The organism is Guptibacillus hwajinpoensis (genome assembly GCF_001039475.1).
GTDB classification, from domain to species: Bacteria; Bacillota; Bacilli; order Bacillales; family Guptibacillaceae; genus Guptibacillus; species Guptibacillus hwajinpoensis.
This window is the reverse complement of sequence record NZ_LELK01000004.1, coordinates 115,343-346,028: the sequence shown is the minus strand read 5'-3', so window position 1 is coordinate 346,028 and position 230,686 is coordinate 115,343. Positions and strand designations below refer to the sequence as shown.

General features: G+C 42.5%; 234 protein-coding genes and 1 riboswitch (2 of these 235 cut by a window edge). Of the genes, 55 read left to right on the top strand and 179 right to left on the bottom strand.

Translation table 11 applies throughout. The features are described 5' to 3' along the window. The 3 genes from AB986_RS12125 to AB986_RS12115 form a co-directional block, all read right to left on the bottom strand. Positions 1–353, bottom strand: the start of a protein-coding gene (locus tag AB986_RS12125; RefSeq protein WP_084006541.1) for a DUF2254 domain-containing protein. It extends 925 nt beyond the left edge of the window; the window shows 353 of its 1,278 coding nt (coding positions 1–353); the start codon lies at positions 351–353; the stop codon falls past the left edge of the window. A gap of 146 nt (positions 354–499) precedes the next feature. Then, positions 500–799, bottom strand: coding sequence for a hypothetical protein (locus AB986_RS12120; RefSeq protein WP_048311403.1), 300 nt, complete (start codon positions 797–799; stop codon positions 500–502). A 199-nt stretch (positions 800–998) separates the two neighbouring features. Beyond that, complete coding sequence (locus tag AB986_RS12115) at positions 999–2,834, bottom strand: CocE/NonD family hydrolase (protein ID WP_053216158.1); 1,836 nt, start codon at positions 2,832–2,834, stop codon at positions 999–1,001. Between the two features lie 301 nt (positions 2,835–3,135). Between AB986_RS12115 and AB986_RS12110 the strand changes: the two genes are divergently transcribed. Further along, complete coding sequence (locus AB986_RS12110; RefSeq protein WP_084006540.1) at positions 3,136–4,146, top strand: peptidoglycan recognition protein family protein; 1,011 nt, start codon at positions 3,136–3,138, stop codon at positions 4,144–4,146. 105 nt (positions 4,147–4,251) lie between these two features. On the opposite strand, the gene dsdA is transcribed toward AB986_RS12110, so the two are convergent. The 14 genes from dsdA to AB986_RS12040 form a co-directional block, all read right to left on the bottom strand. Beyond that, positions 4,252–5,535: a D-serine ammonia-lyase gene (dsdA, locus tag AB986_RS12105; RefSeq protein ID WP_048311402.1), complete on the bottom strand. Its 1,284-nt coding sequence runs from the start codon at positions 5,533–5,535 to the stop codon at positions 4,252–4,254. Positions 5,536–5,597: 62 nt separating this feature from the next. After that, positions 5,598–7,418: a cell wall-binding repeat-containing protein gene (locus AB986_RS21185; protein WP_053216157.1), complete on the bottom strand. Its 1,821-nt coding sequence runs from the start codon at positions 7,416–7,418 to the stop codon at positions 5,598–5,600. 97 nt (positions 7,419–7,515) lie between these two features. Further along, positions 7,516–8,184 carry a hypothetical protein gene (locus AB986_RS12095; protein ID WP_048311401.1) on the bottom strand — a complete coding sequence of 223 codons (669 nt, stop codon included), beginning with the start codon at positions 8,182–8,184 and terminating at the stop codon, positions 7,516–7,518. Positions 8,185–8,351: 167 nt separating this feature from the next. Then, the gene (locus AB986_RS12090) at positions 8,352–10,238 is read right to left on the bottom strand and encodes a C40 family peptidase (protein ID WP_053216156.1); all 1,887 of its coding nucleotides are present in this window, start codon (positions 10,236–10,238) and stop codon (positions 8,352–8,354) included. Between the two features lie 155 nt (positions 10,239–10,393). Beyond that, on the bottom strand, positions 10,394–13,162 hold the full coding sequence (locus tag AB986_RS12085; protein WP_084006537.1) for a cell wall-binding repeat-containing protein: 2,769 nt from the start codon (positions 13,160–13,162) through the stop codon (positions 10,394–10,396). A gap of 133 nt (positions 13,163–13,295) precedes the next feature. After that, positions 13,296–14,915: a cell wall-binding repeat-containing protein gene (locus tag AB986_RS21180; protein WP_053216155.1), complete on the bottom strand. Its 1,620-nt coding sequence runs from the start codon at positions 14,913–14,915 to the stop codon at positions 13,296–13,298. A 148-nt stretch (positions 14,916–15,063) separates the two neighbouring features. Further along, positions 15,064–17,529 (bottom strand): cell wall-binding repeat-containing protein, encoded by a 2,466-nt coding sequence (locus AB986_RS12075; RefSeq protein ID WP_053216154.1) that lies wholly within the window; start codon positions 17,527–17,529, stop codon positions 15,064–15,066. A 179-nt stretch (positions 17,530–17,708) separates the two neighbouring features. Next, positions 17,709–21,518: a cell wall-binding repeat-containing protein gene (locus AB986_RS12070; RefSeq protein WP_048311399.1), complete on the bottom strand. Its 3,810-nt coding sequence runs from the start codon at positions 21,516–21,518 to the stop codon at positions 17,709–17,711. A gap of 556 nt (positions 21,519–22,074) precedes the next feature. Beyond that, the gene (locus AB986_RS12065; RefSeq protein WP_053216153.1) at positions 22,075–22,995 is read right to left on the bottom strand and encodes a DNA-processing protein DprA; all 921 of its coding nucleotides are present in this window, start codon (positions 22,993–22,995) and stop codon (positions 22,075–22,077) included. Between the two features lie 45 nt (positions 22,996–23,040). Next, positions 23,041–23,661 carry a transposase gene (locus AB986_RS12060; protein WP_236690373.1) on the bottom strand — a complete coding sequence of 207 codons (621 nt, stop codon included), beginning with the start codon at positions 23,659–23,661 and terminating at the stop codon, positions 23,041–23,043. Positions 23,662–24,032: 371 nt separating this feature from the next. Beyond that, a complete protein-coding gene (locus tag AB986_RS12055) occupies positions 24,033–29,561 on the bottom strand; it encodes an alpha amylase N-terminal ig-like domain-containing protein (protein WP_053216152.1) in 5,529 nt (1,842 codons plus the stop codon). Positions 29,562–29,746: 185 nt separating this feature from the next. Beyond that, complete coding sequence (gene gloA2, locus AB986_RS12050; RefSeq protein WP_048311398.1) at positions 29,747–30,133, bottom strand: SMU1112c/YaeR family gloxylase I-like metalloprotein; 387 nt, start codon at positions 30,131–30,133, stop codon at positions 29,747–29,749. Between the two features lie 89 nt (positions 30,134–30,222). Continuing rightward, positions 30,223–30,990 (bottom strand): SDR family oxidoreductase, encoded by a 768-nt coding sequence (locus AB986_RS12045; RefSeq protein ID WP_048311397.1) that lies wholly within the window; start codon positions 30,988–30,990, stop codon positions 30,223–30,225. Between the two features lie 91 nt (positions 30,991–31,081). Next, on the bottom strand, positions 31,082–31,375 hold the full coding sequence (locus AB986_RS12040; RefSeq protein WP_053216151.1) for a hypothetical protein: 294 nt from the start codon (positions 31,373–31,375) through the stop codon (positions 31,082–31,084). 214 nt (positions 31,376–31,589) lie between these two features. After that, positions 31,590–31,689, top strand: a riboswitch (cyclic di-GMP riboswitch). A 21-nt stretch (positions 31,690–31,710) separates the two neighbouring features. Here AB986_RS12040 and AB986_RS21780 point away from each other — a divergent pair. Then, the gene (locus AB986_RS21780; RefSeq protein WP_084006536.1) at positions 31,711–31,830 is read left to right on the top strand and encodes an anti-repressor SinI family protein; all 120 of its coding nucleotides are present in this window, start codon (positions 31,711–31,713) and stop codon (positions 31,828–31,830) included. Positions 31,831–31,946: 116 nt separating this feature from the next. Continuing rightward, on the top strand, positions 31,947–32,282 hold the full coding sequence (locus AB986_RS12035) for a helix-turn-helix domain-containing protein (RefSeq protein WP_048311396.1): 336 nt from the start codon (positions 31,947–31,949) through the stop codon (positions 32,280–32,282). A gap of 33 nt (positions 32,283–32,315) precedes the next feature. On the opposite strand, the gene AB986_RS22980 is transcribed toward AB986_RS12035, so the two are convergent. Genes AB986_RS22980 through AB986_RS21775 form a run of 3 tightly spaced genes read right to left on the bottom strand, consistent with a single transcriptional unit; the run spans position 32,316 to position 33,037 of the window. Further along, positions 32,316–32,642: a DUF5658 family protein gene (locus tag AB986_RS22980; protein WP_161797367.1), complete on the bottom strand. Its 327-nt coding sequence runs from the start codon at positions 32,640–32,642 to the stop codon at positions 32,316–32,318. After that, complete coding sequence (locus tag AB986_RS12030) at positions 32,639–32,902, bottom strand: hypothetical protein (RefSeq protein ID WP_048311395.1); 264 nt, start codon at positions 32,900–32,902, stop codon at positions 32,639–32,641. Before AB986_RS12030 ends, AB986_RS22980 begins: the two co-directional genes overlap by 4 nt. Before the next feature lie 12 nt (positions 32,903–32,914). Next, positions 32,915–33,037 carry an anti-repressor SinI family protein gene (locus AB986_RS21775; RefSeq protein WP_152670985.1) on the bottom strand — a complete coding sequence of 41 codons (123 nt, stop codon included), beginning with the start codon at positions 33,035–33,037 and terminating at the stop codon, positions 32,915–32,917. 300 nt (positions 33,038–33,337) lie between these two features. On the opposite strand from AB986_RS21775, the gene AB986_RS12025 reads away from it, so the two are divergent. Continuing rightward, on the top strand, positions 33,338–33,670 hold the full coding sequence (locus AB986_RS12025; protein ID WP_048311394.1) for a helix-turn-helix domain-containing protein: 333 nt from the start codon (positions 33,338–33,340) through the stop codon (positions 33,668–33,670). A gap of 80 nt (positions 33,671–33,750) precedes the next feature. Here AB986_RS12025 and AB986_RS22375 read toward each other — a convergent pair whose 3' ends face one another. The 9 genes from AB986_RS22375 to spoIIQ all read right to left on the bottom strand — a co-directional run bounded on the left by AB986_RS22375 (position 33,751) and on the right by spoIIQ (position 40,664). Next, positions 33,751–33,927, bottom strand: coding sequence for a hypothetical protein (locus tag AB986_RS22375; protein WP_161797366.1), 177 nt, complete (start codon positions 33,925–33,927; stop codon positions 33,751–33,753). A 451-nt stretch (positions 33,928–34,378) separates the two neighbouring features. After that, positions 34,379–34,801 carry a 3-hydroxyacyl-ACP dehydratase FabZ gene (fabZ, locus tag AB986_RS12020; protein ID WP_048311393.1) on the bottom strand — a complete coding sequence of 141 codons (423 nt, stop codon included), beginning with the start codon at positions 34,799–34,801 and terminating at the stop codon, positions 34,379–34,381. 18 nt (positions 34,802–34,819) lie between these two features. Next, entirely contained in the window at positions 34,820–35,107 is a 288-nt protein-coding gene (locus tag AB986_RS12015; protein WP_048311392.1) for a DNA-directed RNA polymerase subunit beta, read from the bottom strand. A 37-nt stretch (positions 35,108–35,144) separates the two neighbouring features. Continuing rightward, positions 35,145–36,146 (bottom strand): rod shape-determining protein, encoded by a 1,002-nt coding sequence (gene mreB, locus AB986_RS12010; protein ID WP_048311391.1) that lies wholly within the window; start codon positions 36,144–36,146, stop codon positions 35,145–35,147. 139 nt (positions 36,147–36,285) lie between these two features. Further along, on the bottom strand, positions 36,286–36,558 hold the full coding sequence (gene spoIIID / locus AB986_RS12005; protein ID WP_048311390.1) for a sporulation transcriptional regulator SpoIIID: 273 nt from the start codon (positions 36,556–36,558) through the stop codon (positions 36,286–36,288). A gap of 559 nt (positions 36,559–37,117) precedes the next feature. Then, positions 37,118–38,779 (bottom strand): sodium:solute symporter family protein, encoded by a 1,662-nt coding sequence (locus AB986_RS12000; RefSeq protein ID WP_048311389.1) that lies wholly within the window; start codon positions 38,777–38,779, stop codon positions 37,118–37,120. A gap of 12 nt (positions 38,780–38,791) precedes the next feature. Continuing rightward, positions 38,792–39,091, bottom strand: a complete 300-nt coding sequence (locus AB986_RS11995) for a DUF4212 domain-containing protein (RefSeq protein WP_048311388.1) — start codon at positions 39,089–39,091, stop codon at positions 38,792–38,794. 161 nt (positions 39,092–39,252) lie between these two features. Then, complete coding sequence (locus tag AB986_RS22370; protein WP_161797365.1) at positions 39,253–39,429, bottom strand: hypothetical protein; 177 nt, start codon at positions 39,427–39,429, stop codon at positions 39,253–39,255. Positions 39,430–39,758: 329 nt separating this feature from the next. Then, the gene (spoIIQ, locus tag AB986_RS11985) at positions 39,759–40,664 is read right to left on the bottom strand and encodes a stage II sporulation protein SpoIIQ (RefSeq protein WP_048311386.1); all 906 of its coding nucleotides are present in this window, start codon (positions 40,662–40,664) and stop codon (positions 39,759–39,761) included. 944 nt (positions 40,665–41,608) lie between these two features. Between spoIIQ and AB986_RS11980 the strand changes: the two genes are divergently transcribed. Further along, the gene (locus AB986_RS11980) at positions 41,609–43,096 is read left to right on the top strand and encodes a glycosyltransferase (protein WP_053216150.1); all 1,488 of its coding nucleotides are present in this window, start codon (positions 41,609–41,611) and stop codon (positions 43,094–43,096) included. Between the two features lie 411 nt (positions 43,097–43,507). On the opposite strand, the gene spoIID is transcribed toward AB986_RS11980, so the two are convergent. From spoIID to AB986_RS11905, 15 genes are all read right to left on the bottom strand, one after another. Beyond that, positions 43,508–44,518 carry a stage II sporulation protein D gene (gene spoIID / locus AB986_RS11975; RefSeq protein WP_048311385.1) on the bottom strand — a complete coding sequence of 337 codons (1,011 nt, stop codon included), beginning with the start codon at positions 44,516–44,518 and terminating at the stop codon, positions 43,508–43,510. A gap of 176 nt (positions 44,519–44,694) precedes the next feature. Continuing rightward, positions 44,695–46,020 carry a UDP-N-acetylglucosamine 1-carboxyvinyltransferase gene (murA, locus tag AB986_RS11970; RefSeq protein WP_048311384.1) on the bottom strand — a complete coding sequence of 442 codons (1,326 nt, stop codon included), beginning with the start codon at positions 46,018–46,020 and terminating at the stop codon, positions 44,695–44,697. A gap of 29 nt (positions 46,021–46,049) precedes the next feature. Next, positions 46,050–46,796, bottom strand: a complete 747-nt coding sequence (locus AB986_RS21175) for a YwmB family TATA-box binding protein (RefSeq protein ID WP_053216149.1) — start codon at positions 46,794–46,796, stop codon at positions 46,050–46,052. 154 nt (positions 46,797–46,950) lie between these two features. After that, complete coding sequence (locus tag AB986_RS11960; protein ID WP_394172595.1) at positions 46,951–47,187, bottom strand: DUF1146 family protein; 237 nt, start codon at positions 47,185–47,187, stop codon at positions 46,951–46,953. Positions 47,188–47,538: 351 nt separating this feature from the next. Further along, positions 47,539–49,059 carry an NADH-quinone oxidoreductase subunit NuoN gene (gene nuoN, locus AB986_RS11955; RefSeq protein ID WP_048311382.1) on the bottom strand — a complete coding sequence of 507 codons (1,521 nt, stop codon included), beginning with the start codon at positions 49,057–49,059 and terminating at the stop codon, positions 47,539–47,541. 4 nt (positions 49,060–49,063) lie between these two features. Further along, positions 49,064–50,563, bottom strand: a complete 1,500-nt coding sequence (locus AB986_RS11950) for a complex I subunit 4 family protein (RefSeq protein ID WP_048311381.1) — start codon at positions 50,561–50,563, stop codon at positions 49,064–49,066. Beyond that, on the bottom strand, positions 50,563–52,407 hold the full coding sequence (gene nuoL / locus AB986_RS11945) for an NADH-quinone oxidoreductase subunit L (RefSeq protein WP_048311380.1): 1,845 nt from the start codon (positions 52,405–52,407) through the stop codon (positions 50,563–50,565). The genes AB986_RS11950 and nuoL overlap by 1 nt, the downstream gene beginning before the upstream one ends. Positions 52,408–52,423: 16 nt before the next feature. Further along, the gene (gene nuoK, locus AB986_RS11940; RefSeq protein ID WP_048311379.1) at positions 52,424–52,738 is read right to left on the bottom strand and encodes an NADH-quinone oxidoreductase subunit NuoK; all 315 of its coding nucleotides are present in this window, start codon (positions 52,736–52,738) and stop codon (positions 52,424–52,426) included. Then, complete coding sequence (locus AB986_RS11935) at positions 52,735–53,253, bottom strand: NADH-quinone oxidoreductase subunit J (RefSeq protein ID WP_048311378.1); 519 nt, start codon at positions 53,251–53,253, stop codon at positions 52,735–52,737. The genes nuoK and AB986_RS11935 overlap by 4 nt, the downstream gene beginning before the upstream one ends. Continuing rightward, positions 53,250–53,669, bottom strand: coding sequence for an NADH-quinone oxidoreductase subunit NuoI (gene nuoI / locus AB986_RS11930; RefSeq protein WP_048311377.1), 420 nt, complete (start codon positions 53,667–53,669; stop codon positions 53,250–53,252). The genes AB986_RS11935 and nuoI overlap by 4 nt, the downstream gene beginning before the upstream one ends. A 19-nt stretch (positions 53,670–53,688) precedes the next feature. Further along, entirely contained in the window at positions 53,689–54,696 is a 1,008-nt protein-coding gene (gene nuoH / locus AB986_RS11925) for an NADH-quinone oxidoreductase subunit NuoH (RefSeq protein ID WP_048311376.1), read from the bottom strand. Further along, positions 54,696–55,796 (bottom strand): NADH-quinone oxidoreductase subunit D, encoded by a 1,101-nt coding sequence (locus AB986_RS11920; protein ID WP_048311375.1) that lies wholly within the window; start codon positions 55,794–55,796, stop codon positions 54,696–54,698. The genes nuoH and AB986_RS11920 overlap by 1 nt, the downstream gene beginning before the upstream one ends. Before the next feature lie 2 nt (positions 55,797–55,798). Beyond that, a complete protein-coding gene (locus tag AB986_RS11915) occupies positions 55,799–56,977 on the bottom strand; it encodes an NADH-quinone oxidoreductase subunit C (protein WP_053216148.1) in 1,179 nt (392 codons plus the stop codon). After that, positions 56,974–57,492 carry a NuoB/complex I 20 kDa subunit family protein gene (locus AB986_RS11910; protein WP_048311373.1) on the bottom strand — a complete coding sequence of 173 codons (519 nt, stop codon included), beginning with the start codon at positions 57,490–57,492 and terminating at the stop codon, positions 56,974–56,976. Before AB986_RS11910 ends, AB986_RS11915 begins: the two co-directional genes overlap by 4 nt. Then, positions 57,483–57,860, bottom strand: a complete 378-nt coding sequence (locus tag AB986_RS11905; RefSeq protein ID WP_048311372.1) for an NADH-quinone oxidoreductase subunit A — start codon at positions 57,858–57,860, stop codon at positions 57,483–57,485. The genes AB986_RS11910 and AB986_RS11905 overlap by 10 nt, the downstream gene beginning before the upstream one ends. Positions 57,861–57,981: 121 nt before the next feature. On the opposite strand from AB986_RS11905, the gene AB986_RS21170 reads away from it, so the two are divergent. Both AB986_RS21170 and AB986_RS11895 read left to right on the top strand, forming a co-directional pair. Beyond that, on the top strand, positions 57,982–58,449 hold the full coding sequence (locus AB986_RS21170; protein ID WP_053216147.1) for a DUF1722 domain-containing protein: 468 nt from the start codon (positions 57,982–57,984) through the stop codon (positions 58,447–58,449). Positions 58,450–58,527: 78 nt separating this feature from the next. Further along, a complete protein-coding gene (locus tag AB986_RS11895) occupies positions 58,528–59,076 on the top strand; it encodes a DUF1697 domain-containing protein (RefSeq protein ID WP_048311371.1) in 549 nt (182 codons plus the stop codon). Positions 59,077–59,467: 391 nt separating this feature from the next. Here the strand turns inward: AB986_RS11895 and AB986_RS11885 are convergent, their stop codons facing one another. The 15 genes from AB986_RS11885 to AB986_RS11815 form a co-directional block, all read right to left on the bottom strand. After that, on the bottom strand, positions 59,468–59,869 hold the full coding sequence (locus AB986_RS11885; protein WP_048311369.1) for a F0F1 ATP synthase subunit epsilon: 402 nt from the start codon (positions 59,867–59,869) through the stop codon (positions 59,468–59,470). Positions 59,870–59,971: 102 nt separating this feature from the next. Then, positions 59,972–61,381: a F0F1 ATP synthase subunit beta gene (gene atpD, locus AB986_RS11880; RefSeq protein WP_048311368.1), complete on the bottom strand. Its 1,410-nt coding sequence runs from the start codon at positions 61,379–61,381 to the stop codon at positions 59,972–59,974. A gap of 75 nt (positions 61,382–61,456) precedes the next feature. Further along, positions 61,457–62,320, bottom strand: a complete 864-nt coding sequence (locus AB986_RS11875) for a F0F1 ATP synthase subunit gamma (protein ID WP_048311367.1) — start codon at positions 62,318–62,320, stop codon at positions 61,457–61,459. A 49-nt stretch (positions 62,321–62,369) separates the two neighbouring features. After that, positions 62,370–63,878 carry a F0F1 ATP synthase subunit alpha gene (gene atpA, locus AB986_RS11870; protein WP_048311366.1) on the bottom strand — a complete coding sequence of 503 codons (1,509 nt, stop codon included), beginning with the start codon at positions 63,876–63,878 and terminating at the stop codon, positions 62,370–62,372. Between the two features lie 19 nt (positions 63,879–63,897). Continuing rightward, complete coding sequence (locus AB986_RS11865) at positions 63,898–64,452, bottom strand: F0F1 ATP synthase subunit delta (RefSeq protein ID WP_048311365.1); 555 nt, start codon at positions 64,450–64,452, stop codon at positions 63,898–63,900. Next, positions 64,449–64,958, bottom strand: coding sequence for a F0F1 ATP synthase subunit B (gene atpF, locus AB986_RS11860; RefSeq protein WP_048311364.1), 510 nt, complete (start codon positions 64,956–64,958; stop codon positions 64,449–64,451). The genes AB986_RS11865 and atpF overlap by 4 nt, the downstream gene beginning before the upstream one ends. A gap of 103 nt (positions 64,959–65,061) precedes the next feature. Continuing rightward, positions 65,062–65,274: a F0F1 ATP synthase subunit C gene (atpE, locus tag AB986_RS11855; protein WP_048311363.1), complete on the bottom strand. Its 213-nt coding sequence runs from the start codon at positions 65,272–65,274 to the stop codon at positions 65,062–65,064. 63 nt (positions 65,275–65,337) lie between these two features. Beyond that, positions 65,338–66,048 carry a F0F1 ATP synthase subunit A gene (atpB, locus tag AB986_RS11850; protein ID WP_048311362.1) on the bottom strand — a complete coding sequence of 237 codons (711 nt, stop codon included), beginning with the start codon at positions 66,046–66,048 and terminating at the stop codon, positions 65,338–65,340. A 19-nt stretch (positions 66,049–66,067) separates the two neighbouring features. Continuing rightward, positions 66,068–66,436, bottom strand: a complete 369-nt coding sequence (locus tag AB986_RS11845) for an ATP synthase subunit I (protein ID WP_048311361.1) — start codon at positions 66,434–66,436, stop codon at positions 66,068–66,070. Continuing rightward, positions 66,437–66,625, bottom strand: coding sequence for an AtpZ/AtpI family protein (locus AB986_RS11840; RefSeq protein ID WP_048312822.1), 189 nt, complete (start codon positions 66,623–66,625; stop codon positions 66,437–66,439). It abuts the gene before it with no gap. A gap of 623 nt (positions 66,626–67,248) precedes the next feature. Further along, positions 67,249–67,878, bottom strand: a complete 630-nt coding sequence (gene upp, locus AB986_RS11835) for a uracil phosphoribosyltransferase (protein ID WP_048311360.1) — start codon at positions 67,876–67,878, stop codon at positions 67,249–67,251. A gap of 387 nt (positions 67,879–68,265) precedes the next feature. Continuing rightward, positions 68,266–69,513 (bottom strand): serine hydroxymethyltransferase, encoded by a 1,248-nt coding sequence (gene glyA, locus AB986_RS11830; protein WP_048311359.1) that lies wholly within the window; start codon positions 69,511–69,513, stop codon positions 68,266–68,268. A gap of 137 nt (positions 69,514–69,650) precedes the next feature. Further along, positions 69,651–70,223 (bottom strand): TIGR01440 family protein, encoded by a 573-nt coding sequence (locus AB986_RS11825; RefSeq protein WP_048311358.1) that lies wholly within the window; start codon positions 70,221–70,223, stop codon positions 69,651–69,653. Between the two features lie 13 nt (positions 70,224–70,236). Beyond that, positions 70,237–70,680, bottom strand: a complete 444-nt coding sequence (gene rpiB, locus AB986_RS11820; RefSeq protein ID WP_048311357.1) for a ribose 5-phosphate isomerase B — start codon at positions 70,678–70,680, stop codon at positions 70,237–70,239. Positions 70,681–70,682: 2 nt separating this feature from the next. Next, the gene (locus AB986_RS11815; protein ID WP_053216146.1) at positions 70,683–71,315 is read right to left on the bottom strand and encodes a low molecular weight protein arginine phosphatase; all 633 of its coding nucleotides are present in this window, start codon (positions 71,313–71,315) and stop codon (positions 70,683–70,685) included. A gap of 154 nt (positions 71,316–71,469) precedes the next feature. Between AB986_RS11815 and hflK the strand changes: the two genes are divergently transcribed. Beyond that, positions 71,470–72,435 (top strand): FtsH protease activity modulator HflK, encoded by a 966-nt coding sequence (gene hflK / locus AB986_RS11810; protein WP_048311356.1) that lies wholly within the window; start codon positions 71,470–71,472, stop codon positions 72,433–72,435. Then, on the top strand, positions 72,428–73,360 hold the full coding sequence (gene hflC / locus AB986_RS11805) for a protease modulator HflC (RefSeq protein WP_048311355.1): 933 nt from the start codon (positions 72,428–72,430) through the stop codon (positions 73,358–73,360). Before hflK ends, hflC begins: the two co-directional genes overlap by 8 nt. A gap of 274 nt (positions 73,361–73,634) precedes the next feature. Here the strand turns inward: hflC and AB986_RS11800 are convergent, their stop codons facing one another. Beyond that, positions 73,635–74,192: a manganese efflux pump MntP gene (locus AB986_RS11800; RefSeq protein ID WP_048311354.1), complete on the bottom strand. Its 558-nt coding sequence runs from the start codon at positions 74,190–74,192 to the stop codon at positions 73,635–73,637. A 138-nt stretch (positions 74,193–74,330) separates the two neighbouring features. Here AB986_RS11800 and AB986_RS11795 point away from each other — a divergent pair, with 138 nt between their 5' ends. Next, positions 74,331–74,588: a DUF2533 family protein gene (locus tag AB986_RS11795; RefSeq protein ID WP_048311353.1), complete on the top strand. Its 258-nt coding sequence runs from the start codon at positions 74,331–74,333 to the stop codon at positions 74,586–74,588. Between the two features lie 212 nt (positions 74,589–74,800). On the opposite strand, the gene AB986_RS11790 is transcribed toward AB986_RS11795, so the two are convergent. The 5 genes from AB986_RS11790 to prfA all read right to left on the bottom strand — a co-directional run bounded on the left by AB986_RS11790 (position 74,801) and on the right by prfA (position 79,175). Further along, positions 74,801–75,841 carry an L-threonylcarbamoyladenylate synthase gene (locus AB986_RS11790; protein ID WP_048312820.1) on the bottom strand — a complete coding sequence of 347 codons (1,041 nt, stop codon included), beginning with the start codon at positions 75,839–75,841 and terminating at the stop codon, positions 74,801–74,803. Positions 75,842–76,030: 189 nt separating this feature from the next. Next, entirely contained in the window at positions 76,031–76,462 is a 432-nt protein-coding gene (locus AB986_RS11785) for a GNAT family N-acetyltransferase (protein ID WP_048311352.1), read from the bottom strand. Positions 76,463–76,547: 85 nt separating this feature from the next. Beyond that, complete coding sequence (gene spoIIR, locus AB986_RS11780; RefSeq protein ID WP_048312819.1) at positions 76,548–77,156, bottom strand: stage II sporulation protein R; 609 nt, start codon at positions 77,154–77,156, stop codon at positions 76,548–76,550. Between the two features lie 95 nt (positions 77,157–77,251). After that, a complete protein-coding gene (gene prmC, locus AB986_RS11775; RefSeq protein WP_048311351.1) occupies positions 77,252–78,100 on the bottom strand; it encodes a peptide chain release factor N(5)-glutamine methyltransferase in 849 nt (282 codons plus the stop codon). A 4-nt stretch (positions 78,101–78,104) separates the two neighbouring features. Beyond that, positions 78,105–79,175 carry a peptide chain release factor 1 gene (gene prfA, locus AB986_RS11770; protein ID WP_048311350.1) on the bottom strand — a complete coding sequence of 357 codons (1,071 nt, stop codon included), beginning with the start codon at positions 79,173–79,175 and terminating at the stop codon, positions 78,105–78,107. A gap of 138 nt (positions 79,176–79,313) precedes the next feature. On the opposite strand from prfA, the gene AB986_RS11765 reads away from it, so the two are divergent. Then, positions 79,314–80,648 carry a CoA-disulfide reductase gene (locus tag AB986_RS11765; protein WP_048311349.1) on the top strand — a complete coding sequence of 445 codons (1,335 nt, stop codon included), beginning with the start codon at positions 79,314–79,316 and terminating at the stop codon, positions 80,646–80,648. 27 nt (positions 80,649–80,675) lie between these two features. On the opposite strand, the gene AB986_RS11760 is transcribed toward AB986_RS11765, so the two are convergent. The 9 genes from AB986_RS11760 to AB986_RS11720 form a co-directional block, all read right to left on the bottom strand. After that, positions 80,676–81,053: a hypothetical protein gene (locus AB986_RS11760; RefSeq protein WP_048311348.1), complete on the bottom strand. Its 378-nt coding sequence runs from the start codon at positions 81,051–81,053 to the stop codon at positions 80,676–80,678. A 402-nt stretch (positions 81,054–81,455) separates the two neighbouring features. Then, complete coding sequence (locus AB986_RS11755; RefSeq protein WP_048311347.1) at positions 81,456–82,073, bottom strand: thymidine kinase; 618 nt, start codon at positions 82,071–82,073, stop codon at positions 81,456–81,458. Positions 82,074–82,452: 379 nt separating this feature from the next. Next, positions 82,453–82,653, bottom strand: a complete 201-nt coding sequence (gene rpmE, locus AB986_RS11750; RefSeq protein ID WP_048311346.1) for a 50S ribosomal protein L31 — start codon at positions 82,651–82,653, stop codon at positions 82,453–82,455. A 152-nt stretch (positions 82,654–82,805) separates the two neighbouring features. After that, complete coding sequence (gene rho, locus AB986_RS11745) at positions 82,806–84,071, bottom strand: transcription termination factor Rho (RefSeq protein WP_048311345.1); 1,266 nt, start codon at positions 84,069–84,071, stop codon at positions 82,806–82,808. A gap of 443 nt (positions 84,072–84,514) precedes the next feature. Then, positions 84,515–85,483 (bottom strand): class II fructose-bisphosphatase, encoded by a 969-nt coding sequence (glpX, locus tag AB986_RS11740; protein ID WP_048311344.1) that lies wholly within the window; start codon positions 85,481–85,483, stop codon positions 84,515–84,517. A gap of 102 nt (positions 85,484–85,585) precedes the next feature. Continuing rightward, the gene (murA, locus tag AB986_RS11735; protein WP_048311343.1) at positions 85,586–86,875 is read right to left on the bottom strand and encodes a UDP-N-acetylglucosamine 1-carboxyvinyltransferase; all 1,290 of its coding nucleotides are present in this window, start codon (positions 86,873–86,875) and stop codon (positions 85,586–85,588) included. Between the two features lie 109 nt (positions 86,876–86,984). Continuing rightward, positions 86,985–87,638, bottom strand: a complete 654-nt coding sequence (gene fsa / locus AB986_RS11730) for a fructose-6-phosphate aldolase (protein ID WP_048311342.1) — start codon at positions 87,636–87,638, stop codon at positions 86,985–86,987. A 183-nt stretch (positions 87,639–87,821) separates the two neighbouring features. Continuing rightward, positions 87,822–88,685 carry a class II fructose-1,6-bisphosphate aldolase gene (gene fba / locus AB986_RS11725; RefSeq protein WP_048311341.1) on the bottom strand — a complete coding sequence of 288 codons (864 nt, stop codon included), beginning with the start codon at positions 88,683–88,685 and terminating at the stop codon, positions 87,822–87,824. Positions 88,686–88,976: 291 nt separating this feature from the next. Continuing rightward, positions 88,977–89,345 carry a response regulator gene (locus AB986_RS11720; protein ID WP_048311340.1) on the bottom strand — a complete coding sequence of 123 codons (369 nt, stop codon included), beginning with the start codon at positions 89,343–89,345 and terminating at the stop codon, positions 88,977–88,979. A gap of 437 nt (positions 89,346–89,782) precedes the next feature. Between AB986_RS11720 and AB986_RS11715 the strand changes: the two genes are divergently transcribed. Continuing rightward, positions 89,783–90,313: a DUF2529 family protein gene (locus tag AB986_RS11715; RefSeq protein WP_048311339.1), complete on the top strand. Its 531-nt coding sequence runs from the start codon at positions 89,783–89,785 to the stop codon at positions 90,311–90,313. Between the two features lie 254 nt (positions 90,314–90,567). On the opposite strand, the gene pyrG is transcribed toward AB986_RS11715, so the two are convergent. The 10 genes from pyrG to AB986_RS11665 all read right to left on the bottom strand — a co-directional run bounded on the left by pyrG (position 90,568) and on the right by AB986_RS11665 (position 105,479). Then, positions 90,568–92,184, bottom strand: coding sequence for a CTP synthase (pyrG, locus tag AB986_RS11710; RefSeq protein ID WP_048311338.1), 1,617 nt, complete (start codon positions 92,182–92,184; stop codon positions 90,568–90,570). A 645-nt stretch (positions 92,185–92,829) separates the two neighbouring features. Next, the gene (gene rpoE / locus AB986_RS11705; RefSeq protein WP_053216145.1) at positions 92,830–93,327 is read right to left on the bottom strand and encodes a DNA-directed RNA polymerase subunit delta; all 498 of its coding nucleotides are present in this window, start codon (positions 93,325–93,327) and stop codon (positions 92,830–92,832) included. Between the two features lie 506 nt (positions 93,328–93,833). Then, positions 93,834–97,088 carry a fused isobutyryl-CoA mutase/GTPase IcmF gene (icmF, locus tag AB986_RS11700; RefSeq protein ID WP_048312817.1) on the bottom strand — a complete coding sequence of 1,085 codons (3,255 nt, stop codon included), beginning with the start codon at positions 97,086–97,088 and terminating at the stop codon, positions 93,834–93,836. A gap of 22 nt (positions 97,089–97,110) precedes the next feature. Beyond that, entirely contained in the window at positions 97,111–97,725 is a 615-nt protein-coding gene (locus tag AB986_RS11695) for a TetR/AcrR family transcriptional regulator (protein WP_048312816.1), read from the bottom strand. Beyond that, the gene (gene meaB / locus AB986_RS11690; RefSeq protein WP_048311337.1) at positions 97,712–98,710 is read right to left on the bottom strand and encodes a methylmalonyl Co-A mutase-associated GTPase MeaB; all 999 of its coding nucleotides are present in this window, start codon (positions 98,708–98,710) and stop codon (positions 97,712–97,714) included. Before meaB ends, AB986_RS11695 begins: the two co-directional genes overlap by 14 nt. A 14-nt stretch (positions 98,711–98,724) precedes the next feature. Further along, complete coding sequence (locus AB986_RS11685; protein WP_048311336.1) at positions 98,725–99,867, bottom strand: acyl-CoA dehydrogenase; 1,143 nt, start codon at positions 99,865–99,867, stop codon at positions 98,725–98,727. A gap of 136 nt (positions 99,868–100,003) precedes the next feature. Next, a complete protein-coding gene (locus tag AB986_RS11680; RefSeq protein ID WP_048311335.1) occupies positions 100,004–101,146 on the bottom strand; it encodes an acyl-CoA dehydrogenase in 1,143 nt (380 codons plus the stop codon). A gap of 20 nt (positions 101,147–101,166) precedes the next feature. After that, on the bottom strand, positions 101,167–102,021 hold the full coding sequence (locus AB986_RS11675; RefSeq protein WP_048312815.1) for a 3-hydroxybutyryl-CoA dehydrogenase: 855 nt from the start codon (positions 102,019–102,021) through the stop codon (positions 101,167–101,169). A 14-nt stretch (positions 102,022–102,035) separates the two neighbouring features. After that, positions 102,036–103,214: an acetyl-CoA C-acetyltransferase gene (locus AB986_RS11670; RefSeq protein ID WP_048311334.1), complete on the bottom strand. Its 1,179-nt coding sequence runs from the start codon at positions 103,212–103,214 to the stop codon at positions 102,036–102,038. Positions 103,215–103,370: 156 nt separating this feature from the next. Further along, the gene (locus AB986_RS11665) at positions 103,371–105,479 is read right to left on the bottom strand and encodes a (Fe-S)-binding protein (RefSeq protein WP_048311333.1); all 2,109 of its coding nucleotides are present in this window, start codon (positions 105,477–105,479) and stop codon (positions 103,371–103,373) included. Between the two features lie 235 nt (positions 105,480–105,714). Between AB986_RS11665 and cls the strand changes: the two genes are divergently transcribed. Both cls and uvsE read left to right on the top strand, forming a co-directional pair. Continuing rightward, positions 105,715–106,902, top strand: a complete 1,188-nt coding sequence (gene cls, locus AB986_RS11660; RefSeq protein ID WP_048311332.1) for a cardiolipin synthase — start codon at positions 105,715–105,717, stop codon at positions 106,900–106,902. Positions 106,903–106,983: 81 nt separating this feature from the next. After that, positions 106,984–107,940: a UV DNA damage repair endonuclease UvsE gene (gene uvsE / locus AB986_RS11655; RefSeq protein WP_048311331.1), complete on the top strand. Its 957-nt coding sequence runs from the start codon at positions 106,984–106,986 to the stop codon at positions 107,938–107,940. Here the strand turns inward: uvsE and AB986_RS11650 are convergent. The 7 genes from AB986_RS11650 to bacA all read right to left on the bottom strand — a co-directional run bounded on the left by AB986_RS11650 (position 107,912) and on the right by bacA (position 114,334). After that, complete coding sequence (locus tag AB986_RS11650; RefSeq protein WP_048311330.1) at positions 107,912–108,685, bottom strand: alpha/beta fold hydrolase; 774 nt, start codon at positions 108,683–108,685, stop codon at positions 107,912–107,914. The two genes, uvsE and AB986_RS11650, sit on opposite strands and share 29 nt — an antisense overlap. A gap of 18 nt (positions 108,686–108,703) precedes the next feature. Further along, positions 108,704–108,874 (bottom strand): XapX domain-containing protein, encoded by a 171-nt coding sequence (locus AB986_RS21745; protein WP_084006528.1) that lies wholly within the window; start codon positions 108,872–108,874, stop codon positions 108,704–108,706. A 133-nt stretch (positions 108,875–109,007) separates the two neighbouring features. Beyond that, the gene (gene argS, locus AB986_RS11645; protein WP_048311329.1) at positions 109,008–110,669 is read right to left on the bottom strand and encodes an arginine--tRNA ligase; all 1,662 of its coding nucleotides are present in this window, start codon (positions 110,667–110,669) and stop codon (positions 109,008–109,010) included. Then, positions 110,666–111,091 (bottom strand): YwiB family protein, encoded by a 426-nt coding sequence (locus AB986_RS11640; RefSeq protein WP_048311328.1) that lies wholly within the window; start codon positions 111,089–111,091, stop codon positions 110,666–110,668. Before AB986_RS11640 ends, argS begins: the two co-directional genes overlap by 4 nt. 319 nt (positions 111,092–111,410) lie before the next feature. Further along, positions 111,411–112,289: an agmatinase gene (gene speB / locus AB986_RS11635; RefSeq protein WP_048312814.1), complete on the bottom strand. Its 879-nt coding sequence runs from the start codon at positions 112,287–112,289 to the stop codon at positions 111,411–111,413. Between the two features lie 7 nt (positions 112,290–112,296). Beyond that, positions 112,297–113,124: a polyamine aminopropyltransferase gene (gene speE / locus AB986_RS11630; protein WP_048311327.1), complete on the bottom strand. Its 828-nt coding sequence runs from the start codon at positions 113,122–113,124 to the stop codon at positions 112,297–112,299. Positions 113,125–113,548: 424 nt separating this feature from the next. After that, entirely contained in the window at positions 113,549–114,334 is a 786-nt protein-coding gene (bacA, locus tag AB986_RS11625; RefSeq protein WP_048311326.1) for an undecaprenyl-diphosphate phosphatase, read from the bottom strand. A gap of 224 nt (positions 114,335–114,558) precedes the next feature. On the opposite strand from bacA, the gene AB986_RS11620 reads away from it, so the two are divergent. Further along, positions 114,559–116,613 carry a transglycosylase domain-containing protein gene (locus AB986_RS11620; protein WP_048311325.1) on the top strand — a complete coding sequence of 685 codons (2,055 nt, stop codon included), beginning with the start codon at positions 114,559–114,561 and terminating at the stop codon, positions 116,611–116,613. 26 nt (positions 116,614–116,639) lie between these two features. On the opposite strand, the gene AB986_RS11615 is transcribed toward AB986_RS11620, so the two are convergent. Then, the gene (locus tag AB986_RS11615; RefSeq protein WP_048311324.1) at positions 116,640–116,888 is read right to left on the bottom strand and encodes a DUF2164 domain-containing protein; all 249 of its coding nucleotides are present in this window, start codon (positions 116,886–116,888) and stop codon (positions 116,640–116,642) included. Between the two features lie 403 nt (positions 116,889–117,291). Further along, positions 117,292–117,819, bottom strand: a complete 528-nt coding sequence (locus AB986_RS11610) for a YwhD family protein (protein WP_048311323.1) — start codon at positions 117,817–117,819, stop codon at positions 117,292–117,294. 187 nt (positions 117,820–118,006) lie between these two features. On the opposite strand from AB986_RS11610, the gene AB986_RS11605 reads away from it, so the two are divergent. Then, on the top strand, positions 118,007–119,320 hold the full coding sequence (locus tag AB986_RS11605) for an NCS2 family permease (protein WP_048311322.1): 1,314 nt from the start codon (positions 118,007–118,009) through the stop codon (positions 119,318–119,320). 153 nt (positions 119,321–119,473) lie between these two features. Next, the gene (locus tag AB986_RS11600) at positions 119,474–120,685 is read left to right on the top strand and encodes an EAL and HDOD domain-containing protein (RefSeq protein WP_048311321.1); all 1,212 of its coding nucleotides are present in this window, start codon (positions 119,474–119,476) and stop codon (positions 120,683–120,685) included. 697 nt (positions 120,686–121,382) lie between these two features. Here the strand turns inward: AB986_RS11600 and AB986_RS11595 are convergent. Together AB986_RS11595 and AB986_RS11590 are read right to left on the bottom strand one after the other, a co-directional pair. Continuing rightward, complete coding sequence (locus tag AB986_RS11595; protein ID WP_048311320.1) at positions 121,383–121,829, bottom strand: SRPBCC family protein; 447 nt, start codon at positions 121,827–121,829, stop codon at positions 121,383–121,385. Between the two features lie 69 nt (positions 121,830–121,898). Then, a complete protein-coding gene (locus AB986_RS11590) occupies positions 121,899–122,930 on the bottom strand; it encodes an oxidoreductase (RefSeq protein ID WP_048311319.1) in 1,032 nt (343 codons plus the stop codon). A 169-nt stretch (positions 122,931–123,099) separates the two neighbouring features. On the opposite strand from AB986_RS11590, the gene AB986_RS11585 reads away from it, so the two are divergent. Then, positions 123,100–123,528 carry a hypothetical protein gene (locus tag AB986_RS11585; RefSeq protein ID WP_048311318.1) on the top strand — a complete coding sequence of 143 codons (429 nt, stop codon included), beginning with the start codon at positions 123,100–123,102 and terminating at the stop codon, positions 123,526–123,528. A gap of 271 nt (positions 123,529–123,799) precedes the next feature. On the opposite strand, the gene AB986_RS11575 is transcribed toward AB986_RS11585, so the two are convergent. From AB986_RS11575 to AB986_RS11565, 3 genes are all read right to left on the bottom strand, one after another. Next, positions 123,800–124,294, bottom strand: coding sequence for a YwgA family protein (locus AB986_RS11575; protein ID WP_048311316.1), 495 nt, complete (start codon positions 124,292–124,294; stop codon positions 123,800–123,802). A gap of 120 nt (positions 124,295–124,414) precedes the next feature. After that, entirely contained in the window at positions 124,415–125,692 is a 1,278-nt protein-coding gene (locus AB986_RS11570) for an HD domain-containing protein (protein WP_048311315.1), read from the bottom strand. A gap of 193 nt (positions 125,693–125,885) precedes the next feature. After that, positions 125,886–127,118: a dicarboxylate/amino acid:cation symporter gene (locus AB986_RS11565; protein WP_048311314.1), complete on the bottom strand. Its 1,233-nt coding sequence runs from the start codon at positions 127,116–127,118 to the stop codon at positions 125,886–125,888. A gap of 495 nt (positions 127,119–127,613) precedes the next feature. Here AB986_RS11565 and lipL point away from each other — a divergent pair, with 495 nt between their 5' ends. Continuing rightward, entirely contained in the window at positions 127,614–128,450 is an 837-nt protein-coding gene (gene lipL, locus AB986_RS11560) for an octanoyl-[GcvH]:protein N-octanoyltransferase (protein WP_048311313.1), read from the top strand. Positions 128,451–128,497: 47 nt separating this feature from the next. Here the strand turns inward: lipL and pta are convergent, their stop codons facing one another. Next, on the bottom strand, positions 128,498–129,472 hold the full coding sequence (pta, locus tag AB986_RS11555) for a phosphate acetyltransferase (RefSeq protein WP_048311312.1): 975 nt from the start codon (positions 129,470–129,472) through the stop codon (positions 128,498–128,500). A gap of 664 nt (positions 129,473–130,136) precedes the next feature. On the opposite strand from pta, the gene hemQ reads away from it, so the two are divergent. The 3 genes from hemQ (at position 130,137) to gerQ (ending at position 131,986) form a co-directional block, all read left to right on the top strand. Further along, the gene (gene hemQ, locus AB986_RS11550) at positions 130,137–130,883 is read left to right on the top strand and encodes a hydrogen peroxide-dependent heme synthase (protein ID WP_048311311.1); all 747 of its coding nucleotides are present in this window, start codon (positions 130,137–130,139) and stop codon (positions 130,881–130,883) included. A 186-nt stretch (positions 130,884–131,069) separates the two neighbouring features. Beyond that, a complete protein-coding gene (locus AB986_RS11545; RefSeq protein ID WP_048311310.1) occupies positions 131,070–131,501 on the top strand; it encodes a cell wall hydrolase in 432 nt (143 codons plus the stop codon). A 20-nt stretch (positions 131,502–131,521) separates the two neighbouring features. Continuing rightward, on the top strand, positions 131,522–131,986 hold the full coding sequence (gene gerQ, locus AB986_RS21730; protein ID WP_084006525.1) for a spore coat protein GerQ: 465 nt from the start codon (positions 131,522–131,524) through the stop codon (positions 131,984–131,986). 173 nt (positions 131,987–132,159) lie between these two features. On the opposite strand, the gene AB986_RS11535 is transcribed toward gerQ, so the two are convergent. The 33 genes from AB986_RS11535 to flgB all read right to left on the bottom strand — a co-directional run bounded on the left by AB986_RS11535 (position 132,160) and on the right by flgB (position 157,634). Next, positions 132,160–132,528: a DUF423 domain-containing protein gene (locus AB986_RS11535; RefSeq protein ID WP_048311309.1), complete on the bottom strand. Its 369-nt coding sequence runs from the start codon at positions 132,526–132,528 to the stop codon at positions 132,160–132,162. A gap of 92 nt (positions 132,529–132,620) precedes the next feature. Continuing rightward, complete coding sequence (locus AB986_RS11530) at positions 132,621–133,865, bottom strand: ABC transporter permease (RefSeq protein WP_048311308.1); 1,245 nt, start codon at positions 133,863–133,865, stop codon at positions 132,621–132,623. Next, positions 133,862–134,563, bottom strand: coding sequence for an ABC transporter ATP-binding protein (locus tag AB986_RS11525; RefSeq protein ID WP_048311307.1), 702 nt, complete (start codon positions 134,561–134,563; stop codon positions 133,862–133,864). The genes AB986_RS11530 and AB986_RS11525 overlap by 4 nt, the downstream gene beginning before the upstream one ends. Positions 134,564–134,611: 48 nt before the next feature. After that, a complete protein-coding gene (locus AB986_RS11520) occupies positions 134,612–134,857 on the bottom strand; it encodes a helix-turn-helix domain-containing protein (protein WP_048311306.1) in 246 nt (81 codons plus the stop codon). Continuing rightward, positions 134,854–135,000 carry a YvrJ family protein gene (locus AB986_RS21725; protein ID WP_084006523.1) on the bottom strand — a complete coding sequence of 49 codons (147 nt, stop codon included), beginning with the start codon at positions 134,998–135,000 and terminating at the stop codon, positions 134,854–134,856. The genes AB986_RS11520 and AB986_RS21725 overlap by 4 nt, the downstream gene beginning before the upstream one ends. After that, the gene (locus AB986_RS11515) at positions 134,978–135,559 is read right to left on the bottom strand and encodes a sigma-70 family RNA polymerase sigma factor (protein WP_048311305.1); all 582 of its coding nucleotides are present in this window, start codon (positions 135,557–135,559) and stop codon (positions 134,978–134,980) included. The genes AB986_RS21725 and AB986_RS11515 overlap by 23 nt, the downstream gene beginning before the upstream one ends. Before the next feature lie 156 nt (positions 135,560–135,715). Beyond that, on the bottom strand, positions 135,716–136,150 hold the full coding sequence (locus AB986_RS11510; protein ID WP_048311304.1) for a YaaR family protein: 435 nt from the start codon (positions 136,148–136,150) through the stop codon (positions 135,716–135,718). Then, positions 136,147–136,656 (bottom strand): DUF6115 domain-containing protein, encoded by a 510-nt coding sequence (locus AB986_RS11505; RefSeq protein ID WP_048311303.1) that lies wholly within the window; start codon positions 136,654–136,656, stop codon positions 136,147–136,149. The genes AB986_RS11510 and AB986_RS11505 overlap by 4 nt, the downstream gene beginning before the upstream one ends. 15 nt (positions 136,657–136,671) lie before the next feature. Beyond that, the gene (locus tag AB986_RS11500) at positions 136,672–137,457 is read right to left on the bottom strand and encodes a FliA/WhiG family RNA polymerase sigma factor (protein ID WP_048311302.1); all 786 of its coding nucleotides are present in this window, start codon (positions 137,455–137,457) and stop codon (positions 136,672–136,674) included. 28 nt (positions 137,458–137,485) lie between these two features. After that, positions 137,486–138,349, bottom strand: a complete 864-nt coding sequence (locus tag AB986_RS11495) for a MinD/ParA family protein (RefSeq protein WP_048311301.1) — start codon at positions 138,347–138,349, stop codon at positions 137,486–137,488. Then, a complete protein-coding gene (gene flhF, locus AB986_RS11490; protein ID WP_048311300.1) occupies positions 138,342–139,526 on the bottom strand; it encodes a flagellar biosynthesis GTPase FlhF in 1,185 nt (394 codons plus the stop codon). The genes AB986_RS11495 and flhF overlap by 8 nt, the downstream gene beginning before the upstream one ends. Next, the gene (gene flhA / locus AB986_RS11485; RefSeq protein WP_048311299.1) at positions 139,523–141,556 is read right to left on the bottom strand and encodes a flagellar biosynthesis protein FlhA; all 2,034 of its coding nucleotides are present in this window, start codon (positions 141,554–141,556) and stop codon (positions 139,523–139,525) included. The genes flhF and flhA overlap by 4 nt, the downstream gene beginning before the upstream one ends. A gap of 2 nt (positions 141,557–141,558) precedes the next feature. Beyond that, entirely contained in the window at positions 141,559–142,659 is a 1,101-nt protein-coding gene (gene flhB, locus AB986_RS11480; RefSeq protein WP_048311298.1) for a flagellar biosynthesis protein FlhB, read from the bottom strand. 4 nt (positions 142,660–142,663) lie between these two features. After that, entirely contained in the window at positions 142,664–143,440 is a 777-nt protein-coding gene (gene fliR / locus AB986_RS11475) for a flagellar biosynthetic protein FliR (protein ID WP_048311297.1), read from the bottom strand. Between the two features lie 2 nt (positions 143,441–143,442). After that, positions 143,443–143,712, bottom strand: coding sequence for a flagellar biosynthesis protein FliQ (fliQ, locus tag AB986_RS11470; RefSeq protein ID WP_048311296.1), 270 nt, complete (start codon positions 143,710–143,712; stop codon positions 143,443–143,445). Positions 143,713–143,723: 11 nt separating this feature from the next. Next, the gene (gene fliP / locus AB986_RS11465; protein WP_048311295.1) at positions 143,724–144,407 is read right to left on the bottom strand and encodes a flagellar type III secretion system pore protein FliP; all 684 of its coding nucleotides are present in this window, start codon (positions 144,405–144,407) and stop codon (positions 143,724–143,726) included. Then, positions 144,408–144,995: a flagellar biosynthetic protein FliO gene (locus tag AB986_RS11460; RefSeq protein ID WP_053216144.1), complete on the bottom strand. Its 588-nt coding sequence runs from the start codon at positions 144,993–144,995 to the stop codon at positions 144,408–144,410. An 18-nt stretch (positions 144,996–145,013) separates the two neighbouring features. Then, positions 145,014–146,120, bottom strand: a complete 1,107-nt coding sequence (gene fliY / locus AB986_RS11455; protein WP_053216143.1) for a flagellar motor switch phosphatase FliY — start codon at positions 146,118–146,120, stop codon at positions 145,014–145,016. Next, positions 146,110–147,093, bottom strand: a complete 984-nt coding sequence (gene fliM, locus AB986_RS11450; protein ID WP_048311294.1) for a flagellar motor switch protein FliM — start codon at positions 147,091–147,093, stop codon at positions 146,110–146,112. The genes fliY and fliM overlap by 11 nt, the downstream gene beginning before the upstream one ends. Positions 147,094–147,113: 20 nt before the next feature. Beyond that, positions 147,114–147,311 carry a flagellar FlbD family protein gene (locus AB986_RS11445; protein WP_048311293.1) on the bottom strand — a complete coding sequence of 66 codons (198 nt, stop codon included), beginning with the start codon at positions 147,309–147,311 and terminating at the stop codon, positions 147,114–147,116. A gap of 38 nt (positions 147,312–147,349) precedes the next feature. Continuing rightward, positions 147,350–148,096: a flagellar hook-basal body complex protein gene (locus AB986_RS11440; RefSeq protein WP_048311292.1), complete on the bottom strand. Its 747-nt coding sequence runs from the start codon at positions 148,094–148,096 to the stop codon at positions 147,350–147,352. 72 nt (positions 148,097–148,168) lie between these two features. Further along, complete coding sequence (locus tag AB986_RS11435; RefSeq protein ID WP_053216142.1) at positions 148,169–148,537, bottom strand: TIGR02530 family flagellar biosynthesis protein; 369 nt, start codon at positions 148,535–148,537, stop codon at positions 148,169–148,171. Position 148,538: 1 nt separating this feature from the next. Beyond that, positions 148,539–148,964 carry a flagellar hook assembly protein FlgD gene (gene flgD, locus AB986_RS11430; protein ID WP_048311291.1) on the bottom strand — a complete coding sequence of 142 codons (426 nt, stop codon included), beginning with the start codon at positions 148,962–148,964 and terminating at the stop codon, positions 148,539–148,541. A gap of 12 nt (positions 148,965–148,976) precedes the next feature. Next, positions 148,977–150,299, bottom strand: a complete 1,323-nt coding sequence (locus AB986_RS11425) for a flagellar hook-length control protein FliK (protein WP_236690404.1) — start codon at positions 150,297–150,299, stop codon at positions 148,977–148,979. Positions 150,300–150,322: 23 nt separating this feature from the next. Further along, entirely contained in the window at positions 150,323–151,171 is an 849-nt protein-coding gene (locus tag AB986_RS11420; RefSeq protein WP_048311289.1) for a MotE family protein, read from the bottom strand. Between the two features lie 51 nt (positions 151,172–151,222). Further along, the gene (locus tag AB986_RS11415; protein WP_269082706.1) at positions 151,223–151,645 is read right to left on the bottom strand and encodes a flagellar export protein FliJ; all 423 of its coding nucleotides are present in this window, start codon (positions 151,643–151,645) and stop codon (positions 151,223–151,225) included. A 32-nt stretch (positions 151,646–151,677) separates the two neighbouring features. Beyond that, a complete protein-coding gene (fliI, locus tag AB986_RS11410) occupies positions 151,678–152,997 on the bottom strand; it encodes a flagellar protein export ATPase FliI (protein ID WP_048311287.1) in 1,320 nt (439 codons plus the stop codon). Continuing rightward, positions 152,987–153,784: a FliH/SctL family protein gene (locus tag AB986_RS11405; protein WP_048311286.1), complete on the bottom strand. Its 798-nt coding sequence runs from the start codon at positions 153,782–153,784 to the stop codon at positions 152,987–152,989. The genes fliI and AB986_RS11405 overlap by 11 nt, the downstream gene beginning before the upstream one ends. Next, complete coding sequence (gene fliG, locus AB986_RS11400) at positions 153,777–154,790, bottom strand: flagellar motor switch protein FliG (RefSeq protein ID WP_048311285.1); 1,014 nt, start codon at positions 154,788–154,790, stop codon at positions 153,777–153,779. The genes AB986_RS11405 and fliG overlap by 8 nt, the downstream gene beginning before the upstream one ends. Before the next feature lie 10 nt (positions 154,791–154,800). Further along, entirely contained in the window at positions 154,801–156,453 is a 1,653-nt protein-coding gene (fliF, locus tag AB986_RS11395; RefSeq protein WP_048311284.1) for a flagellar basal-body MS-ring/collar protein FliF, read from the bottom strand. A gap of 21 nt (positions 156,454–156,474) precedes the next feature. After that, the gene (gene fliE, locus AB986_RS11390; protein ID WP_048311283.1) at positions 156,475–156,771 is read right to left on the bottom strand and encodes a flagellar hook-basal body complex protein FliE; all 297 of its coding nucleotides are present in this window, start codon (positions 156,769–156,771) and stop codon (positions 156,475–156,477) included. An 18-nt stretch (positions 156,772–156,789) separates the two neighbouring features. Beyond that, the gene (flgC, locus tag AB986_RS11385; protein WP_048311282.1) at positions 156,790–157,236 is read right to left on the bottom strand and encodes a flagellar basal body rod protein FlgC; all 447 of its coding nucleotides are present in this window, start codon (positions 157,234–157,236) and stop codon (positions 156,790–156,792) included. A 5-nt stretch (positions 157,237–157,241) separates the two neighbouring features. Next, positions 157,242–157,634 (bottom strand): flagellar basal body rod protein FlgB, encoded by a 393-nt coding sequence (flgB, locus tag AB986_RS11380; RefSeq protein ID WP_048311281.1) that lies wholly within the window; start codon positions 157,632–157,634, stop codon positions 157,242–157,244. A gap of 239 nt (positions 157,635–157,873) precedes the next feature. On the opposite strand from flgB, the gene AB986_RS11375 reads away from it, so the two are divergent. Both AB986_RS11375 and AB986_RS11370 read left to right on the top strand, forming a co-directional pair. Continuing rightward, a complete protein-coding gene (locus tag AB986_RS11375) occupies positions 157,874–158,692 on the top strand; it encodes a flagellar hook-basal body protein (RefSeq protein ID WP_048311280.1) in 819 nt (272 codons plus the stop codon). Positions 158,693–158,703: 11 nt separating this feature from the next. Further along, on the top strand, positions 158,704–159,483 hold the full coding sequence (locus tag AB986_RS11370; RefSeq protein WP_048311279.1) for a flagellar hook-basal body protein: 780 nt from the start codon (positions 158,704–158,706) through the stop codon (positions 159,481–159,483). Between the two features lie 39 nt (positions 159,484–159,522). Here the strand turns inward: AB986_RS11370 and flgL are convergent, their stop codons facing one another. The 15 genes from flgL to fliW all read right to left on the bottom strand — a co-directional run bounded on the left by flgL (position 159,523) and on the right by fliW (position 170,309). Beyond that, a complete protein-coding gene (gene flgL, locus AB986_RS11365; protein ID WP_048311278.1) occupies positions 159,523–160,401 on the bottom strand; it encodes a flagellar hook-associated protein FlgL in 879 nt (292 codons plus the stop codon). Between the two features lie 14 nt (positions 160,402–160,415). Next, positions 160,416–161,735, bottom strand: a complete 1,320-nt coding sequence (gene flgK, locus AB986_RS11360) for a flagellar hook-associated protein FlgK (protein ID WP_048311277.1) — start codon at positions 161,733–161,735, stop codon at positions 160,416–160,418. A gap of 31 nt (positions 161,736–161,766) precedes the next feature. Beyond that, positions 161,767–162,243: a flagellar protein FlgN gene (locus tag AB986_RS11355; RefSeq protein ID WP_048311276.1), complete on the bottom strand. Its 477-nt coding sequence runs from the start codon at positions 162,241–162,243 to the stop codon at positions 161,767–161,769. A 14-nt stretch (positions 162,244–162,257) separates the two neighbouring features. Continuing rightward, a complete protein-coding gene (flgM, locus tag AB986_RS11350; RefSeq protein WP_048311275.1) occupies positions 162,258–162,518 on the bottom strand; it encodes a flagellar biosynthesis anti-sigma factor FlgM in 261 nt (86 codons plus the stop codon). 111 nt (positions 162,519–162,629) lie between these two features. Continuing rightward, positions 162,630–163,061 carry a flagellar basal body-associated FliL family protein gene (locus AB986_RS11345; RefSeq protein ID WP_053216141.1) on the bottom strand — a complete coding sequence of 144 codons (432 nt, stop codon included), beginning with the start codon at positions 163,059–163,061 and terminating at the stop codon, positions 162,630–162,632. Between the two features lie 18 nt (positions 163,062–163,079). Continuing rightward, positions 163,080–163,877, bottom strand: coding sequence for a flagellar motor protein MotB (motB, locus tag AB986_RS11340; protein ID WP_048311273.1), 798 nt, complete (start codon positions 163,875–163,877; stop codon positions 163,080–163,082). Beyond that, positions 163,870–164,682, bottom strand: a complete 813-nt coding sequence (gene motA, locus AB986_RS11335) for a flagellar motor stator protein MotA (RefSeq protein WP_048311272.1) — start codon at positions 164,680–164,682, stop codon at positions 163,870–163,872. Before motA ends, motB begins: the two co-directional genes overlap by 8 nt. A gap of 24 nt (positions 164,683–164,706) precedes the next feature. After that, on the bottom strand, positions 164,707–165,078 hold the full coding sequence (fliS, locus tag AB986_RS11330; RefSeq protein WP_048311271.1) for a flagellar export chaperone FliS: 372 nt from the start codon (positions 165,076–165,078) through the stop codon (positions 164,707–164,709). 12 nt (positions 165,079–165,090) lie between these two features. Continuing rightward, on the bottom strand, positions 165,091–165,471 hold the full coding sequence (fliT, locus tag AB986_RS11325; protein ID WP_048311270.1) for a flagellar protein FliT: 381 nt from the start codon (positions 165,469–165,471) through the stop codon (positions 165,091–165,093). Continuing rightward, positions 165,471–166,949, bottom strand: a complete 1,479-nt coding sequence (fliD, locus tag AB986_RS11320) for a flagellar filament capping protein FliD (protein WP_048311269.1) — start codon at positions 166,947–166,949, stop codon at positions 165,471–165,473. The genes fliT and fliD overlap by 1 nt, the downstream gene beginning before the upstream one ends. A gap of 111 nt (positions 166,950–167,060) precedes the next feature. Continuing rightward, on the bottom strand, positions 167,061–167,402 hold the full coding sequence (gene flaG / locus AB986_RS11315; RefSeq protein WP_048311268.1) for a flagellar protein FlaG: 342 nt from the start codon (positions 167,400–167,402) through the stop codon (positions 167,061–167,063). A gap of 35 nt (positions 167,403–167,437) precedes the next feature. Then, positions 167,438–167,614, bottom strand: a complete 177-nt coding sequence (locus AB986_RS21720; protein ID WP_084006520.1) for a YjfB family protein — start codon at positions 167,612–167,614, stop codon at positions 167,438–167,440. A 326-nt stretch (positions 167,615–167,940) separates the two neighbouring features. Next, a complete protein-coding gene (locus AB986_RS11305; protein WP_048311266.1) occupies positions 167,941–169,209 on the bottom strand; it encodes a flagellin N-terminal helical domain-containing protein in 1,269 nt (422 codons plus the stop codon). Between the two features lie 416 nt (positions 169,210–169,625). Continuing rightward, positions 169,626–169,859, bottom strand: a complete 234-nt coding sequence (gene csrA, locus AB986_RS11300; protein WP_048311265.1) for a carbon storage regulator CsrA — start codon at positions 169,857–169,859, stop codon at positions 169,626–169,628. Beyond that, on the bottom strand, positions 169,860–170,309 hold the full coding sequence (gene fliW / locus AB986_RS11295) for a flagellar assembly protein FliW (protein WP_048311264.1): 450 nt from the start codon (positions 170,307–170,309) through the stop codon (positions 169,860–169,862). 317 nt (positions 170,310–170,626) lie between these two features. Between fliW and pxpB the strand changes: the two genes are divergently transcribed. Genes pxpB through AB986_RS11280 form a run of 3 tightly spaced genes read left to right on the top strand, consistent with a single transcriptional unit; the run spans position 170,627 to position 173,030 of the window. Beyond that, positions 170,627–171,349 carry a 5-oxoprolinase subunit PxpB gene (gene pxpB / locus AB986_RS11290; protein ID WP_048311263.1) on the top strand — a complete coding sequence of 241 codons (723 nt, stop codon included), beginning with the start codon at positions 170,627–170,629 and terminating at the stop codon, positions 171,347–171,349. Further along, on the top strand, positions 171,346–172,113 hold the full coding sequence (locus tag AB986_RS11285) for a LamB/YcsF family protein (RefSeq protein WP_048311262.1): 768 nt from the start codon (positions 171,346–171,348) through the stop codon (positions 172,111–172,113). Before pxpB ends, AB986_RS11285 begins: the two co-directional genes overlap by 4 nt. Continuing rightward, complete coding sequence (locus AB986_RS11280; RefSeq protein ID WP_048311261.1) at positions 172,110–173,030, top strand: 5-oxoprolinase subunit C family protein; 921 nt, start codon at positions 172,110–172,112, stop codon at positions 173,028–173,030. Before AB986_RS11285 ends, AB986_RS11280 begins: the two co-directional genes overlap by 4 nt. On the opposite strand, the gene AB986_RS11275 is transcribed toward AB986_RS11280, so the two are convergent. Continuing rightward, positions 173,027–173,305, bottom strand: a complete 279-nt coding sequence (locus AB986_RS11275; protein WP_048311260.1) for a hypothetical protein — start codon at positions 173,303–173,305, stop codon at positions 173,027–173,029. The two genes, AB986_RS11280 and AB986_RS11275, sit on opposite strands and share 4 nt — an antisense overlap. Before the next feature lie 146 nt (positions 173,306–173,451). Between AB986_RS11275 and AB986_RS11270 the strand changes: the two genes are divergently transcribed. Continuing rightward, on the top strand, positions 173,452–174,909 hold the full coding sequence (locus AB986_RS11270) for an aldehyde dehydrogenase family protein (RefSeq protein WP_048311259.1): 1,458 nt from the start codon (positions 173,452–173,454) through the stop codon (positions 174,907–174,909). A 325-nt stretch (positions 174,910–175,234) separates the two neighbouring features. Continuing rightward, on the top strand, positions 175,235–175,747 hold the full coding sequence (locus AB986_RS11265) for a GNAT family N-acetyltransferase (protein ID WP_048311258.1): 513 nt from the start codon (positions 175,235–175,237) through the stop codon (positions 175,745–175,747). Between the two features lie 27 nt (positions 175,748–175,774). Here AB986_RS11265 and AB986_RS11260 read toward each other — a convergent pair whose 3' ends face one another. After that, positions 175,775–176,068, bottom strand: coding sequence for a DUF5327 family protein (locus AB986_RS11260; RefSeq protein WP_048311257.1), 294 nt, complete (start codon positions 176,066–176,068; stop codon positions 175,775–175,777). Between the two features lie 92 nt (positions 176,069–176,160). Between AB986_RS11260 and AB986_RS11255 the strand changes: the two genes are divergently transcribed. After that, on the top strand, positions 176,161–176,709 hold the full coding sequence (locus AB986_RS11255; protein WP_048311256.1) for a beta-class carbonic anhydrase: 549 nt from the start codon (positions 176,161–176,163) through the stop codon (positions 176,707–176,709). A gap of 36 nt (positions 176,710–176,745) precedes the next feature. Here the strand turns inward: AB986_RS11255 and AB986_RS11250 are convergent, their stop codons facing one another. Next, a complete protein-coding gene (locus AB986_RS11250; RefSeq protein ID WP_048311255.1) occupies positions 176,746–177,270 on the bottom strand; it encodes a type 1 glutamine amidotransferase domain-containing protein in 525 nt (174 codons plus the stop codon). A 211-nt stretch (positions 177,271–177,481) separates the two neighbouring features. Between AB986_RS11250 and AB986_RS11245 the strand changes: the two genes are divergently transcribed. Then, positions 177,482–178,303: a TerC family protein gene (locus AB986_RS11245; RefSeq protein WP_048311254.1), complete on the top strand. Its 822-nt coding sequence runs from the start codon at positions 177,482–177,484 to the stop codon at positions 178,301–178,303. A 35-nt stretch (positions 178,304–178,338) separates the two neighbouring features. Here AB986_RS11245 and AB986_RS11240 read toward each other — a convergent pair whose 3' ends face one another. Then, a complete protein-coding gene (locus tag AB986_RS11240) occupies positions 178,339–178,716 on the bottom strand; it encodes a DUF1499 domain-containing protein (protein WP_048311253.1) in 378 nt (125 codons plus the stop codon). A gap of 190 nt (positions 178,717–178,906) precedes the next feature. Between AB986_RS11240 and AB986_RS11235 the strand changes: the two genes are divergently transcribed. After that, positions 178,907–179,254 carry a YflT domain-containing protein gene (locus tag AB986_RS11235; RefSeq protein ID WP_048311252.1) on the top strand — a complete coding sequence of 116 codons (348 nt, stop codon included), beginning with the start codon at positions 178,907–178,909 and terminating at the stop codon, positions 179,252–179,254. Positions 179,255–179,601: 347 nt separating this feature from the next. Continuing rightward, positions 179,602–179,793, top strand: a complete 192-nt coding sequence (locus AB986_RS11230) for a hypothetical protein (protein WP_053216140.1) — start codon at positions 179,602–179,604, stop codon at positions 179,791–179,793. Positions 179,794–180,085: 292 nt separating this feature from the next. Here the strand turns inward: AB986_RS11230 and fumC are convergent, their stop codons facing one another. The 6 genes from fumC to AB986_RS11200 form a co-directional block, all read right to left on the bottom strand. Next, entirely contained in the window at positions 180,086–181,474 is a 1,389-nt protein-coding gene (fumC, locus tag AB986_RS11225; RefSeq protein WP_048311251.1) for a class II fumarate hydratase, read from the bottom strand. A gap of 314 nt (positions 181,475–181,788) precedes the next feature. Beyond that, on the bottom strand, positions 181,789–183,705 hold the full coding sequence (locus AB986_RS11220; RefSeq protein WP_236690403.1) for a TRAP transporter permease: 1,917 nt from the start codon (positions 183,703–183,705) through the stop codon (positions 181,789–181,791). 64 nt (positions 183,706–183,769) lie between these two features. Next, positions 183,770–184,273: a DUF1850 domain-containing protein gene (locus AB986_RS11215; protein ID WP_236690372.1), complete on the bottom strand. Its 504-nt coding sequence runs from the start codon at positions 184,271–184,273 to the stop codon at positions 183,770–183,772. Positions 184,274–184,366: 93 nt separating this feature from the next. Next, entirely contained in the window at positions 184,367–185,335 is a 969-nt protein-coding gene (locus tag AB986_RS11210) for a TAXI family TRAP transporter solute-binding subunit (protein WP_048311249.1), read from the bottom strand. Positions 185,336–185,567: 232 nt separating this feature from the next. Next, positions 185,568–185,930 (bottom strand): SLAP domain-containing protein, encoded by a 363-nt coding sequence (locus tag AB986_RS11205; protein ID WP_048311248.1) that lies wholly within the window; start codon positions 185,928–185,930, stop codon positions 185,568–185,570. Continuing rightward, entirely contained in the window at positions 185,927–186,976 is a 1,050-nt protein-coding gene (locus AB986_RS11200; protein ID WP_048311247.1) for an FUSC family protein, read from the bottom strand. The genes AB986_RS11205 and AB986_RS11200 overlap by 4 nt, the downstream gene beginning before the upstream one ends. Before the next feature lie 107 nt (positions 186,977–187,083). Between AB986_RS11200 and AB986_RS11195 the strand changes: the two genes are divergently transcribed. Further along, the gene (locus AB986_RS11195) at positions 187,084–187,719 is read left to right on the top strand and encodes a DUF429 domain-containing protein (RefSeq protein ID WP_048311246.1); all 636 of its coding nucleotides are present in this window, start codon (positions 187,084–187,086) and stop codon (positions 187,717–187,719) included. A 275-nt stretch (positions 187,720–187,994) separates the two neighbouring features. On the opposite strand, the gene AB986_RS11190 is transcribed toward AB986_RS11195, so the two are convergent. The 3 genes from AB986_RS11190 to AB986_RS11180 are packed head-to-tail and all read right to left on the bottom strand — an operon-like array spanning position 187,995 to position 189,822. After that, positions 187,995–188,189 (bottom strand): hypothetical protein, encoded by a 195-nt coding sequence (locus AB986_RS11190; protein WP_048311245.1) that lies wholly within the window; start codon positions 188,187–188,189, stop codon positions 187,995–187,997. Between the two features lie 54 nt (positions 188,190–188,243). Next, on the bottom strand, positions 188,244–188,717 hold the full coding sequence (locus AB986_RS11185) for a glutathione peroxidase (RefSeq protein ID WP_048311244.1): 474 nt from the start codon (positions 188,715–188,717) through the stop codon (positions 188,244–188,246). A gap of 58 nt (positions 188,718–188,775) precedes the next feature. Beyond that, positions 188,776–189,822 (bottom strand): class I SAM-dependent methyltransferase, encoded by a 1,047-nt coding sequence (locus AB986_RS11180; protein ID WP_048311243.1) that lies wholly within the window; start codon positions 189,820–189,822, stop codon positions 188,776–188,778. Between the two features lie 161 nt (positions 189,823–189,983). Between AB986_RS11180 and AB986_RS11175 the strand changes: the two genes are divergently transcribed. From AB986_RS11175 to AB986_RS11165, 3 genes are all read left to right on the top strand, one after another. After that, entirely contained in the window at positions 189,984–191,726 is a 1,743-nt protein-coding gene (locus tag AB986_RS11175; protein ID WP_048311242.1) for a B12-binding domain-containing radical SAM protein, read from the top strand. Between the two features lie 132 nt (positions 191,727–191,858). Continuing rightward, a complete protein-coding gene (locus AB986_RS11170) occupies positions 191,859–193,310 on the top strand; it encodes an amidase (RefSeq protein WP_048311241.1) in 1,452 nt (483 codons plus the stop codon). A 31-nt stretch (positions 193,311–193,341) separates the two neighbouring features. Then, positions 193,342–194,250 carry a DMT family transporter gene (locus tag AB986_RS11165; RefSeq protein WP_048311240.1) on the top strand — a complete coding sequence of 303 codons (909 nt, stop codon included), beginning with the start codon at positions 193,342–193,344 and terminating at the stop codon, positions 194,248–194,250. Positions 194,251–194,299: 49 nt separating this feature from the next. Here AB986_RS11165 and fhuF read toward each other — a convergent pair whose 3' ends face one another. From fhuF to AB986_RS11145, 4 genes are read right to left on the bottom strand one after another with little or no spacing between them, the layout of a single operon-like run. After that, entirely contained in the window at positions 194,300–195,049 is a 750-nt protein-coding gene (gene fhuF, locus AB986_RS11160; RefSeq protein WP_084006519.1) for a siderophore-iron reductase FhuF, read from the bottom strand. Further along, the gene (locus AB986_RS11155; protein WP_048311238.1) at positions 195,024–195,839 is read right to left on the bottom strand and encodes an ABC transporter ATP-binding protein; all 816 of its coding nucleotides are present in this window, start codon (positions 195,837–195,839) and stop codon (positions 195,024–195,026) included. The genes fhuF and AB986_RS11155 overlap by 26 nt, the downstream gene beginning before the upstream one ends. Before the next feature lie 16 nt (positions 195,840–195,855). Beyond that, positions 195,856–196,905, bottom strand: a complete 1,050-nt coding sequence (locus tag AB986_RS11150; protein WP_048311237.1) for a FecCD family ABC transporter permease — start codon at positions 196,903–196,905, stop codon at positions 195,856–195,858. Continuing rightward, complete coding sequence (locus AB986_RS11145) at positions 196,902–197,912, bottom strand: FecCD family ABC transporter permease (protein ID WP_048311236.1); 1,011 nt, start codon at positions 197,910–197,912, stop codon at positions 196,902–196,904. Before AB986_RS11145 ends, AB986_RS11150 begins: the two co-directional genes overlap by 4 nt. 169 nt (positions 197,913–198,081) lie before the next feature. Here AB986_RS11145 and AB986_RS11140 point away from each other — a divergent pair, with 169 nt between their 5' ends. Beyond that, entirely contained in the window at positions 198,082–199,041 is a 960-nt protein-coding gene (locus AB986_RS11140) for an ABC transporter substrate-binding protein (RefSeq protein ID WP_048311235.1), read from the top strand. Positions 199,042–199,184: 143 nt separating this feature from the next. Next, on the top strand, positions 199,185–200,102 hold the full coding sequence (locus AB986_RS11135) for a zinc dependent phospholipase C family protein (RefSeq protein ID WP_048311234.1): 918 nt from the start codon (positions 199,185–199,187) through the stop codon (positions 200,100–200,102). 164 nt (positions 200,103–200,266) lie between these two features. Here AB986_RS11135 and AB986_RS11130 read toward each other — a convergent pair whose 3' ends face one another. Then, positions 200,267–201,553: an MFS transporter gene (locus AB986_RS11130; RefSeq protein WP_048311233.1), complete on the bottom strand. Its 1,287-nt coding sequence runs from the start codon at positions 201,551–201,553 to the stop codon at positions 200,267–200,269. A 162-nt stretch (positions 201,554–201,715) separates the two neighbouring features. On the opposite strand from AB986_RS11130, the gene AB986_RS11125 reads away from it, so the two are divergent. Beyond that, positions 201,716–202,024, top strand: coding sequence for a hypothetical protein (locus tag AB986_RS11125; protein ID WP_048311232.1), 309 nt, complete (start codon positions 201,716–201,718; stop codon positions 202,022–202,024). Positions 202,025–202,303: 279 nt separating this feature from the next. Here AB986_RS11125 and AB986_RS11120 read toward each other — a convergent pair whose 3' ends face one another. Then, positions 202,304–203,224, bottom strand: coding sequence for an NAD(P)-dependent oxidoreductase (locus AB986_RS11120; RefSeq protein WP_330218548.1), 921 nt, complete (start codon positions 203,222–203,224; stop codon positions 202,304–202,306). A gap of 35 nt (positions 203,225–203,259) precedes the next feature. Here AB986_RS11120 and AB986_RS11115 point away from each other — a divergent pair, with 35 nt between their 5' ends. Further along, positions 203,260–204,219 carry a YndJ family protein gene (locus AB986_RS11115; RefSeq protein WP_048311231.1) on the top strand — a complete coding sequence of 320 codons (960 nt, stop codon included), beginning with the start codon at positions 203,260–203,262 and terminating at the stop codon, positions 204,217–204,219. Between the two features lie 19 nt (positions 204,220–204,238). Here the strand turns inward: AB986_RS11115 and wrbA are convergent, their stop codons facing one another. The 3 genes from wrbA to AB986_RS11100 form a co-directional block, all read right to left on the bottom strand. Then, a complete protein-coding gene (gene wrbA / locus AB986_RS11110; protein WP_048311230.1) occupies positions 204,239–204,865 on the bottom strand; it encodes an NAD(P)H:quinone oxidoreductase in 627 nt (208 codons plus the stop codon). A gap of 173 nt (positions 204,866–205,038) precedes the next feature. Beyond that, complete coding sequence (locus AB986_RS11105) at positions 205,039–205,479, bottom strand: MarR family winged helix-turn-helix transcriptional regulator (RefSeq protein WP_048311229.1); 441 nt, start codon at positions 205,477–205,479, stop codon at positions 205,039–205,041. A 74-nt stretch (positions 205,480–205,553) separates the two neighbouring features. Continuing rightward, positions 205,554–206,003 carry a MarR family winged helix-turn-helix transcriptional regulator gene (locus AB986_RS11100; protein WP_048311228.1) on the bottom strand — a complete coding sequence of 150 codons (450 nt, stop codon included), beginning with the start codon at positions 206,001–206,003 and terminating at the stop codon, positions 205,554–205,556. 162 nt (positions 206,004–206,165) lie between these two features. On the opposite strand from AB986_RS11100, the gene AB986_RS11095 reads away from it, so the two are divergent. Further along, complete coding sequence (locus AB986_RS11095; protein WP_048311227.1) at positions 206,166–206,588, top strand: organic hydroperoxide resistance protein; 423 nt, start codon at positions 206,166–206,168, stop codon at positions 206,586–206,588. A 223-nt stretch (positions 206,589–206,811) separates the two neighbouring features. After that, a complete protein-coding gene (locus tag AB986_RS11090; RefSeq protein WP_048311226.1) occupies positions 206,812–207,609 on the top strand; it encodes an MBL fold metallo-hydrolase in 798 nt (265 codons plus the stop codon). Here AB986_RS11090 and AB986_RS11085 read toward each other — a convergent pair. The 3 genes from AB986_RS11085 to msrB all read right to left on the bottom strand — a co-directional run bounded on the left by AB986_RS11085 (position 207,606) and on the right by msrB (position 210,751). Continuing rightward, a complete protein-coding gene (locus tag AB986_RS11085; RefSeq protein ID WP_053216138.1) occupies positions 207,606–208,655 on the bottom strand; it encodes a GGDEF domain-containing protein in 1,050 nt (349 codons plus the stop codon). The genes AB986_RS11090 and AB986_RS11085 overlap by 4 nt on opposite strands. A gap of 165 nt (positions 208,656–208,820) precedes the next feature. Further along, on the bottom strand, positions 208,821–209,798 hold the full coding sequence (locus AB986_RS11080) for an NAD(P)/FAD-dependent oxidoreductase (protein ID WP_048311224.1): 978 nt from the start codon (positions 209,796–209,798) through the stop codon (positions 208,821–208,823). After that, on the bottom strand, positions 209,795–210,751 hold the full coding sequence (gene msrB, locus AB986_RS11075) for a peptide-methionine (R)-S-oxide reductase MsrB (RefSeq protein WP_048311223.1): 957 nt from the start codon (positions 210,749–210,751) through the stop codon (positions 209,795–209,797). The genes AB986_RS11080 and msrB overlap by 4 nt, the downstream gene beginning before the upstream one ends. A 166-nt stretch (positions 210,752–210,917) precedes the next feature. On the opposite strand from msrB, the gene AB986_RS11070 reads away from it, so the two are divergent. Further along, entirely contained in the window at positions 210,918–212,150 is a 1,233-nt protein-coding gene (locus AB986_RS11070; RefSeq protein ID WP_048311222.1) for an aminopeptidase, read from the top strand. Positions 212,151–212,281: 131 nt separating this feature from the next. Continuing rightward, a complete protein-coding gene (locus tag AB986_RS11065) occupies positions 212,282–213,223 on the top strand; it encodes an ATP-grasp domain-containing protein (RefSeq protein ID WP_048311221.1) in 942 nt (313 codons plus the stop codon). A 199-nt stretch (positions 213,224–213,422) separates the two neighbouring features. On the opposite strand, the gene AB986_RS11060 is transcribed toward AB986_RS11065, so the two are convergent. Continuing rightward, complete coding sequence (locus AB986_RS11060) at positions 213,423–214,547, bottom strand: HD domain-containing phosphohydrolase (protein WP_048311220.1); 1,125 nt, start codon at positions 214,545–214,547, stop codon at positions 213,423–213,425. 148 nt (positions 214,548–214,695) lie between these two features. Here AB986_RS11060 and AB986_RS11055 point away from each other — a divergent pair, with 148 nt between their 5' ends. The 3 genes from AB986_RS11055 to AB986_RS11045 all read left to right on the top strand — a co-directional run bounded on the left by AB986_RS11055 (position 214,696) and on the right by AB986_RS11045 (position 218,042). After that, on the top strand, positions 214,696–215,061 hold the full coding sequence (locus AB986_RS11055; RefSeq protein ID WP_048311219.1) for a DUF3307 domain-containing protein: 366 nt from the start codon (positions 214,696–214,698) through the stop codon (positions 215,059–215,061). 3 nt (positions 215,062–215,064) lie between these two features. Beyond that, positions 215,065–216,858, top strand: coding sequence for an adenylate/guanylate cyclase domain-containing protein (locus AB986_RS11050; RefSeq protein WP_048311218.1), 1,794 nt, complete (start codon positions 215,065–215,067; stop codon positions 216,856–216,858). Positions 216,859–216,932: 74 nt separating this feature from the next. Further along, complete coding sequence (locus AB986_RS11045) at positions 216,933–218,042, top strand: DUF2515 family protein (RefSeq protein ID WP_048311217.1); 1,110 nt, start codon at positions 216,933–216,935, stop codon at positions 218,040–218,042. A gap of 23 nt (positions 218,043–218,065) precedes the next feature. On the opposite strand, the gene AB986_RS11040 is transcribed toward AB986_RS11045, so the two are convergent. From AB986_RS11040 to AB986_RS11030, 3 genes are all read right to left on the bottom strand, one after another. Further along, entirely contained in the window at positions 218,066–218,521 is a 456-nt protein-coding gene (locus tag AB986_RS11040) for a hypothetical protein (protein ID WP_048311216.1), read from the bottom strand. Positions 218,522–218,523: 2 nt separating this feature from the next. Next, positions 218,524–219,336 carry a DUF3100 domain-containing protein gene (locus AB986_RS11035; RefSeq protein ID WP_048311215.1) on the bottom strand — a complete coding sequence of 271 codons (813 nt, stop codon included), beginning with the start codon at positions 219,334–219,336 and terminating at the stop codon, positions 218,524–218,526. A gap of 400 nt (positions 219,337–219,736) precedes the next feature. Continuing rightward, entirely contained in the window at positions 219,737–220,954 is a 1,218-nt protein-coding gene (locus AB986_RS11030) for a dicarboxylate/amino acid:cation symporter (protein WP_048311214.1), read from the bottom strand. 397 nt (positions 220,955–221,351) lie between these two features. On the opposite strand from AB986_RS11030, the gene AB986_RS11025 reads away from it, so the two are divergent. The 4 genes from AB986_RS11025 (at position 221,352) to ulaA (ending at position 225,886) form a co-directional block, all read left to right on the top strand. After that, complete coding sequence (locus AB986_RS11025) at positions 221,352–221,639, top strand: hypothetical protein (protein WP_048311213.1); 288 nt, start codon at positions 221,352–221,354, stop codon at positions 221,637–221,639. Between the two features lie 467 nt (positions 221,640–222,106). Further along, positions 222,107–224,212 (top strand): BglG family transcription antiterminator, encoded by a 2,106-nt coding sequence (locus tag AB986_RS11020; RefSeq protein WP_048311212.1) that lies wholly within the window; start codon positions 222,107–222,109, stop codon positions 224,210–224,212. Between the two features lie 15 nt (positions 224,213–224,227). Next, positions 224,228–224,503 carry a PTS sugar transporter subunit IIB gene (locus AB986_RS11015; protein ID WP_048311211.1) on the top strand — a complete coding sequence of 92 codons (276 nt, stop codon included), beginning with the start codon at positions 224,228–224,230 and terminating at the stop codon, positions 224,501–224,503. Positions 224,504–224,506: 3 nt separating this feature from the next. Beyond that, on the top strand, positions 224,507–225,886 hold the full coding sequence (gene ulaA, locus AB986_RS11010) for a PTS ascorbate transporter subunit IIC (protein WP_084006518.1): 1,380 nt from the start codon (positions 224,507–224,509) through the stop codon (positions 225,884–225,886). Between the two features lie 37 nt (positions 225,887–225,923). On the opposite strand, the gene AB986_RS11005 is transcribed toward ulaA, so the two are convergent. From AB986_RS11005 to AB986_RS11000, 3 genes are all read right to left on the bottom strand, one after another. Next, positions 225,924–226,481, bottom strand: coding sequence for a GNAT family N-acetyltransferase (locus AB986_RS11005; protein ID WP_048311210.1), 558 nt, complete (start codon positions 226,479–226,481; stop codon positions 225,924–225,926). Positions 226,482–226,552: 71 nt separating this feature from the next. Further along, on the bottom strand, positions 226,553–226,723 hold the full coding sequence (locus AB986_RS22365) for a hypothetical protein (RefSeq protein ID WP_161797364.1): 171 nt from the start codon (positions 226,721–226,723) through the stop codon (positions 226,553–226,555). Positions 226,724–227,105: 382 nt separating this feature from the next. Further along, positions 227,106–228,530 (bottom strand): aldehyde dehydrogenase family protein, encoded by a 1,425-nt coding sequence (locus AB986_RS11000; protein ID WP_048311209.1) that lies wholly within the window; start codon positions 228,528–228,530, stop codon positions 227,106–227,108. Positions 228,531–228,738: 208 nt separating this feature from the next. On the opposite strand from AB986_RS11000, the gene AB986_RS10995 reads away from it, so the two are divergent. From AB986_RS10995 to AB986_RS22730, 3 genes are all read left to right on the top strand, one after another. Then, the gene (locus AB986_RS10995; RefSeq protein ID WP_048311208.1) at positions 228,739–229,461 is read left to right on the top strand and encodes a 3-ketoacyl-ACP reductase; all 723 of its coding nucleotides are present in this window, start codon (positions 228,739–228,741) and stop codon (positions 229,459–229,461) included. Between the two features lie 467 nt (positions 229,462–229,928). Next, positions 229,929–230,495: an RDD family protein gene (locus AB986_RS21165; protein WP_053216137.1), complete on the top strand. Its 567-nt coding sequence runs from the start codon at positions 229,929–229,931 to the stop codon at positions 230,493–230,495. Between the two features lie 98 nt (positions 230,496–230,593). Next, positions 230,594–230,686, top strand: partial view of an NmrA family NAD(P)-binding protein gene (locus AB986_RS22730; RefSeq protein ID WP_236690371.1) — the 5' portion only. It continues 87 nt past the right edge of the window; only the first 93 of its 180 coding nucleotides appear in the window; it begins with the start codon at positions 230,594–230,596; the stop codon falls past the right edge of the window.

Sequence of the window (230,686 nt, the reverse complement as noted above, 5' to 3'; positions counted from 1 at the left end):
GAATATACAAATCCGCCCATGAAGATTCCTAGCACCCTCATCGTCGTTGGATTTGTTGTAAAGTTCTTGAGTGTTCTTGGTGAAAATTGTGAGGAATAAGTTGTTAAGACAACCATGATTGTAGAAAACGTAATCGTTGTCATCGTTAATAGCGCAGCAGATAGAGACGCAAGCGTCGTCTGGGCGAGATCAACAGTCGTTGTTAAAAAAGAAGGGATGTATCTCTGTACCTCATCGTAATACACTGTATCAATTAAAATAACTACTACAGCTAGTAGAAATGATAGAACAGAATAAGTTCCAGGAATAAACCAGATACTCTCTTTAATGTGTAATAGAATCTTCTTTATCAACTAACATCTCCCCTTACTAGTTTGGCATCCTTTATACAACATGCCTATGATTCTAGTATAGAGTAGTTCATAGAGATTTGCGTATCTTCGTTTGGTGAAGTGTCCTTATTTTGTGGACTTATTAGCGTTTTTGTCTTTTAAGGGGGTCAGGCTCGCACCTGACCCCCTAGCTGCTTTTCTAATTCTTTCATCAACCTTCGCTCTTTCCTCTCTTCATACATCGTTGAGTTCTTCATCCTCTTCATCCTCATCTTACCTATGACATAACGGACAGAGTCATTCTTCCTGATTAACTCTTCATACTCAGGATTTTTCCTTAGTTCTGCAAACCAGCTAAATGCCATCAGTGCCGCTATGTTTTTTTCGATCCGCTGTTCATCTGGACCATCGCCAAACATGAAAAACACCTCACCTATAAAGCCGAGGAATTCTACAATCAATTCCATTATAAACCCACCCTTCTACGCTATTCATTTTCCGATACTCTTACATCAAATACGAACAGCGGCTGCCTTTTGTTTCAAACATTTGGTAATAAAATAAAAAAACAGACGAAGTGTCCTCAGTTTGTGGACTTTTCGCCTATTTTTGGATGTTTTGTCTTTTAGGGGGGTCAGGCTCGCGCCTGACCCCCCCCTTCTCCTTTTACCGCACAGCCGGTATAACAATAGATGATGGATATTCTTTCGTATTCATTATCGTTGCGATACCACCTAACTGGTTCAGTTGTTGTGGTGCTGGAGACACAGCATGCGGGAAGTCACTTGGACCGATTGCGACACGCAGTTTGTGTCCTTCTTTAATGACAACATTTGTGGGGAAGATTTCTACGTTTAACTCCATCACTTCATTTGGTGTCACTTTTTGAACAGCTTCTTTTGTAAAAGGGTGCCATGGCTGGATGTTTTCTTCATTTAGAAAACGACTTTTCGTTTCATCGACGGCTCGATGCGATGCAGCGAGCCAGCCGGCAGTTATTTCACTAGAGCTTCCGTCAGGGGCAACGTCTGTTAAACGTACGGAAAGAGCTAACTCTTTCGCTGTTGTACTTGCATAGACTTTCGCTGCAATTGGACCTGAGATATGCAAGTCGCTGTTTACTGGTGCAGTTGTATAGGTGAGTTCTGTTGTTTCTGTTATGCGATTGTCTTTTGTACATGGTAGCGCACTTGGGATTCCAGCAGTCCATTGATTTGTACTACCAGAACATATGCCGTTAAATGGCTGTTGTGCCATTGATGAAGAAGATTCAAGTGTTGAAGGTGTTTCTTTTGTTAGCATCTTGCCAGAGCGAAGATAAAATCTTTCAGCCGTCGCTTGTGCATGTGGCCAACTTGGTTGTACTTGAAATTTATCTTCACCAAGAACATATTGTGTCACATCAGGAATTTGATTATTTTTCGTACCATCAATCCCCATCAAATATTCGTCAAACCACCTTAAAGCGATTTGATCTAGTGGAGGAACGTTATCAGCAGGCAAACCACTGCCATAATCTCCGTGCGTCCAGTTTCCCATTAAGAGTTTCGTCGTTACACCCTTGTCTTTCAATTTCTCGTAAAGAAGTGGAGTGCCTCGCTGAAAAAGATCATGCAAGCCGCCTGTAAAAAAAGTTGGTACTTGAATTTGATCAGCAACGTAAATTGGCGAGCGTAGATGTGCAGCAGGACCATCATAAGCAAAATCCCCACCCGTAATGGCTGAGCTAAGCGTACTAGTTGGATACCCGGTTGTTTGCCCTGCGTGGTTAATGAGAACACTACTTGCCAGAATTGGCTCTGACATCGTATACGTTGGTGGAAGAAGGCCGCTACTTGTTACTAGTCCTAACCAGAGTGGGATAAAACCTGTATTCACCATACCACCTGACATCGTTATGTCTCGATAGACGTCAGCCATTGGCACGATTGGGAAAATAGCTTCTAAACCTTCAGGCTGCTTTGCTGCAGTGAGAAGTTGATTGATTGCACGATAAGATGAACCGTACAGCCCAACTTTTCCACTACTCCAGGATTGCTTAGCTGCCCATTCGACAAGCTCTTTTCCATCACTCTGTTCTGCGATACCAAAAGAATCCCACGCTCCTTGAGAAGAACCTGTCCCACGCACGTCTACAACCACATGAGCATAGCCTCGCTTAATAAAATAGTCATTGTGGTTTTCTTTGTTATCCTGATTTTTGTTGTATGGCGTCTGCGTTAGAATGACTGGAAACGGCCCTGGTCCATCTGGACGATGAACATCAGCTGCTAAAATGACACCATCTTGCATCGTAATAAAAACATCTTTCTCTGTGATGTAGGTCGAGTAATCCTCTGGCCGATCATAGCTCTCCTCATCCCAAGATTGAGTTGTTTCGCTAGCTGCTTTCGAAGAACTCTTTGATTTTCCACTGGAGGATGCCTGTACTAGCGCTGGGGCAATAACCATACTCAATATGATGAAAAAGAATATACTGAGCCGAACCTTTTTCCACGACATAATATGACCTCCCTATTTTTGTAAACTCTTACATTAATGGTACTAACCGTTGAGCCATTAATAAATAGAGTGATGTTACTATTGTCTATACGCCAAAGGATGTAATGTGTGGTGCGCAGTAAGGTTGGTTGGAAAGTATTGAAGAAAGAAGTGTCCGTCTGTGACGGACACTTCTTTGGTTTTGTCTTTTAGTGGGGTCAGGCTCGCGCCTGACCCCATTACTTAAAGAATAATCCTTAATCGTTAAACAAACGATAAAAAACAGGGTTTTTAGTTCTATCAAAACGGAAGGGTTTGAGAAATGAAAAAATATGTGGTGTTTCTACTATTATTTATCTTCTTTATCCAAATGAATTTATCAACTGTTCATGCAACTAATAATCCAAGAAACATATATGAAGTAAAATCCGGAGATTATTTATGGAAGATTTCAAAGATCTATGGGACTACAGTGAAAGACCTGAAGCTTATTAACGGTTTGCAGTCGGATTTAATTTTCGTTGGTCAGAAATTAAGAGTTCCGGTCATGTATGAAGTTGTTTCTGGTGATACACTTTGGAAGCTTTCGCAAGCATTCAACTCGTCAGTTCAGTCGATAAAAGGAATAAATGGACTTACCTCAAACATGATTTATATCGGGCAAAAAATAAAAATCCCTCCGAAGAAGCTTGCCATGCAAGGACAATATGTCCTGATGACTAGGGAAGAATTTAAAGATTGGCTATTTAATCATCAATTCTCTAGGAGGATTGGAAAAATCCAACAACATCACACATATTCACCTTCGTACACGCAATTCAACGGTAACAATCATTTTTCATTGATGAAGGGAATGGAGAATTATCATATTAACGGGATGGGATGGAGTAACATCAGTCAGCATTTAACCACGTTCCCAGATGGGAAAGTAGCAGTAGGTAGACCGATTAATACGCCTCCTGAAGGTTCATTTGGTCTACATAACAAAACTGCAATGGAGAAAATTGAGTCAGATTCTTTAGCTATTGAAAATCTCGGTGACTTTGATGCAGGTCATAATCAAATGACGGATGAACAAAGGGAAACCATCGTAACAATCACCGCATTGCTGAGTTTAAAATTTGGCTTAACTCCTTCAATAGAAAGCATCACTTACCATCATTGGTGGGATATAAACTCTGGGGAAAGAGTGTTGGATAACGGTGAAGGACATGCTGTTAAAACTTGTCCTGGAACAGGGTTTTTTGGAGGGAATTCCACACAAAGTGCCGAAAAAAACTTTTATCCATTAGTGTCGCAAAAAATGAAGGAGATTCTAGCGTCAATGCAATAATGGAGGTCATTGAAGATAGGGTGTCCTCCGATTGTGGACTTTTTGGCTATTTTGTCTTTTAGGGGGGTCAGGCGCGCGCCTGACCCCCCTTCTACTATTTTTTACTCACTGACTCCCTTTTAAATAATCCTCTATCCACACTTCCTGCGGGACAAGCTTACCTCCCGTTGCCCAAACAAGATGCGTGCCGCTCTTACTCTCCAAATGATCTTTAGTCACTACAGGTCCGATCATCCCGGCTAATGCAGACGGTTCGAGCTTAATTCGTTCGGTGTTATAAATCCATCGGAGCATGTCGTAGAGTCGTTGGTCATCGATTGTGTAGATGCCGTCGATAATAGACTCAACCTCACGACCCACAAAGCCAGAAGGTCTTCCCACTGCAAGCCCATCTGCAGCGGTGAGGTTATCGATGCCGAAGTCTTGAACAGAAATCTTGTCATGTTGACCCGTCATTAACCCAAGTAACATCGAAGGAGAATGCGTTGGCTCTGCGAAATAGCAGTGAACATGTTCGCCAAATACATGATGAAGTCCAAAGGCGATTCCGCCTGGCCCTCCACCTACGCCACAAGGGAGGTAAACGCTCAATGGATTCTCCACATCGACCTTGATTTTCATCTCATCTAATTGCTTTTTTAAACGAAGTGCCGCAACGGCATAGCCAATAAAAAGATCGTTCGAATTCTCGTCATCAATAAAATGACACGTCAGTTTTTTCTCACACTGCTTTCGGCCCTGTTCCACCGCAACACTATAGTCAGCTTTATGTTCAACGACGTTCACGCCCTTTTGGCGAAGAAGATCTTTTTTCCACTGCTTAGCGTCGCTCGACATGTGTACCGTCACGTTAAAACCTAGCTTAGCTGACATGATGCCAATGCTTAAGCCAAGATTCCCAGTTGAACCAACTGTAATGTGGAAAGCTGAAAAGAACTCGGTAAATTTTTTATCAGCTAGGATGGCGTAATCGTCATCTTTTTTAAGTATGGCATGCCCTAAAGCAAGCTTCTCGGCATGCTTGATTACTTCGTAAATTCCACCACGTGCCTTAATACTGCCTGCAATCGGCAAGCGATCGTCGCGTTTTAAGAGCAGCCGTCCAGGAATTTGTGTGTCGTATTCTTCCTCAAGTTTTGCTTTCATCGTATTGATTTCTGAAATTGGCGATTCAATGATTCCGTTCGTTTCCGGGAATACTTTTTTGAAGTAGGGACCGAAGCGTTTAAAGCGTTCTTCGGCTTCAAGGATGTCGTTGTATGAAAGTTCGCTTTGCGATTGACTTCCTTTAACAGGATTTTCCCAGACGACTTCTTTTAGGTGTACCAAATCCCTTATAAGAGGGTAGTCTTGAATCCACTTTTCAATCGATTTTCCTAATACTATCATTCACCTCACTCCTTTCATGCTAAAGCAAAACCCTCTGAATCAAGTCAGAGGGTTCGTTTTCTTTATTTTATCGTAAGCTTTGCAAGTCTGTCTTCTACACTCACCACATCAGGTCCACCGAGAAGTACAAATTGTTCTGTTTGCAAATCTGTAATGGTAGCTTCCATGAAAGGAGAGAGTTGATCTTTTTTCGCTAATAACAGTGGTGAATCATTCTTCGCAGCTAGAACCGCACCTGTTAGTGCATCAGCAAAATTCACGCCAGTAGCAACATAACCTGTTTGTGCTTTGTCATCGAAATATCCGATAATTTCAGCGGCTGTCTCATATCGGTCGTCTCCAGCAAGACGTTTATGACCAGGAAGTTGATCGTACACATTTTTTTGCACCACGTCATCGCCACCAACAACGATCGTTTCTTTGGTGTCAGCTAATGCTTCTTTTGTGTAATCAGGTAGCTTATTGTCACGTGTAAGAAGGATCGGCATCCCTTCCTTAGCTGCATACGGTGCGACGGCTAAAGCATCAGGAAAGTTATAACCATAAGCGACAACTGCTTTATCACTAGACGAATCAAGTTTTTTTGCGATAAGCTGAGCGGTTTCAAAGCGATCTTCTCCACCAATTCGCTCGGTTTTAAGACCTTTATTGATTAGCTCTTTTTCCACTGCAGGTCTGACAGCATTGTTGCTACCAAGAATAATAACCTTTTTGGCGCCGAGTCTTTTAATTTCATCCGCTGTTTCTTTCGTAAGAATCTTATCATCAGTTAGAAGAATTGGAGCGTCCAGCTGATAAGCAAGAGGTGCACCAGCTAACGCATCTGGGAATTCATAGCCTCTGCTAAGGACAACTGTGTCAGCACCATCCTGCCAGCCGTCTTTGGAAATTTCGATTGCTGTTTTATACCTGTTATCACCTGAAAGGCGTTGGGTTATTGGGATTAGACTGCTTGAAGCCATATATCCTCTTGTTCCATCTTCAAGCTCTACGTGATAGCGAACCCAATGGTCGTATGGAATTTTACCCTGGTTCTTCGTTTCATCAATATGAAATTCACTACTCAACACAGTAGCAACCTGAGACTGTTTCACATTAACTCCGTTTTCTGAGCTTGGTTCTTTCTTCAAAAGCTTACCAGCAACAGTTGCAACTTTGTCGCCTTCTTCTAATAAAGTTCTCGAACGTGTTAATTCAGAGTTAACAGTGTAATGCATTTTATTAAACGTGATCGGTTCGTCTTTTTTCTTATCGTAAGTAAAGTCACTTCTTTGAAATTCAATAGCATCAAGGTTCACGGAAAAATAATTACGCTGCTCAACTTTATTGAATACTTCATCTTGATAAGTGTCTAGATTACGTGTTCCATCTTTTGCATCTCGGAAATAAGGACTGTTTACCGGCACAGTTCCGTTATATGCCATCACTGCAAAGTACCAGTGTTCGAGAATGTCTCGATCATTTGTATTGATTGTCGGAATAATTCCTTGATCTCCATAACTCCATTTTTCATTTAAAATTTCCAAACCAGCATCGATGTTATATTGAATGTCATCCCCAAGTCTGTCAGGGTCATAACAGTTCTTTGTATTGCCTTCATCACACACATTGCTTGTCACTTGCATTAATCCAATACCACCATCAGTAATATTGATAATCGGTTCGGTTTGCGCATCATCCGACCATTGCTTCCATCCGTTCTCTTGAAATGCGACAGCCTTAGCAATCTCGGGTGGAATGTTATGTTCCAACGCACTTTCAGTTAACATTCTGTTGATATCATTGTAAGTGACAGTATCCTTTGCTTCCGCATGTGCAAACGAAGGCACCAAAAGCGATAGAAATAAAGCTCCTACCAATAATCTACTAATTCTTTTTTTCATATTTTCCCCCTTAATAATTACTACCATTTTCCATTTTGGTATCCTCTATCATTCTAGCATTTGCTTATCGAAATTCCAATTTCTATCAGAAAAATGATTACTTTGTGATACGATATTTCCTACTAAAATAAAAAATAAATGGTACAAGTACAATCGTAGGCAATATCCACAGATAAAAACTACGAAACCCTCCACCTAGTAAACGAGGTGCTCCGAAAACCGTAAAGGCTGTAACAGTAGAGATCGAACACGCAATCATCCCCTGGATATGCTCGAGCAGCCAGCTATTTCTAACAGGCATGGGGCGGAGCCAGTAGGCTAGCTGACCAAGTCCTAGAAAGATTCCTAAAAAGGGAAAGAACGAAATGAGCGTGTTTCCAGAGCTGAAACCATAGATTGAACAGGAGAGTCCTGCTAGAAACAACAGGCTTGAGAAAGCAAGATCACCAAGGTGTCGATGACGATCGGATTTACGCTTAAATCGCAAGACGCGTAGCCCATAGTACGCTGTAGAGGCGCTTAGTACAGAAATAAATAAGAGGAAGATAGAGAATGAGAATCGCTCAGGTGAAGTATCTGGTTGAATGAAGATGCGAATGAATGCCATTCCTGTTGCCGTGATGCTGACAATGCCCATCATGACAACAAAGAACCAACTGATTCGAATGTGCCAATTGCCGCCTTTTTTTAGGACAAGCGGTAACCAGAACGTGAGAAGGGCGCTAAACCCTGCTGTGATGTGAAGAATGAGAAACAAATTGAACATTATGTACTCCCCCTTTAGTTAGCGGGGGTCAGAGAGGTACCTGACCCCCACTGCATTAATGCACTAAACAAACACAAAAAAATGTCCGTCGGAGACGGACATTTAAGTGGTTTTGTCTTTATAGGGGGTCAGGCACGTGCCTGACCCCCATTATAAAATAAATAAAATCAATGCGCCCGCTTCGCTCCAAGATACCTTGGTTTCCAGTAGCTTGAGTTCATGTCACTAATGGTCACTCCGGTTGAAGATCCAGCATGTATGAACTTATTGTTTCCGATGTAGATGCCGCCGTGTGAGGCACCTGGTTTGTATGTTGTGAAGTACACGATGTCACCAACGGATGGTGAGCTGACGGCAGTTGTGACGTTCCACATTTGCGCCATTGTTCTAGGCAGAGAAATGCCTTGTTTTTTAAATACATGAACGAGGAAGCCACTACAGTCGAAGCCCTGCGTTGGGGTATTTCCGCCCCAAACGTACGGTACACCTATGTATACAGATGCATCAGCGATGAGATCCATTACGCTGAAGCTTGCGTTCGAAGATCCGTTATTGCTACCCGTATTCGAATTTCCTGTACCTTCATAACCAGTTGATTGCTTGAGCTTTTCCCATGTAGAAGGGCCAACCACACCATCGACCGTGAGCTTGTTACGCGACTGGAATGATCGTACAGCCGCATCAGTTCCGTTCCCAAAGTCGCCATCAAGTGGTCCCGAATAGAGTCCAATTGCTTTTAATTTCGATTGAAGCTCTTTCACGAGTGAGCCAGTTGAGCCCTTCTTTAGAAGATCGCCCTGGTCTTCACCTGTTGACGGTGGTGTGACAACCTTATCTGTCGAGCCGTCAAGCGCATCCATTGTTTCCTTCGTTGCAGTTCCTGTTACCTGCAGTTTTTTTGCTTTCTGGAAGTCCTTGACCGCTTTCTCAGTTACAGGTCCAAAATAGCCTGTCGCCTCAACATGGAACGTGCCTGCTTTTTTCAACTTGTTTTGTAAATCTGTAACGGCATTGCCTTTCGATCCTACTTTTAAAACCGTTACGGTTTGTTGGTTGCTTCTCGATTTCAGCGAGTCGATCGTTTTGTCGTCAGCAACCCCAGTTACAGACAAGCCTACGATACTTTGAAACTCTTTAACGGCCTTCTGCGTATTATTACCAAAGATCCCATCGATCGAATCGTTATAATAACCGCGATCTTTTAGCAATTGCTGAAGGGAAGAAACTGAGCTTCCGCGTGATCCGATCGTTAGTCCAGAAACCGCTGCCTCCTGCTTACCTGTTTCGTTTTTAGAAAGAGCAGCTAGCGTTTTGCTGTCTGCAACGCCTGTTTGTGATAACCCGGCTGATTTCTGGAAGTTCTGCACAGCTTTCTGTGTGATTTTCCCAAAAATCCCGTCTACCTTGTAGTTGTAATGCCCTTTTGATTTCAGCTTTGACTGAAGATCAGTCACTGCACTACCACGCATTCCAATTGTAATGTCTGAAGAAGAACTAGATGGTTTTGAGTTAGAGTGAGCTGTGCTTGACGCTAACGCATTCAACGTTGCTGCATCTGCTTTACCTGTTATGGAGAGACCTTTCTCTCGTTGAAAATCTTGAACTGCTTTTTTGGTAATCTGACCGTAGATTCCGTCTACGTTGTAAGCGTAGTAGCCTTTGTCTTTGAGCGCTGACTGCAGATTCGTAACCTGCTGACCTCTTGAGCCAACCTGTAAGGACGAAGACTGTGCTGATGATTTGCTTACTGTTTTTGCACCAAGCGCCTTCAGCGTATCTGTTGTTGCGACGCCTGTTACGTTTAAGCCAACTGCCTGCTGAAACTTACCTACCGCATCTTCGGTAATGGGACCGTAGTACCCTGTTGAGGTGTGATATGTAAAATACCCCTTCGCCTTCAATACATCTTGTAGCACTTTAACATCTTGATTGTTCATGCCTTTCTTAAGCTCTTGATTCCCAAACGCTGCTTCTGCACCATCAGGTTGAACAAACATCACTCCAGCTACAAACGCAGAACCAGTTATTGCTTTCTTGACCAATGAAGGTTGCATCCAGATCCTCCTCATTCCAATTAAGTTGTTGCCCCAAATATCGACACTTTGCTTATACTATCGGCTATTATTCAACAAAGTTTAACGGATATCCTGTTATTTTTTCCAAAAAAAAGAGATACAGGTGAAATTACCTGTATCTCCCTCATTTTCTACTATTTGAAAAGCATATTTTCCACGCTTTTATTAATGGCCGCTTCTCCACCTAATATTCTAAAATCAGTTATGTTCTTGATTGCATCACTGGTTTCTAATGGAATGCTAGTCGTTTTGACAAGTAGCAGAGGCGCATTCTGCTTACCTGCAAGAACCGATCCTGTTAGGGCGTCAGCAAAACCATATCCATTTGCGAGATACGTCGTTTTAGAGTCGGTGTAATACTTGGCTTTCACCGCTGCAGCCGTTCCAAAACGGTTCTCACCGCTAATCCGCTCTGGTGAAGGAAGGTTATTGTATACCTTGCTCGTGATTACCTGATCTCCACCAACGACGATTGTGTCGTTAATCGTTGCGAGCGCCTTACTCGTTGCTGTTGGTACCTTGTCGCTTTCTACTAATAGAATTGGATAGCCCATTTTTGCGGCATAAGGAGCGATTGCTAGCGCATCAGGGAAATTCCGGCCGTACGCAACAACCGCATAAGCAGGGTCCCCGCCCATTCGCTTCGCAATCTTGGCTGACGTATCATAGCGGTTCTCACCACTAATGCGTTCGATCGTTACTCCAAGTGACTTAATCGCACTCTCTGTTGAAGGTGAGATCGCATTCTCTCCTCCAAGGATGATCGCTTTCGTCGCTTTCAAGCGCTTGATTTCGTCAGCAGTTTCCTTTGGTAAACGATCTGTTCTCGTTAATAGAATTGGTGCATTCAATTGATAAGCAAGCGGTGCACCTGAAAGGGCATCTGGAAAATCATATCCTCTTGCAATAACGACTGTTTCCGCTACGTTGAACGTATCTTTACTAATTTTAGCTGCTGTTTCAAATCGATTTAACCCTTCGATTCTAAGCGTTGTCGTTGCGGATGTTTTCGTCTTAAGAGATGGACCATTACCGGTCACATATCCTTTTTTATCAACCGCTTCTACTTTAAACGAGTACTCTTTATTTGTTGCTAGACCTTGTACTTTTAAACTTTTCGTCGTTGCGCTTACTTCTTTTAAGAAACTACCATTCTTATAAATGATATAGGAAGCTATTCCTGATGGATCCGTTGCTGATGGCCAATTCAATGTAATCGTACTATTCGTAATAGAGGATGAAGTTAATTTCGCGCTTGTTGGCCATTCTGGCGGACTTTTATCTTCTCCATTTGGTACTTTCACAGACACGGCCATTGAATCGCGATTTGAATCAATAACGGTTACGGAGACGCTCGAATTGGATCCACCGTATCGTTTACTATTCGGTTTCGATGAGTTCGTAAACTGAGCATATCCATTCCCACTAAAGTAATGATCATAGTACACGTAAGGATATTGCTCTGGATCTTGATCAAGTTCAGGATAACCGAGTCTACTTTCATTTGCCTCTTCTAAATCAACCGCTTTATACGTTTCGTCCAGGTTATTCATTCCGTTAGAAAATTGATCTTCATCAATATGCCAGATGGCGATACCCGGTGAGGCAACGTATTCCGCTAGCCCGATATCGAATCCTTTGAACTGGCGATTTTCAACTAAGAAGTATTCCGACTCGTCTGTTGTTTTCAGCTTAAGAACGGAATAATTGTTAGCGATAAAATTCGCCACTTGATACGTTCCATTGTCTTGAACCTCAACAGGTTTGACGAATCCTAACACCATCTTAGACCAGGCATCCAGATGCGCTGGGTACTCTCCAATGTCTTTCCCATTCGCAGTTGTCCATGTACCGCCACCCATAAGGCTATGAACGCCAACTGCAAAGGAGGAATTATCGTAATCATATAGATCTGGTAAGCCAAGATCATGGCCCATCTCGTGAGCAATAATTCCAACCGTCGCCATGTGATCTCCATGATTCTCACCAAACATGGTATAACCACCATTTGCTAAGTAGGCACCAATTTTCACACCATCAAGACGAGGTGCTTGACCATCGTACAAATTGGTCATATGACCCCATACCACTCTTCCTTCATCACCATAGCTTGCTTCGCCACCGGCAACGATGGTCACAATATGTAATTCTTCTGATGATAGGTAACCATCTTTGTTCTGATCAAACTGTGCGTAGTTCACTTTTGCATTGGAAGCTGCAACGGCATCTTTAAATAGTTGAGTGTAAAGCTCGTTTTGATTATAAGCTCCTTCAGGACGAGGGTGGTTTTTGTTAATCGACACTTTCACAACACCATCATTTACTACCCCACTTGTTTCGCCTGCTGCTTTGAACTGAAGTTTCCCATCAGAAACTTCATCAAAATAATTATTCAATGTACTACCTGAAGAACCGAAAAAGCGTTTGTTCCAATCAGCTTCTTTATTTTTTATTTTCACATCATTAAATTCAACTAATAACACAAGCGTTGGATGTTCGCTTGCGCTAAGTAATTCTACTTGATCGTTAGTTGGAATGTCTTTCGGCTTTGCCATCAGTTTATGACCGGGCTCTAGCTTCAACACTTCCTTAAGATCTGCTGCATCAGAGGGTTTTTCATCAATCGCATACTTGGCATTTGTTAGTTGTAGGTCTTGATCCACAATTTTTGCATAATACCAGTAGTTATCGTTCCCTATTTTGATCACTGAAGCATCTTCTGTCGTCCACCAGTTCAGGTTCTCATTTCCATTCAATGTTGCTTCAAAAGTCTCACCTGATGGTTGAACTAGCTGTTTCGTTTCTTCTCTTGCTGGCGTGGCGTTCACATTACCCGAAAACACAAGCACTAACAAAAGGCTACATAATAGTACTCCAAAACCGTATGCGCTTTTTCTCATCATCTTCCCCCTAAGGTCATTCGTCCCCGAATCTGATACTTTACTAGTCTACCATTAGCGAGTAAAAGTTTTCCATAATTCAGCAGCTTTTAGGAGAAAAAAGAGGCCAGCCCTATGCTGTCCTCTCATAATCGGTTTACTTTACGCCTTGAAGCTCTGTTTCGATTGAAGGGCTAACAGCTTTCGGTCCTCCAAGGATCGTGAAATGATAGATTCCTAGATCTTCCTTCGCTTGAAGCACGGCATCCTGCATCTTTTCAGGATGAACGAGAAGGAAGCTACTTTCCGTTTTTGCTGCAAGCACGCTTCCTGTTAGGGCATCAGCAAACTCGAGACCCGTTGAAACAAACGCTTTATAAGAAGGGTTCAGTTCCCTTGCAATAATAGAAGCCGTCTCATAGCGATCCGCTCCGCCATACCGTGTTGCATCCGGTAATGTGTTAAAAAGATCTTCAGAAATAACAGCAGTTCCTCCGATTGCTAGGCTCTTAGGATAGTTCTTTAATAGCTTAGCAGAAGCTTTCGGCATTTCATTCTGCTTCGTTAAAATGATAGGATACGCATTCTCAGCTGCGTATGAAGCAACGGCTAGGGCATCAGGAAATTTCGTTCCATTAGCAACAACCGCTGTGTCTGATGATGGAAGATAGGCTCCAATTAAAGCTGATGTTTCATAGCGGTCCGCTCCACCAAATCGGTGGGTTTTAATATCCATGTCTATAATTTCCTGTTCAACTTCAGGTGAGATAGCCACGTCACCTCCAAGGATATATACCACTTGAGGGTTTAGTCGGAAGATTTCTTCTTTTACATTTGGATCTAACTTATGAGAGTGAGTGAGTAAGATTGGTGAGTCTGCGTCATACGCAAGCGGAGCACCAGAAAGTGCATCTGGGAAGTCATCTCCACGAGCTAAGATGACAGACTGGGCAGATTCCTTCCATCCAGCTTGTGAAATTTTAATAGCCGTTTCGTAGCGGTTCTCACCAGCTATACGCGTTGTGCTCACTGGTAGATTGGTACGAATTTGCTTCCAAAATTCATCTGCTATCGCCATGTAACCTGCTGGTGATGGGTGAACGTTACTTGGATTAGGTAAGTACGTTGGGTAGTCTTCGGCTATTTTATCAAAAGTAGGAACATAGTAGCTGTTCGTTGCGAGAGCAATTTGTTTAATAATTTCGTTAACGGTATTTGTGAGTTGGATAAGTGGTTGTTGTTGTTCTTCAGGATAGGCGTAGAAACCATTATAGTAACCCATTAAATAAACTTGGGCAGTCGGATTTACTTTGCGGATAATGTGCATGCTTGTTGCGTAGTTTTCAGTCAATTGTTTCATGATTTCGGCAACTTCAAGTGGATCTTTCAATCGTTCTGGCTCTGTCTTAAGCACCTGAAGAAAATCGTTCGCACCAATCGAGATTGTAATCATATTAGTCGATTGAAGCTTAAACTGCATCTCAGGTTGTGAAAGGGCAGTCAATAAATCCATTGTTGTGGCACCTGGCACAGCGTAAGGTTTCTCAAAACTCCCCAACAGTTCCACACGTTGCAGGTCCTGCGCTATGTAGTCTGCAAAGCTTAAGCCAATCTTGTTATTGAAATCGACTCCAGCCGTAATGGAATCTCCTAAGGCTGCATAGTGAACATTCTTTTCCTCTTCCGATCCAATTGTAGCAAAAGCTTGCGTTGGTACGAGCATGGCGATGACAAGTAGTAACGACAGTAGTAGACGACTGTTTATACTTACCTTCAATCTTATCCCTCCCCATATTCCATTCGTTATTACGAATGTCAGTATATAGTATTGGCTATTCTTTCCTGTATCCCTGCTTGCTATTTTTTAATTTAAGTTCATTTCACATAAAAAAGCACAGAGACAAGGCTCTGTGCTTCAGAAAAATTTATTTTTGATTTTGAAGCTTCGTTACGACATCTGGTCCTACAGCATCTTCTCCACCAAGGACGCGGAAGTCGTATGCTTCTAGTTCGCTAACTGCTTCTGCTGTTTCTTTTGGAAGCATATCCGGTTTAACTAGAAGCATCGCTGCATTTTTCTTCGCCGCAAGTACGGATCCAGAAAGCGCATCAGCAAAGTTCATTCCAGTAGAAACGTAGACACGAGCAGATGAATTGAGCTCTGTTGCAATTTCAGCTGCTGTTCCGAAGCGGTTCTCGCCTGCATAGCGTGCAGAAGTTCCAAGAAGATCATCCAAGTCCTTATTAACAGCTTGCTCTCCACCAACGACAATTGCATCTCGGATGCTTATAAGAGCGTTGTTCGTCTCACGTGGGATGTCATCTGCTTCTGTTAGAAGAATAGGGTAGCCCATTCTTGCTGCGTACGGAGCGATTGCAAGCGCATCTGGGAAGTTTCTTCCGTTTGCAACAATCGCTTTATCTGGTGAGCCACCGAGTAATGCTGCAATGTTCGCTGCTGTATCGTAGCGGTTCTCACCTTCTACACGGTCAACATCAAGCTTCATTCCTTCAAGCTGAAATTCAACATAGTTACTAACAGCACTGTTTCCACCTAGGATAATCACTTTCTCTGCACCAAGGCGTTTGATTTCTTCTTTAACTAGAGAGTTCAGTGAACCCGTTTCAGTTAGTAGAATTGGAGCGTCATACTTGTATGCAAGTGGTGCGCCTGCAAGTGCATCAGGGAATGAATCGCCTCGTGCGATCACAACTGTATCAGCCGACTCCCATCCTTCTTGCGAGATTTTGACAGATGTTTCGTAGCGGTTCTCACCTTCTACTCGTTCAACATCTGCTTCAACGATACGTGCTTCATCTGTTTGCTTCACCGTTCCAATTTCTTCAAGATACTCAGTGAACACTTCATAGTCAACGAAGTTAAGTTGTTCGATACGTCCTTCTGAAGCCGCTTGGCCCATTACATCATAACCGTCTCCGCCTTCAGCGATATAGGCGTTTGTTGCAACAGTGTACGTCGCGTCTGGATCGATATCTACATAGCCTTCATCAGTTTTCACATTCACATCTAGAATGCGTCCGTCTACAGGAAGATCTTTATCAAACGCATATTTAATTCCAGATACGTGAGCGAATCGCCCTTGACCTGTTTCTAGTCCACTTACTCCGTGCTCAAGAGTAGCAATAATTTCTTCACCAGTAAGATCAATCGTAACAAGGTTGTTACCAAATGGCATTGTAGTCAACACTTCACCTAACGTAATAGGTCCTTTATCAATCGATTCACGGATGCCTCCACCGTTCGTAATTGCGATCGTTGCATCTGTGAACTGCTGTGCTTTAAACAGCATGCCGTCTGTAATCAAGTTACCAAGGTTTGTTTCACCAGATCGAACCGAACCACGTTTTCCATCTAAGTAAACCGTTGACTCTCCGACTACTTTCTTCTCTATTTCTTCAAGCGGTTTTTTTAGTTCTTCGAAAAGCTTCTGTGCTTCTGGGTCAGCTTCGTAAATTTTCTCATTATCTTTACTAGTGCTTAGGTCTAGAAGCTTCTCATCCCATTCCGTTAGAACGCCGTCTGCATTAAACGTTACTTGTAGATCACCAAGGTACTTGCTATATTCATTAGCTTGTACAACAAGTGTTGGCTCTTTGTCTTCATTTACAACAACTGCATCTTCAAGCTTCGTATGGCTATGTCCACCTACAACAACGTCGATGCCTTTAACCGTTTCAGCAAGCTTTACTTCAACAGTCTTACCAAGGTGTGTAAGAGCTACAATTTTGTTAATTCCTTTATCTTGGAACATCTTAACCATCTTCTCAGCCTGCTCTTGATGGTTTAGGAATGAAATGGTGTCTCCAGGGCTTGATAGCTCGTCAGTTGATTCGATCGTTAGACCAAACACACCAACTTCTTCCCCGTTTACATCAAGGATCACTGCTGGATAAATCGTGCCATCATCGCCTGTCATCGCCATTTCATTTTTATAAAGAGGAGCGAGATAAGGATCTTTACTATAATCAATATTCGAGCTTACGATTGGGAATTTGGTTTGCTGTACGAATTCAGAGAATGTTTTTGGACCTTCATCGAATTCATGGTTTCCTGGTACCATCGCATCGTATTTCATCATGTTCATGAATTGTACGTCAGCAAGGCCTTTGTATTTATTGAAAAATAGCGTTCCAGAGAATACGTCACCAGCATCTAATAGAATCGTGTTCGCACGTGCAGCGCGAATTTCCTCTACTGCAGTTAGTCGTCTAGGTGCATTATCAAGATGCGCATGCGTGTCGTTTGTATGCATAATTGTAAGATCAAAATCTCCAGGTGCTGCTTCTACAGGAGCTGATGGTGCTGCAGCAATTGCCATTGCTAGTGCAGCTGTTGATAAGACGCCAAAAAGAGGTTTTTTCATGTTCATGTACGTAATCCCTTCCCTTTCGAAAACTCTATTTTTGTCGGAATTTACCCTTTTTTCATTATATAACAGATTACTAGGTTAATGGTCCCTTTATTGGAACATTTAACAAATTCTAACTCATTCTTTAAGACTAGTTTCATAGGGTAAGGAAAGGCGGATTCCCCCGCCTATTTCCTCACTTATTTTCCTTTTAGTTCAGTCATAACATCGTCACTAACCGCATTTGTTCCCCCAAGAATATGGAAGTTATTGATATCACTTTCTTGAATCGCATCTGAGATTGGATCTGGAATGTCGTTTTGTTTCACAAGTAGAATCGCTGCATCTTCTTTTGCAGCAAGTACAGATCCAGCAAGTGCATCGGCAAACTTAAGTCCTGTTGCAACGATTGCTGTATCAGCGTTCGGTGTAAGAACCGTAGCGATAGCGGCTGATGTTGCATAGCGGTCTTTTCCGCTATAGCGGACAGCGTTTGTTAACTGATCGTACACTTTTGGGCTAATAACGTCTTCTCCGCCAACGACAATTTGCTCGTCGGTTCCATTAAGAATCTTTTTCGTAACGGTTGGTAATTGTTCTTTCTCTGTAAGAACAATTGGATAACCATTTTTAGCTGCATAGGAAGCAACAGAAAGGGCATCCGGGAAGTTACGGGCACTTGCAAGAATTGCTTTGTCCGGATTTCCACCAAGCTTAGCTGCGATGTTCACTGCTGTTTCATAACGATCTTCTCCGCCAACGCGTTCCACTTTAAGCCCAAGACTTTTCAGCGAGTATTCAGTGTACGTAGAAATAGCGGCAGGGCCACCAAGAATAATCGCTTTTTCAGCACCTAGACGATCAATTTCCTTCTTTAGAGCAGAACTTAGCTCGTATTTCTCTGTTAAAAGAATCGGTGCGTCGTGCTTGTAAGCTAGCGGTGCGCCAGCAAGTGCGTCAGGGAACATGTCGCCTCTTGCAAGAACAATCGTATCCGCCTTGTCCCATCCTTTTTTGGAGATCTCAATCGCCGTTTCGTAGCGGTCTTCACCAGCTGTACGGTCAACCTTATTCTCCATTTGAATCTTCGCTAGAACTGGATCATGGTCACTCGCACGTCCATCTTCTTCGCTAAAATCAGCATTGATGTTAATGCTATCGATTGTAGTACGTTTTGCTAGATTGTTTGATACGAGAATATGATCAAGAACTTGAGAGTTTCCTTGGTATACGTAAGTGTAGCGCTCTTCAGATGGTAATTTCTCCATCATGTTTGTTAGCACGTCACCTTCAAGCGTATTGATTGGTGTTGAGAATTCGAAGTCATTCAAGTCACCTAGAACAACAACATTTGCATCGTCCATGTTTGAAACAACGTCTTTCACAAATCCATTAACGATTGACGCTTGTTCCATACGCTGAACTTCACTACCAAGAACAACTGGATGCTCTGCACCAAATAGTGCGCCATCGCCGCCTTTTGAGTTGAAATGGTTCGCTACAACAACGACTTTTTCACCATTAAATTCAAACTCTGCAGCAAGTGGCTTACGAGAACTTTCGAATGCTTCGTTTGTAGGATCGATGCGCCCTGGGTTAAGTGTTAGGCCATTCGCATCAACACCTACTGAAGATGCTGCATCGCCAGCTGTTTTCTCTGGAAAATCAACGCGCTCTGGATTGTAGATAAAACCAACGCGAATGTTTCCGCCAGGCTGCCCGCCGTCTACTTTGTTTGCTGGTGCGATATCAGTAAACTTATAAGTAGGCCCGCCCGCTTCTTCAATAGCTTTAATGATTGTTTTGTAAGATTCACTTGCATCTGTTGTGCCGTCGTCAGTCGGACCATTGTTGTCCTGTACTTCAATGAGGCCGATAATATCAGGTGTTTTCATATTGTTTACGATTGAATCAGCAATCTTCGCTGTTTTGCTTTCCCCAACACCGTTGTAATAGTTCTCGATGTTGTATGTTGCTACAGTTAAATCGCCTTCTGAAGATTCAATTGTCGTTACTTCACGCTCTGTATCACCGTCGATAACAGTAGGGAACGTACCTGTTGGACGAATTTTGAAATTGCCGTAATCGTAGCTTACGTTACCTGTAACAGAGCCATCTAATCGATCACCTGTCGTTACATCAATATCAATACCGTCTACATCAATGAGCATACGCTCAGGGTTGTAATCTTCTGGTGAAATTAATAGGCCATCTGCACGTGTGAAAAGTTGATCAGAACTTGCATTCACGTACACTGGAAGTTCATCGTATTTCACTGGACCTGAAATGGTTGCATCAGGAATTTCGATGAGCATGCCTTCAAGACTTTCATAGAAATCAAGTCCGTCCGTTGCAGCATCGAATGTTGTCATCTTGTCGTCTTCAATCACTTCAGTTGGAGGCGTACGATCGTCTCCTATAACAATTGCTTCTGGAAGTGTGTTACCAGAAGAAGCAACTGTCACGCTTGATGCTGTAATTTGAGTTGTTAGAAGATCTTTTGCGTCGCTGTAACCATCTTCTCTCCACTCTTTTACTTGACCATCTACTTCAACTCGATCGCCAACTTGAACGCCAGCGCCACCGCTTTTATAAACATAAATACCTTCTGATGTTGCTTCATTATCATCTGGTTGCTCTTCTTGCATGTAGAAACCGTTTGAACCCTTTTTCGCTGTTACGATTCCTTCTACTTTCGTAACGGCCATACCTTCGTATGGAGATGTGTGGTCTGCAGCTTGGATATCATGAATGCTGATTCCATCTGCTGATTTGAGGACTTTGTATTCAAAAGTAGCGACTTCACTAGTGTTACCGTCTTTTGCTGCAACGGCTTTGATTGTCATGTTATTCGTTAGTTCGATTGGAGCTGTGTATTCCGTGCTACTAGCCGTTGGTGCACTACCATCGGTTGTGTAATGAATTGTTGCACCATCTTCAGCTGTCGCAAGTGTTACTTTCGTGCCTTCTACTACAGATCCCGCTTTCGGATTTGCTGTAACAGAGAATGCTTTTTCAATAACGTCTGCTGCGTTACGAGGTACGAGTTTGTATTCATTATAGTTATAATCGATTACGCCTTTTATGATCTCGTAGGTTGTTCCAACTTCAAGTAACGTTTTGTCGTTAGGCTTAAGGACAAATTCACCAGTATCGTCTGTTGCAGTGAAGTTTCCATTGCTGTCGACAGATTCAACTTTAACGTTAGTAAACTCTGTGAATTCGGCTTCGTGCTGCTCACCATTATCTTTTGATAGATCCGTTGACTTAAGAGACTGCGGAGATGGAATTCCTTTATCAGGAGTTGTATTCTCTACAGATGATGCTTGGATTTGCTCCATGCCGTAGAAATCAGTGATTGAACCTTGAGCTGTTACTTCATCACCAGGCTTAGCTGTGATCCCAGCTGCGCGAATGATAATTCCAGCTGTTTCATCTTGAATAAAGAGGTTCGTTTGACCACCAGCTTCAAATGCTGCTGTTGCGATCCCTTTTACTTTAACTTGTGTGTTTTTTGCTTCTTGTCGTGCTTCATTTATTGTTGAGAGTTTAATAGGGTCAGGGTCTGGGGTTGTGCTATCAGGGAATGTGTACGTTGATGGATTTTTAAGACCCGGTGCACCGAAGTATGCTTCGAGGCTTCCGGTGATCTGGATTTTCTTTCCTTTATTTTCGGGATGATCGACTAGGTTGAGTTCTGTTCGTAGATTGTTATTAGGTAACTGAACAGGTAGAATGTTCTCTGCTTTTGTTTCATCTGCAGAATCTGCAATAGCGATGTTTGTTTTCACATTATTCGGATCATCTAAGTTATAAGATGGTCCACTTGACGTGGTTCCTACAATATAACCTTCTACTGTTGCAGAACCAGTATTGTTTGCGATCGCTTCACTTACGGAAATGGTTCCCTCAGCAGAAGCATATTGTGAAACTGGTAATGCGAAAAAGCTAAGAACCATTGAGAAAATGAGCGCAACGCTCATTAAACGACGTGTTGACCTTCGTTCCAAATTTTATTCCCCCCGGATATGTAGTCGAATTTTGGTGTTACTACCACCAATTGTCAGTATACAATATCTTTCGACCTAGATGTGTAAAAATAGCGTAAATAGTCTAATAGTTGAATACGCTTTCTTCGTGTTTTGAGAGGGGGGGTCAAGAGGGGGGGGTCAGGTACGTGCCTGACCCCCCTTAAAGACAAATCGCCCCATTTAGCGCGTTTTGTCCACGCTGGGAGGACACTATTAAAATACTTCTTTTCCTTACTTATGAACCTCTGCACAATGTATAGATTTTATTAAATCATTATACAACTATAGAATTATAGGGAATTGATTCAATTATTCTGTCGTTCAAAACCCAGATCAAAAGACCTAAATCGTATCGTATTCCGGACATTAAAAAAACCACCTTATCGATGGCTCGATTTGGTGGTTGAGAGGCAGGTTTATCTTCTTCTATCTTTCATCTTTCCCTGATGGGTTGGAAGCCATCATGCTCTTGGTAGGGAAGATGGATCTTGAAGATCCTTGAGGGATCAATACGGGGTTTTATTAAGTAGATTTGTTAATTATGATCGTTTGGTATTTCAGAGACTATGGGAATCTCGATTTCTTTCCTTATTATTGACGCTTGGAACTCCAATCGACTAATAAAGGAGGTAGCGCTTACATAAGGGTGAACACCTTTTGATAATAAATGATTTAGTCCATGAGACGATTGACTGTCATTGTTTTGGAAGGCAAAGACTTTTCTTGCTTGCTTCTCTGCAAAGTGTGCTGTCGTCATGGCACCACTTTTCACTTCAGCTTCCATAATGACAACATGACTTGACCATGCGCTAATGAGCGCGTTTCGCTGGATGAATTGCTTCGGCTTGGGCGCTGTGCCAGGTGGATACGGGGAGATAACAGCACCCTGATCAATGATGGCTTCGAAGAGCGAGCGGTGCTCTTTCGGGTAACAGTCATCGACACCATGTGCAACAAAGGCTATCGGACGCCCACGATTCGCGAGGCAGGCTACGTGAGCGTATTGATCGACTCCTTTTGCGAGACCGCTTATAACGGGTATACCAAGGCTTGAGAGCTTGTAGGCTAATTCTTCAGTAGCAAACCTTGTTTGATTGGAACACGTGCGTGAACCAACAATGGCTACGGAAGGGAATTGTGGCTGGATAAGGCCTTTGTAATACAAAAGAACGGGTGATTCAGGTACATCTTTTGCGTAATAAGGATACAGCGGGTCATCTCGGGGTAACAGCCAGATCTCCTTTTGATAAACAAGTTCAAGAATGCGTTTCGGTTTCTCTAATGACCGTGCTGCTAGTATCGCTTCACGAGCACGCTGTGAGATTCCTTTTACTTCTTGAAGTTCAGCAGGAGAGGCATGATAGACTCGTTCGGGACTTCCAAATACAGCCAGCAGCTTCTTTTGCGTTACTGGTCCAATATGCGGAATTGAACTAAGCCAGATCCAGCGCTCCATTCATTCACATCTCTTTCACAAGTAGTTTTCAAAAAGAGGTTCTTCCTACCATTCAGGAAGATTTGTAAGTAAGTAGATTCGTTTGCCACTAAAAGTAGGCAGTTGCTTTTTTAGTTCTGGTGGAGCTAATGGATCCGAACTGTGCATATAACGGCGGTAAGCTTCTCGGGCTGGTTTTTCAAACAGTGATAGTATGTAGTCGGGATATGCGTGTGAATCCTTTTTATATGAAAAATAGGCGCGATAACTGCTCCAGGCATAGTCCTCTGGTTTAACAACCATCTGGGCTTTAACTGGATTAAGGTGAATGTATTTGCTTACGTCAATTTCATATAACATTGAATCAAGCAGTTCAGCGGAATAGCGGCCTTGAAATACGTGTCCTGAATACTCATATTTGTCGTTGAAATATCTTGCATAATTGGAGTTAAGAACTTTCATGATTTCACCAGGGGGATGATCGAAGGTTTCAATTGAGAGGTGCACATGGTTAGTCATGAGACAGTATGCGTGTAGGCGGAACGGAAATACCTGACGAGCTTGTTCTAGAAATGCAAAGTACTTCAGTCGATCAATTCGTTCTTCAAATAACGGCGCCTTACGGTTCCCTCGGCAAGTAATATGATACTTCGCACCTGGAAACCAATTGCGTTTTTTACGAGCCATTCGAATTGCTCCTTTAGCAAGGAAAGTGGGGAATTTCTACTATATCGGGGGGTTGATAATTGTAGTATACCACCTTTCAAGAATTTGGGAATAGCTAATTTATAAATTATTCAGAAATATTTTTTATTTCATTTGGAGGAATTTTGAGGTGATGGTAATAGGGAGAGGGGGTAGGGGGTCAGGCACGTGCCTGACCCCCTACCCCCTCTCCTCTCCAAACCCCTTACCACATATAATCTCATCGCTATTTGAAGTCTATAAAACAGCAAAAAAGTGTCCGTCTGGGGCGGACACTTTTCGCTGTTTTGTCTTTTGATGGGGTCAGACAGGGGCCAGACCCCATTTTGCGCTCAATGCTGCTATTACTCTCTCTACTTCAACTTCTCCACAACACCATCACTAACTGCACTCGTTCCACCGAGAATTGTGAATGTATCTGCTTCAAGCTTCTTAAGAGCTTCTGCCGTTTCAGTTGGCATCTTGTCAGGCTTAACAAGGAGCATTGCTGCATCCTGTTTTGCTGCAAGGACCGATCCTGTTAGGGCATCGGCGAAGTCCATGCCTGTTGCGATAAATACGTTCTTCGATGAATTTAGTTCAGTCGCAATGGATGCTGCTGTTCCAAATCGGTTTTCACCTGCGTAGCGCAACGCATCTGGTAAGCTATTAAATACTTTCTTACTGATTACCGCATCTCCACCAGCAACGATTGTTCCTTCTACGCTACGTAGCGCTAGCTTCGTAGCTTTTGGAACTTCATCCTTTTTAGCAAAGAGAATCGGGTAGCCGTTCTCTGCTGCATATGATGCTGCAGCTAGTGCATCCGGGAAGTTCATTCCGTTTGCGACGACCGCTTTATCAGGACTGCCACCAAGGCTTGCCTGGATGTTAGCAGCTGTTTCAAATCGATCTTGCCCGTAAATACGCTGTACGTTCAAGTCCATTCCTTCAAGTTGATATGCAATGAACTTTGGTACAGCTGATGTACCGCCGAGAATAATCGCCTTTTTAGCACCAAGACGCTTGATTTCATCTTTCACAGACTTCTCAAGTCCTTTTTCACGTGTAAGAAGAATTGGCGCGTCTAGTTTGTATGCAAGAGGTGCTCCTGCTAACGCATCAGCAAAGTTATCTCCTCTCGCAATCACAACGGTATCCGCTTTGTCCCAGCCAGCTTTAGAGATTTCAACCGCTGTTGCATAGCGATCGTCTCCGAATAAGCGCTCAGGGTCTTTTGGCTCTGGATCACCTGCATTTGACGTTACCTTCCATGTGTACTCTTTCGTGTTCTTAGCAATCGCTCCGCCATCGTTGTTAAAGATTTCGGATTTGTTCTCTTCAGAAGGTACGATTGAGACAGGAATATCGTTCTCACCATTCTTAAGCGTTACTTCGTGTGTGAACGTCATATCGTCGTTCACTTTTACTTTTTCACCATCGATTGTAAGGTCGCCTTCTTTAATGGCATTACCTTTAAACGTTACTTTATCGCCTTCAACGACTGCTCCGTTTTCTGGAGAATTTACAACAAGAGGCATATCGATCCAACGGTAAATTTCGTCCTGGACGACCATTTTGTTACCGCCTTGATTTGTTACAGTTACTTTCAAGTCAGTTCCCTGTGCACCATATCCGTAATAGCTCACATCATCATCTGACTTATCATTACGAGTGTGGTCAGCAAGACCTTCTTGATCCCATGACTCGCCTTTCGTATACTTGTACGTCAAATTTGTACCTTCAGGGAATGATTTCGTCAGTTCCCAGTCTGGAGATACTGCACCATTACGAGACATTTCCCAAGCGCTTGTGCTCCAACCGTTTTGATCTCCAGGCATTGTCACTTTTGCGCTTAGTGGCGTGTAATCTGGTGCGTGCACTTTGAACGTCACATCAACCATAACGATATCAGGTGTAACCGACACTTCGTTCGAAACTGTTTGATTTCCAGCCTGATCGTAAGCCACTACTCTGTACTTGTATGTTTTACCGTTCTCAACTGCAAAGTCTGTATAGCTTACAGCATCTGCTTCTTCTAAAAGCTCAATTGTTTCGCCGTTTCGCTCAATTGCAAGAAGATATGGGTTATCCGCTCCTTCAAGCGTCCAGTCTAATGTAACCTGACCCGACTCTTGGATTGGTGTTTCAAGCTTTACTGCGTCTGCAGGAGCTTTCACATCATCTGCATTCTGAGTCAATTCAACATCTTCTGTATTCGTTGTTTTCCATGTTGCTCCGCGATCGGTCGAAAAAGCTAGACGGTACGTGTATACGCCTTTTTCAATTGGACGGAAATCTGCTTTGAAACTGTTATAAGCATCCTTCTCTCCACCTTGGCCAGTATACGTAGCTTGCTTTTCAGTCCAATCATCGTCTCCTTGTTTAACTTGAAGCTTCGCAATCAATCCTTCTGCAAGGCCTGATTCTGTTGCTCCTTCAATTCTAACGCTACTTTCAATCGCAAATGTTTTTGATAGATCAAGCACTTGATCATCTACTGCTGTTACAGGAGTGATTTCGTACTTGCCATCTTTCCATTCAATGTGAGGGATCGCCGCTTCTGTTGTTTCCACTTTCAGCGATTCGTTTCCTTCATCATCGACTGCAGTTACTGCAAAGAAGTAAGATTGACCATTCGTTAACTTATCGATCGTCATTGACAACTGATCCGTAACGGTTACTTCTTCGTACATTGCACCCTGAAGTGTTGATTTATAAACTTTATATTGCTTTGCATCGCCAGTCCATGAAAGGGTTGCACTTCCTTCTCCTGCCGTTGCTTTAAGCTCACTCACTGCGTTTGGACGTTCAAAGTTTTGACCGCTATCTGCGATCAGCATGCGTCCTGTCATAGCTGGAATTGTAACATTCAACTTGCCATCTTTCACGCTAGCCTGATAATCCTTATCTAGTCCATCTGTGAACGCAATATTATTTAACAGAACATCATCCACTTTCAGTTCAAGCGTTTGTGCCTTGTTGCCACGGTTAACCGCAATAACTGCAGCACCGTCTTTAGATGTACGAGCGAATGCATACACATCGCCTTCAGCATGCAGTGTTGTTAGCTCTCCATACGCTAGAAGATCAGCGTTCGCTGTTCGAACTGCACCTGCATTTTGATAATGCTTTACTAAGTCAGCATTTTCATCTCCCCATGGATATGTGCGACGATCATCTGGATCTTTAGAACCAGTGACACCCGCTTCATCGCCATAATAAATCGTTGGCGCACCAGGGTAACCCATTTGAAGAACTGCTGCTAATTTAAGACGCTTAACACCTAGTTCATGATCGTATTTCGGATCGAACTCAGCTCGTTCATAACTATCTGTTCCACCACCAAGCACATAGATCGCACGTGGCGTATCGTGTGAGCCCATCAAGTTCATAAGAGCATAGAACGCTTCTTCAGGATAATCTTCCTGAACTGCCATCAACTGCTCGTCCGCGCTAGCTGCATTCCCATTTTTCAAGAAGTTGAGAATCGCTCCTTCAAAACGGTAGTTCATAACAGAATCATATTGATCCCCAAGGAAGTATTTCGATGCATCGTCCCAGATCTCTCCAAGGATAAGCGGCTCTTCTCCTTCTTTCAATGTAGCCCCTTCACCAGCCATCTCTTCTGACTTAAGTTCTTTACGGAACTCGCGCCAGAATTCCATGTCTACTTCATTTGCTACATCTAAACGCCAGCCAGATGCACCATTCGTTAGCCACGATTTTGAAGCTGAATCTTTGTCATACATAATGTAATCAGAGAATTTCTTATTGTTCAATTCACTTTCGTAGTCAACCGCATCTCCGTCGATGCTCTTCACTTCAGGAAGCGAGTCGTAGCCCCACCATGCTTGATAATCATAGCGTTCGTTGCCATTTTCATCGACGACTTTCTCATTCTTAATGTTGAACCAGTTGTGGAAGCCATACTCGTCGTTAAACGTCTGACCTTCCTTTTCAAGCTGCTTTCGTGCTTCCGTTTTTGCTTCTTCTTCATTTAATTCTTCATCATTCATCAAGTCATAAATACGCGACCAATATTCATACGCACCAACAACATCGTATTTGCCATATCGGTCAAAATAAACGGAATCATCCCCAACATGGTTGAATACTCCGTCCATAATCAAATGCATATCACGCTTCTCAAGTTCATCTGTAAATGCTTTGAATTCTTCTGGTGTTCCAAACATTGGATCGATTGCTTTCCAATCAGCTGCATCATACTTATGGTTCGATGCCGCTGCAGCAATTGGATTTAAGTAAATTGTATTTACACCAAGCGACTGAATATAATCAAGCTTGTCCTGAATTCCTTTCACGTCACCGCCAAAGAAATCGTTACTCCAGAATCCATCACCCTCATAACCCGGCTGATCTTTGAGTCTTGGGTTATCAGGAAGCTCGCCCCATTCTTTATCTTCAATTGGTTCAGGTCCTCTAGCGTTTTCCTTTGCATCATCGTTACCTTTGTTTCCGTTATTAAAACGATCTGGGAAAATTTGATACACAACAGCTTCTTTCATCCAATCAGGCGTTTCGAAACCTGGATCAAACACTGTTAGCTGATACAATTCAGCATTCGCATCGACTGCTTTCCCTGCTGCTCCTTGCTTTGTATCTTCGCCGTACTCGGCTTTCGCTGATCCATCACGCACGATAAATTTGTACCCGTAAAGACCTTTCTCATCAGGTGTTACGTTAGCTTCCCAGAAATCTTTTCCGTCTGTCGTTGCTGTTTTCTCCATTGATACAAGCATGCTCGTTCCTGAATTCTGATTCTTCAAGTACAAGTCCGCTTTTGTTAAATCATCCTTCTTTGAAGCAAGGCGGATTGTTACTTCCTTACCTACTTGCACTGCACCGAATGGAGCACGGTACGCTTCTTCCCATGAATTATGTAGAAGACTCGCTTTAGTCACTGCACCATCAGAACCTTTTGCACTGTAATCTGTGCTTACTTCTTTTGAATCTGAATTGAAAAAGAATGTCACTTCCGTTTTCTCTAACACGTTTAGCTTCTCATTATTGGCAGGGTAATCTTCTCCCCACGCATTTCCAAGGACAACCTTGTATTCATAATTCCCTTTAGGCACACTTGTTGTAAATGAGTAGACGTTATCAAAATTGTCATCAGTAAATAGCGCTGTAGACGTTTCTGGACTCCATTCAGATCCTGCATCAATCGCAGGTTGAATCGAACCTACTAATCTAGGCGACTTCTCTTCTGTTATTGGTGTGTACGTTGTTGAGTTAGCCACTGCATGTGTTCCATCATGATAGTAGAACGTTACTTTAGTAGCTTCAGAGAGTGACAGTTTGTAATTGTTAGCTCCGTCTCCATAGCTCTCTCCCCATGATTGGTTAATGGCGATTTTGTATTCGTAATTTCCCTTTGGGAGTTCTGCCGTGAGTTCATAGAATCCATTACCTTTCGCTTCCATAATGGTTTCTTCTGCTGCAGGATCCCATTCCTTCGCTGCACCCATTTCGTCCTGCAAATCTCCTGCAAGTGTAACGATTCTTTCAGAAGATGGCTCACCGATTGTAAATGTACTATTATCGTTTCCGTTTGGATTTAGCGGATCTTTCATCCATTCGTCCCCCACGATAAATTTATATTGATGCTGTCCATCCGATAAATCATTAACCGTTATACGCCAGACATTGTTCTCATCTTTTTCAAGTGGAAGAGCTCCGTCCTGCCAGTTCGTAAAATCACCTGCAACAAGAACCTTGCTTTCGCTCCCATCTCCTTCATAAACAAACGTTGCGCTCGATCCATCAATAACCGGGCTTTGTTCCGCCGCTTTTGCACCTGGAATAGCACCAGCTAAAAGCTGCAATACAAGGACCATAACAAGTGACAGTGAAAGCTTTCTTCGATTACGCCGTTTCATTCTTTTCCCCCTCTTAAATACCTACATAGTCGTGGAACCGTTTGCACACTTTCGCAAAAGGAAGGAAACCGTTTGCATTAACAAAATAAAAAATAAGCGAGTCTTTTCCGAGAGTAAGCAAACGCTTTCACGATCTATTTTGCCACAGGATTTGGAAAGAATCAACTTATTTTCATTAAATTGTGCTACTTTTCGTATAATTCAATGGGTAAACCATCTGGATCAGCGAAAAAGGTAAACCTCTTATTCGTTAACTCATCAAGTCGTATTTTTTCAAGAGAATTTATCCCTTTACTCACAAGCACACTCACAGCTTCATCAAGGTTCTCCACTTCAAAAGCAAGATGTCTCAATCCTTGTGCCTCTGGATAGCTCGGTCTTTCAGGTGCATTCGGAAACGAAAACAATTCGATTCGTGTATGTTCCCCTACACCTAAATCAAGCTTATAGGAATTTCGCTCTTCACGATACGTTTCTTCAATTTGATGTAGGCCAAGCGTATTCACATAAAAGGACTTTGAACGTTCATAGTCTGAGCATATTATTGCTACATGGTGTAACTTAGTAAACATTTCCATCACCTCTCGCTTAACGATAATAGGGATGATTCTATTCGTCAATACGAAAACCCGACAACCGTCGGGTCGGGTTCATGAGGTTCTTATAATAAGGACTCTGCTCCATCAACGTACATTGCCGTACCTGTCACATGGCTCGAGGCATCTGAAGCAAGGAAGTACACGACATCCGCCACTTGCTCTGGACTTCCAGATTTATGCTCTAGGGGATGGCTTCCTTCTGGATACGTTATCGGGATCTCAATTTCTTTCACGCTTTCCTTTTTATCTGTGCTCTGGTCGATGTTTGTTTCAATGGCACCTGGACAGATCGCGTTAACACGAATACGATATTGCGCGAGCTCGAGCGCTGCCATTTTCATAAACGCTACTTGTCCCGCTTTTGAAGTACTGTAAGCCGACATCCCAAAATTAGAAAATGTGCGATTGCCATTGATGGAACTAGTAATAATGATGCTTCCACCGCTTTCCTTCATATAAGGAATACTGTGCTTCACCATTAGAAAGGTGCTCCTTAAATTCGTATGAATCGTTTTGTCCCATTCTTCTACTTTCATCTCTTCAATCGAATTCAGTGTGCCGTTAATTCCAGCATTATTGAATAGAATATCGATGTGTCCCCATTCCTGTTTAACAGTTTCCAATGCTTCAACCACTCGTTCTTCGTCTGATACATCAACGTCTAATACAAAAGCTTCCCCACCGTCCCGAACAATCTCTTCCTTAACATTCTCTGCACGCTCTTCTTTTAGATCAAGCAAACAAACACGAATGCCTTCTTTCGCAAATCGCTTTGCTGTAGCTGCTCCTATGCCTGAGCCACCACCCGTAATAATCGCAACCTTCTTCATATGTAATCCCTCCTTTTTCACCTCTATACCCACTTCTCTCTTTTTTTAAGACAACTTAAAAAAAGACCTCCGAAAAGGTCTTTACTCTTTACTACTGATCTTCGGTCTCATCACTCTTTTGTTCATCGTTCTTATCCATGTTACCTTCATCCATATTCCCATCTTCGTCTGGATCGCCTTCTTCTGATCCATCTTCATTCATACTATCATCATCTTCCTCATCAATCGTTCCTTTGTCCTCGTTAATGTTCTCTTCGTCTTTTTGTGAATCCTCCTGCATCTCTGGGTCTTCAACAGGGCCTTCATTCTCATTAGCATTCGAGCAACCTGCTAGAATTCCAACCGAAAGCATGACAGTAAACAGAGACAATAACCACTTCTTCATACCATTACCTCCTAGTACGTTGTAGTGGTATTTTTTGCCGAAAAACAAGTAACTATTCGATATAAGATAATAATTTGATCTAGTTCTTAACACCTATGACAAAAGTAGTCATAAAAAAAAGGTTATTTATTACAAATTCCAACACATTTTTCACTATACTTGAACTATTATAATGATATTGATTCATATGACACACTAACTAGCAGGGCATCCTCCAGTACAAAGGCAACCTATTTTGAAAAGAATTGGACGCAAAGTAATCAGATCTAAGGAAGTAATCAGGTGGAAACTTCTAGGATGGCTGTACTACCTGGAATTTTGCAAGGAGGATTAATATGGGGGTACATACGCAGGAGAAGCTTGATCGTGAATGGGTTGAGTTGATCAAAGAGGCAAAGGATCTTGGTTTAACACTCGAGGAAGTATATGCCTTTCTACAGCAAAAAAGGAAGTAAGAAGACACAAAAGCGACAATAAACTTGTCGCTTTTGTTCTATTTACGGAACAATCACATACTGGTATACTTATGAATAACAGAGAATTTTGTCAAGGGCATCGGAGGGATCGATAAATGATTGGTGAAGAAGTTAAAAAGTACCGGTTACGAAAAGGGTTATCACTTTCAGAATTAGCGGAACGAGCGAATGTTGCGAAATCGTATTTAAGTTCTATCGAACGTAATATTCAATCAAACCCTTCCATTCAATTCCTTGATAAAATATCAAACGTACTGGATGTATCCGTTGAAGTCTTGCTTCAAGGCAATGATTCCATTCATCAGACTGATTTAGACTCAGATTGGAAAAAGCTTGTAAAAGAAGCGATGGAGTCTGGCGTTAGTAAAGATCAGTTCAGGGAGTTTTTGGAGTTTAACAAATGGCGTGCCAAAAAAGGGTCCGATCAATAGCATTAATATAAGAGCCAATGTGATGGCTCTTTTTTAGGTTGCTATAAAAGAGAGTAATAGTAGCCAGTAGGCATGTAGACATAATAAAAACGTATAAATAATGGACGCAACGCTTAAAAGAATTCGCACAATCACCGATTTAATCTGCTTATTAAAAAGTAAAAAACTAAGTAAAAGTAGGGAGATACCTGTTTTATAAGATAGAAAGGCAATTGGATGCCACTCGTACAGTGATCTCATTAAGGGATTTACTTCTTCAATCCAACCGTTCTCAAGTCCCAAGAACGTCACAAACCCATCAAGAAGGTTGCAGCACCCAAGATAAATAATGAGAAATCGAAACGTGGACTTCCCCTTCATTCTGGTTGTGGAGATATCTTCTGGGTTTTGATGATTTCACTTAACTCAGAATAAAGTTTATGTTCATCACGTACCATTCCCTTTATATCCTGTTCTTTCATCTCAAACGAATTAATCTTATTCAATATTAACGATAATTCACATTTCCCTTTGTACTCATCATTAATATAAAGGCTAGCCATGAGTTGATCTGTGGCGATAACTTTAATTCTTTTTCCTAAAATATAAGAGACGAACGTATCGTTTCCTAACCGGATCATTTCCATTCCTCCTTAATTTTTCGAGGAACTGGCTATAAATTGCTTCACTTCCTCCTTAGAAAGTCCAAGTTTCTTTGCGATTGAAATAAGCGTTACCCATTCTTCATCCAATTTTTCGTCAGTATACGTCCTCATTCCCATCCCCCTCATACGATTCTCCAATAACCGACATTAATAAAGAACGTTTTGTTCTTTATTTAGAATGTACATCTAATATAGTATTATTTTGGAAGATTAAAAAGACTGAAAATTCATTGTTTTGGTTCGTTTTATCCTAGTTATCAAGTATATCCTTTTAGATTCTCAGCTTTCCTTACACTTTCATTTATTACTGTATAAGATAAACTTTTAAAACCATGACAATCGTTCTGTTTACAGAACGATATGTTCTTGATAAAATAAAACCACCAAATACAATTTAAAAGAGGTAAAGGGATGATCGGTGAAAAAATTAAACTATATCGAAATCGGATGGGATTATCGTTGACGGAATTAGCGAAGCGAGCTGGAGTCGCAAAATCATACCTTAGCTCAATTGAGCGTAATCAACAAGCGAATCCCTCCATCCATTTCCTTGAGAAGATAGCTGCTGAGCTTAAAGTACCTATGGAGGTTTTTATTCTTGAAGAAGAGATGGGAGAGCCTGTTCTCGATACAGAATGGAAGGAATTAATTGAAGAAGCCATGCGCTCCGGCATAACGAAAGAGGATTTCGCTGATTATTTAGAGTTTAAAAAATGGCAGTTGAAAAGTAACAAAGATGAGTGAAGCAGACGGATATTGATGCCCTGCTTCATTTTTAGTTAGTAAGTAGAAACTCCTGCCCAGGCGGGCAGGAGTGAAGGTTCTTATTCAGCTGAGTTCGTGGAATTTTCGTTTGTAGCAGGTTCTTCGGTGTTACTACCATTGTTCATTGAGTTGTTTCCGTTTTCTGTGTTGTTCCCTTCATTGCTGCTACAAGCAGTGATTAACATGACAGCTACGAACGAAGTTGCAATTTTGAGCATGAATTTCTTCTGATTCATTTCCAAAATTCCTCCTTGAACTCAAGTAAGTTTTTTCCGCTAAGTTGCGGTTAAGATCATCATAACAAGGAGAAAAGGGAATTTGTTAAAATTTACATAGTCTCTATAAGCGTTTTACATTACTAATAAACGATTAACAAATCGCTTGAAGAACATAATCCAATGGCTTAAGTGTGGTGGTTGATTTGCGCTCCAGGTGCTCGCTTTCCGCGGGGCGGGCGGTGAGCCTCCTCGGCGCATAAGAACATTGCGCCTGCGGGGTCTCACCTGTCCCGCTAGTCCCGCAGGAGTCGAGCACCTTCCGCTCCAATCTGCGAAGTGTTGTTCTTTTATCCAAACCCCTTTTCAAAAACTAACACTTTTAGAAAAGAGCTTTTAAATAAAATAATATAAAAAAACCCCAAACATGATCAGCATTTTTCAACGCAAATCGTTAGGGATTTAATATATATTATTTTAGTGCAAACATGATTTCTGCTTCAGCGGCTACTTCGCCGTCTACTGTTGCGGTTGCTTTGCCTTTGCCGATTGGTCCTTTGATTCGGATGATTTCGACTTCAAGACGAAGCTGATCACCAGGTTTGACTTGTCTTTTAAAACGGCATTTGTCGATGCCCGTAAAGAAAGCGAGCTTACCTTGATTTTCTTCTTTTTTCAACATGGCTACTGCGCCTACTTGAGCTAGCGCTTCTACAATTAGGACGCCTGGCATTACCGGGTAGTCCGGGAAATGGCCGTTGAAAAATTCTTCATTTGCTGTAACGTTCTTTATACCGACAGCTCTTACTTCTTCCTCAACTTCAAGAATACGATCTACAAGTAAGAAAGGGTATCGATGCGGGATAATGGATTTAATTTCCTGACTATCTAACATAGCTCATTCTCCTTTCAATCATTCCTTTTCTTTCTCAACGATATCAGTGATTTTCACCCATGTGTCTTTCTTGAAGACATCACCTGGACTTCCATCTCCAATAACGCCATAACCTAGCATGGCTCCTGCTACAAGCGAGACTAGGAGTAATAGGACCACGAGAAGAAGGCGCAGCCAGATCGGGATTAACCGAATTCTTGGCATACGCTGTTTCTCTTCTGTATTCTTATTCGTTTGTTTGGCCTCTTCTGTCGCAATGTCCTTACGCTCTGAGGTCTGGTTCACCTTTTCATGGTTGTTCGCCATTATGATTACACCCTTACGAATAGTTTCCGTTACGAAATTAGATTAGTTTCTTTTTAGCGATCTTGTCGATATGTTCAAGCATAAGGCCTGTCCCTTTTGCAACGCAGCTCATTGGTTCTTCAGCTACTAGAACAGGAACCATTAGTTCTTCAGCAAAGAGCTGATCGATTCCGTGAAGCAATGCGCCTCCGCCTGTCATAATAACACCGCGGTCAATGATATCTGCTGAAAGTTCAGGAGGAGTTCGTTCAAGTACGCTCTTCGCCGCCATTACCATGTGGGAGATTGGCTCTTGAAGCGCCTGCTGAATTTCATCAGATTTTACTGTAATTGTGCGCGGAAGTCCTGAAACCATGTCACGTCCGCGAATATCAAGCTCTTCGTTCCGGCCGCCTGGAAATACCGTTGCAACATTGATTTTAATTTGCTCTGCTGTACGTTCTCCGATTAAAAGCTTATATGTTTTCTTGATGTAGTCCAGGATTTCGTAATCGAACTTGTCCCCTGCCATTTTAATGGAAGAGGCGGTGACAATATCGCCCATTGAAAGAACTGCGATATCCGTCGTTCCACCGCCAATGTCCACTACCATATTACCGCTTGGCTGAAAAATATCCATACCTGCGCCAATGGCTGCTACTTTTGGTTCTTCCTCAAGAAAGATCTGCTTTCCACCGCTTTTTTCCGCCGCTTCTTTAATTGCCTTTTTCTCAACCGATGTAATATTGGTTGGCGTGCAAATGAGAATACGCGGCTTCGATAGAAAACTTTTCACATTAATTTTGTTCAAGAAATGTCTCAGCATTACTTCTGTAATATCAAAATCTGCAATGACGCCATCTTTCAATGGACGTGTTGCAACGATGTTTCCAGGAGTCCGGCCGACCATCTGTCTTGCTTCTTCACCAACAGCAAGCGCTCTTCCAGTACCAGTGTCAATCGCAACTACTGAAGGTTCATCAAGAACTATGCCTCTGCCCTTCACATAAATCAGTACATTCGCTGTACCTAAATCGATCCCTATATCACGTGAAAACATGACGTATCCTCCCTGTGTACTATAACTCATCTATTGTTCCAGTCCTAGTATGTATAAACTACGTATCCATTAGTATATTGTACCACAAAAGTATCACAAGAAAGAAATGATTTAGAAAAAATTGTCGTTTTAAGGCATGCTATTTGACTGCTTCTTCTTTCTCGGTATCCTTTCTATATTTTATTCTCGTCGCTTCGCCGCCGCGGAGATGGCGTATCGATTTATGATACTCTAGAATCCCCTTCACCTCATTGGCGAGGTCCGGATTAATTTCGGGAAGCCGTTCCGTTAAATCCTTGTGAACGGTACTTTTGGACACTCCAAATTCTTTGGCGATCACCCTCACCGTTTTCTTAGTCTCCACGATGTAATTTCCAATCTTGATGGTTCGCTCTTTGATGTAATCGTGCACACCACTCGCCTCCCTAAATTGGATGTGAGAGATGCGAAATGAGACTGATAAAGTGATCATGCTACGAAGCTCTAGTCATCAGGTGACCTACATGATGTCAGGAGTATTGCATGCAAGAATACTTCGAAGCGTTACCACAACTTCTCACCTCTGCCCCTCATTTACTAAGTTTTGTAACATTTTATTAAGGCAAAGGTGGTTATATACCAAAAAGTCAAGAGGGACAAGGGTTTTTATTTAAATTTTCTTTCAAATCGCTAATATTGCTTATGTTGTATGTTTCTAAACACAAAAAAGAACCTCTGTTATTATTAAAAATCAGAGGTTCTTGCCTGTTTTTAGATGTGCTATATTATAGACATTTTCGCGATAGAGTAACGGATTTCCGCTCCAGGATGCTCGCTCGGGGCGGGCGGNGGTGAGCCTCCTCGTCGCTAACGCTCCTGTGGGGTCTCACCTGTCCCGCTAGTCCCGCAGGAGTCGAGCATCCTTCCGCTCCAATCCGCTTAGTCTGGCTGTTTAATACAAACCCTTTTCAAATTCGTTTAGAAAAGAGCCTTTAGATCACTTTATCATCTTTCCAAACCTCTCCATCTTTATAGGAGAGCTGCTCTGGGTAGCGGAGGTCCATGACTTCATCTTGTAGCTTCTGAGACGGTGGCTTTGTACTGAGTGAGACGATGACATTTGTTAAGAATGCAGAGCCTGCACCAAATACACCTGCACCTGTATCGATGATGCCAAGAATTGTGAAGCCTCCGAATTTCGCGAGGAAAATATACGTTAAGGTAACGAGCAATCCTACGATCATTCCTGCTATAACCCCTGGGGCGTTTGCTCGTTTCCACCAGACTCCTAGAATAAGAGCTGGGAAGAACGTCCCTGAGGCGAGCGCAAATGCCCAGGCGACGATTTGGGTAATAACTCCTGGTGGGTTCAGCGCAACAATTCCAGCTACAACTGTTGCAATTAAGATGGACCAACGTGCAACTGACATTCTTTTTCTCTCTGTAGCACTTGGATTAATGATCCGGTAATAAATATCGTGTGAGAAAGAAGAAGATATGGCAATTAATAGACCACCTGCAGTTGATAAAGCGGCAGCCATTGCTCCTGCGGCAACAAGACCGATTACGAAAATACCAAGGTTTGCAATCTCTGGAGTTGCCATTACAACGATATCGTTACTAATCGCAATTTCTTTCCACTGAAGAATGCCATCACCGCTCGTATCAGCCATTTTTAGAAGACCTGTATTAACCCACTTTTCGGTCCAAGCAGGTAAAGAATCAATCGGGCTCCCTGCCACCTGCTTCATCAAAATGAATCGTGAAAAAGCAGCGTAAGCAGGAGCTGATAAGTAAAGAAGGCCAATAAATAGCAAAGCCCACGCTCCGCTCCACCTTGCCGCTTTCATAGTAGAAACTGTATAAAAGCGCACAATTACGTGTGGGAGACCTGCTGTTCCTGCCATTAAACTAAACATAAGTGCCATGAACTGCCATTTCGAAGCCGTATCGAACGGTGCAAAGTATTCAGAGATACCTAGTTCCCGATCTAACGCTCCAAGCTCAGAAACAACATTTCCGTAGCTTAGCCATGGTATAGGATTATTCGTAATTTGCAGAGACATGAAGATGACAGGTATTAAGTATGCGAGAATGAGGATGACGTACTGAGCAACCTGTGTCCAGGTAATCCCTTTCATTCCACCAAACGTCGCATAGATCGCAATAATCACGACTCCGATCATAACACCAATTTTGGCATCGACTTCAAATAAGCGACCAATAACAACACCCGATCCTGCTAACTGACCGATTGAATAGGTGAAACTAATCAATATCGTTGCAATTGCAGCAATGACGAGTGCTGTTTTACTTTGAAAACGATCTCCGATGAATTCTGGAACCGTATAGCGGCCATATTTACGAAGCTGCGGTGCAAGTAAGAAGGTTAATAACAAATAACCTCCTGTCCACCCCATGATATAGGCAAGTCCATCATAACCGAGAACCATAACCGTTCCTGCAAGACCAATGAATGAAGCTGCACTCATCCAGTCGGCGCCAATCGCCATTCCGTTATAAATCGCTGGTACACCACGACCCGCAACAAAAAACTCCGAAGTTTGACGTGCCCGATTGTATACGGCTATGCCAATATAAAGACCAAATGATGCAACGATAAGTGTAAGCGATACTAGAAATTGGCTATCCATTCTTTATCCCCCTTATGATTGGAAAGACTGTCCCTTCGCCGGTTTACTTTTTCTCTCTACTAAATTGTATTTCTCATCGATTCGATCCGATATGTAAGCGTTAACAAATAGTAGTAGGATAAACACAATAATTGAACCCTGTGCGCCCATGAAATAATGAAGTGGAAATCCGTTAAATGTGTATTGAGCTAGCGTTTCCGCAAACAGAACCATCCCAAATGAAACAATGAACCAGATGACTAAAAGAACGGCTATTAAACGAACTCTTGCATGGAAGTAAGCATCTGCTATTTTCTTATCAATCTTTTTCATTTCTTAACCTCTCTTCTTATTAACTAGTTATTTCCGAAGTCACTTTCGCTATAGGAAGTAGTAGTTGATTTGCGCTCCAGGTGCTCGCTTTCCGCTCCAATCAGCCAAATGTGGTTGTTTAAAAATATCTTTTTCAAAGAAAACTCTAACTAAGAACCCATTTATTTTAAGTTAAAAATAAGCTCCACAGTTTCGACAAATCCAAGTGGCACCCTGGCGATTTCTACTATAAAGTAGGCGCCCATCATTCCAATTGGTAGTAACAAATACTTCTTCTTCTTTTTCTTGAGTGTGATCACTAGACTTACAACTGCCGCTATCACTAATGCTAGTAACAAATAACCTCCCCCTTTAATTATTCTGAATTTTCCGAAATACATTTCTAATTATGTTTCTATCAGAACTCGAAGTCAATGCGACTATTATCCCAGTATTTGTATATTTAACCTCGACAATTGACCTAGTAAAAGCATCCCATTTCGATTTACTCTCGTAGATTCCTTTGAATAAGATTCTATAATATTGTCGATTCCGACGGGAACTATCATGCTATTTCCCGGGAAAGCTCGAATGTTGTCATTAAATACGTTCTTATTTCCCCTTGCATTTATACGTTAATTAAACTCGAAAACCACAAAAAAACCTCCGATTTCTCGGAGGTTCTTTCTTATTGTGAATCCTTTGTATCTGATTTTTGTTGGTCCGATTTTTGCTCATTGTTGTTTTGCTCGTTGGATTTACCCTCGTCTGCACCTTTTGCATCATCTTCGGCTTTCTTCTCAGCATCCATTTCGGATTCAGTACCTTTTTGCTCGGTACCTTCTGAGGCTGATGGGTTAGAAACAGCATCCCCAGCTTCTGTGTTTTGCTTTCCTTCAATGGCTGAAGCAGGCTGATTGAACACATCAAGTGGATTTACTGCAGTTCCATCTTTACGAACTTCAAAGTGTACGTGAACGCCAGCGTCAGTATTAAACGTACTAGTTCCCGCTTTACCAAGCTTGTCTCCCTGTTCTACTTTATCGCCTTCTGCCACTTCAAGGGCATCAAGAGATTCATAGACAGTCACAACACCATCTGCATGTTCTAGATGAACGACATTACCAAGTAACTGATCTTCTGTCGCTTTAACGACTTTACCAGTCATTGCAGCTTTGACATCAAAACTTGATCCATCTTCTTTCGCATAATCGATTCCTGCATTCTGGTAGTAGGTATTATTATAGAAAACAAGAGCTGCTTGTTGTTCTTCAGTGCTTGCTGCTGTATCGTAGAATTGTTTCTGCACAAATACTCCACTATCTTCGGCTGCAGGTACTTTAAAGACTTCTGAATCACCAAGGACTGGAACAGACTCGTCATTCGTGTCAAAGGCACTTCTTTCTTCATTAACACCACTTAAATCACGTGGCCCTGCATTTTCTTGTCCGCCTTGCATCCAGAGAACTGCTGCAAGAACTAATGCTGCAAAACCAAGATAGACTGCCGGATAGATCCAGCGTTTTCTTGCTAGCTTCTGCCATTTAGAAGCGCTTTTTTCAATAGGATGAGATCGTTGTTTTTCATCTCCCATTTGTTCATCACCTCAGCAACATTGTGGTCAGATTGCGAGATTTATATACATTTAACCAAAAAAATATCTATTTATTTTTCGACAAAGGGATTTATTTTATACATTGAATGATTTTCTCATCAAAAAGGCTATGGCTGTTTTCTAAAAGTTTGTTGCTATTGAAAGGATTTTTGTATATAGAACCATACTTCGCTAATTCGTGTGGAAAGATGCTCGACTCCTACGGGACGAGCGGTACAGGTGAGATCCCACAAGGGCGTCAGCCACAAGAAGGCTCAAGTGTCCCGCCCGCGGAAAGCGAGCATCCTGGAGCGGAAATTCACTCCACTCTTATTGCAATAGTGTTAAAGAAAGGTTCTTTTCTAATTAATCTTTGCTTTTGAAAGAATTTGGTTTGAAAACCACACTCCGCTAATTGAAGCGGAAGGATGCTCGACTCCTGCGGGATTAGCGGGACAGGTGAGACCCCGCAGGAGCGTTAGCGACGAGGAGGCTCACCGCCCGCCCCGCGGAAAGCGAGCATCCTGGAGCGGAAATTCACCCACTCTTATTGCAGTAGTGTTAAAGAAAGGTTCTTTTCTAATTGAAGCGGAAGGATGCTCGACTCCTGCGGGACTAGCGGGACAGGTGAGACCCCACAGGAGCGTTAGCGACGAGGAGGCTACTGCCCGCCCCGCGGAAAGCGAGCATCCTGGAGCGGAAATTCACTCACTGATAAATAGAAACTGGGTCTACCAATAAAAAAGCATCAATATCCCATTTACCACAATGGTTTCCTCAATTTCCAATTTACTTATTATGTAAGTGTCTTTTGTTTACTTATTGTAATATATTTGAAAGAATGATTACTTAAGCATTAGGGTATATAATCCTCAAGTGCAAAAACAACACAGAATTCTATCGTTAAGAATTCGAATTGACTAACTAAAGGGGATTAACTAAAAATGAATTACGTTATTACGTCGACACTGCCTGAACAATATGGTGGAAGAACTAAGTCCCTTCTCGATCGCACAAAGAAATTAGTAGAACAAGCTAACATGGACTATACGATCATTACAACGAACTATAACCCTTATTACGGGGATATTTATGAACAATACTATACGCAAGATAAAATCCCACGCTCTGTACAACTGATTAACATCTATGATTATCTATCAGGACGCTCGTATTCTGGTAAAACAGTGGATCAGCCTGTTGAGGAAGAGGGGCTTGCTTATCGGGAAATTAAGAAGAACACTGCTTATCGTTTCTTTGAAAATGGCGAATACGTCCTATATAAAAAGTACGATAAAGAAGACGGTTCATTACAATTTGTAGATTTTATGGATCCTTACAATCGAAAACGAGCTTGTCGTAAAGAATTTAATAGCCTTGGGGTTTGCCATCGCAAAATCAATTACAAACAGGGTACAACAAACAAGCTTGAAGAGATTCTATATGATGATTACGGCAATGCCTATGTAAATCGTACGTTCGACGGAACAAGTGAAAACAATTTAATTCGCATGCACCTTTTCACTGACAATGGCATCGTAGAATTCAAGACGGAAAAAGATTTCTTCCGCTATTGTTTTGAATTGATGATTGAAGACAATTCTACGATTATTAATGATGCTCGCCTTCTTGATAAACCGATGTGTGAAATGGAAGGTAACAACCTGACCAAAATCGCCATTCTTCATAACTCTCATCTAGCGAGTGATGACCGTAATGATATCAAATCATCGTATCAGTACATCATTGATCATGTTGAAGACGTTGACCATATCGTAGCGTTAACTCATGAACAAAAGAAGGATCTTAGTCACCTGATCTTTAACAATGAGAAAATCTCTATTATTCCGCACTCCATTGCTCCACCGAACTCGGACACAAATGTGAAGAAAGAAAATAAATTTGTCTTTATCGGTCGCCTAACTGATGTTAAGCAAGCGGATCACATTATTGAAGCGTATCAACTAGCAAAAGAAGAGCTAGGTGACTACACGGTGGAAATCTACGGTGATGGACCCGATAAGAACAAGTTAACTGAACTAATTACTGAATATAACCTGGAGGATAACGTCTTTATGAAAGGATTAACAGACGATCCAGAAGGCGTCTTCGCCTCTGCTAAAGCTTCTTTCTTAACAAGTCAGTATGAAGGATTTGGCCTTGTTATTATGGAAAGCTTAAACAACGGTTGTCCAGTCGTTGCTTATGACACGAAGTACGGTCCAAACGATTTAATCACCCACGGCAAGAATGGTTTACTCGTAGAAAGAAATAATCTTGAGGCGCTTTCCGAAGCAATGATCCAAATGAAAAATGCTGATTTCAAGAACGTCGATGTTGATCAGGAATTCCGAGAAGATGCCTTTATCTCGAACTGGTCTACTCTCTTAAAAGACGAGAAAAAACGCTTTAAAATCCCTTTCTTTAATTAAGGCTCTACAATAATAACAATCTTTGTGTAAAAACCACACTTCGCTAATTGAAGCGGCGGGTAGGAGCGGAAATTCACCCACTCTTATAGCTACAATGTCTGCGAAAAGAGACTTCCTAAAAGATTGTTGGTTTTGAACTAGTTTTTTTTATAAATTACCACACTTCGCTAATTGGAGCGGAAGGATGCTCGACTCCTGCGGGACTAGCGGGACAGGTGAGACCCCGCAGGAGCGTTAGCGACGAGGAGGCTCAAGTGTCCCGCCCCGCGGAAAGCGAGCATCCTGGAGCGGAAATTCACCACACTAATAGAATCAAGGTCTACGAAAAGATCCTTTAGAAAAGATCCTTTAGTAAAACAACCTTAATTAAAAAAACACAAGCAAAAGGCCGCGAATCCGCGGCCTTTTGCTTTATTTTTGTGCAGTTAAATTGCTAACATATCGTCCCATTTCGCTAATTGCGACGTCTTTATAGTAATATTTCACAATGTCTGAGTACGGTTTGCCTTCTTCCGCCATTCCATTTGCACCATACTGACTCATCCCCACTCCGTGTCCGTATCCTTTGGTTGTTACAGTTATGCTATCGCCACTTCGTTGCCACGTAAAGTCAGATGAGCGTAGTTCTAATAAGTCTCTTATTTCTCTACCGGAGAACGTTTTGCCGTTAACCGAGGCTTCTGCGACTCGTTTCCCTTCAGTTAAGTTTTTAATGGTTCCAATAGTACCGTCGCTTGGAAGGGTTACGCCTAACTTCTTTTCAAATTCTTGAACTGTAAAGGACGCTTTGTCTTCGTATTTCGGAGAGTCTACATCCCATGGACTTTCAACACTCCGTAAATAAGGTGCTGCGTTTTCCCAGTAGTCCTCTGAGTTTTCCGTATATCCGTTACTTGTTGAGAAGAAAGACGCGTAGATTGGATTCCCATCATACGTAAGAATTTGTCCTGCCGTTGCATTTACAGCTTCTTCAATCTTGGCGTATTTCTTCTCGTAATCTTTGCCCCATGCCTTCTCCAGCTGATCTTTATCTTTATACACCTGGTCCATAATCGTATCTGTTACAACGGCTTCAGAAGGGAGATCTCCAGGTGGATTTGTCATTTTTGCAACAACAAACGTCCGGGCTGTTAGCGCTTGGGCTTTCAATGCCTCAATGTTGAACTCTGAAGGCATTTCAGCTGCCACGACGCCTGTTACATACTCTTCGATCGGAATATCCATCGTTTTCGATTTCTCTGAACGATAAACGGCCACCGACACGGCTTCTTCTTTCGTTTCTTTCTTCTTCACCTTATTCGCTACGCTAGCAGGTGCCGGCTCTGTGTAGGTTGTACCGTAGGGTAAAACGAGAAGTGATGGAAGAAGGATTAGGATTGCGGCAAATAGAACAAGTGTTGCAAGAATCGGTTTCATTCGCATGCCTCCTTCTAGATTGTTTACCCCTACCATCGTATGGAGTTGGACAACCAATTAGAACTGAAACAGAGCATGCAAAGGGAGTGATTACCAGAACTAGCTAATTGAATCGAAATCGGCCAATGCTTTCAAATGCATACAAAAAAACCGTAGCAATCGCTACGGTTTCTTCTCATATACTATGCAAATTTAGGTTTCATGTTCACTTCTTGCTCAGAAGTTTCTGTTGCAGGCTTTTGGTTCTCGTCAACTGTAACGCGTTCTACGTCTGCACCAAGGCTAGCAAGCTTCTCTGAGAAGTTCACATAACCACGATCAAGGTGCTTCAGTTCATCGACACGAGTATAGCCGTCTGCGACAAGTCCAGCAAGAATCAGGGCAGCACCTGCGCGTAAATCTGTTGCGGAAACTTCTGCACCTTGTAGTGTAGAAGGTCCTTCAATGATTGCTGCGCGGCCTTCAATCTTAATGTTACCGTTCATGCGGCGGAATTCTTCCACGTGCATGAAGCGATTTTCAAATACAGTTTCTGTAATTACACTTGTACCTTTCGCTTGAAGCAACAGTGCCATCATCTGAGATTGCATATCCGTCGGGAACCCAGGGTGTGGCATAGTTTTCAAATCAACTGGCTTAAGCGTCTCTGGTCCTACAATACGAAGGCCTTCACCTTCTTCTGTAATCTCCACGCCCATTTCTTCCATCTTCGCAATAAGTGGACGAAGGTGTTCAGAAACTGCGTTTTCGATAAAGACATTTCCGCCTGTAATTGCTGCAGCTACCATAAATGTACCTGCTTCAATTCGGTCTGGAATGACAGCATGCTCAGCTCCAACAAGCTTCTCAACGCCTTCGATACGGATTGTACCCGTTCCAGCGCCACGCACTTTTGCTCCCATTGCATTTAAGTAGTTAGCAAGGCAAACGATCTCAGGTTCTTGAGCGACGTTTTCCATTACTGTTGTACCTTCTGCAAGGACAGCAGCCATCATAATATTCTCTGTTGCTCCTACACTTGGGAAATCAAGATAGATCTTTGCACCTTGAAGTCTTCCTTTAATAGAAGCTTCAATAAATCCGTTCCCAATTGTTACGTCTGCACCCATTGCTTCAAATCCTTTAAGGTGCTGATCGATTGGTCTTGAACCAATCGCACAACCACCAGGAAGTGCAATACGAGCATGACCCACGCGGGCCAAAAGTGGTCCCATCACTAGGAACGAAGCCCTCATTTTACGTACAGCTTCAAATGGTGCTTCTGTTTCCAATGGCTTTGTTGCATCTACTTTAATTGTATTACCATCTATTTTCGTGTCTACGTTCAAGTAACTCAGTACTTCGCTAATCGTGTGTACATCTGATAGAGCAGGCACATCTTTTAACGTGCTCGTGCCTTCACCTGCTAAAATCGATGCTGTGATGACGGGCAAGACTGCATTCTTTGCTCCTTCAACTTTAACAGAGCCAGCCAATTTCCTGCCACCTCGGACGATGATTTTTTCCAACGTATTCCCCTCCGCGTCCTATTTGTATATTAATATTCAGTCGTAATTATTGGTGTGCCAATTGTAGCGGTTATTCCGCCGCCTATTCCTGTATTGCGTAGTGCTATTTGTAAGTTCATTCTCTTGTTGTTTGTTACAAGATCTTCTTTCCACTCTTTATGGTATGCGGAAAGAGATACAAACGTCTCTTCATTGACTTCTTCTACTTTTGAAGCGGAAAAAGCTTCTAACAGCTTGTCTGCTTCTTTGTACAAAACAATGTTCATTGTATCATTCTTTGCCCCTTCAAAACAAGTGAATACAGGGGCTTCTTCAGTGACTAGTTGTGACTTTTGTGACTTAAATCGTTCGTACGTTGTTCGCCATTCCTCCTGAGAAAAACCAAACTTTTCCATGTGATAAATAAGATAATAGCTATTGCGATTGTTTTCTGGATACGAAACGAGTGTTAGTGTTTCAGTTGATCCCGCTTCTGAATCCATTCTTGTCCCAGTTACTTTGACATTTTCATCATGCTTTTCAAGCGAACCCCAAGTGAATCCTGGTGCTCTTTTGTTGAGCTCTGACATAATACCTGTGTTCCCTAAAGGTTGCGGTGTAAAACTTACTTTTTCTCTTGTGTAAAGTGACCACCTGTCAATTGAGTAATCTTGGGTCAATAATACATTCGCCATTTCGGCAACTTTTACTTCCGTTTCGTCTTCAAATGAGACGGATGTACCATTTGAAAAACTTCCCAAAAGCAAAATAGATAGTACTCCGATTAGAAGCTTCATCTTAACCCTCTCCCCGTTCAGGTCTTCTTATCTTTAAGTGTGACCATGGGGAGGGAGTACATACATGGAAGTTGTAGTCAGATAACGACAATTTCCGTACGAAGCTTCTGTAGTGTATATATGAGTGTGTGTACTTTCAGTAACGAAACAGCGTTTAGAAGAAATACTGCAAACGGATGGACCAGTTGTAGTAATCAAGGAAGAAGTTGCTTGCGAGGGAACCAATGCTAAGGGTCAGTAGGATCATAAGGACTTTGGCCTGTGGACTATTCGGTTTTTTAACAAAAAGATCGAACCGAAATGTTTGCAACGCCCACCAAGTTATCATTAAGAAAACCAGGTTTATGACAATCGAAAAGATCGATTGTTGCGCCAATGCTTCTGTCATCATATCTACCTCCCATCTGCAAGAGCACCATTCGACAAACATACTTTTTTTCCATCTAATAGCCTATTATAAAAGATTTTCCTCACGATAGATACCCGACTTTACCCCTATATCTCACTTTTTTGTGTGTAAAATAAGTTATTTCAGACATAATATGGCTAAAAAACCTTTTAACGATAAAAGTAGTGGTTGATTTGCGCTTCAGGTGCTCACCTGTCCCGCTCGTCCCGCAGGAGTCGAGCACCTTCCGCTCCAATCAACTTTGATATATGGGTTCTATAAAATAACTTCTTTCAATACAACAACAATCTTTAAGGAAGAAACCAAAAGAAAAACAGCAGGAATCCTGCTGTTCTAAGGATTAAAGATTTCTAGAAATTGAAAATGATCATGGATAAAGGTTAACGCAATTGAAGGGAAAACCCCAAGTAAAACGGTTCCGGCTGCTGTAATGGCAAGTACTGCCGTTACACCGTTCGAGATCGTAACAGGTGTCTGACGTTTGGAAGGTCTGAAATACATTTGCACAAAGAGTCCAAAATAATAAACGTACGAGAGCACGGTTCCTGCAAGCATTGCCGTGACTAAGAGATAGCGCTTCGGTTCCGTGCCAAGCGCGCTCATAAAGATTTCAAATTTTCCTATGAAACCTGCTGTGAGCGGTATTCCTGCAAGGGATAGAAGGTAAATGCTCATTGCAATTGTAAGATAAGGCGCGCGTTTGAAAAGCCCAGCAAATGAAGCGACTGTCACTTCTTCTTCAGCTGACATAACGTGAATAACAGCGAAGGCTCCGATGTTCATTAATAAATAGGCAGTAAGATAAAACCAAACAGCTTCGAAGACAAGTTCAGATAATGCCGCTAACGGCACAAGAAGGTAACCTGCATGTGCGATGCTAGAGTAAGCGAAAAGTCTTTTCGCATTAAGCTGCCTAAGTGCAATGACGTTTCCAACAAGAATCGTTACAATCGCAAGAAGAACGAGATACGGTCGAACGGAGACAAGCAGTGTTTCGTAACTAATACCATCAGGAGTGATGATCTCCCCCGTTCCAGGTGCAAAAACAAATGGAACCATTAACAGGCGAAGCATGATCGCAAACCCTGCAATTTTGGAAACTACGCTTAGAAATGCGGTAACAGGCGTTTCAGCTCCTTGATAGACATCTGGTGCCCACATATGAAAAGGTGCTGCCGTTATTTTGAAAGCAAGACCAACGACAATCATGAGAAAGGCAAAAACGGCTAGAAAGCGGTTGTCTGTTACAACGTCACTGCCCATTAGTCCTTGAATTTCATAAATGTTCGTTTCCCCTGTTAGCCCGTAAAGATAACTCATGCCGAACAAAGTTATTGCGGTAGCAATTCCGCCATTAACAACATATTTGAATGCTGCTTCGTTCGCAAGCGGGTTCGTTTTCCTAATGCCAACGAGAACATATGATGAAAGGCTTAATAACTCTAACCCTACAAATAGGGTAATTAAATCGGCGCTTGAGGCCATCATCATTCCACCTAGTAGAGCGGTTAGAATGAGATAAATGTATTCGCCCCGAACGCTTGTAGACTCGTCAGGCACACCTAGAAGAAGCACAAATCCGGTTCCAATTAGCATCAGAAATTTAAATGCTTTTGCAAAGGAATCTAGACGATAGGTCTCATTTAAGATTGAAACTACGCCATCATCAAATTGAAGGACAAGACATACGATCGCTACTGCAATTCCTGCAAGAGCAAGCCATATGAGTAGCGATCGGTCTTTCTTTTTATTCATGAAAAGATCAATAAGAGAAAGCGCGACAGCTGTTAGGAGTATTGTAAACTCTGGCCACATGCTGTTCCATTCATATTGTAGCAACGTTTCCATATCCATACCGCTAACCCCCTATCCCAATTGTGCGCGCTAGTTGAAGTGTGTTGGATAGCACGGCAGGATATACTCCTATCCAGATGATGATACTGAGTAGAATGGCCGATGGAACGATTTCTACAGCCGTTAAGTCTCTTATACCATCAAAGAGCGGGCGTCTCTCACCAAATGTGACCGCAAGAACCGCTCGAAGCATATAAACTGCCGTTAATATAAGTCCAAGAATCCCGACACTGCCGATAACAGGCATGGATTCAAACAGACCGAGAAAGGCTAGGAATTCACTAATAAAACCACTCATGCCAGGGAGTCCAAGAGAAGCTAACCCAGCAGCGAGAAGGAATCCTGCAAATAACGGAGCCTGACTCGCCACTCCACCAAGCTCTTCAAGCTTTGTAGTATGAAAGCGATCCACGATCACGCCGACAAGCAAGAAGAGAAGCGCCGCAATCAAGCCGTGTGAAATGGTCTGGAATACTGCTCCCTGTAGCCCAGCCGTGTTAAAGGAAGCAACGCCTAACAGCACAATGCCCATATGTGAAATCGATGAGTAGGCAAGCACGGATCTTAGCTCGGTTTGAACAAGCGCAATGAAAGCACCATACAGGAGATTGATAACTCCAAGGATCGCTAGAACAACGGCCATATCCTTCAACTGCTGGGGGAAGAACCCTACTCCAAATCGAAGTAACCCATAAGCCCCTATTTTTAATAAAACGCCTGCATGGATCATAACCACTGCAATGGGTGCTTCCACATGAACCCGCACCATCCATGTGTGAAAAGGAACGATTGGAAGCTTAATACCGAATGCGATGAGTAATAGAACGAATAGCCATGTCCTTGTGTCACCTGAAAGAAACTCAAGCGAATCGGTTTCTTTTAGAAGCATTGTTAATTCTGTGATGTTGGTTGTTTTCATTTCAACAAAGAGAACAATGATCACAATGAGAAGGAGAATGGATCCGATACCATTGTAGATCATGAAAGAAAAGGCAGCTTTTTCTCGATTAAACCCGCCCCACTTTCCAACGAGTAGAAACATCGATACAAGCGTTATTTCGAAAAACAAGAAGAAGAGAAATAAATTTTCGCTAACAAAAACACCGAGCAATCCAAGCTCAAGAAGTAAGAACAGAATGTAGAAGCCTTTTGCGCTTTCTTTTAACCGAAGCGCTGTCAGGGATGCTAGAAAGGTGATTAGTGAAGCTAGCATAAGAAACAAGACAGAAAGTCCTGTCACCCCAAGATCATACGCAACGGTGTATGGCTCATTTGGACTAATGGATGTCATGAGTTCGAACCATTGGCGGTACTCGACGAACTGCACACCTGAGACCGTCCGATCAAACAAGGAAAAGACAATCAATGTGAGAACAAGCGGTAGAACCGTTCCAAGCACGCCCATGTAATTAATAAAACGGTGATTACCGGGCATCACACTTAGTAGTACAATCCCTAATAATGGGGAGAGAATGAGGATCGTTAATAGAAAAGATTCATTCATTAGAAGTACCCCCCTAATACGGCAATTAAAAGAAGCACAACGACTAGACCCGAGAAGGCAACCGTACTATATGTCTGCACTTGACCGGACTGAAGCTTAACTCCAGCTTGCCCAAATCGTTTAACTGCGTAAGTTACGGCAGCCGCTCCTCCTTCAATAATGAACCGATCCACATACATCCAAAAGTAAGCAACCACTCGGCTACCTCTTACAAAAAGACCTTGATACAGTTCATCCACGTAATACTTACGGTAAAGAAGAGTGTGAAGCCCATTTCGCTCATTGGATTCCTCAATAGAAGTTTTCCTACCATACACCAACCATGCGACGGCTATGCCTCCAATTGCAAGAAGACTCGCTACTAATGGGATCCAGAATGGTGCTTCAGGATGAACGAATGCAATTGTATATGGCGTCGTTTCAAGCCAGTCACCAAGGAAGGTTCCAAACCAATTCGTTTGAATGTAGCCTCCAACAACAGCAAGTACTCCTAGAACCATCATAGGAATGAGCATCACGCTCGGTGCTTCACGCGCTTCAGTCGAACGGTTTCCTAAAAAAACAAGGAAATAGAGACGGAACATATAGAGCGCCGTTAGAAAAGCGGTAAGAAGACCGATTACAAACAAAACGTATCGACCATCTCCGTAAGTTGTGGCAAGAATTTCGTCTTTGCTAAAAAAACCAGCTAGTAGTGGAAAACCAGATATGGATAGACTGCCAATTAAAAATAAGGCAGCAGTTTTTGGTAATTTCTTACTCAGTCCGCCCATTTTAAAGATGTTCTGCTCATGAACAGCGTGAATGACACTACCCGCTGCAAGGAAAAGCAGTGCTTTGAAGAACGCGTGCGTTGTGAGATGAAAGACTCCCGCCGTGTATCCTGCAGCGCCAAGTGCTAGCATCATGTACCCAAGCTGGCTGATCGTTGAGTATGCGAGAATCCGTTTCATATCGGTCTCTGCAAGGGCAATTGTCGCTGCAAAGATCGCTGTAAAACCTCCTGTTACAGCGACTGTTGTCATCGCAACTTCAGAAGCTGAGAAAAGCGGATAAGTGACGGCGACGAGGTATACGCCTGCCGCAACCATCGTCGCTGCATGGATGAGAGCAGATACAGGTGTAGGACCTTCCATCGCATCAGGAAGCCAGGTATGAAGTGGAAACTGCCCTGATTTCCCAACAGCACCAACAAAAATCAGAATAGCGATAAGTGTTAAGAGTGATGGAGCGATATCCCCTGCTTGTGCCGCTTGAAAAATCACGTCTAATTCAAAGCTACCGGTTTGCCAGAACAAGAGAAAAATCGCAACAAGCAGTCCAACATCTCCAATTCGGGTCATAATAAATGCCTTTTTGGCAGCTGCTCTCGCTTCAGGTTTATAGAAATAAAAACCAACTAGAAGGAAAGAACAAACGCCTACTAATTCCCAAAACATATACAGCTGTAGAAGATTTGGCGAAAGAACAAGTCCAGTCATCGAGAAAGTAAAAAGTCCTAGATAGCTGAAAAATGTTGCATACCGCTCATCATTCGCCATATAGCCCATCGAATACATATGTACGAGAAAACTGACAAGCGTGACGATCACGAGCATAAGAGCATTAAGCGGATTTACTTCAAGACCAACCGAAATCATGACCGTATCAATTGAGAACCAATTCGCCTCAACTAAATAATTGCCTTGAGCAAAATGACTAAACAAGACAACAAGCGAACAAAGGAATGCAGCTCCAGTGAGGGTGGTGCCGACAAGTCCCGCTTTTTTGTAAATGGGCTTGGTGAACAGAATGATGAGAAACGATAGAAGTGGCAATATCGGTATAAGAAAAACGTAGTCCACTTTTATGCCCCCTTCGCTACTTTTTAAGTGTGTTCATTTCATCAACGTTAACGGTTGCCCTGTTTCGATAGAGAGCAATTAGAATAGCAAGACCAACGGCTGCTTCAGCTGCAGCAACTGTAATCGTAAAAAGCGAGAACACCTGTCCACGAATGGAAGCCCCAACACCGTATTTAGCAAACGCAACAAGGTTCAGGTTCACAGCATTTAGCATTAATTCAATGGAGATTAGAACAATGACTGCATTACGCTTTGTTAAAGCGCCATAAAGTCCCATACAAAACAGCAGCAGTGCTGTTACAAGATAAGCAGAAAGCGGGACGGAACTCATGATTGCTCACCTTCCTTCTCATCCTTCTCGTCTTTCTTAGCAAGAACAACTGCTCCAACGAGGGCGACAAGGAGCACCACAGAAACTAACTCAAACGGAATCACATAATCTGTATAAAGCATGATGCCGATTTGTTCAGTGTTATTCACATGAAGATCATCTGCCTGTGGGCCAAGCGAGATCGTTCGGATGCCTTTAAACATAATAAGAAAGAAAAGGACGATACCAGTGAACACAACCCCCTTCTTTGCCCACCCTGTCTTTGGCTCTGCTTCTGTATGTTTTGTGAGCATGATCCCAAACAACATGATGATGGTGATTGCACCGGAATAAATTAAGATTTGAACAACCGCTACAAATTCTGCAGACAACATAATGTAAAAACCTGCGATACCTAGAAATGTTAGAACAAGCGCCATCATCATATGAATCACTTTAGTGAGGTTAAGCATCAGCAGTCCACCGGTTATTGTTATAAGAAAAAGCACAATGAAGACTAGCAGCTCACCAGTCATACTTTATTTTCCTTTCTGAGGTTTGTATCATTTTCGTCTAGCCATTCTAGATTCTTAAACAGTTCATCACGGCTAAATTCAGCGAGCTCAAAATTGTTTGTCATGATAATCGCTTCAGTCGGACACACCTCTGTACAAAGGTCGCACAAAATACAAATCTCGAAATTGATATCGTACGTTTCAATGATTTTTCCTTTTTTATTCGGATCAGGGTGAGCCTTACCAGTGAGACTGATGCAGTCGGTCGGGCAAATGGCTACACACTGATTACAAACAATGCATTTCTCAGGATAGAATTTCTGAATGCCTCTAAATCGATCAGGCATTTCGAGTGGTTGATCTGGATAGTTATATGTCACTTTTTCTTTGGTCATGTTTTTGAGGGTGTAAGCTAAGCCTTTCGCAAGTCCACGCATGTTGTGCTTCCTCCCTTATCTAGAATGAACGAAATAATTCGATGACAATGGTCGTGAGAAAAATATTCAATAGCGCAAGTGGTAGCAGAACTTTCCATCCAAACGACATAAGCTGATCCGCTCGCAGACGTGGAAACGTTGCTCGAATCCAAATCATGACAAACACGACGGAAATGAACTTAAGCCCAAACCAAACCGCACCTGGAATAAACGTTAAATAAGGAATCGCCTGCCATCCACCAAGAAAGAGAATTGTTGTAAGCGATGCCATTGCAAAGAGGTATACGTACTCAGCAAGCATAAAGAATGCCCATCGAAATCCTGAGTACTCCACATGATAGCCAGCTACAAGCTCCGATTCAGCTTCAGGTAAATCGAATGGCGTTCGGTTCAATTCTGCTACCGACGCAATGAGGAAAATAAAGAAAGCAAGCGGCTGTTTAAATAGAAACGCAACAGATTGTTGCTCTGCTATAATGTCGTTTAAATTAAGGGAACCTGTAAGGAGGACGATGCCAATCACGCTCATGACGAGCGGTATTTCATAAGAAATCATTTGTGCTGCTGATCGCATACTTCCAAGAAGTGCGTACTTATTGTTTGATGCCCATCCACCTGCAAGAATTCCGATCGTAGTAATACCAGATATCGCAATATAGTAAAGCAAGCCAACTCCAATGTTCGCAAACGAAATTCGCTCTGTTAGTGGTAGCACCGCAATGACGAGAAATGCTGGTGCAAAAGCAATAACTGGCGCGATAATAAATAACGGTCGATCCGCATCGCGCGGAATCGTATCTTCCTTTAAAAGTAGTTTAAGAATGTCTGCAACGGTTTGCAGTAACCCAAATCTGCCTCCAACTCGGTTCGGTCCATGCCGCAGTTGCATAAATCCGAGTACTTTCCGCTCCGCAAGAATGGCGTAGGTTACAAATCCAAGCACAACCATCAACATCGCTACACCAACAAGGAAAAATCCGCCGGTTTGTAAGTAACTAGGTGTGGATTCAAGCATGTTTTGGATCATCAGCCATCCACCTCTCCGAGCACGATATCAATGCCTCCTAGAATGGCAATTAAGTTCGAGATGTTTTCCCCTTCAAGAAGCTTTGGAAGGATTTGCAGATTATAAAAAGACGGTCGGCGGAACTTTAAGCGGTAAGGCTCTTTCTTTCCTTTCGATGCAATGTAGCAGCCAATTTCTCCACGCGGCGATTCAATTCTCACATACGTTTCACCAGCTGGTGGCTTAATGATTCTCGGCACTTTCGCCATGAATGGCCCTTCTTCAGGAAACTGCTCAACGGCTTGCTCAACAATCTTTAATGCTTCTTCAATTTCTGCCATACGACAGTTATAGCGTGCCAATGCATCACCTTCGTGGAATACAGGGACGTCGAAGTTAAATCGATCGTAAATGGAATACGGTTCGTTCTTCCTAAGGTCCCACTTCACACCTGTACATCGAAGATTCGCACCGCTTAAGGAATAAGACAGCGCATCTTCTTTCGAGTACGCTCCTACCCCTTTGATCCTCGCCATGAAAATTTCATTACCTGTCACAAGGTCGTGGTACCCAGCAAGCTGCTCTCTCATATAAGGTACAAACTCTCGCACTTTATCAATCCATCCGTCAGGAGCATCCCACTTCACCCCACCAACGCGCATATAGTTAAACGTCAATCTACCACCCGAAATTTCCGTTAATAGATTGATAATCGCCTCGCGCTCACGAAACGCGTAAAGAAACGGACTCATCGCACCAATATCAAGCAAGTACGTTCCAAACCAGACAAGGTGACTCGCAATTCTCCCAAGCTCCATAACAATCACACGTAGATAATCAGCTCGCTCCGGAATTTCCATCGCCATCATTGTCTCCACCGCATGACAGAGGATGTAGTTGTTCGTCATAGCTGCAAGGTAATCCATCCGGTCTGTATAAGGAATGATTTGCGTGTATTGAAGATTCTCCGCAATCTTCTCCGTCCCTCTGTGAAGGTAACCTATGACAGGCGTTGCTTCCTTAATAATCTCACCGTCTATTTTCAGGACAATGCGAAACACGCCGTGTGTACTGGGGTGCTGCGGTCCAACATTCAATAGCATTTCCTCAGTACGAATCATCGCTACACCTCCACATCATACGGTTCATAGTCTTTTCTGAGCGGATGACCAACCCAATCATCTGGCATCATGATTCTCGTTAAGTTTGGATGTCCCTTAAACCTAATACCCAGCAAATCATAGCCTTCTCGTTCAGGCCAGTTTGCCCCCTCCCAAAGCGAAGTTAGCGAATCAATGACAGGTTCATTCCGGTCTAGCTTCACTTTCAAAGCAACACTTTGATTGTTCTGATACGAATAAAAATGATTGTAAATCTCCATATGCGTTTCAAAATCCGTTCCATGCGTTTCAGACAAATAATCAAAAGCAAGAAGCTCGTTGTATTTGAGAAACTGAGCGAGCTTAAAATACGTCTCTTTCCTAGCAACAAGAGTTGGGACATGTTTTGCGAGTCTATTGATGTACGCATCTTCTAATAGGTCTTCACCGAGGTTCTCTCGAATGATCTGTACATAACCATCTAATACTGGCTGATTATGTGACGGCTTCTCTTCCTCAACAACAGGTTCTTTAGGCTTTGCTCCCTTCGCCTTAGCCGCCGCGGCAGCTTTTGCTTTAGCTTTTGCCTTGGCAATTGCGATTGCTTTCGCCTTGTCATCGTCGCCACTCTCTTTTTCTGCTTTCTTCGTTAATGCAGCGGCCTTTGCCTTAGCGGCTGCAGCCGCTTTCGCTTTATCATCATAGACCCCAGTCTCCCCTGATTCTTTCTTTTTCTTGAGAGCAGCTGCTTTGGCTTTTGCTGCGGCAACAGCTTTCTTTTTGGCGAGGTCGACATCCTTTTCTCCAAAAGGGGCTTCGCTTTCCTCCGGTGATTCGGTTGCTGTGCTAGACTCAAGCTCTTTTTTCTTTCGAAGCGCTGCCGCTTTCGCCTTCGCTGCTGCTACGGCTTTCTTTTTGGCGAGGTCTAGATCTTCTTCTTCTCCAGATGATTCTTCGCTTTCTTCCGGTGATTCGGTTGCCGTACTAGATTCAAGCTCTTTTTTCTTTCGAAGTGCTGCCGCTTTCGCCTTCGCTGCTGCTACGGCTTTCTTTTTGGCGAGGTCTAGATCTTCTTCTGGGTTTGCCTCTGTAGCATTCCGTTTTTCTCGCTCTTTTCTAAGCTCTGCTGCTTTTCTCTTTGCATCCTCAACGGCTTTTCGTTTTTCTTCAGCTAGCTCTTCAGGTGTCTTCCCATCGGTCATCGATTGGTCACCCGCTTTCCAGTTCGTGCTTCGTATCGAATTTTCTCCTGTAGCTTATTTATTCCGTAGATAAGGGCAGCGGGATTCGGTGGACAACCTGGAATATAGACATCGACCGGCACAATTTGATCGACCCCTTTTACAACGGCATATGAATTGATATAAGGGCCTCCAGCTGTTGCGCAGGATCCCATTGCAATGACCCACTTCGGTTCAGGCATTTGATCGTAGAGACGCTTTAGGACTGGAGCCATCTTCTTCGTAACGGTTCCCGATACAATCATGACGTCAGACTGCCTTGGAGATGTTCGGAAGAATGTTCCGAAGCGGTCCAAATCATAATGCGATGCACCAGATCCCATCATTTCTATGGCACAACAAGCAAGCCCAAAAGTAAGTGGCCAGAGTGAGTTACTTCTCGCCCAGGCTTTTACATTCTCGAGCGTTGCTAGAAAGACATTTTGCTTCATTTCTTCGTATTCTTCTGGTGTAATGTTTTCTAAATTCAGATCCATTTCAACACCTTCTTCTTCCATGCGTATAGTAAGCCAATAAAGAGCATGATGATGAAGAGCATCATTTCAATAAATGCAAAGAAACCGAGTTTCTGATAGGCAACTGCCCACGGGTATAAGAAAACGGTTTCGACATCGAAAATGACAAATAACAATCCGAATAAATAATATCGGACATTATACTGAATCCAGCTTTGGTGGAACGGCTCAATGCCGCTTTCATAGGTTGTTTGTTTTTCTGCGGATGGCTTTGATGGGCGTAGGAATCTCCCAGCAGTTAGAGCGATAGCTGGAAGTAGAAGGGCAAGGATAAGAAACATAATAACAAAGAGGTAACTATTCTGGTACACGTTAAGCGATTCACCCATGCAGGTCTCTCCTCTCATCGTGCTGCTAAATATGCTAGTCTTGTATACTAATTCAACATCTCTTACCTTATTCTTGCTTTTCTTGGGAAGTTTTTTTAAAATTTCGAGCAGAGGTGGTCTTATGTCTACTAAACGAATCCGAACATTAACCGAAAAACTTTGGGCGCGAAACAAATATACCGTTATGGCAAAAGGGTACGAGCATTACAAAAACGTTAGTACTGCATTAAAGAATGCCGAATCGAACGAACAGCTTCTAGGCGTTTACACCTTATTGAAGGACACGCTAAAACTTCCTTACACTAGAAAAGGTATGCGGACAACACTAGAGCATATGTGGGGTTATTTTAAAAAGTTCGCTACAAGTGAAGAAAAAGAATTGTTTATTATGAAACGAAACGCACTAGATGATACTGAAATTCTTACAGATCAAGATATCGAGAACATTCGCTCATATTTATCGGAGCTACTCGCTACCTATTACTCTGATTATTTAAAGAAGAGTCATTTTCTTCATCCTAAGGAGAAATGGAATGAAGTCTATGATCGAAAACAATTAAAGGTTATTACAGAAGTCGATTATCTCTAAACCACTACATTCAAAAAGGAACTTCAGGAACCTCAGCGAATTAGATTTGGTAAGATCGAAAAAGTGAGGGGTGGCTCGTTGACGAATTACATTGGGTTTTTACGAGGAATCAACGTTGGTGGCAGAAATAAAATCAAAATGGCTGATTTGAGAACTATGCTTGAAGAAATGAATCTAAACAATGTAAAGACGTATATTCAGAGTGGAAATCTCTTGTTCGATTCAGATCAACCAAAAGATAGCTTATGCGATAGAATTGAAAAACAAATAAAAGCAACATTTGATTTAACCGTTCCAGTTGTCTTGAGAACAGCTAAGGAGGTAGAGAATATAAGAGAAAGCTGTCCTTTCAGTAAAGAACAGCTTTCTAAAGCAGAAGCATCTTCTACGGGGGAAAGTTTATATGTGGCGCTTTTATCTGAATATCCTTCCCAAGAAGCCAATACAACTTTATCGTCTTGTACCTTTGAGAAAGAGGAATTTCATGTCCATGGCAGGGACGTATATCTTCTTTTCTATGACAGCATTCGGAATGCCAAGGTAATCCCTAAACTTAATAAGCTCGATCCCAAAGCAACGATTCGCAATTGGAAAACAATTAATAAGTTACTTGATATGGTGACATGATGCACATTAACAAATCAAAATAAGCTTTATACACATTGTTGCGATAAGAGTAGCAGTTGATTTCCACTCTGAGATGCTCTCTTTCCACAGTGTGAACAGTGAGCTTCTTTATATATGCTCTTTTATAATAGGTTTTTCGTATGAGAGGTTACACATAGCTGATTGGAGCGGAAGGATGCTCGACTCCTGCGGGATTAGCGGGACAGGTGAGACCCCGCAGGCGCGCCCAAGCGCGCCGAGGAGGCTCACCGCCCGCCCCGCGGAAAGCGAGCATCCTGGAGCGGAAATCAACCAATTAATAACGACAATCTCTCCGAAAAAGCCTTATCAAAATCCTTCTTTAGAAATGAGACATAAAAAAAGCATCAGAGGTTTGCACCTCTGATGCTTTTTATTTACCTGTCAAATCCAGGCGGTTGATTGCACGCTTAAGCGCTAGCTCAGCGCGTCTGAAATCAACATTGTCCTGCTTCGCTTGATTCAAGCGTTGTTCCGCTCTTTCCTTCGCTGCACGTGCGCGTTCCACGTCAATATCAGAAGGTAATTCAGCAGACTCAGCAAGGATTGTCACCTGCTTTGGTCTTACTTCAACAAACCCACCGCTAACGGCCAGTAATAGTGTATCCGCTCCATTTTTGAAACGAACCGCATTGATTGTAAGAGGGGCAACAAGCGGAATGTGTCCTGGTAAAATACCGAGCTCACCGCTCTTTGCTTTTACGCTGACTAATTCAGCTTCCCCTTCGTATACCGGGCCGTCAGGGGTGACTACACTGACTTTCAATGTATTCATCGTACCCCTCCCTGGGTGTGATCGTAATTAGAAAAGCTGGCTTATCGCCCAAATAGCCAAAAGTGAGAGCGAAGGCCTATGGGTCTCCGCCCTACTTTTTATTTACGCTATCTGTTTTGCCTTTTCTACTACTTCTTCAATTGTTCCAACAAGACGGAATGCGTCCTCTGGAATATCATCGTGTTTACCATCAAGGATTTCTTTAAATCCTTTGATTGTTTCTTTAACTGGTACGTAAGAGCCTTTTTGTCCAGTGAACTGTTCAGCTACGTGGAAGTTCTGAGAAAGGAAGAACTGAATGCGACGAGCGCGAGAAACAGTTAGCTTATCTTCGTCAGAAAGCTCATCCATACCAAGAATTGCGATGATATCTTGAAGCTCTTTGTAACGCTGAAGTGTTTGTTGCACTTCACGCGCAGTGTTGTAGTGCTCATCTCCAACGATTTCCGGAGAAAGCGCACGAGAAGTTGAAGCAAGTGGATCCACCGCAGGGTAGATACCTTGTTCAGATAATTTACGTTCAAGGTTCGTTGTTGCATCAAGGTGAGCAAACGTCGTTGCCGGAGCCGGGTCAGTATAGTCATCAGCTGGTACGTAGATTGCCTGGATTGAAGTAACAGAACCTTTGTTAGTTGACGTAATACGCTCTTGAAGTTGACCCATCTCAGTAGCAAGTGTAGGCTGGTAACCTACTGCTGATGGCATACGTCCAAGCAATGCCGATACCTCTGAACCAGCTTGTGTAAAGCGGTAGATGTTATCGATAAAGAGAAGAACGTCTTGTCCTTGCTCATCACGGAAGTACTCTGCCATTGTAAGACCTGAAAGGGCAACACGCATACGTGCACCTGGTGGTTCGTTCATTTGACCGAATACCATTGCTGTTTTCTTAATAACGCCAGAATCAGTCATCTCGTAGTAAAGGTCATTACCTTCACGCGTACGTTCACCTACACCAGCGAATACAGAGATACCGCCGTGCTCTTGTGCGATGTTGTTGATCAGTTCCTGGATAAGTACCGTTTTACCTACACCGGCACCACCGAAGAGACCGATCTTACCACCTTTAACGTAAGGTGCAAGAAGATCTACTACTTTGATTCCTGTTTCAAGAATCTCAGTAGTTGTTGAAAGTTCATCGAATACCGGTGCAAGACGGTGAATCGGATCGCGGCGAACTTCGCCGATCTCTTCATTAAGGTCGATTTTCTCACCTAGTACGTTAAATACACGTCCTAGTGTGATATCTCCAACTGGAACGGAGATTGGTGCACCTGTATCGAGTGTTTCAACTCCACGTACAAGTCCGTCTGTTGAACCCATTGCTACGGTACGAACAGAGTTATCGCCAAGGTGAAGCGCGACTTCAAGCGTCAATTCGATGCTCTCTTCGGCACCAGTTTGAGCGATATAATTAACTTTAAGGGCGTTGTAGATTTCTGGGAGCTTGCCGCTCTCAAACTTAACGTCTACAACCGGACCCATAACCTGGGTAATGTATCCCTTGTTCATCCTGTTCCCTCCTAACTTGCTTTAAGCTGCTCATAAGAGATCGACGATCTCTTATGTAGCATTAGTGTTTTAAAACTATTCCAGTGCAGCCGCTCCACTTACAATCTCAGTAAGTTCCTGAGTGATTGAAGCCTGACGAGCACGGTTGTAAGAAAGTGTAAGGTCGCCGATAAGATCGTCCGCATTGTCTGTCGCACTTCTCATCGCTGTCATACGGGATGCGTGCTCTGCTGCTTTCGCATCGAGAAGCGCTCCGTAAATCAAGCTTTCAGCATATTGAGGAAGGAGGATTTCAAGAATTTCTTCTTCTGATGGCTCATACTCGTAGCTTGCGAGTGATTTGCCTCCACCTGTCTCAATATCGGTTAACGGAAGAAGCTTTCTTTCCGTTAAATCTTGCTGAATGGCACTTACATAATGGTTGTAATAAAGGTAAAGCTCATCGAAAGCTCCATCTTCAAACATACCGACTGTTCGAGACGCGATGTCTTTAATGTCTGCAAAAGCAGGCTGATCAGAAAGACCAACGATACTTTCAACAACAGGCATTCCGCGCTTTTTAAAGAAGGATAGTCCTACTTTACCAGCTACGATAATCGCGTATTCATCAGTTGAGTTATGACGCTCATTAATTGTTCTATACACATGACGTAGTACCGAGCTATTGTATGCCCCAGCAAGTCCACGGTCGGATGTGATTACCACATAACCCGTTTTCTTCACTTCGCGGCTTTCTAACATCGGATGACTTCCGCCGCTCGATCCATTTGCAATGCTTCCAACAACTTCTTGAATTTTCTCCATGTATGGAACGAATGACTTGGCATTCATTTCAGCACGGTTCAATTTCGCAGCAGAAACCATTTGCATTGCTTTTGTAATCTGCTTTGTTTTCTTAGTCGACGTAATTCTCGACTTTATATCGCGTAAAGATGCCATTCATTTCACCACCTTTTAAGCTGGCCGCGGCGTTTCCGCCGCATCCCTCTTATTCAGATACTGCGAAGCTCTTTTTGAATTCTTCGATTGCAGCGTTGAATTCTTTTTCATCAGGAAGAGCTTTTGTTTCACGAATTGTATTGAAGATTTCTTTCTTATTGTGTTCCATCCATGTCATCATTTCAGTTTCAAAACGCGTAATATCGTTAACCGGGATATCGTCAAGGAATCCACGAGTTAGAGCGTAAAGAATCGCAACCTGCTTCTCAACAGCAAGTGGCTTGTTTAGCCCCTGCTTAAGAACTTCAACCGTACGAGCACCGCGGTTCAGCTTCGCTTGTGTTGCTTTATCAAGGTCAGATCCGAACTGAGCAAATGCTTCTAGCTCACGGTATGATGCAAGGTCAAGACGTAGTGTACCGGCAACTTTCTTCATCGCTTTAATCTGAGCGGAACCACCTACACGGGATACAGAAAGACCTGCGTTAACCGCTGGACGTACACCCGAGAAGAAGAGATCAGATTGAAGGAAGATCTGTCCATCAGTGATGGAGATAACGTTAGTTGGGATATAAGCTGATACGTCACCAGCTTGTGTTTCGATAAACGGAAGGGCAGTTAGTGAACCTGCTCCTTTTGCATCACTAAGCTTCGCTGCACGCTCAAGAAGGCGTGAGTGAAGATAGAATACATCCCCTGGATATGCTTCACGACCTGGAGGACGACGAAGTAGTAGGGAAAGTTCACGATATGCAGAAGCCTGCTTTGTTAAATCATCGTATACAACAAGAACGTGCTTGCCGTTATACATGAATTCTTCACCCATTGTTACACCAGCATATGGTGCAAGGAAAAGAAGTGGAGAAGGCTGAGATGCGCCTGCAGTTACAACGATTGTGTAATCAAGTGCACCCTGCTTACGAAGCGTTTCAACAACGCCACGTACCGTAGATTCTTTCTGACCAATTGCAACGTAGATACAGATCATATCTTCGTCTTTTTGGTTTAGGATTGTATCGATTGCAATAGAAGTCTTACCAGTCTGACGGTCACCGATGATTAGCTCACGCTGTCCGCGTCCGATTGGAATAAGAGAGTCAATTGCTTTGATTCCTGTTTGAAGTGGCTCATGTACTGATTTACGATCCATAACCCCTGGAGCTGGGCTTTCGATCGGACGAGTTTTTGTTGTACCTAGTGGGCCCTGTCCATCAACAGGTTGTCCAAGAGGGTTTACAACACGGCCAAGAAGCTCTTCACCGACTGGAACTTCCATGATGCGTCCAGTACGACGTACTTCATCGCCTTCACGAATTTCAGTGTATGGTCCAAGGATAATGATACCAACGTTGCTCTCCTCTAGGTTCTGAGCCATACCCATAACACCGTTTGAAAATTCAACAAGCTCTCCTGCCATCACGTTATCGAGACCGTGGGCACGAGCAATACCATCACCAATCTGGATAACGGTACCAACATCATCAACTTTAATATCAGTTTGATAATTTGCGATTTGCTGCTTGATCAGCGCACTGATTTCTTCAGCATTGATGCTCATGCATATTCACCCCTATCTTCTAGCTCTTCGCTGAAACTAATTCTCGTTCCATGCGTTTAAGTTTTCCGCTAATGCTTCCGTCAAAAATGCGATTACCGATACGTACTTTAATACCACCGATTAGAGTTGGATCGATTACATTCTCGATGTGAAGCGTTGTTTTGCCTACTCGTTTCGCAAATACGGCAGAGACCTTCATCTGCTCCTCTTCGGTTAGAGGCTTCACAGAATAAACTTTCGCTGCTGCTGTTTGCTTTTGTTCATAAGCGAACGTTTCATATTGATCAACAAGATCGAAGACGATTGCAGTACGCTTTCGTTCGATCAGTGTAAGAAGCAAATTCATCACGTGAGTGGAGAGAGACGATCCAAAGCTTGTCTGGATCATGTTCTTCTTCTCTGCTGTTGTGAATTTTGGATGCTTCAACACATTCATTAAATCTGGCGTTTGATGAAAAACAGTTTTAACAACAGTTAGCTCATTCTTGATTTGCTCGACGTTATCGTTCTCACGAGCGATGTCAAAAAGAGCACCGGCATAACGTTTTGCGATTACTGCGTGTTCTCTACTCATTTCTGATCGCCTGCCTGATCCAGATACTCATCGATCAGCTGCTTTTGAGCACGCTCATCAAGTTCCTTCTCGACAACTTTTGATGCGATCATAACTGATAGTGATGCAACCTGCTCACGCAATGATGCAACTGCACTTTCGCGTTCGCGTTTGATTTCAGCTGTAGCAGCTTCTTTCAAACGTTCAGATTCAAGGCGAGCCGCTTCGATCAATTCTTGACCTTGTTGGTCAGCCATTTGTTTCTGGTTCTCAAGCATAGCTTTCGCTTCCTGACGAACACGCTTCATTTCTTCGCGCTGCTCATCTAAGAATGCTTCAGCTTCCTTACGATTCTTCTCAGCTGAGTCGATTTCGTTCGCAATGTGCTGCTCACGTTCCTTCATGATGCCCATGAGCGGGCCCCATGCAAACTTCTTAAGTAAAGCAAGAAGGACAATAAATGCAACAAGTTGGAAAAGGATATCGCCTGCAGCAAATCCTGCTCCTAGAATTAAACTATTGAACACCGTGTTCACTCCCTTCAGAGGTCATACAAAACGAAAGGCGAAGGTTTCATTTCGAAACTTTCTCCGCCATCATGAAACAAATCTGTATCTTTATCTAATTAAATTATTGACCCATTACGATAAATGCAATAACTACCGCAATAATTGGAAGTGCCTCAACTAGTGCAATACCGATGAACATTGTTGTTTGAAGCGTACCACGAAGTTCTGGCTGACGAGCGATTCCCTCAACTGTACTCTTTACGATAAGACCGTTACCAATACCGGCACCTACTGCCGCTAAACCTACTGCAATTGCAGCTGCTAATAAACCCATGCTAAATTTCCTCCTTATAATTCATAAATATTTTATATGATAATAACTCATTGATACCTTGTTTTAATGGTCGTCTGCGACTTTGTGCGCAATGTAAACCATTGTTAGCATTGTAAAGATAAACGCTTGAATTGTACCGACAAAGATACTAAACCCTTGCCATACGAGCATAGGAAGAAAGGCTCCAAGCGCTCCAGCAATTCCTGCGCCACCGAGTCCTGCGAGAAGTCCAAGCAGAATTTCACCAGCGTAGATATTACCATAAAGACGAAGGCCAAGCGTTAAGGTGTTCGAGAATTCTTCGATAATTTTGAAAGGGAATAAGAATTTCAGTGGACTAACAAATCCTCTTCCATACTCCTTTGCACCTTTCATCTTAATACCGTAATAATGTGTTAACACCACGACCATCGTTGCTAAAGTTAGCGTGATTGTCGGATCTGCAGTTGGAGACTTCCACCAAAGCTCAGAATCGATTGCGATGGCGAACGGTAGCCCAAGCATATTCGATACAAAAATATACATCAGTATCGTCATCCCGAGAAACAGAAAACGTCCACCGGTTTTCCAATCCATCGTTGAACCAATAAGTCCTTTTACAAAGTCCATTACCCACTCAATAAAGTTCTGCAATCCCGTAGGTCGCATCGCTAAGGAGCGAGTAGTAACTACCGCAAGAATGAATACAATGGCAGAAGCAATCGTGATCATCAAGACATTGGATAGATTGAAAGTCATTCCTAAAAATTCAGTTGTAGGTGCATGATGTTCCAACAGCTTTTCACCTCTCTTCCTACTTAAAGCGTATTTTGGATATTGAATCTATGAGAATGATAAGGTAGGTTGTCATTAACCCACTTACCACACCTAGCAAATTGAAATACTCTGGGTATCTTAATGCAATCAGTACGGCGAGTCCAGCAACAGCTTGTCTTGTTAGTAAACCAAGTGATCTTGCCTTTGTCCCTTTTACTGTAGCTTCACCAAGGCGATCGACCTTACGAAACATGTTGAATAGATTGTAAATGCTTAAGATGGTGCCAAGAATTAACCCGAGGAATATTGCTTTATATGAGGTAATCCCCCAACCCATTACGAAAATGGCGAGCAAATACAGGGTAAATTGCATGTAGCGGCGGAAACTTTGAGTATATTCTGTCATTTAATCTTCCCCTGTAAACTTATGTAGAAGACGTACCAAACCATATACTCCACCACCAAGACCAATGAAAAGCCCGATGATTAGAAAAAGTGGAAAGGTGTCGAAAAGGCTGTCTATCCACTTACCAACAAATATTCCCGTAAGAATTGATCCAACTAGGTAAGATAGGATCGTTGTATGGATTGCCATCGCCTTCAAATCAAGCGCCCCTTTACGAAAAGGTAAGTCAATTAAAAGGTTGTGTAGAGCAAATGAAAACCTTATCACTATACCCTTTGTAAGTCTACAATAGGGTCTTCTTCATGTCAATGTGTTTGGGGGAAATGGTGTGATCAATTTCACAAATAGAATTACTTCTAAAAAACCCAGCATGACAAGCAATAGTAGCGCTTTCAGGAGCTGAGTTGATATATTGGTCTTTAACAGGGAATGATTACCTGTATTTCATATCGAATATTGTCACTATTCTTTCACATTTACAGTCATCCGACAATTTCTGCTCTTCCTTTTATGTAGTAGGATCTTAACTAATGTGCGGTTGATTTCCGCTTCAGGATGCTCGCTTTCCGCGGGGCGGGCGCTGAGCCTCCTCGGCACGCTGGGGCGTGCGCTGAGCCTCCTCGGCACGCTGGGGCGTGCCTGCGGGGTCTCACCTGTCCCGCTAGTCCCGCAGGAGTCGAGCATCCTTCCGCTCCAATCAGCTGAGTGTGGTTTTTTATATAGATTCTATTGAAGACCACCATAACAACAATCTTAGATGCAATAAAAAAAAGACTCCCCTAAACAAATTGGGGGAGTCTTTCGTCTATTTTTTACTTCGTTCCATATAGGCGGTCACCGGCATCGCCAAGACCTGGAACAATATATCCTTTTTCGTTCAGTTTCTCATCAAGACCCGCAATGTAAATATCAACGTCAGGATGTGCTTCATTTAGAAGCTCAACGCCTTCAGGTGCTGCAATTAGACACATCATCTTAATGTTCTTTGCGCCGCGTTTCTTAAGGGAGTTGATCGCTTCAACAGCAGACCCACCAGTTGCGAGCATTGGATCGATTACGATGAATTCACGCTCTTCGATATCAGGTGGAAGCTTTACGTAGTACTCAACTGGCTGGAGTGTTTCAGGATCACGGTAAAGACCGACGTGTCCTACTTTTGCAGCTGGGATTAGCTTTAGAATTCCATCAGTCATCCCAAGACCTGCTCTAAGGATTGGAACTAGTCCAAGCTTCTTACCAGAAAGAACTTTTGATTTTGCCTCTGTTACTGGCGTTTTCACCATCACTTCTTCAGTTGGAAGCTCTCTTGTAATTTCATAAGCCATTAGTGCAGCTACTTCGTCGACAAGTTCTCGGAATTCTTTCGTTCCCGTTTTCTCGTCACGAATGTATGTAAGCTTATGCTGAATCAATGGATGATCGAACACGTATACTTTACCCATCGTATGCACTCCCCTTTTCTTTAATTTCGTTCACAAATCTTCTTGGCAATTTTACAGAAAAACACGCTTCGGTTCAAGGCTTTCTAAGATGATGAAATATTCACAATTATACTTTCCGCTTAAAAGTTTCCGTTAGCCCTATAAAAAAGCCGGAAGTTTGTGCTTCTTCCGGCTTTAGAAACTATATAAGGCTGCCTTCGTAGACGTTGTTTCTATAAAAGTGGTTGATTTCCACTCCAGGATGCTCGCTTTCCGCGGGGCGGGCGGTGAGCCTCCTCGTCGCTAACGCTCCTGTGGGGTCTCACCTGTCCCGCTTGTCCCGCAGGAGTCGAGCATCCTTCCGTTTCAATCTGCCAAGTGTGGCTCTTTTAATTAACACCACTACATTTAATAAGTTAGTTCCTCATACATTGGGAATTTGTCAGTTAGTGCTTGAACACGTTCTTCAGCTTTTTTAAGAACTTCTTCGTTCTCAAGCTCTTTAAGTACGTCGCCGATGATGCTTGCGATTTCTACCATTTCCGCTTCTCCAAAACCACGAGATGTTACGGCTGCTGTACCAATTCTTAGACCGCTTGTAACAAATGGGCTTTGTGGATCAAATGGAATTGTATTCTTGTTTGTTGTAATTCCAATATCATCAAGAGCTTTTTCAGCTACTTTACCTGTAATATCAAGGCTCTGTAGATTTAGAAGCACTAGGTGGTTATCTGTACCATTCGATACAAGGTTGATGCCTTCTTTTTCAAGAGCGGAAGCTAACTTTCTTGCATTAGCAATTACGTTCTCAGAATAAGTTTTGAAATCATCAGAAAGTGCTTCACCAAATGCAGCTGCTTTAGCAGCAATCACGTGCATAAGCGGTCCACCCTGGATACCAGGGAAAATCGACTTATCAATCTTCTTCGCGTACTCTTCTTTACAGAGGATCATTCCTCCGCGAGGGCCGCGAAGCGTTTTGTGTGTTGTCGTTGTAACAAAGTCTGCATATGGAACAGGATTCTGGTGATGACCTGTAGCAACTAGTCCAGCGATATGCGCCATATCGACCATTAAGTAAGCATCTACTTCATCTGCAATTTCACGGAATCGTTTAAAATCGATTTCACGTGGATAAGCACTTGCACCAGCTACAATCAATTTCGGACGATGTGTTTTTGCTTTCTCAAGAACATCATCATAGTTAATGCGCTCGGAGTCTTTGTCTACGCCATACTCAACGAAGTTATACTGGACACCACTGAAGTTAACTGGACTTCCGTGTGTGAGATGTCCACCGTGTGAAAGGTTCATTCCTAGAACAGTATCTCCCTGCTCAAGGATCGTGAAATAAACAGCCATATTCGCCTGTGCACCTGAGTGAGGCTGAACGTTGACATGATCTGCACCAAATAACTGCTTCGCGCGATCTCTTGCAATATTTTCAGCGACATCGACATATTCACAACCACCATAATAACGGCGACCAGGATAGCCTTCCGCATATTTGTTTGTAAGAACAGACCCCTGTGCCTCCATAACGGCTTGTGACACAAAGTTCTCTGATGCGATTAGTTCTATCTTGCTGCGCTGTCTGCCAAGCTCATCTTTCATTGCCTGTAAAAGTTCTTGATCCTGCTTTGCTAGGTTTTGCATTGATATCCCCTTTCCATCCCACACAAATTTCCATTCGTTTGCACGAACAGGAGTGATTCAATCTAGTTTGCATTGTACCATAGAAGTACGGAACCGTATATTGAATTAATGAAGTAAATTATTGTTCGGTTTTAAGACTAAAAACAGTGTTCATTTTTCCCAAGATATGACGCTCGTTCTCCCCCTATTAACTTAGGTCTTGACCTGGCCATCGTTAAGTGCGCATGTCCAATTGACTTATGTCTGCTTCTTACTGGTACTGCCACATGTCGAATGTGCATACCAATAAACGTATCACCAATGTCGATTCCGGCATCAGCAGAAATGAACTCAACAAGGACAGGATCACTCAACTGCGAATAGGCAAGCGTTGCCATGGAGCCACCCGCTCGCATCGTCGGAACAGCCGCTACAATATCATAGCCTTTCGCATAAGCTGTCTCTCGTTCCACAACAAGAGCACGATTTAAATGCTCACAGCATTGAAACGCAAGCTGAACGCCCGTTTCCTTCTGAAAGGATTGAACACTTTCGTAGATAACTTCAGCAGCAGAAGTTGTACCGGCTGTACCGATTCGCTCACCAATAACTTCACTTGAACTCATCCCAATTACAAGTAAGTGACGATTCGAAAGACGGGCATCCACTTGCAGATCTTGTAGCGCTTCAAGCGTATGCTGCGCTAGATTACGGACTGTTTGTTCCTCCATACGTAACGCCTCCTTATGCTCTTGCTTCATACTCTGTTATTTTACTAACACGTTTTGCATGACGACCTGCTTCATACTCAGTTTCTAGCCACACCTTTGCAATTTCTGAAGCAAGACCAGGTCCAATGATGCGTTCACCCATTGCAAGCACATTCGAGTCATTGTGGAGTCTCGTTGCTTTCGCACTGAAGAGATCATGGACAAGGGCACAGCGAATGCCACTCACTTTGTTAGCGGCAATCGACATTCCGATACCCGTTCCACAAATTAGAATGCCTCGGTCTGCTTCACCAGAAGCTACTTTTTCAGCAACCGGAATAGCATAATCCGGGTAATCGACTGATTCATTGCAATCACACCCGAGATCAATGACGTCCATGCCAAGTTCTTTAATAATATGGATGATATCTTCCTTAATGTTTACACCTGCATGATCTGCTCCAATAGCTACTCGCATGATTATTCCTCCAAACCATTGTCGTTATTTATTTTTTCAACCATTCGATCTATTGCGGCTTCTATTTCAGCATAGGTTTCCCGATACTGCTCAATTGTACCGCCGAATGGATCGGAAATATCTAATGAAGGAAGCTTGGACTGGAGCAATTGGAGTTCTTCAAGATCCTTCTTTAGCTCTTCTTCAAACTGCTGACGCTTTGTTTGTTCTGCTTCACCTTCGAAGCTCGTAATATCATGCAGAAAAGCCGCACGCTTCATTTCAACTTCAGCCGCTTTCTGATGATACTCATTGTATTTCTCTTCGTCCTCACCAACTGCAAATTCTTTCAATGTATATACGTTCTCAGCAAGCTCTGGGAAATCTCGAAGGACGAGCGCTTTATGACTACTTGTCATCGTCAACACGATGTCTCCCCACTCTGCAAGCCGTCGATCGAGCATTTGCGCAGTATGCGCGAACGGAATATTCTTCTCTTCAAAAAGAATCTCAACCTGACGACTAGCTGGCGAACCGTTCGCCGCAAAAACGCCTGCTGATTTCGCTTCAATCGCAACGTCTTTATTCTTTAAAACCACTTCAGCCATTGGACTGCGGCATGTGTTTCCTGTGCAGACAAATAATACTCTCACCATGACCACTTCCCTTCTCTCTTTATTATGAGAGATGACGATGGATAAATCCACCCTCTATCAAGCGAGAATAAATGTGAAAAATGATGGGAATTCTGAAACCTTTTTGTTAACTAGACGTAATACTTGTTATAAGCAAATCAAGGGGGGAAATCATATGTCTCAAAGAAAAATCGTCATCCTATCCGGATCCATCGTACTGTTTCTTTTACTAGGGGTTATTCTTGTTACAAGCTGGTATACAGTCGACGAATCTGAACAGGCGGTTATCATGACATTTGGAAAGGTAGATGAAGAAATTAGCGAAGCCGGGCTTCACTTCAAGTTACCGTGGCCGATACAACAGGTTGACATTCTACCAAGAGAAACGTTCAGCTTAACATTCGGCTATGATGAAGAAGATGGGGAGATCGTTGATTATCCAGAAGAAACAAAAATGGTCACAGGGGATGAGAATATTGTTCTCGCCGACCTCGTAGTTCAGTGGCGAATTACGAACCCAAAACAATTCCTCTACTATTCAGATGAACCGAAAGAAATTCTTTATAACGCAACATCCGCTTCTCTACGTGGCGTTATTGGAAGCTCTGAAATAGACGAAGCGCTTACATCAGGTAAAGCGGAGATTGAAGGAAATGTGCGTGATATCCTAACAAAATTAATTGATCGCTATGAGATTGGAATCTCCATTCTAGATGTAAAGCTCCAGGATGTTGAACTTCCGAATGATGAAGTACGTAAAGCATTTACGAACGTTGTAGATGCTCGTGAGCAGAAGGAAACAACAATTTATGGTGCTAGAAAATACAAGAATCAAGAACTAAGCGTTGTAGAAGGCCAAAAAGATGCACGGATCTCTCGAGCTGAAGGAGATAAAGCGCAGCGTATCGAGCAAGCTCGCGGGGACGTCGCTACATTTAATGCATTATACAACGAATTTAAAGACAACCCTGATATTACACGACAGCGACTTGTGCTCGAGACGCTTGAGGAAGTTCTTCCTGATACGAAAATTTATATTACAGATGAAGGCGGAGATACGGTAAAGTACCTGCCAATTCAGCCGGCGAAAGAAAACAAAACGACGACTGAAAAGCCGAAGGGAAGTGAAACGAATGAGTGATCAAAACGTTTTTAATATGGATGAGCATCGCCGGAACATGAATCCTCGTAAAATCGTTAAAAACGCATTGCTTATCGTTCTGCTTATCATCATCATCGGCTCGATTTTCAGCACAGTGTTCGTCGTGAAAGAAGGAGAATATAAAGTTATTCGACAGTTTGGTGATGTTGTCAAAATTGAAACGGAGCCTGGATTAAAATTCAAAATTCCATTTATCCAATCAACGACAACTCTTCCAAAATACCAAATGCTTTACGATGTGAATCCTGAGGAAATTACAACGAAAGATAAAAAGCGAATGACCGTTGATAATTATGCTGTCTGGTCTGTAAGCGATCCAAAGGATATGATTACAAACGCGAGGACAATCGAAAACGCAGAAGCGAAAATGGGAGAATTCATTTTCTCTGTGATTCGTTCAGAACTAGGGCAACTGGAATACGAAGAAATCATTAACGAAGAAAAATCAAATCGAGGTAGTTTCAATGACAACGTACGTGAACGTGTTAATAAGTTGCTTGAGCGTGATGCTTATGGCATTCATGTAACGGATGTACGAATGAAGCGAACGGACCTCCCTGATGCGAACGAACAATCCGTTTTCCAACGTATGATTTCAGAACGGGAATCGAAAGCTCAGGAATACTTATCGCAAGGTGACGCTGATTCAGACCGTATTAAAGCAGAAACCGATAAAGAAGTCGCTACGATTCTAGCAAAAGCTGATGCTGATGCTCAGGAAATTCGAGCCGAAGGTGAATCAGAAGCAGCGAAGATCTACAACAAAGCCTTTAGTAAAGATCCAGCGTTCTATGAGCTATACCGAACACTCGAATCTTATAAGACGACGTTGAATGATGAAACGGTTATTATGCTGCCAGCTGATTCTCCATATGCGAGATTACTACAAGGGATTACCGATTAACCCCAAAGAAAAAGCCGCTGAGTTCTCAGCGGCTTTTTTTAAGGGCTTTTTCTTGAAGATGGTTGTTTTTTAAGGGATTTGGTATAGAAAGTAACACTTCAAGGTTGGTTGGAACGGAAGGTGCTCGACTCCTGCGGGACTAGCGGGACAGGTGAAACCCCACAGGAGCGTTAGCGACGAGGAGGCTCACCGCCCGCCCCGCGGAAAGCGAGCATCCTGGAGTGGAAACCAACCCCTACTCTTATCGCAACTATGTCTCCGAAGAAAGCCTTTTTTATATAATGAGTAGTTTAAGTCCAAAACCAAATAGAATACAACCGCCAAGCAACTCGCTGTATGATCCGATGTAATGCTGAAATTTGCGTCCCATCATTAAGCCTGCCCAAGTTAACATCATACTGATAATACCGAACAGGATAATCGTTACAAAAACGCGTGCACCGTAAATTCCGAGACTTAACCCAACTGAAAAACTATCAAGGCTAACACTTAATGAAAAAAGCAGTAAACCAAAACCTAGTGGTGTTACGAATGGCTTATCACTTGAAGAAAGCGAGGATAGTCCCATCTGAAGGCCTAACAAAAGCAATAACCCTCCACCAATCATTGTTGCGATTGTACCGAAATGCTCTGATAAGAAACGTCCGATCAACATGCCAGCAAGTGGCATTCCCATATGAAACAGGCCAATAACCGCACCGATTTTGGCAATTTGGCGAAGTCGCAAAGGAATCATTCCCATTCCAAGTCCAACTGAAAAAGCATCCATACCGAGAGCAAATGCCATTATGCTTAACGTTGCAAGCTCTCCAATTAACGCAGTGGAAATCATTCCATCTCCTCCCGGGACGTGCTATTCAACATTTATGCGTGTCCACTTGAAATTAGAAGGGAAAGAATGAATAATAGAGTAAGAAGTGCTCACTAAGGGTAAAGCTTTTAGAAGAGCCAAATTGGAGGTACTAAAACGATGAGCGTTCACAAAGGAATTTCAGATCAGCTTCGCCAAAAAAACCGCGAGATTAGTTTATTTATACAGTTAGACAAAGAACGGGAAGCTGCTATTACAGCTGCCGTTGATCGTTGTGAAGCAAACGAACCTTTCACAACAGATCGTATCAATGAACTTGCCTCTCAGATTAATGAACTTGCGAAACAAGGAAGCATTCCAACACGTACTTATGTAACGAACGCCATGATTGAAGAATATGTTCAAAAGAGACGCTAGCAAATTAGAAAGACCCGCTCAGGATAATAAGCGGGTCTTTCTTTTAGGCTTTTTTCGTAGACACTTGTTGCTATAAGTGATTGATTTCCGCTCCAGAATGCTCGCTTTCCGCGGGGCGGGCGGTGAGCATCCTTGCGCTCCAATCAGCGAAGTGTTGAGTTTTATTCAATAATTGTTTTAAAAGCAACAATCTTTTAGAAAAGAGCCTTCTTTTATTCTTTGATGATTCGATTGTTAGCGGCTTTCGATAAACGATTCATAACAGCTGCCCCCACACCTTCATGCGTAAATACTTCGCTATATATTTCATCCACGTTCGATTCATCGAATTTCCTTAGTACATCATATAATCGATTAGCGACCGTAATAAGCTCCTCTTTAGATCCACATGGTATTACAACGTCGGCGCTCAATAATTCTTTGGACTCTTCTGTTGCCAATACACCAACCTTCAGTCCTTCTGCTCTTCGTTTATCCACAATTTGTTGAATAAACGAATAAGAACCATCCACAAGTGTAACCGGTGCTGTCGGTGCATAATGCTTATATTTAACTCCAGGCGACTTAGGCTGATGGCCATCATCACTAAGCGCTGGATCAATTTTCACTTCGCCAACAACTTCTTCAAGCTGCTCTTTCGTCACGCCACCTGGTCTAAGAATCGTCACAATATCGCCAGAACAATCAACGACTGTCGATTCCAATCCAACTCCAGTTGAACCTCCATCCACAACTCCAGCAATCCGACCATCCAGATCATGAATAACGTGTTGCGCCGATGTTGGGCTTGGTTTACCAGATAAATTCGCACTTGGAGCTGCTAGTGGCAAATTCGCTGCCGTAAGTAACGCCAGTGCGACCGGATGATCAGGCATTCTAATCGCAACCGTATCAAGACCAGCTGTTACATTTGATGCCACACTCTCTCCCCCAGGTAAGACAATTGTCAATGGACCTGGCCAGAATGCATTCATTAATTGATCAGCTTGCTTCGGAATAGTCGTTACTAACTTTTCCACATGTGGACGAGATGCAACGTGTACAATGAGTGGATTGTCTGCAGGACGTCCTTTTGCTTCAAAGATTTTTGCGACAGCCTTTTCAGATAAGGCATTTCCTCCAAGACCATAAACAGTTTCTGTTGGAAAAGCGATCACTTCATTCTGTTTTAGTAACTGCGCTGCCTCCACAATCTGTGGATAACATTTATCGCTGTCCACATTTTCATCCACATACCAAACATTTGTGTGGATACCTTCCACTTTATTCACCCTCTTACTTGATAAAGACTAGTAAACCCGCTTATTTCGGGATAATAAGTGGTTATTCCACAGATTTCTACATGTTTTGTAAAAACGCTTCCTTTTTGCTTTTCCACCACTCATCCACATTGTGTGGATAACATACGTTCGTTTTGTGTATAACATTGTTGATGAGCCAAGCTAAACTAACCGTTTCTTCATAATGACTCGATTACTTTCTTGATCTGTGAATAACCTATTGCTTTGCATTTGAATCGGTAAATCTTCTACGTTAATTGTCGAGAAACCAAAAACTTGGAAGAAAAACGACTCTTCATTAGACGTGAGATACAACTCGTCCACTTTTGTTTTCTTTGCATATTGAATGACTGAATCAAAGAACTTCAGCAATCCTTCAGAAGTTGAGTGCGAGCTGTTCAAAACAAGCGCTCGCAGAAGTCCTGCACCTCCGAACGTTTCAAGCCCAATCACACCATAAAGTTCTTTCGTTTCTGTCTCTGCAATTAGAAATGATTCAATTTCAGGTAGCCCGTCCACTTCAAGACCAGATCCTTTTACAATGTTCCAAACGGCACATTCGTCTTTTGCTGTTGCTTTTCTTATTAGAAACAAATGAATCATCCTCCTTCATTCTTCTTTAAAGAGCACAAAACCGTTCTGTTATGGTCTTATGCGTAAAAGGAGGATAATAGACTATCTATTTAAATATTCCCTTAATCCAATCGCTAATTCCATCGATTAGTTTCACAAGAAAGAATTCAACTTCCACTTCTTCTGAAGGTTCTTCAACCGTTTCTTCATCGCCTGCTGCTTGTACGGCATCACCATTGGAGAAGTCCAGAAAGCATAGTGGCGGAAAAAGTACACACCACCAGTTATCCCCAAGTCCTTCACCGATTGTAATCAGTACCGCTTCATAATTTCCTGCAGGATACACAAAATCACCATACAATTTTGTTGGGAAACCTACTTCTTCAAACTTCACGGAAAATGATTCACTGCTTCCTACTTTTTCAAGCTCCGTTCTAACAATCTTCTCAATCTCACCTAACTGACTTTTAATCACGTTACGTGACGCTTCGATTGACGTTAAATCAGCAACCCAACCATTTATAGATTCATTTACCTGATCACGAATTTGGCGTTTTACCGTTTGATCTTCATCGCTATTGCTATTTGCTAGAATACGAAGACGAATCGCTTCGTCTGGAATCACCTGGTTTGCTGATACTCCTTCAGAACCCTGGAGACTTGAAGCAAGAATAAAAATGGAGATTAATAGATTTATAAGTCCTTTTTGATTCATCATCTTGTATCCCGCCCTTCTAGCTCTCATTCTGGCCAGAATTACACGTTCTAAACGTATAACTCTTCACCAGAATATGAGTAGATTCGACGAGACTAGTTTACAACACCAAATACCATGCGTTCTTTGCCGCTAATGTCTTTGACAACTTCAACTTGAATCCGATTCCCGAACGAAGCTTCTAACATACCTGCTACCGTTCTTGCTTGTGTTTCTCCCACTTCAAACCCAATTAACCCTGGGCTTGCAATCATGTCCGGAAGATCGGTTGCAAGACGGCGATACAAGTCATATCCATCTTCTCCTCCGACGAGTGCCTGAATCGGCTCATGATCGCGTACAAGCGGATCTAGTGCTTCGTAATCGGCTTCTGAAATATAAGGTGGATTCGATACAACAATATCGACCTTTTTTCCTTTAAGAGGATCTAGTAAATCACCATGAACAAACGTAATTGGTGCTTGAAGATCACGAGCATTTCCTTTTGCAACGTGGAGCGCTTCTTCTGAAAGATCAACAGCTGTTACATTGCTATTCGATAATTCAAGAGCAAGACTAATCGCAATCGCCCCGCTTCCTGTACCAATATCTGCGATCGACGATTGAGCAGGATCAGGAAAGAGGCGTTTCGCTCGAGATAAAATGCCTTCAACTAATTCCTCTGTCTCTGGACGAGGTACAAGAACATGATGATTCACACGAAACGTTCGGCCATAGAATTCTTCTTTTTCACAAATGTGTTGAACTGGAATTCCACTAGCATGCTGATGAATTTTATCCTGAAAGCTAGCATAATTCGGCATTTCATCTCTCATCATAAACAAAAGTTCTGTTCGAGAGAGATCGAGCTCATGTTTCAATAGCCACTCTGCGGCTGTTGCTTCTCGACCATGCTTTTCTAAAAAAGAAGAAGCCCATTTAAGGGCTTCGAATACAGTCGTCATAGGATCACTCTCCAGCTTCTGCCATCAAGCGCGTTTGCTCTTCCGTAATAAGCGCATCAATAAACTCATCAAGCTTTCCTTGAAGAATCTGGTCAAGCTTCTGGATCGTTAGGTTAATTCTGTGATCTGTTACGCGATTTTGCGGGAAGTTGTACGTGCGAATACGTTCAGAACGATCGCCAGTACCCACTGCAGATTTACGGTTATCATCATACTCTTTCTGTGCTTCTTGCTGGAACTTATCATAAACACGAGCACGAAGAACCTTCATCGCTTTTTCTTTGTTCTTAATCTGAGACTTTTCATCCTGACACGAGACAACAACGCCTGTTGGTGTATGTGTTAGACGAACGGCTGACATTGTTGTGTTAACACTCTGTCCACCAGGTCCACTAGAAGTAAATGTATCCACACGAACATCTTTGTCGTGAATCTCTACTTCTACTTCTTCCGCTTCAGGAAGCACGGCTACAGTTGCAGTCGACGTATGAATACGACCACCAGATTCAGTTGATGGTACGCGTTGAACACGGTGTGCACCATTCTCATACTTCATCTTAGAATAAGCACCTGCACCATTGATCATGAAGATAATCTCTTTAAATCCACCAAGCTCAGTTGAGCTGTACTCGATTACTTCAGATTTCCAGCCTTGCATTTCCGCAAATCGACTGTACATTTTGTACAAGTCACCAGCAAATAAAGCCGCTTCATCTCCACCCGCAGCACCTCGAACTTCGATAATTACGTTCTTATCGTCGTTGGGATCTTTAGGAAGAAGAAGAATTCTTAGACGCTCAGCATACTCTTCTGCTTGTGGTGTAAGTTCTGATAGTTCAGCTTTCACCATTTCACGCATTTCTGCATCTTTCTCTTCCTCAAGCATTGCTTTCGCATCTTTAATGCCTTCAAGGACTTCCTTATATTCACGATAAACTTGCACGGTTTCCTCTAGGCTTGATTGCTCTTTGGAATATTCGCGGAGTTTCGTAGTGTCATTAATGACTTCAGGATCACTTAACAACTGATTTAACTTATCATAACGCTCTTCTACTATTTCTAGACGGTCTAACAAGATCTTTCACCTCGTTTTCGTTGCATAACATTCTAATTATAGTATAGGACATTTCGTCCGTCAAAAGCAAAAACAGCTTTAACTTCATTTAAACAGGGTAAAGTAATAGTAAGAATGGCAGAAGAAAGGTGATGGGATATGAAAGTTGTGATTATAGGTGGAGACGCTGCAGGAATGAGCGCAGCGATGCAAATTGTTCGGAACGATGAAAATGCAGAAGTTGTAACGCTCGAAAAAGGAAATATTTACTCTTATGGCCAGTGTGGTCTTCCATATGTCATAAGTGGAAAAATCGAATCATCCGATAAGCTCATTGCCAGATCTGTTGATACCTTCCGTGACAAATACGGAATCGACGCACGGGTTTATCACGAGGTAACTGAAGTTGATACTGAAAACAAGATCGTCAAAGGAACGAATCTAAAGACAGGTGAAACGTTCACGGAAAACTTTGATAAACTTCTTGTCGCAACAGGTGTGAGTCCCGTTAAACCAGGATGGGATGGCATTGAGTTAGATGGAATACATACACTTAAGACCATTCCAGATGCTGAAAAAGTGATAAAAGACTTAGATGAATCGGTTAAGAAAGTAGCCGTAATTGGTGGTGGATACATCGGCCTTGAAATGGCTGAAGCGTTTAGAGAACTCGGTAAAGAAGTTCGAATCATTGAATTGGGTCCTCAACTCGCGAGTATCTTTGATGAAGATATGGCAGAGCTCATCCACGAAGAAGCAGAGCGTAACAGCGTTTCTGTTCATACGAATGAAGGCGTTCAATCATTTAAAGGCGATCAGCGCGTGGAAAAAGTAGTTACAGATAAAGGAGAATACGACACTGATCTCGTTCTCGTTTCTGTAGGCGTTAAGCCAAACACAAGCTTTCTCAAAGAATGCGGAATTCACATGACAGAGAATGGCGCTATTCAAGTAAATCGATACATGCAAACAAGCATGGAGAATATATACGCAGCAGGTGATTGTGCGACCCATTTCCACAGAGTAAAAGAGCGAGATGACTTTGTTCCCCTTGGCACTACAGCAAACAAACAAGGGCGAATTGCTGGATTGAACATCATCGGACAACCAAATACGTTTAAAGGTATTGTTGGCACATCTGTTATTAAATTCTTTGATTTAACACTAGGGCGAACCGGATTATCTACGAAGGAAGCAGAGGAGTTAAATCTTCCGTTTGCTAATTGTTCTACAGAGGCAACAGATATCGCTGGATACTACCCTGAAGCAAGAGAACTTCGAGTGAAAATCGTGTACAGAGATGATAACGAACGGATTCTCGGTGGTCAATTCATCGGAAAATACGGTGTTGATAAGCGCGTAGATGTTCTCGCAACAGCTCTCTATCACCAAATGTCCCTTCACGATATTGAAGATCTTGATCTCTCCTATGCACCTCCATACAACAGCGTGTGGGACCCATTGCAACAAGCCGCAAGAAGAGCTCAGCATTAATACAAATAACCCTCTCAGCTGAGAGGGTTATTTGGCTCTAACGTGAATTTTATATCTTGGTACTGCTTTGTAGATTTTCATTGCTAGCTTGTTCTTAAGCCCATTTCTATCTTCTTTCGCATTACCGAAATTTACATTAACCCAGGCATGGTTGCCTGTAATAGAAACAGCCCCTGCGTTGTACCCTTCTGCTTCAACAACTTCTCTAATCTTGTCCTGGTCATCACTGATTGTGGATTTATTGACACTCATATTGCGGTAGGATTGGGGGTTTAAGTTAATATCGGTATTTAGCTGTTGCCCTTCACCAGCTTGTCCATCAGCAGTAGGCGGCTTTAGCGGCGAACAAGCAGAAGCAGAAGCAACTAGAACAGTGACCATGATTAAGCATGCAATCATTCTCATACGACTGACACCTCCTGTTCTTAAAGTGCCCAATGAACGGGGAGATAGTTGAGTTAAAAAATGTAAATGCAATAAAATAATTCACCTAACATTGTGGCTTTGAAAGTATGTTGTGGTGATTTCCGCTGCAGGTACTCGCTTTCCGCGGGGCGGGCGGTGAGCCTCCTCGTCGCTACGCTCCTGCGGGGTCTCACCTGTCCCGCTCATCCCGCAGGAGTCGAGTATTACCGAAAAGCGGAAGTGGGCGTTTAGGTCCGACAAGCGCTGGAGGCCATTCATTTGAACACGGTCTTTGTGTTCGGATGAATGGCTGAAGCGACTCGAGGACCTGCCCACTGCAGCTAGATCACCAAAAGCGAAACCGGGCTTTGGAAGCAATGAAAAAAGCCCGGGATTCCGGGCTTATTTGGATACTTCTTGTTGTTTTGGGTCTCTTGCTGTTGGCTTGCCGGGTACTTTGTGGCAATGGCGACAGCGGGGCTCGTATGATTCTGATGCTCCTACGAGGATGATTGGATCATCATAATGAGCGGGCTTGCCATCGATTAAGCGCTGCGTTCTACTTGCTGGAGATCCACACACAACGCAAATCGCCTGAAGCTTTGTAACCGATTCTGCTACTGTAAGAAGCTCAGGTACTTGTCCAAATGCTTTTCCACGAAAATCTTGGTCAAGACCTGCTGCAATGACACGCACGCCTTCATCAGCAAGCTGCTGAGCTACATCAACAATACCGTTGTCGAAGAATTGTACCTCATCAATTGCGACCATGTCCGTGTCTTCTGAGACGCGATCTAGAATGGCCTGTGAGTGATCAACTGGAACTGCAATAACTGACATCCCGTTATGAGACACAACAGATTCTTCACTATATCTATTATCAACTTTTGGTTTAAACACCTGAACCTTTTGCTTCGCATAAGTCGCTCTTCTTACTCGACGAATCAACTCTTCTGACTTTCCTGAGAACATACTCCCGCAAATAACCTCAATCCAGCCGCTGTGTTTCATGACATGCATGCAACCGCTTCTCCTTTCTCTAGCATAGGCATTAAAAAATCGGCCTAGCCACATTAGTGGCAACAGCCTGATCATTGTTTACTGCTTATACTTTCATTCATTTTGATTTATATTAATTAAATTTATTGGGGATAGAGTAACACTAATAGCTACCACGATTTTTGGCTCATTCGAGTGAAACCTTAGTTTCACTCGCCTTTAAGCGTAGCTTAAAGGTCGCACTTGTAGAAAGAAACGAGTGAGCAAATTCATTTGCTCGAACCGTTTCTTTCTACAAGTACGGAAATGAGCCAAAAATCATCCCCGTGCAAAAACACTAGGAATAGTGTTTAAAAAAACAGGCAAGAAGTAAATACTTGCCTGTTTTCTATTATTAACCTTAACGGTTGTATTTTTTTCTAAACTTATCTACGCGTCCACCAGCGTCATTAAACTTCTGACGTCCAGTATAGAACGGATGACACTCAGAGCAAACCTCTACGCTGACGCCGTCCTGTTTTGTAGAACCAGTTTCGAATTCGTTACCGCAAGCACACCTAACAGTGATGTTTTCATAACCTGGATGAATTGCTTGTTTCATGAATTTCATCTCCTTCCGCCCTGATTCCTGAGGAAACAGAGTTATCTGAAGCTAGAAGACAATGCCTTCTAGCTTCTGCACACATAGAAGTATTATAGCAGGGAGATACCTACAATGCAATTGATCATTCTGACACTAAATCAGTTCAACCTTTAACGTGAAGAACCGCTTTTTTCTTTCTCAAATAGATCGAAAAACTCACTGTTTGCTTTCGTTTTCTTAAGACGTTTCAAGAAATTATCAACAAATTCAAAGGAGTCATCCATGCTCTTACGCATTGTCCAAAGCATTTCAAGCTGCTCTTTCGGAAGAAGAAGCTCTTCTTTACGCGTACCCGAGCGGCGAATATCAATAGCTGGAAATACGCGACGTTCAGCGAGCTTACGATCAAGGTGAAGCTCCATATTACCTGTTCCTTTAAATTCTTCATAAATAACGTCATCCATACGAGATCCTGTTTCAACAAGAGCTGTGGCAAGGATCGTCAAGCTACCGCCTTCTTCAATGTTTCTTGCGGCACCGAAGAAACGCTTAGGACGATGAAATGCTGCAGGATCAATACCACCTGATAGCGTACGTCCACTCGGTGGAATAACAAGGTTATAAGCACGTGCTAGACGTGTAATACTATCAAGGAGAATAACAACGTCTTTCTTATGCTCAACAAGACGCATTGCACGTTCAAGAACGAGTTCAGCGACTTTAATGTGGTTATCTGGTGTTTCGTCAAAAGTTGAATGCACAACATCGCCATCAACAGAACGTTCAATATCCGTTACTTCCTCAGGACGTTCATCGATTAGAAGAACAATAAGTTCTGTTTCTGGGTGATTGGTTGTAATGCTGTTTGCGATTTCTTTCAATAGCATCGTTTTACCTGCTTTTGGCGGTGCCACGATTAATCCACGCTGACCAAAACCAACCGGCGCAATCATGTCAATGATACGTGTTGAAAGATTGCCTGATTGAAGTTCGAAATTCATACGCTTCTCAGGATAGAGAGGTGTGAGCGCAGGGAAATGGACACGCTCTTTCGATGAGTCAGGGTCTTCACCATTTACTGCCGCTACATGCAGCAGTCCATAGTAACGCTCATTTTCCTTTGGAGGACGGACTTTTCCAGACACACGGTCACCATTACGTAAATCGAATCTACGAATTTGCGATGCCGAAATGTAAATATCTTCTGCACTTGAAGAGTAATTAATCGGTCGAAGAAATCCGAATCCTTCAGAAGAAATGATTTCAAGTATCCCTTCCATGAAAAGAAGTCCAGATTGCTCTGCTTGTGCTTTTAATATGGCAAAAACAAGCTCTCTTTTGTTCAACTTGCTATAATACGAGACTTTATACAATCTTGCCTGCTCATACAGGTCTTTTAACGTCATTTGTTCTAATTCTGATAAATTTACTGCCATGTTGACACCACACTTTTTATATAATGATAGGTTTTATCCCCATTGAAACACGAAATGACAACTAGGTCACAGTGCGTAATCAAATACACGAAAACACTGGGATCTAATTTTATTCCATAAACTAAATCGATCTTCGAAAATAAAGAAAGAGAGAAAAGAGTTTGTTGAGATCCTTTGAGAGGCTATCTATTCAGGCATCTCTTAAGTGAGAGTAGAGGAAGAACACAACGAAGATGTTGGTTAGCAATCGTTACTCTTTGTTTACTTGGTTCAATAACGTTGAAGGTTTTCGGGATATTGAATCCGAAATGAACAAGGACGTTTTACTACTTTTATTACTATACGTTAATCATACAGCACCTTATAGTTTTACCAGATTCTACGAGAATATTCAACATGAAATGAGCGATGCTGGTTATGACAGCACCACTCTTTCCTATTCTCTAAGCTCTAATTACAAGATCAGGTTTCTTTTTCAGGCTGTGTTTACCGTCAATAAAGCGGACTGTACCCGATTTTGCACGCATAACCACGGACTGTGTTGTTCCAGAAGTTCCCTTGAATCTTACACCTTTTAATAATTCACCATCTGTCACTCCTGTAGCAGCAAAAATGGCGTCTTCACCTTTTACGAGATCTTCCATGTAAAGAACACGGGATACATCTTCAATCCCCATTTGCTGACATCTAGCTAACTCTTCATCATTCTGCGGGAGAAGTTTCCCCTGTATTTCGCCACCTAAACATTTTAGCGCAACGGCAGCAAGCACACCTTCAGGAGCTCCACCAGATCCAAACAGAATATCAACTCCAGTATCGTCAAATGCTGTATTAATGGCAGCAGCCACATCTCCATCTGATATCAGCTTAATTCTGGCGCCGGCAGAACGAACTTCTTCTATAATCTTTTCGTGGCGCTTACGGTCTAATATGACCGCCACACAATCTTCTATTTCTTTCCCCTTCGCTTCAGCTACTGCTTTCAGGTTATCAAGCACGGAAGCGTTAATATCGATTTTACCTACCGCAGATGGGCCTACTGCAATTTTGTCCATGTACATATCAGGGGCATGCAAGAGGTTCCCGTGGTCTGCAACAGCAAGTACCGCAAGTGCGTTCCATGTTCCGGCAGCTACAATATTCGTGCCTTCAAGTGGGTCAACTGCAACATCAACACGCGGACCATAGCCTGTTCCAAGCTTTTCCCCAATGTATAGCATTGGTGCTTCGTCCATCTCACCTTCACCAATAACAACTGTTCCTTTCATTGGCACAGTGTCAAATACGTCTCGCATAGCTGTTGTTGCTGCATCATCAGCTTCTTCCTTCTTACCTCGACCCATCCAACGAGCTGAAGCAAGTGCAGCGGCTTCTGTTACCCTAACTAGTTCCATCGATAAACTTCTTTCCATCGTGCTCTCCTCCCCGATTTAAAACGATCTCTGTTTTTAAAACGCTTACACGAAAAGATTACAGAAAGGCGGTTTGCACCGCCACTTCTGTTGCATACTACTTTAAGAGCTTTCTACTTCTTTCAATTCTTCCTGATCGAGCTTTTCTCGCCAAACTCGTGCACCAAGGTTATTTAGCTTCTCTACTAGTCGCTCATATCCTCGATCAATGTGCTCAAGTCCGGATATTTCTGTTACGCCTTCAGCCATCAGTCCAGCTACAACAAGCGCTGCTCCAGCACGTAAGTCTGTTGCGCGCACCTTAGCTCCCTGAAGCTTAACTGCGCCATTAATAATAGCGGAACGGCCTTCCACCTTCACGTTTGCTCCCATTCTGCGAAGCTCGTCAATGTGCTTAAACCTTGCTCCATATATCGTATCCGTTACAATGCTACTACCTTCAGCGTTCGTTAGTAACGATGTGAACGGCTGTTGAAGATCTGTTGGGAATCCTGGATAAACGAGGGTTTTCAAGTCTACGCTTGTCCATCCTTCACGCGGAGACCTTATATACACCTGATCTTCATTCGTTTCCACCTTCACACCCATCTCACGGAGCTTCGCAATGAGCGATTCAAGGTGCTGTGAGATGACATTATCAATGACAACTTCGTCTCCCATCGCAGCTGCCATAATCATATAAGTTCCTGCCTCAATTCGGTCAGGAATGATTGAATGATAGCAGCCACTGAGCTCGTCTACCCCATCAATTCGGATAACGTCCGTTCCAGCACCTTTGATCTTTGCACCCATGCTTGATAGAAGTGTTGCAACATCAATAATTTCAGGTTCTTTTGCAGCATTTTCGATTACTGTGCGGCCTTTCGCACGAACAGCAGCAAGCATAATATTAATTGTTGCTCCGACACTAACTACATCAAGGTAAATGCGCGCACCTTTTAATTCATCAGCACGGAGGTAGATTGCACCTTGCTCATTTGTTACTTTTGCACCTAATGCCTCAAAGCCTTTAATATGCTGGTCAATCGGGCGCGGACCAAGGTTGCATCCGCCAGGAAGTCCGATGACCGCTTTCTTAAAGCGCCCTAACATCGCACCCATTAAATAATAAGAGGCGCGTAGCTTTTTCACTTTCCCATTCGGCAAAGGCATAGCAATCATATCCTGTGGGTTCACAGTTAATGTATTTCCATTCAATTCAGCTTGTCCACCGATCTCTTCAAGAAGATCACGGAGAATTCCCACGTCAGAAATGTTCGGTAAGTGATCAATCGTGACAGTGGAATCTGCTAAAATAGCCGCCGGGATTAATGCAACCGCGCTATTTTTGGCACCGCTCACTTGAACGGTTCCACTTAAACGGTGACCTCCGGCGATCATCAACTTTTCCATAATGGTCTCCCTTCTTCGTCCGCATCTCATTCCTCTAACATTGTCGAAATTTGATACTTCTTAAGAATAGTATGGGCAAAAACAGGAAGTTCATGCCAATTTGTTCTTGTTATTCCATCTCTTTTTTTGCTTCTTCCCAATCAGTAAGGAATTGGTCAATCCCTTTATCTGTAAGAGGGTGTTCAAGCATTTGTAGAACGACTTTAAGCGGCATAGTTCCAATGTCAGCACCGCGAAGGGCTGCCTCTGTTACATGTAGAGGATGACGAATGGATGCAGCAATAATTTCTGTTTCGATACCATGTACAGCGAATAGATCCGAGATTTCAGAGATGAGATCAAGACCGTTGTGCCCGATGTCATCTAGACGTCCAAGGAATGGTGAAACGTAAGAAGCTCCTGCGCGGGCAGCTAGCAATGCCTGATTCGCTGAGAACACAAGCGTGACATTTGTTTTGATACCAGCTTCAGAGAATGCTTTAACAGCTTTCATCCCTTCACGATTCATTGGCACCTTCACTGTAATATTTGGCGCAATATCAGCTAGTTGCTTTCCTTCCTCAATCATTTCTTCTGCTGTCGTCGAAACAACTTCTGCACTAACAGATCCAGATACAAGGCTTGTAATTTCTCTAAGGCGGTCATGAAAATTCACTTTTTCTTTCATCACCAAAGAAGGATTTGTTGTTACTCCAGCAACAACACCCATGTCATGTGCTTCTTTAATATCATTTAGGTTTGCAGAATCTATGAAAATTTTCATTACGTATGTCCTCCTTCAATTTAGAAAGCGTTTACGAGAAAAATTTTAACATATTTTGTTTAATGTTAGACGATTTGAAGGTAAATAACTGAAAAATAGTCGCAAGGTAGTAGATGGGGGGTTAAAACGGAAATCAGAAACCGCTCGAAGCCGAGCGGTTTTGATGATCCGATTTTAAGAAGTTTATGCTTTGTTAGAAGAACCGAACTCACGCATTTTGCCGATTACTGTTTCTTTAATCGCGTCACGTGCTGGTCCCATGTATTTACGAGGATCGTAAAGGTCAGGCTTCTCTTCAAGAACAGAACGAACTGCTCTAGCAGAAGAAATTTGGCTTTCAGTGTTCACGTTGATTTTAGCATGTCCAAACTTGATCGCTTTTTTAACGTCAGCTGTTGGAATACCAGTACCGCCGTGAAGTACTAGAGGAACACCAGTCATTTTGCTGATTGTTTCCATGCGGTCGAATCCAAGGTTAGGTTCACCTTTGTAAGGACCGTGTACAGAACCAAGTGCAGGTGCGAAGCAGTCTACACCAGTTTCGTTGATAAGGCGCTCGCACTCTTCAGGAATCGCGTAAGCAGCATCAGCGTCTTCAACAACTAGATCGTCTTCTTGTCCGCCGATACGTCCAAGTTCAGCTTCTACAGAAACACCAACTGCGTGTGCAGCTTCCACTACTTTAGAAGTAAGTGCGATGTTTTCGTCTAGAGGGAAGTGTGAACCATCGATCATAACAGAAGTGAATCCAGCGTTGATCGCTTGCATACACTTCTCGAAGCTAGAACCGTGGTCAAGGTGGATTGCAACTGGTACTGTAACCTTGTACTCTTCCATAAGAGCTTCAACCAATGTCACGATTGTTTTGAATCCGCCCATGTAACGAGCAGCACCTTCAGAAACACCAAGGATAACTGGTGATTGTTCTTCTTGTGCAGCTTGTAGGATCGCTTGAGTGAACTCAAGGTTGTTAAGGTTAAATTGGCCAATTGCGTAGCCTTCTGCTTTACCTTTTTCGAGCATTTCTTTCATAGAAACTAAAGGCATAATAAATCCTCCTCAATATAATTTAGAATTGCCAGGCTTTGACCTGGACCATCTTATTAAACCCAATACCTGCCGTTGAAGCATGCAGATGCATCCAGAAAAAACTGTCTTCTTCAAGATGGCACAAACATCGTTATTTTATGTATGTCCCGTTCCAAGAATTTTCTGCTAATCCGAATCCATGACCTCTACAAACTCTTCAAAAACACGGTTCTATTATAGCATATCAAATGTATAAAAGAAGGGGAAAAAGCTTGATTTAATGGGATTTGTTTATGTAAGCGCTACCTCTCATTGAGAGAGCGCTGCTAATTCTTTTTTCACTGAAGCTTTAATTTCATCAATATCAAATGGTTTCGCAAAATGAGTAATGGCGCCAAGGTCCATCGCTTCGTGAATCATGTCCAATTCACCGTAAGCTGTCATGATGATAACCAGTGCTCTTGCTTCCATCTTCTTGATTCGTTTCAAAATTTCAAGTCCATCCATTCCAGGAATCTTCATGTCTAAGATAACTAAATCAGGGTCCTCACTTTTAACGATCGAAAGGGCTTGTACACCGTTCGCTGCCTGAAATGTTTGATAGCCTTCTTTTTGAAAAATTTCGTTTAGAAGGATTCGAATGCCATATTGGTCATCTACTATTAATATTTTCTCCATGTGTGAGCCACCTCTTCTTTTCAGTTAGTCTTTTAGTCTTAGTGAGTTAATTCGATTAAAGTTGACAAATCCCTTCCTGATTATAACTTTCAAGCAGGAATTCGCAAGGAAACGTTGTACGCGTTATAATGGAGAACGCTGGTTTTTTGTTTTTGCGTTAAATAGCTGGCGCTTTTCACTATGAAAGTAGTGGTTGATTTACGCTACAGGTGCTCGCTTTCCGCGGGGCGGGCGGTGAGCACCTTCCGCTCCAATCAACTTTGTATTGTTGTTGAAAACATTCAATACCTAAAGTCTTTTAGAAATAAAGTAAGCCAAAAATCGAGCGTATTCTTTTAATGAGTTCTTTATCAGTAGTAATGACATCATAATTACAAATACAAATCAAATAAAAAATTTCAAGACAGAAAATGAGAGATCGAAAGGTTGTGGGCAGGATGATGAAGATATTTACTACGCAATTGATGGGTAAGTTTAAGTTGATTCAAGATGATCATGAGATGGTGATTGAAGATATTTCGCGTTTGTTTGCTCAGACGATTAATGGTGGAGGGACGGTTTATTTTAATGGTGAGCATGAGCTTCAAGGTGCTGCACTAGAAGCTGTTTATGGGTCTGAAAAGTTGCCTTCTTGTTCTATTCTACATGATCCATCCGATTTAACGGAAAAGGATTGCGTTATTTTATTTAGTCGATTTAATGATGATCAAGATGCTGCAGATCGAGCGAGTATGTATAAAGAAACAGGTGCAGCTGTTGTAGGTGTTTCGGCAACGCGAAAGGATGCACTACCTGCTCTCGAGGAAAATGTGCATTTCCATATAAACACGGGACTTACGTCTGGACTTGTTCCAAATGATGATGGTGAGCGTGTTGGATATCCGTCTCTCCTCACTTCTCTCTATGTGTACCATGCTCTTTATTTAACAACGAGAGAAATACTAGAAGAACACGGATACGAATTCTAATATAATTAAGTTAACTTAAGATAGAGTTGATTTCCGCTGCAGGTGCTCGCTTTCCGCGGGGCGGGCGGTGAGCCTCCTCGGCACGCTTTGGCGTGCCTGTGGGGTCTCACCTGTCCCGCTAATCCCGCAGGAGTCGAGCACCTTCCGCTCCAATCAGCTATATGTAGTACTTATATAAAACTTCTCTAAAAAATTATTGTTGATCTATACGCAAAAAAACATCCACTTCAACGTTGAAGTGGATGTTTTTAATATTATCTATTATTAGCGATTGTTGCGCCGATGAATTCTTTAAAGAGCGGCTGTGGACGTGTTGGACGTGAAGTGAATTCTGGGTGGAATTGTGATGCAACGAACCAAGGGTGGTCTTGCACTTCAACAACTTCAACAAGGCGTCCATCAGGACTAGTTCCTGAGAAGATAAATCCTGCCTCTTCCATTTGAGCACGGTATTGATTACTGAACTCATAACGATGACGGTGACGCTCGTATACAACCTCGTCATTGTATGCTTCATATGCCTTTGTGCCTTCAATAAGCTTACAAGGATATAAGCCAAGGCGTAGTGTACCACCGAGGTCCTCAATATCTTTTTGCTCAGGAAGAAGGTCAATAACAGGGTATTTAGTTGTTGGCTTGATTTCAGCAGAGTGAGCACCTTCTAGGTTCAATACATTGCGTGCAAATTCAACTGATGCAAGCTGCATACCAAGACAAATACCGAGGAAAGGAACCTTGTTTTCACGCGCATATTGAATAGCCGTGATTTTCCCTTCAATTCCGCGATCACCGAAACCACCAGGTACAAGAATACCATCAACATCTGAGAGAAGCTCATGTGCATTCTCTTGTGTAACTGTTTCAGAGTTAACCCATTTGATATCGATATCCGCATCAAAAGCATATCCTGCGTGTTTCAACGATTCTACGACAGAGATATAAGCATCTTGAAGGGCAACGTATTTACCAACAAGGGCAATTTTCGTTTTCCCTGAGAGGTTCTGAACCTTCTCAACGAGCTGATTCCACTCTTTCATGTCAGCTTCTTGACAGTTCAATTTCAAGTGACGGCACGTAATTTCATCGAGCTTCTGCTCTTGAAGAGCTAGTGGAACTTTATAAAGCGTGTCAGCATCTAGTGCTTCGATAACCGCATGCTCATCAATGTCACAGAACAACGCAATCTTATCTTTCATTTCCTGTGGAACCGGCTGCTCTGCACGAACAACGATTACGTTCGGTTGAATACCAAGGCTACGAAGCTCTTTAACGCTATGCTGTGTTGGCTTTGTTTTCATCTCACCAGCAGCTCTCAAATAAGGAAGAAGCGTACAGTGGATGTACATCACGTTCTCTTTACCGATATCGCTCTTGATTTGACGAATCGCTTCAAGGAAAGGAAGGCTTTCGATATCTCCAACCGTTCCGCCGATTTCTGTGATAACAACATCTGCGTTCGTTTCGTTGCCAGCGCGGAAGATGCGCTCTTTAATCTCATTTGTAATGTGAGGAATAACCTGAACTGTTCCTCCAAGATAATCGCCACGACGCTCTTTACGAAGTACAGTCGAGTAGACCTTACCAGTTGTTACGTTCGAGTTCTTTGAAAGATTAATATCAATAAAGCGCTCGTAGTGTCCAAGATCTAGATCCGTCTCAGCGCCATCATCCGTTACAAATACCTCACCGTGCTGATATGGACTCATTGTTCCTGGATCGACGTTAATGTATGGATCGAACTTTTGAATCGTTACGCTCACGCCACGGTTCTTTAAAAGACGTCCAAGAGATGCTGCTGTTATTCCTTTACCTAGCGATGATACTACGCCGCCTGTTACAAAAATATACTTCTTCTGTTTGCCTGCTGTCATATTTATGCCCCCTCATGGTTTGTATTCTGCCCTTCTTGAAAGGAAGAGGATTCATCCGAAACGGTTGATTTTAGATTTTTTTAAATAAAATCAATGCAGATGGTTAAAATGAAATAAATTTATTGGAAGGTTCACTTACTGGGTTTTAGTCGCTCATTAGAGTCACACTGCTTATATTAAAAATAAATTTGTTTTCGTAACAATGGTTTCTATAAGCATAGTTTTTTCACAAGGCTCGTAAACTTCGTTGCTCTTACTGAATAGCGAATGATTTCCGCTCCAGGATGCTCGCTTTCCGCGGGGCGGGCGGTGAGCCTCCTCGTCGCTTACGCTCCTGCGGGGTCTCACCTGTCCCGCTAGTCCCGCAGGAGTCGAGCATCCTTCCGCTCCAATCAGCGAAGTATATTGTTTATTCAACATTTGTTTCAAAAGCAACAATCTTTTAGAACAGAGCCTTTCACAAAACCTGTTTCAAAAACTCTTTTTAGTAATGAGACAAAAACAAAAAAAACAAAAGTGGCACCTGTCCCATAAATGAGGGGGCACTTTTGTTTTCATATCGTATCTATAAGTATATTAGTTTATTGGTGAAGCCCAAAAATGATTCTACCGATTTCGTTACTGAAAGTCAAGATGCGACAGAAATTATTTCTTGTCTTCTTCTGAATCGTCTTCTACGTCGTCATCGTCGTCTTCATCAATGTCTTCATCATCTAAATCTTCTGTATCATCATCGAAGTCATCGTCGTCGAAGTCATCAAGATCATCAACTTCTAGGTCTTCAAGATCATCTTCTGCATCTTCATCAAAACCTAGCTCGTCATCATCGCTAGACTTCTTGCGTTTCTTCGGCTTGATTGTTGTTGCTAGCTCTTCCTGTGATTGCTCAACAGGATACCAGCCTTTTAATCCCCACTGGTTGTCTCCAAGCGTAACAAAACGGCCGTCTGTATTTAAGTTTGTGTATACTTCTGCAAGCATTTCTTGAAGCTGAGCAGAGCTAAGCCCTTTCATCTTCCCGATTTGATCCATTAGTTTATAGAAAGAAACGGGTTTCTTCTCATCTTGCAAAATGAAATACATAATATCAATCATCGATGTTTCTTGAATGTCTTCAGCAGATAGTTGCTTTAAGCTACTCACGATATCGGCACTCCCTTTCCATTATCTCCTACGCTATTTAATTGAACGACTCAAGGCTGTCTAGTAGAACAGGTTGAGAAACTAGCTTATCGCTCATTCATAGCATTTATTACGTCTAACTTGTTGATTCTAATACAAAACATACCATTCATTATAAACAAATTTCAGCAATCTATGCTACGATTTTTAAACAAATCTATTGAAATGGCTGTTTTGCAGACCGCGTTCCTTTGAGAGAAGGGGTGATTTCCGCTCCAGGTACTCGCTTTCCGCGGGGCGGGCGTCGAGTACCTTCCGCTCCAATCACCTTTGAAGTGTGGATCTTTTAAGAAAATCCACTTCAAAACAACAACCTTTTAAAAGAGAGGCATTAAAAATAGAAGGATCAATCCTGTAAACTCTCCCTTTCCTTCAGTAATTCTTGGCTTTCCTCCAACGAAAAGGAGGAAGGCTTCCCTTCCTCCTACAATAATATGAACGCTTGCATTTGACAAGTTGTTAACCGTCTACATATTTCGACGGTATTTCCCACCAACTTCATAGAGGGCTGTCGTGATTTGACCGAGACTCGCAACCTTAACTGTTTCCATTAATTCTTCGAAAATATTTCCTTTTGTAAGGGCAGCACGCTTCAAGCGATTGAGCGCTTCATTTGTCTTGTCAGCATGCTCTCCTTGAAACTGTTTCAAATTGCTAATTTGTTGCTCTTTCTCTTCTTTACTCGCTCTCGCAAGTTCCATGTTCCACTCTTCTTCTGCAGGTGGATTCGGATTTTTGTACGTATTCACGCCAACAATCGGAAGCTCTCCACTATGCTTAAGCATCTCATAATGCATTGATTCCTCTTGAATCTTACCACGCTGGTATTGCGTCTCCATTGCCCCAAGAACGCCACCGCGTGCGTTTATGCGTTCAAATTCCGTTAGCACAGCTTCTTCAACAAGGTCCGTTAGCTCTTCAATGATGAAGGAGCCTTGAAGTGGATTTTCATTTTTCGTTAATCCATGCTCTTTCGTAATAATCATTTGAATTGCCATGGCGCGACGAACGGATTCTTCCGTTGGCGTTGTAACAGCTTCATCATAAGCGTTCGTGTGAAGCGAGTTACAGTTGTCATGAATCGCCATTAACCCCTGCAACGTTGTGCGAATATCATTGAAGTCCATCTCTTGTGCATGTAGCGAGCGACCGGACGTTTGCACGTGGTATTTCAATTTCTGACTTCGAGCATTTGCGCCGTACTTCTCCCTCATAACAGTAGCCCAAATTCGACGCGCCACTCTTCCAATAACGGTGTATTCTGGATCTAGACCGTTACTGAAGAAGAACGATAAATTAGGTGCGAACTTATCAATATCCATACCACGGCTCAAGTAATATTCAACATACGTGAAGCCATTTGCGAGCGTAAACGCAAGCTGAGAAATCGGGTTCGCTCCCGCTTCGGCAATATGATAGCCAGAAATCGAGACAGAATAATAATTTCGAACGTTTTCGTTAATGAAGTACTCCTGAATATCTCCCATCATTCGAAGCGCGAATTCTGTTGAGAAAATACACGTGTTCTGGCCTTGATCTTCTTTAAGAATATCAGCTTGAACCGTACCACGAACCGTGCTGAGCGTACTTGCCTTAATATCTGCAAGCTCCTCGTCTGTTGCTTTACGCCCTTCATTTTCTTCGAAACGATTGATTTGCTGCTCAATTGCCGTATTCATGAACATCGCAAGAATGATTGGTGCAGGACCGTTAATTGTCATCGATACAGACGTTGTTGGTGCACATAGATCGAAGCCTGCATAAAGCTTCTTCATATCATCAAGCGTACAAATGCTAACCCCGCTCTCGCCAACTTTCCCGTAAATATCTGGTCGATAGTCTGGATCTTCTCCATAAAGGGTTACTGAATCAAATGCGGTACTAAGACGCTTGGCATCTTCGTTCTCAGAAAGATAATGGAAGCGGCGATTAGTTCTTTCCGGCGTTCCTTCTCCTGCGAACTGACGCTTAGGATCTTCCCCTTTTCTCTTAAACGGAAAAACACCGCCTGTATACGGGAATGAGCCCGGTACATTCTCTTTCAATACCCAGCGTACGATTTCTCCCCAGTCTTCGTACTTTGGAAGAGAAACTTTCGGAATATCAAGTCCTGAAAGACTTTTCGTTGTTAATTCTGTAACGATCTCTTTATCTCGAATAACTGTCACAAATTCCTTGCCGCTATATTTCTCTTTTACCTCTGGCCAGCTCTCAATGATTTTTCTCGTTTCAGCATGCATGTCATCCATATTCTGATCTTTCATGGCTGTTAGCATGGTAATCGTCTCATCATTTCTTTCTGAACTCTCGATCATCTCAATGGTTCCTTGAAGCTGGAACGCTTTCCGAGCAAGCTGTACTTGCTTCTCCACGTATTCATGGTAGCGACGAACAGACCCTGAAATATCCTGTAGATATTGCTGACGCTGAGGTGGAATGATTAAGTTTAATTTCTCAACGATATCGCTCGTTTCAATATCTGTCGCCCAATCATTGCGGCATTTGCGATGAATTGTATCAACGAGTGCTTTAAAAAGCGTATTTGTTCCTGGGTCATTAAATTGACTCGCAATCGTGCCGTATACAGGCATCTTATCAAGGCTTTGTTCGAAAAGCATATGACTGCGCTGGTACTGCTTCTTCACATCACGAAGTGCATCTTCAGAGCCTTTTCTCTCGTATTTATTAATAACAATTAGATCTGCAAAATCGATCATATCAATCTTCTCAAGTTGTGAAGGCGCACCGAATTCACTCGTCATCACATACATTGAAACATCGGCAATTTCAACGATCTCGGCATCCCCCTGGCCGATACCGCTTGTTTCAATGATGATCAAGTCATACCCAGCCGCTTTCACAACCGTTAGTGCTTCTCTAATCGAAAGCGAAAGTTCAGTTTTGGATTTACGCGTAGCAAGACTTCTCATAAACACACGATCGTTATGAATCGCATTCATGCGAATACGGTCTCCTAGAAGAGCGCCGCCCGTCTTTTGTTTCGTCGGATCAATCGATAGAATCGCAACAGTTTTCTCATTAAATTCATTAATAAAACGACGAACCAGCTCATCTGTTAAGGAGCTTTTCCCCGCTCCACCCGTACCTGTAATACCGATGACTGGTGTTTCAGTTGCCATGGATTTCAGCTTATCGAATACCTTCTCAGCTGTAGCTGCTGTCTCTTCTGTTCTCTCTGCTCCATAGCTTTCAGCAAGTGTAATCAGGCTTGAGACTGCCTGAGGATCGCGTTCGTGCAGACGATCAATCTGGTTATCAACCTGCTTAAATGTCGGAAAATCACATTCTCTAATCATTAAATCGATCATTCCCTGAAGACCAAGATCGCTTCCATCATCAGGTGAGAAAATACGAGAAATGCCGTATTCATGTAGTTCCTTAATTTCTTTCGGAATAATAACGCCACCACCGCCGCCGTAGATCTTAACGTGTGAAGCGCCTTTTTCTTTTAAGAGATCATACATGTACTTAAAGTATTCCATGTGTCCGCCCTGGTAAGACGATATCGCAATCCCCTGCGCATCCTCTTGAATCGCAGCATTCACAACCTCTTCAACGGAACGATTATGACCTAAATGAACAACCTCTGCCCCGCTAGACTGTAAAATTCGTCGCATAATATTTATGGACGCATCATGACCATCAAACAAACTTGAAGCGGTTACAAAACGAACGTGATGAACCGGCTTATACGTTTCCATAACACTCACTACTATTCCTCCTCTAAACGTTATTCGCTTCAACAGGATTTAGCGCTTGAATCAGAAAAGCTTCCTGCATCTTCGTGTATTCTCCTATTGAATAATGATCCCGTAGCGCCCAGCGTCTGAACACCCACATCTGACCTTGAACGAGGATATTATGAGCAGCCCCGTATATTTCATCATCTGAGAGAGTAAGCTTTCCTTCTGCAACGCACTCTTCAATCAGCTTTTCAAAAATTTCAGCCATGCCAAGTTCCTTTTTAAGCACATATGGAAGTGTTTCACGTGGAAGAGACTTTGCTTCCTGGTACATGACAAGCACTTCATCCTGCATATCATCCATCACATGATAAAACGCATGAAGAGCCTGTCGTAACCGTTCAATTCCAGTAATGTTCGGCTTTAACTGCTCTTCTAGACGCTCACGAACTTCATCATAAATGCTGTCACAAACAAGGTAGAGCACATCTTCTTTTTTGCGAATGTATTCATATAGCGTTCCGATGCTAAATCCAGCCACCCGTGCGATTTCTCTCGTCGTTGTACGATGAAATCCCTTTTCTTTAAAAAGGGACACCGCCGCCTTAATCATCTGTTCACGCCTTTTCTGGATGAGCTTTTCATCCTTCACCATCGAAGGAACGTTCTTTTTCACCTTCCCATCCCCTTCCTCTTAGCGATTGTCGACCAACATAATCCTCAAGCAGCCGGACCGCCGCTGAGTAAGGGTCAACTGAACCACTCGTCACTTCTTCGATCCAGCTTTTGTCGCGAGACTCTTCTTGCTCAACGAGTTTTTTCATCATTTCCGCATGAACGACTTCAATGACTTCACGTTCTAGTGATGTCTTACGCCTCGCTTCTCGTTCACCTGACTTCTTGCTGTATGCAAAGTGTATTTGCATCTTCTCCCAGAGCTCTTCAAGACCTTCGTTTCTCACCGAAACAGTTTTCACAATCGGTGGCCGCCACGGCGCGTCATGCTTCACAATATCAAGCATGCTCTCAAGCTCAGCTAGTAGCTTCGGCACCCCTGACAAATCGGCTTTATTCACAACAAAAAGATCGGCAATCTCCATGATGCCTGCTTTGAACACTTGAACAACATCACCACTACCAGGATTCAACACGACCGCAATCGTATCAGCAATTTTCATAATATCGAGTTCTGATTGGCCAACTCCAACGGTTTCAATTAAAATCACGTCGAACCCAAACGCATCCATCAGTCGAACCGTTTCTTTCGTTGTACGTGATAAGCCACCAAGACTTCCTCTCGTTCCCATGCTACGGATGAAAACGCCAGGGTCAGTAAAATGCTCCGCCATGCGCACCCGATCCCCAAGTAAAGCACCACCGCTAAATGGGCTTGTAGGGTCGACCGCAACTACTCCAACGGTTAAACTCTGTTTCCTAAGGTAAGTAATAAGCCTGTTAACGAGCGAGCTTTTACCAGCACCGGGTGATCCTGTCATTCCAATATAATGAGCGCGTCCCGTCATTGGATGGATATCCTTCAGCAGCTCTAGCTTTTCTTCCGAATCATTCTCAACAGTGCTAATCGCTTTCGCAAGCGCTCGTTCATCCTGATTTGAAATTCGTTCTGCGAGTGGATGCATTGCTTTCACCCTTCTTAATCAGCCATCAACATTCTTGAAATAACCAGACGCTGGATTTCATTCGTTCCTTCGTAGATTTGCGTAATCTTCGCATCTCTCATATAGCGTTCAACTGGATAGTCCTTCGTATAACCATAGCCACCAAACACCTGGACAGCTTCAGTTGTAACTTCCATTGAAATGTCACCAGCATATAGCTTAGACATCGCTGATTCTTTGCCGTATGGAAGTCCCTGACTTTCCTTCCATGCTGCTTGATAAGTTAATAGTCTTGCAGCTTCGATTTTCGTTGCCATATCAGCAAGCTTGAAACCAATTCCCTGATTCTCACCGATTGGTTTACCGAACTGCTTACGCTCTTTCGCATATGCAGTTGCCGCATCAAGTGCACCCTGTGCAATGCCGACTGCCTGAGCTGCAATTCCGTTACGACCACCATCCAGTGTTTTCATCGCAATCTTGAAGCCCTGTCCTTCATCGCCAAGACGATTTTCAACTGGCACACGGCAATCTTCGAAAATAATTTCTAGTGTTGGAGATGAACGAATGCCAAGCTTTTTCTCCTTCTTACCCATTGAGAATCCTGGCGTATCTTTTTCAACGATAAATGCCGTGATCCCCTTATGACGCTTTTCTTTATCTGTTTGAGCAAAAACGATATAAATATCTGCTTCCCCACCGTTTGTAATAAAGATTTTCGATCCGTTCAAGATGTAATCATCGCCATCAAGTTTAGCCGTTGTTTTCATGCCGCCTGCATCTGACCCTGATCCCGGTTCAGTTAGGCCGTATGCGCCCATTAATTTACCTTCTGCCATCGGACGAAGGAATTTCTGTTTCTGCTCTTCCGTTCCAAATGCATTTACAGGCCATCCGGCAAGGGATGTGTGAGCAGAAAGCGTAACGCCTGTCGAAGCACAAACGCGAGATAACTCTTCTACTGCAATCACATAACTTAAATAGTCAGACCCAATGCCACCATACTCTTCAGACCACGGGATTCCTGTTAAACCAAGCTCCGCCATTTGTTCAAACAAGTTGCGATCAAAACGCTCTTCTTCATCACGCTCTGCAGCAGTTGGTTCAACTTCCTTTCGTGCAAAGTCGCGCACCATTTTACGTAGCATTTCATGTTCTTCTGATAGTTGGAAATTCATATGTTTTCTCTCCTTTAGGTGGTTTGGACAATAAAATGAGATTTTGGACAATATATCTCGGATTTGGCTAATAAAAAGGCAATTTGGCTAATATATTTGATTTTTGGACAATAAAGCGGGTTTCCGCGGCTATTTTCTAGCGGAGTAGGTTCCTACTAATCACGATCTTCTGTATTTCACTCGTGCCTTCATAGATTTCGCATACTTTTGCGTCTCTAAAGAGGCGCTCGACTGGGTAGTCTTTTGTGTAACCATATCCGCCGTATACTTGAACGGCTTCGATTGAGGCTTTGACGGCTGCTTTGGATGCGAAGAGCTTTGCCATTGATACTTCCTGCATGCACGGTGTGCCGTGGTTCTTTAAATCAGCTGCACGATAGGTTAATAGTTTCGCTGCTTCTACGTCCGTTGCCATGTCAGCGAGCTTGAAACCAAGTCCCTGATTCTGGCCAATCGGCTTGCCAAACTGCTCGCGTTCTTTTGCGTAAGCCGTTGCGTAATTCAATGCCGCTTCTGCAATTCCAAGAGATTGTGCAGCGATTCCGATTCTGCCGCTTTCAAGGTTCGCCATCGCGATTTTAAATCCCTGACCTTCTTCACCAAGACGATTTTCAACGGGGACACGGCAATCTTCGAAAATGATCTCGACGGTGTTTGATCCGTTTAGTCCCATTTTCTTTTCCTTTTTGCCGACGCTAAACCCAGGCATATCCCGTTCGATAATAAAAGCAGTTACACCTTTACTTCCTTTTTCATCTGGATTCGTGCGTGCGAAAGCAACATACGTATCCGCTTCGCCACCGTTCGTAATGAAAATTTTCGAACCGTTCAAGACATAGTGATCGCCATCACGGACCGCGCGGGTTTTCATACTACTCGCATCTGAGCCTGAACTCGGTTCTGTTAAAGCAAATGCACCAAGGTACTCACCTGTCGCAAGTTTCGGAACGTACTTCTGCTTCTGCTCTTCTGATCCAAATGAAAGGATTGGCAGTGTGCCAACTGAAGTGTGGACAGAAAGAATAACGCCTACGGTTGCACTGACTTTGGATAATTCATGAATCGCAATAATATAAGAGGTATAGTCCATTTCAGAGCCGCCATAGGCTTCTGGAATCGGGATACCCATTAATCCGAGCTCGCCCATTCGTTTAATTAGTTCCCGTGGGAATCGATCCGTTTCTTCCATTTCCTCAACGATTGGCGCAATTTCTTTCTCAGCAAAATCACGGACCATCTTCTGCATCATCTTTTGCTCTTCCGTAAATACAAGCTCCATGCTCGTTCCTCCTCGTGGTGTTAATCCTGGTATTGGTAGAAGCCTCTTCCTGTCTTACGTCCGAGCCAGCCGGCTTTCACATACTTACGAAGAAGCGGGCATGGGCGATATTTATCATCGCCGAATCCTTCTTGAAGCGTTTCCATAATATAAAGACAAGTATCTAGACCAATAAAATCCGCGAGCGTAAGTGGTCCCATTGGATGATTCATTCCTAGCTTCATTACGCTATCAATGTCCTCTGGAGACGACACACCTTCATACACCGTATAAATGGCTTCGTTAATCATTGGCATCAGAATCCGGTTGGAAACGAAACCAGGGAAGTCATTTACTTCCACCGCTGTTTTTCCGAGATCGACTGCTAACTTCTCAACAGCCTGATAACTCTCATCAGTCGTCGCTAGGCCGCGAATGATTTCAACAAGTTTCATAACAGGCACCGGGTTCATGAAGTGCATTCCGATTACTTTCTCAGGACGCTTCGTAACCGCTGCGATTTCTGTTATTGGTAGTGATGATGTATTTGTTGCGAGTATCGTATGCTCTGGTGCGATTTCATCAAGACGCGAGAAAAGGTTTCCCTTCACTTCCATGTTCTCAACTGCTGCTTCAATGACAATATCAACGTGCTTCGCATCGTGAATATCTGTTGTTGGCTTCAAGCGATCCATCGTTCCGTTTAAATCGTCCTGTGTAATTCTCTCTTTAGACACTTGCTTAGAAAGATTTTTCTCAATTCGTGCTAGCCCTTTGTCGATATACTCCTGCTTTAAATCGTTCAAATAAACGGTGTATCCAGCAGCTGCACATACTTGTGCAATGCCGCCACCCATTTGTCCTGCACCGATTACCATAATTGTTTTGATTTCCATCATCATTCCGCCTCCTATACCTGAACCATAATTGCGTCACCTTGGCCGCCACCGCTGCAAATTGCCGCAACGCCGATACCACCGCCACGTCGTTTTAATTCATGAATAAGTGTAATTAGAATTCTTGCTCCACTAGCCCCAATTGGATGTCCAAGCGCCACTGCACCACCGTGCACATTTACTTTTTCTTCATCAAGCGAAGAAATTTTGCCGCTTGTTAACGCAACTGCTGCAAAAGCTTCGTTAATTTCAAAAAGGTCAATCTCTTCAAGCGTCTTGCCTGTTTTCTTCAATAGTTCATTGATGACGAGACCAGGCGTTTTCGGGAAATCTTTTGCTTCCACGGCGATGGCTGTATGAGCTAAAATGGTTGCCATTACTTCTTTGCCTTCCTTTGCAGCACGGTCTTCAGACATGAGGACAAGCGCCCCAGCTCCGTCGTTTACGCCAGGTGCATTTCCTGCTGTGATCGTTCCATCTGCACCAAAGACAGGCTTCAGCTTGCTTAATTGTTCAGGCGTTGTGCCTTTTCGCGGTGCTTCATCATGTTCAACAACAAGTGGATCACCTTTACGCTGAGGTACTTCAACTGGAACGATTTCTTCAGCGAAAATGCCTTCATCCATTGCTTTCACAGCGCGCTCCTGACTTCTAGTCGCCCAGCGATCTTGTTCTTCTCTTGATACTTCATACTCTGCTGCTGTTGTGTTGCCGTATACACCCATATGACAGCCGTCAAATGAACACGTAAGCCCGTCATGAACCATCAAGTCAACGATCTGCTTATCACCCATTCGCATGCCCCAGCGTGCATCTTTCATAATGTAAGGTGCATTGCTCATCGATTCCATTCCGCCTGCTACAATCACTTCTTCATCACCAGAACGGATAATCTGATCACCGAGCGTCACACTGCGTAGGCCTGATGCACATACTTTATTAATTGTTTCAGTTTTTACTTCCCATGGGATACCAGCGTGTCTAGCTGCTTGACGAGACGGAATTTGTCCCTGACCTCCTTGAAGAACAGACCCCATAATCACTTCACCAACTGAAGCAGGATCAACTCCTGCACGCTTCAACGCTTCTTTAATAGCTGTTCCACCAAGCTCTGATGCTTGTATTGACTTTAATGCTCCGCCAAACTTACCAAAAGGTGTTCTTACTCCACTTACAATGACTGTTTTACCCATCTGTAAAACCTCCTCAGATTATTGAAAACGCTATCATAATAGGGTAAAGCTCGACTGAACGCTCGCTCACCTTATCCTCAAAGAACAAAGGAAAGAGCTCATACAGGTTGTTAAAAAAACCTGCATAAGCTAACCCTCCTGAAACTTTCTATCAATTTATTGAACGATCGCTTCTTTTTGGACGATGGATCGCTCAAGAATCTCAACGATATCAAGCGTCGCCACTTCTTCTTCTACTTCTTTGGCTTTCGTTCCATCGCTCATCATCGTTAAGCAATATGGACACGCACTTCCAATGACAGAAGGCTTCACACTAAGTGCCTGCTCAGTTCGCGTCACGTTGATGCGAGAGCCTGTGTCTTCTTCAGTCCACATCAATCCGCCACCAGCGCCACAGCACATGCCGTTTTCACGGTTACGATCCATTTCGATGACTTCTACACCTGGAATGCTACGTAGAATCTCACGTGGTGGATCATAAACTTCATTGTATCGACCGAGGTAACACGAATCGTGATAAGTGATTCTCTCGTTTACTTCGTGTTTAGGCTTCAGCTTTCCTTCTTTAATCCAGTCATACAATAGCTCGGTATGATGGAATACTTCCGCTTCAAGCCCGAACTCCGGATACTCGTTTTTCAACGAATTATAAGCATGGGGATCGATTGTAACAATCTTAGTAATGTTATGTTTCTGGAACGTCTCAATATTCTTTTGAGCAAGATCCTGGAATAGGAACTCGTTCCCCACTCGTCTTGGCGTATCGCCTGAGTTCTTCTCTTTATTACCGAGAATAGCGAATGAGATGCCTGCTTCGTTCATAATCTTCGCAAAGGAAGCAGCAATCTTTTGGCTACGGTTATCGTAAGAGCCCATTGAACCAACCCAGAAGAGGTACTCAAACTCTTCGCCAGCTTTTTCTTTCTCTTTCACTGTTGGTACAACGATATCATCACGCATATCGCGCCAGTTCTCACGCTCTTTACGGCTGATGCCCCATGGGTTGCCTTGACGTTCGATATTTGTAATCGCTCGCTGTACATCGCTATCCATCTTCCCTTCCATTAAGACAAGGTGACGACGCATATCGATAATTTTATCAACGTGTTCATTCTCAACTGGACACTGATCTTCACAGTTACGGCAAGTTGTACAAGCCCAGATTTCTTCTTCTGTGATAACGTTACCAATTAACTCATCACTAACAAGTCCTTCAGCTGTTGCTGCCGTCTCTTGCTGACCACGCGATTGATAAGCAATCTGGTTTCCTGCTGTATTTGAGAATGCATAAGCAGGTACCCATGGTGTTCTGGATGTAACGGCTGCACCTTTTTCAGTTAAATGATCACGAAGTTTCACAATTAAATCCATTGGTGAAAGAATCTTACCTGTTGCTGTTGCTGGACACATGTTTGTACATCTGCCACATTCAACACAAGCGTATAGATCGACAAGCTGCTTCTGATTAAAGTCTTCAATCTTATTCACACCATACTCTTCCTGACTCTCATCTTCGAAATCGATCGAAGCAAGCTGACCGACTTTGTTCGTACGACCAAGAAATACGTTAACAGGTCCAGCAATTAAGTGTGCGTGCTTAGACTGCGGTACGTATACCATGAACGTTAGAAGAACAAGAAGGTGAATCCACCAGGAGAAGAAGAACAGTGCAATGGCTGCTGTCTCATTAATCCATGAGAAGAGAAATGCAATTCCAGAAGCGACAGGTGCACTCCAAGTATACTCAAGATCATGCCAGAGAATTTCCATACCATTTCCAAATAGAACAGAGATCATTAAAAGTCCGATAAACAAAAGAACGAGTCCTGCTTTGAATCCTTTTTTCAACCTTGCTATCGCTTCGATATAACGGCGATAGAATGCCCATACAACGGCTGTCAAAATCATAAGCGTTACAAGCTCTTGAAAGAACGTAAACGCTGGATATAAAGGTCCAAGAGGAAGATGTGATTCTGGCGATAGACCTTTAATAACCATGTCAATCGCACCGAATTGAACAAGAAGGAAACCATAGAACATCATCACATGGATGGTTCCACTCTTCTTATCTTTTAATAATTTCTTTTGCCCGAATACTTTGACCAGAATCGCTTCTAGTCGTTCTTTCATGGAATGATCAAATTCTGCTTTCTTTCCTAGCTTGATGTATTCATACCTTGTTTTCACAACATAACCAAACAAAGAGAACGCGTAAGCGGTTACAAGAATGAAAGCAATCCAGTTGGCGATCAATAAAGCATCCATGTTGGCAAACCTCTCCTTTCATGTCATTCCTTCTCGTTAGCACGCTTTACGATATCTGAACAGTCGAATGAACAGATCATTTATGAAAACGCTTTTAAGTCAGAATGAAAGTAATTTTCTGACTACAGTATAACACAAAATAAACTGAATGAGCATTCAGTCAGAGAAATATTTTTACTTTTTTCTAATTTAGGACAAACTAGGACGACACTAGGATTGATCGGAGGGATTTGGAATGAGATTTGTACTGGCACTTATACTAGCTATCATCATATGGATCGCGATTGATCTTATTCTGGGATCTCAGAAAAGACGTCATGTCCCCTCTTCTTCCAAGTTAACGATGCATGGCAATATTGAATTTATCGCTGATGGTGAAGACTTTTTTGAGATGTTGCTTGAAGATGTTGATAAAGCTAACCAGCATATTCATATGATGTTTTATATTTTTAGAGATGATGAAACCGGCAAGAAATTCATTCATAACCTATGCCAAAAAGCATCTTCTGGTGTAAGCGTCTATGTACTTGCAGATTACGTTGGAAGCCATGGTCTGAAGAAATCTACCATCGAGCAAATGACATCATGCGGTGTTCATTTCTCTTTTTCACGGAAAATCCAGTTGCCTTTTCTGTTTTCCTCTATAAACAATCGAAACCATCGTAAAATTACTGTCATCGATGGGAAAATCGGTTATGTAGGTGGTTTTAACGTAGGCGATGAATACGCTGGGAGAAAACCGAAATTTGGGTATTGGAGAGACTACCATCTTCGCGTAACTGGAGAAGCTGTAAAAGGCTTGCAGGAGCAATTTCTAATTGATTGGAAGGCGGATAACACACCATTAGAAGAAGACGAGACTTTTTATCCAACTTTGCCTAAAGGCGAGACAGAGATGAAATACCATATTACAAATGGATCTGGAGTTAAAGAATCATTTGCGGACTATATTAACAAGGCCACCACCTCCATCATTATTGGTTCGCCATACTTTATTCCTGGTCATATGGTCCAAGATAGTCTCGTTCGTGCCATTCGTCGAGGTGTATCGGTTAAATTGATCCTTCCAATGAGAGCCGATCACCCGCTCGTTAAGGAAGCATCTTATCATTATCTAGTCGAGTTACTTGAGGAAGGCGGAGAAGTTTACCAGTATATGAACGGTTTCTATCACGCAAAAGTGATGATCGTCGACAATCGAATTTGCGATATAGGTACAGCTAATTTTGATAAGCGAAGTTTCCACATCAATAGTGAGATCAATTGCATCTTCGAAAGTTCCGAGGTTCTATCTCAAGTAATGGAAGTGATTAACAGCGATTTCATTCAGTCAGAGCGCCTTGATCTTGCACGACTTAAAAAGCGGACAATAAGCAACAAGTTCATTAGTCCCTTCGCTCGACTCCTGAGCCCCTTTTTGTAGTAAGGATGTGCGGAGAGTTGTTTTGTTTCAGTGTGAAAGGGAATAAACCACCAGACACATCGGAGAAAGGAATGCCATCCTATGCAACTGCGCTTCGGCTATGTTTCTAATGCGCTTGCCCTCTATGAAGCGTCACCTGCTAGAACGATGACGTTTGCAAGTTGGTCCAAGCTCTCGAAAGAAGAGAGAGAAACAAAGCTTCACTCAATTACGGATACAAACCTCACAAATACTTTAAGAGCGCTTCACTATAATATTGCTCATGAAATCGAATTATATCGGATGTCTTCTTCCATCGTCCCCCTTGCTACTCACCCGGAAGCAACGTGGGATTACATAACTCCTTTTCGTGATAAGTTCAAGGAAATTGGTGATCTTGTTAAAAAGCATAAACTTCGCGTAAGCTTTCATCCGAATCAGTTCACCTTATTTACAAGTCCGAAGCAACATGTCACTGATAATGCAATTGGTGACCTTGATTATCACGTTGCCATGCTTCAAGCAATGGGTCTTGATAAACGCGCGATTACAAACATTCATATCGGCGGAGCCTACGGCGATAAAGAAGAAACGCTCAAACGTTTCCACAGAAATTTTGATATGATTCCAGAACCTATTCGATCGCACGTTACACTTGAGAACGATGATAAAACATACAACGCTATCGAGACACTTGAGACATGTGAGCACACTGGTGTCCCTTTTATATTTGATTATCACCATCATATGGCCAATCCAGGTGAAGGGCTTCCTGAAGATTTTCTCGAGCGTGTTCACAAGACGTGGAAGTCACACAACATACGGCCTAAATTCCATCTCTCATCACCTAAGTCAGAGAAAGCTTACCGTAGTCACTCAGATTATGTAGATCCTGAGTTTGCTCTCCCTTTCATCAACATGTTGAAAGAGTACGGTGAAGACGTAGACATTATGATTGAAGCAAAGAAAAAAGACCTCGCTGCACTAAAGCTAGTCGAAGATCTTTCATCTGTTCGCGGTGTAAAACGACTTAACGGTGGCTCAATTCAATGGAAGTAACAAACTTAGAAACAATATGATTTAACTCTGCAGAAGACTTTGTAGGCAGCTCATGAAACGCGGCATCAATTCGCACCAATTTGCTATGTGGGATATACTTTTTGTAGATCGTTTGATACCGATGAAAATAAAAGGCGCGCTCCCCCGTTACGTGAAGAAACGGAACATGGAGCGTGCTTAGTTTGTTTGTACAAACATAACGACGACCCTCTTCATAGAATTTCTCAAGTAGGTTAGGATTCGTGCTAACGATGTACCTACGCAGCATTTTAAACTCCGCTTCAGTCCTCGCATGTGCTTTCGCTATGCCCCAGGAAAGAACATCAAGCTTATGAACAAGCGCCTTACCTATTCGGAATTCAGCTTGAAGAAACATATCGCTTACCTCTGAAAATCCCCCACACAAAATAAGTCCAGCTACTTTTTCTTGATGGTGGATACAAAACTCTTGAACCACACTCCCACCGCTGGAATAGCCAAGCAACACAGCTTTTTCAATGCCAAGTTCACTCATTAAATGGTGTAAATCATTTGCTAGCAAAGAAATTGAGAAGTCTTTTGACCCTAGACCACTTCTTCCATGACCTCGCATATCAAAAACAATGACCCGAAAATGCTCAGCAAGCTTTTCCTGTTCATGAAAAACAACATGTCCCATTCCAGGTGGATGTAGGAAGATGATCGGAAGACCGCTCCCTTTGTCTTCGTAATATAAGTCAATATCATCTATCTTTACATATGCCAATCAGCTAACCTCATTTCTTTATAACGAAAAAAAGCCAGACATCCACTCAAAAGCTTTAAACCCTAGATAGATGCCAATAATCCCCGCAATTCCTGCAAAAGCTGGTGGAGCTGGAATCGGAAGCTTTAAGATTGCAAAAATAAGTCCCACTATAAATCCCGTTAATGTTGCAATTAATACCGTTTTCATACTTTCACCTCTTTCTAAAAGTATGACCAAATGGATAATGCATTATGAGAAAGGATCGGCTGTTTGTTTCATCCGTTTGAAAGAGAGTCGGAAATAGTAAAAGCCCCACCGTATAATGGTAGGGCTTCCTTACTTACATTTTCTCCGGTGCTGTTACGCCAATGATTTCAAGCGTGTTTTGAATCGTTTGACGAACGGCTTTCATGAGCTTGAAACGTGCTGCACTCTTCGCAAGATCTTCAGAATCAAGCACGCGTTCAGCGTTGTAGAAACTATGCAGTGCTGCAGCAAGTTCAAAAGCATAGTTCGTGATGCGGTGTGTCATACGCTTATCTGCCGCTTCAGCGATTGCTTCAGGAAGCTCGCCAAGCTTCTTAAGAAGATCCATTTCTTTCTCAGATGTAATGAGAGAGAGGTCAGCATCATCAGTTAAGCCCATTTCTTCACCCTGACGAAGAATGCTGCATACGCGAGCATGTGCATACTGAACGTAATAAACAGGGTTTTCATTTGAACGTGATACAGCAAGGTCCATATCAAAATCCAAATGCGAGTCCGAGCTTCTCATTGAGAAGAAATAGCGCATGGCATCAATGCCTACTTCGTCCATCAATTCACGAAGGGTAACAGCTTTACCCGTTCTCTTGCTCATCTTCATTTTCTCGCCATCTTTGAAAAGGTTAACCATTTGAATGATTTCCACTTCAAGCTGCTCACGCTTGTAACCTAACGCTTCAATTGCAGCTTTCATTCTTGGAATATAGCCGTGATGATCAGCGCCCCAAATGTTGATAAGCTTATCGAATCCACGTGAGAGCTTATCTTGGTGATACGCGATATCTGGTGTTAAGTATGTGTAAGACCCATCACCTTTAATAAGTACACGGTCTTTGTCATCGCCGTAAGTTGTTGAACGGAACCATGTTGCACCGTCCTGTTCAAACGTCTCTCCACGGTCGTTTAGTTTCGCAAGTACATCATCAATTTTACTTGACTGATAGAGGGAAGTTTCTGAGAACCAGACGTCGAATTCAACGCCAAATTCCTTCAAATCTTTCTTCAGCTTCTCAAGCTCGCGCTCAAGACCGTATTCGCGGAAATAAGCATAACGTTCCTTGTCGTCAAGCTGAAGTAAGCGATCGCCTTCCTTCTCAACAAGATCTTTACCGAATTGAACGATATCTTGCCCCTGATAGCCGTCTTCAGGCATTTCCTTCTCTTTACCAAGTGCCTGCATGTAACGAGCTTCTAATGAAACCGTTAGATTATGAATTTGATTCCCAGCGTCGTTAATGTAATATTCACGTGATACGTCATACCCAGCGCGATCAAGGATGTTACAAAGCGTATCCCCAACAGCCGCACCGCGCGCATGTCCTAAATGCAGGCTACCTGTTGGATTTGCTGAAACAAACTCGACTTGAATTTTCTCATTACGATTAGCTGATCGACCGTACGAGTTACCATGATCAAGAATCGTTGGAATGAGCTCTGTTAGATAAGCAGTATCCATGAAAAAGTTAATAAACCCAGGTCCTGCGATGTCAATTTGCTTAATGCCCGCTTTTTGCATATCGAGATTCGCTTTCAAATCCTCCGCAATGGCACGCGGCGCTTTCTTAGCAATTCGCGCAAGCTGCATCGCCATGTTTGTTGCATAGTCTCCGTGAGCTTTATCCTTTGGTGATTCAAGAATAACTTCAGGAATTTCATTTTCCGATGCAAGGTTAGCCTTCAGGACGGCTTGCTTGATCTCCTCTTTCAACTGCTCTTTCTTTTGTTCAACACTATTCATTGACTTGCTCCTTTCCAGGTTAGCGTCAGTTCATGCCGCTGTGTTTCATCTTCTTCTAGGTATAGTAAATAGCGAAGCGTCAGACGTCCTTTGTTCTTCTCACGATCCACTAGCTGTTCAATACGTTCCGTTCGAATTTGCATCGGCATAGAACCAAATGGCGTCTTGTAGATAGACTCGGATACATGCCCAGGTGCAAATTGTTGGCGCATCGAAAGTGCTCCCCTTCGAATAACCGTTACTTGTTCTTGATCTATTTTAACAGTTGTTGAAACCTTACCAATTTCAAGGTCCTCTTCATAGCGAATATAAAGCGCCTCTCCCTTTTCAACAATGCTTCCGTTCACTGTTTGTTTCGATGAATCTTTCTGATTCCCTGACTCAATTCGGGAATCAATCTTTAATTCAATCTCACTACTCATTCTTTCACGTCCTAACTAAAGCTTTAACTTTCTTATTATAAGAAAAGCGGAGGCGGGTTGTCCACCCCCGACAAGCTTAAGGCAAGCTTCAGTGTGACGCTTTTTGTCACATTGGAGATTGACTTAAGACCTCGAGGGGGTACCCGCCGCAGCTAGATCAGGAAAAGCGAAGGTGGCTTGTCCACCCCCGACAAGCTTAAGGCGGGCTTCAATGTGACGCTTTTTGTCACAATGGGATTTGACATTTATGAATTATACTCCTACTCTTCCAATTAAAAAGAGACTGTATTCAATATGAATACAGCCTTGAACCGATATGTTATTTCTTGTGCGTCCAACCTAGTAGCATTTCGCGGATAAATTTACTTGCCGCGATTGGCGTTTGTTCAGATGGATCGTAAGCAGGTGCAACCTCTACTAAGTCAGCACCAACTACGTTCAAACCTGAGTTCGAAATGGCTGAAATGGCTTCAAGAAGCTCTTTAGACGTGATGCCTCCAGCTTCTGCCGTGCCTGTCCCAGGCGCATGCGCTGGATCAAGGACATCAATGTCGATTGTCACATAGACGTTTCGTCCTTCTAGTGATGGAAGAACCTTTTTAAGCGGCTCTGCCACTTCGAATTTGTGCATATGCATTCCGGATTCCTTCGCGAACTGGAATTCTTCACGCATGCCGGAGCGGATTCCGAACGAATACACATTCTCAGCACCGATCAAGCCACAAATTTTACGAACTGGTGTGGAGTGAGAGAGCGGCTCCCCTTCATATTCCTCACGAAGATCCGCATGTGCGTCAATATGAATGACTGCAAGATCATCATATTTCTTATGGAACGCTTTAAGAATCGGCCAGGTAACCAGGTGCTCGCCGCCCATACCTAGAGGAAACTTATCAGCTTCAAGCAACGAATCAATATACTCTTCAATCATATCAATGCTTCGCTTCGGATTACCGAATGGAAGTGGGATATCTCCTGCATCGAAATAGCGAATCTCTTCAAGATGACGATCAGCATACGGGCTGTATTCCTCAAGTCCAAGTGACGCTTCACGAATGCGTCCTGGACCGAAACGAGAACCAGGACGGAAGCTTACTGTCCAGTCCATTGGCATACCGTAGATAACCACGTTACTGTCTTCAAACGAAGGATTGCTTAGAATAAAAACATTACCTGAATAAGCTTCATCGAATTTCATGCTCATCTTATTTCACTAGATCCTGTACGAATTTAGGAAGCGCGAAGCATGCTGTGTGAAGCTCTTTTGTATAATATTTTGTATCAATATCATGGAAGCGGCTTTCAGGAACATCAAGCGGATCCTTCTGCTTCGAACCAATTGTAAACGTCCACAGACCACTCGGATATGTTGGAATGTTCGCTGTATAAACGCGCGTAATCGGGAAAATTTCTCTAACATCTTTTGAAACTTGAGAAATCAAATCAGCTTTAAACCAAGGGTTGTCCGTCTGTGCAACGAAAATACCGTCTTCTTTAAGCGCTCTTGAGATCCCTTCATAGAAGCCACGTTCGAAAAGCTTAGCAGCAGGTCCAACTGGTTCAGTAGAATCAACCATAATTACATCATACTCGCCTTCACTCTTTGCAATGTGCATAAAGCCGTCGTCAACAAGCACTTCAACGCGCTCATCATCAAGTGCTCCTGCAATGGAAGGAAGGTATTTCTTAGAGTATTCAATAACTTTGCCATCAATCTCAACAAGCGTTGCTTTTTCAACAGATGGATGCTTTAATACTTCGCGAATAACACCACCGTCACCGCCACCAACTACAAGAACGTGTTTTGGATTAGGGTGAGTGAAAAGAGGTACGTGAGCAACCATTTCGTGATAGACGAATTCATCTTTCTCAGTTGTCATAACCATGCCATCAAGAACGAGCATGTTTCCGAATTCTTCTGTTTCAATCATATCTAGACGCTGAAAATCAGTTTGCTCTGTATGCAGCGTTTGTTTAATTTTAGCTGTAATACCGAAATGTTCTGTTTGTTTTTCTGTATACCATAATTCCATTTAAACCACTCCTCTATTTCGATCTGCTCTACTTCTCCGTTCCCGAATCACATTCGTCCAAACAGGATTAGTATATTGCAAAAGAATCTATCTTAACAAAGCACAAGAAAAGTATAGTCGACTCGCAGTAAAAAGCAAGTGAATTTTATATATTCATTCAAAATGAGAAACGAAACGTTCTCTTACTCCCACTATATTTAAAGAAATGCTTTTTTCGCTTCTAAAAGATTTTAGTTATTGAAGGGGTTTTGTTTAAAAATACCACTCAATATAGCTGATTGGAAGGATGCTCGNACTCCTGCGGGACTAGCGGGACAGGTGAGACCCCGCAGGAGCGTTAGCGACGAGGAGGCTCACCGCCCGCCCCGCGGAAAGCGAGCATCCTGGAGCGGAAATCAACCACTTTTTAGCATTTAAACACACCTTAGAAAAGCACCATCCATACAAAAAGAGCTAGTACGAATCGATAGATGGCAAACGGGATTAAGCGGACGCGTTCGATAAATTTGATAAACGTTACAATAGCTAAAAGCGCTACGAAGAAGGCGGATAGGAACCCTGTCGCGAATAAAGGAATATCGGACACTGTTAAGTACTGATAGCTCTTCAATAAATCATATCCGCTTGCGGCAACCATCATTGGTACAGCTAAAATAAATGAAAACTCTGCAGCTGTTTTGTGATTCGTACCAAGTAATACGCCACCAGAGATTGTTGCACCTGATCGGGAGAAACCTGGCCAAAGGGCAAGGCATTGGAACAGGCCAATCGAGAAAGCTTGACGCAAGGTCAGATCGTCAAGACTTGAGCTAGTTGGTGGACGCTGCTTTAGATCAGCTACGATCATTAGTACGCCACCTATTACTAACCCAATAACAACAGTGTATGGTGAGAATAAGTACGTTTTAATGAGTCCATGAAGTAGAAAGCCAGCCACTACGGCAGGAATCATCCCGAGTATAAGGTGTGCGAGTGACAAACCACCTTGCTGTTTATTTGGCGAAAGCAAATCAACGAACCTCTTTCGATACATGACAACAACAGCAAGAATCGACCCCAGTTGAATGACAATCTCAAACGTTTTCGCCCTTTCTCCTGTGAAACCTAACCAGTATCCGGTCAAAATAAGATGACCTGTCGATGATACGGGTAGAAATTCTGTTAACCCTTCAACAATACCTAGAATAATCGCAATGATCATTTCCATTATCGTCTCTCCCCTAGCTCAAAATAATAATAAGTATCCCACATTCTTTAGGCAATAAGAATCCTACTACGAAAATAAAACTTAGGTTACATTCGTTCTTACTTCATCCTATTCACAAGTTGGACAAATATATTTCTCTACTGGTTGGAAGTTTATCTTTTTAAGCGTTTAAGAGTTTCGTAATTGTCACATACTAGATTTAAAACGACGAATGTGGGGTGAACCACATGAAATGGCTTAAAGAAGAGCGATTCCAGTATTGGAAACGCTGGGGAATGCTTCTTAGCAGGCTTATGATAATCGGAATTGTGCTGATCGGGGTTTCGTTCGGGTCTCTTTACTTACTAGCTGTTATCATGGGCGCTCCCGAAATTCAGGTGCCTCAAACAACGATTTATTATGACCATGATCAAAATGTAATAGATGAAAGCAATAAGAATGGACAGAATCGTTATTGGGTTAAACTTGATAACATTTCACCCAACGTAATAGACGCGACACTTGCGATTGAAGATCGTAGTTTCTATACTCACCCTGGTTTTGATTTCAAACGAATTGGCGGTGCGATCCTTGCTGACCTTAAAGCGATGTCCAAAGTACAAGGAGCAAGTACGATTACTCAGCAATACGCGCGTAATCTCTTTCTTGAGCATGATAAAACGTGGAAACGGAAAATTGTAGAAGCTTTCTATGCTTATCGTCTTGAAGTTCATTACTCCAAGAATGAGATTCTAGAAGGTTATTTAAATACCATCTATTATGGCCACGGGTCGTATGGCATTGAATCGGCAGCAAGAACGTTTTTCGGTAAATCAGCTAATGACCTCACACTTGCTGAAGCTGCGATGCTTGCGGGTATTCCAAAAGGTCCTGGTTATTACTCGCCATATGCAGATGCAGAACGTGCAAAGAATCGTCAAGAAACAGTGCTCGACGCGATGGTAGCAAATGATTCGTTAAATCAATCCGAAGCACAGCAAGCTCTACTAGAAAACATGGCATTGCAGGCATTTAATGAAGAAACGAAACAAGAAGTTGCTCCTTATTTTGCAGCAGAAGTGAAGAAAGAACTGAAATCAAAGCTAGCGCTTGATGAGCGGGTTATTGATCAAGGAGGACTTCACGTCTATACGACGCTTGATGCTGACATGCAAAAAACGGCCGATCAATGGGTAGCTTCAAGTATTGATAAAAATAGCGATATTCAAGCAGCGCTTGTCGCGATGGAGCCAACAACTGGCGCAGTAAAGGCACTAATTGGAGGTCGCGATTACGAAAAAAGTAAATTTAATCGAGCTACAATGGCAAAGCGTACGCCGGGATCTACTTTCAAACCACTCCTTTATTATGCTGCTTTAAAAAACGGCTTTACACCGTCCACTCTTGTTCGTAGTGAACCAACGACATTCTATTATGATAATGATAAAGAAACATACTCACCACATAATTACGGAGAAGCCTATGCAAATGACGAAATTACGCTAGCTCAAGCTTTAGCGCTCTCAGACAATATTGTTGCAGTAAAAACACACATGTTTCTTGAAGAAAAAACGCTTGTGAAAACAGCAAAAGACTTTGGAATTAAGAGTCAGCTCTCTCCTATTCCGTCGCTTGCACTTGGGACAAAGCCCGTAGGAATGATGGAAATGGCTGACGCCTACAGTATGCTTGCGAACGGTGGTAAGAGTGTAACACCACACTTTATCGAGAAAGTAACGGACCGAGATGGGAAAGTTATTTATCAACATGAAGCCGAAACTGAAGTCGTACTAGATCCAGCTGCCGCCTTCGTCACAACGGATATGATGACTGGGATTTTTGATGAGTCTTTAAACGATTACACACGTGTAACCGGTTCAGGAATTGACCATTTGCTAACTCGTCCAGCTGCTGCCAAAACCGGAACAACATCAACCGATAGCTGGATGGTAGGTTTCACACCACAACTTACCGCAGCTGTATGGATTGGATATGATAAAGGAGAAAAGCTAAATTATCGGAATGATGGTTTGTATGCAAAGAAGATTTGGGCGAATTTCATTGAAGATGCATTAAAAGGGGAAGAAGTTCTTGAGTTCGAACCTCCTAAAAATGTGATTGCAGTTGATGTTGATCCGCAGACTGGTTTGCTAGCAAACGAAAATTGCCCAACCAAACGACTAGCTTATTATATAGAAGGAACCGAACCACATGAACTTTGCGCAGATCATCTAGGACTAGCTGAAGAAGAAAGAAAAAGCCCTAAAGGATTTCTCGATCGCTTCTTTCAATGGATTAGATAAGAAAGGACGCCAAATGGCGTCCTTTCTTATCTTCCTATTTCGGTTTTCTTAAGCGCTTCTAGATCTTGTTCAATGCTCATCCATTTTTGTTCTGTCATCGAGACCGCATCTGATATACCTGCGTTATAAAGTGTTGGTCCGATATCTGACATAATAAAATGAAGAAAATTCTCTGCAGCAAGCTCACCAATTTCTTCATCACGCTCGTCATAGAAATAAGACTGAATTCGTTCGACTAGCTCTTTCTTTTTCTCCCTAGGAATCTGTTTCCACATAGTGCTCATCCTTTCTATGGTTTTTCGTAGGCATTGTAGCAATAAAAGTGGTTGATTTCCGCTGCAGGTGCTCGCTTTCCGCGGGGCGGGCGGTGAGCCTCCTCGTCGCTACGCTCCTGTGGGGTCTCACCTGTCCCGCTAGTCCCGCAGGAGTCGAGCACCTTCCGCTTCAATCAGCTAAATGTAGTACTTCAAACATAACCTCTTTTAAAACAACATTCTCTTAGAGAACAGCACACTTTAAATTTGTAAGCGTTATTATATCTCAGTAACCAGAACAGCCCGAGGAAGATTCCCCGGGCTGTTTTGGGTCCTAGCTATATGTGTTGCGTATAAATAAGTTTACGCTCAGTTATCTAAAACCTCAAGACCTTTTGTCATTTATTCCAAAAACATATTAAAGTTAGTCTTGAAGTCCCAGTTTTACTTCGTCACTGGAACGCTCATACACATCTTTATCAAACTCGATTAAATACTCTCGTAGCATCTTTTTGGATTTGGCATCCATATGGTCAACCACAACTTTACCTTTCATGGATTTATCCATATTGTTTACGTGTTCAGGCATGCTTTTCCAAGCTCGCTTCGCTTCAGCGTTAAGATAGAACTCACATGCTCCAATTCCGTAGTAGTGTGGACCCGTTTCTGTTTTTTGAAGCGTTACCCAAACGATCCATGCCGTATGTCCATCAGGAACTTCTTCACGCGTTTTCACAAGCTTTTTCCGTTTTTCAAGAGCGCTGCGAGCATGTAAGGCACCAACATCTACATATATTTCATCCGTCGTTGGATCAATAATAACCGGTGAGACGTTATCCAGGTTAATGGTACCTACACCATATCCGCCGTGCCCATCTGTTGAGTCACCGCTTAGAATGTTAAAGCCTGTTGAAGGCTTCTTTTTCGGCTTTTTGTCTTCTTCATTTGCCATTTATGTCTACCTCCTTCGATCACAATTCTCCGTTATCATTTTATCACAATTAATCTATTGTATTCATCCACGAGTTCTCGTGCCTATTATGCCGGCTAATGATAAATTCCCTCTTGTCAAAAGGGTCGTTTACGAATATTATAGTATTTGTGCTTAAAAAACGTTCGTATTTAATGGAGGTATCACAATGTTTAACTCCTTTTTTCGCTTAAAAGAAAATGGAACAAGTATTAAAACAGAATTCCTTGCAGGAATAACGACGTTCCTGACAATGGTATATATCGTTATCGTAAATCCAATTATTCTTTCCTCAACAGGTGTACCGTTCGACACGGTGTTTATTGCAACAATCATTGCAGCTGTTGTCGGTACGCTTTGGATGGGACTTTTCGCTAACTATCCAATCGCTATTGCACCCGGTATGGGATTGAATGCTTACTTTGCTTTCTCTGTTGTTGGTGGACAAAGCGGTGTTTCGTATCAAGTCGCTTTTGGAGCCGTCTTTATCGCCGGATTGCTATTCATCATTCTTTCCTTAACGCCTTTCCGCGAAAAGCTGATTGAAGCGATTCCTACTAATCTAAAGCTCGGTATTACAGCAGGTATCGGTCTTTTCATTGCTTTTATCGGACTTCGTATGACAGGTATCATTGTGGCAGACAGTGAAAACCTTGTTGGACTAGGCGATCTGCATTCACCAGCCGTTCTTCTCGCACTAACTGGATTGATTATTACATTGATCCTTATGGCACGTAATGTTCCTGGAGCGCTATTCTTCGGAATGATTGTTACAGCGCTTATTGCAGTTGTCACTGGACAGCTAGAATTCAAGGATGGCTTTATGAACACCCCAAGCGCACCTGAATTCTTCATCTTTGGTAGCCCACTACAGGCCATTAAAGACATGGTTGAATATGGACTATACGCAGTCGTGTTCTCGTTCTTACTCGTTACATTATTTGACACTACTGGAACAATGGTTGGTGTTGCTGAACAAGCCGGCTTAATGAAAGGCAAGAAAATGCCTCGTGCTCGTCAGGCACTTCTTGCTGACTCCATTGGTACAACGGTCGGAGCGATCTTTGGGACTAGCCCAACAAGCGCCTACATCGAATCGTCTTCAGGTGTTGCTGCTGGAGGTAGAACAGGATTAACTTCCGTCGTTGTTGCTGTCTTATTCATCGTATCAGCATTCTTCGGTCCACTCGTTGGTTCCTTATCTGGTCTTGCAGCGATTACGGCACCGACGCTTATCATTGTCGGAAGCTTGATGATTGGAGCGGTCGGCAAAATCGAATGGAGCGAATTCGACGAGGCGTTTCCTGCTTTCCTCATCATTTTAACGATGCCACTTACGGCTAGTATCGCAACAGGAATTGCACTTGGTTTCATTACGTATCCGATTCTTAAAATTGTCAAAGGAAAATGGCGCGAAGTTCATCCACTCCTTTATCTATTCGCTGTTCTTTTCTTCTATCAACTTGCATTTCTACCGCATTAAGATCACGTTCTGCTCTTTTAAGGGCAGAACTTTTTTTATTTCCAAATGGAGAATAACTACTTTCCAAAGGCAGACAAAAATTTAAATTGAATTATTTCCCACCTTGTTTATACTAAGAGATAGAATATTATTGGATACCTTTGGAGGGTGCATATGGAAGCATTTATAGGACGTCAGCCAATCTTAACAGTAGATAAAGAGTTGTATGGTTATGAATTGCTTCATCGATCAAGTAATCAAAATGTCTATCAAGGATTTGATGGCACCCAAGCTACAGCCACCGTTATTTCTAATTCTTATTTAAGTTTTGGACTTGATCAGTTATCGGATCAAAAACGTTGCTTTATTAATTTTACAGAAGATCTGTTGCTAGACGAAGTGCCTACTTTCTTTTCATCTGAATCGATCATTGTAGAAATCCTCGAAACAGTAAAGCTAACAGATGAGGTTATTGCCGCATGCCGTAAGCTTAAAGAGTCGGGTTATAAATTGGCGCTCGATGATGTGATTGAAATGAGCAACTACGAGAAAGTCATCGAATTGATTGACATTATTAAAGTGGACTTTATAGAAACATCTAAGCAACAGCGTCTAGACATCATCGAGCAATTTAACCACTTACCGATCACTTTTCTTGCTGAAAAAGTAGAAACGCTTGAAGAGTTTGAGGAAGCAAAAGAGCTCGGTTACGTGCTTTTTCAAGGTTACTTTTTTAGTAAACCGGTCATTCTTACAACAAGAGACATTAAACCGATGCCTCAACAGTACGTTAAGATGCTTGAGGAAATTAATCGACCCGTTCCAGACATAAGCTTAGTATCAGAACTCGTTGAGCGAGACCTTGCACTTTCATACAAACTATTACGTCTCATTAATTCTCTAGGGCTACCCGTAAAGGTAAGCAACATTAGACAGGCGATCGTATTACTCGGGTTATTCGAAGTGAAGAAATGGATCATGATCTTAATGCTTACGAAAGAAATAAACGAATCTTCAAAGGTCATTCAGCTGTCTCTTATTCGATCCAAATTGTCAGAACGAATCGCTAGGAAAATCCGGATCAATCCGAGTGACGCTTCATTTATAGGAATGTTCTCACTTCTCGAATCTATTCTTCAACGTCCCATTAGCAATATTCTAGTCGACTTGCCAATTGAGGATCATATTAAAGAAGCGTTGCTTGATGAAGACCACTCCTCCATCTACGCACATGTGCTTAAATTAGTAAAAGCGATCGAACGATGTAACTGGGAAGCTGTTGATTCCATGCTAGCTAAAGTCAACATCTCCATGGATGATTTACAAGAAGATTATTTCGAAGCCGTACGCTGGGCGAATTCAGTTATTAGTACATTTGGTCCATAATGCTAAAAGTAAACAAGTCGCACTCAATCCTCTTCGGATTGAAATGCGACTTGTTTTAAAGATTTTTTCTAAAAGAATGGTGCTTTTAAAAATTTTTTCTTTAGAAAACTCCACTTAGTTTATTAGAGCGGAAGGATGCCTGACTCCTGTGGGACTAGCGGGACAGGTGAGACCCACAGGAGTTTTAGGGACAAGGAGGCTCACCGCCCGCCCCGCGGAAAGCGAGCATACTGCATCGGAAATTACCCACTCTTATACCAATAATCTTTAAGAAAGGTTCTTTTCTAATTAATCTTTGCTTTTGAAAGATTTTGGTATGAACCACACTTCGCTAATTAGAGCGGAAGGATGCCCGACTCCTGCGGGACTAGCGGGACAGGTGAGACCCCGCAGGAGCGTTAGCGACGAGGAGGCTCACCGCCCCGCGGAAAGCGAGCATCCTGGAGCGGAAATTATCCACTCTTATACCAGTAATCTTTAAGAAAGGTTCTTTTCTAATTAATCTTTGCTTTTGAAAGATTTTGATATGAACCACACTTCGCTAATTGGAGCGGAAGGATGCTCGACTCCTGCGGGACTAGCGGGACAGGTGAGACCCCGCAGGAGCGTTAGCGACGAGGAGGCTCACCGCCCGCCCCGCGGAAAGCGAGCATCCTGGAGCGGAAATTATCCGCTATAGTAAACGAATAGAGCCTTTTTAACTATTCATTGGTGACAAAACGTTTCCTGTTTCCAAATAGCTTTTCAAATTACTCAGAATGGCAGGCCATCCATTATTAAGTCCTCTAAAAGTATCCTCTTCATCACAATAATCGTCCGCCACAACATTATCATGAACGACAGTAAGTTTTACTACCTCGGCTAACTTCTTCATTTTATATGTAACGACGGATGGTTCCTCTCGTTCAACATCAGGATGATCCCATGTAAACGTAAGCTCTTCGTAAGGCTTAGCTAGTACAACCTCACCTTCAACGTCAACTTCACCATTCTTCCTTATAAAAGCTACTTTCGAACCTTCTTCCCAATCAGACTCAACTTTCATTCCAAAGAAATAGTTTCTAGTCAATTCACCACTAGTTAAAGCATCCCAAAGCGATTCAGGTGTTGTAGCGATATAAATTGAATACTCATATGGTTTCATTTCCGTACTCCTTTTGATGATTTTTTATATCATGGTTAAAGACTAACTCATTATGAGTAAAGAATCTTATCATGTCCATTCAATCATTCTTTTTTCCTCGCTACTTTTCACTGCCAGTTCAATTACTTTAATAACATTCAATGCTTCATTTGCCATGACAGGAAGCGATTCGTTCTCACAAATAGCTCGATACATATCTTCATAGTACGTTTGATAAGAACCGGGAACGCTCTGTACAACTGATTCGTTCGCATTCTGTGTTAAAACTCCATAATACTGACTAGATTCTACTCCCCAACCTGAATCTCCTGGACTTCTCCCCTGTTTTAACGCTTCTTCCTGAGGATCAATACCCCATTTAACAAAGGAGCCCTTCATACCGTGTATTTGGTAGCGTGGTCCGTGTTGCATGACGAGAGAACCCCCGTGGAGAATGATTCTTTTCCTACCATATTGAAGAATAAGATGGAAATAGTCATCCGTTTTGCCATCTTCTCTCTGAGCCATAACATCTGCCGTAATCGCATCTGGAATGCCAAAGAGCGTTAATGCTTGATCAATAAGGTGTGAGCCAAGGTCAAATAAGATCCCAGAACCCTTTCGATCCTGCTCACGCCAGCGATCACGAACTTCTGCCCTGTAGCGATCATAATGTGCCTCAAACGTCATCACTTCTCCAAGATGATCTTCTTTCAGCAACTTTTGAATGGTTAGAAAATCACTATCAAACCGTCTATTATGATACACACTTAATAACTTTCCATTCGTCTGTGCCACGTCAATCAACCGCTCACACTCGTCCACACTAACAGCAAAAGGCTTCTCAATAACAACGTGTTTGCCCGATTCAAGCGCTTGCTTAGCCATTGGAAAATGATGCTCATTCGGTGTTGTAATGATAACAAGTTCGATCTCGTCATCTTCTATCAGGTGATCGAACGATTCAACTACAGATACATCCGATAAGCTCGATCGAACCTTCTCCGCGTTTGATGAAACTACTTTTCTAAGATTTAGACCTTGAACAGCAGTGACGATCGGTGCATGAAACGTCGCACCCGAAAATCCAAATCCAACTAACCCAACGTTTACACTTCTCATCTTTCCCACTCCTGAATTCATGACTTTTGAATCATTTTTCTTATTCGACAAAAACTTTAACTTTCCACGACTTTTTTCCGCAAATTCTGAGCGCAATGAACGATTATACTATTCTTCTAGCGGGTATTAGTCGTAATGAATTCGAAACAACTGTAAAGAAGGTGGTTTTATGTTAAATAAATTACTATATACACCAGGTGTGATTGGGAGTGTACTTGGAACCGTCGCCTCCCTTATCTACATACTCATTCTGATAGCAGGCGGATATAGTTATACAACTTTAGCAGGTTTCATGAGCTTACTCACTGTCATGATAGGCTATTACATACTTTCGACGTTTTGGCTTCCAGCCCTTCATAAATCAAAAGAAACGGTTGCTCTATCAACAGGTATCGCCTTTCATGTTGCTGCTTCCTTCTCTCTTGTCTTCATGATGGCAGGGAGTTTGCCAGAAGTTCACGAGCTCATTCTCCCATTCGCTAGCACTCTTTTATTCTCGCTTATTATGATTTCCCTACTTGTTATTAGCGGATTCGTACTTTCAAAATTAGAATTTAACAAAGACCATTCACAAAATGAGAGAAAGGTATCTATATAAAGTACTCTCTTCTCTAAAAGATTGTCATTTTTGAAGGAGGTTTTGTATAAAAGCCACACTTAGCTGATTGGAGCGGAAGGTGCTCGACTCCTGCGGGACTAGCGGGACAGGTGAGACCCCGCAGGAGCGTAGCGACGAGGAGGCTCACCGCCCGCCCCGCGGAAAGCGAGCACCTGCAGCGGAAATCCCCCCCTTTCAAACTGACAACAACATCTACAAAACAACCAACCAAAAAAAGGTGCCACTATGGCACCTTTTCTAATTCATTCAATTAACAACCAAGCTTCGCCATAAAGGTAAAGGCTTGATCGATCTCTGTATCTGAATAATTTTGTTTGCTTTTTATCGTGCGTACTTTCTCGATGATTTCTTCCTTCGTTAGTCGATCAAAAAAGAGAATCGTAGACACGAGTTCTAGAAAACGAGAGCTTTGGCCATTAATTTCCGTAATACATTCATTCAGTTCTGGCATGTCGAATTCGTAATGACTGAGGAATTCGCTTCCTTCATCTGTCACTGAATACTTATATTGATAATAACCGCCTTTGCTTTCCTTCACTTCTGTGACAAGTCCAAGGTTACAAAGCTCTTCTACCCGAAGCGTTAATTCTTCTGAATACGGTCCATAGAAATGAAATTGATACTTCTCGTTAAATGGAAATTGCAATTTTTTGCAGATGTAGATAACTTTCTGCAGCTTCTTTCGCCCTATGACTTCTCCGGCTTCTTTCAACACAGCTATCACTTTCGCGTGATCTTCTAGCAACCTGCACCCCTCCCATGTACTTTTTTACAGGTTGTCCAAAAAGCTTTCTTATTCTCTAACGCATAACCTGTAGCGGAAGCAAACTTCATTCCAGGGGCTGCACTTCTTTTTGAACAGCTATTATAGATTTAGCAATGACTTAATACGACGAGTAGCATCTGACGTTCCTTCTAAGATCAAATCTTGAGGAAAATACAGTTTATGATCTGTGCGTTTCTTTCCAGAAATCGCTTCAACCACTTCCGATTCACGCGAAAGCTCACGCAAATCTCCGCCTGGCTTCAACAGGTGAATAGGTAAACGCTCTTCTTCCTCACCAGGACGATAGAAATCGTATGGCAAATCTGAAGATGAGTCCATTTCAAGATAATAATCAGGATCGATCCCTGCTTCTTTAAAGGAATCGTACAGTTCTCTCCACGTGTTCATTTGCATTGGATTAAATTCAACGTACTTAAATAGACGACGATTCATAAATCGTTCACATAAATCTCGAAGAATAGCATCGTCTTCTTCTTGCCAAATTTGGAAATAGAACTTTACGACAGAATCATCAAGCTTAAGGAAATCTTCGAGACTGATATCTTCCTTAAACAGTGAATAGAAGTGAACCGGTTCTTGTTTGAACGCATAGCCTTCAGCGTACAATTTCTTCGCTCTGTGAAGAATCTTACTTAGAATCACTTCTGCACTCCGCGTAACAGGGTGGAAATAGACTTGCCAATACATTTGATAACGACTCATAATATAGTCTTCTACAGCGTGCATACCACTTTGCTTGATCACAATTTGATCGCCACCAGGTCGCATCACTCGCAAAATTCGTTCAATATCAAAATGTCCGTAGCTCACACCAGTAAAGTAAGCATCCCTCAATAAGTAGTCCATTCGATCCGCATCAATCTGGCTCGAAATTAGACTAACGACAAGTTTGTTCGTATGCGTTTTGGCAATAACATCTGCTACTTCTTCTGGAAAACCTTCACTTACCTTCCGAAGTACCTGGTTAATTTCCGTATCGCCAAGGATTATCATACGTGTAAAATCTTCATGATCTAGGTTAAACACTTTCTCGAATGAATGTGAGAACGGTCCATGACCAACATCGTGCAATAGCGCAGCACACATGCTTAGCAATCTGTTTTCTTCGTCCCAGCTTTCATATTGAGAAAAGATTTCGTTAATGCGCCTTACTATTTCATATACGCCAAGTGAATGGCTGAAGCGACTATGTTCTGCACCGTGAAATGTTAGATACGTTGTTCCGAGCTGGTTTACTCTGCGTAAACGCTGGAATTCTTTTGTACCAATTAACTCCCAGATTAAACGGTACCGAACATGGATATAGCGGTGGACAGGGTCTTTAAATACTTTTTCTTCGTTTAATCGTTCGAGCATTTCTACGATGGACTCCTTCCGTCAAATTCATCCCTTAATTATATAACAGCTAATGATAAATGAAAACCTTCCCCCGTTACGGTTTACACCAAGTGGGAGAAGGTTCATGAATGTTGGGTATTAAGAAAGAATGGAATGTTTTTTTGTTCTAGCTTTCAAAGCAGCGCCATTTAAATCGATGCTATATTTATGATTAAAGAACCGACTTAACTTCTTTTCCTTCGCGTTTTTCTTCTGATTTCGTAATATACATCGCAGCCGCAGCATCACCAGTGATGTTAACAGCAGTACGAGTCATATCAAGCAGACGATCAACAGCAAGAATAAGACCAATTGGCTCGACCGGAAGTCCAACTTGCTTAAGAACCATTGCAAGCATAATAAGTCCTACACCCGGCACACCTGCTGTACCAATACTAGCTAGTGTTGCTGTGACCACAACGATGACCAATTGAGTAAATGTTAAATCTACACCGGTAATTTGAGCGATGAAAATAGTAGCTACACCCTGCATAATCGCTGTTCCATCCATGTTAATTGTCGCGCCAAGCGGCTGAACGAAACTACTGATTTGCTTAGGAATCTTCAAGTTTTCCTGAGCGGTTTTCATAGATACAGGAAGTGTACCACTACTCGATGATGTACTGAATGCAACAGCCATTGCTGGAGCAAAAGCTTTATAAAATTTGATAGGATTCTCTTTACATAGGAAATAGATTGCACTACCATATGTGAATAGAAAATGAATGAGTAAAGCACCAAGAACAACTAGGAAGTACATTCCCATGGATTGAAGAGCTTCTTTACCTTGTCCGCCAACAGCAGATGCGATAAGAGCAAATGCACCATAAGGGGCTGTTTCCATAATGATCTTAACAAGGTACATCATCACGTCGTTACCTTGTTCGAATAGATTACGTAACGCTTTTGTGCGGTCTCCTAGAATCGCAAGAGCAAAACCTATGAATATAGCAAACGCAATGATTTGTAGCATATTCCCTTCAACAAGTGCTTGCACTGGGTTAGTAGGAATAATATTTATAATGGTGTCCATAACAGGTGGTGCATCTTGTGCTTCGAAATCAGCATTTCCTGAGAACGAACCTTCAACACCTGGTTTGATTAAGTAAGCAAGTGCCATAGCAATTGAAATCGCAATCGTCGTTGTAACAAGGAAAAAGCCTACTGTTTTTCCCCCCATACGGCCAAGCTTTTTCGGATCGCTTATTCCAGCCGTACCAACTACGATTGAGAAGAATACGATCGGTACAACTAGCATCTTAATTAAGTTAAGAAAGATCTGGCCTACAGGACCAAATAGATATTTATCGACAGGTGCAAATGCATCCGGTGCAAAAAGATTAAAGATAACACCTACAAGGATACCTAGAACTAGACCTGCAATAATTTTAACCGTTAACTTCATAAACACGTCCCCTTTCGTCCAATCGACGTTTAATCCACCCTGAAGCGGCAGTCATACATTCATCAGATAAATACTCTCAGATGATGATTGACTACCTCTAGAAGTGAAATTGGTTGGACCTTTATTACTAATGGTCCAACACTATGCAATTTTTCATATTAACAGTCTTATATGAAAGCTCTTACATACATTTCCAATCTTATCAACTATACCCGCTAACTAGCTAACTCGAAACTACCGTAATTACCATTATATCATTTTAGACAATTCTCGCAATTTCCTTTTTTTCGCAACCTACATGATATCCTTTGAAACCAAAGTTTTATAGACAATATTTTGTAGTAAATAGGAAAAAAGGCGGACTAATTTCAACGCGTAACGATCACTATAATCATGTCATCTCCCGGGAAATACTGTCGGATGATGTCTTATGGTTGTTCTAGTACATCATGCTATAATAGAAACCGATTAGCTATAGAAGAAGGGATAAGAAATATGACGAACGATTCCATACTATTCCAGCCTAAATGGCGGATCATCGATCAATCCACGCTTGGTCCATCATTCGATGCACTGCAATCTTTCGCTATGGATGATACGCTTTGCAATTCAGCTGGAAGTGGCGACTCGCCACCCATTATGCGCTCATGGGTTCATCACAATACCATTGTTTTAGGTATACAAGATACGCGCCTTCCTTATTTCGATGAAGGTGTTGATTATTTAAAAGAACAGGGGTACCGCGTCATCGTCAGAAACTCTGGCGGACTCGCCGTCGTTCTTGATGCAGGTGTCTTAAATCTCTCGCTCGTTTTTGCAGAGAAACAGCAGCAAATTGATATCGACACTGGTTATGAAGCGATGGTAGATTTCGTAGAACACATTCTCACACCATATAACGTCACAATTGAAGATCGAGAAATAGTCGGTTCCTATTGTCCTGGACGATATGATCTTAGCATCGATGGACGGAAATTCGCTGGCATTTCTCAGCGAAGACTACGCGGTGGCGTTGCCGTACAAGTCTACTTGTGTGTTGATGGTAGTGGGTCCGAACGAGCAAAAGTAATTCAGGAGTTCTATCATCGAGCTGTTCAAGGTGAGCCTACAAAATTCACATATCCAGAAATTGTGCCTGAAACAATGGCCTCACTTAGTGAGCTGATTGGAGAAGATTTAACTGCGGGTGACTTAATGATGCAAACTCTAAAAACATTAAAAACCTATGCAGATGCCATGACAACCGAACATCTCTCCATATCTGAACTATCACTTTATGACTACAATTATCAGCGCGTTTTTACGCGCAATGAAAAAGTTCTTGCTAAGTAACACAAAAAAATCCCCGAAGGATATCCTTCGGGGATTTTAATTATTTCTTATAAACTTTGCATTGCTGTAATCAATGCTAGCTTGTACACATCTTCTTCGCTACAACCGCGTGAAAGGTCGTTAACTGGCTTATTCAATCCTTGAAGAACAGGGCCAACCGCTTCGTAGCCACCAAGGCGCTGAACCATTTTGTACCCAATGTTTCCTGCTTCAAGACTTGGGAATACAAACACGTTTGCTTCCCCTTTAAGTGGAGACTCTGGTGCTTTCTTCTGAGCCACTTCTGGTACGAAAGCAGCGTCGAATTGGAATTCGCCGTCGATCACAAGATCTGGCGCCATTTCTTTAGCAAGACGCGTTGCTTCTTCCACTTTTTCAGTTTCAGGTGATTTCGCTGAACCTTTTGTAGAGAAGCTAAGCATCGCAACTTTCGGCTCGATACCAAACATTTTTGCTGTTTCAGCACTACTTAGACCGATTTCCGCTAAGTCATTGCTGTCAGGAGAAATATTGATCGCACAATCAGCGAATACATACTTCTCATCACCTTTAACCATTACGAAAGCACCTGAAGTTTTCTTAATGCCTTCTTTTGTTTTGATGATTTGTAGAGCCGGGCGTACTGTATCACCAGTTGAGTGTGCAGCACCGCTCACAAGACCATCTGCTTTACCTGTGTGAACAAGCATTGTACCGAAGTAGTTCACATTAAGAAGGATTTCTTGTGCCTGTTCCGCTGTTGCTTTGCCTTTACGACGCTCAACAAACGATTCCACAAGTGAGTCCATCTCTTTGTAAGTGGCAGGATCCAACATCACAAGATCACTGTGCAATTCAAGACTTAAACTTGATGCCTTATCTTTAATTGCTTCTTCTCCACCAACCACGATTGGCTTAAGAATTCCATCTTCAGCAAGACGATTTGCCGCTGCTAGCACGCGCTCATCTGTTCCTTCAGGAAAAACGATCGTTGGGTACCCTGTTTTCACTTGATCTTTCATGTTTGTAAATAGATCACTCATTGCATTCACCTCATTTATTTAATATCCAATCCCTACGATACTCTTTTTTCCCTTAAAACGAAAATAAATCCGGATTTGAAAGCCTTTGCATTTAAAAGTTCTATTTTTCTGACGATTAGACTTTGGATGGGAGTGAATTTCCGCTCCAGATGCTCGCTTTCCGCGGGGCGGGCGGTGAGCCTCCTCGGCGCGCTTAGGCGCGCCTGTGGGGTCTCACTTGTCCCGCTAGTCCCGCAGGAGTCGAGCATCTTCCGCTCCAATTTGCTAAGTGTAGTTTTTTATCTAAAGTTCTTTTAATATCACTTTTTACTGGAAAGGCATTCACAATTTCCATTAAACTTAGCCTCCACTATCAACCGCATAACAATACCGTTAAAAAGTAACCTCTTCTATTGAGTATGTTAGAAACGCTTCATACCCTCCTAAGTTTCATGGAATCGTCATCCTCAATTGCTTTTAAACAGGTGGAAGTATTGGTATAGTAGGTAGTGGATAAAGTGAAACTTCCATAAGCGGGGCCAGTGCTTTATCCCCCTCTTATGGTTAGTTGAACCAATCGGACCTTTAGGCGCAGTTGACCCCCACTTTAACGCCATAATGAACCTGTGTAGGTGGGGTTTACTGCCACTTAAGGGTGGGATAAACGATAAGGAGTGAATCAGATATGAACGAAGCAGCAGTAACTCTTGATGGTTGGTATTGCCTTCATGACTTCCGTAGCATGGACTGGACAGCATGGAAACAGCTCTCAAGTGATGAACGTGAACAAGCAACTAATGAGTTTCTAACTTTTCTTGAGAAATGGGAAGTAACAGCAGGCCATAAGCAAGGTAGCCACGCTCTTTATTCCATCGTTGGTCAGAAAGCGGACTTTATGTTGATGCTCTTGCGTCCGACTATGGAAGAATTAAATGACATCGAGAACGCTTTTAATAAAACAACTTTCGCTGAATATACGATCCCAACTTACTCATACGTTTCTGTCGTTGAGTTAAGCAACTACATGGCTGGCAAAGACAGCGATCCTGATAACGATCCGCGTATCCAGGCTCGTCTGAAGCCAGAGTTAACAGAAGCCCCTTACGTTTGCTTCTACCCTATGAACAAGAAACGTGAAGGAAACGATAACTGGTACATGGTACCAATGGACGAGCGTCGTGACATGATGAGAAGCCATGGACTAATCGGACGCAGCTATGCTGGTAAAGTAAAGCAGATTATTACTGGATCTGTTGGCTTTGACGATTGGGAATGGGGCGTAACGCTATTCTCAGATGATGTTCTTCAATTTAAAAAGCTTGTCTACGAAATGCGTTTTGACGAAGTAAGTGCACGCTACGGTGAATTCGGTAGCTTCTACGTTGGAACTCACCTACCGAAAGAACGTCTACCACAATTTCTATACATCTAAATCGACAATCCCCTCTGAACATTTCAGAGGGGATTTTTTTTCATTCTTCTTGAACATGGATTGCCTAATTCATGTCTTACCTTCTTGTCATAATCCTTTATTCGCTACATAGAATGAGTTACGTAGAGCCATGACATTTTCATACTTCTTGCATAGGGATGGGTGACAACTGAGAAGAGGTGGGGTATGGCGGTTATTAAGGCGAATGAGAGTGATGTAACTCTTCTCGCTCGTTTAATGAGGGCGGAGGCAGAGGGCGATGGACAGCTCGGTATGCTGATGGTAGGAAATGTTGGCGTGAATCGAGTCAAAGTAAGGTGTATTGATTTCAAGAACATCAACTCGATGAACAGCATGGTGTACCAGAATCCAGGCGGGTTTGAAGCTACGCAAAAGGGCTACTTCTACCAACGAGCACGTGAAAAAGACAAACGGCTTGCACGAAAAGCCATTAAAGGAATGAAGTATGACCCAGCAAGTTATTCCCTATGGTTCTTCAAGCCTGGAGGTGCATGTCCTGAGCAGTGGTTTGATCAGTGGAACGCTGGTCGTTTTAAGTCACATTGTTTCTACAAGCCTACCGAAAGTGAATGCTCTGATGTGTATAACAGCTTCTAAGAGAAAGCTTAAGGAGGGTTATGATGAATAATCAGTACTGGAACAAACCGGCTGCGCAAAATCAGGGAGGCGGCTATCAGCAAATGTCACCACAGCAAGGACAGGGTGGACAGATGGGGCAATACCCATCAGGTTATCCTGGGCAAGGTCAGCAAGGGCAAGTTCAAGGTGCCATGACGCAGGGAGGAAGCCAAGGATTTCCCGGACAGCTACCAGTCGAGCAATCATACATCGAAAACATCTTACGCTTAAACCTTGGAAAAGTAGCTACTGTTTACATGACATTTGAGAACAACGAGAAATGGAATGCGAAAGTGTTCAAAGGCGTTGTGGAAGCTGCAGGAAGAGATCACATTATCCTCTCCGATCCACAAACCGGCAAACGGTACCTTCTTCTTATGGTTTATCTTGATTACATCACTTTTGATGAAGAGCTTGAATACAACTACCCTCTTCAGCAAGTAACGCAATATTCTCCTAGATAATAGCTGAAAAGCTGCCGGAAATCCGGCAGCTTTTCATTTTGGCTAATATAATTAGAATTTGGCCAATAAAATTGGATGTTAGCTAATATAATTGATTTTTGGACAATATCCTGAGATTTTGGCCAATAAATCATTCTCATCGACACCGTTTGACAAATATCGGGTGGTGCCTGTCACCCGCGAAACGCAGCGACAATCAGCAGAATCCATGCCGTTATAAACGCTACCCCACCCAGCGGCGTAATTGCTCCGAGGATTTTAATTCCGCTTAAGCTCAGTACGTACAAGCTTCCTGAGAATAGAACAATCCCTGCAAACATGAACCAACCTGCCCATTGAATAAGTCCAGTTGCCTGGAGTTTATCGGCTGCGAGGGAGATCCCGATTAAGCCTAGCGCATGGTACATGTGGTATTGAACACCTGTTTTGAATGTTTCGAGCATTCTTTCTGATAATCTACTTTCTAATCCATGGGCACCAAAGGCCCCTAGTCCTACAGCAAGTGCAGCATTAATCGCACCTATGATTAAAAATAGCTTCATCTTGTCATCCCTCCATCTCAATCTACTTCCCATCATAGCGGAAAGCGTTTAAGAGAAGCAATGAATTCCCCGATTGTTCATACACCTTTCGATTATTGAGGGGATGAAGAACGAACATCCTGATGCACCATTCGAATACTTCCCATCATCATAACCCATCCTCCCAATGGAAAAAGTAACATCCCGATCCATCCAGGGAACGCTACTCCCGTCATCACACACACCAAGATAAAACACGGCATCGTAAAAACCTTACTAGCTTTTTTAGCCGACAATTCTCTAAGCTGTTGATCCCACTGAAATAACTGGGCATAACTCCTTTCAGAGAATTCATGCCAGTCTGCTTTCGATAGACCGATAAACGCATACAGCGCAAAAAGGAGTACAATCACCTTCACAACTAATGGGAGAAGGAAGATAGCAGCTATGCCCCATCCCGTCACCTGTAAATAATACTGCACCTTACCAGGCGAACGAAGAAGCCATTTCACATATAAATCAACAATTCTCGTCTCAGGACTTCCCTGTTTTCTTAGCCTTTTTGATCCTTTAAAAAGAAACGGTTTCTTTCGTACAAGCACTGTTCTACCAGATGAAACGCCAACCTGTTTCATAAGTAAGTTGGTTACACTTTGTTTATACCCGCGCTCCATCATGACATCGTGAAAAAACGTACCCTTCACCTTGATACGGTAGTATAACTGAGCTATTAGAAGAACGAGGAGAAGAGCAACGCCTACAAACACAAACTCTCTCGACTTCCAACCAACCTGACTCACAAAAACAAGAATCCCAATCGAAACGACGTTCACCATCATAAGTGGAATCCATTTTATCCAAATCGACTGAATGGTAAGATCAATAAAATACCGACAAACGTTCACATTCCAACTTGCAAGTAGCACAAAAATTCCTGTTATGACTACTTGCTCCATTCCCCAATTCCAACCTGTAATGAGGAACGGCAGTACAACAGCGATACTGAAGAGCGTAAGTACAGATCCTTTCAGAAGTGAGTGCACCATTCCCCACTTTTTCAAGCCATCTACGAGATTCTGATTTTGTAAAATATATACTTGATCTGCTTCTTCCAAATACACTCTAAGCGACCACCATGTAGCACCGAGAAATAACGGCACCATCATTGCTTGCTCTGGGACAAAATTTAGCCATTCAGGTGCCATAATCCACCATGACTGATAATAGACGACCGAAACGATTAGCGCTGGAATAAGGATGTAAAACCACACAGTCCAATCAAGTGCTGTTCGAAGATCGCGTAACTTATAACGCCGATCATCACTCACCCGCTTTTTTAGCAACTGAAAAGATGTCATATGGTTTGCTCCAATAAACGATCCACACAATCGAGGAGCGTGCCGGTCTCCATCCCTGTTCGCTCTCTCCATTCATCAAGCGTACCTTCAGCAGCCATTATTCCACTTGAAATAAGCACAAATCGGTCGCAAATTCGTTCTGCTGTATCGAGTACGTGCGTCGACATAAGTACCCCCGCGCCACGTGCTCTTTCTTTTTCGATTAGCTTTAGAAAGTCTTTCGTTGCGCGTGGATCTAGACCTAGAAACGGCTCGTCAATGATATATAAATCAGGCTTAAGCATAAAAGCTGTAATCAGCATTACTTTTTGTTTCATACCTTTTGAGAAACTAGACGGAAGATCGTGTACGACATGACCCAGCTTGAAATAGCGAATGAGCTCTTGTGCGCGCTCCTCCCAATCACCGTCTTGCAACGACACCGCTGTTGCGGCAAGCTCTAAATGCTCCCAGAGCGTTAAACTGTCATAGAAAACAGGCTGCTCTGGGATATAGGCATAGCGAGCATCACCCTCAAATGTTACGGATCCTTTCCACTCTTTCATTAATCCCAAAATCGTTTTGATTGTCGTACTTTTACCAGCTCCATTCGATCCTAATAGACCGAGCAACTCGCCACTTTTCACGCTAAACGATAGATCTGTTATTGTTTGACTGTTCTTTTCATAACCAGCTTCTTCTATTGCAACATTCAGCATTAACCGTCACCTCTACTACTAGTACGAAAGCAAAAAGGAAAAGGTTTCCTACCCTTTCCCTTTCTTCTCCTCTATAAATTGCTCGAAATTCGGTACTTCATCTATGCTATACTTCTCGACTGCTTCAAGGATTTTCACGTAGAGCTCCTGCCTTAAATCATCTCGGTATTCGTAAGGCGTCTGCCTGAGCTCTGCTTCAATTTTTTTCTCAAATTGCCTAAAAATCAGCTCTAACGCTTCATCTTCATTTTGTTTCGCTTGCTGTAAAAGTGTATATAACCTGGCGTTCGTCATCTCTTTTTACCCATCTCCTGCTCAGAAATAGCATTTGTTAAATCATCGATTTTCCTTTCAAGGCGAAATAGCAAATACAGTGATAAAACGATGGGGAACCCTAAATCACCGATCATGGCGTTAATTACATTCGTTACAGTCATCGTACGCTCTCCTTTCGTATTTAAGCTTCTCAAGTGCGCGCTTTCGTCTCCTGCTTACAGCCTGCTGCGATATGCCTCTCGATTGAGCGATTTCCGTATCGCTCGCTCCTAAACGATAAGAAAGCTCTAGAACTTCCTTCTGCTTTCCTGTCAGCCTTTTGTATGCAGAATAAAGAGATCTCGAGACTAGCTGATCTTCAAAGCAGTGGTTTATCTCACTATTCGTTCTACCTTCAACAAGATCAATCCACGTGCTTCCGGATTCTCCTACAGGCTGATCTAACGTTAATGGATAACGAAGATGCTCAAGCCTCCGCTTGCGATCGAAATTAATGGCCGTGTACCGGATTAGCTTCGTTAGATAAGCAATAAATCGTATTTCGACGTAATACATGTGAAACTGTTTATTTAAATTCGCTAACGACTTCGGATTCGGGTTCGTGAAAGCCTCCCTAAAACTTGTCCAATGAACGTCTTCTTGAACGAACGATTTGAAAAGGAGGTTTTCCTTCAGTTCCTCATACGCTTTCGTCGTTATAAATGGACACTTGTTCAACATTCTCACCTCTCCCTTCTCTGTATGTAGGATAGAAAGTATCCTGGGTGGCGATTTTCACAACCATAAATTCGAACGTATGTTCTTATTTATATTATAGAAAAAACTCATGCTTTTTAACATGAGTCAATACTTCCTTTTTTCTTTAGGTCTATTGAACTAGAGGGAAAGATCTACGAGCATTCCTTTGATTTCACCGATCAGTGACAATAGGTTGACGCCATCCTTCTCTTTATCGAGAATTTCTTCCTGCAACTCAACTAACTTATTTTCAACCGTTTCAACAAGTTTAAACGTTCGGTGTCTGCCATACCGATCTGTGCTGTTTTTCTCAGAAAGCGTTAATCCGTGATGAACAGCTTCTTCTAAAAACTGCTTCACCAATCGTTTATACGCCGTTACGTTTTGGAGCGTTCGTTCTTTCGTGAGGACTTTGCCTTGTTCATCAATTTGCGTAAGAAGACGCTCTAGTGCCACGCCTTTTAACTCTTTAGACGCTTCATTCATTGCAGATTGAAAACCTTTTTGGATGCTCCCTTTCTGCATGTCTTTCTTAAACAGATCAGGCGAAGCTTGGCTCTGTTGAATTTTCATCGCTGTCCAGACCTTCCGTGCATGTTTACAATGAGCTCAACTTCTCCGGTTCCGCAATTAAGTAGTCTCGCGATGTCATTTGCGGCAAAGCCCTGTTGGTAGAGCTGAATCGCTTTTTGATTGCGTTCGTTTTTGGAGGATGGATGCTGAATGACGATGGGATTTTTCGACTCTGGCGGTTGAATTGGTTGCTGGCGGTAGTGAACTGGTTCTACAAGTTTTGGCGACTCTGAGTTCTGTGGCTCAGGTTGAGGCTTAACTGAGTTTCCGTTCTGCTCGAGAACCCGAAGGCGGATGTCGAGCTGATTGTCCCGCTTCTCTACAAACGTTTTTACCTTGGTCATCAGCCGGTCATTTTCTTGCTCAAGCTGTTCGATATATTCCTCCATACTTGATGCCACTTCTTCTCTCACTTCAGAGCTCTTCGACTGCTTTAAGTAAAGGAGTACGATACATAGAAAGCTAACGAGATGAAGGGCGATGCTAATGAATATGAATGGATACATTCTAAATCACTCCAATTACATGGATTGAACATGTTCTTTATTTGCACGCAGTACACCCTTCATACGAAGGAGGGCTCTTGAGTGAAGCTGAGAAATTCTGCTTGTAGATAAATCTAGAATTCTAGCAATTTCAGTTAGGGTTAGCTCTTCGAAATAAACGAGCGATACGACTAGCTTCTCTTTCTCTGGAAGACGGTCGATTGTCTCAGCCAAAAGTTCTTTAATGAAGCGCTCGTGTAAATGCTTCTCTGGAAGATCTGCCCGATCGTCCTCAATGACACTATAGCGTTCGATTTGCTGTTGATCGTCATCATGCACCGGTTCATCAACTGATATCATCGTAGCGAGAGAAGCATCTTTCATAACCTGCTGAACTTCACCTACCGTCATATTAAGGTAACTCGCCACATCGTGATCACTAGAGGAAGTTTGGTTTGTCTGTTCAAGTACAGCATAAGCTTCTTCAATTTTACGCGCTTTATCACGAACCGATCTTGGAACCCAATCGTTTTGACGGAGTCCATCGATAATTGCACCTTTAATCCGCCAGCCCGCATATGTTTCGAATTTCAGATCACGTTCAGGCTCGAATTTACCTAGCGCATCCAGAAGCCCCTGATATGCGAAGCTACTAAGGTCATCACGATGAACAGAAGATGGAAGTGTTGCTGCATATCGTTGCACAGCATAATCAACGAGCGGTCGATAGAGCGCGATGAGCTGGTTGCCTGCCTCTTCATCTTTGTCCTCTTTCCATGCCCTCCAGTATTCAATTGTTTCTTTTGTCATCTTGGATTTCATGGTATTCACCACCTGAACATTTTCCAGTTTATTTGTGAAACAGCATTTTTGTAAGAAATCCCTTTACACCAAGCTTATAAGTTGAAGGGAGATCCAGGTACGTATGGACTAATTGATCGACGGCTTCTGACGCTTTGGCGTTTGGATATTCAAGTATATAGGGTGACTGAGCCATAACGGCTTTCCGAACCATTACATCATCTGGTATCCAACCGAGTATATCGATCGTTTTATTCAAGAATTTCTCAGAAGCTTGTTGGAAATTATACGCCGTTCGCCCTGCTTCTTGATCACTAATTGCTCGATTAATAATCAACTTAACAGGTGTTTTTGGATCTTTCGCATGAAGCGCTTTAAGGACACCATAGGCATCTGTAATCGACGGTGGTTCCGGGTTAATGACGAGAAATACATCATCAGCAGCATGAAGGAATCTCATTCCTTCATGAGATAATCCAGCTCCAGTGTCTAGAATAATGTAATCAACCAACCCATGCAGAGCGTTGAGTTCTTTAAAAAAGTGATTCAGCTGTTCACCTTCAAGTGAAAACACTTTACCAATTCCGTTTCCACCTGAAATGTATTGAAGACCGTTTACCCCTTTTTGAATAACCGCTTCAAGCGTTAAGTTCTGCTCAAGCATGGAAACAAGCGTTTCTTTAGGTGATACTCCCATCAACACATCAACATTTGCCATGCCAACGTCCAAATCGATAATCATTACTTCTTTATCGAGAGCAACTAGGCGTAGGGCAAAATTCAGCGATACATTCGATTTACCAACTCCACCTTTTCCGCTTGTAACAGCAATCACTTTCGTATGTCTTACCTTAACCTGTGGCTGAATTCGCTTCATAACCTCTTGCCGCAATCGGTTTGCTTGATCAGACATACACTTTCTCCCCCATAACAAGATCAAGAAGGAATTCAGGCGATGTTTTGACCATATCATCCGGAACGTTTTGTCCTGTCGTCACAACGGTAACAGGCAGTTTGTAATCTTCCATTAAATTAAAAATTGGTCCACGTACAGTCGTTTCATCCATCTTCGTCATCATCACCTCTGTCACGCCGAGAGGTTGGAAATTATCAGTGATCGATTTCATGTCAGCGTATCGATGAGTAAGACTTAGGATCAGGTTAATGGAGATCTCTTTATCTACTAAAAGATACTCTAGCTGGTTAATATACTTATATTGCTGGTAATTACGCCCAGCGGTATCCATCAGAATAATATCGCACGAAGCGAGATTAGTAAGAGCCTGTTCTAGTTCATCAGGTGATTGCACAACTTCTAAAGGAATTCCGAGAATATCAGCATACGTTCTAAGTTGATCGACTGCTGCTATTCGGTAGGTATCTGATGTAATCAAACCTACTGATTTACGTTCTTTTAATAATATATCTCCAGCGAGCTTTGCAATCGTAGTTGTCTTCCCTACGCCTGTAGGACCTACAAAGCATCGAATTCGTTTGTTTGTATTCTCTATATTAGGATAATTATTCAACCGTTTTGAGAATTCCTGTCTCATCCAGTCAAACGTATCTTCCTTCGTGTAGCCAGGCATAGATTTTGCTCTAATTAATAGCTCTGCCATAATACTAGACCTGATTGAATTCGTATATTCTTGTTCTTCAAGATAAGTGTTAACTGGTTTTAAGAACTTAGGTAGTCGCTCGTTCTCCATCATTTGCATCATGATTTCCTTCATCGATCTAAGCTCACCAATCACATCGACTTCTTCTTGCTGTGCTGGCTGTATTGGTGGAGTCACTTTTGAAGGTTCCTCGACTGTTTGCTTGGGTTTCTCCTGAACAACTTTCGGTGCTTCCTCGCGCCTCCTCTTTTCAGACTGAAGAAGGGTTGCGAACTCGTGCGTCTCCTCTTTTGCTACTTTCTCTTCATCAAGAGCCGCAAGCACTTCAAGTCTCTGCTTTTGGAAAAAGCCAAAAAACCCGCCAACTTTTACTTTTTTCGTATTTAAAATAACGGCATCCTGCCCGAGTTCTTTTCGTATCAATGGCATTGCTTCTCGCAAATGGGTTACAACATAGCGTTTAATCTTCATGGCAGATTAATCACTCCTACACTCTGGACTTCTACTTCAGGTTCTAGCTCGCTGTATGAAAGAATCGTCAACTCTGGCATGTAGCGTTCTAGAAACTGACGTAAATACATCCGGATGGCAGGTGATGTTAGCAAAATCGGCTGGATACCCGACTGTTGCAAACGGCTCACCTGTTGAAGAACTTCCTGATAAATGGTTTGAGATGTTTCAGGGTCAAGAGCTAAATAGCTTCCTTGATCGGATTGCTGAACGGATTCTGCAAATCGCTTTTCAAGGCGCGCTCCGGCCGTTAACACTTTAACCGCCTCTCCTGGCACAGCAATTTGTGATGTGATCTGTCTTGATAGCGACTGCCGCACATATTCAGCTAGCACGTCAGTATCCTTCGTACGAACTCCGTTATCAGCAAGTGATTCGAGGATCATATCAAGCGATCTGATCGATACTTTTTCTTTCAGCAGTCGCATTAGAACTTTTTGTACATCGCCGATGGTGAGGATATTAGGGATGAGTTCTTCTAATACAGCTGGAGAAGATTCTCGAACGTTATCAAGTAAATGCTTCACTTCTTGTCGACTGAGTAATTCATGCGCATGTCGTTTAATCACTTCCGTTAAATGCGTTGAAACAACCGATGGTGGATCAACAATCGTATAACCTGAAAGCTCAGCTCGATCCTTCATCTCTTCGGTTACCCAGAGTGCTGGCAATCCAAAAGCTGGTTCTACTGTTTCAATACCTGAAATCGAATCATCTTCAAGACCGCTACTCATCGCAAGATACTGATCGAGAAGCACCTCACCACCTGCAACACGGTTTCCTTTAATCTTAATCACATATTCATTTGGCTCGAGCTGAATGTTGTCTCGAATACGAATGACTGGAACGACAATTCCAAACTCAAGAGCGATTTGCCTTCTGATCATAATCACACGATCGAGAAGGTCCCCACCCTGCTTCTGATCAGCGAGTGGAATCAAACCATACCCGAATTCAAATTCGATCGGATCCACCTGGAGAAGGCTTGTCACGCTCTCAGGCTTCTTCATTTCTTCCACTTCTTCATCACCAGCTGCTGTTTCAGCTTCTTCAGCGATATTAAGGTTTTTCTGCATCGTCCAACCGGCATAGACGAGTAACCCTGCAATCGGAAACGTGAGCAGTGGATTAATCGGTGTTGCGACACCAAGCAGTCCAATAACCGCTCCGACAACGTATAGAAGTTTCGGATATGCGAAAATTTGAGCCGTAATATCAGAACCAAGGTTTCCATCCGATGCGGCCCGGGTTACAACAATTCCTGTTGCTGTTGAAATAAGGAGTGCGGGAATTTGACTGACAAGACCATCACCGATCGATAGTAAGGTAAACGTCGTTGCCGCATCGCCTACAGGCATGCCGTGTACGACCATTCCGATGATTAATCCACCGATAATGTTAATAAGCGTAATTACAATCCCTGCGATTGCATCTCCTTTGACGAATTTACTTGCCCCGTCCATCGCACCGTAGAAATCAGCTTCTCGCTCAATCTTCTGTCTTCGTTCTTTTGCATCTCGATCCGAGATCATTCCAGCATTTAAGTCTGCATCAATACTCATCTGCTTCCCTGGCATAGCATCAAGTGTAAAGCGGGCTGCAACTTCTGCTACCCGTTCGGATCCTTTTGTAATAACGATAAATTGAATAATAACAAGAATAAGAAAAACAAGGAGTCCGATAACAACACTGCCTCCAACTACGAATGAACCGAACGTTTCAATAACTTGTCCACCCGTTTTGTTCGTAAGGATAGATCTTGTTGTGGATACGTTCAAACCGAGTCTAAATAGCGTTGTTAATAACAAGAGCGAAGGGAAAATCGAGAATTGGAGCGCTTCTCTTGTATTCATCGCGACGAGAATAATCGTAAGCGCGAGGCTTATGTTCATCATAATGAGAAAATCGAGTAATAGCGGAGGGAAAGGAATAACCATCATAATAACAATCATGATGACGGAGACAAGTACAGCGTAATCTTTGATTTTCATGGTTAATTCCCTCCTCCTGGGTAGCCTTTAATGCTATAAACGTAAGCTAGAATTTCTGCAACTGCTTTGAATAGATCTTCAGGAACTCCGTCACCGATTTCTACCTGATGATACAGCGCTCTTGCTAGCTGGACATTTTCAGTCGTAATAATGTCGTGCTCTTTCGCTTTTTCTTTAATTTTAAGCGCAACATAGTCCATTCCTTTTGCAACGACCGTCGGCTTGTCCATTTCGTTTGGATCATACTTTAGTGCAACGGCAAAGTGCGTTGGGTTTGTAATCACAACATCCGCACTTGGAATTTCAGCGATCATTCTGTTCATCCCGAGTGCACGCTGCTTTTCTTTTATTTTTGATTTAATGAGCGGGTCACCCTCGCTCTTTTTATATTCATCCTTAATGTCCTGTTTTGACATGCGAATGTTTTTTTCAAAGTCATATTTCTGATAGACATAGTCAAGTAGTGCTAGGAATAGAAGTAGAATTCCAACCGCTAAACCCGTTTGTACGATTAGCGAGCCAACGAGTGAGATGGCGTCTCCTATCGATTTCTGAGAAATCAGCATCACTTCTTCACGTTTGTTCCAAAGAACGGTGAACGTGACGGCTGAGATAAACGTAATCTTGATTAATGATTTTAGAAGTTCAACAAGCGTTCTTGCTGAGAAAATACGTTTTGCACCTTTAAGCGGGTTAATCCGTTCGAGCTTTGCTTGTAAGGGATCTGTTGAAACAAGAAAACCAACTTGCATATAATTAGCGATCACGCCCATCACGAGTGAAATGCCCATTAACGGAGCTGCAATCACAGCAGCCTGCCAAACGTTATCTTTCAGCATCAGATCAACGTTCTGCTCTGTTAATGTCCAATTGGTAATGTAGACAAAATTGCTTCGAATCATTGTCTGGAGACCCTCGATAATCCATCCTCCCAAAAAAGACATAAAGAGGAAGACGCCAATCATCATAAAAGCTGATGGGATTTCAGCACTTCTTGCGACCTGCCCTTTATTCCGAGAATCCTGCCTTTTCTGTGGTGTTGCTTTCTCCGTCTTCTCCTGTGAAAAGTACTGAAGATTCATTTTCAAACGATATGTACGCATCTTGCTACCCACCCAGTATTTGTATAAGCTGCCCCATCGTATCGAGCATTTCGCGGAAAACGCCTCTTAATAGAAAGAAGAACGTCGGAATCGTGACGAGAATGAGAACAAAGCCAACAAAAATTTTCAGTGGCAAACCAACGACAAAAATATTAACCTGTGGCACTGCTCTCGCAAGAAGACCTAGCGCTACGTCTACTAGAAAGAGGGATGCAACAATCGGAAGGGCAAGTTGAAATGCCGAGAAAAACATGCCTGAGAAAACTTCTGCTATGAATCTCGTAAGTGACTGACGATCAGCCTGCGTCAGTAATGCGTCAGCAGGAAGAAGTTCATAACTTCTCACCAGTCCATCAAGCATCATATGGTGGCCATCAACGGAAACGAGAAACAGTAGGGCAAGCATGTACTTAAAGTTACCGATAATCGGAACTTGCGCTCGCGTTTGTGGATCAATGACGTTTGCCATCACGAACCCCATTTGGAAATCTATGAAGGCACCTGCAACCTGAACGGTATACAGAATTAGTGACGCGATAAAACCAAGTGCAAGACCAATAAATAATTCTTTAAGAATGTAAATGACAAATGCTAGATCAAGCGTGAGCTCCGTCTCAGCTCCGAGTCCTGCCGTGACAATCAGTGCGATGAAAAAGCCTAGACCCACCTTGAAGCGGTTTGGAACACTCCTTGTTGAGAACACTGGTGCTGTAATGAAGAAAGACGTCGCCCTCATAAAGACAAGCAAGAATAGCGGTAGGGCGTTAATAATACTTTCCATCGTTAACCGATAAACCTGTACAGGTTCTGATACAAATTCGTCGTGTAATCAATTAGGGTTGTTAGCATCCAAGGTCCAAACAAAATGATCGTTAAGAGCACGGCAATGATTTTGGGAATAAACGCGAGCGTCTGCTCTTGAATCTGCGTCATTGCTTGAAACACACTAACAATCAAACCAACTCCAAGCGCAATCAATAGGAGCGGAGCTGAAACAATAATAACAATATAAACCGCATCTTCTGCGAGTGATATGACCATGTCTGGCGTCATCGTCGGCCTCCTTAGAAGCTTAGTAGAAGTGATTCGACAACTAGATACCAGCCATCGACAAGCACGAATAGTAGAATTTTAAACGGTAGTGAAATCATAACGGGTGGAAGCATCATCATACCCATCGCCATGAGCGTGGACGCTACAACCATATCGATAATAAGAAACGGAATAAAAATAATAAACCCAATTTGAAACGCTGTTTTCAATTCCGAAATTGCAAAAGCTGGTACAAGAGCGGTTAATCTTATATCTTCGACAGACTCAGGCTTTTCAAGCTCTGCGTATTTATAGAAAAGAGCTAGGTCTTTCTCACGCGTATGCCCCGCCATAAATTCCTTAATAGGAAGTTCCGCCGCATCTAACGCTTCCTCTTGCCCAATCTCCTCGTTCAAATAAGGCTGAAGTGCTTCACTATTAATCTCTGAAAGAACGGGCGACATTACAAAAAAGGTAAGAAATAGAGCAAGTCCTACTAACACCTGGTTTGGTGGCATCGATTGTGTTGCAAGCGCTGATCGAACGAAGGATAGGACAACAACGATTCTCGTAAAGCATGTCATCAGTACGAGAATAGCAGGAGCAAGCGATAGTACTGTTAGAAGGAGCACAAGCTGAACGGTGACAGATACGTCTTCTGTTGCGTTAGATCCGAAATCTAATCCCGGGATCGTTAAGTTTATGAGCAAATCCATTTACTTATCGTCCCTTCCATCATCGTCATCCCAATATTTGGTCCGCTTGCTTCTCTGTCGCTTCAAGCTTGCTTGCACCATATCCTGAATACCAGTTTGCTTGTTAGTCATAAATGAGAAGCCCGTATTCTGATCCCGAGCTGTATCCATTATGCTTTGCACTTCTTCTTCATCATTAATTTCTTTCAGCAGATTAACAGTATCGCCAACCCCTAGCATATAAAGAGAGTTACCCACCTTTACCATTTGCACAGACTTGTTGTTCCCAAGCGGTGTTCCACCAATTGGTGTGAACACCGAATGGTGCTGAAGCTTATGCTGTCGTTTTGAAAGAAATCGAATGAGCAAATAGATAAGTCCAACAACAACAATCGTATAGAATACAAGTTTGAGCAGTAGAAAGAAAATATTCGTATCGGCGCTTTCTACTTCTTCTGGTTTTTCTTCCTGGTTAGGCGCATTTCCGTCTTCCGTCAGCCAATCCTTGACGCTTCCATCTCCATCTGTCGCTCCCAACGCTTCTTCTGGAGCAGTTAGCAAAAAGCTTGCTAGCAGGAGTGTCATGATGCCTAAAAAAAGCTGTCTCACTCTAATACACTCCTTGATTTACCGCAGCTTCGATAACCGTTCCGCTGCACTAAGAATATCTGTTACTCGTACACCAAAGTTCTCATCAATAACGACAACCTCGCCTTTGGCGATCAGTTTATTGTTAATGAGAATATCGACCGGCTCACCTGCAAGCTTGTCCAGCTCCAGAATCGATCCATGTGATAACTCGAGAATGTCTTTTACAACACGCTTAGTACGTCCGAGTTCAACGGTCACTTGAAGCGGAATATCTAAAAGCATATTAAGATTCCGCTGCTCCCCATAAGGATGGTCGGCTTGACTGAAATTCGTGAATTGAACGTTTTGAATGTTCGGCTCAGGTTCACTTACTCTTGATGCGAATGACTTCTCCGGTTCAGCCGCTTCATGCTGATCGAGTGGTTGCAAATCAGGTTTTTGCCTCTTCTGCGAATCTTTTTCATTTTCCTTTACTTCGGCTGCACGTAGATCTTCTTCACTTACGAGTAGTTCGCTCATTTGCTTTGCGACAGATCCAAGCATAACGTGGTGAACATTCGTTTGAACGATTGAACCAATGGAGAGATCAAACGATACATCGATATAATCACTCGCTCCAGATCCATCAAATAGAACGGAGTTACTAGGTTCTGAAACAACTTGTAAATTGGTGAACGTGCCGGCAAACGAAGAGCCTGACGCCATGCTTAAGCCTTTATAAATACTTTCCATCATTCCTGTTACAACAGAAGTAAGGCTTTGATCAACGCTACCTTCTTCCTCATCTCCCTTTGCAACAAGCCAAATATCAGCCATATCCTGTGCATCTGGAGGATTTAACATTAAAATGGCATTTCCAGAAGCCGCTCCTTCATAGCGAAATGATGCTTCTACATAAGGAAGCGCTATTCCTTTTCGGAAAGATTCTTCCTCTAAAACGTTCATTGTTACATTGGATACAACGACTTCTTGCATGAAAACAGAAGATAACGTTGTTGTAAGACTTCCCATAGAAACACTAAACAGTTCACTTAGTGCTTCTTTCTCAATCGTCTGAAATTGCACGTCATACTCCTCCTTTCCTGCTGCGGTCTCTTGAAACAGAGCATTTAGTTCTCCTTCTGACAGGCGATCATCCGTCATGGCCTTTATCCTCCTCTTCTTCCTTCACTTCCGTAATTTGGACGGCCATCCGACCTTTTGACGTTCCCGGCTGTCCATGGAACTTCACGCGATTATCCACCTTAACAACTAGCGAATCGGTTACCGTCTGATCTAACCGAATCACATCACCATCTTCAAGATTCAAAAATTCTTCAATCGTTATTTCCGAATGACCAAGCTCAGCAATAATCCCAAGGTTCGTTTTCTTCAATCGCTTTTCAAGCGCCTTGCTTTCCTGAGGTTCTCGGTCTTTCTTCTGATTTGAAAGCCAGTGATGTGCAGAAAGTCTTGGCATAATCGGCTCTAGTACTAAGTGAGGCAAGCAAAGACGGATCGTTCCGTTCACGTCTCCCACTGTCACATTTAACTTAACAGTAACAACCGTTTCATTCGGAGAAACAATTTGTAGAAAATGCGGATTAACCTCAAGTTCTTTCAGCTCTGTTTTTAACTTCAATACAGAGGTCCATGCATCCTGAAAGCTCTCTAGAATCTTACTGAAAATACGTTCAATAACCATCGTTTCAATTTCAGTTAAGTGCGTGAGCTTATCTGGTTGACCTCCCTGCCCTCCAAGCATCCGATCGAGCATCGCATAAGCAAGTTCAGGGGCTACCTCAAGTACCATCTGTCCCTGTAGTGGAGAAGCAACAAACAGACTAATAATCGAATTATCCGTAATGGACTTCACGAATTCCTCAAATGGCATTTGCTCAACAGAATGAACGGAGGCTTGTATAATCGTCCGAAGCTGCGCTGAAGAATAAGTTGTCATTAGTCGGGCGTAATTCTCGTGAATTCTTGTGAGAATTCGTATATGATCTTGAGAAAAGCGAAGCGCTCGTTTAAAATCATACGTTTGAACTTTACGTTCTTTCATTGGCTTCTGACCCTTATCATCAATCGCTGCCAGAAGCGCATCAACCGTTGCTGGTGATAGCATATCAGACAATTTCGTCACCCCCGTTCGTTCTATTTTGGATTAGCTAGCACGTTAATATCGCGATAAAAGTTAGTCACTAACTGCTTCACTTCTTCAACTGATTCAGTCACAACATACCTTTTTCCATTCGTAAGTAGAATCATAGTATCAGGCATGGATTCAATCGTTTCAATGTAAATGGCATTCAACATCATCGATTCACGGTTTAATTTCGTTAACGTAATCATATGTATAGAGCGGGCTGTCATAACTCAGCCCTTACCCCCTATCGTTTTAGGTTGACGATTTCTTGAAGCATTTCATCCGAAGTTGTGATAACTCTTGAATTGGCTTGGAAACCACGCTGTGCAAGAATCATCTCGGTGAATTCTTCAGTTAGGTCGACGTTAGACATTTCGAGTTGACCAGAGATGACTCTGGATTCGTTAGGCATCGCCTGGATAACACCTGATTTATCTGTTTCACGATAAAGAGAATTCCCCATCTTCTCTAAACCAGCGGTATTTGGGACAGTGCTTGTTTTCAATTGTGCTTGTTGTTGGTCTCCATTAGTGTCTTGAAACGTTATTAAACCAGCTTTATCAACACTACTAATTCGATCAATATTAATGATAGGTGCATCATTTTCATCCAATACGGAATAACCTTGCATAGTTACTAGATTTCCTTGACTATCAATTTGAAATGACCCGGATTTTGCAAGGTACTCTTGTTGTCCGTCCGTAACAGAAAAATACCCTTCACCCTGAATACTTAAGTCAGTTTGCACACCTGTTGTCATAGGAGACCCCGGACTATCTACTGTATTAATAGCTGAAAGGGAAGAGCCCAACCCTACTTGTTTAGCATTAACTGAATTTCCTGCTACACTTTGGCTAAGTAGATCCTCAAACAATACTCTACTTTTTTGGAATCCTACCGTATTAACGTTCGCAATATTATTCCCAATCACATCTAGCTTTGTTTGAAAGCCTCTCATTCCTGAAACGCCTGAGTACATTGAATTTAACATGTTTATGCCCCTCTCGATTATGTCGCTGCTTCAATCGGTCCACAGCGATCGGCCTCCTGCTCGGTCCAGCCGTTATAGAATTAGTGCTGAATCAATGTTCGTTACGATTTGGTTTTCCATGCTATCTTGCTTCATAGCCGTGATTACTTTGTTATTCTTTACGCTGACGACAAATGCGAGATCTTTCATCAGCATGAGCGATTCTTTCGATCCTTTTTCTCTTGCTGATGCCACTCCGTCATTGAGCTTTTGAAGCTGGTGATCAGAAAGTGAAATACCATGCTGTTGGAGTCGAACTTTTGCGTGGTGACTAAACGACACCTGTGACTGAAGCGTTTGTTTAAGCTGATCCGCAAAAGATGACTTGGTTGTTTCTTGGTTTTGGGCTGTTTTCAGCGGCTGCTTTGGATAATACACTTGATTGACTTGAATGTTTCCCATGCTATTCACCCGTTTCGATGCGTTCTAAGAGGGAGATATCGATCTGTTTACCATCATCGAGTTCGGCAAGGATTTTACCTTCTTTGGACACAACAGCCTGTACCTTACCAGATGCAACGACGTTATTTTCTGACCACTTTACGTTTTTTCCAATGAGGTGCGCATGATCAGTCATAGAGCTTTGCAGCTGGTTATCGAAAAATTTGGTCATGGAACTGTTCATATTCGTCATTTGCTCTAGTGAACTAAACTGTGCCATCTGACCAATAAATTCCGTATCCTGCATAGGCTTCATCGGATCTTGGTTCGAAAGCTGGGCAACGAGAATCTTTAAGAAATCGTCTTTACCTAGTATTTCCTGAGACTGTGCTGTTTTCTGCTGTTGGGTTGTAGATATTTGTGAAGATGTGACAGAGCCCGTATTCATGGTTTATCCCTCCTATACAGCGTAGTTAATTCCGCTATTCTCCTCTTCTTTGTCCTGTGTGATGAGCGGATTGTCGTCTACTTCATATTCATCCCTACGCTCGCCTCTATGCTGCTTTCCCTGATCAAACTGTTGACCCTGATGTGAGCGACCATCCTGCAACATGGAGCTTGACGGGGAAGTTGGTTGCTGAATCACTTCTACCTTATCGAGCTGAACCCCCTGCTGAACAAGCGTTTGGCGTAGCTGATGTAGCTGTGATTCAATCATTTCCTTAGCGGCTGAAGTTGCGGTTGCAATAAAGGCAGTCACTTTCCCATCCGTTGTGGTTAATCGAATATCCAGCTGTCCTAAATTCTCAGGAGAAAGTTTAATCCGAATGTGAGACTCATCCCCATTCTTCATAACCTGCATTCGACCCATTATCATGTCACTTAAACTCGTACTCACTTGACGAACAGGAACGAGTGTATTGGATTCCTTAACGAGCGACTGTGGCGCCTCACTCGTTTTCATTTGAGGGAGACTCTCAGGTTGGTCGTCTACTTGCGTTTTTGCTGGTTCAAGATTTTCAGAAGGTTCTATTTCAGGTTGCGGAAGACTTTCAGCAGGCTGTTTCGCTTCAGTTTCGAGCTGCCCTCCCGTTCCCTGTCTTATATCTACTTTCTGCATAAGCGTTGCAAGAGAATCCTTCATAACAGGCTGCTTTGCGTCAGTTGCAAGCTGTTCTCCTGTTCCCTGTCTTGCGTCTACTTTCTGCATAAGCGTTGCAAGAGAATCTTTCATACTCGTTACCCCTTCACTACTTTTTAACGTAGCTAGAAGGTTGCTTTGATCCTTTTTCGTTAGCGTTTCATTGTTTTCTACCATCGCTTTAGCAATCGCTGTTTTTAACTCTTCAACGGGTACCGTCTTAGAATTGGCGAGCTTTACTAACTGTTCAACATCCGGATCGAGTTTCAGCAGTTCACTTTTGATAAATCCAGGAAGTTTTATTTCGCTAGGCTTTCCTTTTTCAGGGTTCATCTGAGCAAGCAGAGAATTAAGCGGCTCATTTGCTTCACTTGCTTCTTTCGAATCTTTTGAAGAAGGTAGCGGTTTACTAGTCTGTTCGGCTGGCAAATTAGTAATGGTAAGTAATGGAATGAATGGTACTGTTTGCTCTTCTTTTGGCTGCTTTTCTGACGAATTAGATTCTGCTTGAGGTTGTGATTCTGGCTGTATTGTTTCAATCGTCTCCATGACGTTTGTTAATAACTGCGCAAATCCAGTTGCATCACCAGCGGCTTTTGCCTTTACAGGTTGAGCGGGTGGTGCTCCAAGTGGCTGGATCATTGTTTTCACGTTTTCACCTCCCCTCAATCAGCTAGTTCTGCGATATACATAGAAGCGACCGATTCGTCCATTTCTTCAAGGAGGGCGGTTCTTTTCGCTTTATCGAGCTTTGCTAGAATGGAAGCACCTGTCGATTTATCCTCTTCGTTACCCATTTCTTCAAGGATCGTTGCTGCTTCATCGTCAGGCATTTCTGATAAATTTTTCGCTACGTCACTAGTAGAAAGAGAACTCTTTTTCCGATCTATTGCATTCATCAGAAGCGTCACTCTTTCTTGTAGAGCAGAAATCTCAGGATCAGCTGCTTTCTCAAGATCACGTAAGGCAATTGTGAGATCAGCTGCGATCGAAGAATTCATTTTACCGAGGACCGCCGCTTGCTCTGTACTGCCCATATTATCGAGCAATAGTGCTGCTTCATTTAGCGTAAGCTTCTCCAGAATGGAGGCTGATTTCGAAGCTGACATTCCCTCATACGTTTTCGCTAACCCCTGGAGCTTCTTCTGACGCTCTTCCTTGTCCGCTAACTCTTGCTTCATTTCTTCTGTTAACGATTCAAGGTCTGCCTGCTTTTGTTCGATTTCAATTTCTTGTTCATCAAGCTGTTTGTTCATCCGCGTGATTTCGCTATCCTTCTTCGCCAGTTCTTGCTGAAGTGCTGCTAGCTCATTTTCTTTGTCTTCCGATGCTTCTGCAGAAATGGCATCACCAACATATGCAATTGGTTTCTCGCTAACGGAAGTAGCCATTCCAATGAGATCATATCCTAGAAAAGGCAAGACCACTGCAAGTACCGTTGCCATAAATGCAAGTGGGAGTAGAAAGCCGTGTATGATTCGTTCTTTCCATGAACTCTTCTGTCTTTTTCGCATCGGTCTCACACCCTTAGCTCTCATTGTTTACACGTTTCATAGCTTGAAAGACTATCCATTTCTAGCAAGCATGTATGCACGAACAGTATTTAAGTCATCCAACTCGTTTTGCTCAATTATTTGGAGATCGCGATGAAATTCTTCTTTCCGCGTTTCTTTAATAGATTGCCAAGTTTTCTCTTCTTTTACTTTCGTCGCTAAGGCATCCTGGTGGCTGCTTAATTGCGTGTTGATTTGAATCAATTGATTCTGTTGGCCTTGAAGCTGTCGTTCTAAATAGCTGATGTGCTCTTCTGCTTTTAGAAGTTCCGTTATAGATAGCCCATCGAGCTGTCGCTGTTCAAGTCGTTCACGCATAGAGTAGATTTCCTGATCAAGAGTAGCGATTGCACGTTCCAAATCTACCTGCATTTTAAGCACCTCAGCCATTTCAAGCTGAGCCTGTGCTTTCTCGTTTTCTTTTACATCAAGAATTCGCTGAAATGGGAATTGAAAAGTGGCGATGGTTATTCATCCTTTCCAAATCGTGTTAATAGCCATTCCTGACTATCTTCAAAAGATGCGGTATCATCAATACCTTGCTTTATGTACTTCTCTATTTCTGGATGACTCGCGATTGCTTTATCGATGTTGCTGTTTGTTCCAGCTTTATATGCACCGATATTAATCAAATCTTCAGATGAGACATAAACAGCTAGAAGACGTTTGAACTCTTCCGCTGCCTTCATATGCTTAGATGTCACTATTTCTTTCATAACTCGGCTAACGCTTTGCGATACGTTAATCGCTGGGTACTGCCCTTTTTGCGCAAGCTTACGATCAAGAACAATATGACCGTCAAGAATTCCTCGTACGGCGTCTGCAATTGGCTCATTCATATCGTCACCATCAACGAGAACGGTATAAAAAGCGGTAATCGATCCCGCATCAGACGTACCAGATCGTTCTAACAGCTTTGGCAAAAGAGCGAACACACTCGGTGTATAGCCTTTACTTGTTGGTGGTTCACCGATAGCTAGTCCTACCTCACGCTGCGCCATTGCAAAACGAGTGACAGAGTCCATCATAAGCATCACGCTTTTCCCTTGATCACGGAAAAATTCAGCAATGGCTGTTGCTGTGAGCGCTCCTTTAATTCGCTGTAACGGTGGTTGATCCGATGTTGCTACAACGACAACGGACTTCTTCAATCCTTCTTCCCCAAGGTCGCGTTCAATGAAGTCTCTCACTTCTCGCCCTCGTTCACCGATTAATGCGATAACGTTCACATCCGCTTCAGAATTCCGGGCTGCCATCCCCATTAACGTACTTTTACCAACACCGCTTCCTGCAAAAATACCGATTCGCTGACCTTGACCGACGGTTAGAAGACCATCAATTGCGCGAACGCCAAGTTGAAATGGGGTCGAAATTCTTGGTCTTGTCATCGGATTTGGAGGTTTTCGGTTTGTTGAGACTGCCTTTAATCCGCCGGGTAGTTCTGAATAATCAAGCGGCCTGCCTCTTCCATCCAAAATCGTACCTAAGAGAGAATAGCCCACTTTCACTTCAAGTGGTTGACCTGTAGCGACTACAAGACACCCTGGTCCAATCTCTGATAGATCATGCATAGGCATAAGAAGCACACGGTTCTCTCGAAACCCAACAACTTCGGCTTCAATTGGAGTTTTTGATGGGCCTGGATATAAGTAACATAGTTCACCGATTTTCACCTCTGGACCAAGTGATTCAATCGTCAGACCAATCACCTGTGTGACTTTCCCATATTTCTGAACGGTTTCCATCGAATCAAGTAATGAGAGGTAGGGCTCGACTTTAATGCTCATGTGGTTTGCTCTCCTCAAACATCGAAAGCAGCTGTTTCTTGATTTCAGAAAGCTGACTATTAATGGATATATCATAAGAACCACTTGGTGTATGTACTAGTCCTGAACCTACTTCCAAATCGCTCATTGGCACGAGTTTCAGACTTGCATTTACATCAAGTTGCTTCTCAAGCTCATCGACCATTGGCACCATATGCTGATAGTCTTCAGCAGACACTTGAAAAACAACCTCACCGCGATCCTGCACTTTCTTAAGCGTTTCTTTCACCATGGAAAGCATTGTTTCTGGATTCTGTTCCATTTCTTTCAACATGATTTTCTTAGCGATTGAAGTACTTAATGATAGAAGAAACGGTTCAGCGCTTTGAACCAATTCTTCCTTTTTGTCATAAGCACCCTTCACCACCGCTTCCATCTCTTGCTTTTGACTACTCATTTCAAAGTGAACCTGTTGCATACCCGCTTCATAACCAGAGGCGTAGCCTTGCTCCTCTGCTTCTCTATACGTTTGCTTAGTGATTTCCTGCCATTCGAGCTCTTTTTGTTTCTGCACTTGCTCAAGATTTCGATGAACATTCGCTTCTTCTTCGCTAAGCTTTGTTCGAATGGTGTGGTACATGTCTTCAAGACGAATCATCATTTCAAGAAGCTGAGACTTCTTCTCGTCAATTGTTGTTGTACGAGTCGGCAGAATGCGCTGCTTTTTGCTTTCGATAACGGTTCTTTGTTCAAGAACTTTAGGAACTGCTCTCTTAGTTCCGGATGTATTCCGAATGATGTTAGACAATCAGATCATCTCCTCCGCCACGTGCAATCATCACATCACCTGTTTCTTCAAGGTAACGGATAACGGAAACGATACGCGACTGCGCTTCCTCGACTTCTCGAAGACGAAGAGGACCCATCAGTTCTATTTCTTCTTTCACTGTATCCACTCGTCGGTTAGACATATTGCGGAAAATCGTATTCTTCACTTCTTCGCTTGCCACTTTTAGTGAAATAGAGAGATCCTCGTCCTTCACTTCGCTAATAACGAGACGGATTGAACGATCATCAAGCGTAACAATATCTTCAAACACAAACATCCGCTTCTTAATTTCTTCCGCAAGATTCGGATCGTCTTTCTCAAGCGTACTAAGAATCGTTCGTTCGGTGCTTCGATCGACACCGCTTAACACTTGAACGATCGCTTCGACGCCACCTGTAAAGGCATAGTCCTGTGCACCGGTTGCATTTAGTTTACTTTCGATAATATTCTCAAGCTGACTAATTACTTCTGGTGAAGTACTATCCATTAAGGCAATTCGCCTCGCTACATCTGCCTGACTTTCCTGTGGCAAAGAGGATAATATTTTCGAAGATTGCTTGGCATCGAGATAGGAGAGAACGAGTGCAATCGTTTGAGGATGCTCCTGCTGAACCACATTCAGAATTTGATCTGGATCCGCCTTTCTCGCAAAGGCAAATGGCTTCACTTTCAAGTTCGCTCTAAGTCGGTTAATAATTTCTTCCGCTTTCTTTGGCCCAAGCGCTTTCTCAAGAATCTGGCGAGCATATTCAAATCCACCCACCGCAATATAATCCTTTGCTTTTACCATTTGGATAAATTCATCCACAACACCTTCACGCTCTTCAGGCTCTACTCGTCGAAGCTCTGAAATACCAAGCGCAAGCTGATCAATTTCTTTCTCACTTAAATGTTTAAACGTTTGTACTGAGAGCTCCGGTCCAAGAGAAGTAAGAAGGATCGCAGCTTTTTGTATTCCTGATAATTCTTCTACGTTAGGCACAATCCAACTCCTCCTATTCTTCGTTCATCCATAGTCTTAGTAGTTTCACAAATTCTTCTGGATCATTTTTTGCTAGACTCTCAATTTCTTCTTTACCAATTAGAAGCTCAGGAGTCATATCCACTTCACGTTCTTCCCTCGGCAAATAGTGATCTTCAGGTGCTGCAGCTGGAGCAGGTGCACTGTAGGATTGCTCGAACTCCATGTAGTCGTCTTCCTCTTCTTTTCTTCCGCGTCTACGAAATAGCATCATCATTCCGCCAATAAGGAGAATACCAACCCCGCCACCAACGGCATAAAAAACCCATGGTGGTACTGCACTAGTCATCGTTTGGAAGAATCCAGGTTGAGGCTCCACATAACCTGGACGCCCTTTAAATTCATTCGCAAAAACAGAAATCCGCTCTTCTAGTGCTGGGTCTTCAAGTGGTACATCGCTTTCACTTAACGACGTACGGACAACATTCTTAAGCACTGTGCGAATATCTTCTATTGAAGCAGCTGTTAGGGTTGTGGCATCATCTGCCACAGGTGGCTCTACACCAACATTTATCGTGATATCATCGATAACATATGGACTTTCTTCAATCTCTTTATGAATTCGATTCACTTCACGATTTATACGGTCTTCCACTTTTTCGTAAGAACCGTCGCCCTGTGCATTCGGGTCATCAGCGTTATAATTGGGAATTTCACCTTCGTCCGTTCCAGTACCACTTTCAATGGCATTTGGATCTCCAGAATAGGATTCCCTGATTTTTTCAACGCTGATATCGATTCCTTCTCCAGTCTCTTCATCAACGGGTTCAACTAAATCTTCCGTTCGTTTCTCTTTTGTGAAGTCAACGCTCGTGATGACAGATACAACAACTTTATCCTGACCTAAGATCATTCCAAGCATTTGCTGTAGTTCTTTTTGCAAATCTTTTTCGATACCTTTACGAATGTCCTGCTGTTGTTGATAGGATGATAGAGTTGTATCAACTTGATTCTCGCCATAGTCAAATGCTGTACCGTTTTGGTCCATAATGACAATGTTCTCGACTGGAAGATTAGGCACACTTTTACTAATAAGATGATAGAGTCCCGTTATTTGCCCCTGATCAAGCTGAGCGCCAGGATCTCTTGTTACGACGACAGAAGCCGAAGCTGTGTCTCCTTCTTCATCTAACCAGACACTTTCAGCTGGAAGTGTAATCATTACTTTTGATTCATTAATGCCTGCGATTTGCTCAATTAAATAGCTGAGCTCATTTTGCATTGCATCCCGCTCAACAACGTCGAACTGGCGATCCGTCATTCCCATCCCCATGTTCTCACTGAAAATGCTGTAATTAACATTACCGCTCTTCGGAATTCCTTCTGCTGCAAGACTGACTTTTAAATCAGATGCCTGATCGTTCGGTACACTGATGGTTGTCCCATCGGATGATACCTCTACAGGAATACCCTTCTGTTCAATTGCTCCCTTAATTTCGCCCGCTTCCGTTGGCGTCAAATTCGAATAAATTGGCGTTAAATTTGGTTTAGACATCCAGAAAACAAGGAATAGAAGCAAAAGGAGAGTAAACAGAAATGTCCCTCCGATGAGCCACTTCGTTTTGTTTGAATAGCTGCCCCAGGTTTCTACCCAGCGACTTTTGAAATTAAGTAGTTGTTGGTTCATCTATTATCCATCCCTGACATACTACATTTGCATACGCATGATTTCTTGATAGGACTCAATCACTTTATTCCTTACTTCTACAGTTAGATTAAGGGATAGCGAGGCTTTTTGAGATGCAAGCATAACTTCATGGACATCCTGTACTTCACCGGTAACGAGTTTGTTTGTCATTTGTTCAGACTGCACTTGGTTATTGTTCACTTGTTTAATCGCATCTTGAAGCATCTGTCCAAAATCCGCCGTTGCTTCCCCTGAAGAAACAGCTGGTTTCTGCTGCTGTAGAGCCGGTAATTGCTGAAGTGCATTAATCGTGTTCATGTTATCCTCCTAAGCTCATCACTTACCTAATTCTAAGGCTTTCATATACATACTTTTTGTTGCGTTAAGCGCTGTAACGTTTGCTTCATAGGAACGAGAAGCCGACATCATATCAACCATTTCCTTCACCATGTCAACATTTGGCATCTCAACATACCCCTCTTCATTCGCATCAGGGTGGGTTGGATTATAGACTGGCTTAGTTGGTGCTTGATCTTCTTTAATTGTTGCTACTTTTACGCCTTCTGAAGCTGCATTCCCCTTCCCCATAGCCGACTGAAGCTGACTTTCAAATGAATGTTTTTGAAGCTCTACAACTTTTCTTTTGTACGGCTGCCATTCCCCATCAACTAGTTCAGAACGAGTTGTTTCCGCATTCGCAATATTCGACGATACAACATCCATTCTAAGACGATTCGCCGTTAGCGCTGAGGCACTTGTATTGAATCCATTAAACAAATTCACTTCAGTTAACTCCCTCTAATAGCCGTTTGCAAATCACGGAACTGGCTGTTTGTTTTCTCAATCATTGCGTTGTACCATAGTTGATTTTTAGCAAGCTCTGCCATCTCAACATCCATATCAACGTTATTTCCATTGGAATTATTCACTGTACTGTTATCTGTCTTGATAACGGTATTCGATCTATTTGTTTCGTTACTAAAAGGTACGTGTTTGGGGTTTGATTTGTAGCTTTGGAAGTTCTTGTTCATTGCTTCCTGTAGGTTATCTTGAAATGAAACGGTTTGACGTTTGTAATTAGGGGTGTCGACGTTCGATATGTTAGACGTAACGGTACGCTGTTGCATCATCGAAGCGTTCAGCGCTTGTTCAAGCGGATTAATTGATTTAAAAACATTCACGAAGATTTTCACGCTCCTCGAAAAAATGGAATCTATTCAAAAAAATGGATTTATGGGTAAAATCATACTCATTCGACAATATTTTCGTTATTGCTAGCATAGCATTGTCAAAAATAATAGTAAATGAGAGTTTTAACCTAATAAACGACTTTTTTCACTTAATTTTTCCAATATTGAGCTGTATAATGGAAGTAATAAACTCTTAGTACGTTCTATAGTACTACGTTAGGAGCGAGTCCATGTTCAAAGGTTTGTATACCGCTACATCAGGCATGATGGCAAGTGAACGAAAGCAACAATACCTCACAAACAACCTATCAAACGCAGAAACACCAGGCTTTAAACAAGATGTCGCAGCACTTCGCTCATTCCCTGAATACTTACTGAAAGAGCGGAATACCAACACTTCTCAGGCGAACTCCTCAGTAGGAACACTTCAGACCGGTGTGTATACTCAAGAAGGCATTCCAAGCTTCACGAGTGGTGCATTAAAAGAAACGGGCAAGGTAACGGATATGGCTCTTGTGGACGAAGGGCTTCCTGTTGATGAGGAAACAGGTAAAAAAGGCCTGCTTTTATTTGGTGTTCAGCTTGACGATAATTCGATTCGCTATACAAGAAACGGAAATTTCACTGTTAATGAAGATGGATTTCTTACTACGAGCGAAGGATATCGTGTCGTAAATGAACAGCTACAGCCCATTCAACTAGCGGGCGAGTCTTTTTCGATGGAGAATGGGACGATCATTGAAGAGGGTGGCAATCAACAAAATCTTTGGATCGGTTACACCGGCGACCCTGAACAATTAACGCAAGAAGGGCACGGCGTTTTCGCATGGTCTGGTGAGGAAAATGCAGCACCGCAAAACGTAGAAACGACTAACTTTAATCAATTCTCCGTTAAGCAGGGGTTTCTTGAGGGCTCTAATGTAGATATGACCACGACAATGACGGATATGCTCAATACATATCGATTATATGAAGCCAATCAGCGTGTTCTTCAAACGTATGATCAAAGCATCGATAAAGCCGTTAATGACATCGGCCGAGTTTACTAGGAGGGATACGAGTGAATATCCAGATGGCAACTGCGTCCTCTTCATTAAGTCAGACGCAAAAGAAAATGGATACGATCGCAAATAACATTGCGAACGTGAACACGGCTGGTTACAAAAGTCGAGAAGCAACTTTTCAAAATCTATTAACGAGAACGTACGAGAATCAGACTGGTGAAGCTACTGAACCTGGAAGGCAAACACCTGAAAACTTAAGGGTTGGCTTTGGCTCAAAGGTTGGTATAACATCACTTCGATACGAACAGGGATCTGCGCAAGAAACTGGTCGGGAGTTAGATGTAATGCTAGAAGGTGAAAATGTTTATTACCGCGTCCAAAACGGCGAGGACATTCATTATACGAGAGACGGTTCGTTCGAATTTCAGAACGAAAACAATGCACTGACACTCGTTACGAGTAGTGGCAACGCCGTTCTTGATGTGAACGGAAATGCCATCACTTTTGCAACGCCCCCTGGAAAGCTATCAATTTCTGATCAAGGGGACATTCAGGCTGAGAACGGCCAAACGTTCCAACTAAGCGTAGCGAAAATCAATCGCCCTCAATCTCTTGTGAATGAAGGTGGCAATGAATTCTCTCTAAATGCAGCAGATGGAAATGCAGTGGTCAGTGAAGAGTTCAAAACAAGACAGGGTTTCCTTGAAATGTCGAACGTCGACCTAACGAAACAAACGACGGATATGATCTCAACTCAGCGCTTGCTACAGTTTCAAAGCCAGGCAATCAAAATGGCAGATGAGATGATGGGGCTTGCGAATACGATTAAACGATAGCTTAAACACAAAACACCTCGCCGATGGCGAGGTGTTTTGCTATCTTAGAAAATCTAGTAGAGAAGGCTGAATGATTTTGGCGCTTGATGCGAGTGTTGCCTGGTAGACGCTTTCTTCTGATTTCAGCTTCATGATCGCTTCTGCTAGATCTACGTCTTCATTTTTGGATAAAAAGGATTGAACCGAAATATTCTCGTCTTTCAATCGCTGGTTCATGCTTTCCACTCGCGATTGACGAGCACCCATACCCGTCCAGCTCGTCAGAATTTGATCTGAACCTTTTTGAACTTCTCCTAGTGCCGTGTTCATTTCTTCTGAGTTACCAGTCGTTAACGCCTGTGAAAAGCGATCAAGCGCTTTAAACAAATTCACATCGTTATCAAACACTTCATCTGCACTTACGTTGAGTTTCACTTCACTAAAAGGCGAAATGCGTTGCTTCATTGAGCCATTATCATATTTAAGTTCACCGTTTGCTTCGATGGTAATCGGCTGGTCTGTTTTCTGACCATTAAAGATATATTTCCCATCAAGCTTCATGTTCGCTAGACCTTCTAGTTCTTCGCGAAGCTGCTTAAATTCTTTTGCCATTGTATCTAATTCATCTTGAGAATTTGTTCCACTTGATGCCTGAACACCAAGCTCATTCGCACGTTGAAACACATTCGATACGCTAGATAGCGTGCGCTCCGTCATATCCATCCAAGACATTGCGTAATCTGTATTCCGTTCAAACTGTTCATTTCTTGCTAGTTGGGATGACAGCTTCAACGATTTCTCAGTTCCCATCGGATCATCAGACGGTTTGTTAATTCGTTTCCCAGTAGACACTTCTTGATTGGCTTTTTCTAGGTTAGAGAGATTTCGATTCATTTGAGTTGTCATGTTACTTGTTAGCATTTGCTGCGTAATTCTCATTCCTCTACTCCTCTCTATACGCCCATACGGTTAATAATTACATCGAGTATTTCATCCGTTGTACTAATGTAGCGTGCAGCCGCATTGTACGCATGTTGAAATTGAACAAGGTTTGCCATTTCTTCATCCAACGATACACCGCTAACCGACATCCGGTTATTATCTATGGATTGGAGAACAGATTCATGATTCGATACAGTTCTTTCGGAAGACTGTGCATTTGAAGCAAGACGGGTAATGAGCGTGCTGTAATAATCATTCACATTCGTTGTCACAGAATCAGTAGAACCCGCTAGCGGGAATGTAAACGTTTTGTTCTTTAAATCACTAATGCTTGAGGCAATATCTCCATTGCTAATCGTGTCGTTTTTGGAAGAAGCTCCTATTGTTGAGGGGTTTGCTTTCACATCATTGTTGATTGAGATGCCTTCAAGGCCATTGCCAGCAGTAGTGAAAAGCGGTTTGCCTTGCTGCATCGTTCCATCGGCGTTTCTAATTAGGGAAAAACCAGATTCCATTAAATCGTTCAATCCACCCACTTCCCCACCCGGAGAAGTAGCGTCCTTGCCGGAAATCAAAGTGTTGAACATCTCATTAAGATCACTCTGCATATTCTTTGTCAGAGTAATAGATTCTTGAATTCCTTTAAGCTTCCCGCCGACTACTTCGCCATCTGCAGTACGAACGAGCCCAGATAACTGATCCTTTAATAGATCGCGACGGTCCATTAAATCGTTCGCATTTCCATCTTTCGAAATCTGCTTATTTAAACTCTCGATTTGCGAAGATATCGAGCTAATCTCGTTTTGAACCGCTGCTTCCTGCTTCACCAAACTATCTGTTAGACTCGTAAGCCCTTTGTTGAACGATTTTGCTTGATCAAGAAGCTCTTCTGCACGTCCTACAACAACGGCGCGTGCTGCGGTACTATCAGGATTAGACGCAAGGTCTTCCCACGCTGACCAGAAGCGATCGAGCGACGCACTGAGACCATTTTCACCAGGCTCACCGGATAACGCCTCAATCTGCTCAAGCGTATCAAGCTTCATAGACTCTGAACCTAGCATCGAATTGCGTTCACGGTATTGACCGTCGAGATATTCTGAACGAATCCGTTCAATCGATTGAACACTTACACCAGTTCCAAGCTGAGAGGATGTGCTACCTGTTTGGTAAGGGTACGTGATCGGAGAAGTTGCCTGCATGTTCACGCGTTGTCTTGAATAACCGGGCGTATTTGCATTTGAAATATTGTGCCCCGCTGTTGTGAGAGCTGCTTGCTGGGTGTATAGACTTCTCTTTCCGACCTCTAATCCATGAAATGTTGATGTCATTTCGTCACGTCCCTTTCCTTACCTGACTGCATCAGGCCTTCGTATCAAAGTATCCTCTTGGTGCACCTGTAGACGGCTTTTGATTGGGCCTGCCGTAAGTGATCGATTGATCACGAGGAGCTGTTAGATGACCAATCATATGATGGATAAACGCCATCGCATCTTTTAACAACTCTTCATTTTGTTCATTAAGTGATTTAAGCGTCTCAGCTTGCTTTTTTAACTCAGCTGCACGGCTTTCAACCATCCGTCTTACTGGAGGGCTAAGGAGATCAAGAACTCCTTTTAGCGTTTGTTCTTTATCGCCAGATAGCTCACCGGTCAGCTCCTGACGCCTCTCTTCTTTGTCACGCAGCTTCTGTAGAAGATCTTTCTCTGTTTTCATTACTTCCGTTAGACTTACCATATCCCGTTCAACGAGCGCTGCATGCTTCTGCTCCGACACCTTAATTAATTTCTCATGCACCTGAATCATCTCGCTCATTACGCTCAACAACTGTTGTCCCATCGTGCCGCCTCCTGTTAGAACCACTTTTCAAACAGCTTCTCTGCTGTTTTCTGACTATCGACACGATACGTACCTTCTTCAATTTGCTTCTTAATCGCTGTTACCTTGGCTTCGCGTTCCTGTTCAGTCTTCATGTCGTATAGTTCTCTCGCTTTATTAGAGATTTGGAGCTCATCTTCACGAGGAGCTTTTTTCGCCTGCTCTACTTTCGTAACAGGATTATGCTTCTGGTAAGGGTTTACAATAGGCGGTACTGACGGTTTGTTCACGTTCATGCCCGGTCACCTCTCTCCGATAAATTATTAAACTACTCCTATTCTATTATTCGTACCCTAAATTGAGCATTCTACCGTTATTATCGGAAATTTATCAAAAAAGTTAACCGCTTACTGGATTTTAAAGTCTGTAATGAGAACTCGTTCGACTTGTCCATCGTGTAAAATCTTGTTTGCTTCTGCTTGAATCGTCTTAGCAAAATTCGTGAGCCCCTCTGAACCTTTTAAGTCGTCACGAGATAAACCAGCAAGTGTTGAAATGACGATCGCTTTCAGCTCTGGTGTTCGAACTTCGAGTTCTTTATAGCTCTTCTCGCTGTCCGCAAGTAAATTTAATTGAACAACAGCGTAATTTTCAGATGTTAAATTCGTTGTTAGCGGCTCCATGCTAAAGCTTCTTGCTGCAAGTTCTTCTGCCGTCGGTTCTTTCTCCTCCTGTGCAATCACTTCTTTTAAGTTGATATCCAGAAAGATTACGGCTGCTACCGCTCCTGCTCCAACAATACCAAGTGCCGCTAGGAGGATCATCAAAATCCGCTTCATCTTTTCCACCTCATCATTCTAATTTTCAACGTTGTACGGGAGGATTAGTACTTCTACCCGACGATTTTTCGCTCTTCCTGCATCGGTTTTGTTTGTATCAATCGGTCGATACTCACCATAACCTGTAAAGCTATACAGCTCGGGCTTTAAGTTCTTATTCTTCAAAAGCTCAGTCATAAAATTAAGCGCGCGCTCGGAGCTTAAGTGCCAGTTTGATTGATACTGAGACGTTTTAATCGGTCGATTATCTGTATGACCCGTTACCGTAATCCGGCGTGGTGGATCTGTAACAAGAAGCGAGGATATTTCTTTCGCAAGTTCCTTCGCGTCACCAGTTAAATCCGCTTTCCCACTTTGGAACAGTGCCGCTTCTTTAATGGTGATGAGAAGACCTTCTTCTGTTAATTTCGTCTGTAAGAACGCATCTAGATCCTGCTTTCCAATATACGCGTCAATCCGATCTTTCAACTTCTCGAGCTTATTCAAATCTTTCTCAAGCTCTTCTTCTGACTCTTCCTGTTCCTCTTTCTCTTTCTCTTTTTCTTCTTCTTTGTCCTCTTCAGGATCTTCCTCTAGACCTACAAAGGATCCCTCTTGAGGCTGCATTGTAGACGGTTCGCTTTCCATAATGCCTGTTCCGCCATTTAATACTTCTTCAAACGATTTCGTAATGGCTTCGTACTTTTTCACATCGACAGTACTCGCTGCAAATAAGACGATGAATAGTGCGAGAAGAAGCGTAAGCATATCCGCATAAGGAATGAGCCAGCTTTCATCAACGTGCTCTTCATGTTCCTCGTGCCTTTTCTTACGCATCCGCCCCTACCCCTTCGCCAACCGTCTGACTTGCTTTTACATCCTCGAGATTACGCTCTTTACTTGGCAGATATACGAGTAGCTTGTCTTCAACCATTCGCGGAGATGCACCTGACTGTACGGCAAGAAGGCCTTCAAGCATAATCATTTTGATTCGTGCCTCAGCACTTGATTTACGCTTCAACTTATTCGCAAAAGGGTGCCAGAGAACGTATCCTGTGAAAATTCCAAATAGAGTTGCGATAAACGCAGCCGCAATTGATTTCCCTAGCAATTCCATATCACCAAGATGACTTAGTGCTGCAACAAGACCAACAACAGCTCCGAGCACGCCAAGCGTGGGCGCATACGTACCGGCCTGCGTAAAAATGCCTGCTGCTGCCTTATGACGGTCTTTCATTGCTTCAATATCTTCTACAAGAATTTCCTCAATCACTTCATGAGAATGGCCATCGATCACCATTTGAAATCCACCTTTTAGAAAGGGATCATCAATCTTCTCAAGGCTGTTTTCTAGTGAAAGCAATCCTTCTCGACGAGCAACCGTTGCCCAGTCACGAAACATTGGAATCAATTCTTTTTCCGTTATAATCTTTTGATTCGTGAAAAGAATTTTCAACAAAACCGGAAATTTCTTTATTTCATTGAACGGAAAGGCTATCAATAGTGCCGCTGCTGTCCCTACGAAAATAATAACAAGGGCAGCTGGATTTAGGAGTGCGGCCGGATTTGCTCCCTTTAGAACTAATCCGCCAATGAGGACGAAGAAGCCAAGCAGTACGCCAAACAGAGATGTTTTTTCCATTGCATTCACCCTCTTTGTTTCCCTTTATTTCATCTGTTCCATCGCTGTTTTCCACGTATTTCGAAATTCCTCAGCTAACTCTTCTACTTCTTTCAGCTTGCTAGCATCATTTGTGATATTCGCTGAAACTAACTGTGAAATCATATATTCATAAAGTGAGTCCATCGACTCGGAAAGTGCAATATCCATGTTTAATGAGCTTCGAAGCTCCTGTAAAATGTTCTGAGCCTTAATGATGTTTGTGTTCTTCGCTTCGATGTTCTTCTTCTCCATCGCTATAGCTGAGAGACGAATAAATTTAATGCATCCGTTATAAAGCATTAAAGTTAATTCCTGTGGTGAAGACGTTGTGACTGCATTTTGCTGGTACGTTTGGTAAGGGTTTTTCATTGCCATCTTACGTGCCTCCTATTTTCGCTGATCGAAAAATGCGCCGTCTGTGTACGAGTGTGCTTTATACTTACCTGCCGCTGATTTCCCTTGCTGAAGTCGTCTCATTTGATCTGAAAATGCCGCATATAGCTCGGAAAGCTTTGGTTGAATTGTCTCTTCAAGTCCACTCAACTGCTCAAGCAAATGCTGCTCATCCGGTGACCAATCGTTTCCTTCCTCTTTCAACGCCTCATCTAGAAGCTTAATCGTCTCTTCCCGCCGACTAATAATATGGTTTATGCCATCAAGGTCACTCTGCTCATTATCGTCCATAGAAGGCTTTAATCCTTCAAGCGATCTTGCGATTTGATTTGTAATCACGTGCATTTGATGCAGTGCATCGATTCTTTTCATCATTACATCCCACCAAGTAAGTTTTGTTGTACCCATAAGCTTTGTTGATTCATTCTGTCCATCGCTGTCTCAAGTGCTCCAAACTGCTTCCAATAGCGATTTTCCACCGTTTCAAGCTTGCCTTCCCATGTTCTCATCTGCTCATCTAAATTCTTTAATCGCGTTGAAAGGAAACTGCTATCAATGAGCGACCCTGGCGTACCCGCTTTTTTGCCAAGCTGATCAATGCCTTGGTTCACGCTATCGTATAATCTGTCACCAATTCCATTGCTTCCACTAGTAAAAAGATTTATCACTTCATCAGGCTTCTCTTCAAGCGCGCTTTTTAGCTTCGCTTCATCAATGAAAAGCTTACCGCCATCCTGATAACTCCCTGTATTAATCCCAATTTGCGAGAGCATCGAGAGTTCCCCAGCCGGAATGCCTTCTACAGGAGACATCCAGGCATTTCGCAAGCTGCTCGTAATTCCTCTTACAGTTGAATCACTTTGCAACAAACCGCTTCTCGCCTTTTCTTCCCAGAGCTCTATTTCCTTCTCAGTTAAGTCTTCTCTCTGCGCATCCGTCAGTGGAGGGAAGTCACGATTTCGTTTCTCTGTCAGCAACCCTTTCGTTTTATCAACAAACTCGTTGTATTTCTCAACGAACGACTTCACCATGTCGAACGGGGCCTGAGTGTCACTTTGAATAGAAATAATCGACGTTCCTTTTTGGACAAGATCGATCTTCAAGTTATTAATAGTCGTCGCATTCGTTTTCAGGTTCTCAACGACAATGCCATCAAATGAAACTGACCCATATGTACCCGTTGCAGTGGCGTTCGTTGCTCCCCCTAAAAGCCTTTGGGCAACGGTATTATCGCTAAACGATGAAAGAGTTAACGACTCATCTCCACCCATGGCTTTGGTTGAAATGAAAAACCGTGAAGTCGTGTTGTCGAAATTCGCTCTCATTCCGAGCGTTTCACCTGTCGCATCATCTTTCGCACCGGCGATTTTCTCAGCTAGACTTTTAAATGTATCGGCAGCTGTTATCGTAACGGTTGCCGTTTGTCCTTTTGCATTCGTAAGTTCAAAGGTTGTGTCGTTATCCGCTGCGTGAAGAACCTTGTCAGTCGCTTTCGCATTCGTCCCTGCTTCATTCTGAATCGCTGCAGCAGAAACGTATTTTGCACTTTCGGCAAGCTGATTCACCGTAACCTTGTACGAACCAGGCACAGATGAAGACGTTGACGTCGCTTTAACTGTGTCAGCATTCGAAGACACCGCTTTGTAGGCGTTATACCCTGACTGCAGTCGCATCGATGATGCTGCAGTTCGCATCTCAGACATCATGGTGTTCAGCTCTCGATACGATTCCTTCTGCCATTCAACCACTTGCTTTTGTTGAGACAATTTATCGAGCGGGACCCGCTCTGCCGTCATGAGATCTTTTACCATCTGATCAATATCCATCCCCGTCGCTAACCCGGAAATTCTCATGAACATCTCCTCCGTTCGTTCCTCTTATACATACTATCGGCATAGAAAGGAAAGAGTTTAAGGTGTAAAAAGTCCTAAAAAAAGAACTCTCAGATTGAGAGTCTAAAAACGTCATATTTTCCGATCGACCATAAACCCAAGCAGCTCAGCCGTCGCCGCATACCGATCAAGAAATTTCTTCGAAGGAATCTCCTTCACCACTTCTTCTGTCGTCGTATCAATAATTTGAACATAAAACTCATTTAACTTGTCGTGTAGCTGAAACTTGATGCTCGTGTTGGTTGGTTGGATGAAGTCGTTCAATTCATTCACTTTATTGATGACCGCTTCTTTTGAGAATTCTTCTTGATGTAAATCGATTTGCTCTAGTAGTTCTTGCTTAATCTGATGATCCTTTTGCTGCGCTTTTGGTGGTATGCCAGAAGCCATTTGTGGCACGTTTGAAATTTCCATTGTTTTCGCTCCCTGTCAACGGAGTACAATGGGTTCTATCCTTTGATGTTCACATGACTCCCAAGATGAGGCTGAACCGATTGCTCCAACATTTTCACAAATTGATTCGAGTTATCCTGCGCTTGATTCATTGCTGTTTTTGTTAGCGAAACGTTCACCTGTTGCTGAACCTTCGCTTGGTTTAACACCATTGAAAGTGCTGCAATATCCAAAACACATTTCACTCCTTTATAGAAATGCTCTAATTATAAGGCTCTTTTTGTAGGTTCTTTTGCTATAAAGCGGTTGATTTGCGCTCCAGGATGCTCGCTTTCCGCGTGGCGGGCGCTGAGCTCCTCGGCGCGCAAGAACATCGCGCCTGCGGGGTCTCACCTGTCCCGCTGGTCCCGCAGGAGTCGAGCATCCTTCCGCTTCAATCAGCTAAGTGTGGTTCACTTCTGCAAAATCTTTTAAAAAAGCAACCATTTTCTAGAAAAGAATCAATTATAAAGAAAGACCTTAGAAGAAGATCTAAGGTCTTTCAAAGTAGTATTAAAGATTAACGAAGAAGTTGAAGTACTTGCTGTGGAGCCTGGTTAGCTTGTGCAAGCATAGCCTGAGCTGCCTGAGCTTTGATGTTTTCCTTCGTCATGTTCATCATTTCTTTCGCCATATCAACGTCGCGAATACGAGATTCTGCAGCAGTTAGGTTTTCGGAAGATGTGTTTAGGTTGTTGATAGTGTGTTCAAGACGGTTTTGAATAGCCCCTTGTTTAGATCTTTCATCAGAAACCTTTTTTAATGCAGCATCAATTACAGTTATTGCTGCAGAAGCTTTGTCGGAAGTGCCTATATCTAAAGCACGTTCAGTAGTTGTGCCAGAAGTTCCATCTGTAACTGTAGTAGTAGAAGTCCAAGCTGCATTTAAAACGTTATTTCCATCAGAATCCTTTAGAGCGTCTCCACCGTCATCACTACTAACACCTAGTGCTTCAGCTCTCATATCAGACAAATCTACTTCAAATGTTTGACCTCCATTAGCTCCAATTTGAAGGGAAAGGGCACCATCTGTTGCAGAAACACCATTTGTTGTTTCGTCGACAGAAGCTTTTCCTGTTCCTTTAATTGTAACAGCAGCGTCTTCATTCGAAGCAACCTTTTGTGTCAAAATTATCTTATCTGTTCCAGTTGTAACAGTGTACTTATCATTAAGGGCACTACTTTCAATGGCTGTTTTTAGTGAAGCCATATCTGCTGCTTTAAACTCCCCATCCTTAGAATCGGGAGTACCTGTTGCAGCTATTGCTGTAAACTTAACACCATCAATGTTTAGAGTATCAGTATCAACTGTAGCAGCTGTGAATGATATTTCAAAAACTCCAGCAGTTCCTGTAGTTCCAGGTCCACCACTGTCTCCATTAACTAATTTACGAGAATTGAATTCAGTAGTATTACCAATTCTATTCATTTCTGACGTCAATTGGTTAACTTCCTCTTGAATAGCTGTACGATCTTTTCCTGTCAAAGTGTCATTAGATGCCTGAACTGCTAATTCGCGCATACGCTGAAGCATACTTTGCGTTTCACCTAATGCTCCCTCAGCTGTTTGAATTAATGAAACTCCATCTTGAGCATTACGACTAGCTTGATCTAACCCACGAATTTGACCTCTCATTTTTTCTGAAATTGCTAATCCAGCTGCATCATCTCCTGCTTTGTTAATACGAAGTCCAGAAGACAACTTCTCCATCGAACCACTAGCTGCACTTTGGTTCACATTCATCTGACGGTACGTGTTCATTGCTGAAATATTGTGATTAATAATCATTCTTAATCTACCTCCGTGTAATGTTTTATCAAGAAAATCCACATCCGTTTGGACTTCCTAACACTCCTATTATCGGCAGGTGATTTTAAACGTTTAATAGTTTTTTAAAAAATAATCAGAAAAATTTAAAACTCATCTATTCCCTACTATAAACCTTAGTGTTCCTATAATTTACGTAATCAAGATAGCAAAAAACTCAAACAAAAAAGAACCGCACCCTAACGTGAAAACGGTTCTTTTACCAAATTCCTTATTAAAATGTTCTTTCTTTAATATAGCCACATTTAGCAAATTGGAGCGTAAGCGACGAGGAGGCTCACCGCCCGCCCCGCGGAAAGCGAGCATCCTGAAGCGGAAATTAACCCACTCTTATAGATAGAGCTTTTAACAGTAATATAATTTAATGTATGAGTTTTTTACGAACTCGTCCTCTTCTGAAACTCCTTCAAATCATCCAAACTAAACTCCTGCATCGCTGCAAGCTTATTCTCAGATTGAATTGCTTCATAAATCTCTTTCCGATGAATCGCAATATTCTTAGGAGCTTCAACGCCAATTTTTACGGTGTCGCCTTCAACGCTAATGATCTTCAATTCAATTTCATCATTAATGACAATTGATTCGCCTTTTTTCCGTCCAAGTACAAGCATCTATTCACCCTCCTGCGCTGCCACTTGCTTCAGCAAAGGTTCTTTAATGCCATACTCCTGTTTCAGTACCATCTGTCTTCCGATTCTAGCAACTGTATTAAAAATAAGCGGTGCTTTTAAGTTCATCGTTGCATCTTGTAATGAGCCTTGAACTGTAAGGATTGAGAGAACAAGCGAGTGTTCTGGATCTTTGAGCTCGAGCTGATCGAGGGTACCGTTGTCCAGATTCACCTCATAATTAGGATAGAAAGAAAATGGATCTGCGAGGAAGAAGCAGAGTCCTCTTTCTTCTGTTGATTGTAAAAAGTAAAAAGGAGACTCATCTTTGTCGTCGGCGGGTAAAAGAAAATATGTTTTAAAGTGCTCGAGGCCGGGGATGCCGTTTGCAAACGTCATGAGACGTTCTTCATGAACATCTATTTCTCCAAAGCGTGCAGTGTCTATTTTCATAACGATCTCCTTTGTTGATTGCATTCTACCTTCATTATAAGGGTTTTGGCTTCATTTTCCATGGTGAATTTGTTGTAATTTTGAAATTTCGGTAAAATGAAAGAAACGATTGAGTAGAATTATTGCGATAAAGCGGTTATTTCCACTCCAGGATGCTCGCTTTCCGCGGGGCGGGCGGTGAGCATCCTTCCGTTCCAATCAGCTAATTAGGTTCTCTATCAAAAAAGCTGTTAACAAAAACCTTTTAGAAAAAACCATTTAACATTCACAAGCTAATAGTAACGTACTCACTTATTTAATAGAAAGGAGCGCTTTTCATGTCAATGACCTTTCATCCCCTCGGAGAAGCTGCCGTGAAGGTATCGTTTAATGAAGCCGTTTCTCCATCTCTGAACAAAATGATTAAAGCATTCTGTACGAATCTTTCATTTAAAGATCAAGGAATAATTGAATGGGTACCTGCTTATGATTCTGTTACCGTTTATTATGATCCTTGGGTTTATACGTATCAACAGCTAACAGAGTTGCTTAAGAAAAAAGCGCTTGAAACAGAGCAACAACAGAGTAACTCCAAAACCATTGTTACCGTTCCGACTCTTTATGGAGGCGAATACGGGCCTGATCTTACTACTCTAGCCAAATCGAAAAAGATGAATACTAATGACGTTATTTCACTACATACAAACGGCGACTACCTTGTGAACATGATTGGCTTTTTACCTGGCTTTCCTTATCTTAGCGGTCTTGACGAGCAAATCGCTATGCCACGTCTTAAGGAACCACGACAAACGGTGCCTCGAGGATCAGTTGGCATTGCAGGCAGTCAGACCGGCATCTATCCGCTCGAATCACCTGGTGGTTGGAACTTGATTGGGCGTACACCACTTCGCCTTTATGATCTTGAAAAGGAAAACCCTTTTCTTCTAGAGCAAGGTGACTATTTGCACTTTCGCTCTATTTCTGAAGAAGAATACAAACGGATTGAAGACGAAATCGAAAAAGGTACGTACAAGCCTGAGCGTAGGGAGGAAACGCTATGACCTTTCATATTGATTTAAACAGCGATCTTGGGGAAAGCTTTGGAACGTATGTAATGGGACAGGATGAGCATGTGCTTGAGCTTGTTTCATCAGCAAATGTGGCGTGTGGTTTTCATGCAGGAGATCCTCATATCATGAATAAAACGGTGAAATGGGCGAAGGAGCACCATGTTGGAATCGGTGCGCATCCTGGTTTTCCTGACTTAATGGGATTTGGACGCCGAAATCTTAACGTGACACCTGAAGAGGCGTACACGCTCGTTCTTTATCAAATCGGAGCACTGCACGGGTTCTGCAGTGCACACGATGTGCGTCTTCAACACGTTAAGCCGCACGGAGCGCTTTACAATATGGCTTCGAAAGATCCTGAACTTGCGAATGCGATCGCGCAGGCGGTGAAGGATTTTGATCCCGAGTTAATTCTGTTTGGACTCGCGAACTCTGAACTGATTCGCGCTGCACAGGACGCTGCGCTTCCTTATGCATCAGAAGTATTTGCCGACCGCACGTATCAGCCTGATGGCACCCTAACGCCTCGTGTTGAAAAGAATGCGATGATTCGTGATGAACAAACGGCGATCGATCAGGTGATTACGATGGTGAAGGAAAGCAAAGTAACTGCTGTTGATGGATCGATTATTGATATTGAGGCAGACACGGTTTGCGTGCACGGTGACGAGCCGTCTGCCCTCGCGTTTATTAAGGCACTGCGGAAAAGGTTCGATGAAGAAAACATCGTCATAGAAAGGATCGGTAACCTGTGAAGCTATTTTTAGTTGAAAAACCAGGGTTGTATACAACGTATCAAGATTTAGGACGAATAGGATATATGAAGTTCGGAGTGCCAACGTCTGGCGCTCTTGACCGCTTTGCTCTTGAAGTTGGCAATATCCTTCTAGGGAACGAGCGAGGCGCGACAGGTCTTGAGGTTACCATGAAAGGACCTGAGCTTATTGCCCAGGAAACATTCATCTTAGCTGTAACAGGTGGCGATTTATCGCCGATGATTAACGGGAACCGCATCCCGCTGTGGAAATCTGTTCTCATTAAGAAAGGACAGGTGCTTGAATTCGGCAAACCGCGACAAGGTGTTCGAGCTTATATCACGATATCAGGCGGGTTTGAGGCGGAGGAATATATGGGAAGTACGTCTGTTTATGAACCCGCTGGACTTGGACGTAGACTTCAAGCTCGGGATGAGCTTTTTGGCACTCCTAGGGAACGAAAAACAGGAACCGGGTTATTTTACACCGAGATTCCTGAGTATTGTCGTGACATTGAGGTACGAGTTGTGAAAGGACCACACCACGAGCAGATTTCAGCCGATGTGGTTAAAGCCTTCTTCTCTTCTACCTACGAAGTGTCGCCGCAATCGAATCGGATGGGCTATCGCCTTCGTTCTGAACTTGAAACAAATCATGATGGTGACGTTATTTCCGACGCTGTGCCGATTGGTGGCATTCAGCTTCCTGGAAATGGACAGCCGATTATCCTACTGGCTGATCGTCAAACAACAGGCGGCTATACAAGAGTCGGCACTGTCATTGGTCCTGATCTTCCTTTGATTGCTCAGCTTCCACCTGGTGGAACGATTCGCTTTAAGGAAGTGAGTGTAGAAGAAGCCCAAGAAGCGGCCATTCAGGTTGAGCGGAAGCTTCGAATATGGAGTCGAATGACCTAACGGAGGTGCAAGTAATTGTGAAGTTCATCCTTCACAACCTCCCCCTGGTCCTGTTCGGTCATTTGGAGGCGATAATGATCGCCTTCAACCTCCGCTTGGAAGTTATAGAAGCCTTTATTATTAAGATAGTCGCTTAGATCTTCAATTTTTTCACAATGAGAGAACAAAATTTTATTGCCCACATAATCATCGTTCACATAAACGTTATAGCTATCATGTGCATTTTTTATGGAATCAGCTTCCGCTGGATAAAAAATCGGGAATTGTTCCGGCATTCTGTCTCCCTCCTTTCTTTAGGGATTACTATCAATTTGTCCTTCCTAAGCGTTTTTATGTTGGAAAATCATTCTGCACACGCCAATGTTTATTCCACTAATGAACCGGGAACCTTCTTTAAGGTACACATAAAGGAGGACTATTCATGTCTAACACATATACGAAACAATACATTAACGGCGAATGGGTTACGGGTTCGAGCGACAAAACTGTAACAAATTATAATCCATTTTCCGGCGAGGAATTATTTACATTACAATCTGCGTCTGAAGAAGACCTAAATCGTGCTTACACGATTGCGAAAGAAGCTCAAAAATCATGGGAGAAAACGACTCCTGGCAAGCGTCAGCAAATTCTCGATAAAGTTGCGGCGCTAATGACAGAACGTAAAGAAGAAATCATCGACTGGCTTGTGAAAGAGTCTGGTAGTACAGTAATTAAAGCAAACGTTGAATGGGCTGCAGCGACTCGCGTTGTGAAAGAGTCCGCATCATTCCCTTATCGTATGAAAGGTCAAATCGCACCTTCTGATACGCCTGGTAAAGAAAACCGCATTTACAAAAGCGCTAAAGGTGTTATCGGCGTTATTGGACCGTGGAACTTCCCGCTTCACCTTTCCATGCGCTCCGTAGCACCAGCGATTGCAACAGGCAACTCAGTTGTGCTAAAACCTGCATCTGAAACACCTGTAACAGCAGGATTCCTTATTGCAGAGCTATTTGAAGAAGCTGGCCTACCGAAAGGCGTATTGAACGTTGTCGCCGGTCGCGGATCTGAAATTGGCGATGCATTTGTAACACATCCGATTCCAAAGTTAATTTCTTTCACAGGTTCAACCGAAGTAGGTCAGCATATCGGTGAGCTTGCTGGGAAGAACATTAAAGAAACAGCTCTAGAGCTTGGTGGTAACAACGTATTTATCGTGATGGACGATGCTGATATTGACCAAGCAGCTGAATCTGCCGCATTCGGTAAATTCTTGCACCAGGGTCAAATTTGTATGGCGATTAACCGCATTATCGTACACGAAAGCATTCACGATGAGTTTGTTGAAGCCTTTAAAGAAAAAGTCGCTTCCCTTCAAGTTGGTGACCCAGCTGACGCAAAAACAGCTGTGGGACCACTAATCAACAAAGACGCTATCGAACGCATTCAAGAATCACTCAATACGTCTCTCGATCAAGGCGCAGAAAAGATTCTCGGTGGCGAAGTGGAAGGCAATGTGATGCATCCGGTTATTCTGACAAACGTGACGAATGACATGCCGATTGCGAAAGACGAAATCTTCGGCTCCGTTGCACCAATTCTGAAATTCAGCACAGATGAAGAAGCGATTGAAATGGCAAATGCTTCTCAATATGGCTTGAGTGGGTCTGTTCACTCTAGCGACTTAAATCGCGGCGTTCAGATTGCTCATCAAATTGAAACGGGTATGGTTCATATTAATGATCAGCCTGTTAACGATGAAGCTCACATGGCTTTCGGTGGTGAGAAAGAATCTGGTCTTGGCCGATTTGGCGGAGAGTGGGCTTTAGATAAGTTCACAACAGTGAAATGGATTTCTGTTCAGCAAGAACGCCGTCAGTATCCGTTTTTCAAGTAAGCTGTTTTTAGCAGACATTTATGCTATAAGAGTAGGGGTGATTTCCGCTCCAGGATGCTCGCTTTCCGCGGGGCGAACGCTGAGCCTCCTCGGCACGCTTTAGGCGTGCCTGCGGGGTCTCACCTGTCCCGCTAGTCCCGCAGGAGTCGAGCATCCTTCCGCTCCAATCAGCTATATGTGTAGTTTTTTAATGAAAACAACACCCTTTACAAAAGGAAGCTAACAATATACATTCAGAGTCCTCGTTTTTGCGAGGGCTCTTCTTTTGAGTTGCTTTTTATTTTCATTTTTGAAAAAATAAGAGTTGAAACAGGGAGGTACGCACATGATTGAAATTCGTGAGGAAAAGGAAGCAGACCGTGAGGCGATTTCAGAAGTTTTAAGGGAAGCTTTTAACAGTGAAGATGAAGTTCAGCTTGTGAATGCCATTAGAGAGTCGCAAGGATTTATTTCAGAGCTTTCACTTGTTGCACTGCATAACCGCAGTGAACCTGTTGGGTATATCCTTTTTAGCGAAATCGAACTACATACCGAAAAAGGATCAGTCCCTTCTCTCGCGCTTGCGCCTGTTGCGGTAGTTCCTAAGCTTCAAAATGAAGGGATTGGCAGTATGCTGATTAAGGATGGCATGATGCGAGCAACCTCACTTGGCTATCGGCATGTTGTTGTACTTGGTCACAAAGAATATTATCCGAAGTTCGGGTTTGTTCCAGCGTCCGAAAAAAACATCACAGGACCGTTCCAAGCAGGAGATTCATTCATGGTACGAGAACTTAAGAAAGACGCCCTGAGTGATGTGAGTGGAGAGGTTGTCTATCCGAAAGCTTTTGGCGTATAAAAAAACCGCTGCAGTAGCGGTTTGGTGTTAGAAGTCGAAGATCGATTCCTCGTTTGCATCGTCTTCTTTCATCGGTTTTGAAGAGAGAGACTGCTGTTGGACTGGCGCTTGAGGTACGGGACGCTGCGTTGCTAGAGGTTGGGCCTGACGTTTAGGCTTTGATTCTGATGCCTGAAGCAACATATCGCAGTATGTTTTGATCGCGATGAGTTCTTCACGAATGCCATCCACATCTGCATCATTTTCTTCAACATTATATGTTAGCTGTTTCATGCGAGCATTCATTTGATGAACCAGCTGATTAATTGGTATATCTTTCATGTCGGTAAACTCCTTTATTTGAAGGATCTTATCACTAGTGTACCAAATCATTATGCAAATGAACAAAATTATAAAAGCAAGGAGATTGAATAATGGATACACTTAATGAAGTACTAAAGTTTAATGAGCAGTTTGTTGAGAACAAAGAGTACGTACCTTACGAAACATCAGGTCTTCCTGATAAAAAAGTTGTTATTCTATCTTGTATGGATACACGCCTCGTTGAACTTCTTCCACGCGCGATGAACTTAAAAAATGGTGATGTCAAAATCGTGAAAAACGCTGGAGCAGTCGTTAGCCATCCGTTTGATAGCATTATGCGAAGCCTTCTTATTGCGGTTTATGAACTTCAAGCTGAAGAAGTTTGGGTAATTGGCCACCACGATTGTGGGAACGGGAAAGTTAAGCCTGATCAACTGATTCATAAAATGGAGGAGCAAGTGACGGAAGAAGTTGTCGCTTCCCTAAAGCACGTCGGAATCGACCTTCATTCATGGCTTGAAGGCTTTAAAACTGTTTATGACGGAGTTAGTGATAGCGTAGCAACCATTCAAAACCATCCACTACTTCCGAAAAACACGCCTGTTCACGGACTAGTGATTGATCCTGCAACCGGGAAATTAGAACGAGTAACAAAATAATCAAAAGCTCACTCCAACATGAGGAGTGAGCTTTTCTTATGAGTTAGCTAGAACGTCTGCGAACGCTTTTCCGTATTGCGGTAGATCTGGTGGACGACGAGCTGATATAAGATGGCCATCAATTACGACAGGTTCATCAATCCAGGTTGCTCCGGCATTCTCCATATCATCTCGGATGCCTGGCGTACTTGTTACTTTCTTACCTTCAAGTACTTTGGCAGAAATCAGTACCCAGCCTGCATGGCAAATTTGTCCGATTGGCTTTTTGTTTTCTTCCATATGCTGTACCATTTTAAGGACAGACGGGAAACGACGAATTTTATCAGGTGCCCAACCTCCTGGTACAAGAATGGCGTCATAATCAGCTGGGTTAATGTCGTCATACGCATAGTCAGATACGACAGGTACGCCGTATTTACCGATATACTTCTCACCCGCTTTTTCACCTACGTAGTGAACCGTTGCTCCTTCTTCAATCAAGCGGTAGTACGGATATGTCAGTTCAAGGTCCTCATATTCATGATGAACAAGACTAATTACTTTTTTATTGGATAAACGCATGTTACCACCTCCATGTACTACGATATACCATTTGAACTCAATTTCAAAACGTATGCGTTTCTTATTTTGTTAGAAGGGTAAGAAATTGGTATCTATTCCACTTGCTACAGATTCGTTAAAAACCTGTACTGATCAGGGTTTTGCCACCTCGCTCATCTAGTAAGGAGATGTTGATTGGGGATACTACATAGTAATCAAAGGAGAGATACTCATGGATGTTGGTCTTTTACTGGAGTACGGGTGGGTGCTGCTCGTTCTAATTGGACTCGAGGGTGTGCTTGCTGCAGACAACGCTCTCGTAATGGCGATAATGGTAAAGCATCTCGATCCCCAAAAGCGTAAAAAAGCGCTTTTCTATGGACTTGGGGGAGCATTTGTTTTTCGTTTTGGCTCCCTTTTTATTATTTCATTTCTTGTAGATATATGGCAGGTACAAGCGATTGGAGCAGTTTATCTCCTGTTCCTCAGCTTAAATCATCTTGTTAAGAAGTTTATTCTTAGTAAGCGTAAAGAGGATAAGAAGAAGAAAAAGCATAATGAAGGCTCAGGTTTTTGGACGACTGTTTTAAAAGTTGAGCTTGCTGATATTGCCTTTGCAGTTGATTCCATTCTAGCTGCAGTGGCATTAGCTCTTACCCTCCCTACCACGAATTTACCTAAAGTCGGTGGCATGGACGGTGGTCAGTTTGCAGTTATTCTAACAGGAGGAATCGTTGGTCTGATCATTATGCGTTTTGCTGCCAATTATTTCGTTCGTTTGCTTCATCGTAAACCAGGCTTAGAAACAGCAGCTTTCGTCATCGTCGGTTGGGTCGGGGTTAAACTCGCCATCTACACACTTGCTCACCCGAATCTTGCTATCCTTGCAGAGGATTTCCCTAAAGAGCCCGCTTGGAAAATCACGTTCTGGGCTGTACTCGTTGCCATAGCGCTCGGCGGCTGGTTCCTTTCCTCTGAAAGAGATGAAGACGAACGTGAAGATGATAATGCAGATGTACTTGAAGAAGAAGAAGACGAAGCAGATGAGTTTTAAATGTAGAAAAACAGGTGCCAAGCGGCACCTGTTCTTTATTTCTCAAATGCTTCCTTGATTTCTTCCATACGCTTTTTGTTAACACCGAAGTCAGAATACCCTTTACGAGAAGCGGAGCGGAAATGGATGTGCTCGCCTGCCGTATCAATGTAGAATTCGATATCATCTACGAACTTCATCAGCTTGGACGTTTCCTCCGCACGTATGTAATGCGTATCAGCTTCGACAACCTTCGTACGGTCTCGATTTGTTAAAATGCTTTTTAATTTAGTCAGCGCGTCTTCCGCTGTGCCATTATATGAGATGGGTTCCATGCCATTCTTTTCGCTTGTACTTTGACTTGATACACAGTTCGGTTTATCCGGACATGGCGCTAACTTTCCTTGTTTAACACCTAATTGTTCAGAACTCATTTCGATCGCCTCCTGAAATAATTGTTCTTCTTTCGGTATACCCTTTCATGTTAGGTCTTGAACATATTATGGCTTATTCTTGTGCAATCAACCAGCACATCACTGTGCAAATTTCTCGTTTAGAACAATTTCTCAGCGTGTATAGTATCTGTGAGATGAAAAAAGTGAAATTTTTAAGGAGGCACTAACAATGAGTAGACCAGTAGTACGCGAATACCAAAACGACGAGAAGCTGAAAAGTGACATTGAGGAACTAAGCAACATCGGAGTATCCAAAGACGATATTTACGTGCTATCTCATGACGATGATCGCACTGAACGCGTCGCAGACGGCGTTGACGCGAATACAATCGGCAAAAAGGAAATGGGTCTCAGCAGCCTTAAGAACGTATTCAGCAAAAAAGGCGACGAACTGCGCGAGAAAATGCAGGAAATCGGATTCTCAGAAGACGAATCAGAGCGCTACGAAGAAGAAATGGACCAAGGAAAGATTTTCTTATTTGTAACAGATACAGATAAAGTAGCGGAGTGGAAATAAAAGAGCGTAGTGCTGTAGCGAAGCAGCGCTGTGCAGTAATGGGGGTCAGGCTCGTGCCTGACCCCCTTTTTAAAAGGCTCTTTTCTAATAAATTGTTGCTTTTGAATCAATTACTGAATAAAAAAACCACATTTCGCTAATTGGAGCAGAAGGATGCTCACCGCCCGTCCCGCGGAAAGCGAGCATCCTGGAGCGGAAATTAACCACTTATCTAAAAGCAACAATATCTACGAAAAGAGCCTTTTAAAAAATATATTCTAAAACAGGACAGATCGGGGTCTTCCCACTCTTGTCACTGCATATATTTGTAGGGCACTAAAAATATTTCTTTCAAAGGGAGTGCTGATATGTTGGATCGAACATTGCTTTTCGTAGCCGCTATGATTGCTGGGTTTGCTTTAGTTGAACTGTCTGAGACTGATTCATTCTTATCTAGTCTCAATCCGGTCTTCGAAGTTGTTGGCTTTCTAGCAGCGCTGCTATTTGCACTTGTCTTGATCTACAAAGGCATCATGGCCATATTACCCCGGAAAGCGTAAGCGCTCTCCACTCCTGAAAGAAAAGCGAAAGTAGCCCGTCTAGATCCGTAGGATGTTGGAACACTTTAGAATGAGACGCTTTTTGTCTCAATCTAAAGTGTGAAACAGCCGGAGGATCTGGGCTGCTGTAGCTAGACAAGAAAAGCGAAAGTAGCCCGGTTAGATCCGCAGGATGTTGGAGCTCTATAGAATGAGACGCTTTTTTGTCTCAATCTATAGAGTGAAACAGCCGGAGGATCTGGGCTGCTGCTACACAGAAAAAGCGGAATCTCAGCGATCCCGCTTTTTTGCATTATTCTTTTGGTGCAATCATGTCTTCCGGACGAACGATATCGTCGAACTGTTCAGCCGTTAATAGTCCGCTCTCTAAAGCAGATTCACGAAGCGTTGTACCATCTTCATGGGCTTTCTTCGCGATTTTCGCTGCATTTTCATAACCGATGTGCGGGTTAAGTGCTGTTACAAGCATTAACGAGTTCTTCAAGTAATCTTGAATCACTTCTTCGTTTGGCTCGATGCCAACTGCACAGTTATCGGTAAATGACTTCATGCCGTCTGCAAGTAAACGAGAAGACTGTAGGAAGTTATAAATGATAACCGGTTTAAATACGTTCAATTCAAAGTTCCCCTGACTGGCTGAGAAACCGATTGTAGCATCATTCCCCATTACCTGAGCCACAACCATCGTTAGTGCCTCACTCTGAGTTGGGTTTACTTTTCCTGGCATAATCGAGCTTCCCGGCTCGTTAGCTGGGATGTTCAATTCACCAATACCACAGCGTGGTCCGCTTGCAAGCCAGCGTACATCGTTCGCGATTTTCATAAGATCTGCTGCGAGTGCTTTCAGAACACCGTGCACGTGAACAATTTCATCATGACTTGTAAGCGCATGGAACTTGTTTTCCGCTGATGCGAATGTTTTGTATGTCATCTTGCTAATTTCTTCAGCAACCATGTCACCGAACTTCGGATGTGCGTTCAGTCCAGTACCAACTGCTGTACCACCGATCGCAAGTTCCTTCATGTATTTCACACTTTCTAGAAGCATGCTTTCACACTTCACAAGCATACGGTGCCATCCGCTGATTTCTTGACCGAGCGTAAGTGGCGTTGCATCCTGAAGATGCGTACGACCAATTTTAATAATATGGTCATAATCTTTCATTTTTTGATAAAGCGTTTCTTTCAGCTCGATGAGAGCAGGATAAAGATGATCCTCAACAGATAGGACTGCAGCAACGTGCAGTGCCGTTGGGAACGTATCGTTAGAAGACTGAGATTTATTCACATCATCATTGGGATGAATGCGCGCTTCGCTTCCTTGTTCTTGTAAAAGTTCATTCGCACGATAGGCGATCACTTCGTTCATGTTCATGTTGGACTGCGTACCGCTTCCGGTTTGCCATACTACGAGCGGAAAATGCTCATTATGCTCGCCGTTAATCACTTCATCCGCTGCTTTCACAATGGCGTCTGCTTTCACTTCTTCTAGCTTCCCAAGACGCTGGTTCGCAATGGCTGCGCTCTTCTTCAGAATCGCAAATGCTTTAACAACCTCAAGCGGCATTTGTTCGATACCGATTTTGAAATTCTGCTTACTACGCTGCGTTTGAGCACCCCACATTTTATCTGCTGGTACTTTGATTTCTCCAATTGTGTCTCGTTCAATACGATAATCCATTGTGATCCTCCTTCAATGTATAAGCTAACAGGTTCCACTTCGATAAAAAGCAGTGAAGTCCTTTTTCTTAAAGGCTCTTTTCGTAGACATTGTTGCTTTTACTGTATAGCGTTTGATTTCCGCTCCAATCAGCGAAGTGTTGAGTTTTATTCAATAATTGCTTCAAAAACAACAATCTTTTAGAAAAGAGCCTTCTTAAATTAATTTCTATAAATGACGACGCTTACATCATATCACACTCTTCTACAACCTGGAATCCGCATGATGCATCGTTTTTCTCATAGAAAAAGCTACCCACATGGTGGGTAGCTCATTTATGCATTGGCAACTTGTTTTTTGTCGTCACCCTTCACAACAAATTGAAGAACGAGTAAGGCAATAAAGAGACCAAGCCCAATTAAGTCAGTAAATCCTTCTGGATAAATAAGCATAACACCAGCTGCAACGCCTGCGATTCGCTCAACAACATTCGTTCGGCGGTACCAGTACCCAATCATACCTGCACCAATACTAATCATACCTGTTAAAGATGTGAACAGAACCCATAGAAGGCTTTGCCACGTTGTATCAATCATCATCAGCTCAGGTGAGAGCACGAAAATGTATGGAATGATAAACGCGGCGATGGCGAGCTTTGCCGATTGCACCCCGGTTCGGAGCGGCTCGCCCCCTGACACACCAGCTGCCGCAAACGCTGCGAGGGCTACAGGTGGCGTAATGTCTGCGACGATTCCGAAGTAGAACACAAACATATGCGCAGAAAGCTCAGGCACTGAAAGCACGATCAGCGCAGGTGCCGCAATCGTTGATGTGATAACATAGTTTGCTGTTGTAGGTGAGCCCATCCCAAGTATTAACGATGCAATCATCGTAAAGAAAAGAGTGAGTAGAAGGTTCTCACCAGAAAGGGAAACAAGGCTATTCGCAAGCTTCAGTCCGAGACCTGTAAGTGTCACAACCCCAACAATCATACCCGCTGCGGCCGTCGCTGCAGCAACTCCGAGTGCCGTTCGTGCACCATTTGCAAGTGCATCAATGAAATCACCTATGCCCATTCGCGTTTCCTTATTAATTGCGCCAACTATTATTGCGGTTAGAATGGCATAAAGTGCAGCACGTGTAACAGATGTACCAGACATTAAAAAGAAAATAACCGCTACGATCGGAAACAGCAAGTAAATTTTGACGAGAACCGCTTTTCGATCTGGCATTTCTTCTTCAGTTAGCCCTCGTAAGCCAATTCGTTTCGCTTCAAAGTGTGTCATAATCCAAATTCCTGTGAAATATAGCAGCGCAGGGATTGCAGCAGCCTTAGCAATTTCCCAATATGTAATGCCGCCACCAATAAATTCAACCATTAGGAATGCTGCCGCTCCCATAATCGGTGGCATAAGCTGACCACCTGTTGAAGCAGCCGCTTCAACGCCACCAGCAAACTCTTTTCGATAGCCAAGACGTTTCATCATTGGAATGGTAAAGGAACCAGACGTTACAACGTTGGCAACAGAGCTTCCGCTAATCGTTCCTTGAAGCGCACTTGAGAATATCGCTACTTTAGCTGGTCCGCCAACTCGCTTTCCTGCGATGACAAGGGCGAGGTCATTGAAGTATTGACCTACACCCGTTTTCACGAGAAAGGCACCAAATAGAAGGAAGAGAAAAATAAACGTTGCCGATACACCGAGTGGGGTTCCAAGGATCCCTTCTGTTGTAAAATACATCGAACGAATAATTCGGTCGATGCTTAGTCCTCTGTGTTGAAGAAAGCCTGGCATATAAGGACCAAAATACGAATATAGCAAGAAAATCGACGTAATGATCGTAATCGGTAACCCTACTACTCGCCTCGTCGCTTCAAGAACAAGGAGAATCGCTAAAAGCCCGACAATTAAATCAAGCGTTGTTAGACGACCAACCCGGAAAACGAGCTCTTCAAAGTTAAGCGGCCAGTACATGCCGACATACACTCCAATAAGTGCAAGCAGCCCATCATACCAGGCAACCTGAAATCGCGTTTTCTTTTTTAACCTTTTCTTTGATGCTGGAAACAATAGAAAAATAAGTCCGAGCGCGAACGCTAAGTGAATTGAGCGCTGAAGCTGTGCAGTGAATACTCCAAAGATCGCCGTATACAGCTGAAAGACGGAGAAGCCGACAAGTCCAGCTAATGAGATCCACCCAAGTATGCCTGTCAGCCTGCGATGTCCTGCTTCTGGATCAAATTTGGCCATCAATTCCTGCGTTTGTTCGTCTGTTAGGTGTTCTTTCTCTTCTTTTGTTTTCGGAGGCTGATCGTTATTGCTCAAGAACATTAACTCCTTTCATCCACTGCCATAAGCTGATCGATTCAGATTCTAAATGCACCCAGGAGCCAGGTTTAATAAACGTACTCAGTTCAATTTCTTTACCCTGCACAAGAAGAATATGATCAGCTATTACTTTGCCTGTTCTAAGATCAATAAATGGAAATTGCCGGTTCATATCTTTAATCTTATAGCCATCCTCATCCTGTACAAATCGTTCACCTTCCCCTGCATCTGAAGGCATGCCGACCCCGAACGTTTCATAAGCAAGTTCATACTGAACAATCTCTCCTGATTGAGCAATATAATACGACTCCTGCACAGGTGTTTTATGAACAGAATGCGTGTAGCGAATGTCAAAACTCGATGGATCGTCTTCAAACGGAAGGTACGCAAGAACTTTTCCCGACTCCCCATTTTCGACAGCCATAACTGGGAAAAACGGATACAAGAAAACAATGGATATAAGCACAAGTGCGACTATGGTCTGAAACAAAAATTGTCTCGTCGAATTAGAAGGGTTCATAATAAGAGGACGCAGGCTTTTCACCTGCGTCCATCACATCCTTTTCAAAGAGATTATCTAGCGTTACTCGACACCTTTTTCATCAAAGTACTTCTGGGCACCTGGATGAAGGTCGATTCCAACACCTTCCAAAGCGCTGTCAGCTGTGATGAATTCACCTTTTGCGTGTGTGATTTTATCTGAGTTATCAAAGATCGCCTTTGTAAGTTGATACACATAATCTTCATCTAGATCTGAACGTGTTACTAGCATCGCTAGAACTGCAACCGTTTTGACTTCGCTTTCGAGGCCATATGTTCCACTCTTAATTGTATCTTCAGCATAGTATGGATATTTTTCAACTAGTTCAGAGATTTTGTCATCTTCAATTGGAAGGATCGTCACAGGCTTAACGGCTGATAGCCCTTCAACTGCACCAGTTGGTGTTCCAGATGTAATGAATGCAGCATCAATTGTGCCATCTTGAATACCTTCAGTTGATTCATCAAACGCAAGGTGCTGTGCATCAATGTCTTCCATTGATATGCCGTGTATTTCTAGAACCTGCTCTGCATTCGCATATGTTCCACTACCTGGAGCACCGACTGATACTTTCTTCCCTTTCAGGTCATCAATCGAAGATATACCCGTTTCCTGAAGTGTCACAACTTGAATGGTTTCAGGATAAAGCGTTCCAATTGCTTGAATGTTATCGACTTTGCCATCTTCGAACATTAATTCACCCTTTGTGGCATATGCTGCGATATCTGTTTGGGTAAACGCAATATCTGCATCGCCATCTTGAAGGATTTGCATGTTTTCAACAGATGCACCAGAAGACTGAGCATTCGCACTCTCAATGTCTGTTTCATCTTGAATGATGTTGGCAAGCTCACCACCAAGTGGGAAGTAAGTTCCACCAGTTCCACCTGTTAGTAAACTGAGCTCTGAAGGTGATCCACCTGCTTCACCATCCGATCCCCCACAAGCTCCGAGTACCATCGTGAGTGATAGTACAGCTACGAATAGACTAAATATTCTTTTCTTTCCCATGCTACTTCTCCCCCTTAATAGTTAGAAAATTTCAAATTAAATATACCATAATGTTCTTTTGAATGGTACAGGCAGTTAGAACAGATCTATTTTCAAGTTTCTGTTGTAATACAAAAAAACCTGCAATTCTACTCATTTCGATTTCATTCGACTAGTCCAGAGGGTTGGATTCTGTCGAACAAAAGAGAAAATCAGTTGAATGCAGATGTACTTTTTGTTGCTACTAATCGTTTTATAATGAAATATCCCAATTATGAAGTGATGGAGGTTGAATAAATGAGTTCGGGTGATAAATAAACGTCCATGGAACAGCTGTCATAGATGGAATGATAAGATCATGAGTGAAGCGTTCCTTCGCTACTACGTCATCCTTTTCCTTGTAATACAGCAATCGATCTTGCAAAAGCCAGTCTTCCGTTCCATTTAGAATACAAACAGAAGCAAGGACGCAGCCTTGATGGTTAAAAGCAGCTCGCACTGGAACAAACTTCAGTCTACCTTTCTCAATCGGGTTCTGTTCGTAAATCGTTTGGAACATTTGCCGATCACGTGGAGCAATGGTCCGATCCCACTTCTCCTCAAATAATAGAGTCATCGTTCTCTCTCCCTTTTCGTGTAGCGATCTTCCTTTTGTTCCAATGTGCAAAGATCATCAATCACATCGTTTAATGATAATAGCTCAAAGATCACAATCATCTTTCCTGTAAAATGATGACGTGGTTCATCCACTTCTGTTCGCTCATTATCGAGTCTATGAAACAGGTCGTCTAACTTCTCAATGCTTTCTATGTGTTTTTGGGTCAGCTGGTTGGATGGTTTATGGAATGCTTTTGAAATAGAACGACCCGCTTCGCAAATAATGCGATGATCTTCTTCATCTATTCCTTTTCTCATATTTGTGTATAACATATTGCCCAGGTGATAAAGAATCTTCTGCAAATATTCAAGCTTCTTGAGTACAACAGAAAAAGTACGAACTTCATGCATACTGTGTCTTCTGTACTTCCATTCTTCACGCTGATAACCAATTAATTTATACGTTCGCTCGAGATCTCGGCTTAATCGCTGATAGACGAGCGTTTGCTTTCTAGCGTGAGTTAAATCAGCTATAATCTGTTCCAGTAAATCACCCGCATTATGGTACAGTCGCTCGACACCCTGGTTAATCATAGTATGAAATTTGGGAGGCATAACAAAGTAGTTTACAGCGGTTGAGACCACAATGCCGATTAACGTTGTACTGAGACGAAAGACAAAAGAAGACATGTAATCACCTGATGCGTCTGGGATCATTGCTACTGCCGTAAGCGTTGCAACAAGCATACCGTCATCGAGACCGAGCTTATGGCAAGCAATAAGTGTGAAGGTCGCGGCAAGCGCGTAAGTGAAGGGAGATTGATGAAGAAACGATTCGAACAACAGAGCAAACCCTGCGCCAATCGCTGCGGCTGGAAAGCGCACGATTCCTTTTTTAATAGAATCAGATGCTGTTGGCTCAACTGTTACAATGGCCGTGATCACCGCAAATAGAACAGGTAGTCCAAGCGCATCACAAATCCAGGCCGTCAAAAAAGCTGCCAGACCCGTCTTAAGAATTCGTCCGCCTACAAATTTAAATACTTTCTGTTTCAATTCCACCATACGTATCAGTCCGTTTCTATTACTCCATTATAACGTACGTATTGGGTTTACATGAACCCGTTTTCAATTTAATGTGTACGTAAACAAACATTGAAGGAGAAATCTGTATGACCTTATATGTAGGTATTGACCTATCCGGCCCTTCCAATACAAAAGAGACATCTCTCGCGTTCTTTAAAGAGGATGAGTCCAAGCTTCGTTTCCAACAAATCGTAGACGGCGCAACAGATGAAGATATTTATAAGCTATTGCAAGAGCAAACAGATCCGTTCGTTATCGGAATTGATGCTCCCCTCTCCTATCAGCCTGGCGGAGGAGATCGGAAAGCGGATCGTGCTTTACGAAAACAAATCATCGCAAAAGGAATGAAGAGCGGATCGATCATGACGCCCACCATGACGCGAATGGTTTACTTAACGCTCAGAGGAATCACCCTTTCAAGAGGGTTATCAAGCACAACACCTGCTAGCATTGTTGAAGTTCACCCAGGAGCATCAGTTGGACTACGTTCACCAGATCTCACGTCAGTCCTTACCTATAAATCAGACGAAGAACCGCGTCATCAGCTACAAGCGTTTCTCGAGAATGACGGGGTCCACGGAATTCCAGCTGACGTTCTTCAATCCTCCCACTCCTTCGACGCCTGCCTCGCTGCTTATGCAGCTTGGAAATGGAAGAACGGCAAATCTGAATTTCTATATCCTGCAGAGCCTCCCTTTCACCCTTTTCCATTTAGTTGTTGAAAGGCTGTTTTCTTAAAGGTTGTTGCTATTAGATTAGTGGTTAATTTCTGCTCCAGGTGCTCGCTTTCCGCAGGGCGGGCGGAAAGCCTCCTCGTCGCTACTGTGGGGTCTAACCTGTCCCGTTAGTCCCGCAGGATTCGAGCATCCTTCCGCTTCAATTAGCAAAGTGTATTTTTTTAAACTATTTTAAAAAATTTACGTAAGAAGAACTCACATCATCGCTAACTCCAGCACAACTCCCCCACTAAATACATTATAGAAAAAAACCCTGTGCACTAGTTGCGCAGGGTTTGATCAAAGACTTTTGGAACAATATCACGAACGACAATGTATAGTAAACTTAGAAAAAATGCTGTTATCGCCATTGCAAAAGAAGGAAACACATCCCATTCACGGTCCATGGCCCAGCCACTAAACATCGCTCCGGCAAACGTGCCTATCATATAGCAAAACGGAATCCACCATTTCATTTTGAAAATCACCTCAGAAATGATATACCCCATTCCGACAATATTCGAACCTTTTTAGAGCATTTCCTCTATCTCTTTTTTAAGAGAAGATGGCTCTGTTGTTGGCTCAAAGCGCTTGACTACTCGACCGTCTTGATCAATTAAAAACTTCGTAAAGTTCCATGGAATATCTTCATGTGGGACATGAGGTGCTTCGTTTGTTAAATACTTGTACAGTGGATGCGCCTCTTCCCCGTTCACGTCCACTTTTGCAAACATTGGGAAGCTTACACCGTAATTGATCGAACAAAACTCTTCAATTTCTTCCTCTGATCCTGGTTCTTGTGCACCAAACTGATTACAAGGAAAACCAAGAATTTCAAACGGTTTATCCTCAAAAGACGTATACAATTCCTGTAACCCTACATACTGTGGTGTTAACCCACATTTACTTGCCGTATTCACAATCAGAAGCACTTTACCGCTGTATTCAGATAGCGGAAGCTCTTTTCCTTGAAGCGTTTCTGCCGTAAACGAATGAACACTCATCTAATCCCTCCTCAAATCATTTCACCTCACTTTTACCATAGTTAGGGTTAAAGTGCTACTAACGTGCCCTTGCGATAATGCCATTGTGAACTTTAATAAACCCGTGCCTCACAATATCCAAACCGTTCTCATACGCGTACAAACCCATCTGCCGGATATCCATTAATTCGCGATACGTATGGTTCATCATATCGGCCATCACGTGATAATAGATTCTCGATTTCATCTGATTCCGAGGTGTTGTCATGATGACATAACCATCATCTTTCACGAATTTCCGGTGCCACTCTAGTATAGCTGGCTTGTGTTCATCTGGTACATGCTCAAGCAAACCAACGCTCAGCACAATATCAAACTCTTTATGAAAATCAAGATCTCGAATATCTTTTACAAGATAGGTTATGTTCATTTGATCTTTGTACCAGACCTTTGGAGCTCCTGTTTGTGGATTTGTACCAAGGAATGGATAGGTGTTAGGAAAGTGCGCAAACCGATCCGTCTTACAAAATGCATCATAATCGACCATGACAACCTCTCCACCAGGATACATCGCGTGAAGCTGCATCGCCTCATATCCTTCAGCGGCACCGAGAAAGAGGATGCGAGGGTTTTCTACGTCTAACCCTTCAAATAGAGCTCGTTTCCCACGCGGATCCCAGATGCCATCTTCAATACGGTGGACGTAATTCCACAGAGATAGCCGCGCCATCTCTCCTAGACCTTGCTTGATATCATGAAGGTGGAAGCCTTTGAAACTATCTTTTAACGATGATTTAAGACGCTCCTGTTCGGCAGGCACGTCTTGCATAAACAGATTATGGAACGAGCGATTGAAGTACTCCCAGGATTTTTTCACAGGCATGTCCTGCTCGTGCTCCTTCTCCCAATCTCTCCGTTCCTTTGCAAGCTTCTTTACTTCAAATGGCCTACCAATCTCTTTCCATGACAGCTGTGACCAGTCACTAACAACATTAGCATTCAAAAATCGATTCAACTGCTCGTTTCTTGCATTCCGTAGATCGACGCGATAACTCGGCAAAAGCGTTGTGTACTCGAAGTCCTGTTCTGAAAAAGGATGTTCAGGCGTTATTGAAGCAAGTTCCACTAGAGTCACTCCCTGCTTTTTTTCATCTATTCTCTCACGTAAGCGCTTTCTTTTCAAATATTTTCCGAATAGTCAGACTGTAAGTTCCTTATTCTGTAACTGATTAATTTTTCCTTAAGGTGATATAATGAAGAAATTAAAGATGCAGGAGTTGGAAAAGAATGAAGATTGTCGTTAGTACGCTAAATGCGAAGTTTATCCATACGTGTCTCGCGTTGCGTTACTTAAAAGCCTCCGCCGCCCCAGAGTATGACGTAAAGATGGCAGAATATACGATTAAAGATCCTCTTATGAATATTGTAAGTGACCTTCATAGCATGAAGGCGGATGTGATTGGGTTTAGCTGTTATATCTGGAACATTGAAGAGACGATTCCGGTTATTGAAATGCTGAAAAAAGTAAATCCATCGCTAACGATTGTACTCGGTGGTCCTGAAGTTTCATATGATGTGTATGAGTGGCTCGACCGCATTCCACAGGCCGACTATATTGTGATGGGTGAAGGGGAAGAAACGTTCAAACATCTTCTTCAGTCAATTGAATCAGGAGATGCCGAACACGTTAAAGGCATTGCCTATCGGAAAGACGGGACGAATCACATTAACCCACCTGCACCAAAACTTAGCTTGAGTGACATTCCTTCTCCATTTCGATTTGAAGAAGATCTCGCTGACCTTGGTCGCCGTGTAACGTATGTTGAAACAAGTCGCGGCTGTCCGTATTCGTGTCAATTCTGCCTCTCTTCAATCGAAGTTGGTGTCAGGTATTTCCCTGCCGAACGCATAAAGGAAGAGCTTCGGTACTTAATGGACAATGGTGCCAAAACAATTAAATTCGTCGATCGAACGTTCAACATTCGAAGAAACTATGCAATTGATATGTTTCAATTCTTAATTGATGAGCATCGACCAGGCTGCGTTTTTCAATTTGAAATTACTGCTGACATTATGCGTCCAGAAGTGCTGGAATTTCTAAATCGTGAATCGCCAAAAGGTCTTTTCCGATTTGAGATAGGCATTCAATCTACGAATGATGAGACGAACGAACTTGTTATGCGAAAACAGAACTTCGAGAAGCTCGCACGAACGGTCACAATGGTGAAAGATGGCGGGAAAATTGACCAGCATCTTGATCTAATCGCAGGCCTTCCAAAAGAAGATTACAATTCGTTCCGTAAAACGTTTAACGATGTTTTTTCATTCCGACCAGAAGAGCTACAGCTTGGCTTTCTTAAAATGCTTCGTGGTACAGGTGTCCGCCTAAGTGCGGAGAAACATGGCTATCTTTATATGGATAATGCTCCATATGAAATTCTCGGAAATAACGTTCTATCCTTTGATGACGTGATTCGTATTAAACAGGTAGAAGATGTACTCGAGAAATACTGGAATGATCATCGAATGGATACAACGATTGAATATTTAGTAACAACTGTTTTTCCATCTCCATTTGACTTCTTCCAGGAGTTCGGTAGCTACTGGGAAGGAAAAGGATGGTCACGAATTGGTCATCAACTTGAAGATCTATTTCGTCGACTCGCAGCTTTCATTAGCATCCATGCACCAAAACACTTAGAGCACGTTACAACGCTATTGAAAATCGATTATCTTTCCAAATCAAAAAAGAAGCCGCGTACTGTTTGGTGGAGCGATCGTCTTCCGAAAGAAGAAGAACTAGCTCTATTAAAACGAATTAGCGAGAACCCGCTCCTTCTAGGAGAAGCTTATCAAGCGCTAAATCTAACAGAACGCGATCTTCATAAACATACGATCATTGATGTTCTTCCAGGAACTGCTCCAAATCCTGATCAACAAAATATTTTACTTGTTTACTACGATCCGAAAACAGATGAGCGTGAAGTATTCTACGGCCCGCTTCCTTCAGAATCTTCGGTTGTCCTGTAAAGATAAGAGGCATTTCGTCCATTGAACGAAGTGTCTTTTCTCTTTCTCCTAATAAAGGATTCTGATGGTTAAAGCCGAATAGATAAATTAACCGATGTCGGAGGATAGGCCGACACTATCTGGAGGGATAGCATGAAACTAGTAGAAATGGATGCCTTGTCCCTGTCGAAGGAAATTTCCAATCGAGAAATTTCATCGTACAATGCCGTTAAAACGTATATCGATCACCTAAAGACCATTAACCCTGTCTTAAACTGTCTTGTTGAGAACCGTTTTGAAGCTGCCATAGAAGAAGCAAGGAAAGCTGATTACACACTAACAACTGAAGAACCTAGGGGACGTTTATTCGGGGTTCCAATCAGTGTAAAAGAGTGTTTTCATGTTGAGAATATGACCACTACCGGCGGTCTTAGCTACCGAGCTGGCTCGCGTGAGCAAAAGGATGCAGAAGTGATTAGACGTCTTCGAGCAGAAGGAGCAATCATACTCGGTAAAACGAACACCCCTGCCCTCTGCTTCTGTCAGGAAACGGATAATAAGCATTATGGGAGAACGAATAATCCGTGGGATATTACAAGAACTGCCGGTGGATCAAGCGGCGGAGAAGGTTCGCTAATTGCAGCAGGCGGTGCCGCTGTTGGCATTGGAGCAGATATCGGTGGCTCGATACGCTTTCCAGCCCATTTTAACGGAGTTGTCGGATTTAAATCAGGAAATCGTCAGGTATCACAAGAAGGCAATTTCCCTTATGTCGATAAACCAGAGCAGGAGCGTATGCTTGGCATCGGAGCGATGAGTAAATCTGTTCAGGATGCTAGATTGATCAACCAGATTATCGCGAATGAACAACCGCCGAATCGCAGCCTTTCCGATTTTAAAATAGTCTATCCCCTTCCACACCATCGTTTTCCGATTAACCGTGAGACGTATCAGTTGATAACGAGTATAAGAGATACGTTCGATGGAGAACTTGCCGAAGAACAAGCAAATCCGCCGTTCTTTAATGAAGCCGCCTTAATGTGGCAGCAAATGATGTCAATTGATGGTGGAGCCGATATGGCAAAGCTTATGGTTGATCATGACAGGGCAAGTCCATTTGGAGAGTTTATGAAAGAGAAGTTCTTCCGCAACTCTGATGTCCATCCTTACCTTTCGTGGGCATTAATTGGGGCAAGACTTTTTAAACCAACGCAAAAGCAAATTAACCAGATTCACGTTGCGCTAAAACGTGGTGATGATATTCTAGAAGACTATTTAGACGATCGCATCTTAATTATGCCTGTCTACCATTCGCCAGCTCCCGTTCACGGTCAACTCTATCAAGAGCTATTTTCGATACGTAAAACGTTTCTCAATTACATGCCAAACGTCGCTTACGCCAATGTATGGGGACTTCCCTCCCTTGTCGTTCCTGTTGGTATGAGTAGAGATGGGCTACCGATTGGTGTGCAGCTTGTTAGTCGCGTTGGGAATGAAGAAGCGCTCTTTCAGTTTGGTGAGCAACTTGAGAAGCGCGTTGGCGGTTATAACCGCTGTACAGCACACGACGAAGCCGTAGAACAAGCTGAAGCTGAATTAGTATAGAGTCTTGTCACAATGGAGGAATGAATAAGAATTGTCTACTGAACAAAACACGAAACCGTACGTAGCAATTATCATCGCGGTTCTTTTCGTATCAACATCAGCCGTTTTCGTGAAGCTATCTTCTGCGCCTGCTTCTATCATTGCAATGCATCGTCTTTTGATCGCGATTGTAATTATGTTGCCGATTGTGTTCATAAAGTATAGAAAATCATTTAAAGCAATTAAAGGAAAGGACTGGGGCTATGGAAGTCTAGCAGGCGTGAGTCTCGCTTTTCACTTCATTCTCTGGTTCGAGTCACTGAATTACACTTCTGTTGCGAGTTCTGTTGTGCTCGTTACCCTACAGCCACTCTTCGCATTTGTCGGAACGTATCTCTTCTTTAAAGAAAAACTCACCCTTCCAGCTATTGCAGGAGGGGTGACGGCAGTTGCTGGAGCAATCGTCATTAGTTGGGGGGACTTTCAACTAAATGGAATTGCCCTGTTAGGCGATCTTCTTGCTCTTACAGCATGTGCCATGGTCACCGGCTACCTTTTATTCGGTCAGAATATCCGAAAGAGGCTAGACCTTATTCCATACACGTTCATCGTTTATGGAATAGCGGCTGTGACGCTCGTTCTCTATAATCTGATCATGCGCTATCCTTTTGTATCATACCCCGCTTCTGACTGGGTCTATTTCATCCTGCTTGCTCTCTTCCCTACTCTTCTTGGTCATTCACTCTTAAACTGGGCAGTGAAGTGGGTTAGCGTGAACGTCATTTCAATGAGCATCCTTTTTGAACCAATTGGGGCGAGTGTTCTTGCTTATTTCATTCTCGGGGAAACGCTGCATACAATGCAGTGGATTGGAGGAGGCATCATTTTAGCTGGACTCTACTTATTCATCCGAAGCTACAAACGCAAACCAGCGAACATAAATAAAAAGCGTGCCCTATAGGGTACGCTTTTTCATTCGACATCAATCGAGCTAAACCGGGTGGTGCCTGTCACCCGCGGAGTTTTGGGCAAGTTTTACAGCACATGGTGTCTGGAGAAATTTGGTCTCGCAAGCAGCATGTTTTTCGGGTGCGCATCGTGCCTTCTGCGCGTTCCTTCTTTTCTGTGTAATACGGTAGAAATGGGTTCGTGCCACAAGTAAAGCTTGTGCACTGGAACTGATGAACGATGTAATGAAAGTCCTCTTTCGCTCGTTGCTTTTGCTCTTCATTAGCTTTAGAAGGAATCAAGGTTTCATAGATCCAGAATAAATAAATCGCCGCGTTTTCCCATAGAATGGTAGCAGATAGTTTCGTAGCTTTTACCATCGTTTCAACAAATGGAGCAAGGTTCTGATTAATCAATTCGTTAGCTAGCTTCGCTCTTGCATTCGTTCGGTTTTCTGGACCAATCCATTCATCACGTACAGCAAGCTTCATCGTCCAACTGTCCTGCTCGAATCCAATTCTGTATCCGAGTTGATCCGGACCTGCTTCAATTCGCTTATTCCACATCGTGAATGCAAAGAGAATTGGAGCGATCGTCATTATGCCATAGCGCTTCATAAACTGCGATCCAGCAACAAAAAGATTAGGGAAATGCCCTTCGTCTACAAGGTCTTGGAGTATTTCCGTTATTTTCTCTTCATCGAGAATTTGCTCTATTTTGGGATAGCTAGCTACATCATTTCCAATCTGAAGGCTAAGCTGCTCGAGTATTTCCTTCTCATCTTTACTAAACATCTGCAGGTTCGCGGGCATGAACCATCCTCCCCTTTCCGTGTGGAACACAAAGCGGTGTGCCGAAAATTGGATCCTTGATGATGTCGCTTTGAAGTCCAAACACCTGATATACAAGTTCCTCATTCACAATATCCTCTGGCTTCCCCTGATCATAAATCCCTTTGTCCTTCACTGCAATAATATGATCTGCGTACCGGCATGCAAGGTTCAGATCATGCAGTACCATCAGAATTGTACGATTGCCTTCTTTATTCAATTCAAAAAGCAAATCAAGTATTTCCACTTGATGAGCCAAATCTAGATACGTTGTAGGTTCATCAAGTAGAATAATGTCGGTGTCTTGAGCAAGTGTTAACGCAATCCAAGCTCGTTGACGCTGTCCACCTGAAAGGGAATCCACATTTCGCTCTGCAAACTCTTCCATGTGCGTAGCTTGTAAGGCATATTGGACAGCTTTTTCATCCGCTTCTGACCACTGACTTAACCACGTTTGATACGGATATCGCCCCTGTTTAACTAGTTGCAGAACAGTAAGTCCTTCGGGAGCGACAGGTGACTGTGGAAGAATAGCCATTTTACGAGCAATTTCTTTCGTCGGTTTATTGGATATCGCCTCTCCATCAAGAACAATCCCTCCAGAATGGGGCTTTTGGAGGCGCGCTAGGCTTCGTAACAGCGTTGACTTGCCACATCCATTCCCACCAATTAGCACACTCATATCACCTTTAGGAATAAGTAAATTGAGCTCATCTATAACAGTATGCTCGCCGTATCCAAGCGTTAGATCTTCCGTTTGTAAAGCGTACACTTCGCCCACCTCCTCATTATTTGTTTCTTGATCGATACAATAAATAAATGAAATATGGAGCACCAATTGCTGCTGTGAAAACACCAGCAGGAACTTCTAGGGGAGAAAATAATGTGCGTCCAATTAAATCTGCAATCATAACAAGCATGCTTCCAACTAATGCTGACACAGGTACGAGCACTCCGAACGAAGAGCCTACTAGCTTCCGCGCAATATGAGGAGCCATTAAGCCAACGAAGCCAACGCCACCCGCGAAAGCAACTGCCCCTCCTGCGAGTCCTGTGCTAATAAAGAGCAAGGTGATTCGGTCACGTAAGAGCATAGCACCTGCACCTTTGGCCACATCATCACCGAGCTCTTGAAGATTCACCCTTCTCGAATAGACCATAAGGAGTATGAGAAGCACGACTACCCATGGAAGCAGCGTGAGCACGTCCTGACCGTTTGTACCATGGACGCTACCTGTAATCCAGATGTTCGCATCTGATGCTCTATAAATCGGTCCTATAATCATGAGTAGAGTCGTTAATGCTTGTAATACAGCTGTAAGGCCAATCCCAATCAGCACTAGTCGGATTGGCGAAATGCCATTTTTCCAAGATAGAATAAATACGAGAAAACCCGCCAGAACCGCTCCAATAAACGAAGCAAGCGGCTGCCATTGAATACTAACGGTTAAGGCATTTGCTTTATCACTAAACACCGTTAGAAATCCAATCGTTGCAAGCGCCCCACCCCAGGTAATTCCTAGAATATCAGGCGAAGCGAGCGGGTTACGAATCATCCCCTGTAGGATCGCACCTGAGACGGCTAATGCTCCACCAGCAAGAATCGCCATCGCAATTCTAGGAAAACGGAACTGCTTCACTACAAGCTCATTCATATCTGTTCCATAACCAAACAGCGCTTTTACAACTGCATCAGGTTTTATAAAAATTTCTCCTATGCCAATGCTTATGAGAGCGGTTAGAATTACGGCACCAATGAGAGATACAATAATCAGAATCGCTCGTCGATCAAGGAGAAAAGAGAGCGTCTTCATTCGAAAGGAAGTGTATTTCGTCATAGCTGGTTAAACTCCCTTCGAGCAATATAAACAAAGAATGGTGTACCGATGACAGCCGTTAGAACGCCAACAGGCGCTTCAAGTGGCATGATCACATAGCGCGCTGCAATGTCAGCCGATAGTAATAGAATTGCGCCGAGTATAGCACTGTAAGGAATGATCCAACGATAATCAGAGCCAGTAAAAAATCGCGCAAGATGCGGAACGACAATTCCAACCAATGCAATCGGTCCGGCAACCGCAACGGAGCCTCCTGCAAGAAGAACAATCAATAGCGCAGCACCAGCCTTCACAAAGAGCGTACGCTGGCCAAGTCCTTTTGCAACATCTTCACCCATGACTAGCGTGTTGATTTTCTTACTAATGAAAACAGCACCAACTAGTCCAATTGCGATATATGGAATCACAGCACCAAGCATATCTAAGCTACGGCCTTCAATCGAGCCTGCAAGCCAGAACAGCACATCCTCAAGAGCTTTCTCGTTTAACACGAGCATGCCTTGCGTTAACGAAGAGAACATCGCTGCAATAGCAGCACCTGCAAGCGTTAACTTCATCGGCGTAAGCCCTTCTCTTCCCAGAGTCCCAAGTACATAAACAATCAAAGATGCTACTGCTGCTCCAAGAAATGCGAGCCAGCTGAATGCTGCGAGCGATGTGACGGAGAAGAACGTCACAGCAACTACAATCGCAAAGCTTGCACCTGCATTAACCCCAAGTATGGATGGTGAGGCGAGCGGGTTACGTGTGATCGCCTGCATCAATGCTCCTGCTACAGCGAGGCTTGCTCCAACTGCAGCACCGATTAAAGCACGAGGTACACGATTATCAATAATAATGATATGTTCATTGCTTCCGTCAAACTGAGTAAATGCATTCAGAGCTGTTGACCAAGTTATACTTGTTAAACCATAGACAACACTAGATGCCATTAGCGCTACTACGATAAGGGCGCCAATCGCAAGCCCGAGCCATTTATTTCGTACTGTTTTTAATTTATGAGCCATAAAGGATTTTTTCCTTTCCTTATCATCCATATTAAGTGTAAAAAAAGAACCAATGCGTGTCAATGAATTTGAGAATCAATCTCAATTGCATGTTGACTCTTTTGTGACAATTGAGTATCATTACATTGTAAATGAAAATGATTCTCACTATACATAGGGGGCTATAAGCATGTTTAAAAAAGGTTGGCTTATCCTTACTCTGGCCATGGTTATGATTCTTGCTGCATGCGGAACAAGCGAGAATAATGCAAGCGAGGGTAATTCAGAAGAACCAAAAGAAGAACAAACTGCTCGTACTGTTAGTCATGCAATGGGAGAAACAGAAGTTCCTGAAAATCCTGAAAAAGTTGTTATTTTAACAAATGAAGGTACAGAAGCCCTTCTTGCAATGGATGTTACACCTGTTGGTGCTGTTCAATCATGGCTTGGTGATCCTTGGTATGATCACATTTCTGATCAAATGGAAGGTGTAGAAGTTGTCGGAACTGAAAGCGAGGTAAATCTTGAGGCTGTTGCAGCGCTGAAACCAGACTTAATTATCGGAAACAAACTTCGTCAAGAAGATATCTACGATCAACTAAGTGCAATTGCACCAACTGTTTACTCAGAAACGCTGAAAGGCGATTGGCAGGAGAACTTTACGTTTTATGCAAAAGCGTTGAACATGGAAGATAAAGGCGATGAAGTTATGAGCTCTTATAATGACCGCATCGATTCTATGAGTGAAAAGCTTGGCGAACAGCTGGATAAAGAAGTATCTGTGGTTCGTTTCCTTGCAGGACAAACAAGAATTTATTACAAAGACTCTTTCTCAGGCGTTATTCTCGAGCAACTTGGCTTTAATCGTCCAGAATCCCAGCAAAAACAAAATTTCGCTGAAGAAGTTACAAAAGAGCGCATCCCTGAAATGGATGGAGACGTACTCTTCTACTTCACTTATGATCCTGGTGATGGAGATGCCAATTCTACTGCTGAAGAATGGACAAATGATCCTCTCTGGAACAACCTTGAAGTTGTAAAAGAAGACAATGTTCACAAAGTAAGCGATGCAATTTGGAACACTTCTGGTGGAGTAATCTCTGCTAATAAGATGCTAGACGACATTGAGGGCGTCTTTCTAAGTGAATAATATAATCAAAGTCCGGCATACGCCGGGCTTTTTTCATGCTTGCATCTCAAAAAATAAGGGAAAGAATAAATAAATGTGGCAAGAAGACAGGTTCATGTCAGGTATAATAGAGTAACTCATCTATATAAGGGGGGGACATATCGATGCCAAATGTCTGGACACATATTTTATTCGGGGAAGAAGCTGCTATGGAGGCCGGCATATGGACGACGATCAAAGAGGACCTTCCTTTCTTTCGCCTCGGTGCACAGGGGCCTGACCCCTTTTTCTACCATAATTTCTGGCCATGGAAAAAGAATAAACCTGTCCAAGAAACAGGTTCAGTGCTCCACCAAATGAATTGCGGTCCATTTCTAATCGATATGATTGAATACGGAAAGCACAATGATCCAAAGCTTCGAGCTTATATTCTAGGTTTCGTTACCCACCACATTCTTGACCGTAATGCACACCCCTACATCCACTATCGCTCAGGACTTGAAGGCAACCGCCATCAGCAGCTAGAAATTATTATCGATACCATTTTGATGAAGGAATACAAAGATATCGAAACGTGGAAAACTCCTGTTTATCAAGAAATCCACGTTGGTAAATCTCTTTATCACCCTATTGAAATCATGTTATATGAGCTCATTCAAACACATTATCCGGAAACGGCTGAACGCATGCCGGGTGATTACATTAATCAATCGTATCGAGATATGGTGCTTGCACTTAAGATCCTATTTGACCCACTAGGTTGGAAAAACCAAATCCTTAAGAAGCAAGTCTCTTCCTTTTCTTACCGAAAACAAATTGGTGACGAAGATTACTTAAATCGAGACGGCACAACATGGATTCATCCTGCTGTTAAACAAGAAGAATCTACCGCTACATTCGAAGAGCTACTCGAACAGGCTGAAGATGAAGCAACAAGTATACTCCCTCTTATTCTCGACTACTGGCATAACGAAGAAGATTGTCTCACTGAACTAGTAAATCAAATTGGTGATCGCTCGTACGATACTGGGAAAGACTGTAGTCTTTCGCTCGAATTAAAGCATTTCGACCCAATTGTGTAAGCGGTATCAAAAAATTGCTCAGAGGAAACTCTGAGCATTTCTCATGTGACGTCTAATTTCCAATATATCCGCGATTTTTTCGATATATCCGCGAAAAGTGCTGTTATTTCCGCGAAAATCGAAATATATCCGCGATTTTGAGGTTATATCCGCGAAAACCCTCCTCACACATCAACACCCTCATTCACCATCACAATCTGTGCCTGCTCTTTTCCTTTATCGATGTTAACTTTGCTAAGTAAGTAGATTCCCGCTAGGAAGAAAATGACGAGTGACACGATCCCATAGCGACTTGAGCCTGTAAGCTGCCCAACAAAAGCGAAGAGGAACGGACCAAAGATGGCTGAGAACTTAGCTGATATGCCGTAGAAACCGTAGAACTCAGCGTGACGATGGTCAGGGACCATACTTCCGAAGATGGAACGACTGAGAGCCTGTGCTCCACCCTGGACAAATCCAACCATCATCGCCAGAAGGTAGAAATGGGTAGCTGTTGTCATAAAATAGCCTAACAGTACGATTCCAACATAAATCCAGAGGGCGATCATAAGTGCTCGTTTGGCACTGATTTTCTTTGCAAGGTAGCCGAAGAAAAAAGCAAAAGGTATGCCAACAAATTGCGTAATGAGCAATGCGGCAATCAAATCGTTCGCTCCAATGCCAATATCTCGGCCGTAAATGGTTGCCATTTTGATAATAGTAGAAATGCCATCATTAAATAGCCAGAAAGCTACTAGAAACAGTAAAAGCTGCTTATAGTGATTCAATTCTTTAAATGTCATTCTTAAGCGTTTAAAACCAATCGACATATATGATCCGCTTAACTCGGGCTGGGTATGCCGCTGCTCTTTAACATGTTTGAACATTGGAATGGAGAAAACAAACCACCATACCCCAACGCTTGCAAATGAGAGCTGCGTTGCAACAAGTGCGTTCGGGAGAAGGAACCAGGATGGGTTCATAATCATGAGCAGGTTAATGAGAAGCAAAAGTCCGCCACCTATATAACCAAACGCATAGCCTCTTGAGGAAATACGGTCCATCTCTTCCCCTTTTGCAATTTCAGGTAAAAAAGCGTCATAGAACACGTTACTTCCTGAAAAACCAATCGTTCCGAATATTAATAGAATAGAAGCTATGAGGTAACCACCCTCCCCAATAAATGCCATTAAGATACTTGCGGTCATCCCCATATAAGCAAAGAATCGCAGAAACTTCTTCTTCGAACTAGAGTAATCTGCTATTGCCCCAAGAACTGGAGAAAGAAGCGCAACAATTAGAACGGCAAGAGACTGAGAATAGCCCCAGTAAGATGTTGCAAGACTACGATCAATGTTTTTTGCTGCTACGTCATAATAGAATACAGGTAAGACAGCTGCCATCATTGTCGTCGCAAACGCGGAGTTTGCAAAATCGTACATCATCCAACTCCGGATCTCTCTTTTTCTCATCTCGTTTCCCCCCAATAATATTCGATTGTATTTAGCATAGCAGTTGTATGAACCAATTCTTTCATTATGGGCTTTCTTAATATTTATTTTACAACCAACAGACTTGCCACACTTTCTTCCGGCGAGTACACTAACGGTAGAATAGTAGAACGGAGGGCCTTTATGGACCAAAAAGAGATTCAAGAACAAGTTATTGAAAACTACAAACGAGATGAGAACATGATGATCCTAGTGTTTGCTCAGTGGTGCGTAAACAATGATCTTAATCCGGAAACACTGTATGCGAAAGCATACCCTGATCAAATCAACAACCCTTCTCTAAAACAAAGCATCGAGCTAGTTGTGCCTAAAGAAGAATCAGAGCACATTCCAGACCAAACAGTGATCGGTGTACTTTCTCTCTTCGGTAATGACGATCTTGCTTTTGTCGTTTCTGAGGAAATCGAAAAGCGTCAAAAAGAAGAGAAATAATCACTTTACCAGTTTATTCGGCAACTAGAGGAAACTTACCTTTATGCTAATAGAAAGGCTCTTCTCTAAAAGATTGTTGTTTTTGAGAGGGTGTTCGTATAAAAAGCCACACTTAGCTAATTGGAGCGGAAGGTGCTCGACTCCTGTGGGACTAGCGGGACAGGTGAGCATCCTGGAGCGGAAATCGACCACTACTCTATAGTAAAAACAACAATGCTTACCAAAAGAGCTTATAGAAAAGAGACCCGAAGCACTCGCTCCGGGTCTCTTTCTGTTCAATTAATTCTCACGAAACAGTTTCACTAGCGCCTGTGTACCACTATCCTCTTCCCCTCGTTCAGCGAGATCTTCGTATAATTGCTTGGAAAGCTCAAGTCCTGGCGTGAGCATACCCATATTCTTTGCAGACTCCAGGGCAATCGTCATATCTTTAATGAAATGCTTCACATAGAATCCTGGCTCTAAGCGATTTGAAATCATTCGTGGTGCGAGGTTACTTAATGACCAACTTCCTGCCGCTCCTGAGCCAATGCTCTCTAGAACAGTAGTAGGATTTAGTCCAGCTTTTTCAGCGTAGACGATTGCTTCACAAACCCCGATCATGTTGCTGGCAATTGCAATCTGATTGCACATTTTTGTATGCTGCCCTGCTCCAGCAGGACCTTGCAGCACAATGTTTTGTCCCATTACGCCAAGCACAGGCTTAACTTGCTCGAAGATTTCTAACTCGCCACCTACCATAATCGATAACTTTCCTTCTCTAGCACCTACATCTCCTCCTGAAACAGGAGCATCAAGCGCATAGAGCTGCTTCGACAACGCATGCTGATAGATCTCCTCCGCAAGTGCTGGACTTGAAGTGGTCATATCAATCAAAATCGATTGCGGACGCGCGTTTTCAAGTATTCCGTCCTCGCCTATGTACACTTCTTCTACATCTTTTGGATAGCCAACCATCGTCAAGATCACATCCGCTTTTGATGATAGATCTTTCACTGACTCCTGCCATTCTGCTCCCTCAGTAACAAGAGCCTCCGCTTTCTGTTTCGTTCTTGTATAAATGAGTGTTCGGTATCCTGCATTGGTCAAATTTCTTACCATGCTTTCTCCCATCACTCCTATACCGATAAACCCTAGTACAGGTTTTGTAGACATTTCCATTTCATTCGCCTCTCTTTCAAAATTTACCTTTTCTCTCACTTCTCTTCATCGTACACTAATAGAGAGGTGAAATCATGATGAAAACAAGTAGCTTTGCTGGTCTCTTTCTTTGGGTTCTATTTGTGGTGGCAAAATTAATTACCACGCCAATTGATACTCTCCAATATGTCATGATGTTATTACTATTCGCTTATTTGGTTCTCGTTCCTTTAACACTGAACCTTGTCCCACAAAAGAACGCATTTTATCGTTATGGAACGCGCCTTCAGCCTTTTGCTGCAGTGTGTGCAGGTATATCCTTCTTTTTTGAACAGGGACTTATTGCCGTTCTTTTTGCAGTTCCATGGCTAATCACGACCATTCTTATTGCTCTTTACGGCTTCACTCGAGTCATACAAGAATGGAAGAAAAGTAGAATTTTCGATATCTTAATACAGATTGGGTTGATGTATATTAGCATCGGTGGTGTCTGGCTGGTTCTCCATCGATCAGGCATACAGATTCTTAACTTTAGCGATGTCATTGTGCTGCTAACATCTATTCACTTCCATTACGCCGCATTCATCACACCGATTTCAATGGCGTTCATTGGGAGAATGCTTGTTGGAACAGCACCTGTATTGAAGCCCTGGTTCAAACTAATTGCTTTCTTCGTGTTAATTGGTCCGCCATTTATTGCAGCAGGAATTACATTCGGAGACACCATGCCTGTTCTCGAATTTGCTTCAGTTGTAGAATTCGTTACGCCGCTCGTCGTTTTCTCCATTCTTTGTCTCGTCTACTTAATTCCGAAGTTGGATTACGCAGTGAAAATGCTTCTATCCATTTCATTTGTATCCCTTCTCTTTTCGATGAGCTCCGCAATGATTTACGGATTTGCGCATATAAATGAAACAGTTATTCTTGGTATACCCTTAATGGTCTTTTTTCATGGTTTTGTGAACACATTTGGGTTCTCTCTATTTGGATTACTCGGTGTGACAGCATTTCATGAGACAAAGACGAGTATACAAAAATCCAGCCTCTCGATGTGAGAAGCTGGATTTATTTTAATTAGATCGTTTTCAATGCACCGGCAACTTTCGCTACTCGTGCACCAAGGCGAGATGCCATTGTTAGTTCCGCTTCAACAGGTGAGCGTGAACCGTCCGTACCAGCAATCGTCGATGCACTGTATGGTGAACCGCCGATCCCTTCAGTTGTAAGCTGCTCTGGGTTCTCACCATATGGTAAGCCCACATAAATCATGCCAAAGTGCATGAGTGGAACGAATGTTGTAATAGCTGTTGATTCTTGACCACCATGAACAGAACCCGTGCTTGTAACGACGGCAGTGGCTTTCCCTTCAAGCTCACCATTCATCCAGAGTGAACCAGCTGAATCGAGGTACTGCTTCATTTGTGCTGGCATAGAGCCATATCGAGTTGGAACGCCCCAGACAATACCATCAGCCCAGCGAAGATCATCAAGCGTTGCTTCTGGAATGTCATCTTGTGCTTCTTGCGCTTCTACGTAAGGCGGTTGTTGAGACATTGCCTGTTTCACAGCATCAAATTCTGGAACCTTTACAACCTTCACTTCAACGTCGCCAGCGCCTTTTGCGCCTTCAGCTACGGCTTGCACCATTTGATAAATGTGACCATATGCACTGTAATACGGTATTAAAATCTTTGTACTCATTATGCCACTCCTTTTGAATTGTAATTTATAGAAAAGCCACTGCCGGCTGATCTAGCTTACTCGCTCATAACTATCTCTACTTCGAGATATATACCCTTTTGAAAGATGCTTAAACGTAAACTGTCTTCATTTCAATTGTCTTGAATTCGAGATATCAGGCCGAAAAGAAGCTCTTAAAGCTTCTCTGCGTAGTGACCAAGTTTCTTCAACAAGCCGATCGCTGTTTCTTTTTCACTAATGTCCAATCCAGCAAAGATGGATTGAACCTGCTTCATATGATCAGGGAAAATACGATCCATCAAGCTTTTTCCTTCATCTGATATCACCGCATGTGTAATCCTGCGATCATTCGGGCAAGGATTACGAGTTAAATAGCCTTTGCCTTCAAGCTTGTCGACAACATACGTGATGCTTCCACTTGCGAGTAGGATTTTCTCTCCAATTTGCTGCAACGGCTGACTTCCTTTGTGATAAAGCAATTCAAGTACAGCGAATTCTGTAGGATTTAACCCATAACTCTGGATATCTGTTTTAATTTCATCTGTGACTGATCGACTTGCCCTTGCAAGTACAATAAACAGTTTTAATGACAGTTCACGATCGATTTCATTCATGGTCTTCACCCTTAGTCTCTAATATCTTGAATTCGAGATAATTATACTTATTCCGAGATCACTTTGTCAATGCTTTATTTTTTATCATTTACAGAATGAATATGATCCAGCAACTGTTGGAAACCACTTAACGCTTTCGTGAATTCCTCTTTCGACAGACCACTGTTCGTCGCCATAGCATCTGGGATAATCGAAGCCTCGTCCCTTAACTCTTCCCCTTTTGTCGTTAAACGAACCATCACTTTTCGTTCATCTTCTTTGGAGCGTTCCCTTCTAACAAGCCCGGACTCCTCCATTCGCTTGAGGAGCGGTGTGAGTGTTCCTGAATCTAAATACAATTCCGCTCCGAGTGCTTTAACTGTTGTTTCATGTTGTTCCCAAAGAACAAGCAGGACAAGGTATTGAGGATACGTAATACCTAGTTTATCTAAATAAGGGCGATACATTTTCGTAATCTCTCTCGAACATGCATACACCGAAAAACAAAGCTGATTTTCTAGTTTCAACTGCTCATTGAGTTCCATTTTAGTACACCTTCTTTTGTAGTAAGTTGTGCACAATCAATTTATCCCGATTAGATGACGATGTCAACTCGAGTTGTTTCGTTGACAAAATGAAAGAGGCATTGTATATTTAATTTTGTAAAATTAAATTGTGCACAATTTAAATATTAGGAGGAATTTATAATGGAAGCTTTATACACAGCAAAAGCAGTAGCTAACGGTGGGCGTCAAGGTAAAGTGGAATCATCAGACGGTGTCATCAACATGGATCTTCGTATGCCGAAAGAACTTGGTGGTCAAGGTGGAGAAGCAACTAACCCTGAACAACTATTCGCAGCAGGCTATGCAGCATGCTTCGATAGCGCACTAAATATGGTTGCACGTATGAAGCGTATTAAGATCAAAGACACTTCAGTCGAAGCTCATGTATCGATTGGCAAAGAAGAAGACGGCGCGTTTGGACTTAGCGCAAAGCTTCAGGTAACGATTCCTGGCGTCGATCAAGCAACAGCAGAAGAATTAGTGGAAGCTGCTCATCAGACATGCCCTTACTCTAGAGCTACTCGCGGCAACATGGAGGTTGAGTTAGAAGCAATTGCGAAGTAAGTGAAGAAATGAGAGGGAGCTGCCGGATTGGCAGCTCCCTCTTTTGTTTGGCCAATATAATTGGATTTTGGCTAATATATTCTAAATTTGGCTAATAAAACTCGATTTTAGCTAATATCATTCAATTTTGGACAATAAATACCACTCAAGGAACATAATCATCCTTTTTTTCTACTAAAAACTAGCTATACTAAAATTAGACTAGCGGAAGGTGTGATCCATTTTGCTCACTGTTACGGAATTTGAGAGCATTAAAGCAATTAAAGGTACATTTAAACTCGGCGGCGTTAGAATGAACGTCTATCTTTACCTTGTTGATGAGCTATTAATTGATAGCGGTCCGAAACGGCTGCAGAAGGAAATCCTGAATTACCTCTCACAAGAAACCTATAATCAAATCTTTTTCACTCACCATCATGAAGACCATACAGGTAATGCTTCGGTTCTTAATACAAATGTTCCAACCTATATTCACCCCATTGGCATTCAGTTGTGCGAGCAAAAGCCTCATTTGCCTTTTTATCGTCGCGTCTTCTGGGGCTCAAGAAAACCATTCACACCCGCACCAATCGAGCGTCAGTTACAAACGAAGCACCATACATTTGAACTGATTCATACACCTGGACACGCTCCCGATCATCTTGCACTACTTGAGAAAGAGAAGGGATGGTTGTTTACAGGTGACCTATACGTCATGAGTCATCCCAAAAGCATCTTTGCATTCGAATCGATCCCTGACGTTATCAAGTCTCTTGAAAAAGTGTTAACGTACGATTTCGATACGGTCTTTTGCTCTCATGCAGGTATTCTTCCTAACGGTCGAAGACGATTAGAAGAAAAGCTTCATTATCTCCGTTCCGTTCAGGACCAGGTTCTAAAAAAATACAATGATGGAAAACCAGCGTCTCTCATACAGAAAGAACTTTTTCCTTCGAAACACATTCTTAACTACTTCTCTCTTTTTGAGAATTCTTCAAAGCACATTGTTACCTCAATCATAAACAAAGGAGGATCCCGCTAACGCGCGTGACCCTCCTCCACTTGTTCGTCAAACCAACATATTCGATTTCTTCCTAATCTTTTTGCCTCATACAAACGCTCGTCCGCAATGCGAAGGCACTCATCAATACTACCTTCCGGCGGAAAGATTGCCGTTCCATAGCTCATCGTAACAGAGAAATGCTCTGCATGTGCTGTGAAACGAAGCTTTCTTATTACCGATTGAATACGCAACAAACATGCCTTCGCCTCTTCACTATTTGTTGCATCCATGATAAACGCAATTTCTTCACCACCGTAGCGATAGGCCCTTCCGTCATCTTTAAGTTCTTCTTTCACTACCGTTCCAATCTGCTTAAGAACATCGTCTCCTACCAAGTGTCCAAATCTATCATTAACAGATTTGAAGTAATCGATATCCGAAAGTACGAGCATAAGTGAGTGATTATCCTCTGAACAGATATGGAGATCTTCTTGGAAGGCACGATGATTATAAAGATCGGTTAGAAAATCCTGGCGGGCAATATCCTCCAACTTCGTATTCTTAGATCTCATCGTGCGTTCTCTTGATACTATTATCCCACCTAATACACCCATAAAGAATAGAAACATACAATCAAACAAATAGGCGATTAACTGCTCGTCTTCAAACGAGTAGCCTTTCAAATTAAGAATTACAGTATACCCTGCTCCAAGAAGAAAAGAGGCGATTATTCCCCCACTGAATTTCCAATAAACTGCAACATGTAGAATGAGTAAGTACGCAATGGGAAAGAAAGGACTTCCAGATCCACCAGTCAATGAAACGAGCCATAGAAACGCTGCATAATCAAAAACGACACTCACTTTTGTCATAATCAAATATGCTTTAGAATTGATTCCTGTCTTTCGAAGAGCAAGTTCTGAAATGCCCATGTAAACCAATCCAAAAATAAAAAGAATCAGAAATCCGAAGCTATTCCCATCCAGATACAGATAATAATAACTTCCAGCAATGAGTAAGAAAACCCATCGAAACAGCGATAAGATTATCTCAATAATATGATCGTTCTTTGTTAATAGATTCATTGGCATTCACCCTAAGTAGTTGATAAAATGCTGTTTATTCAACTTTGCAAAATTTACCACAACTCTATTATAACTGAATAATCAAGAAACATGGTTCCATTTTCAAAACTTTCGAAAGGAAATAATATAGAAAAAGGAAAGGCTTCACAACGAAGCCTTTCCTTCCTATCGATCATTTAATTCCTTTGCAGCAGCTAATCCTGACAGAACTGCACTTTCGATTCTCGTTCGACCGGATTGGTCATCGTTTCGTAAAAATGCATCACCAGCGACAACAATAGATTCACGCTCCGACACCCAAAGTGTCGGGGCGGAATGAACCTCTTCAGCCTGCGCATAACGCCATCTCTTAAGCTGTGAAGACGCAGTGTGCTCCGAATTAATAAAGGAGGATACTCTTGAAAGCAGTTCTCCTAAGATGACTTCATCCTCTTCTTTGTAAAGTGATTTCGAGAGCTCCGATGTCGCATAAATGCTGATCACACGCTCTTTTGAAATTCCCTTAGAATAGCTATCAACCATTCGCTCAATCCCGTCGGGTAAATCTGCGTCTTGATGGCCGGAGTTCGGAAGAGTTGTAGCAACTTCTTCATTCAAGGTGATCAAACCCACAAGTGCCGGTTGGAACACAATACGACTCAATGATTGAATAGCATATTCTGATAGCTGAATATCGCTTGATTGGAGAAGCTCTAGTGACTGTGGAGCAGGCGGTGTTAGAAGAACCGTACGTGCTTTAACAACGTTTCCTTCATCCGAAACAAGCGTGTAGAAATCGCCATCACGCTCTATGCGATCCAGTTTATATGACAAATGGACTGGCACCTCGCTCGCTATGTGCTTTACCAATTGATTCATCCCATTCATTGATTTGTATCTTGCATGATTTTCACCATACCATTTAGACACCCAACCATTCTGTTCCCATTGATCTACTAACTGCTGAAATTGATCTGTTCTTACTGTAAAAAATTGAGCACCGTGATCTGCGCGACCACCGTTGATTCGTCTTGTCGCAAGACGACCACCGACGCTTTTACTTTTATCAAGAACAAGTACGTCTCTTCCGCTTTCAATCAACTTGGTGGCTGCAACTATACCAGCAATGCCCCCACCAACAATGGCTACGTCAACTTCTCTCATTCAAAAAGCACTCGATATTCGCCGTAACCTTCTTCCTCAAGACTTTCTTTCGGAATAAATTTCATCGCAGCCGAATTAATGCAATAGCGAAGACCGTTTTCTAGTGGTCCATCATTAAAAACATGACCAAGATGAGAATCCGCTTCCTTACTGCGTACTTCTGTTCGAATCATAAAGTGACTAAGGTCTTTCTTTTCTTTCACGTAATGATTATGAATCGGTTGCGTAAAACTTGGCCAACCGCATCCTGCATCGTACTGATCCGTTGAGCTAAAGAGCGGTTCACCGGAAACGATATCAACGTAAATCCCTACTTTTTCATTATCGTAATATTCGTTTTGGAATGGACGTTCTGTCCCGTTCTTTTGCGTTACTTGATATTGAATATCTGTTAAACGCTCACGAAGTTCAGCGTCATCCTTCTTGAACGCCCAATTCTTATCAATGAAATCAGCTCGACCAGAACCTTTTTTATAACGGTTGTAGTGCGCTGGGTTCTTCTTATGATAATCCTGATGATAATCTTCAGCAGGATAGAACGGTTTTGCAGGAAGAACCTTGGTCACGATTGGTTTTGAGAATCGACCGCTCGCTTCTAATTCCTTACGTGACTCTTCTGCAAGCTTTTCCTGCTCTTCGTTATGGTAATAGATCGCGGTAATATACGTATCTCCTCGATCAAAGAACTGCCCTCCTGCATCTGTTGGGTCAATTTGACGCCAGAACAGGTCCAGAAGTTTACTATATGGAAAAACAGATGAATCAAATGTAATTTGAACGGCCTCAACGTGGCCAGTATTTTTTGAAATCACTTCTTCGTATGTTGGATAAGGCTTTTCTCCGCCTGTATATCCAGATACAATGCTTTGGATGCCGGGCATTTCTTCAAAGGGTTCTACCATACACCAGAAACAGCCTCCGGCAAATGTTGCTAGCTCTAAATTCGCACTCATTCTTTACCACTCCAATATAGAAGATTTACTTATAACATATCCCGAATGGACCGTTTATTGCCAGAAACTTGCTTTGCGAACTGTAATAAAGGAATAAATTACTATAATGTATGAAATCTGGTACACTTGATTTGTATGACTATTAAGATAAAGGAGATCCTTACCTATGGCTACCTTTCATGAAAATTTACAGAAATACGCAGATTTAGCGGTTAAAGTTGGTGTTAATATTCAGAAGGGACAAACCCTTGTGCTGAATGCTCCACTAACTTCAGCTGAGTTTGTTCGTAACATTGCGGAAAGCGCATACGAAGCTGGAGCAAAGAATGTTCACGTTGAATGGAACGATGAAAATTTAACTCGCATTAAGTTCGACAAAGCTCCAGACGAAGCATTCAAAGAATTTCCAACTTGGAAAGCAAAAGGATTCGAAGAACTTGCAGAAAACGGTGCAGCATTCCTTTCGATTACGTCTTCAAACCCAGATCTTCTAAAAGGCGTCGACCCAGAACGAATTTCCAATGCGAGTAAGACAGCTGGAAAAGCAATGGAAGGGTACCGTAATTACATCATGTCTGATCATAATAGCTGGTCAGTTGTAGCCGTCCCTTCAAAAGCATGGGCAGCGAAAGTTTTTCCTGACGCACCTGAAGAAGAACAGGAATCGAAACTATGGGATGCCATTTTCCAAGCAACTCGCGTCTCAACAGGTGACCCTGTTCAATCATGGAAAGAGCATAGTGCAAACCTTGAACAGAAAGTAGAATACTTAAATAAAAAGCACTACAAGAAGCTTCATTACAAAGCACCTGGCACTGATTTAACAATCGAACTACCTGACGCACATCTATGGGTAGGCGGCGTGAGCGAGAATGTGAAAGGCGACCATTTCGTTGCGAATATGCCAACGGAGGAAGTTTTCACAATCCCTCATAAAAATGGAATTAATGGTGTTGTTGCTTCAACAAAACCACTAAGCTATGGCGGAACGGTCATTGAGGACTTCTCTTTAACATTTGAGGGTGGCCGAATCGTTAATGCAGAAGCGAAACACGGAAATGAAACACTTCAACACCTTATTGAAACAGATGAAGGTTCCCATTATCTTGGCGAAGTAGCCCTTGTCCCTCACGACTCCCCTATCTCAAATGCCGAAATTATTTTCTTTAACACGCTATTTGACGAAAACGCTTCCAATCACCTTGCGATTGGAAATGCCTATTCATTCTGCCTCGAAGGTGGAAAGAATATGTCTAAAGAAGAGCTTGAGGCAGCAGGAGCTAACGAAAGTGTGACGCATGTCGACTTTATGATTGGTTCTGAGCAGATGGATATTGATGGCATTAAAGAAGATGGATCTAGTGAACCGATTTTCCGAGATGGTAACTGGTCGATCTAGTGCATTAAGCAGAGCCTATATGGCTCTGCTTTTTATTTGATCTAAACGCTTTCACTTTGAATATCGGTTCGCTTGTTATATACTTGAGTAAAATGATAGGTTTTAACGGATTTAGTGAAGGAGGACATTACATGAGTGCAAAAGTATACATTATCCACGAAAATGATGAGTGGACAAAGCCACTTAAGCATGAGCTAGAAACACTTAATGTTCCATACGAGGATTGGTTTTTAAGCGAAGGTAGCATCGATTTATCAGACGTTCCACCAGAAGGAATCTACTATAATCGCATGAGCGCTTCTTCTCATACGAGAGGACATCGCTATGCCCCAGAATACACAGCTGCCGTCCTTTCATGGCTTGAAAGTCATGGACGTAGAGTACTGAACGATAGCCGTGCGCTAGCGCTCGAAGTAAGCAAAGTAGCTCAATATAATGCGCTTAGACAGCATGGTATTGTCACGCCGAAAACGATTGCAGCAGTAGGTAAAGATCATCTTTCGAAAGCAGCAGATTCGTTTAGTGAGCCGTTTATTACAAAACACAACCGCGCAGGAAAAGGACTCGGTGTTCAGCTTTTCCAACAGCCTGAATCTCTTAAATCATATGTTGCAAGCGAAGCGTTCGATGAGTCAATCGATGGCATCACGCTGCTTCAGCAATACATTCAATCACCCGACTCATCTATTACGCGCTGTGAATTCGTTGGCGGTAAATTTCTCTATGCAGTCCGTGTTGATACGTCTGACGGTTTTGAGTTGTGTCCAGCGGATGCTTGTCAGGTGGGCGATTCATTCTGTCCGACGACGGAACAACCTAGACCGAAATTCGAAATCATTGAAGACTTTGATCACCCTGTGCTCGCAAATTATGAAGCTTTCTTAAAAGCGAACGGCATTGCGTTTGCAGGCATCGAGTGCATTCAGAATGAACGTGGAGAGCTCTTCACATATGATGTGAACACAAATACGAATTACAATGCTGATGCAGAACAGAAAGGAGGCATTTCTGGTATGAAAGCTATCGCGGAGACACTTGAGCGAGAACTTTCCGAGCTTCATTCGTTTATCTAAAAGGCTCTTTTCGTATACATTGTTGCTATATGAGTGGGTTAATTTCCGCTCCAGGATGCTCGCTTTCCGCGAGGCGGGCGGTGAGCCTCCTTCCGCTCCAATCACTAAGTGTGGTTTTTTTAAATAATTGTTTCAAAAACAACAATCTTTTAGAATAGAGCCATCTAGAAAAAGAGCGCTATGTGCGCTCTTTTTTGTGTTAGATTTCATCGTATTGTTCTTTAATGGAGAGGAAATCGTCAAGATGGTTAAGAAAGAGATCGATTAAATCTGGATCGAACTGCTTTCCTTTTTCCTTCGTAAAGTGAGTGACAATTCTTCCAATGCTCCATGCTTTTTTGTAGGGACGATCTGATGCTAGAGCATCAAATACGTCTGCAACAGAGACAATTCGTCCGTATAGGTGAATGTTTTCACCACTCAGTCCATCTGGATACCCGCGTCCATCCCATCGCTCATGATGCTGTTTCGCAATGACAGCTGCCGCATGCAAAATGCTCCGATTCGAGTTCTTCAGTAAATCATAACCGATCGTCGAATGAGCTTGTATAGCGGTATACTCTTCTTTCGATAACCTGCCTGGCTTATTTAAGATGGAGTCAGGAATCGCCACTTTTCCAATGTCATGCATTGGCGAAGCTACTTTAATGAGTTCTGCTTCTTCCTCACTTAATCCGGCTTTAATCGCTAGAAACTTGGCATATTCCGCTACACGTTTCACATGATGGCCCGTCTCCTTCGAGCGCACTTCGCCAATTTCGCCCATCTTAAAAATAATTTCTTTCTGAGCTTCTTCCACCTCAATGTTCATGAGAACAGCTTCAAGAGCTTGTGCTGTATAAGATGCAGCAAGGCTTAAATACTTTACATCCTTGGTTGTAAACACTTCTTCTTCCGTTAACTTATTAATTACCTGATAAACACCAAGAGTTACGTTCTGCTTATTGATTAAGGGAATAACCATAACTGACTTCGTTCGATAACCTGTTTGCACATCAACATCTGAATGGAATCGTTCGTCTTGATAGGCATCCTCAATCACAAGAGATTTTGTCGTTTGAAACACATAGCCCGCAAGCCCTGCATTTGAAGGGACACGTACTTCGTCCATACCATGAGCGACTTTTGCCCATAGTTCATCCGCTCGCTCATCATAGAGCCACAGTGTGCACCGATCAGCGACCGTCATCTCACGCCCCATATCAGCCATTAGCAATAATAGGTTATCCAGATTATGTTCTATTGTAATTTTGGCGGCATAGTCAAAAATGATTTCCAAAAGCTCATCCGATTCAAGCTTCTTTTTATAACGGCCGTTAGACATTAGTCTGTTAGGCCTCCCCTCAAAGTACTTCCTTCCCAAAATAACGAAGCATACAAAATGATGTAGTGATAAACTAATTAAAAAAGCTTATGAATACTTCTATCATACACGCTTATGATCCTCTCTCATAGGTAAAGGAAGGCAAAAAATGACACCATTTGAATACTTATTTATTGCACACCTTGTAGGTGATTACCTTTTCCAGACAAAATGGATGGCCTTACATAAGCATAATCAATGGCTACCGCTATTCGTCCATGTGAGCATCTACACTTTCGTAATTGGTCTCACTGCCTGGCTTGCGTTTGGAGGACTTTCAATCCTACAGCTTGGCTTCGTGTTCATCACACATCTATTCCTTGATCGACGCACATTTGTTGTTTGGTGGACTACTGTGATCATGCAAAATTCCGATCCTAGTTCACGCTGGCTGACCATCATCGTCGATCAAATCTTTCACTTACTTGTCATCGCTATTATTCTATCTTTCTCATTTTCATTTATCGGAGGTTGACGTATGAAAGAAAAGCATTTCTCCCTTATCAAAACCTTCCCTTTGCCAAAAGAAACAATTTGGAGCTTGCTCGCCAACAACGATCACTTGAATCGAATGATTGGTCTCTTTCCTGTCGAATTCACCAAAGCCTTGTTTGATGATCGACTCTTCTATCGTCATGCGAAAGCAAAAGCAGCGGGCGTAGTTCCTTTATCATGGAAAGAATACCCTTTTGAATGGGTGAAAGAAGAACGTTATGTTGTGCAAAGAGTTTACACTTCTGGACCACTAGCTGAATTTAATGGAGGAATTGAATTAAAGGATGTATCTTCTCCAGGAAATCCAGCAACGGAAGTTCATGTATTCTCTGTTTTTCGCCCTGCGAACGCGCTTGGAAAGCTTGCACTTCCAGTCATTGCGCTACCTGCAATGAAGAAAACACTTTCTTACATTGAAAAGTTCATCAATCTACACCCTTCTCGAATTGTGACGCTACCACAACCAGCCATGCGCTCTACTGCAAACAAGCAAACACTAGATAACCTACTAGATAAGCTTCCAACGTCAACGCTTAGGGATTGTTTAAAAGAACACTTAATTCAAGGAGCAGATCACACGGTTTTGAGCATGCAACCTTATAAGCTCGCAGATCAATGGCAGGAGGATCGTGAAGACGTTCTTCACCTTTTTCTTGAAGCAACGAAAGCTGGGGTGCTAAATCTTACATGGTCTCTCATGTGCCCGAACTGTCGTGTCGCAAAAGAGAAAGAGTCATCACTTTCTCAAGTTAAGAACGAGATCCACTGTGATTTATGTGGTATCTCATACCAAATGACGTTCGACCAATCAATTGAGCTTCGCTTTACAGTACACCCTTCTATTCGAAAGGCGGTAGACCAAACCTACTGCATCGGTGGACCAATCCTTACACCACACATCCTTATCCAGAAAAGAATAGCCGCAGGATCTACCATGCACATACCTTCTTTACCTATGAATGAACAGCTTCAGCTACGGATACTATCAAGCAACCATTCAGCAAAGATCAATCAACGTGCAAGTCATGAGATTACATACGGCGAGAATGGATTAATGGGTGAAACTTTCTCTCTTCACAATGCGACTTTTCATAATGAAAGTGAGAATGACATTGTTCTTGTTATCGAAGAAGTGAAGCGCGATCATTATGCCGTTACAGCTGCTAAAGTTACAACGATGGAACCGTTTCGTCGCCTATTCTCCTCTGAAGTACTAGCAAAAGGGCAGGAAATTGGCATAGAGAACGTTACGATTTTGTTTAGTGACCTGCGCGGCTCAACTTCCCTCTATGAAGTAGCCGGAGACGCCAACGCCTATCGCCAGGTAAATGATCACTTTGAATTTCTTTCAAAATGGATTACGCGTCATAATGGAAGCATTATTAAAACAATCGGCGACTCAGTGATGGCTTGTTTCTATGCACCTGAAGATGCATTGAAAGCTGCTCTCTCTATTCAACAATCCGTTGAGTCATTTAATCAATCAAACCAAACGAACTTGATCATTAAACTGGGAATGTATAATGGCCCCGCGATCGCCGTAACAGCTAATAACCAGCTCGATTACTTCGGTCATACTGTTAATTTAGCAGCTCGGATTGAGCAGGAAAGCAAAGGGAGCGATGTTATCCTTCCCGCTGAAATGCTAGCAAGACCACAGCTTGCACAGCTGATCGAACCTTATCCAATCACCACCTATGAAGCGAAACTAAACGGCATACAAGCAGTCATTCCACTCGTTCGCGTAGAACCGCTAAAAATAACGAGCTATGCTTGAAACCATGAACTCCGCTCTTCTTTCTAACTATGAGTATCATAGATATATAGAAAGAAGAGTGGGGGTGTTTACTCATGGCATTTCTCAAATCGTTGTTTCACTCGTCCCTCAATACCTCCCCTTCATCCTTGTTAATAAAAGAGCTAAAACATGCAAATAAGCAGCCAATCCCCTCTTCTTTTACTCCAAACGAATTAAAGCTTATCGAAACCATTCAGCAGAAAACAGCTACATACAACCAAAATAACGTTACACGAACAAAAGCTTATCTTGACTTCTTCCAGCAACACCCTGAGATTCACTGGGCATTCCTTGCCCACCTTGTTTCACGAAACGCAGGTTGGACAATGACAGATTTAAAAGGAGAGTATCTACCTCGTATTCTTTCACCTAAGCAACAAGAAGCTTTTTTCTCATTCTTAGAAAGAGGAAACTGGCTTATTTTTCAGGATGCTTATCCGCAGCTTCTGCTTTATCGTGAAAGCAAGAAAAAAGCTACGTCTCTTTTTCACCTTTTACCCGCATTCCACGTCTCTTCCTTTATGAACGTGTGCTGGGAGAACTACCTAAGAAAAGGCAAGGTAGATCTGTTAACCATTGGACTTATTATTAATGAGCAGCATTACATTGAATCCCGACTCATTCAAATGAAAGATTACCAGCAAACCGTTTTTCATACACTTGCCTTTCAACTACAGAACTTATTAAACACAAACACCCTTCTGTTTCCTAAACAAGATGATAAAGCTGTGAATTTAATCGGTGAAACGGCGCATCACTTTCTATATGTAAAGGAAAGAATCAACCTTGGTAAAAGACTATATGCACAGCTTTTTTCTAGTGATGCTATCGTTTATGGTGTGCTTAAATGGGCAGAATCTCATCCACACACAGGGTCGAGAAAAGATTACTGGCCGCATTTGTTCCACACTGTGAAAGAAGGCGAACCTAACGCAAGGCGTGAACTTAAAAATTGCACCATCATGAAAGGGCCAAGAATCTATAGCCCGCCCCTCACAGTATGGAAAGATGTCACGCATCCAGCTCCACACAGAGGAGACTGGTTCACAACTCTAAAGCCTCTCAACCTATTCAAACTCCCAGCTGCCGACCTGTCTGGAGACGTAAAGAAAATACACTGTTCGACGCTCAATCTTCTTGAGAAATTGCCAACAATAAAGTAAAAAGACCCCCAAATGGGAGTCTGTTAAATCAATCCTTGCATACGTAACACCAATTCAGCGATGAGCGCGGATCCAAGAAACGTACCAACCATCACAAACATCGCGACAACAATGCTTCGCCAACCTAGCTTTACAAAATCCGTCCATGATCGTCCAATCGCAATTCCAGCATATGCGAGGATTGGTGTCGCAAGAGCAAGGATGTTAATATCCTGCGTCCATTTCACTACAAACTCTGAACCCGGCATAACAGGCATCGATACGAGAATACCAATGATTCCTATGTAAGCAACGCTAGGTATATTAACAGGTAGAACGTGCTGCAAAATGAGTCCAGCAAGGCAAATAAGGATTAATACAATCATTCCTGGTATTGCGGAAAGTGGAACAATACTGTATCCGATCCAATTTCCAAACGAGGCTATGACTCCGAAAATGAGCAACAACAGCGACCACTCTTGTATGTTTTTTAATAACATCCTTACGCCCCCTTCCCAATCTCTGCATTACTCTGTTTTTTTCTAGTAAGTACTGCATACATTTTCTCCGTAAGCGGTAGACCAATAAGAATGCTCATATAAAGACCCGTTGAGAGCGATAGCAAATTACTCGCTCCTGCGAAAGCAATAATGTCATCAGAAAACGCTGGAAAAGCAGCAACGAGTGAGCCACTAGCAGCAGCCATCATGCTTCCACTCCCAATGCCTGATGCCATTGCGAAAGACAGTGGATGAATTGGGGTTATGGTCGCAAGGAACCCTGAAATAACTCCCATGAAAACAGCCCCAAACACTGTTCCAAAAATATAAATCGCCATAACGCCTCTTCCTTCAGGTGAATTGAATCCGTATTTATCAACAATTAATCCAACGTTCGGCTCCCTTGCAACAGAGTGCGTCATCCCGATACTCTCTCTTTTTAAACCGAGCATAACCGCGATTGGCAGCGCAATAAAAATCGTTCCTAGATTGCCAAACTCCTGAAGCAGTAAGGCAGGACCCGCTTCAATTAGCTTTGGTAAAGATGGTCCTATAATCACCCCGATCTTCGCAATTAATAGCGTTACACCAAGAACAATTAACGGCTCAGCATTGAGTGCCTGCATTTTCTTTACAGCTGGTGTAAAAAATAAACCGAGTCCAATTAACATCGCATACAACATCGGCAACAGAAGAACTACACCAGGCCCTACAGTAAACGAAAACACCCCAATCCATTCTGTTAACGCAACAATAGCAAAAACAAGCACATGCAAACGCCAATCTTTCCATATCCCCTTTATTTGATCCGCCACCCAAATCCCCCATTTCCTTTTGTACATAAAAGCTTTAAAGTTAATATTATTACAAAATTTCGATTATTTAAAGTGTAATAAGGTAATTTACAGAAATAAGTGCTAGGATTCCAGCTTTTATATTGGCTATGTTAATGAACAGTGTTGATTTTTGGCTCATTTACGCCCTGCGGTGACCAATCACTTCGAGCAAATTCATTTGCTCAGATGAAAGGCGAGTGAAACTGAGCTTTCACTCGAATGAGCCAAAAACCGAGAAATCAACAAGAAGAGCTAACATAGTCTTAGATTAATTTTTTTCAAAAGGAACAATCATTTAGAAAAGAGCCTTAAATTAAAACTGATAAATTGCACGAAATGCAAAAAAAGACCAGGCGAATTGCCTGGTCTCTCCTACGATCTACTGCTTATTTTTTTCTTTCCGACCAATAATCGTTGCCCCAACAAGATCTCCTGTTACGTTCAACGCTGTAGCGCCCATTCCAACTAATGCATCAACAGCTGTTAATAACGCGACGGTTTCCATAGGTAAACCAACCTGTGCAAAAACAGTTGCAATCATCACAATTCCAGCGCCAGGAACACCTGCTGTACCGATTGTGGCTAGTGTGCCGACGATTACAATCATGAGCATATCAGTAAAGCTTAGCGGTGCTCCAACAACGTTTGCTGCAAACACTGCTGAAATCGCAATTCGTATAGCAGCGCCATCCATATTAATTGTTGCGCCCAGCGGCAAGCTAAACCCGTACAAGCTTTTTGGTAGCCCTAGACCATTTGCTGCATTCAACGTTAATGGCAATGTACCGGAACTACTCTGCGTAGCAAAAGCCGTAATCAATGGCGTACGGGCTTTAGAAAAGAACTCTTTTGGACTAACTTTGAAAAAGACTAGGAAGACCACATAGATGGCAACTTGTACGACTAACGCAATATATAGAACAGCAATCATGTTTCCTAAAGAGAGAATCGTATCTATCCCCTGGTTGCCGATCGTCTTGGCAATAATCGCAAAGATACCGATTGGAACGTACTGAAGAACTACGTTCATGATTTTAAAAGTAGCTTCATTCAATCCTTCTATAACTTTGTAGACATGTTCCCCTAACTCAGCATGATTTTCTGATGTTCTTAATGAAGAAATCGCAATTCCAAAAGCAAATGCAGTAAAGATGATTCCAAGTAAATTCATTTCATTAAAAGCTGTCACAATATTCGACGGGACAATGTTTAATAGAACACTGATAATACCTGGATTCTCAGGAACTTCAAACGATTGGTCAGGATCAAGTGATAATCCTGTTCCCGGATCAAACAAACTTGCAACAGTTAACCCAACAATAATGGCAAATGCAGATGTTAACGAATAATAAAGGAATACCTTACCACCCATGCTGCCTAAGTTCGATAGTTTCGTTTGATTAACTCCCACAATTAACGTAAAGAGAACTAAGGGAATAATAAGAAATGATAGCAACTTGATTAATAGATCACCAAGTGGCGCTAATACAGCTGCATCCTCACCAAAAACTAACCCAACCGCAGTTCCCAATATAAGTGCAACGGTTATCTTCAGAATTAATGAAGCGTTTATATAACTCGACCAGACTTTCTTCAATGGTTAACCTCCTCATACATCAAATCTAGATAATTCATATATAATAACTAGGAATTAAGGTACAGCAGAAATTAAAAGATGTCAAAGTAATAGCTTCAGAAAGTATCTCACAGAAAAATAATGTAAGTAAAAGGCTCTTTTCGTATACATTGTTGCTATAAGCGTGGGTTAATTTCCGTTCCAGGATGCTCGCTTTCCGCGGGGCGGGCGGTGAGCCTCCTTCCACTACAATTAGCGAAGTGTGGCTTTTTATATAAGAAATTCTTTCAAAAGCAACAACCTTTTAGAAAAGAGCCAAGTAAGAACTTATACTCTTTCAATCTATTGATATGTATAAATAGATTACTATTTGGTTAGACTTCCTATAGAAAACGACTATTTGATCAGGAGGATGAATATGAACAAAGTAAAAGCTTTTCCCATTACCCCTTTTGAGACCTATCTTGAAATGACTCAGTATGGCACAGAAGTACACTTCGAGCATGATAAGTATGAGCTGCTGTCAGGTGTCTATGAAGACGGTAAGATGTATTTCCTCATCGACTATCATACTGGCCTTACCTATGAAGTTGAACAAAAGATCGCTGAGAATTTGCTCGATTTATATGCAGAAGACAAAGGTGATGAGCTAGTAAAGGAAATTACGCCTCGCCTGCACTCTTCGTCAACCTTATCGTACAGTTAGCAAGTCCTGCCAGGGAGCAGGACTTTTTATTTTTGTTGCTTTTGCTAAAAGAGTAGTGGTTGATTTCCGCTGCAGATGCTCGCTTTCCGCGGGGCGGGCGGTGAGCCTCCTCGTCGCTAACGCTCCTGTGGGGTCTCACCTGTCCCGCTAGTCCCGCAGGAGTCGAGCATCTTCCGCTACAATCAACTTAGAAATGTGGCTACAAACCCCTTTTTAAACCACATACAACAAATTCTACTAAAATAGTAATAACCATTTCATTCCTTTATCCTTAGCCATATTTTCCTTAAATAAACTTTCTCCTATTCAAATTACACATGTGTTCAGTTTTGCAAATGTCCTAATCACAAAAACTGAACATTGCAAACCCTTTCATCTTTGTAATGTAAGCGATATACTAAGCACTATCAAATCATGATTTGTTTCATCCGTATCATTTTGCAACTGTAAGGGAGTTGGAGATCTCCATGCCACTTGATGAAAGAAGTACATTTCTATTAACGAAACTTATTCACGCAACTGATTTAGTCACCGTCGACCAGATCATGGAGCAGCTAGGTATATCAAAACGAACAGTACATTATGACTTGCAGAAGATTAATGATTGGTTAGAAGAGAATAATCTTCCTATTACCCAAACCAAGCAAGGATTAGGCTATTATCTTCCAGAAGAAACCAAACAAGCCGTTCCGGATTTGATGAAGGAGTTAAATGAATGGCAATACCATTACTCTCAAATGGAACGAGTAACGTTAATTGGTGTAGAACTTCTTACGAAAAATCAACCTGTGTTTATGCAGGACTTCATTCAACGCACACAGGTTAGTCGAGGTACAGTCTCAAAAGATTTAAAACTAGTTAAGAAACTATTAAAAGAAGAGGATCTAGCCTTACAATTTGAACGATCTGAAGGTTACATTGTTGAAGGAAAAGAAGAGAATAAGCGCAGAATTTTAAGTCGGTTCATTACTGAGGTTCTAACAAACGAGCAGTTAACTGAAATGACGAACATTCTGTATCCGATGATACAGAATGATGAAGGTAGTACGTATTCGAATCTATTTCCAATGAAGCAAATCATTATGAATATAGAGCCGGTCTTAAAGGTCGAGTTAACAGATGAGACGATTCAAGTTCTAGCTATTCAGCTCGTTGTACTTCTTCAACGTTTAAAAGGTGAGCACCGTATTCAGCTTGATCCAGATGAAAAACAAGCCGTCTCCTTAACGATAGAATTCGAAGCAGCGAAGCGAATTGCTGCAGAATTAGAACATCAATTCAAACTCTCTCTATCGGTAGACGAGATTTGTTTCATCACGATGCAACTACTTGGATCAAGGGTGAACTATTCAGAAGTAAGTACGGTAGGAAACCTTGAGATTGAGAAGCTCAGAAAAGTAGTTAGTGAAATCATTCACGAATTCCAGGTCTATGCTTGTATACTTTTTGAACAACGAGAGGAACTAGAAGAAGCGCTCTTTCTTCACCTTAAACCAACCTATTACCGCTTAAAGTATAACGTTCCTACAACAAACGAACTGACAGCATCTGTTCGAGAGGAATACCCAGAGGTTTTCTCTATTACAAAGCGTGCTGTCTGGCCAATTGAATTAATGCTATCTCAGAAACTACCAAATGACGAATTAGCCTATCTAGCAATGCATTTTGGTGCGTGGATGCAGAAGGAAGAGATTTCTGGCGTAACATTTGGTAAAGCGATTATTGTTTGTGAAAAGGGAATTGGAACTTCTAACATTCTAAGAGGTCAACTAGAAAAGCTTCTGACAAACGTTGAAGTAATCGGAACGGTTTCAAGAAGACAATTCTTAAACAACCACTATGAAGTTGATTACATCTTCTCTACTTCACCACTTCAACATGAATCGTTACCAGTACTTACTGTCAGTCCGATTCTGACACAGCAGGGAAAAGAGAAGATTCTTCACTGGATTGAAGAAGTGCAATCTACACCTAACGACCAAACTGCACCTACTCCAGACGTTATAATGGAAATCATGAAAAAATACGGCACCATTACGAACGAGAAAGAATTAAAGAACGAATTAAATCAATTGTTCGCACCAACAACAGCCACCTCCTCAATAGAAAGGTTTGAAAAACCTATGTTAAATGACTTACTTCACGAAGAAACGATTCAATTTGCATCACATACCGAAAATTGGAGAGAAGCGATTAAAACAGCAGCTTTACCGCTGCTAACGAAAGAGCAAATCAGTTCAACTTATATTGATGCGATGATCAAAAATGTTGAAGACCTGGGACCTTATGTTGTTATTGCACCTGGTATTGCCATACCTCACGCTCGACCTGAAGAGGGTGTCAATACGGTAGGAATGAGCTTGCTTCGATTAGATGAATCAGTATCCTTTTCATCTAAAGATAAGCATCAGGTGAAATTGTTAATTGTACTCGCTGCAGTTGATAACGAAACACACCTTAAAGCTCTTGCCCAATTATCAGATTTATTATCTGAAGAAGAAAATCTAGACTTGATTTATGGCGCTAAAGAAAAAAAAGACATTATTAAACTCGTATCAAAATACTCGAACTAAAAGGAGAGAATGAAAATGAAAAAAATTCTTGTTGTATGCGGAAATGGACTAGGAAGCAGCTTTATCGTAGAAATGAACGTAAAAACAATCTTAAACGATCTTGGTATTGAAGCTGAGGTTGATCATACGGATCTCACAACGAGTAAATCAGAAACGGCAGATTTCTTCTTAGGATCGACAGAAATCGTTGAAAACTTAGAAGATGGCAATCGAAATGTTATTAAGCTTAACAATCTGATGGACAAAAAAGAGCTAAGGACGGCGATTGAAGCAAATTTGAAGGAGGCATAAACCATGGTCGATCTTATTATGAGAGATATCCTGGGGACACCGGCGATTCTTGTAGGGTTATTTGCCCTTATCGGCCTTCTCCTTCAAAAGAAAGATATAGCAAATGTCATTTCAGGTACATTAAAAACCATTATGGGATTTGTTATTCTGGGGGCAGGCGCTGGCGTGCTTGTCGCCTCCCTTAATAACTTCAGTAGCATGTTTGATCACGCCTTTGAAATTCAAGGGATTATCCCGAATAATGAAGCAATCGTTGCCTTAGCACAGGATGCATTTGGTGCAGAAACAGCCATGATTATGCTATTCGGTATGGTTGTGAACATTATCCTTGCACGTATTACTCCTTTTAGATACATCTTCTTAACAGGTCATCACACGATGTTCATGGCATGCCTCATTGCTGTTATTCTTTCAACCGGTGGCTTTACTGGAGCTACTATGATCATAACTGGTTCTATTATTCTCGGAGCTCTTATGGTTCTCTTACCTGCTCTTTTGCAACCGTATACAAGAAAAATCACTGGTAGTGATGATTTCGCCATCGGCCATTTTGGCACATTCGGCTATTTAATCGCAGCAGTTGTAGGTAAAGCTGTAGGTAAAAACTCAAAATCTACAGAGGAAATTAAAGTTCCAAAATCACTCAATTTCCTACGTGACACATCTGTGTCAGTTTCACTTACAATGGCTCTTCTTTTCTTCGTCGTCGCTCTCTTCACAGGACCTTCGTTCATTGAATCAGAGCTAAGCGGTGGAACGAATTTTCTAGTCTTCTCATTTATGCAGGCACTTACTTTCGCAGCGGGTGTATACATCATTCTTGCTGGTGTTAGAATGCTTCTTTCTGAAATCGTCCCTGCTTTTAAAGGAATCGCAGATAAGATCGTACCTAACGCAACCCCGGCGCTTGATTGCCCAGCCGTTTTCCCATTTGCGAACAATGCCGTCATTATTGGATTCTTCTTCAGTTTCGTAGCAGGACTTATTAGCATGTTCCTTCTACCACTTATGGGACTTAAAGTGATTGTCCCAGGCCTCGTTCCTCACTTCTTTACAGGTGCAGCAGCAGGCGTATTCGGAAATGCTACTGGTGGTCGAAAAGGAGCCGTGTTTGGCTCAATGGCAAACGGCTTAATGATCAGCTTCTTGCCAGCTCTTCTTCTTCCAGTCCTTGGCTCATTAGGATTCCAAGGGACAACTTTTGGAGATTCAGATTTCGCCGTAGTTGGACTCATTCTAGGTGGCTTGATGGAAGTTCTATCTTCTAATATTTTGTTCCTTGTTATCGTTGCGATCGTATTAGCTGCTATTTTCGTAGTAGCTTCAATGATCAAGCGTTCTTCAGGACAAAATGATCAAGAAGGAAAGCAAGAAGCAATGTAAAAAAAAGTGGCCATCCTGGTTAAAAGGATGGCCACTTTTAAATTTCACTATTGCTTACATACACTAATTGATCCGTCCAACTCTCTCCCTCAAAAATAAATCCTTTCCTCACACATTCAAAATCCATCCCAACACTTTCAGCAAGCTTAGTTGAAGGTCTATTCTCCAAATTAATATGTGCTTCGATTCTATGAAACTTCAAATCACGAAAAGCTACCTCAAGCGCTGCAGAGACAGCTTCTTTTCCAAAACCATTTCTCCAGTACTGATTATGTATCGTATAACCGATTCTTGCCCACTGAAAGCTCATTCTAGCTAGCGTTGAGAAATCAACCATTCCAATATGTGTGCCATCTTCTTTATGAAAAATCCCAAACACATGAGCCTCGTCCCTCATCGCAAGTTCTTGATGCTTCTGTACTAATGCTATAAACCATTCTTCCGTACATTCACTCATATCCAACTTCCCAGGATCAAACTCATGTTGAGCTTCATACCTCGCATTAAATTCGTGTAACCAATTGTGATAGTCTTCTACTCTTAATGGTCTTATTATTAATCTAGCTGTCTCTTTTTGAAGATTGAACTCTTTCAATTGAACACCTCTAACTCATTGATTATTTACCTTAGGATATACTTCAATTTTATATCGGGATAACCTACAAACTACTCCACCTTTTCTCGATCTAGCTTGCGATTGATTTCATGAAGCAAATAGAGCCCTCGAATCAAACAACCTACTATGATTGCAAATCCAATTATCAGTCCAACCTCTTGTAAGCTTATTAATAAAAATCCTACAACACCGCTGACGATAATAAGGAAAAAGAGAAACATGTCGCACCTCCTTACTTAGGCTACCATTACTTTACCATTTTCTTGTAATTGTTGAGGTTAACTCTTTATGATCAATTGAAATAATAAAAGGCTCTTTCCTAAGAGATTGTTGCTTTTAAAAGGTTTTTTGTAAAAAGGAAACACTTAGCTGATTGGAGCGGAAGGATGCTCGACTACTGCGGGATGAGCGGGACAGGCGAGACCCACAGGCGCAATGTTTTTATGCGCCGAGGGGGCTCAGCGCCCGCCCCGCGGAAAGCGAGCATCCTGAAGCGGAAATCTACCACTACTTTTATAGCAACAATGGCTACGAAAAGAGCCAAAAAAAAGAGCAGCTGCCATTCGACAGCTGCTCTTAATCATGTTTTCCTATATCATCATCTTATGCTGGATACCCAAGAATCGCTTTCTTCTCAAGGTACTCTTCGATTCCGAAGTCTCCCCATTCTCTGCCGATACCTGATTGCTTATAGCCACCAAATGGAGCAGCGAAATCGAGCTCAGCATTGTTCACTTTAATACGACCGGCGCGGATGCTTGTTGCTACTTTACGTAGCGATTCTTTATCTTCACCGAAGACATAACCCGCTAAGCCATACACTGTATCATTTGAAATTTCAATTGCTTCATCAATTGTTTCGTACGTAATAATCGACATAACTGGTCCAAAGATTTCTTCTTGTGCGATAACCATGTCATTTTTCACGTTAGTAAAGATGGTTGGTTTAACGAAATAACCTTTTTCAATTCCCTCTGGCTTACCAGTTCCGCCAGCGATAAGCGTCGCACCTTCATCGATTCCTTTTTGAATATAAGATTGAACAGTATCCCACTGTTTTTGCGACACGAGTGGTCCTACATAGTTCTTATCTTGTGGATCACCAACTGGGAATTCTGGAAGAACTTTTTTCACAGCTTCTTCAAATGCCTCTTTCTTAGAAGAAGGGATAATCATTCTTGTACCTGCTGAGCAAACTTGACCAGTATTTGTTGCGATATGACTGACAGCTGCTTTGGCTGCCTTTTCTACATCAGCATCCTCTAACATAACGAATGGAGATTTGCCTCCGAGTTCAAGCGCTACGTTTTTGATTGTTTCTGCTGCATTTTTCATAACTTTTTCACCAACACCTGCTGAACCTGTAAAGGATACAAAGTCGATATCAGGGTGTGAGCTAATGCCATCACCTATCGTTTCACCCGTACCGTTTACCAAGTTAAATGCGCCTTTTGGAACTCCTACTTTTTCAAAAATCTCTGTTAGAATAATTGCTGCAAATGGCGTGATCTCTGCAGGTTTCAGTACGACTGGACTACCTGCCGCAAATGCACTAGCAATCTTCGTAGATGCTTGGTTAGTTGGGAAGTTCCAAGGTGTGATCAGTCCACTAACACCGATTGATTCTTTCACAACCGTATGATCGCCACGATCTTCTGAGAAAGAGAAATTTTTCAATGCTTTTGCTGCCTCAGAAAAGTGGTTATAGCCCATATTGTAGTGAACTTTCTCTGAAATAGAACGAGGCGAACCTAGTTCTTCCGTAATAACGTCAATGATCTCTTCTTTACGATTAGCATACTCTGCTGCAATATTCTCAAGCATTTCAACACGTTCTTCTCTTGTTGTCTTAGAGAAAGAAGGGAATGCCGCACGAGCAGCCGCTACCGCTTTATCTAAATCTTCTTTTGTACCTAAACTAATTTTACCAATTACTTCTTCTGTCGCTGGGTTGATTACTTCATGTGTTTCTGAACCAGTTGATTCAACCCATTCACCATTAATGAACTGTTTTAAGTGATTACGCATGATGTAAAAAACTCCTTTTGTGTTCCAGATTTATTGCCTGATCATTACCATTTTCTTGTATTTGCTTTCCTAATGACTGTTACCGATTTTTGGTACGACTAAACATCTGAGTATTCGAAAAAGGTGGACTAACCATCCCTTATCTTTGAAACTTGATTCTCCAAACCGTACACTAAAAGGGATAAGATACTAGAAAGGATGATTCGAAATGGCACAAGCAATTAAAGGAAAAATCGCTTACATCACAGGCGCAAGTAGCGGTATCGGACGCGCTACGGCTCTAGAACTTGCAAGAGAAGGTGTAAACGTAGGCTTAATCGCACGAACAGAAAGCAAGCTGAAAGAAGTTGCGAGTGAAGCAGAAGCGCTTGGGGTTCAGGCTAGCGTTGCCACTGCCGACATTGCTGAAATTGAGGAAGTGAATCAAGCTGTTGCTGAATTAAAAAAGAATCTTGGTTCAGCTGACATCCTAATTAATAATGCTGGCATTGGATTATATGGACCTTTCTTAGAACTTGACCCAAAAGACTTTAAGCACACATTTGAAGTTAATGTGTATGGCACCTATCACGTCACTCGCGCAGTTCTGCCACAAATGATCGAGAAAGATGGTGGAGATATTATCAACATCTCTTCAAGCAGCGGTCTTAAAGGAACTTCTGGTTCAACTGCATACAGTGCTTCGAAATTCGCAATCCAAGGAATGACAGAAGCCCTCATGCAAGAGGTACGAAGAAATAACATTCGTGTCTTCACCCTTAACCCAAGCCTTGTTGCAACAGAACTCGCCTTCGGAGACAAGCTCTCTGAGCAAGATAAAGAGAAATACATGCAGCCTGAAGATCTTGCTGAATACATGGTTGGACAGCTGAAATTGCACCCGCGTATATTCATTAAACAATCCTTGCAGTGGGCAACGAACCCGTTTTAATTTCATTTATTAAAGAGCTTGTGGAGATATGAATTGTGGTTGATTTCCCACGGAACTGGTGGTGACCCTCCTTCCGCTCCAATCAGCTAAGTGTGTTTTTTAAGGAAAGTTGGTTTTAATTACTGATGAATAAACCAAGGGAACTTCTATGTGAAGTTCCCTTGGTTTTATTTGGCTCTATTCTAAAATATACTTTCTTACGCCTTGTATCCAGATTCACTTTCTTACCGATTGCGAGAGAATGCGGTGTGTATAACATGTATCAAACTCTGCTAAAATTGGAATTTGTGTATCGAATTGTTGTTATCTTGTTATTCCATTTAAGAGATTGTCTTAGCTTTTTCAGAAAATAGATTCACCATATCCCCTCTATTGACTAAACATTTTCTGAAAAATGGTAGTAATCTTATAATAAGTATATCAATATAGAAATAGAACCTAAAAAGAAATAGATTGGACGTGGAGATATGGAAAAGGAAATAGTGATCGACAGACCAGCCGGTGCTATAAGACGCGGGTTTGGAAATGTATTAGACGGTATTCTATTAGTTATTGTTAGTGTCATATTTGATTCAATCGTAAATGGAGAGCAATTGCTTATTTTTGATTTCATTGAAATCTCCTATTATATTCTCTTGCCTGTGATTTGGGTAGGTTACACAGTAGGAAAGAAATTAGTAGGTGTACAAATTAATCGCATTAACGGAAAGAGAGTCAACCTTTGGACAATGATAAGACGTCATTTACTCGCAGGCATTGTCCTCGCTTCACCTTTTATTATTGCGGCTCTGCTAATGGTGATAATGGTTGATGATATTCCTTATACTTCTCTAATAGGTTCAAATGCTCTTAGTGAAAGTGAGATAGAACTCTTAGACTCAAAGGCACCTGAATTGATTTCTTACGTTGTCGTAGGAGGAATAGCCACTCTCATTCTGAATCTTGTCAACGTGTTCATGGTTGGTTTAAGAAAAGATCATAGAGGGATTCATGATTTTATAGCGGGAACTTATGTGAAACTTACGAAGAGTTGAGGGTGTAAGAATTCCTTAAGAAAATATTGGTTGTATTTCTTATTGTGTTAGAACTGAATACAATATAAATTAAATCCAATATGAAATGGAGATCAAATATGAGGGTACTAGTTTTAGGGGCAAGCGGCGCTACTGGAACACATGTCGTCAGGCAATTAATCAAAAGACAAGTAAATACTCGTATTCTAATT

Excerpts from the sequence above, each read along its gene's own strand:
- AB986_RS11615 (WP_048311324.1), bottom strand. The coding sequence starts at position 116,888 with ATGTGGAAACAGATTCCTAGGGAGAAAAAGAAAGAGCTAGTCGAACGA.
- AB986_RS11150 (WP_048311237.1), bottom strand. The coding sequence starts at position 196,905 with ATGACGAAATACACTTCCTTTCGAATGAAGACGCTCTCTTTTCTCCTT.
- AB986_RS12015 (WP_048311392.1), bottom strand. The coding sequence starts at position 35,107 with ATGGCGAACAACCATGAAAAGGTGAACCAGACCTCAGAGCGTAAGGAC.
- speB (WP_048312814.1), bottom strand. The coding sequence starts at position 112,289 with ATGAAATTCGATGAAGCTTATTCAGGTAATGTTTTTATTCTAAGCAAT.
- flaG (WP_048311268.1), bottom strand. The coding sequence starts at position 167,402 with ATGGAAATTTCAAACGTGCCACAAATGGCTTCTGGCATACCACCAAAA.
- spoIIQ (WP_048311386.1), bottom strand. The coding sequence starts at position 40,664 with ATGGGAGATGAAAAACAACGATCTCATCCTATTGAAAAAAGCGCTTCT.
- AB986_RS21725 (WP_084006523.1), bottom strand. The coding sequence starts at position 135,000 with ATGACTGTAACGAATGTAATTAACGCCATGATCGGTGATTTAGGGTTC.
- AB986_RS21780 (WP_084006536.1), top strand. The coding sequence starts at position 31,711 with ATGGGGGTACATACGCAGGAGAAGCTTGATCGTGAATGGGTTGAGTTG.
- AB986_RS22375 (WP_161797366.1), bottom strand. The coding sequence starts at position 33,927 with ATGAATCAGAAGAAATTCATGCTCAAAATTGCAACTTCGTTCGTAGCT.
- pxpB (WP_048311263.1), top strand. The coding sequence starts at position 170,627 with ATGTCAATGACCTTTCATCCCCTCGGAGAAGCTGCCGTGAAGGTATCG.
- flgM (WP_048311275.1), bottom strand. The coding sequence starts at position 162,518 with ATGAACGTGAACAAACCGTCAGTACCGCCTATTGTAAACCCTTACCAG.
- AB986_RS11800 (WP_048311354.1), bottom strand. The coding sequence starts at position 74,192 with ATGATTTCCACTGCGTTAATTGGAGAGCTTGCAACGTTAAGCATAATG.
- AB986_RS22365 (WP_161797364.1), bottom strand. The coding sequence starts at position 226,723 with ATGTTTCTCTTTTTCCTTATTATCGTCAGCGGTGTTGTAGGATTTTTA.
- hflK (WP_048311356.1), top strand. The coding sequence starts at position 71,470 with ATGTCTCAAAGAAAAATCGTCATCCTATCCGGATCCATCGTACTGTTT.
- nuoI (WP_048311377.1), bottom strand. The coding sequence starts at position 53,669 with ATGCGTGGACTTGCGAAAGGCTTAGCTTACACCCTCAAAAACATGACC.
- AB986_RS11375 (WP_048311280.1), top strand. The coding sequence starts at position 157,874 with ATGTTCAAAGGTTTGTATACCGCTACATCAGGCATGATGGCAAGTGAA.
- AB986_RS10995 (WP_048311208.1), top strand. The coding sequence starts at position 228,739 with ATGGCACAAGCAATTAAAGGAAAAATCGCTTACATCACAGGCGCAAGT.
- icmF (WP_048312817.1), bottom strand. The coding sequence starts at position 97,088 with ATGGAAACGTATAAGCCGGTTCATCACGTTCGTTTTGTAACCGCTTCA.
- AB986_RS11265 (WP_048311258.1), top strand. The coding sequence starts at position 175,235 with ATGATTGAAATTCGTGAGGAAAAGGAAGCAGACCGTGAGGCGATTTCA.
- meaB (WP_048311337.1), bottom strand. The coding sequence starts at position 98,710 with ATGCATCCACTCGCAGAACGAATTTCAAATCAGGATGAACGAGCGCTT.
- AB986_RS11905 (WP_048311372.1), bottom strand. The coding sequence starts at position 57,860 with ATGGGTGAATCGCTTAACGTGTACCAGAATAGTTACCTCTTTGTTATT.
- AB986_RS11695 (WP_048312816.1), bottom strand. The coding sequence starts at position 97,725 with ATGGTGAAGGATGAAAAGCTCATCCAGAAAAGGCGTGAACAGATGATT.
- AB986_RS11495 (WP_048311301.1), bottom strand. The coding sequence starts at position 138,349 with ATGTCTGATCAAGCAAACCGATTGCGGCAAGAGGTTATGAAGCGAATT.
- fliT (WP_048311270.1), bottom strand. The coding sequence starts at position 165,471 with ATGATGAAAAGAATCGATGCACTGCATCAAATGCACGTGATTACAAAT.
- AB986_RS11345 (WP_053216141.1), bottom strand. The coding sequence starts at position 163,061 with ATGAAGCGGATTTTGATGATCCTCCTAGCGGCACTTGGTATTGTTGGA.
- AB986_RS11600 (WP_048311321.1), top strand. The coding sequence starts at position 119,474 with ATGGAAGCATTTATAGGACGTCAGCCAATCTTAACAGTAGATAAAGAG.
- fba (WP_048311341.1), bottom strand. The coding sequence starts at position 88,685 with ATGCCTTTAGTTTCTATGAAAGAAATGCTCGAAAAAGGTAAAGCAGAA.
- wrbA (WP_048311230.1), bottom strand. The coding sequence starts at position 204,865 with ATGAGTACAAAGATTTTAATACCGTATTACAGTGCATATGGTCACATT.
- AB986_RS11065 (WP_048311221.1), top strand. The coding sequence starts at position 212,282 with ATGAGTGCAAAAGTATACATTATCCACGAAAATGATGAGTGGACAAAG.
- AB986_RS11025 (WP_048311213.1), top strand. The coding sequence starts at position 221,352 with ATGAACAAAGTAAAAGCTTTTCCCATTACCCCTTTTGAGACCTATCTT.
- atpA (WP_048311366.1), bottom strand. The coding sequence starts at position 63,878 with ATGAGCATCAATGCTGAAGAAATCAGTGCGCTGATCAAGCAGCAAATC.
- nuoN (WP_048311382.1), bottom strand. The coding sequence starts at position 49,059 with ATGGATATGGAAACGTTGCTACAATATGAATGGAACAGCATGTGGCCA.
- murA (WP_048311343.1), bottom strand. The coding sequence starts at position 86,875 with ATGGAAAAGTTGATGATCGCCGGAGGTCACCGTTTAAGTGGAACCGTT.
- AB986_RS11545 (WP_048311310.1), top strand. The coding sequence starts at position 131,070 with ATGGCGGTTATTAAGGCGAATGAGAGTGATGTAACTCTTCTCGCTCGT.
- AB986_RS11100 (WP_048311228.1), bottom strand. The coding sequence starts at position 206,003 with ATGGAACTCAATGAGCAGTTGAAACTAGAAAATCAGCTTTGTTTTTCG.
- gloA2 (WP_048311398.1), bottom strand. The coding sequence starts at position 30,133 with ATGTTTACTAAGTTACACCATGTAGCAATAATATGCTCAGACTATGAA.
- AB986_RS11230 (WP_053216140.1), top strand. The coding sequence starts at position 179,602 with ATGTTGGATCGAACATTGCTTTTCGTAGCCGCTATGATTGCTGGGTTT.
- AB986_RS21170 (WP_053216147.1), top strand. The coding sequence starts at position 57,982 with ATGTCTACTAAACGAATCCGAACATTAACCGAAAAACTTTGGGCGCGA.
- fliW (WP_048311264.1), bottom strand. The coding sequence starts at position 170,309 with ATGAAAATAGACACTGCACGCTTTGGAGAAATAGATGTTCATGAAGAA.
- AB986_RS11620 (WP_048311325.1), top strand. The coding sequence starts at position 114,559 with ATGAAATGGCTTAAAGAAGAGCGATTCCAGTATTGGAAACGCTGGGGA.
- flhF (WP_048311300.1), bottom strand. The coding sequence starts at position 139,526 with ATGAAGATTAAACGCTATGTTGTAACCCATTTGCGAGAAGCAATGCCA.
- AB986_RS12065 (WP_053216153.1), bottom strand. The coding sequence starts at position 22,995 with ATGGAGCGCTGGATCTGGCTTAGTTCAATTCCGCATATTGGACCAGTA.
- AB986_RS11000 (WP_048311209.1), bottom strand. The coding sequence starts at position 228,530 with ATGCGTAATCACTTAAAACAGTTCATTAATGGTGAATGGGTTGAATCA.
- AB986_RS11520 (WP_048311306.1), bottom strand. The coding sequence starts at position 134,857 with ATGACGAACGCCAGGTTATATACACTTTTACAGCAAGCGAAACAAAAT.
- AB986_RS11595 (WP_048311320.1), bottom strand. The coding sequence starts at position 121,829 with ATGAAACCATATGAGTATTCAATTTATATCGCTACAACACCTGAATCG.
- atpD (WP_048311368.1), bottom strand. The coding sequence starts at position 61,381 with ATGAACAAGGGATACATTACCCAGGTTATGGGTCCGGTTGTAGACGTT.
- AB986_RS11815 (WP_053216146.1), bottom strand. The coding sequence starts at position 71,315 with ATGGTGAGAGTATTATTTGTCTGCACAGGAAACACATGCCGCAGTCCA.
- AB986_RS11245 (WP_048311254.1), top strand. The coding sequence starts at position 177,482 with ATGGATGTTGGTCTTTTACTGGAGTACGGGTGGGTGCTGCTCGTTCTA.
- fliY (WP_053216143.1), bottom strand. The coding sequence starts at position 146,120 with ATGACGGATGATCGCCTGTCAGAAGGAGAACTAAATGCTCTGTTTCAA.
- AB986_RS11515 (WP_048311305.1), bottom strand. The coding sequence starts at position 135,559 with ATGTTGAACAAGTGTCCATTTATAACGACGAAAGCGTATGAGGAACTG.
- AB986_RS11070 (WP_048311222.1), top strand. The coding sequence starts at position 210,918 with ATGGCTACCTTTCATGAAAATTTACAGAAATACGCAGATTTAGCGGTT.
- AB986_RS11050 (WP_048311218.1), top strand. The coding sequence starts at position 215,065 with ATGAAAGAAAAGCATTTCTCCCTTATCAAAACCTTCCCTTTGCCAAAA.
- AB986_RS11060 (WP_048311220.1), bottom strand. The coding sequence starts at position 214,547 with ATGTCTAACGGCCGTTATAAAAAGAAGCTTGAATCGGATGAGCTTTTG.
- AB986_RS11170 (WP_048311241.1), top strand. The coding sequence starts at position 191,859 with ATGAAACTAGTAGAAATGGATGCCTTGTCCCTGTCGAAGGAAATTTCC.
- AB986_RS11045 (WP_048311217.1), top strand. The coding sequence starts at position 216,933 with ATGGCATTTCTCAAATCGTTGTTTCACTCGTCCCTCAATACCTCCCCT.
- AB986_RS11080 (WP_048311224.1), bottom strand. The coding sequence starts at position 209,798 with ATGAGAGAAGTTGACGTAGCCATTGTTGGTGGGGGCATTGCTGGTATA.
- AB986_RS22980 (WP_161797367.1), bottom strand. The coding sequence starts at position 32,642 with ATGAAGGGGAAGTCCACGTTTCGATTTCTCATTATTTATCTTGGGTGC.
- motA (WP_048311272.1), bottom strand. The coding sequence starts at position 164,682 with ATGGAAAAAACATCTCTGTTTGGCGTACTGCTTGGCTTCTTCGTCCTC.
- AB986_RS11095 (WP_048311227.1), top strand. The coding sequence starts at position 206,166 with ATGGAAGCTTTATACACAGCAAAAGCAGTAGCTAACGGTGGGCGTCAA.
- AB986_RS11665 (WP_048311333.1), bottom strand. The coding sequence starts at position 105,479 with ATGGATGCTTTATTGATCGCCAACTGGATTGCTTTCATTCTTGTAACC.
- AB986_RS12120 (WP_048311403.1), bottom strand. The coding sequence starts at position 799 with ATGGAATTGATTGTAGAATTCCTCGGCTTTATAGGTGAGGTGTTTTTC.
- AB986_RS11505 (WP_048311303.1), bottom strand. The coding sequence starts at position 136,656 with ATGTATCCATTCATATTCATTAGCATCGCCCTTCATCTCGTTAGCTTT.
- AB986_RS11610 (WP_048311323.1), bottom strand. The coding sequence starts at position 117,819 with ATGGCAAATGAAGAAGACAAAAAGCCGAAAAAGAAGCCTTCAACAGGC.
- AB986_RS11020 (WP_048311212.1), top strand. The coding sequence starts at position 222,107 with ATGCCACTTGATGAAAGAAGTACATTTCTATTAACGAAACTTATTCAC.
- AB986_RS11640 (WP_048311328.1), bottom strand. The coding sequence starts at position 111,091 with ATGAGTAGTGAGATTGAATTAAAGATTGATTCCCGAATTGAGTCAGGG.
- dsdA (WP_048311402.1), bottom strand. The coding sequence starts at position 5,535 with ATGATAGTATTAGGAAAATCGATTGAAAAGTGGATTCAAGACTACCCT.
- AB986_RS11875 (WP_048311367.1), bottom strand. The coding sequence starts at position 62,320 with ATGGCATCTTTACGCGATATAAAGTCGAGAATTACGTCGACTAAGAAA.
- AB986_RS11420 (WP_048311289.1), bottom strand. The coding sequence starts at position 151,171 with ATGCGAAAAAGACAGAAGAGTTCATGGAAAGAACGAATCATACACGGC.
- AB986_RS21175 (WP_053216149.1), bottom strand. The coding sequence starts at position 46,796 with ATGAAGCTTCTAATCGGAGTACTATCTATTTTGCTTTTGGGAAGTTTT.
- AB986_RS11795 (WP_048311353.1), top strand. The coding sequence starts at position 74,331 with ATGAGCGTTCACAAAGGAATTTCAGATCAGCTTCGCCAAAAAAACCGC.
- fabZ (WP_048311393.1), bottom strand. The coding sequence starts at position 34,801 with ATGTTAGATAGTCAGGAAATTAAATCCATTATCCCGCATCGATACCCT.
- flgD (WP_048311291.1), bottom strand. The coding sequence starts at position 148,964 with ATGAATACGGGCTCTGTCACATCTTCACAAATATCTACAACCCAACAG.
- nuoK (WP_048311379.1), bottom strand. The coding sequence starts at position 52,738 with ATGAGTTCCGTCCCGCTTTCTGCTTATCTTGTAACAGCACTGCTGCTG.
- AB986_RS11015 (WP_048311211.1), top strand. The coding sequence starts at position 224,228 with ATGAAAAAAATTCTTGTTGTATGCGGAAATGGACTAGGAAGCAGCTTT.
- fliQ (WP_048311296.1), bottom strand. The coding sequence starts at position 143,712 with ATGACGCCAGACATGGTCATATCACTCGCAGAAGATGCGGTTTATATT.
- AB986_RS11865 (WP_048311365.1), bottom strand. The coding sequence starts at position 64,452 with ATGAGTAGAGAACACGCAGTAATCGCAAAACGTTATGCCGGTGCTCTT.
- fliR (WP_048311297.1), bottom strand. The coding sequence starts at position 143,440 with ATGGAAAGTATTATTAACGCCCTACCGCTATTCTTGCTTGTCTTTATG.
- AB986_RS11980 (WP_053216150.1), top strand. The coding sequence starts at position 41,609 with ATGAATTACGTTATTACGTCGACACTGCCTGAACAATATGGTGGAAGA.
- AB986_RS11680 (WP_048311335.1), bottom strand. The coding sequence starts at position 101,146 with ATGGAGCTTGTATTTACGGAAGAGCAAAAGATGATGCAGAAGATGGTC.
- glpX (WP_048311344.1), bottom strand. The coding sequence starts at position 85,483 with ATGGAAAGAAGTTTATCGATGGAACTAGTTAGGGTAACAGAAGCCGCT.
- AB986_RS11960 (WP_394172595.1), bottom strand. The coding sequence starts at position 47,187 with ATGATGACAGAAGCATTGGCGCAACAATCGATCTTTTCGATTGTCATA.
- AB986_RS11140 (WP_048311235.1), top strand. The coding sequence starts at position 198,082 with ATGTTTAAAAAAGGTTGGCTTATCCTTACTCTGGCCATGGTTATGATT.
- AB986_RS12110 (WP_084006540.1), top strand. The coding sequence starts at position 3,136 with ATGAAAAAATATGTGGTGTTTCTACTATTATTTATCTTCTTTATCCAA.
- AB986_RS11190 (WP_048311245.1), bottom strand. The coding sequence starts at position 188,189 with ATGAAATGGTGGATTCCGTTTTGCTATATGATAGGCACGTTTGCCGGA.
- prmC (WP_048311351.1), bottom strand. The coding sequence starts at position 78,100 with ATGACGACTGTATTCGAAGCCCTTAAATGGGCTTCTTCTTTTTTAGAA.
- rpmE (WP_048311346.1), bottom strand. The coding sequence starts at position 82,653 with ATGAAACAAGCAATTCATCCAGGTTATGAAAACATCACTGTTAGGTGT.
- mreB (WP_048311391.1), bottom strand. The coding sequence starts at position 36,146 with ATGTTTTCACGTGATATAGGGATCGATTTAGGTACAGCGAATGTACTG.
- AB986_RS12090 (WP_053216156.1), bottom strand. The coding sequence starts at position 10,238 with ATGCAACCTTCATTGGTCAAGAAAGCAATAACTGGTTCTGCGTTTGTA.
- AB986_RS11285 (WP_048311262.1), top strand. The coding sequence starts at position 171,346 with ATGACCTTTCATATTGATTTAAACAGCGATCTTGGGGAAAGCTTTGGA.
- AB986_RS12045 (WP_048311397.1), bottom strand. The coding sequence starts at position 30,990 with ATGAAGAAGGTTGCGATTATTACGGGTGGTGGCTCAGGCATAGGAGCA.
- AB986_RS11910 (WP_048311373.1), bottom strand. The coding sequence starts at position 57,492 with ATGGATCTGAATTTAGAAAACATTACACCAGAAGAATACGAAGAAATG.
- AB986_RS11915 (WP_053216148.1), bottom strand. The coding sequence starts at position 56,977 with ATGACCGATGGGAAGACACCTGAAGAGCTAGCTGAAGAAAAACGAAAA.
- AB986_RS11720 (WP_048311340.1), bottom strand. The coding sequence starts at position 89,345 with ATGGAGAAAATATTAATAGTAGATGACCAATATGGCATTCGAATCCTT.
- AB986_RS11885 (WP_048311369.1), bottom strand. The coding sequence starts at position 59,869 with ATGAATACATTGAAAGTCAGTGTAGTCACCCCTGACGGCCCGGTATAC.
- AB986_RS12000 (WP_048311389.1), bottom strand. The coding sequence starts at position 38,779 with ATGGATAGCCAATTTCTAGTATCGCTTACACTTATCGTTGCATCATTT.
- AB986_RS11765 (WP_048311349.1), top strand. The coding sequence starts at position 79,314 with ATGAAAGTTGTGATTATAGGTGGAGACGCTGCAGGAATGAGCGCAGCG.
- AB986_RS11535 (WP_048311309.1), bottom strand. The coding sequence starts at position 132,528 with ATGAAGCTATTTTTAATCATAGGTGCGATTAATGCTGCACTTGCTGTA.
- fliD (WP_048311269.1), bottom strand. The coding sequence starts at position 166,949 with ATGAGAATTTCCGGGTTAGCGACGGGGATGGATATTGATCAGATGGTA.
- AB986_RS21165 (WP_053216137.1), top strand. The coding sequence starts at position 229,929 with ATGGAAAAGGAAATAGTGATCGACAGACCAGCCGGTGCTATAAGACGC.
- AB986_RS11920 (WP_048311375.1), bottom strand. The coding sequence starts at position 55,796 with ATGATTCGTACTGAGGAAATGCTATTGAATGTTGGACCGCAGCACCCC.
- AB986_RS11530 (WP_048311308.1), bottom strand. The coding sequence starts at position 133,865 with ATGACATCTTTTCAGTTGCTAAAAAAGCGGGTGAGTGATGATCGGCGT.
- AB986_RS11255 (WP_048311256.1), top strand. The coding sequence starts at position 176,161 with ATGGATACACTTAATGAAGTACTAAAGTTTAATGAGCAGTTTGTTGAG.
- pta (WP_048311312.1), bottom strand. The coding sequence starts at position 129,472 with ATGAGTGATCTATTTACAAACATGAAAGATCAAGTGAAAACAGGGTAC.
- AB986_RS11845 (WP_048311361.1), bottom strand. The coding sequence starts at position 66,436 with ATGACAGAATATACTCAAAGTTTCCGCCGCTACATGCAATTTACCCTG.
- AB986_RS11760 (WP_048311348.1), bottom strand. The coding sequence starts at position 81,053 with ATGAGAATGATTGCATGCTTAATCATGGTCACTGTTCTAGTTGCTTCT.
- AB986_RS12115 (WP_053216158.1), bottom strand. The coding sequence starts at position 2,834 with ATGTCGTGGAAAAAGGTTCGGCTCAGTATATTCTTTTTCATCATATTG.
- AB986_RS11840 (WP_048312822.1), bottom strand. The coding sequence starts at position 66,625 with ATGGCAATCCATACAACGATCCTATCTTACCTAGTTGGATCAATTCTT.
- AB986_RS11445 (WP_048311293.1), bottom strand. The coding sequence starts at position 147,311 with ATGATTACGTTAACGAAATTAAACCGTGAATCGATGATGTTGAATGCC.
- ulaA (WP_084006518.1), top strand. The coding sequence starts at position 224,507 with ATGGTCGATCTTATTATGAGAGATATCCTGGGGACACCGGCGATTCTT.
- AB986_RS11200 (WP_048311247.1), bottom strand. The coding sequence starts at position 186,976 with ATGGTGGAATTGAAACAGAAAGTATTTAAATTTGTAGGCGGACGAATT.
- fliE (WP_048311283.1), bottom strand. The coding sequence starts at position 156,771 with ATGAACACGATTAATGCACTTCAGCAATTACCGGCTCTACAGCAGCAG.
- AB986_RS11755 (WP_048311347.1), bottom strand. The coding sequence starts at position 82,073 with ATGCATGTCATGAAACACAGCGGCTGGATTGAGGTTATTTGCGGGAGT.
- AB986_RS12025 (WP_048311394.1), top strand. The coding sequence starts at position 33,338 with ATGATCGGTGAAAAAATTAAACTATATCGAAATCGGATGGGATTATCG.
- msrB (WP_048311223.1), bottom strand. The coding sequence starts at position 210,751 with ATGAGTGCGAATTTAGAGCTAGCAACATTTGCCGGAGGCTGTTTCTGG.
- AB986_RS11205 (WP_048311248.1), bottom strand. The coding sequence starts at position 185,930 with ATGACTCTATTATTTGAGGAGAAGTGGGATCGGACCATTGCTCCACGT.
- atpE (WP_048311363.1), bottom strand. The coding sequence starts at position 65,274 with ATGGGTTTATTAGCAGCTGCAATTGCAGTAGGTTTAGCGGCAGTAGGT.
- speE (WP_048311327.1), bottom strand. The coding sequence starts at position 113,124 with ATGGAATTATGGTATACAGAAAAACAAACAGAACATTTCGGTATTACA.
- AB986_RS12095 (WP_048311401.1), bottom strand. The coding sequence starts at position 8,184 with ATGTTCAATTTGTTTCTCATTCTTCACATCACAGCAGGGTTTAGCGCC.
- rpiB (WP_048311357.1), bottom strand. The coding sequence starts at position 70,680 with ATGCGAGTAGCTATTGGAGCAGATCATGCAGGTGTAAACATTAAGGAA.
- AB986_RS11210 (WP_048311249.1), bottom strand. The coding sequence starts at position 185,335 with ATGGGAAAGAAAAGAATATTTAGTCTATTCGTAGCTGTACTATCACTC.
- AB986_RS11055 (WP_048311219.1), top strand. The coding sequence starts at position 214,696 with ATGACACCATTTGAATACTTATTTATTGCACACCTTGTAGGTGATTAC.
- AB986_RS11105 (WP_048311229.1), bottom strand. The coding sequence starts at position 205,479 with ATGAATGAAATCGATCGTGAACTGTCATTAAAACTGTTTATTGTACTT.
- AB986_RS21185 (WP_053216157.1), bottom strand. The coding sequence starts at position 7,418 with ATGAAAAAAAGAATTAGTAGATTATTGGTAGGAGCTTTATTTCTATCG.
- pyrG (WP_048311338.1), bottom strand. The coding sequence starts at position 92,184 with ATGACAGCAGGCAAACAGAAGAAGTATATTTTTGTAACAGGCGGCGTA.
- AB986_RS11305 (WP_048311266.1), bottom strand. The coding sequence starts at position 169,209 with ATGATTATTAATCACAATATTTCAGCAATGAACACGTACCGTCAGATG.
- AB986_RS11130 (WP_048311233.1), bottom strand. The coding sequence starts at position 201,553 with ATGAGAAAAAGAGAGATCCGGAGTTGGATGATGTACGATTTTGCAAAC.
- lipL (WP_048311313.1), top strand. The coding sequence starts at position 127,614 with ATGACGAACGATTCCATACTATTCCAGCCTAAATGGCGGATCATCGAT.
- AB986_RS11355 (WP_048311276.1), bottom strand. The coding sequence starts at position 162,243 with ATGGGACAACAGTTGTTGAGCGTAATGAGCGAGATGATTCAGGTGCAT.
- AB986_RS12040 (WP_053216151.1), bottom strand. The coding sequence starts at position 31,375 with ATGAAGAAGTGGTTATTGTCTCTGTTTACTGTCATGCTTTCGGTTGGA.
- cls (WP_048311332.1), top strand. The coding sequence starts at position 105,715 with ATGAGATTTGTACTGGCACTTATACTAGCTATCATCATATGGATCGCG.
- fliI (WP_048311287.1), bottom strand. The coding sequence starts at position 152,997 with ATGAGCATTAAAGTCGAGCCCTACCTCTCATTACTTGATTCGATGGAA.
- AB986_RS12085 (WP_084006537.1), bottom strand. The coding sequence starts at position 13,162 with ATGATGAGAAAAAGCGCATACGGTTTTGGAGTACTATTATGTAGCCTT.
- AB986_RS21745 (WP_084006528.1), bottom strand. The coding sequence starts at position 108,874 with ATGAAAACGGTATTAATTGCAACATTAACGGGATTTATAGTGGGACTT.
- spoIIR (WP_048312819.1), bottom strand. The coding sequence starts at position 77,156 with ATGAATCAAAAAGGACTTATAAATCTATTAATCTCCATTTTTATTCTT.
- fsa (WP_048311342.1), bottom strand. The coding sequence starts at position 87,638 with ATGAAAATTTTCATAGATTCTGCAAACCTAAATGATATTAAAGAAGCA.
- argS (WP_048311329.1), bottom strand. The coding sequence starts at position 110,669 with ATGAATAGTGTTGAACAAAAGAAAGAGCAGTTGAAAGAGGAGATCAAG.
- csrA (WP_048311265.1), bottom strand. The coding sequence starts at position 169,859 with ATGCTTGTACTTGGACGGAAAAAAGGCGAATCAATTGTCATTAATGAT.
- uvsE (WP_048311331.1), top strand. The coding sequence starts at position 106,984 with ATGCAACTGCGCTTCGGCTATGTTTCTAATGCGCTTGCCCTCTATGAA.
- fliF (WP_048311284.1), bottom strand. The coding sequence starts at position 156,453 with ATGAACCAACAACTACTTAATTTCAAAAGTCGCTGGGTAGAAACCTGG.
- flhB (WP_048311298.1), bottom strand. The coding sequence starts at position 142,659 with ATGCGTACATATCGTTTGAAAATGAATCTTCAGTACTTTTCACAGGAG.
- AB986_RS11435 (WP_053216142.1), bottom strand. The coding sequence starts at position 148,537 with ATGGGAAACATTCAAGTCAATCAAGTGTATTATCCAAAGCAGCCGCTG.
- AB986_RS11440 (WP_048311292.1), bottom strand. The coding sequence starts at position 148,096 with ATGTTAAATTCAATGTACTCAGGCGTTTCAGGAATGAGAGGCTTTCAA.
- AB986_RS11590 (WP_048311319.1), bottom strand. The coding sequence starts at position 122,930 with ATGAGAAGTGTAAACGTTGGGTTAGTTGGATTTGGATTTTCGGGTGCG.
- AB986_RS11525 (WP_048311307.1), bottom strand. The coding sequence starts at position 134,563 with ATGCTGAATGTTGCAATAGAAGAAGCTGGTTATGAAAAGAACAGTCAA.
- upp (WP_048311360.1), bottom strand. The coding sequence starts at position 67,878 with ATGGGTAAAGTATACGTGTTCGATCATCCATTGATTCAGCATAAGCTT.
- fhuF (WP_084006519.1), bottom strand. The coding sequence starts at position 195,049 with ATGCCCGCGAACCTGCAGATGTTTAGTAAAGATGAGAAGGAAATACTC.
- AB986_RS12055 (WP_053216152.1), bottom strand. The coding sequence starts at position 29,561 with ATGAAACGGCGTAATCGAAGAAAGCTTTCACTGTCACTTGTTATGGTC.
- AB986_RS11145 (WP_048311236.1), bottom strand. The coding sequence starts at position 197,912 with ATGGCTCATAAATTAAAAACAGTACGAAATAAATGGCTCGGGCTTGCG.
- AB986_RS11275 (WP_048311260.1), bottom strand. The coding sequence starts at position 173,305 with ATGCCGGAACAATTCCCGATTTTTTATCCAGCGGAAGCTGATTCCATA.
- AB986_RS11270 (WP_048311259.1), top strand. The coding sequence starts at position 173,452 with ATGTCTAACACATATACGAAACAATACATTAACGGCGAATGGGTTACG.
- AB986_RS11995 (WP_048311388.1), bottom strand. The coding sequence starts at position 39,091 with ATGAAAAAGATTGATAAGAAAATAGCAGATGCTTACTTCCATGCAAGA.
- glyA (WP_048311359.1), bottom strand. The coding sequence starts at position 69,513 with ATGCAAAACCTAGCAAAGCAGGATCAAGAACTTTTACAGGCAATGAAA.
- AB986_RS11235 (WP_048311252.1), top strand. The coding sequence starts at position 178,907 with ATGAGTAGACCAGTAGTACGCGAATACCAAAACGACGAGAAGCTGAAA.
- fliS (WP_048311271.1), bottom strand. The coding sequence starts at position 165,078 with ATGGCAATGAAAAACCCTTACCAAACGTACCAGCAAAATGCAGTCACA.
- AB986_RS11040 (WP_048311216.1), bottom strand. The coding sequence starts at position 218,521 with ATGTTATTAAAAAACATACAAGAGTGGTCGCTGTTGTTGCTCATTTTC.
- AB986_RS11825 (WP_048311358.1), bottom strand. The coding sequence starts at position 70,223 with ATGGAGGAACAAACAGTCCGTAATCTAGCGCAGCATACGCTTGAAGCG.
- AB986_RS11115 (WP_048311231.1), top strand. The coding sequence starts at position 203,260 with ATGATGAAAACAAGTAGCTTTGCTGGTCTCTTTCTTTGGGTTCTATTT.
- AB986_RS11250 (WP_048311255.1), bottom strand. The coding sequence starts at position 177,270 with ATGCGTTTATCCAATAAAAAAGTAATTAGTCTTGTTCATCATGAATAT.
- gerQ (WP_084006525.1), top strand. The coding sequence starts at position 131,522 with ATGATGAATAATCAGTACTGGAACAAACCGGCTGCGCAAAATCAGGGA.
- nuoH (WP_048311376.1), bottom strand. The coding sequence starts at position 54,696 with ATGATCCAAAACATGCTTGAATCCACACCTAGTTACTTACAAACCGGC.
- AB986_RS11260 (WP_048311257.1), bottom strand. The coding sequence starts at position 176,068 with ATGAAAGATATACCAATTAATCAGCTGGTTCATCAAATGAATGCTCGC.
- AB986_RS11565 (WP_048311314.1), bottom strand. The coding sequence starts at position 127,118 with ATGAAGTTAACGGTTAAAATTATTGCAGGTCTAGTTCTAGGTATCCTT.
- spoIID (WP_048311385.1), bottom strand. The coding sequence starts at position 44,518 with ATGCGAATGAAACCGATTCTTGCAACACTTGTTCTATTTGCCGCAATC.
- flhA (WP_048311299.1), bottom strand. The coding sequence starts at position 141,556 with ATGAAAATCAAAGATTACGCTGTACTTGTCTCCGTCATCATGATTGTT.
- AB986_RS11605 (WP_048311322.1), top strand. The coding sequence starts at position 118,007 with ATGTTTAACTCCTTTTTTCGCTTAAAAGAAAATGGAACAAGTATTAAA.
- AB986_RS11125 (WP_048311232.1), top strand. The coding sequence starts at position 201,716 with ATGGACCAAAAAGAGATTCAAGAACAAGTTATTGAAAACTACAAACGA.
- fliP (WP_048311295.1), bottom strand. The coding sequence starts at position 144,407 with ATGGATTTGCTCATAAACTTAACGATCCCGGGATTAGATTTCGGATCT.
- AB986_RS11935 (WP_048311378.1), bottom strand. The coding sequence starts at position 53,253 with ATGACTGGTGAGCTGCTAGTCTTCATTGTGCTTTTTCTTATAACAATA.
- AB986_RS11685 (WP_048311336.1), bottom strand. The coding sequence starts at position 99,867 with ATGAATTTCCAACTATCAGAAGAACATGAAATGCTACGTAAAATGGTG.
- AB986_RS12075 (WP_053216154.1), bottom strand. The coding sequence starts at position 17,529 with ATGAACATGAAAAAACCTCTTTTTGGCGTCTTATCAACAGCTGCACTA.
- rho (WP_048311345.1), bottom strand. The coding sequence starts at position 84,071 with ATGGCAGTAAATTTATCAGAATTAGAACAAATGACGTTAAAAGACCTG.
- fumC (WP_048311251.1), bottom strand. The coding sequence starts at position 181,474 with ATGGATTATCGTATTGAACGAGACACAATTGGAGAAATCAAAGTACCA.
- AB986_RS12060 (WP_236690373.1), bottom strand. The coding sequence starts at position 23,661 with ATGGCTCGTAAAAAACGCAATTGGTTTCCAGGTGCGAAGTATCATATT.
- motB (WP_048311273.1), bottom strand. The coding sequence starts at position 163,877 with ATGCGTAAGAAAAGGCACGAGGAACATGAAGAGCACGTTGATGAAAGC.
- AB986_RS11500 (WP_048311302.1), bottom strand. The coding sequence starts at position 137,457 with ATGAAATCCAAGATGACAAAAGAAACAATTGAATACTGGAGGGCATGG.
- AB986_RS11085 (WP_053216138.1), bottom strand. The coding sequence starts at position 208,655 with ATGAATCTATTAACAAAGAACGATCATATTATTGAGATAATCTTATCG.
- AB986_RS11510 (WP_048311304.1), bottom strand. The coding sequence starts at position 136,150 with ATGAAAATTCAACAGAGCCAAGCTTCGCCTGATCTGTTTAAGAAAGAC.
- AB986_RS11240 (WP_048311253.1), bottom strand. The coding sequence starts at position 178,716 with ATGAGTTCTGAACAATTAGGTGTTAAACAAGGAAAGTTAGCGCCATGT.
- AB986_RS11185 (WP_048311244.1), bottom strand. The coding sequence starts at position 188,717 with ATGAGTGTTCATTCGTTTACGGCAGAAACGCTTCAAGGAAAAGAGCTT.
- AB986_RS11220 (WP_236690403.1), bottom strand. The coding sequence starts at position 183,705 with ATGGCCAAATTTGATCCAGAAGCAGGACATCGCAGGCTGACAGGCATA.
- hemQ (WP_048311311.1), top strand. The coding sequence starts at position 130,137 with ATGAACGAAGCAGCAGTAACTCTTGATGGTTGGTATTGCCTTCATGAC.
- AB986_RS12030 (WP_048311395.1), bottom strand. The coding sequence starts at position 32,902 with ATGATCCGGTTAGGAAACGATACGTTCGTCTCTTATATTTTAGGAAAA.
- AB986_RS11570 (WP_048311315.1), bottom strand. The coding sequence starts at position 125,692 with ATGCTCGAACGATTAAACGAAGAAAAAGTATTTAAAGACCCTGTCCAC.
- AB986_RS11195 (WP_048311246.1), top strand. The coding sequence starts at position 187,084 with ATGACCTTATATGTAGGTATTGACCTATCCGGCCCTTCCAATACAAAA.
- AB986_RS21775 (WP_152670985.1), bottom strand. The coding sequence starts at position 33,037 with ATGAGGACGTATACTGACGAAAAATTGGATGAAGAATGGGTAACGCTT.
- flgL (WP_048311278.1), bottom strand. The coding sequence starts at position 160,401 with ATGAGAATTACGCAGCAAATGCTAACAAGTAACATGACAACTCAAATG.
- AB986_RS11950 (WP_048311381.1), bottom strand. The coding sequence starts at position 50,563 with ATGAATGAATCTTTTCTATTAACGATCCTCATTCTCTCCCCATTATTA.
- AB986_RS11715 (WP_048311339.1), top strand. The coding sequence starts at position 89,783 with ATGATGAAGATATTTACTACGCAATTGATGGGTAAGTTTAAGTTGATT.
- flgK (WP_048311277.1), bottom strand. The coding sequence starts at position 161,735 with ATGACATCAACATTTCATGGATTAGAGGTCGGAAAGAGAAGTCTATAC.
- AB986_RS11175 (WP_048311242.1), top strand. The coding sequence starts at position 189,984 with ATGAAGATTGTCGTTAGTACGCTAAATGCGAAGTTTATCCATACGTGT.
- AB986_RS11135 (WP_048311234.1), top strand. The coding sequence starts at position 199,185 with ATGCCAAATGTCTGGACACATATTTTATTCGGGGAAGAAGCTGCTATG.
- AB986_RS11675 (WP_048312815.1), bottom strand. The coding sequence starts at position 102,021 with ATGGAAATCAAAACAATTATGGTAATCGGTGCAGGACAAATGGGTGGC.
- hflC (WP_048311355.1), top strand. The coding sequence starts at position 72,428 with ATGAGTGATCAAAACGTTTTTAATATGGATGAGCATCGCCGGAACATG.
- AB986_RS12035 (WP_048311396.1), top strand. The coding sequence starts at position 31,947 with ATGATTGGTGAAGAAGTTAAAAAGTACCGGTTACGAAAAGGGTTATCA.
- AB986_RS11585 (WP_048311318.1), top strand. The coding sequence starts at position 123,100 with ATGTTAAATAAATTACTATATACACCAGGTGTGATTGGGAGTGTACTT.
- AB986_RS11670 (WP_048311334.1), bottom strand. The coding sequence starts at position 103,214 with ATGGGTAAAACAGTCATTGTAAGTGGAGTAAGAACACCTTTTGGTAAG.
- AB986_RS11425 (WP_236690404.1), bottom strand. The coding sequence starts at position 150,299 with ATGATCCAGCCACTTGGAGCACCACCCGCTCAACCTGTAAAGGCAAAA.